Raw genomic sequence first — 230686 nt, 5'->3', positions numbered from 1 at the left:
GTTACTTTTTTTGTTGGTGAAAATGGCTCTGGTAAGTCGACGATTATGGAAGCCATCGCTTTGGCGCTTGGCTTTTCCGAAGAAGGCGGCACTCTAAATGTACGACTTAATTCAGCGAGTAGTTCATCAGGTTTATTTCAGTATTTAAGAATGATTAAAAGCTTTAAAAAGCCTAAAGACTATTATTTTTTAAGAGCCGAAAGTTATTACAATGTCGGCACATATATGAATGAAGTGGGTTATGTAAAAAGTTATGGAGGCAATATCCATGCTTGTTCACATGGAGAAAGCTTTTTAAAACTGCTGACCAATAAATTACAAGGTGAGGGACTTTACTTATTGGATGAACCCGAAGCAGCTCTTTCACCTACCATGCAATTTGTCGCTTTGTCGGCTATTCATGAATTATGCAAAAAACAGTCACAACTCATCATTGCAACACATTCCCCAATTTTACTGGCTTATCCCAACGCTAAAATCTATCACTTTTCTGACACTGGAATCCGTGAAATCCAGTATGAGCAAACGGAACATTTCCGCGTGATGCATGATTTTTTAAATAATTACCAAAAGCGTATCCAGCAAATCATGGATGAAGAATAGTGTGAGAAGTATCTTTTATAACAGCAAGTTCGAACAACACGCAGATCAATGCAAAGGACGCTATAGAATCATATTTTACTCTAAGAAATAATTATCGGATTAAAATTCTAATTTTAAGTAAAAATAAGAAATAAAAATTTAATATCGAGATAAAAAATAGAAAAGATTAAAATTTATATCCATTGAAACCTCACTATCATGAATTGGTAATAACGTTGATATGTTTCTTGGAATATAAAAGTGAATCAATTCAGCACAGATGTCATTAATTTAGGACGAACACCCGAGCGCTTTGATGGTCTAGTCAACACACCTGTTTTTCGTGGTTCTACTATTGTTGTAAATAGCTTTAGAGAGTGGGAAGAATTTAAACGAAATGGTGGGGTATATCGACATTATGGCCGTTTCGGTGCTGCAACAGCCAAATCTTTTGAAAGTGCAATCAATGCACTTGAAGGTGGTGCGGGTAGTATGGTGTTTCCATCTGGGTTATCGGCATGTACACATGCACTTATGGCTTGTGTAGAGGCAAATAGTCATGTCTTGATTGCAGATAATATCTATGGCCCAACACGAAATTTTGCTGACAATATATTAGTTCGAATGGGGGTAAGTGTTGATTATTTTGACTCTACTAACCTTGGGGCATTAACTGAAAAAATTAATCATCGTACTAGTGTGGTGTTTATTGAGTCACCGGGTTCAATGACATTTGAACTGAGTGATGTTGCGGCAATTTCTGCAATTAGCCATCAATACGGCGCAAAAGTATTAGTCGATAACTCTTGGGCAACGCCGTTACTTTTTCAACCATTAAAGCATGGTGCTGATATTTCTATTCAGTCCGTAACTAAATACATTGGCGGCCATTCTGACATATTAATGGGCGTAGCTACTGCAAATGCCGAAACATACGAACAACTTACGAAAACAGGTCATTTGTTTGGTGAGACCACAAGCCCAGACGACATTTATTTGGCTTCACGGGGCTTGCGAAGTTTAGCGGTAAGGTTAAAGCAGCATCAAGATAATGCTTTAACTATTGCTCGATTTCTAGCGACACATCCGGCTATTAAGGAAGTGCTTCATCCTGGCTTAGAAACCAGCCCTTATCATGATTTGTGGTTAAGAGATTTTCATGGTTCATCTGGGGTATTTGCTTTTTATTTAAAAGAATCTGAACCTTCTTATGTGCAAAAATTCTTTGATTCGTTGCAATTATTTCACATTGGTTTGTCTTGGGGTGGGTTTGAAAGTTTGATTTTACCTGTTGGACAAGCTTATCGAACCCATACCAATCTACCTAAAGATGGCTATTTGGTGCGGTTGAATATCGGACTAGAATCGGTGGTCGATTTACAAAAAGATTTGCAACATGCCCTACAGTGCGCAGAACAAATGCGTGTTGAAAGTGTGATATAGCCGGCTTAAAACCTAAAAGCTAACTTTGCACATCAGCCGCTTTATGTGTGACAGGCGTTATTATTTTATTAGATGTTGTATAGCGACCATCTACTACCTGAGATTCTGTTGCTACCTGCATAACAGCTCAACTCACTTCATGAAAGAAAGCCCTGATAAAAGGGCTTTGCTGTGATTTAGTTGAGTTTTAAATATTCATCATTTAATTTATCTAGAAAAATAAACAAGTTTTGGTTCATTTCTTGGTAATCGTGTTTTCTTAATTCTTCACGGGTGTTAACAAATTTATAATCATGAGCTTGATCGAGTTCAGCCGCTGAATGTTGAATGAGTAATTCGATGACTTTAGGTGTTAACTCCATATGACACTGTAAACCATAAACTAATTTCGAATATTCAACGATTTGTCGCGGACATCCTGCACTAAAAGCAATAATTTTTGCATCGCTCGTTAACCCGGGCATATCATTGTGCCAGTGGCCAACTTCTGTCATTTTTCCTAAATGTGAGAATAGAGAATTTTTAAAACCGTACTCTGTCAGCATAATAGGAAACTTACCAATTTCTCTTTCAGGGCTATGTTCAAACTTGGCACCTAAAGCTTCACCGATGAGCTGTGAACCTAAACATATCCCTAAAACAACTTTGTTTGCTTGGATGGCTTTCTTAATGACAGCTTGTTCAGCGAGTGAATTAAAATGAGAACATGCTTCAATGGTCGTATCTGGACTTTGCGGCCCACCCATCACAATAAGAAAATCAATTTCTTCAACCGTAGAAGGTAATTCTTCATTTAAATACACTCTTGAATATGTCATTTTGAAGTTATTATTTTGACCCCAAATTTCATATGCACCAGGTGCTTCAAAATCTTCATGAACAATAAAATGTAAACGCATGATAGTCCTCAAAATTCAAAGGATGTATAGATAGGTTCATTGCTAGATCTAAGCCAAAGATAGGTTACGAAGCCTATGACCTAATGAATACATCCAGTTTTTTAAAATTATATGGTCCAGTGAGAGGGAGATGTTCCCATGCAAAGCCTCTTACAACAGACAGTTTGTTTAATAATGATTTTAACGATGCTGGTTAAAATATAATAATGATTGAATTTTTATTTTAAAATTAATTTGATTTATATTTATTCTAATAGTGTTTTTAATAATATTTATATTCTTATATATTTCTAAGCGTGATATTTTTTGAATAGCATAGGGTAATCATAATATTTAGTAATATTATAGAGTAGGACAGAGACATAGCCTAAGTTATTGTAATTAATAAATACTGTTAAGCCGGATAAAGGTTTTGAATTAATATAAATCTAAGATTTAAGAAGGGGCTATAACAAATAAAATGTTATATGTTTAGATCATAAAGTGTAATTATTTGTACAGATGTAAACAAATGTTTAGTATAGTCGTAATAAATAATTCATATAAAAAGTTTGTATAAGTGATTTTTTGGTGTATAATTAGCTTAACTAGAAAAAAGACTTATTAGTTTAGTAAATCCTCTTTTAGTATCGAAGCTTTATTCATAATCCTCCGTTTTTAAGATCTTAAGCTCAATTCGTTATTTTTTCCAAGTTAAACCTGTCATGTCTCATGACATTAAGTTCTTAAAATTCAATAGGATGTATATCATGTCTAACAACACAGCTACTGGTACAGTTAAGTGGTTCAACGAAACTAAAGGTTTTGGTTTCATTCAACAAGATTCTGGTCCAGACGTTTTTGCTCACTTCAAAGAAATCGCATCTTCTGGCTTCAAAACTTTACATGAAGGTCAACGTGTGACTTTTAATGTTGTGCAAGGTCAAAAAGGCCCTAGCGCTACTAACATTATTCCACAGTAATTATTTCTGTAGAATAAATAAAAAAAGCCCTCTTTAGAGGGCTTTTTTTGGCAATAAGGTTTAGCTTTTCTTTCTCGATTTTAAATTCGATATTGAATAAGTACTTTAATATCCTAGGGAAAATCACCCTTATTAGTATAAAAAGAATGATTTAACCTGATAGAACTAAGCACTGCGCATTAAAGCTGCTACTGCTTTTTCCAGAAATTGTAGGGTAACTGGTTTGAGCCAAGTGCCGTCCGCAAGGCTCGGTTCATTTTGCATTGCCGTACGAATTTTTTCTTGAGTACTTGGGTTATTACCAGCATAGCTTTGTAGCATAGAAAGCCATTGTTGAGCCAAACGCCGTGCACCTTCACTATCTGGTTGGACTTCGACATCAATCAATTTTTCAATATCGACCAACAATTGAGGCCATTTTTTCATCTCACGAATGTAGTTTTCTTTTAGAAAAGCAAATTCATTGTCAGATAAATAGCGGGCAAAAATACTCAGCTTACTTTCAGAAAACGCTTGAAGTAAAAACTCAACAACTTCTGGTGTAACCCCTAATTTTTCCTGAAATTCAGGCTCGGCTGAATTTATGGCATTTAATTTAACAAGCCATTCGGGGTTAGCTCGCGTATTCTGCTCAAGAGTTTTCATCCACTTTCGTGCCAGATATTGAGCGGCTTCACTATTAGATGGTTCGCCAGCATTAAATAGTGCATTTGCTGCCTGAGTTAACTCGTGCCATTCTTGGTGACTTTTACTACCTGCTTGTAAGAAAGTAAGTTTTTCAAGCTCTTCTTTTGTAAAGTATTTCTCAAACATTGCTATAAGCTCCATTGTTTTTAGCCAATCCTCCAAACCAAGTTCTTCACCACTCATAATCTGAGATTTCAATTTACTGAGCTGATTTCGCAATTTCTTTTGCTCGTTCAGTCTCTGATCAATTGCTTGAATCTGCTGATCAATAATGGGTAAAAGCGCAAGATTGGGGTCTTCAAGAACCGTATGGATTTCGGCTAACGACATTCCCATTCCTCGTAATGCTTGAATTTGATGCAAACGAGTAATGTCTTTACGGGTATATAGTCGATAACCAGCATCGGAACGGACCGAAGGCTGAAGTAAACCGATATCGTCGTAGTGATGAAGAGCGCGGACAGTAAGTCCTGTTTGTTTAGCCAATTCACCAACTTTTAACAGCATCTTTTTAGCTCCTTCTTCCTTAGGCGTGTTTTATGCTAGGGGCTTACGTTACGTGAGGGTCAACTACTTTAAATCATAATTTTTCATTATTTTCGCTTTAGTAAATATCCAAATTTATTTTATTCATTATTGGAGTGAACGACGAGAAATTAGAAATGCTTTTTAATATAAATTGACTTTAAGCCAATTCAATAATGAAAGAACAGATATTTAAGTCTTTAAAATTAGCAATATGTCGGAAATTAACAGATGAGTAGCAACCGATATTCACCATCATTTTCAACTGGTGCTCTATGCACACACGGTAAAACCTTTTGAGTGGGATGATCTACCGCCAAACGCCACAAGTGTCCTGTACCCAAATTTATAGGTTGAGCATGGGCTTTAGGCTGGTAATGTAAATCAAAAAAAAACTCTGCTAAAAAGCTTTCAAATTCCGCTTCTGGGCCGTCGTGTAATGCTTTGAGTTTCTCTCTAATTTCTGGAATTAAAACTTTTTGCTCAACCTGATCATTAGGCACAATATCGCTAGCCGCACCGTGATAAGTACATAAAAAAGTATCAGTTTCTATAGGGGAACGATCAACATGAAATGAATAGACATCAGTTGAAATAAAATCTAGCTCTTCATCACGTTCATAATGTTTAAGTAAATTAAGTACAGGTGATGCACCCATATCAGTTAAAAGCTGCATATCTTTTAAAATAATGTCTCGAGCCAAATCACCTTGTTCTGAAAGCTCAAGTGCTAACAGGTCTTCAGTAGAAATTTCAGTAATATTTTCTTTTAACTCAAGTTTAGCCACAATTTCTTTAAAGTCGCCAAGCAAATTTCTGTGCCAACAAATAGCATTCTTATCTCCCTGAAAATGTGTATTTACAAGTTCAGCAAAAGTAGACACCACTTCAACTTGCTTGTGGTCAGAAAATGTATTTGTCATATGAAATTTAAATCGCTCAAAACCCTGCCAATCATACACGTTTAGTGCTTCTAGGGCTGCAATCTTTAGCCGCAATTTTAGCTGTTAAAAATGAATATAATGCAAGAAAAGTACAATAATGATATGAACTTTGGGTTCAGCTTGCCTATTATAAAATGGCTTTAAGTAACCAAGACAAGATGAGAAGTCGACTATTTTTATGGTCGTGTAAGGAAATAAGGACAGTTTTTAAAAGTAATAGGGTCGCGAGGAAACTATGGAAGAAATTAAAACAATCGGTGTGGTTGGTGTTGGTGTCATTGGCGCAAGTTGGACAGCATTATTTTTATATAAAGGCTTTAAGGTAAAGGTATATGACCCATACCCCATAGATGAAGAATTATTTAAAAAGAGAATACAAGCAAATTTAAAAGATTTACAAGATTTAGATTTGCAAACGCAGCCTAGCCATTCTTTACAAGATGTTCTTTCAAATCTAGAGCTTCACAACAACTTAAAAGATGCCGTAGCCGATGTCGATTTTATTCAAGAAAATGCACCGGAGCGTTTAGATGTAAAGCAAAAGTTATATCAAGATATCACATCATATTGTCCTGAAAAGACGCTGATTGCCTCAAGTTCCTCAGGCCTAAAAGTTTCAGACTTTCAAAAAGAGGCAACTCATCCCGAGCGTATACTTTTAGGTCATCCATTTAACCCACCTCATCTGTTACCTTTGGTTGAAATTGTAGGCGGAAATTTAACAGCCCCACAATTTTTAAAGCGCGCTTCCGAGTTTTATCAAGGACTAGGCAAACACCCGATTATTTTAAATAAAGAAGTAAAAGGGCATGTCGCGAACCGCTTGCAAGCGGCCTTATGGCGAGAAGCATTTTCCTTGGTTAAAGAAGGAGTGTGTTCAGCCGAAGATGTTGATATCGCAATTACCAGTGGGCCAGGGCTGAGATGGGCATTATTTGGCCCCTATATAAATATGGAGCTTGCGAACCAGAAAGGCTTTAACGAGGCAATTCATCACCTTGGGCCACCTATGACCGAATGGTGGAATGATATGCAGGCTTTCCAACACTCAGAAGAAACGACAGAGTTGTTAGAAGAACAAACGAAACAGCTTTTAACACATTATAAAGATGTCGATTTATATCAAAAAAGAGATAAAGGGCTAGTCGATATTCTTAAACTAAGACAACACCTAGAGTTAGATTAAACTCATTTTAGAAGTGCCAAACAGGGCTTTACTGCAATGTTTGGCTTTTTTATTGTGGCGTATTTCGGTAGTATTCCTATTCTTCTTTCTGCTCAAAACTTATAAAAAGCTTGCTGTATTCTTAAGCTTTTTATGGTCATAAATTTACTCAGGTATATGAAACGTTACTACAAGCAAACTGGATCGGTGGCTTCACATTGGACGACCGAACAAGACTGTTTTTTAATAGAAAATAATTCTCTTTCTATAGATGAGTTAAAAGAACACTTACCATTTTCTGAAGAAGAAATTAGAGTTCGTAGATCAGTTTTGGGGCTGGTAAGACGAGATCAGCAAATGCGACCGTATTGATTTTACCAAATGGTAAATTTTAATTGAAAATAAATATTTCAAAACATCTTAATAATTTAGAAAAATTGCGGATGAGTTATCAAAACCATACTTTTTTTATGTGATTGTTTAGTGCGGTTTACATAAGGCTTTAACTTCTTACGTTTGACTATAATAATGTTTCACTCCTTTACACTTGTTTCACCATAATCAGAACCATAAAACATTTTAAGATCAAAACTTTATAACAATTGAGATTGAGGAGGGTAAAAAATGCCAAAATATTTAGCCGTGGCTGAAAAGGTTTATAAGAATATTAAAAAAGACGACTTATTCACCAATGACCTTACACAAAATCTGAATTGTTTAATCAGTCAGATACGTAAGGCCATTAAAGGGACTGAGTTTAAACTTAAGTTCAATTACATTGATTTTGATGAACAGCTCACCAAGCCTCTTAGTGAATGTAAAGTCAAAGTCGATTTAAGTGTTATGCCTAAGTTTGAAAATGAAGGAGAGTATTTACTCTGGTTAGCAAGTTTTATCGAGCGGATTACAGAAGGAGGGAAACCCAAATTTCCACCAATTTCACAGCTCATCCCGCATGGATTTAAAATGACGAAAGAATCATTTCCTGTGACAGCCGCTCCTCAAAAAGAAGAGCATGCAGATATGATTATTAATTATTTTAAATCGAAAGATTTTCTGAAAACCGAGAAAACTCCTTCATAAAAGAATATAGAAGTATTCGTCCACCATACTTCTATATACCTGCTGGTTTATACTCAGCGACCGCCTTCTGGGGCGGTTTTTTTTATGGGTTTTACACCATCACTGATCAATGGGAATGCGTATTTCTAGAGTCTATGTTTGTAGTGACAAACGTCAATGTCTGATGATCTAACACTTGATGTGTTGCATCAGCCAAATCAATGGAAACCGTATGCTCACCGGGAGCCAGTCCCTGAAGGACAATTGGCTCTTCAGACGCTTGTACCCAATGCCAAGAATTGTGATCAAGCGAAACATGCAGGTGACCGAGTTTTGGTTTAACCGCGAGCGCCGCATCGCCATAAACAGACAATATTCGAATATTCTGCGCATGCCAGCGGATAATGACGACCCCTTTAATGACCTGATGATCTGTTGGAGAGTCAATAATCAAATGGGGGGCATTATCCTTTTGCTGCACTGGTGATACGTCAACACTGGTCTCGTTCGCATAGGCTTGCGATCCCAAAAGCAATACCCCCAGTATTCCTGTGACCAGTAACTTTGTGTTCATAACGAAGCACTCTGAGATTAATGTAAGCACAGATTACATTGATCTCAAAGTACTGTCAAAGTTAAACTATCGTAAATTTACAAGTGATGAAATTCATGGCAGATACACAACGGGGTTATCACCACGGCGCACTGAAAGCCGCACTTATTGATGCGACGCTAGTTCTTTTAAAAGAGGGTGGGATTGAAGCCGTTTCTGTGCGAGAGGCAGCCAAACGGGCGGGTGTTTCACCAGGTGCACCGTTTCGCCATTTTCCATCGAGAACTGCACTACTGAATGCAGTCGCAGAAGAGGCCATGGTTCGTCTCACTATGCAAATCGATCAGGCACTCACACAAGCAGCGAGTCTCTCACCCTTAGAGCAATACCGTGCATTAGGACAGGCGTTCCTGATTTGGGCCTTTGAAAATCCGCATCACTTTCAAGTGATTTCCACGCGCGCCGTCATCGATTTCGAGGGAAGTGGGCTTCGGGCATCCAACGACAAGATTCGTCGCCAGATGCGACAACTGTTGAATGATGCTGTATCGAGTGGAGAGCTCGTCGGTATTTCGGCTGAAGATGCTTTGTTGTCTACTCGTGCATTGGCTTATGGCCTTGCCCGTATGAATATTGATGGACAGTTACAGAGTTGGGACGTTGAGTCAGGGAACTACCTTGGGCTTGCACAATGTCTGATCAATGAACAAATTGATCGCCTTAAGCGTTGAGATTTCATTCTGATTTCTAAGTCGTGCTCAATGTCTTAAATAGGGTGGGCAATGCCTACTGGTTTATACTCAGCAACCGCCTTCTGGGGCGGTTTCTTATGAGTTTTTACATCATTTACTTCTTTCTAAAAGTAAAACAGGTTTGTCGTAATTACTATTACACCACTCATATTTTTTGATTACAGCTTGAGGAACCTGAGCCATGTCTTTCACGGGAACAAAACCCATCGAACCGTAAAAACTTTCTAGTTCTGCAAAAGGTAGACAGTAAAGCACAGAAAAATCCGAGTTTTTAATTAAGAAATCGACCACTTTACGGGCGATGCCTAACCCTTCATTATCAGGAAAGACGTAAATTCCACCGAGTTCGCCGCTATTCGAATCAATACACACAACTCTACCTTGCCCAACAGTTTTATCACCAATAGAGGCGAGTACAATAAGTTCATCTTCATGTGATGGAACAAAATCAACCTCAGCATAACGTTCGTTTATAGCTTTGAGATCGGCAGAAGTAGCAAATCTTAATGAAATTTCCATAATATTTTCTGTAGTACCATTAAGTTAGATCAGGGGGGAAATTAAGCTTTCCTTTATGAAAATATTTCTTTCCTTTATAGGATAAGCGTGAGGTATAGTCTGTGTCGATCATGAGCGTTACAGTTTCAATTTTTGCACTTATTGCATAGTAGAGATCATATTGCTCTTCTGTTTTTACACTGACTATTTTGCCATTTGATAGAATAGCTTCAGCAGCTTCTAAGTCAGTTTTATATTTATATATATCAATGCTTTCTTGTGCTTCCCACCAGAGAATAATATCTTCAATATTTTCAAAAGGGCTATACCAAAGAACTTCTACCGCACCCTCATCAATCGCTACGGGTATAATTAATGGCATCTTCATCACCAACTACTTATTTAATAATAAATTTCTCAAAAAGACTGTACACAACTATCTATATAAATCCAAATCAACCCATCATAAGGAGTTGCTAAAAGCCTACTACTCATGATGGGCTTATGTGTTTAACGATTCATAGAATCAACAGCTTGAAGTATACCTGTAAATAATATTGCTAGTTTTGATTCAGGCTGTGGCTCATTTCCATTTGCGGTAAATACTGCACAAACTTTATGACCTTTTTGAGTTTTTCCAATCACTGAAAAGTTAATTACGCCGTATTCAGAGCCACCTTTAAAACCAATTTTTTGCCAATTTAAATTTTTAAACAATGGATTTAAAGAACTATTCAGAGCAGGGGCATCTTGAACACTTTCAAGCAGAGGACAAATCTCGTTGGCTGACATGTACCATTCAGCATCTTGCCAAGTCGCCGATTTTCCGATGCTACTCACATTCGGTAGCGGGAGTTTGTCTAGCTCAGAAAGCGCTTCTAGACGAGCTGACTTTGTACCTGTTTTAAACTTATTTTTTAGCTTTTCATTACTTGGATCAATCAGTTGAAATAGTTCTCGTGTCGTCAGCATCGGGATGTTTCTAGGTGATAACGCTTCTATACGAGGTTTCTTTAATACCTCTATCAGGCTATCGGTCGCTGTATTATCGCTAATTTGTATCATTAACTGCGCGAGAAGTTCCAGATTTACAGGTGTGCCATCAGGCAAGTTTTGTAAAACTCCTGTTGGTAATGAGCGATTTTTTTCTTTTAAAGAGACTATAGTTTCTCTTTTTAATTCACCTTTTTTTATCGCATCTTCATACGCTTTTAAAACGAGTAACTTAAAAGTTGAACCCACAGCCATTGGAGTTTTATCATTTTCAACAACCACAGGTTTGTTATCTACAATAACTAAAAGAGAAGTTTTACCGACTGCGTTTTCATGTAGTCCTTTAACCATTTCGTCTAAGCTTACTGTCTTAAAATGAGGCGCGCTAAACCAAAGGGTGCTAATTTGCCCTTGCTCATCTAAGCTAATTGAAACAGGTAATTCTCCTTTCTCGAAATCAATCGTCCCAGAGCCATTTGAGACATTAATACTTTTAAGCGTGCCTAAAGAGGCTTTTAAATCATCAACGATTTTTTGAATTTGTGTTATGGAAACTTGTCCTAAAAATTGAGGACTAAATAAAGCAGGTTCTACGGGTTTATCTGTAAAAATTGATGAAAGCGTAGTCGATAAAGTATCCATTTTTTGTTCTGTCGCTGCATGAGTAGTAGAAATAACAATAGGGGAAACATTCAAAGCCATAACACTTACAGCAAAAAATAAAGCTCTAGTTGTGTACATTTTCTTGGTGATAAAGTTCTTCATTCAATGTCCTCTTATATTCAGACTCATCTACAGTTTTTTATAAATGGTTTTAAAATAAGCATTCATTTTGGCCCATCAAAACTTATATATCTATATAAATTTCTTCGATTTTATAAACCCTCATTTAATAATAAAACTAAATTATTTACCCTTACTTTTTAATGATTTATTTTAAAGCAAATGTCATTTTGTGTGCTTGACTGCACGTAACTTGGATAATATCCTTTCCGAACTGGCCTACATTGCCAGGTGGTTTTGACAGACCACTTAGGACCGCATCAGATTTATTCCTTTCTGAGGGATACTTCTATGTGTACTTCTCGTTCCCTCCCGTAGCGGTAGGACGGGAGAGGGACACACTCGTGTGTGCTGGAGTCCTACCAGTCTGTCAACCCGCTTCCGTTCTGCCACCATAATTTTAATGTCTGGTAGAACTCCCAATAGAAGGAGTTGGCTTTGCACATTCATTATTTCTTGGCTCTCGATGCCAAAAGCTATAACGACACCACTTAAATCATCTTTAAACAGCTTGATGACCTTTAAGGTTCTCAGGCTTTAAGTCATTACGGCTCAAAATTTGTATCAACAATAAAACTTGAGATGTGCCAAGCACAGTCTTTATGGCTTTGCTGTGCCTTTTTTTCTCCCCAAAAGGGCACAGGCTTTTTTCTCTTTTAGAAACAACAAGAATTTATAACGGTAAAAACTATGCCACCTTTAGTATTTTCTACACGTGCTTTAAAAGTTATTAATAAGGCGATTGATTTATTTCACCACCACGGATTTCACCTTGTTGGCGTCGACAGAATTGTGAGAGAGTCTGAAATTACAAAAATGACTTTCTATCATTATTTTCAGTCCAAAGCGCGGTTTATTGAAATTTGCCTACTCGTACAAAAAGAACGGTTACAGGAGAAAGTCATTGCAATGGTCGAGTACGACAACAACCTAAACGTGAAGGATAAACTCAAAATACTTTATGACTTGCATACTGACTTGGAAGGGCCATATTACCTGCTATTTAAAGCCATTTTTGAAACTAAAAATAATTATTCAAATGCTTACCAAGTCGCCATTAAATATAGAACATGGCTGACCAATGAAATCTATAGCCAGCTTAGAGCGCTTAATAGGGAAGCCTCATTTCATGATGCCAAATTATTTTTATATATGATTGAAGGCACCATTATTCAGCTTTTAAGTTCCGATATTTCAAATGTGAAAGAACAATTGTTTGAGCGATTTCTAATGTCATTTATTCGAAATTAGAGTAGTGTTAAGAAATGTTAAAAATTGTTTCTAATTATAATTTAAAATATCTAAACTATTTTAAATTGAATCTTTGCATGGAAAGTAATTTGGAAGTATTTTTCAATAATAGTAGATCTATTTTTGAATTATAAAAATATTATATATAACAGTATGTTACGTTGTTATTGATATTTGAATTGACCAATAAAATGTATAAGCCTGTTTATTACTTATACATTTTTTAAACAATTGATTTATTGGCTTATTTTAAAAAATTAATGCTTTATAAATGAGGCTTAATATAGCAAAATTAACAAATCTTTTAATCATGCTAGGGTTAGATTCTATTCTGTTGAATAGAATAAGTTTTAATATTTAATTTAAATGTAAAATTAATTCTTAATTAAATAGACAGATCTGTACGTGCTTTGTAAAATACCACTAAATATAATTCAGTCCTATAAAGATGTTGAACAGTATTCATCAAGTTTTAGATAGTTTGGGCATTAGCCCACAGAAACGAGCTATTCATATTCAATTTACGTCTCCGATATTGAATGACCAAGTCTTTCTGCAAAGAATTGATGGCGTACATGCACTCAATGATGGCTTAAAAGCAGAACTTTTATGCCTATCAACCAATGCAACGATTCAACTAAAATCTTTTATTGGTATTCAGGCCGCTGTAGATATAGTGACGGAGCGAGGTGAATTAACCCGTGTTACAGGCATTATTACTCATGCTCAGCAAGGCCAGTCAGATGGAAGCCTAACTTTATATAAGCTGACCTTAGAAGATCCAACCGCATTATGGAAATATCGCCGCAATTCGCGCGTATTTATGAATAAAAGCGTGGTTGAAATATGGGAAATATTATTTAAAGAATGGCAAGTTAAAAATCCGCTATTTGCTGCAAGTTTAAGTTTGGATTTAAGCGGTTTAACACAAACTTATGATGTTCGTCCTTTTGTTATGCAACATAACGAAAGTGATTGGGACTTCCTCACACGCTTACTTCGTAGTGAAAATATCAGTTGGCTGATTGATGAAGCTCAGCATATTGTTCCAAGTACCGATACATCTATTCAAGCTCAGAAACTCAGGTTGATTGATGCCAATAGCCAATATCAGCCTTTAGACCGTAAAACGATTCGTTACCATCGTAGTAGTGCGGTGGAACAATACGACAGCATGACTCGCTTAACTGCCGAGCGTTCTCTTCAACCCAACGTTATGCATATACAACGTTGGCAAGCAGAAATATTAGAACAAGAAGAAGGGATTGGAAGCGTTCAAAGTAAGCATCAGCATAGCGAACAATATGACAATGCTACACTTGGCTTAGAGCAAGCTTGGAACTATGCGCCTGCATGGATTGGTGACTTAAAGGGTGAAGATGGTGTAACTAAATCTGGAAATCAACAAGTCGAACGCTTAAACCAGAACCTCCACAATTACTACGAGTCACAGGCGAAACGCTTTATTGCACAAACGACGGTCCGCGATGCCTATGTGGGTTACTATTTCGAATTAAATGAACACCCAGAAATAGACCAGCATGAAAGCTCAGATAAAAGCTTTCTGATTGTTTCTAAAAATTTCTTTAATCAGAATAATTTACCTAAAGATTTAAATGAGCAAATTAATGGTCTATTGGCGCAAAGTAACTGGTCAATACAAAACCCCGAGAACAGTGATGAACGCCAAGCGAATCAACTGATTTTACAACGTCGTCATATTCCAACAACACCAGCTTATAACCCACAAATTCATAGACCAGTTACGCACCCACAACGCGCAAAAGTGGTGGGTCCTGAAGGTGAAGAAATCTATGTAGATGAATGGGGGCGTATTAAAGTCCGTTTCCTGTTTACCCGTAGTGATGATCATAGCCATGATGGGGGGGCAGGAACCAATAATAATGACACCGATTCAGCTTGGATTGACGTTCTAACACCGTGGGCTGGAGAAGGCTATGGTGCACGTTTTTTACCGCGTATTGGTGAAATTGTTGTTATTGACTTCTTTAATGGCGATATCGACCGACCATTTGTGATGGGTCGAATTCATGAGGCACAGCGTCATCCAACCAAATTTGATAACAAAGGTAAACTTCCTGACACTAAAAAGCTGAGCGGTATCCGTTCCAAAGAAGTGTCGGGTGGTGGTTTTGGACAACTTAGATTTGATGATACACCGGGCCAAATTAGTACCCAACTCCAAAGTAGTCATGGTGCAAGCCAGTTAAATCTGGGGAAACTCAGCCATCCTAAAGACAAAGCGGAAAGTGAAGACCGCGGAGAAGGCTTTGAACTGCGTACTGACCAATGGGGAGCTTTACGTGCGGGGCAAGGTTTATTGGTAACCACCTATAAACAAGATAATGCCAAAGGCGAACACCTCGATGCCGAAGTTGCGAAAAAGCAACTTGAAGGGAGTCAAACTAACAGTAAAGCACTGAGTGACATCGCTAAAAACCAGAAAACCGATGAAATAGAATCGATTGAACAGTTAAAAGATTTTGCCTCACAAATTCAGCAGCAAATCGCTAAATTTGAAAAAGCTTTACTGCTTTTAAGTTCACCAGATGGCATAGCCTTGAGTACGTCTGAAGATATTCATATCTCGGCTGATGCACAAATCAATCAGATTGCTGGAGACAGCATCAATATAAGTACTCAAAAGAATGTGATTGCCCATGCCCAAAATAGGCTCAGTCTCTTTGCTGTGCAAAGTGGACTAAAAGCAGTCGCTGCACAAGGCAAGGTAGAAATACAAGCCCAGTCAGATGCTTTAGATGTGCTTGCTAATAAAGGTATTACCATTTCTTCGACAGAAGATCGGATTGAAATTAGTAGTCCTAAAGAAATTGTAATTACTGGCGCAAGTTCACAAATTACCTTAAATGGTTCAGGAATCTTTCCAAAAACTGGCGGGAAATTTCAGGTCAATGCTGGACAGCATGTGTTCCAAGGCGGCGCATCGGCAAGTGTTAAATCTAGTTTGCCACCACCACCAAAACGTGGGCAGGGTGTACTTGAGTTGTTCCATGAATATGCACATGGTGAGTTTGTTAAACAAGGCGGTTATACAGTAACTGATTCGTTAGGGAAACAGTTCAAAGGACAACTGGATGATAAAGGCTTTGTTCGTGTTTCGGGGTTAGCTACAGGTTCAGCCAAAGTTATATTTGAAGAAGATAAGCGTAATCCTTGGGATGAAGCGAGTGATTTTAAACGCCCTCCTATGTGGCCAAGTGATAATGATATGAGTGCTCAAACCTTAATGGGTAAAGCAGATAGTGTTTTGAAAGGTGCAGTGACAGAAGCTAAAAAAGCTTTAGGTCAAACATTCACAAATCCAAGTTCAATTATGAGAACAATCGATACTGCAAAGCAATTAAAAGAAAATGGTGCAAGTGCATTGTTGCCAATGGTGCAACAAGGTGTTGAATCACATTTAACGAGTCAATTGACCAATTTTACCTCTAAGGTTTTAAGCCAAAGTTCGACAGGGCAAGGATGGATGCAAGGGAGAACTAACCCCGTTGCTCCAGTTACCAACGGATTAAATGTAAATCCATTAAGGGCTCAAGACTCGAAAAATACAGAGACTGCTCTTAATCCTATGAATTTTAAGTTTAAATAAGAATTGAGAATTTATAAAAATGCCAACAGCACCAAAAACTACTTCTCAAACGAAAGCCAAGCCAAGTGTGAGAACAAATACCGGACAAGTTGCGGTAGTACCTTTAAATAAATTGTATGCTGCTGATGTTAAAGCAGGTATGAATAAAATTGATTCATGGCTAAAAACGAATACCAAAGGTTATGTCGATTTAAATACGATTAAAAGTACTCTTGGCACACTGCCAGTCATTGGAAATGCAATTGCTTTAGTCGATGCAATTTATGATGTTATAGACATTAGTAAAAAGCCTAGCCCAGCTTTTACAGATTGGTTGAATTTGGGACTGGATGTTATTGGTATTATTCCAGCACCGCCAACCATGGCAACAATGCGAATGAGCCTAAGACCTACGTTGAATTTGGTTAGACAAAAGGCGAAAGGCACAATTTCTGATACGATTCTGGTCATTCTGAGCGATCATTTAAATGAAAGAATTGCTGGGGAATTAGATCAATTCGCGAAAAATGCCCAACCCCTTGTCAACCAGATGTTGCAAAATTGTGGAACAAAAATTACAGCTATCAGTAATGATTTTGCTAACGGAATTCAAAAAGTACTTAATGGAAAAGTATATAGCTCTGCTGGTAATTTAAAAAATGCCCAAAAACAATTAAACAAAGTTAACTTAAATAATTTACAACGCAACCCTAAAGCAACGATATCAAATGCTGTTGATGGGCTAGTAAATATTTGGAAAGCAGGCGTAAAAGAACAAATAAATACCGTTGCAAAAGGTGTATCTGCTGTTGTGCCTGCTAGTGCAACACAACCTATCCAGAATGCAATCACTTCCATTCGTGTTTTTGGTAGAAAAGCACCTACATATTTAATGACTTTGGCAGATCCAGCGAAAGCAATGAGTATCGCTTGGCTACTCAATGTGTTGCTTAAAGCTGTACAGAAGTTCAAACTAAAGGGTACAAAGACTGCAAATATTAAACCCACACAAGTTACTGAAAAAAGAAGACAAAAACCAAACGGAGAGCTTGAGAAAGCTAATGTTCAAGCAAAGTCAAAGGGTAATCCCAATGTAACTGAATGTGCAGTAAATTTAAGGGGTGGTAAAAGCAAGCCCAAATCTACCTCTGGTACAAAAAGAAATATTACCTATGCTTTAGGTACAGAGTGTTTAACTCATCAAGATGCTTATGTGTCATCAATTTTAAGCTTTGTATTAACTCGGAAATATGCGTCTAATCTTTATCAATTAGATCATGGTGAGTTTGGTGCAAGATGGATAACACCGTTTACAACCCGTATTGTTCCACAGAGTGAATATATTGAAGAGACAGAGGAACGTGCTGGATATTTAAAACACTTAAGTGGTTTTGAATTTATTGGAGCAGATGCTCGTCCAATTAAGTTACCAAACCTGAAAGTAGGTGAGAGTTTCCATAATAAAACTGAAGATTTTTACTATAGTGTAATTTCTGAAAAAGTTCAGATGATCTCTTATCAAAAAGAAGAGAAACACTTGTTTGAAAAATATCAGGATGGTTATCGACTTTCAGCCATAGAATACAAGAATGGACTTACCTTAGCGGTACGTTATGGCCACCAATTCGAAGGTCGAAGTTTTATTTCAGATATTGTTATTAAAGAAAAACAAAAACAGTTGATTCATGTTGCATTTCAGGTAAATGCTTCTGGAAGAATTGAAGATGTATGGCTGGTTGAAAATGGTCAGCTTGCTCGACCACTGGCTAGTTATAACTACAATGAAAAAGGCGATTTGGTTGAAGCAATTACCGAAAATGGGGCGAGCTATCATTACCAATATGACCATCATCTTTTAACTCGTTATACCGATCTTACAGGTCGGGGCATGAACCTTGAGTATGATGGTATCGAGCCAACGTCTAAGGCTTATCATGAATGGGCGGATGATGGCAGTTCAGATACAACTTTACAATGGGACGAAAATATTCGTCTAACGTATGTGACAGATGCTTATGGAGCCGAGACTTGGTATTACTACGATATTGAAGGTTATACCTATCGTATTATTTATCCTGATGGGCTGGAAGAGTGGTTCTTCCGTGACGACTTTGGTCGTGTAACTAAGCATGTAGACACTGATGCAGCGGTGACTATTTATGATTATGATGAGCACGGCAACATTGTATCTATAACTCAACCAGACGGTTCCCTTCTACATTATGCTTATGATGAAAACCGTCAGCTTATAGGTATGGTGGATGCTGAAGAGGGGCGTTGGTTTAAAGAATATGATGCGGCTGGAAACATTACTAAAGAAACCGACCCACTGAAGCGTGAAACACAATATAGCTATAACGGTTTAGGTTTACTTACTTCAATTAAAGATCCTAAAGGTGGTACTAAAACCTTAAGTTATGATGACCAAGGCAATTTAATTAGTTATATCGATTGTTCTGGTAAAGAAACCAAATGGACTTACGACAAAAAAGGTCGAGTTGTTGCAATAGAAAATGCTTTAAAGCAAAAAGTTGAATACTTTTATAGTGATCTAACAATTGAGCAACGTGAACCAGTTATTAAAGGTTTACCTCTAAATGCTTTTGGTCAACTTGAAAAGATTAAACATGCTGATGGCACAGAAGAACACTTCATTCATGATGCTGAAGGGCGTTTACTGGCACATATAGATCCGAAACAGAATATCACCAGATATGAATATGATGCGGCAGGTTTAATTGCATCACGAACAGATGCGCTCAATCATAAACTTAAATATGAGTGGGATAAGCTTAATCGTCTCAAGCGCCTAATTAATGAAAATGGTGCCAGTTACCAATTCTTCTATGATGTCGCAAGTCGACTCGTTAAAGAAATTGATTTTGATGGTAAAGAAACCATTTATAACTATGACGAAACAGACGGAAACCTTGTTAGTAGTGTTGAAGTCGCTTCTATGCATGGTCAAGATTTACGAGATCGAATTGCACCGAAAGATCGTATTCAAAAGTTTCTTTTCGATAGCATGGGGCGCTTAGAACAGCGTACAGCAGGCTATGGCTATGTTGAACATGATTTAGAGCAACAATTAGTTGAAGAATTTGCTTACGATAGTAATGGCAATCTGATTCAAGCCAAAAATGCTGAAAGCAACCTACAGTGGTATTACGATGCTGTAGGCAATGTAATTCGTGAACATCATCAAGACTATAAAACCAAGAAAACTGGAGTCTGGAAACACAGTTACGATGAAATTAATGATCGAATAAAGACTGTGCGTCCAGATGGACAAAAGATTGACTGGTTAACTTATGGTTCAGGTCATGTTCATAGTCTGATCGTGAATGGTCAAGATGTTGTAAGTTTCGAACGTGATGACTTACACCGTGAAATCGCGCGTCACTATGCCAACGGAATTAGCCAAGAACAACATTACGATACGATGGGACGTTTAACCCAGCAAAATATTGTTAATGGTCATGAGTTTGGGTATCCGTCAAATGAACAAGTTAGCCAGACCCAGAATAATGCAATTCAAGAAACACAGCAGTTGATTCAACGTTTATATCAATACGATAAAACTGGTCAATTAACAGGAATTAATGATACTCGTAGGGGCAATATCAATTATAAATATGACCCAGTTGGGCGTTTGCTTGAGGCTAGCAGTAAGTTAGGTAAAGAAACATTTAGTTTTGACCCTGCGAGTAACATTCTAGATTCATATCATAGTCAGAAAGTTCAAAGCCATTCACAAAAGCTAGATGAAACAGGCTATGGTTATAATCGTTTGGTTAATAACGTAGTTAAAGAATATCTAGATCAACAATACCAATATGATGTTTATGGACAACTGGTTTGCCAGAAATCAACCAAGGGTAATTTATATCTTGAGTGGGATGCGTGTGGACGACTAATTAAAAGTCGTAATGCTGAATATACGGCAGAGTACCGCTATGATGCATTAGGACGCCGTATTCAAAAGCGGAGTAAGCATCACCATACCGGTGGTGAACATAACATCATTTATGGATGGGATGGCAATACACTTGCTTATGAGTCGAATGAGCAAATTACCAAGCATTATATATATGAGAAAGATTCATTTGTACCACTGGCACAGGCGGTTTATGCAGAAGAAATAGAGCTTCATCAAACACCTGACTGGGCAGATAAGCCTTATAGTTTACAACGTGACCCATTATGGAAAGTAACCAAAACTGCAAAAGACTTTAAAGATTTTTGGTTCTATCATTGTGATCATTTGGGTACACCACAAGAAATGACGGATCATACAGGTGCGGTCATTTGGAAAGCTGAATATAAGGCTTGGGGTGAGTGTAAAGCTGAAAAAGCTAAATCTAACTTCTTTGAAGACTCGGAGATTATCAGTAATAATATCCGTTTCCAAGGGCAGTATTTTGATGAGGAGACAGGGCTTCATTACAACCGTTATCGTTATTATTCACCGTATGTAGGGCGTTTTATTTCCAAAGATCCTATTGGGTTATTGGGTGGAGATAATGTATATGCATATGCACCAAATCCAGTAAGTTGGATTGATCCTTTGGGATTAAGTACTACTAATCAAATTAGAAGAGATTCAACTAAAGGTGATAAAGAGTTTTCAACAAATCGAGCTGCAAGAAGAGAAGCCATGCGTCAAGCTGGTATACCAACCTCACAAAGTTATACTAGTTCTTTAAAATTTATGGGAAATGACTCATCTGGTAAACCTATGTATATTGAAAATATAAAAATAAATGGTTCTGGGAAACAATATAATGATAAATTGCAGTTACATCCACAAGGGCATGTTTTTAAAGATAAAAACCCAGTTGAATATGAGAAGCCACATTATCACGTAGTAAAAAATGGCGTAAAACAAGATGGTCATTTAACTTATGATAATGGTAATGCTAGATCTACAAATAAATATGGAGGCGATGACCATAGATGCTAAAGTGTTCTTTTGATGTTATACCAGAATTTCTTAAACTTCCTGATTATTTTAAAAAGGAATCAGTAGTAATTATTCTTGGGGGGAAAAATGAATTTATTGATTTTTTTACGAAAAATATTAATGATTATCTCTTAACTGAAAGTTTTAAAATTAATTATTCAACCCAAATTATTGATTTGGAATCAATGGAAAAAGTGATTAATTTTAAAGGAGCATTTGGGCAAAATAAGATGTTTAAATATAATAAGGTGAAGGTGTATAGTGAAAAATTTTATATAGATAATAATTTATATATTTATGATATAGCTTATTATCATGATTATTTAGAGGAAAATATGAATCTGTTTAAAAGTGGTTTTTCAGGATTTTCTTTTTTCTCAAAAAAAGATAAAGATAGGGAGGAATATATATTTCCAATTGATTTTCAAAATGATTTTTTTGGTAATATTTATATAAATTTTGATAATAAGTTTATAGATGGTTGTTGTGATATAAATGAAGAGGATATAGAAGAAGTATATTTAAATGGGTCTGCTAGAGTTTTGGGGGTAGATTTTTTTGAAAGATATAATAATTTAAAAAAAGACGAAAAGATAATTGTAAAAAATGAAATTGATAAAATAATATTAAAAGAATAGGATTTTATTTAAAATAAGTGCGAGGTATAACTATTCTATCCAAAAGAAAAATAAGTATCAAAGATGATTCTTATTTTTCTTGCTACTTAATTTAAGTGGTAATCTTTTGATAAATTTTTTTAAAGTATGTGATAGTAGAGAAATTAAGAGTTGGATAATTTGATAGACCAATTGTATGATTTGGAACTAGAGCAAGCATATTTTGTATACATAAAATTTTGCTATAAAATAATACCTTTATTAAATAATATTAATTCAGAATATATTATAGAGTCTATTCAAAAAGCTAAGTCATTCTGGTTTGATAGCAAAAGTAATATTGATGAAAAAGAGATAATTAATAGAAGAGTAAAAATATTAAAATATATGGAAGAGAAAGATATTGACTTTAATATTAATAGTGAGCCTGAACTAAAGTTTTCTATTATACCTTTATGGACTAAACCACCTTCTGAAGATATAGGTGATAGCTTAGATTGGGCTTTTACATTACTTAAAGTAATTAATATACCAGATGATATTGTTAAAACTAAACTATATGAAGCTTTAAATGATATACCTTAGGAAATAATGAAATTATTATATAGGGCATTTTATTTCCAAAGACTCGATTGGATTAATTGGGTAGAGATAAGGTATATGCTTATACGCCGAGTCCAGTAGGGTGGATTAATCCACTAGTTAAGCTCTAAAGTAGGACCTAATGCGTATGATGAGGCAGTTAAGAAGGTAAAACAATAAGAGAAGCCAGGGCTGATTACCAACTGCAGCTTGTGCCGTAGTAAATAAACGTACAGGCAATCTACATTATGGCACAAGTGCTATCCAGCCTAAAAACATCCATGCTGATTTAAGTGTCTTCCGTCTATTGAGCAATGGACAGTTAATAATTGTGCAAAAGTTAATGCGGTAAATAAAGCATTAAAAATTTTTCAAATAGAAGAGACTCGGAAATGGCTACTGTTCGTACTAGAAATGGCGAAGCATTTCCTTGTTGTAGGAACTGTCAAGTAACTTTTAAATATGACAAAGTGTTAACAGGAAAGAAATAAATGCAAGAATCCAATTTTGATTTAAATGCTAATATTGAAGAATATTTAATCAATTGTGGTTGGTATACAGGAAGAAAAATAGATAGTGAACACATCATAGAAGCATGGAAAGCGGATAAATATAAAATTTTTAATTCTGCTATAATTTTTTTCCAAAGTTTTAATGGATTAAATATAGCTCATGAGGCATATAGAGGAAAAGAAAAAGATTTTTCGTATTTTAATTCTATTAAAGCAACAAAAGGTATAGATCCTGCCTGGATATTTGAAGAGTATTCATTAAAGGCAGGAAGTGACCTATTACCAATTGGATTGGGCTATAGTGAACATTTAACATATTTTATTGATCCATCATTTAAGTTTTATGGTGGTTATGATGACTATTTTTGCAAAATTGGGGATTCAGTTAATAGCTTTTTTAATAATATTTTTTATGAAAAAAACTTTATTCAATTGTAAGTAATTAAAAAATTAACAGTCAAATACTATAAAAATTTTGACTGTTAATTAATGTATAATTGAAAAATATTTATAAATATTTTAACTAATTTTTTTGGTTTTTATGGGCTTTTATACAATTTATCCATCTGAGTATATTAGTAGAGATTTTTCTTTTGATTTGAAAGGGAAGCAAGAAATTATCATTGATTATTTTAAATTTGACTTAAGTAATCAATTTTTAAAAAATCCTAGAATAAATTTAGATTTTGACAATATTTTTGCAGATCAATTGAATGGAATATTGGAGACGGATTTTTATTATTCATCTTCAGGAATTTTACTTTTTTCAAAAAGATTTTTTAATGAAATGAAGGAAGTTCTTGCAGACGAATGTGATTTCTATCGATGTTATGTAAGAAATCAAGAAGCAGATATTTATGCTATGTATATTAAAAGAAAAAATAATTTATTAGATGAAGGTGACTTTATAAAAAATGATCTAGTAGTAGATGACTTTTTTATTGCTAGAGATACTGATAAACCTTATATCTACGTAGTGAGCAAAAAAATTGTAGATATTGTTAAAAAATTTAAATTCAAAATGAATTTCTTGGAATACTAGAATTAATAATTTTTAATAGTGAGTTAATTATTTAAATTATTAATTCACTATTAGACCTGAAGATTTTTTATTTTTGGCAACATGGGATATTTAGAATAGTTGACAGAGAGTTATATGTGGGCAATACGGTTTAGAATATAAAATACGGCAGAGTACCGCTATGATGCATTAGGACGCCGGATTCAAAAGCGAAGTAAACATCATCATACCGGTGGTGAACATAACATCATTTATGGATGGGATGGCAATACACTTGCTTATGAGTCGAATGAGCAAATTACCAAGCATTATATATATATGAGAAAGATTCATTTGTACCACTGGCACAGGCGGTTTATGCAGAAGAAATAGAGCTTCATCAAACACCTGACTGGGCAGATAAGCCTTATAGTTTACAACGTGACCCATTATGGAAAGTAACCAAAACTGCAAAAGACTTTAAAGATTTTTGGTTCTATCATTGTGATCATTTGGGTACACCACAAGAAATGACGGATCATACAGGTGCGGTCATTTGGAAAGCTGAATATAAGGCTTGGGGTGAGTGTAAAGCTGAAAAAGCTAAATCTAACTTCTTTGAAGATTCTGAGATCATCAGTAATAATATCCGCTTCCAAGGGCAATATTTCGACCAAGAAACAGGGCTTCATTACAACCGTTATCGTTATTACTCGCCTTATGTGGGACGGTTTGTAAGTAAAGATCCAATTGGATTATTGGGTGGACTCAATTTTTATCAATATGCTTATAACCCTTTAAAATGGATTGATCCTCTAGGACTGAAACAAAAAGGTTTAGAGGAAAGAAAAGGTAATAGACGACGTAGGGAAAATTCTAAATCGGGTCTTTATACGAAACATACGCAAGCGAAATGCAAAGATACCGCTATAAAATATTCAAGTCATGGTAAACCTGCTCAATATTGGAGTAGTAGCTTTGGGTGTAGTGCAACAGCACCACAAGTAACAGCTTTCAGGAATAAAATAGAAAAAGAAGGTTTGTCAAAAGGTATAGAATATGAAAATGATGGTAAAGGATCACATTACTATATTTATGATGCTGGAAGAGTAATTGGTTACAATGATGGAAAACCTACACAGTATATGCGTATTGAAGTTTCTTCAAGTACGAATGAGTTCCATGGACATCCAATATCCGAAGCACGTTATAATGGTTATTATCGCAAAAGGATTAATTAAGTATGAGTTATGAGTCTTTTTTAAATGAAAATTTTTTGCTTCCAATAAAAGCAACTAGAAATTGGCTAATTGTAAAAAATTATTTGTATAATGTGGACTTAAAATGGTTGAACTCATTAGATGAAAATGACAAATTTGATGTTGTGGATGCATATTTCTATGCAAATATTTTCTATGCGGCTAATGAAACTGAAATAAAATCAGTAAAATATAAGACAATTTTAGATGTATATATTATTCCTAAAATTGAAAATGATGTATATGTCGGTTTTGAATATGAACTTAGTATAAATCTAGCTAACTCAAGTGAGAAAAATAAAATTTTAGATTTTATTGAGTTTGAGGTGGAAAATATTTTTAATTTATTAGAGCTAATTAATATTTTTTTACCATTTTTATCGCTTAATTTAAATGAAATTATTCAAAATGAAAGCTATCAAATTAGTAATTTTTTAGAAGATTTAGTAAGGAAGAGTAACTTAGGGAAAAAAATATCAAGAGATTGATATTTTGATTACGAAAAACTGATAAATATTGATAGAAAAATATATAGAGCTTGTGTTAATGGTTTAAAAATTTCTATATATTTTTTATTAAAATTTAATTAATTTAGATAGGGTGGTAAATACACATTTATTGTATAAAAAAGATTTGATCGTAGATGGGAAAGGCTGTTGGTGAAAAGTAAGCTCTGGAAAAAATATAAATTTCAAACTGAATCTAATAAATTTTATTCTATTTTATCAGATTCAGATTTTAATAAGGAGGATGGAGTTAAGTTAAATCCTTATATAAATAGTGAAAATTTAATGGATAAAGAGGTTGTAGTAATTCAGGAAATGGATTTAACAGATTTACCGTGTTTTAATATCCGAAATACAGATATTGGTATTTTTTTGGAAATATATAGTTTAAATCAAACAGATGTGCATATTGTTGATAATAACTTTAATATTAAAGATGTGCTTGAATTAGTGAATAAACTGAGCCAATTTAGTTATGTCTCTGCATTGAAATATATTAAATTTAAATATGGATTTAAAGATCAATATATTTTTTTTGAAAATTAATTAATACTTATATTTTAAATTAATCTCTTGAGGCTTAATTTAAATAAAGTTTTATAAAAAATTTAATTTAATAAATGTATATAAAGCCTGATAGTGTTCAGGATTTATATATATTCAATAGCTCAAAGGAAAGTAAATGGATGGGAGCAATATTTATATAAAGTTGGTGCCAATCCAAATGATGTAAATCCTATAGAATAGTTAGTCATCATCAACCTGATAAGCAGCATGTTTGTGCACATTGGCATGTTGGTATACCTAAACGACTTCATAGTTATAATTTTTCTTTGGCTGGTCAGAGCAGCAAGATTAAAGAATCGTTGTCATAAGTCATATTTGGGAATACCAAGCGGGAAATTTAAAGTTAACGGTCCAAAAGGCGATTATGAGTTATGAGTACTAAAGAATGGCGTGAACTTTTTAATAGAAATGAGTATCACGAAATCACGGGATCTTATCTTTTAGTTATTGAGGACGCAAAGAGAAAATTTGAAGAGATTTCCAAGGGGGAATGGGATCTGAAGAAATATATAGTATGGCTACAAATCTCAACTAATCAAAAATATGCATCAATAGGTTTTATTCCAAATATTGAAAACTTCATTGATGTAATACCATTTGAAATTCCTAATCAAGGAATGTATCAAAACGGACGAGGTGTACAATTTTATTATGAAATTGATAATGTAGAGCTTAAAGAAACCATCTTTATGAGATGATTTATACTGTATGTAATTAACATATAAATTCGTGTTATATAAAAGAAAGTCAATCATATGTAAACCATTTTTTGTAATTGGCTTTTGTTTTGTAAATTATTCTTTCTAATAAAGATCAAGAAGTATTGATTGGAGACTCAATACCATCTAAGGCGTATCGAATTATAAACTGAGGTAATTAATTGTGAAGTTTGAAGAGTTTAATCAAATTATAGATAAGCTTTCGGAACAGGAAGAATATGAAAAATTTGATGAAATCTTAGATGATCAAATAGATGAAATAATAAAGTTAGATAGTAAAGAAATTGAAAAATATTTAATGCTTTATGCCTCATTAGCAGGAGAGGCTGAATCTTTAGCTAGATTTGATAAATTATTTAATAAGGCAGTATCTTTAGGAAAAATTAAACAGACTGCTTTAAAAAAATATGAGGAATTATCACCAGCTTATAGATGGTTGTAGTTTGTATAAAATTTCAAAATAGAACTTTATATTTGCTATTAGGTTCTATTTTTAGGTAATTATGAATATTTTTCATATATAAATCAAAAATGAATTTATATTTTTATTGTAATTTTAATATAGTAGGACTAGTGCATAAGTTATGAATTTAATTAAAGATATTGAAGGGTTTTGTAGAAAATATGAGATTGATTTTTCAATAATGTCTTTAGATTTAACCGATGAAATTAATGAGTTTATGACCCCTTTATGGAAGGGAACAACAGGCAAAATGAATTGGGAAATCACAAATACAGACTTTTTAAAATTGAGTTTTCCAAATGAAATTGATAATAGTGTGATAAATGAAATTGTCTCGAATTTAAAATTTAAATTATTAAATGAGGAGAGCGTATATTTATATTTTTCCGGATCTGAACCAGTGATCAAGATAAATATTAACAAATTTTTTCTGAATTTATTTAACTTTATGGATGAATTTTGTTTTCTGGATTTTATTTATTTTTTAAGTATAGATAGTTCCAAAAAAGATATAAAATTAGTGGAGTTGAGAATTTTTGAATATATATGCGGGAATTTATGATTTTATATTAATCTTGATAATTAGGGGGTTACATAAATAATTTTAAATAAATTTTTCTTGGAACACTATAAAATTAATAATCTTATTTCTTATGTATTGAATAGAAAGAGTAAACATCCATACTTACAAAGAGCATGGTAATGTTTTTACGACAACTCAACTATCAATAAAACTGACAGAATCTAACTTTTTATATCAAATAAAAGCAGTTATCTTAATTCTACTTGAGCACAAACTCTTAGAGTGCTCACCTTTTCGTTAAATTTTTTAGGTATTTAAAATGAATAAAATGCATGTAACTTTGGCTGTAGTAGTCGGTTTAATTGTTGGTGGTGTAGTGGGTGCTCTAGGTTATTCGAAAACTGCTGCACGTTATGATGCTATGACCACCGCATGTGTAATGGTGAATCAGGCGGTTGAACACGGAATTTTAAAGCCTGAACAAGTAAAAGAGTTAGGTGAGCTTACAGGTCAAACCCTTAAGAAAGATTATGCTTCTGTAGCATCAAAATTTAAGTTTTCCGAAAAGCAATTAGGCAATGCTTCTGAAGGATCTAATTGTAGCCAGTTTATTGTTGGTGTAAACGCAGCGAAGTAATCACGTTTAAAGCTATAAAAAATAAATTCGCTTCATTTATTCTTAATTTAAAATGCATCGACCACATTTAACGGTGTTTGATGCAATCTATTTACCCTATTTTATATTGGTATGTTTTAGAAGAATGAAAAATATTAACAGCACTTAATCTTAAAACAGCTATCATTTAGGTTGATATTTCATAATCAAAAAATGATATAGAGACTTTAAAATGAAAAAGCTTGCAATGACTTTAGCTGTTTTGGTTCCACTCTCAAGCTATAGCTTAGCCAATGACTCTACGGGTTATGTCGGTACAGGTGGCATTCAGTATTTAAAAAACTCACAAGTTGCTATGCAGAGTGAAGATTTATTTATTAGTAAAAAGATGATTAAAGTCGATTATCTATATAAAAATTTAAGTAATAAGGATGTCACTGAAACCGTTTTATTTCCGCTACCACGTGTAGATAACTTTTTTGAAGCAGATTTTGCAAATACTGAAGCGCTTTTAAAAAGCTTTAAAATTGTAGTGGATGGTCAAAATATAAAACCCGAAATGCATGTCAGAACATTTATTCAAAAAGATGAAAAATCGCCTTTACTGGATGTAACCGATGAGTTTAAGCAATGCGGTTTTACTGAAAAAGACATGCTCAATCCATGGACGCGCAACAATGATAATTATGATGATTATGTAGATAAGCTAAAACAATGTAATAAACCACAAATGCAGAAAATTGTAGCCCAATTTGAAAAAGATGATGTGATTCCATGGTCATCTCAAGTTATTTATAGCTGGAAGCAAACCTTTAAAGCAAATGGCTTAACTAAAATTCACCATGAATATAAGCCGTTAGTGGGCGGTTCTGTTGCGCTATATCCAGACGAAGATAGCAAGCAATTTTGCATGGATAAACAATTTAAGCAGGGTCTTAAAAAAGCACAGGCAGAAAATTCACCGTTTAGTGCGTTAGGTTATATTTTGACGACAGGTGCTAACTGGGCAAAGCCTATTGAAAACTTTAAGTTAACGATTGAACGTGATAAAAGCGAACTGGTTTCATTTTGTTGGGATGGCAAAGTCAACAAAATTAGTCCGACTCAATTTCAAATGACCAAAACCAAGTTTGTACCAAAACAAGACTTAGACGTTATTTTTGTTCATCTGCCATAAGCTCATACAAACTTTAAACTGTATAAAATTGCATCACTTTTGATTGTGTGTCATAACCTAACTATGGCGCACAATAACAAGAGGATGCTGTATGTTGCTCAAGGGAAAAGTAGCAGTAATTTTTGGAGGGAGCGGTGCAATTGGCGCTGCGATTGCGCAGGTTCTTCTTCGTGAAGGAGCACATGTTTATTTATGCGCAAGAGATTTAAATAAACTGCAAAACATTGCGATACAACTGCAAAAATACGAAGGCGCGGTACATATCGTCAGTGTCGATGTGCTAGATAGCCAAGCAACCAGTGAGGCAGTTGCTCAAATTGCTCAAAATACTGGTGGGCTAGATTTGGTCATCAATGCGACCAGTTTTATTCATAATCAAGGCAAAGAAATTTTAGAGTTAAACCTTGATGAGTTCGTTGGGGGAATAAATCCATTTCTAACGGCGCAGTTTAATATCTCTAAAGCTGTGGTTCCTTATATGGGCGGTAAGCGCGGCGGAACCATCATTTCAATTGTGGCGCCTTCAGCTCGGATGGCAATACCGGGACATTTAGGACATATTGTGGGCTGTGCTGGTATTGAGGCATTTATTAAGGCGCTTGCCAGTGAGCTAGGCCCTAAAAATATACGGGTACTCGGTGTACGCTCACATGCAATTATTGATGCTGTTCAAGCGGGTTCTTATACACGTGAATTGTTTGAGTCTAAAGCACAGGCCATGGGACTCAGCATAGGACAATGGCTTGAAGGTGCTGCTCAGAGCACCATGCTAAAGCGGTTACCGACACTTTCACAAGTTGCAGAAACCGCCGCTTTTCTTGCATCAGAGCATGCGAACGCAATGACGGCAACGGTTGTAAATATGACTGCTGGTGCAATAATCGATTAGCGTAGTTTATTTCTAATCCAATAATCTAAACTAAAGTAACGGCCACCTCCAAGTACAAGCAGAGCTAGTAACATCACCATATAGGTCGCGGCAAATTCAATTCCGTTATTTAAAATAACAAACGAGCCGCTCGATGTAAGCCAGTCATAGTTGCCATAGTTCTGTAAGATCTCTCGAGCTTTATCTAACTTTTCAGCGGAAGCCAATACTTGTATGTTCGCGAAGGGAGCATGCGGGTCTGCAATTGCTTGCCATCCATTTGGGAGGTGTACCGTAAATATTGCAACTAACATGGTAATAATAAGAGGAATACTAATTAAACGGGTAAATAAACCTAATGTTAAAAGTATAGCACCTGCCAGTTCAGTTGACGTTGCAAGCACGGCCATTAAATAGGGAAAAGGAAGGCCCAATCCTCCATCTGAACTACCGAACCATTCTACAATATCATTGAAGTGCATCAGTTTATTTGTGCCCGCCATCCAAAATATAGGAACTAGATACAATCGAATAGCCAATGCGGCAATGCCGTCAATATGTTGTAAAGACTTACCGAGGTTTTGATAATATTGAGATAAGCCATAAATAAAGTTCTTCATGATAATTTCACATCCAATGCGATTGAATAATAATTAGTCGGATGGAAACTGTATTTCTTACATAAAAAATTTTTTTATTTACGGTGTAATAAAAAAGGATTTAGTCCGTCTAACTTTATGTACATGTGTACAAACCGAGAAATTAGCATTAAAGGAATACGAAAATGAGCAAACTCAACTCAATGACTTCAGTGGCAGCATTATTAGCACTTTCAGTTGCAGGTGCTACGCAAATGGCTGTAGCAGCAACCAATACAACAACCGAAGTACATGCAACCAAAGCAGCAGATGGTAAATGCGGTGAAGCGAAATGCGGAGCTAACAAAATGAAAAAACATGAAAAATCTGCGGAAGCAAAATGTGGAGCAGCTAAAAAAGCAGCAGATGGTAAATGTGGTGCAACTAAAAAAGCAGCGGACGGTAAGTGCGGTGCAGATAAAAAAGTTGCTGATGGCAAGTGTGGCGCTAAGTAAACCATCTGATCATGGATGATGTCGGCCTTCTATTAAGTGTCGGCATCATTTCCAAAAGGAGAAGTCACCATGATGCAGTTGAATGGTGTAGGGCTTGGTTTAAGACGTGACTTTATAGATGCGTTTCTAACGGCAAAAACATATCCCGACTTTATTGAGGTTGCCCCAGAAAACTGGTTAGGTTTTGGTGGTCGACATGCAAAACTACTTGCACAGTGTGCTGAAAAAGCACCGTTAATTTGTCACGGCTTGTCATTATCTATTGGGGGGCCGCATCCACTTAATCTCGAATTTATAGGTAAAGTAAAAAGCTTTTTAGAACAATACGAAGTGCCTATTTATTCTGAACATTTAAGTTATACAAATGATGGCGGCTATTTATACGATTTGTTGCCCATACCGATGACGGAAGCAGCTGTTAAATATGTGGCTGAACGCATTCTGCGTGTACAGGATATTTTAGGGAAAAGATTAGTCATAGAGAATGTTTCTACTTACGTCATGCCGAATGCCGAAATGAGTGAAGCCGAATTTATTCGTGGAGTGATTCAACATGCTGACTGTGATTTGCTGCTTGATGTAAATAATGTCTATGTCAACAGTACCAATCATGGTGGCGATGCATTCGGATTTATTCAGAACATGCCAAAGGAACGAATTCGTTACTTACATATTGCTGGACATGAAAAAGTTCAGAAGAACTTATTAATCGATACCCATGGGGCGGAAGTTTGTGACCGTGTTTGGGAGTTGTTGAGATATACCTATCAAGTATGTGGAATAAAACCGACATTATTGGAACGCGATTTTAATATTCCATCATGGCAAGAATTAGAAGAGGAACTCGCCAAAATCAAACTCATTCAACAACAGGAGACTGGCTATGAAGGGAAATCAAATATCCTTCCAAACTATGCAGCAACAGTTTTGTGACTGGATTCGTGATCCTGATTTGGAATTACCTCAAGCACTTCCTCCTCAAAGAATGCAAATTTATAGAGATTTACTTTTTAATAATATTTGTTCATTTATTGACTTAGTTTATCCAGTAGCTCGTGCGATGTTACCAGAGTTAAAGTGGCAACAATTGCTGTTAGAGTTTTTTCAAAAAGCTAAAAGCCGCTCACCTTTATACAATGATATCTCTTTAGAGTTTAGAGAGTATTTAACAGAGCAACAGCATCCGATATTACAAGAGTATCCTTGGTTGGCTGAGTTATTACAGTTTGAATGGCTAGAATTATATTTAGACACTGTTGAAATTGAAAAAGTAGTCTTACAGGAAAACTGTGCTTGGCAGTTAACCACTAAAGTATGGGTATTGGTTTATCAATATCCCGTTTATACGTGGACGACTTTAATGACACCAGAACAGGTAGAACTTGCACCCGGTGCAGTAATGGTCTGGCGCGATGAACAAGATAGCGTATGTATTGAACAACTCTCTCCACTGTTTGCGATGCTGATTGAACAGTTAACTCAAAATATAGCGTTAACTGACCATGATATTTTCACCCTTATTCAATCTGTACTCGCTAACTTGTCTGAGTCTGAAATTTATCTGCAAATTCAAGAACTCAAAAACCTCTTATCTCGACTACAATTAATCCAAACTCTCCATGATTTTAAAGAGGCACAAGCATGACTTCAGCCGCGGCATCACGTCATGACGACTTAGGGGATCAACTGCATAACCCAGCCTTTTTACAAGACTTAAGGCAGCAAATGATTAAATTTGCTTTTTTACAGTTATCCTCACTTCCGCAAGCTGAAGATGTAGTGCAAGAGGCTTTAACCAGTGCTTTCCAAAACTTAGATTCATTTAAAGGGCGGGCTGCGTTCAAAACATGGGTATTCGCTATTTTAAAAAATAAAATTATTGATGTGGTTCGGCAAAAGTCACGTTTGGTTGCCATGTCTGAATTATTTAAAGATGAGGAAAGCGAACTCAGTGTTGATGAATTGTTTGATGCTTCAGGACACTGGCATAAATATGAAGCACCTCAAGCATGGCAAAGCCCTGAAGAAATGATGGAGCAGTCAGATTTTTGGATAATTTTTGAAGCCTGTTTAGATCATTTGCCTGCCAAATATGCTCAGGTTTTTATGATGAGAGAAGTGGTAGAGCTGAGTTCTAACGAAATTTGTAGCAAGCTGGAGTTATCTATTTCAAACTTTAATGTGTTGATGTACCGAAGTCGTACCCGATTACGCGAATGCTTAGAAAATAAATGGTTATTGAAGGAGGATTGTTCATGTTGACATGCCGACAAGCCACTCAACTATTGTCTGAGAAACAAGATAGACCGCTTTTTTTACGTGAGCAAAGTAGTTTACAACTACATTTGTTGGCATGCCGATCATGCCGCCGTTATGCAAAACAGATCAAAACAATTAGTCAGCTTTCTAAAGCATTTAAAAATTTGGATGACTAACTTTAGTTAAATATTTATTTATTGCTGGCCTTAACACGCTAAAAGCTTACATACTATAAAAGTAAAGGAATTTTTAAGACAGGATGAAACGTGAATTTAAAGAATCTTGAAGCATTTTATTGGGTTGTGACGTTAAATAGCTTCAATAAGGCGGCAACTAAATTACAAACGACGCAGCCTGCGGTATCTCAAAAAATCACATCTCTTGAAAATGAATTAGGTTTTAAGGTTTTAGACCGAAGCTTACGGCAGTTTAAACTGACCCATAAAGGCATGACTTTATTTAAATATGCCGAAAAGTTTATGCGCCTAGAAACCGATCTGGTCGCAGAACTGACCGAAAACCAGCACCTGACGGGAACCATCCGTTTAGGCGTTTCCGAAACGATCGTGTATACATGGTTGGTCGAATATATTGAAAAAGTTCAACAAGAGTTCCCAAAAATTTCAGTCGAAATTGTGGTTGACCTGACACCTAACTTACAAGAAGGCGTTCGTACAGGTGACTTGGACATGGCGTTTTTACTTGGGCCAACGTTGGCTTTTGAGTGTATTGAACAGTCGCTATGTAACTTTGAGCTGAGCTTCTTGGCAGCACCTTCATTTAAAGGTGGAATTGGGCAAATGTCTTTTAAAGCCTTAATGTCGCATACCATTTTAACCTATCCAAAAATTACCTATCCCTATAAAGAATTAAAGGCCAAAATGAAAGAAAAGGGCATTGATGAGCCACTTTCAATTACCAGTTATTCTTTAGCGACATTGTTGCGTCTTGCCGAGCAAGGTTTAGGTATTGCGGTCGTACCGACCTTAACGGCGTTAAAGGAAATTACCGACGGACGACTGGAAATATTAAATACGCCTATTCGCTTAAAGACCTTTCATTTCACCTCTATTTATATTCATGGCAATGACGTTGCCTTGAAAGAAAAATTAACCGAGGTCGCTGTTAAAGTCTCAGCGAGTGCCATGAAAAGGCTGAATGAGCAAATTAAAAAATAAGCAGAATCGGTGATCTTTTCATCTCCTTTTTCTTCTCTAAATTATCGCTGCTTGTATGCAAAGTCATAAAAGCAGCTTATGTGCTTCGATAAGTAAAATTTATCCTGACTTTTAATAAAATTAAAAAATAATAAAAATCAAAAACTTAAAAATTTAAATTTATGTAAAAAGTCTTATTGTTCGTAGGGATTAGCTATGTTTTTATTTTAGATACAAGATTTGGTCACCGATTAAGTTGATTGGGGAATAGGGAATCTTTGTCATTTAAAAGGATTAAAGAATATCATTTGGGACGAAAAATGGTGTTCTTGGTTCAACTTGAAAATAGCGTTGTTAAGCTCAAATGGATGAGGAACGCATTAATATGTCTTTACTGAAATCTTCTTTTTTATCAGATCGCCAATGGGCCATTGTAGCCTCAATCTTTATGATGGCGACCTCTGCAATGGGGCCAGGATTTTTAACCCAAACTGCTGTATTTACAGTGAAGTTAGGCGCTGCATTTGGCTTTGCAATTTTAGTTTCCATTCTGATTGATTATGTAGTTCAACAAAATATTTGGCGTGTAGTAACACTCACTCAAATGCGTGCATCAGATATTGCCAATAAAGCATTACCGGGTAGTGGTTATTTACTGGCGTTTCTGGTGATCTTGGGCGGTTTTTTCTTTAGTGTCGGTAATATCGCAGGTGCAGCTTTAGGTTTAAATGCACTTTTTGGCCTAGACACAAAGTGGGGCGGTATTTTAAGTGGTGCATTAGCAATTTTGATTTTTGCATCAAGAAAAGCAACGCTTGCCATGGATAAAAGCATGATCGTGTTGGGATTGCTTAAAATTCTCCTGATTATTATTGTTGCCGTCATTGTAATGCCTCCAGTTGGGCAAGCTGTACATCAAACTTTTGCGCCAGATCATATCGACTTTGCCATTATTACCACTATTGTTGGCGGTACGGTTGGTGGCTATATCTGCTATGCAGGCGCACATCGTTTACTCGATAAAGGCGCGGTTGGCCCTGAAAATATTGATGAAGTTGCAAAAGCTGCGACCAAAGGCATTGTTGTCGTTGGTATCATGCGCTACGTATTGTTTTTAGCATTCTTAGGTGTTGTGGTGAGCGGTGCAACCATTGATTTAGCCAGCCACGATGCCAATCCAGCAGCACAAGCATTCCAATATGCAGCAGGTACATTTGGTTTTAAATTATTTGGTTTAATTTTCTGGGCAGCAGGTATTAGTAGCACCATCGGCGCAGCATATACTTCGGTTTCATTCTTTACTGCCTTTAAAAAGAATTTAACCCCAAAACAAACCAACTATACGACCATTACCTTTATCGCATTAGCTTTATTGCTCTATGTGTTATTGGGTGCAACTCCAGCAGGTCTACTCATTTTTGTCGGTGGTTTTAACGGTTTGGTGTTGCCAATTGGTCTTACAATTTTTGTGTACGTTGCTGCATGCCGTAAAGATTTGATGGGTAATTACAACTATCCAAAATGGTTACTTATTTTGGGTGGGTTAACATGTCTGTTGACGTGGTGGATGGGTTATATGTCATTTACGACAGTGTTTAACTATTTGACCAAACTTTAAGCCAGACGACATGAATTGATAAAGGAATAATGCCATGTTTGTAGATTTAAATAGTGATTTGGGTGAAAGTTTTGGCTCATGGAAAATGGGTAATGATGATCAGATTTTACCTGTCGTGACCAGTGCCAATATTGCTTGTGGCTTTCATGCTGGCGACCCACTCGGCATTTTAAAAACGGTTCGTAAAGCCGTTGAGCTTGGTGTGACCATTGGCGCTCACATGTCTTACCCAGACCTTGTAGGTTTTGGCCGCCGTAATATGGATTTGTCACGTGATGAACTGATTGCCGATGTGCTTTACCAAATTTCTGCACTCGATGGTTTGGCGAAAGTGGCAGGCTCAAAAGTGCAATACGTTAAACCGCATGGCGCGCTTTATAACACCATTGCACATGACCAAGCTCAGGCAGCAGCTGTGATTGATGCCATTAAAATGTATAACCCTGAACTGGTTCTAGTGGCTTTAGCTGGGTCGAACTTAGTCGAGCAGGCACGAGCTGCGGGTTTAAAAGTTGTGTCTGAAGCATTTGCAGACCGCGCTTATAACAGCGATGGTTCACTGGTGTCTCGCCGTCTAGAAGGTGCGGTTTTACATGACTCGGCATTTGTAGCGAGCCGTGTGGTGTCTATGCTTAAAAATGGTGGGGTCGAGTCAATTGATGGCGTATTTACTCCAATTCAAGCCGACACCATTTGCTTACATGGCGACACCGACGGTGCGCTTGAGATGTCGGCAGCCATTAAAGCCGAGCTTGTAAAAAACAATATTGAAATCCGCCCGTTTGTAAACAAAGCATAAGGATGAGCACCATGTATAAGGATATTAAAGTCGACCCAGCTCAGCTTGAAGCCGCTTTAGATGCACGTTTAAAAATCCGTGCAGGTTTCGATAAACCAACAGCGGGCATGGCTGCGGGCATGACGCAGGTCAACATGATTTCGGTGCCAAAAGAATGGGCATATGACTTTTTGCTTTATGCACACCGTAACCCGCAAAGCTGCCCAGTGCTTGATGTGCTCGAAGAAGGCATTTATGCAACTAAGCTTGCGGCAGACTCAGATATCCGCACCGATTTTCCACGTTATCGCATTTGGAAAGATGGCGAAATGGTCGATGAAGTGACCGATGCAAGTGAGATTTATAACGCGCATCCTGATTTAGTGACTTTCTTAATTGGCTGTAGTTTTTCGTTTGAAACGGCTTTGCAAGAAGCGGGCATCGAAGTTCGCCATATTCATGACGATACCAATGTGCCGATGTATTTAAGCAACATACAGTGTGAACCAGCAGGGCGTATTTCAGGAAATATGGTGGTTTCTATGCGACCGATTCCATCGCATCAAATTAGTGAAGCGGTACAAATTACCGCACGCATGCCAAGCGTGCATGGCGCACCTGTACATATTGGTCACCCTGAAAGTTTGGGCATTAAGGATGTAAATAAACCTGACTTTGGTGATGCTTCTCGTATTGAGGCGGGTGAAATTCCAGTGTTTTGGGCATGTGGGGTAACACCGCAAGCAGCAGTGATGAACTCGAAAATTCCCTTTGCGATTAGTCATGCACCGGGTCATATGTTTATTACCGACATTCCTGACCGCGCTTGGATTGGCTAATTGGACTAAAGAAGAATAAGGATAAGCAAATGCGTTTTTTATCGGTAAACGCCGATTGTTTTCTGATTGAGCTTGCGAGCCTAGAGGAAACTTTGGCGTTGTACAATAAATTGCAAAATACGCAATTGAATGGAATTAAAGACTTAGTCCCTGCTGCAAAAACAATTTTGGTTTTCTTTAATGAGATCGAAACCACCTTTAAAACGCTGGTTGCCTCAATTCAGAGCCTTAAAATTGATTCTGGATTTGAGCGCAGTAGCCAAGAAGTGATTGTTCCGATTCGTTACGATGGCGAAGACCTTGCTCAGGTTGCCGAGTTACAAGGGCTGACTGTAGCTGATGTGATTAGAAAACATCACCAAAGTGTGTGGAACGTGGCTTTTATTGGTTTTGCGCCGGGCTTTGCTTATATGAGTAGTCCCGATAAACCTTTTACCGATATTCCACGTTTAACGGTTCCTCGTAAAAAAATACCGTCAGGCTCTTTGGGTTTGGCTGGAAAATACTCCGGTATTTACCCAAAAGACAGTCCGGGTGGTTGGCAGCTGATTGGAACCACATCGGAAAAAATGTGGGATTTAGAGCGTAAAAATCCAGCACTACTTTTACCAGGCATGACTGTACATTTTGAAGATGTCACGCATAATCCAACCACTGTAGCTGTACCACAGCAAATCACTCGTAAGGTTGAGCCGAAACAATCTCTGCCACTATTTACGATCACTGCCCCAAGTTTACAAATGCTCATTCAAGATGAAGGGCGTTTAAACCAGACCAATATTGGTGTTGGGGTTGCAGGTGCAATGGATTTGTCTGCTATGCATAGTGCTAACCGTGTTGTGGGTAATCCAACCGATACGCCTGTCATTGAAGTTTTAAATGGCGGCCTAAAAGCCAAAATGCAGCATGCTGGCGTTATTGCGGTGGCTGGGGCTATTTCAAACATTCGTGTGAAATTTGCTGACGGTCAAACCGCAGACTTTGCAAGCTATCAACTGATTGATTTGGATGAGGGCGATGAGTTTCAAATTCAGCCACCAACAGCAGGCTTAAGAAACTATCTGGCAGTTCGTGGTGGTATAGATGTTGAGTCAGTACTCAATAGTGCTTCGTTTGACAGCTTGGCAGTATTAGGTCCAGAACCCTTAAAGCTTGGAGATACCATTTACCAAGGACACGTTCAAGCAACCAATATTAGCGTAAATGAAGTGGGCAAAAGTGTCTTGCCGCAAGCTGGCGAAGTGGTTGAGCTAGATATTGTGATGGGCCCACGTACCGATTGGTTCGAACAAGACAGTATTGAACTGCTCTGTCAGCAAGAATGGCTGGTAACCAATGAGAGCAACCGCGTCGGGCTAAGACTTTCAGGTGAGCAGCCTTTAACGCGCAAAATTACCTACGAGTTGGAAAGTGAAGGCACGTGCACTGGTGCTTTGCAGATTCCACCGAGCGGGCAGCCTGTTTTGTTTATGAATGATCATCCATTAACGGGCGGATATCCGGTCATTGGCTCTGTTGCTAAACACCATTGGGACTTGGTGGCACAGATTCCGGCAGGTTGCCGCATCAAATTTAAAAAAATTGCCGAATTTATAGATTTTGAGAATGAAAGATGAATACAGAAAAATTATTGATTGCTAACCGTGGTGAAATTGCCGTTCGTATTATCCATGCTTGCCGCGATATGGGCATTTCATCGGTCGCGTTATATGCAGATGACGATATTGGCAGCATTCATGTCGAACTTGCAGATGAAGCATGGGGCTTGGCTGGTGCAACTGCCAGTGAAACCTATTTAAATATCCCTGCCATTATTGAAATTGCAAAAAAATCGAAAGCGACCATGGTGCATCCGGGTTATGGCTTTTTATCTGAACGTGCTGAGTTTGCCCAAGCCGTGATTGATGCAGGTTTAAAATGGGTCGGGCCATCACCAAGTGCCATTGAAAAATTAGGCGATAAAATCGAAGCACGTAAAATTGCTGCTTCAGTCGGTGCGCCGTTGGTTCAGGGTACGCAAGATCCACTCAATAATGCAGATGAAGCTTTAGAGTTTGCCAAACAATATGGTTTACCAATTGCCATTAAAGCCGCATTTGGTGGCGGTGGCCGTGGCTTAAAAGTCGCGTGGAAACTCGAAGAAGTTCAAGAGCTTTATGAGTCGGCAGTACGTGAAGCAAAAGCGGCCTTTGGCCGTGGTGAATGTTTTGTCGAGCAATATCTTGATAAACCGCGCCATGTAGAAGCGCAAGTGATAGCAGACCAACATGGAAACATTGTGGTACTGGGTACACGTGATTGCTCGTTGCAACGCCGTAACCAAAAGTTAGTTGAAGAAGCACCAGCGCCATTTATTAGCGATGAGATTTACCAGCAAATTTTAACTTCGGCAAAAAATATTTGTCAGGCTGCAAACTATGTAGGTGCGGGAACCGTTGAGTACTTACTGAGTCGTGACGGTAAACTTTCATTCTTAGAAGTAAATACTCGTTTGCAAGTTGAGCACCCTGTGACTGAAGAAACCTCAAAAGTCGATTTAGTGGTTGAGCAAATTCGCGTAGCACAGGGCCATGAGCTTTCTATTAAAGAAACACCAAAAGCGCAGGGTCATGCCATTGAGTTTCGTATTAATGCCGAAGACCCAGCACGTGGGTTTATTCCAGCCTTTGGCGTGTTGAGTTTATTCGAAGCGCCATTTGGTAACGGTGTACGAGTCGATACAGGAGTTCGCACTGGGTCATTAGTGTCTAGCCACTTCGACTCACTCATGGCAAAGCTGATTGTGACTGGTCCAACCCGTGAAGTTGCAATTGCTCGCGCCAAACGTGCATTAAAGCAATTTAAAATTGAAGGCGTAGCATCGGTTTTAGACTTCCACCGTGCGGTACTTAATGAACCTGACTTTACAAATGAATTTAATGTACACACGCGTTGGATTGAAAATGACTTTAAACAAGAGTTAAAGCCGACTAAACGTGGTATTCCAAACCATCAACAACCAATGCTACTCAGCTACATTGAAATTGATGGCAAGTTACACCGTTTAGGTTTACCAGCAGGAATGTTTGCACAAGGTCCAGCTACCGCAGTTCAGGCACAGACAGCCGAGCCAGAAGTGAGTGCCGAGCATTTACTTGCGCCTATTAATGGAGTGATTAGCGCTTGGAAAGTCGAGAATGGTGAGCAAGTCACAGAAGGTCAAGTGGTTGCCATTATGGAAGCCATGAAAATGGAAGTGCAGGTACTTGCACACCGTAGTGGTGTTATTCAGATTGGTGCAGAGAAGGGTGCAACCTGCCATGCAGAAACTGTGATTGCGAGTATTAATTAATATTTAAGTAGGTCATTTGGCTTGATGATGCTTTTAGTTTGATCAGGTCAAATCGAATGTTTATTAATTAACTCAATCAGGCATTTTTCAGGTTTTCATTAACCATTTACAACTTGAAAGCCTGTACGTGTTATGAGATATTTGTCACAGATTGGTGGTATAAATATTGATCACTGTATTTAAAGCTCGCTTATGCGAGCTTTAATTTTTAGCCCAGTTTAAGCATTTCTCACTTAATGAGCTGGCGGCATAAAAATAATTTGAGAATTTGGCACTCACTCAAAGGCGAATTGAAGAAAGCGAATGAAAATTCTACCTTCATCTGAATATGATCAAATTCTAAAATACAGTGTTTATTGGCTCGTCATCTCGATTGTGATTGGAGTCGTAGCGGGGGTGGCATCGACCTTAATTTTTGTTGCTTTTGATATTTCAAACAAAGTCAGAAGTCTGCATCACTGGCTCATCTACTTTTTGCCTTTCGTGGGTTTTGGTATTGGTTATCTCATTAAAAAATATGGTTCACCCATTGAACGGGGGACTCATTTACTCCTAGATGAAATCCACCAACCCAAGTCGTTTATTCCAAAACGAATGAGTCCTATCATTTTTATCACCTCAATTTTGACGCAGTTGTTTGGTGGTTCAGCGGGGCGTGAGGCACCAGCCGTACAGCTTTCGGGTGCTTTAATTGACCACCTAAGCCATATATTAAAAATCTCGGAAGATAACCGAAAAATTTGCTTAATCGCCAGTATTGGTGCTGGCTTTGCAGGAGTGTTTGGCTTGCCTTTGGCGGGTGCAATTTATGGTTTAGAAATTACGGCTTTAGGTAATTTAAGATACTCAGCCATTTTCCCATGTTTTGTGTCGGCACTTATTGCTTCGACCATCCCTGAACTATTCGATATTGTTCATCCGCACATCTACTATGTGATTAGTGAGTTTCCAGCTATTCATTTTGGCGTGCTCATGAGCTTGATTGCGGCAGGGTTAGTCTTTGGTTTAGCTGCGCGTTTCTTTATTGCCGCTATTCATTTGGCAAGTGATCTTTTTTATAAATACATTCGCTATTTGCCATTAAGAACCATGGTCGGCGGTATTATCATTATGCTACTTACGTTGTTCACTGCGCATCAGCAGTACAACGGTTTAGGTACAGATAAAATCATTGCATCTTTTTATGTACCGATTGAGTTTTACGACTTTTTTAACAAGACTGTTTTTACCGCTATTACTTTAGGTTCTGGTTTTAAAGGTGGCGAAATTACGCCGTTATTTTATGTGGGTGCAACATTAGGGAATGCTTTAGGGGCGGTTTTAAACCTACCACTTTCATTGCTTGCAGGCTTAGGGTTAGTCAGTTTGTTTTCTGGGGCAAGTAAGGCACCATTAACGTCTATTATTTTAGCGATTGAGCTATTTGGAATGAATGTTGCCACTTACGCCATTATTACTTGTTTATTGGCAGCGCTATTTTCTGGAAATTGTGGGTTGTATCGCCGTAAAAAGTTGATGGATTAGAAAGGGTTTTAAATAGGCCTTATTATTACTTGAAAGAAACAGAAAGAATGTTGTGGGTAAGAGTGGGGATAAAGTTCTTGCTATGTATGAACAAAAAATTCGTCAAGTAATAAAATAAATACACTAGGAACTATTAAAGTGAAAGATTCGTCTCTTGGTAATAAAGTAATATTGGTTATTTTTCTTATATTTTTCTTGTATTTAAGCTATGTCGCATTTGGGTTTTTTTCTAAAAAAGAAGAAAATAAAATTAAGGTGAATATGAGCAACTCAGATATCCATTTTTTATTAAATAAAGATGGAATAATGGTTCATGGGTATGAAGTAAGAAGTTTGATTGATAAAAAAGAAAATAGTTTAGAATATAAGAAAATTTTGCAAAAAAATGTTGAAAAAAGAGTAGCCGAGATTGTTATTGGTAATTATAAAAGCAACGGAATTGAAGAAAAGAAACCTTACTATATTTCTATTTCAAGAGAGGGACTTTTTAATGAACCTGGGGTGGTAATGCAAACATTAAATTTTTGTATTAAAGATCACAATATATTTTCTTCTGAAGGTGACGAAGAAAGCTTTGTACGTGAATGCATTAATTAGTATTACAGTTTTATATTCGTGCTCAATAAAAAGTGGTTAAGAAAAGCAGCAGAAAATGGCAATAAAGATGCCTTATCACTATTTGAAGAATAGCTATTTTTCTATGATATGGACTTGCTGTTTTGAGGCTTCAATTAAGTGAGGAGAATTCTCTAAAGTCCATGTTTCATCGCACCAATCGCAAGCATCGTAGAAAGATTCGAGCCAAGTAGGGTAATAAATTATGTTGTCTGGAAGATTTCTTGTTGCGCCCATAAAACCTGTTTCTAAATTATTGAAAATAGTACATAGCTGAACTGGGCTTAGATTTTTTTCTTGATAATTATTTAAAATATCTAAAAAAAATCTAGCTGCTAACATTTCTGCTTCAATACAATTATATGAAAAAATAGGGTCTGTTAAGTTTATGATTCGTAGTAATAAAGAATTATAGTCATTAAATGGTAGTAGTAATTCGGTAAAAAAATCTATATGAACATCTTCGTTTTCTTCAATATATTTATTAATCTTTTCTGTTCTTTCTTGAGCTGAATATTCTCCATAGTAAAACTCGATATATAAAGTCTTTAATGTCATTAGTTAAATCTAATTATTTTGTAATGAAAATATATCATACTAAAAATATTAGAAATTTCATAATGAACTAAACCAATTAAATAACTTTTATTTATTCCAACCGTTCTACTTTAATACGATTTTCAGTTCCTACGCTTGACGATAAGAAAAGTGAATAATATCCTTTCTTTCTAGTAGGACGGAAAGAGGACATCTTAGGATGTGCTGGTCTCTTTGGCACCAGTCTGCTAACTCTTTTCGTTCTGCTACCATAATTATTCTGCAGAGATTGGTAGGATTATATTTATTCCTGAGTCTGTATTTAATTTTATAACTAGACAAACAGATCCTACATATCAATATTCAATTAGGTTTTTAAATCTTCAAAACTTGAAAATAATTTAAAACCCAACCGCTCTACTTTAATACAAATGTCATTTCCTACGCTTGACGATAACAAAAGCGAATACTATCCTTTGCGGGCTGGCCTACATTGCCAGTCGGTTTTAGCAGACCGTTTTCATCTAGATCATCAAAGAAGTAATTTTTTGGTGATGAACTCGTTCGTCTCCCTTCGTAGCGGTAGGACGGAGGAGGGACGCCTTCGGGCGTGCCAGTTCCTAGATGACTGGTCTGCTAACCCTTCTTCGTTCTGCCACCATAATCATTTAGCAGTGATCTGGTAGAACTTCTATTTCATCTAGGAGTCCGCTATGCGTACTAATTCTTCTCAATTTTTGGCCTTTGCCAAACGCTCTCTATTTATACCATCTCAACATCCTATAAATCGGTTTAATCGACTCTAGGTTTTCTGCACCTTAAGAATCGTTACAACTCAAAAATCATAGCAACAATAAACCTGAGATAGTCGAGCACACCTTTATTGTGCCGCTTCTGCATGCCAGTTTTTAGCGCTCAATTTAAGAGTGACGGCATTTCTATCTCTTTTACATACAACAAAAAATTATTTTAAACGGTACAAATATGTCACCTTTAGTACTTTCTACACGTGCTTTAAAAGTTGTGAATAAAGCAATTGATTTATTTCGCCATCACGGATTTCATCTCGTGGGCGTCGATAGAATTATCAAAGAGTCTGAAATTACAAAAATGACTTTTTATCATTACTTTCAGTCCAAAGCGCGTTTTATCGAAATATGCCTACTCGTGCAAAAAGAACGGCTACAAGACAAAGTCATTGCAATAGTGGAATATGACCAAGACTCAAGCGTGAGAGACAAACTCAACAAATTGTATTATTTACACACTGACTTAGAAGGGCCGTATTACCTGTTATTTAAAGCCCTTTTTGAAACTAAAAATACCTATTCCAACGCCTACCAAACTGCCATTCGATATAGAACTTGGTTGACCAATGAAATCTATAGCCAGCTTAGATTCATAAAATCGGATGTTTCATTTCATGATGCCAAACTACTTTTACATATAATTGAAGGAACCATTATTCAAAGGCTCAGTAATACCGATGTAGATGAAAGAGACAAGCAATTCGAATATTTTATAGCAATACTTTCGTAGAAATATTTAAAAAAATAAAAGCCCGTAATAGGGCTTTTATTTGATAGGGCGAGTTAAAACTTAAGTTTTTTAAGACCACGGCTCACGCCATTTTCTAAGGCCGCTTTAATAATCGGGCCAATAAAAGGAACGCGACCTTTAAAGCTAATGGTGTAATTCAAACGAGTTCGGTTATTTCCCAAGTCAGTAAATTGCATCACACCGCGATGCGCCTTAATTGGGCTAATGCCGCTTGTGATCGCGTACTCGATCAGTTCATTTTCTTTATAGACTAAATTTGTTTCAACAAATGAAGGTGTAAACGGAATAGACATCTTGCGGGCAGAGCCAACACCGTTACGTGCATCCTTGCCATTACTAATGCGAGTGACTTTAGCAGGAGCAAAAAGTTTGCTTAGGTTTTCATGTTCACTCAAGGCTGCAAAGACCTTGTCTATAGGTGCATCAAATTCTTGTACGATGTTGATTTTTTGAGTTTTTAACATCTTGTTCCCTCTAAAGTAAATTTGACATGAGTAATTGTCAGAATTTGGATATTAGCACGCTTTTTACTAGGGTGGAATTCTAGTTCGTCGGCGTGATTTCATCTCTATATTGCATGTTTCATAGGCAAAGCGAAGCCTTTATTTATTTGCATTTGAGTAATATGCCTTACGTGAAAAATAACAATCGTTGCAAACGGTAAAGAAAGCCTCCTCATAATCAAATGACATGAAAGGAAATAGAGGAATAACAATATGCGTGCTCTTACTTACCACGGTGCCGAAGACGTTCGAGTTGAAACGGTTGCAGACCCTATTATTCAAGAACCGGATGACATTATTTTACGTGTAACCGCCACAGCGATATGTGGCTCTGACTTGCATTTATATCGAGGCAAAATCCCAAAGACTGAACATGGCGATATTTTTGGGCATGAGTTTATGGGCGTGGTTGAAGAAGTAGGCCCCGCAGTCACTCACGTGAAAAAAGGTGACCGTGTCATTGTTCCCTTTGTGATTGCCTGTGGTGAATGTTTCTTTTGCCAACTTGACCTGACCGCTGCTTGTGAAACCACCAATACAGGGCGTGGTGCAATTATTAATAAAAAGCAAATTCCACCTGGTGCAGCTTTATTTGGTTATAGCCATTTATATGGCGGAGTACCGGGCGGCCAAGCAGAATATGTTCGTGTCCCAAAAGCCAACAAAGGACCTTTTAAAGTGCCTGGTTCATTGTCAGATGAAAAAGTACTTTTCTTGACCGATATTTTGCCTACCGCTTGGCAGGCGGTGACCAATGCCCAAGTGAAACGTGGCTCAACCGTTGCAATTTATGGTGCAGGGCCAGTTGGGCTATTAAGTGCCGCTTCTGCCAAGATGCTTGGTGCTGAAAAGATATTTATGGTCGATCACAATGACTATCGATTGAACTATGCAGCGGCAACATACGGTGCCATTCCAGTTAATTTTGATGAAGTCGATGCGGCCGAATTTATTATTCAACATACCGACAATTACCGTGGTGTCGATGCGGTGATTGATGCAATTGGTTTCGAGGCAAAAGGCAGTGTGATTGAAACAGTCCTGACCAATTTAAAACTAGAGGGTTCAAGTGGTGCAGCACGGCGTCAATGTATTGCCGCGGTTCGCCGTGGTGGAGTGGTCAGCGTACCGGGTGTATATGCAGGCCCAATTCATGGTTTCTTATTTGGCGATGCCTTTGATAAAGGGCTGACTTTTAAAATGGGCCAAACCCATGTGCATCAATATTTACCGCAACTCTTGGAATTGATTGAGCGTGGTGATTTATCACCTGAAACGATTATTACCCATCGAATGAAATTAGAAGATGCCGCAGAGGGATATCGCATTTTTAATGAAAGAGAAGAGGATTGCCGTAAGGTGATTCTACTTCCTTAACACGCTCAATCTTATAATTCATTATTAGGCCTCTTAGTGAAAGGGGCTTTTTTATTTTGAAGTGCACAATTTTGAATGCAGTTTTTTATTTTTGAACTTAAATCGCACCTAAACGGCTCAAGTTTAGTATTACTTTTAATAAAAACCGTAATACTAAGCTGGCATGTCCTTTGCATAGTCATAACCAATCAAAAGTGATCTAGGGTTCCGATACTTCATGTATGTCTGGACCGAGAGTTCACGGTTCCTAGCGAACTACACGGAGGGATAAAAGCCCGGGAGGAAGTCTAAAACTATCCGACAGGAGTAGCTATGAACACTGCAAGTTATCATAACAATCAGGCGATTTGGACCGAACTTTTACCCGGCGGACATCACTGGTCGGGGCGTATTCAAAAAGGAACTATTCTTAGATTTACATCGCTAGGCGCTCAGGCAAATGTTTCTTTGTTTTGTGTAAATGCTGCCGATGTGCTTGAACGTTTTAACATGCCCGACAGTTTAAAAGGGCAACACACTGCCTATTTAAAAGCTTCCAATGTGTTGTATTCAGACCTTGGCCGAGTCATGGCTTCCATTGTTCATGATGATCATGGTTGGAATGATGCACTTTGTGGCCCAAGTCGACCTGAGCAAATTGAAAAGCAATTCGGTCCTCGTACATTTCAAGATGCCCGCAATGATATGTACCAAAACGGTTTAGACAGCTTACTCATTGAAATGTGTAAATACGGGCTTGCCAGCCAAGACCTGAGTGCCACGATTAACCTATTTTCTAAAGTTGTACCAGATGAAAACGGGGCTTTGTCTTATGTCAGTTCTGACAACACCAATCAAACTATTGAACTGCGCTTTGAAATGGACTGCTTGGTATTTTTATCTGCCGCGCCTCATGGCTTAGACACCAGCCCAAGCTATCAACCTGCTGATATTCAACTCAGTTTATTTAAAGCCAATTCACTAACAGACAGCGATATTTGTCGTGATGCATGTTCGCAAAATCAGCGTGCGTTTCAAAACACAGCCCGCTACTACGCGCTTAGCAATATTTAAATCAGGAGAAGCATCATGACAGTTTTACAATCATTTGAAAAAGCAGTTTTAAATGAAGTTTGTCCTGCTGGCGAAGCGTGGATGTGCGAGGTTAAAAAGGGTCAATATTTTCGTATTATTGACCTTGAGGGAAACCAAGCGGTCGATACTTTGTTTATGAGTGCCGAAAACCCGACTGAGCGCTATAGCGCAATGGACACTCTGGCTATCAACCAACAAATCTATTTAGAAAAAGGTACTAAGCTCTATAGTAACTTTGGCCGACCAATTGCCGTTATTCATGATGATAACTGCGGTCGCCATGACACCATTGGCGGGGCTTGTTCATGTGAGAGTAATACGGTTCGCTATGCACATGAAACGTACCCTATGCATAGTTGCCGTAACAACTTTATGTATGCCTTGGCAAAACACCCGATTGCAAAAAAGCATGGGCTAAATGTTCGTCATATTGGCCCAAACATTAACTTTTTTATGAATGTGCCAGTAACACCAGATGGACAGCTTAAATTTGATGATGGAATTTCAGGTCCGGGAAAATATGTAGAAGTTCGGGCGGAAATGGATTTGATTGTTTTAATTTCCAATTGTCCTCAGCTCAATAACCCATGTAATGCCTACAACCCAACCAAAATTCAACTGGTTGTCCGTGAAGCGGAAGGGGTGTAAGCATGTTTAAAAAAGTTCTGATTGCTAACCGCGGTGCAATTGCCTGTCGCGTCATTCGCACCCTTAAAAAACTCGGGATCGCTTCGGTGGCTGTTTACTCCGAAGCCGACCGTGATTCTTTACACGTGACTTTGGCCGATGAAGCTTTCCTAATTGGTCCTGCACCTGCGCATCAAAGCTATTTAAATATTGAAAAAATCCTTGAGGTAGCAAAACAGTCGGGAGCTGAAGCCATTCACCCTGGTTATGGGTTTTTGTCTGAAAATGCCGAGTTTTGTGATTTGTGCGAAAGCCAAGGTATCGCTTTTATTGGGCCAACTTCAAGCCAAATGCTCGATTTTGGTTTAAAACATACCGCGCGTGAGCTGGCTATTAAAAGCAATGTGCCTTTACTTCCGGGTAGCTCATTACTTGCCGATGAAGCCGAGGCCTTGTTTGAGGCAGCTCGTATTGGTTATCCAGTCATGCTGAAAAGTACCGCGGGCGGTGGTGGTATTGGCATGCGTCTGGTCTGGAACGAAACCGAGTTAAAAGATGCTTATCAAACCGTGTCTTATTTGGCGCAGGTCAATTTTAAAGATGCAGGGTTGTATTTAGAAAAATTTGTACAACACGCACGCCACATCGAAGTACAAATTTTTGGTGATGGGAAAGGGCAAGTTTTAGCGTTGGGTGAGCGTGATTGTTCGGTGCAACGCCGTAATCAGAAAGTGATTGAAGAAACACCCGCACCACACCTAAATGAACAGCAACGCGATTACCTTCAAAAAGTTGCGATTCAACTGATGCAGTCGGTGAATTACCGCTCAGCAGGCACGGTTGAGTTTGTTATGGACACCGAAACCCAAGAATTTTATTTCTTAGAGGTCAACACGCGTTTGCAAGTCGAGCACGGCGTGACCGAGCAAGTATTTGGTGTCGACTTAGTCGAATGGATGGTTACCTTAGCAAGTGGTGACTGGTCAGCACCGACTGAAAAGTTAGAGCCAACTGGACATTCCATTCAGGTTCGTCTTTATGCCGAAGACCCAATTAAACAGTTCCAACCAAGTGCGGGCTTACTCACGCATGTTAAATTTGACCCGCAAGCCCGAGTCGAAACATGGGTAGAAACAGGTTCAACGGTGTCGTCTTTTTATGACCCAATGATTGCCAAAATCATTGTGACTGCTGCAACACGGGACCAAGCCATACAGGCAATGAGTGCTAGTCTTGCCAACACGCAAGTCGCAGGCATTGAAACCAATCTGGAATATTTGCAAAACATTATTGCTTGCAATGTGTTTGCTTTAGGTACTCAAACCACTCGATTTTTAAATACGTTTGAATGGAAAACTCAAAAAATTGAGGTGTTGCAGTCTGGTATTCAAACTGCCATTCAAGACGTAACAGGTCGACTAGGTTATTGGGATGTTGGTGTACCGCCATCAGGTGCGATCGATCCACTCAGTTTAACTGTGGCAAACCAGCTTCTAGCCAATGAGCCAAATACGGCAGGGCTTGAATGTACCTTGCAAGGGCCAACTTTAAAGTTTCACTGCGACAGCCAAATTGTCATTACAGGCGGTGATATGCCTTCAAAACTTGATGGCGAACTTGTGCCGATGTGGCAAACCATCAATGTAAAAAAAGGCCAAGTTTTAAAATGTGGGCTTATCCGTTCAGGTTGCCGTAGCTATATAGGTGTGAAAGGTGGTTTCGATGTTCCTGAGTATTTAGGATCACAGGCAACTTTTACTTTGGGGCAGTTTGGTGGGCACGCAGGCCGTAATTTATTAATTGGCGATATGCTGCCAATTATTGAACATTCCGCTCAATCGACTACAACTTTAGCTCAAGCGCAAATTCCTAGCTTTACCCAAAACTGGGAAATTGCAGTCATGTATGGCCCACATGGCGCACCAGATTTTTTCACCAAACAAGATATTGATACGTTCTTTGCCAATGAGTTCGAAATTCACTACAACTCAAGCCGGACAGGCATTCGTTTAATAGGGCCAAAACCTGAGTGGGCACGTGAAGATGGTGGCGAGGCAGGCTTACATCCTTCCAATATTCACGACAATGCTTATGCCATTGGCGCAATTGATTTTACGGGCGACATGCCAATTATTTTGGGGCCGGATGGTCCGAGCTTAGGTGGCTTTGTTTGCCCTGCGGTAGTCATTCATTCCGAGCTTTGGAAAATCGGGCAGCTTAAAGCAGGTGATAAGGTCAAATTTGTACCTGTGAGTTATGCGCAAGCAAAAGAACTCGATCAAAAATATCATCAAAGTTTAACCGCGACTGATACAACTCAGATCAATTTTAACCCAGCTATTCAAGCAGAACCCGATACTTTAAAAGATGCCGTTTTAGCTACTTTAGACGGTAAAGCTGACTTACCAAGCGTGACCTATCGACCAGCAGGAAATAGCTATTTGTTGGTGGAATATGGTGAGTTAGTACTTGATCTAAATTTACGCTTCCGTATTCATGCACTCATGCAATGGGTCAAAGATCAAAACATTCAGGGCATTATCGACTTAACACCGGGCATCCGTTCACTACAAATTCATTTTGATTCAATCCAGCTCGATCAATTGGAGCTTCTACAGAAACTTCAGCAAGCAGAAGCCGAGTTACCCGATATTCAAAATATGCAGGTGCCTTCACGCACTGTCTATTTGCCTTTGGCTTGGGAAGATTCACAAACTCAGCTTGCTACCGAACGCTACACGCAAATTGTTCGTCCAGATGCGCCGTGGTGCCCAGATAACGTTGAGTTTATACGCCGTATTAATGGCTTAGCTTCAAAGCAAGCAGTTAAAGATGTGGTCTATAGTGCGAACTATTTGGTGATGGGTTTAGGCGATGTGTATTTAGGTGCACCCGTTGCCACACCACTGGACCCACGCCAACGTTTAGTCACCACAAAATATAACCCTGCACGAACTTGGACACCTGAAAATGCGGTCGGCATTGGCGGGGCGTATATGTGTGTGTACGGCATGGAAGGGCCGGGTGGCTATCAGTTTGTTGGCCGTACCACTCAAATGTGGAGTCGTTACCGTAAAAATGCCAACTTCGAAGAAGGCAAACCGTGGTTATTACGTTTTTTTGACCAAGTGAAGTTTTATGAAGTTTCTGAGGCTGAACTTTTACAAATGCGTGAAGACTTTAAGGCGGGCCGACTACAACTTCGCATCGAAGATGGCGTACTCAACCTAAAAGAATACAACGAATTTTTAAAAACACATCAAGACAGCATTCAAGCCTTTAAAGACATGCAACAAGCCAATTTCGAGGCTGAACGTCGCCGTTGGCATGAAGCGGGCTTGCAAGAATATATCTCTGAAAGTCTAGATGCTGTTGATGAAGGTGAAACCGTGGTTATTCCTGAAGGGGGCTGTGCAGTCGAATCGCACATGCCGGGTTCAATCTGGAAAATCGAATGTGCATCAGGAGATATTGTTGAAGAAGGTGCAACTCTTGCAGTGATTGAGGCAATGAAAATTGAAATTCCAATTATTGCGCCTGAACGCATGAAAGTAGAAACCATTACCATTGAAAAAGGGCAAACCGTAAAAACAGGACAAGTGCTATTTACTTTGGCACCAGTAGCTTAAACCAAAAGAGAGCATCGATATTGATGCTCTCTTTTTATCTTATGCTTCGGTCAAATGTTTTAATACTTCATGACCATGTTCAACCGCTTTTAACTTAATTTCAGACTCTGAATGACCTGATAACGGAGAAACTTCATAAAGCAAGAATGTGCTGCTTAATTGCATTTGCGTATATTGAATTGAATATTGAACCGCTTTCAAAAAGCTATCAATTAAGTTTTCTCGGTCGTTTACCATATCGGCTTCTTTTTGCCCGACCGTCATACTAATAATGACTTTTTTATCTTTCAATTTGTCGCCTTGAGAGCCATAAGCAAACTGATAAGTAAAAACTTCATCAAACCATAACTTTAAAATTGCCGGCATATTAAACCAGAACATTGGATATTGCAGGATGATGGTGTCATGGCGTAATAACGCTTCTTGTTCAGCACTCACGTCAATTTTATAGTCCGGATAAAGCTGGAAAATATCTCGTACTTCAAGGTCCGGATAGGTTTTTATAAGTTCATTCACTATCGTTTTATTTGCAATTGATTGAGCGTAGTAGGGATGGGCCAAAATAAGTAAAGCCATAATAATGCCTTGTAGCTATAAAAATCATAGTCACTATAATTTTTATAGTATGGGTGTACAATAACTATCAAAGTTGATAGGTGGCGTTAAAAATGGCAAATACTGAAAATAAATGTGAAATCAGCATGAATGGAAAAACGTATCCATGTCATATCAGTATGGCTATGGATTTGGTGGGTGGAAAATGGAAAGGCGTTATTTTGTATTATCTAAAAGATGGGCCAAAACGTTTTAATGAAATCAATCAATTAATGCCAACCATCACAGAAATGACCTTAAGCCTTCAACTTAAACAATTAGAGCAAAGTGGCTTAATTTCTCGAACCGTTTATGGTGAAAAAGCACCGATTAAAGTGGTCTATGAAATGACTGAATTAGGCCAGTCTTTTAAACCTGTTCTAGAGTCTTTATCGCTATGGGCGCATACGATGATTAATCAGGCATAAGACTAAAAAACATTAAATTATTGAATAGATTAGACTATGAGCGTGTGAATGAGGCATTTATTTCTTTTATTTTCACACAATTTAAAAAAGAGTTATTAAAAATGAATGGTAATGAATCTACTTTAATTAAACAAGATTTTCCTGTTTCTTGGATGTATAAGTCAGGCAATGTTGAGTATTTATCTATTCCATATATGCATGGTGACATTTGTATCTTTGGACTGCCTTTAAGTGAGGTTGATAATGAATTCACGGTAACAGACTTTCCCAAAAAAACTAGAACAATTTATTCACTTTGTTCTACTAAATTTTATCCTTATCTTAACCGTATGATTGAATTAGAGTTAAATGAAAAATTAGAATTTATGTTGATAGGTTTACAGCATGAATATATTGATTTTAATAAGAGTTTTTTTGATGACTTTACTGAAATTAGCAAAGCTTTAAGTAAAAAATACTTTCCTAAATTAAAAGTGTTCAAATATGGATTTGATGAACTCTATGTTAATGAGTGCAGAATATATCCTAATTTAGGTGACATCACAGAAATTATAGAGAAAATGCCCGCTTTAGAGATATTAGAGATTAATGGAGCATTTGAATTAACAAAGCCTTTAAATTTCAAATATTTAAAATCATTGTCTATAGAAGTGGATTTAGGTATTGAAGACTGCAACGATGTTATGGCAATTAGCCAAACGACCCTTGATTTTATAATGAGTTCAAAAATTAGTGAACTAGAAAATTTTGAACTCATTATTAATAATAATGACTTGAAATATAATCTAAATTTAGAACTTTTTAAAAGTTTAGACTTAGATAAATTAAACAAAGTTTCTATATCTGGAAGCTTTCAAAAAGATTTAGAAGTTGAAATCTATAATTTATTGAGTAGCAAAGTTAAAAATATACGGATTAACAAATGATTTCTCTAATTTTGTTGCTGTTTAATTTGCGTTAAAAGCTAATGATAATATTTAAAGCCCCATCCCTGTGCATGGGGCTTTTTCTTGCCCAAAAATCACTCACAAATCTCTGTCAAGCCCATCAAAACTCCGCTTAAAAATTGGCACATTTTCTGCATCTCATATCAGTAATACAAAAACTGAATTTGGTAATACCAAGCTAGAGGTGCGATATGAACGATGTAAAACCTGTGGTTCAACCAAAGCCAACTTTAAAAGCCTTTTTAGTCGAATTGCTCAGCGTACGTGCAGGCGTATATATCAAGCAAAACAATCAGCCGCCTAAAACAAAAGGATAAGACTGTGGCAAAACAAAAGTTGGCTCGAATCAGTATTACCGTACCTGAAACGACACTTAACGCACTCGACCAAAAAATTGTCGAGCAGAACTATGAAAGTCGCTCGCAAGCTATTGTCGACATGATTAATAAACACTTAATTGCAGAGCAAGCACAGGCCAATGAAGTCATGGTGGGCACATTAACGCTACTTTACGACGCGAGCCAAATGACCTTACGTAATCAATTGGTCGATTTACAACAACAGTTTTTAGCACAGGTGATTAGTTCACTTCATATTCAGCTCGACCAACAAAAGATATTGCAAGTCATGTTAATGCAGGGCGCGAGTTCTGAGCTTAGACAAATTAGCCAGCAATTTATTGTGCTGAAAGGGGTAATCAAAGGACATCTAGAACTGATGGATGCCGTCATGCCGCCTATACAGCAAAATGACTAAATGAGGAGTAGCGTGTTGAAAAATTTATGGACCATCCAAGACTGGAAAACAGCATATCAAAATGGGCAAATCCATCTTAAAGATTTGATTGGCTATGTTGCAGAAATTAAAAATGATGATCATGCATGGATTGAAATTGCTTCGAATAACCAGGTTCAGGCACAAATTGATGTTTTAAACGACCAGAATATTGCTGACTTACCTCTGTACGGTGTGCCATTTGCAGTTAAAGACAACATTGATGTTGCTGGCTTTCACACCACTGCTGCCTGTAAAGAAGTTGAATATTTAGCGACTCAAGATGCTACTGTAGTTGCCAAACTAAAAAAAGCAGGGGCGATTGTGGTTGGTAAAACTAATCTAGATCAGTTTGCAACGGGGTTGGTTGGCATTCGTTCTCCCTATGGCGCAGTAAAAAATAGTTTTAACCCTGAATATATCAGCGGTGGTTCAAGTTCTGGTTCGTCAGTGGTGGTTGCCAACGGCATTGTGCCTTTTAGCTTGGGAACAGATACGGCAGGGTCAGGGCGTGTTCCTGCGGGCCATAACAATATTGTGGGCCTAAAACCAACAAAGGGCTGGTTTTCTACCACAGGTTTAATTCCAGCATGTCGGACCATTGATGTCATTTCTATTTTTGCGCTACATATTGATGATGCGTGGACCATTGCCAATTTAATGCAGGGTTACGATGAAACAGATGAATATTCACGAGCACATCCAGCCAATGTACCGACTCAATTTTCTAAACGGAAAATAGCTATTCCAGCTCAGCTTGAGTTTTATGGCGATCTGGAATCTGAAAAAGCCTTTTTAGTTGCAATTGAGCGCATAAAAAAACTGGGCTATGAAGTTGAGAGTATTGATTTCAGCGCCTTTAATGAGCTTGCTGCTGCACTGTATAACGATGCTTGGGTAGCGGAAAGAACAGTCGCCGTTGAACGCATGACAACACGTGAAAAGGCTCATCCAGTCATTACTCAAATTATTGCGCAGGCAGATAAATTCAAGGCAACAGATGCACTTCAAGCCGAATATAACCGTGCCGCTTTGGCTCGAAAAATTAATTTGGCGTTACAGCCATTTGATGCATTGATGGTTCCGACAGCGCCAACCATTTACACCATTGCCGAAGTTGAAGCCGACCCATTGACTAAAAATGTGCACATGGGGGCTTATACCAACTTTGTCAATTTTGCCGATCTTTCAGCTTTAGCTTTACCTAATGTACTTCGTGAAGACGACCTACCAAGTGGCGTAACCTTTATTGCACCAGCTTGGCACGATCAGGCACTCGCTAATTTTGCGCAGCTTTGGCAAGCCGAAACATCACTGAGTTTAGGTAAATCAGCTCAACATTATCAAAAAAGTATAAACATCCACTCGAATCATTCAGTGCAGCTTGCTGTAGTGGGAGCACACTTAACAGGCATGCCACTTAATTTTCAGCTCACTAGCCGTAATGCCACTTTGCTCAAGAAAACCAAGACAGCAGACACTTATAAACTCTTTACCTTGAAAAATACCACGCCACCAAAGCCGGGGCTGCAATGTGATGTAGCAGGGACATCAATTGAAGTCGAAGTGTGGGATGTTCCTTTAGCAAATTTTGGAGCCATTGTGGCTGAAGTACCTGCACCTCTTGGCATTGGGAACCTGAAATTAAAAGATAGCACATGGGTCAAAGGCTTTATTTGTGAAGCGTATGCCATTCAAGATGCAACCGATATTAGCCATTTTGGAGGCTGGCGAGCTTATATACAGTCACTCAATCAAACCGCTCAAAGTGTTGTTAGTAAAAATGTTGGGGAAGTTTCTATATGATTAAAAAAGCGTTGTTATCCGTATCTATTTTATCGGCAGTTGTATTGGGTGGGTGTGACAATACCGCTAAAGTGCCCGAAGCCAAACAAGACGCTCAGGCATCCACAAATACAAAACCAATTACCATTGGATATAGTGATTGGCCGGGCTGGGTGGCTTGGCAAGTGGCTATTGAAAAAGACTGGTTAAAAGAAGCAGGCTTAAATGTAGAGTTTAAATGGTTTGATTATTCGGCTTCGCTTTCAGCCTTTTCCGCAAATCAGCTCGATGCTGTGTTGGTCACCAATGGCGATAACTTGGTAACTGCTTCTGGCGGTACGCAAGGCATGATGATCATGGCAACAGATTATTCTGCGGGCAATGATGTCATTATTGCAAAAGAGGGCATTAACACCATTCAAGACTTAAAAGGAAAATCGATCGGCGTCGAAAAAGGTTTGGTTGATCATCTTTTACTAGCGACAGCTTTAATCGACCATAACATTAAAGCTGATGACGTGAAGTTGGTAAATTCAGCGACGAACCAATTACCTCAAGTGTTTAATAGCCCCGATATTTCTGCAATCGCTGTTTGGCAACCTGTTGCAGGCCAGGCATTAAAAGCAGTGGCAGGCTCTAAAATTATCTATACCTCTAAAGACAAGCCGGGTTTAATTTATGACACCTTGACCGTCAACACGAGCCATTTAACGGCTCATCAAGAGGAATGGAAAAAAATTATTCAAGTGTGGGATAAAACAGTTAAATATATTAATGACCCTGCAACCCATGCCGATGCAGTCAAAATTATGGCAAATCGTTCAGGAGTTGACCCAAAACAATATGAGTTGATGGTTAGCGGTACGCATTTATTAGATATCAATGCCAATAAAAAAGTATTTGCTAAATCTCAAGGCTTTGACTCGATTTATGGTTCGACCTATCACGTCAATAAATTTAACGTCGAAAATGGTATTTATAAAACCGAACAAAATGTAGATGGGCTGATTTATCCGACACTCATAGAACAGCTCAAATAAGCCCAGTAAATTAAAAAGCCCAAGTTTAACTTGGGCTTTTTCATGTGTTTCTTATTTTTCTGTACTGACCTGAGTCATACGTGGAATTTTTGGTAAGTCTTGTAAAGCAGGGTCAAGCTCATCTTCTTCAGCATGAACTAGATAATCAACCCATGAACGGAGTTGTTTAAATTCAGGTGTGGTCATTAAGTCGAGTGAGCGTGGACGCGGCAAATTAACTTCAATAATTTCCTTAATTTCACCTGGGTTGGCTTTGAGTGCCACAATTCGGTCTGCCAGTAAAATGGCCTCATCCATGTCATGGGTCACAAAAATAATGGTGATATCAATGTTTTGCCATAAGTCCATTAAGTGCTTTTGCATTTTTTGACGGGTGTGCGGGTCGAGTGCACCAAAAGGTTCATCCATGAGTAAAATTTTAGGTTGATTAACCAAAGCTCTAGCAATCGCAACACGCTGTTTCATGCCACCAGAAAGTTGGTGTGGATACTGATTTTCATATTTTTCTAAACCAATAATATTGATCCATTCACGTGCTTGAGCTTCTGCTGTCATTTGACTAGCGCCGCGCATTTGCGGACCAAACATCACGTTTTCTTTTACAGTTTTCCACGGGAAAAGGGTATAGCCCTGAAACACCATACCGCGTTCAGGACATGGACCCGTAATGCATTCGCCGTCTATTAAAACTTCTCCACTATGGTATGGGTCTAAACCTGCGATAACACGGCTTAGTGTCGATTTACCGCAGCCAGAAGGGCCAATCACACAAATAAACTCTCTTTTATGAATTTTTAAATCGAGCTTATTTAAAACAGTGCGTTCGTTGTGACCATGCTTAAAGACTTGGCTCAGTTGTTTGGCTTCTAAAATCACAGGACGTTCATAAATTTTTTGAAAGTATTCATGTGCGTTAAATGTTGAATCGTTCATTATTTTGCTCCTACTTTCCAAGTGAACATCCGCTCACCTAACTTCATTAATAACCAGTCACAGACCAGACCAATCACCCCAATAATCAAAATTGCCGCATAAACATTGTCAAAGTTCTGATAGCGAGCCTGTTGGGTAATAAACCACGTAATACCCGAGGTCGTACCAATCAACTCTGAAACAATTAAGTAGGTCCAAGCCCAGCCCAATAGCACACGTAAGTCGCGATAAATATCAGGTAAGGCAGCAGGAATCACCACGTGAAATAAACTTTTGAGCTTATTGGTGCCAAGCGTATAGCCAGCTTCAATTAAGCTTCGATCTACCATTCGTGTGGTATTGGCAATAATGAGAATTTGCTGAAAAAGTGTACCAATCACAATAATCGCAATTTTAGGCGCGTCATTAATCCCTAAAATTGCTACTGCAAGCGCCCCAAAGGCAGGTGCGGGTAAGTAACGGAAAAACTCGACAAAAGGTTCCGTCAATAAGGATATACGCTTAGAAAAACCACACAAAATACCCAGTGGAATCCCAATCAATGAAGAGATAAAAAAAGCTGAAAAAACCAGTTTAATACTGTGCCATAAACTTTGATGAAACCACGGTGAATCAGGTTGTTCAGGTGGCGTGGTAAATGCGGTGACCAAAGCTTTAGCGACCTCATGGGGAGCTGGTAAATAAATCGGATTGACCAAAATACCTTGTGGTGGTGCAGAATTTCGATTGACTGCATTTTGTGCTTCGAGATAGAACACATTTTTATCAACGCGACTTCCTACTTGTAGGTAAGGAACACTTCCCGAACTCGTGATTTGTACTTGAGGATGCCAAACAAAAGGTAAATAACTGATTGCACACCAAAGACATATTGGAATCACGAAAGAACAAATACTGAGAATCAGCTTGTTCTTTCGAGTAAATTCCTTTGCAACATAATCCATATCGAGAGCTCCCCATTTTGATTAGTATTACGATTTTCATAAAACGTAATATTGTTAAGCAAAATAGGTGCCATCTTTAAGGAGCTCTAGATGAGTTAAGAAGACGAGGGAACTAAAGTTTCATGTAAATAAACCCAATGACATTTTTCGCCTTCTACTTTAATGCAGGCTGTCGAAGTGCGTAATGTTTCGGTTTCATCAGTTTGTTGATGTTCCTGATATTGCACCCAACAATAATTTTCAAATTCGTATAAAGCTGTACTCTTAAGAATGTCGATTTTTAAAGAAGGTTTCTTCCCAATATTTTGGTTAAATAAACTATGCACTTCGGCGAAACCAATGCTGTGACCTTGAACTGTTACCATCTTAAAATTCTGATCAAAGCTATCTAAAAGTGGGCTCAGTCTTTGCTCTGCATTTTTTCCTGTAAATACATTTTCTATTAAAACATGTAGGTCAATGACACTTTGAATGGCTTGATCCATTTGTTTAGACATGGGTTTTTTCCTTTAAAACGGGAATGAGTGAAAGTAAGCAGAGTAAAGCTGCAATTAAAAAAGTATGTTGATAGCGGAGTAGATCGCTTGAGCCAGACATCAAGTTATATATCGAAATGAGAACAACAGTACCGACACTAAATGAAACTTGTCGATTAATATTCCAGAGCGCAACATATTTGTTGTATAGACCAACAAAAATAAGTAGATTTTTTAATATTAAATCCAAGATTAATGTGCAAATTAAAATATTAGAGGCATTAGCGTAAGTTAAAACGTAGCCATATTGCTCATCAGCTCAAAAGTATTGTGATTAAATAATATTAAGTATATCTATGCCTACACAAATGGACAGTACACTTAGAATACTGGTGGCAGTATTAATATCAGTAAATAAAAGAGTAAGGCATATGAGCCAGAAGGCTACGAATCATAATTTCTGAGAAAATAAAACATAGATCGAATAAAATTCTCTTAGCTTGAGCCATTACATTCATCAAAATAATAATTTGTAATTTTTATAAAAAAACCATGTTTCAAGCAAAAAACTATAGAAAAATATGGTCGCGTACGGAGAGTATGTTTTTTAGTGCTAGGGAAGAATTAAATTAATTTTAAAAAAATATGACAGGTAGACAGATTAGTCTTGACAAATTTATTAGCTTTAGGTAAGGGCTGAATTTTTGTTAACTAAGCTTGAGTTGTTACTAACCAAATAGAATTAACTTTAATGTCATCTAAGATTAATTATTCTTAAGAAATTGTTTCATAAGATATAAAAAGCTATATTTAAAATAAATTTTTTTGAAATTTTAATTTCTATAAAATTTCATATGTATCAATAACTTATTTTTATTTACAAAAAATAACATTATTATTTTTTTGTTAGAAAAACTTTATTAAGCTATATTTTATAAGCATCTAAACTATTTACTTTTAGTTTAGTTTGATATGAATTTTATATAAAATATGTTTAATTATATGATAAACTGCGTTCAAATTTTTTGAATATAAGGTTTAAGCCTGATTTTTTGATATTTATAAAATGTTAATTTTTCAGTAAAACCTTGATTAAATAAGAAGATAGAGGAATGAAAGTTGTGTTAAAGCAAAGTGTTTTGATACTTTTTTTAATTGGTAACTATGTTGGTTTATCTTGTGCACAAGCTGCAGAATTAGAACCTATAAAACTAAAGAAAAGCTGTATTAAGAAAAACCCTATAATTGAAGGTCAAACTGATCCAGAGTTGTTAAGTCTTTTTAAACAAGTATGCGATACAGATAATTCTACTCAAAAGAATGATTTATTAGCTAAAGCAGCGATGCGGTTTTATCAGACTAACCAGCCAGTTAAAGCGTTAAATTTAGCTAGTCAATTACAGAGTCAAAACGTTCGTGGTTCGTTATTAACAGATGTATTGTTTTTATCTGGCGTAAGCATTGCAAATAATTCTTTGCAACAAATGCGTGGTCAGGAAATGCGATATTTAACGAATGACGTAACATATCCTCCTGCAAAGCAATTAATTGAAAATATTCATACAGCAATGCCTGCACCTGATCCATCGAATTTCAAAGCGAGCTCTGAAGGTGGTTCGGCTGATAATGAAAAACGAAGTTATAGAAAACAAAATGTAGTACGTAATCGAGTTTCTACTCCTCGAACGACAACTAAACATACAGTAACTCCAGTAAAAACACCTGCGGTTAAACCAAAAACAGCGCCTGTTGCGAGTGTTAGTAAATCAAAAAGTTCGCCTTTTGACCCTTTAACTAAATAATCTGGGATAGAACCTTATGGCTAAAAGAGAAAGCGTACAAAAGAAGCTTCAACGAATTCGACCTCCTCGTGTTCAGCTTACTTACGATGTTGAAATTGGTGATGCAAAAGAAGCAAAAGAACTCCCGTTTGTTGTTGGTGTGATGGGTGACTTTTCTGCAGCATCTGAGCTTGAACGTACAAAGTTAAAAGATAAAAAATTTATTAATGTAGATTTAGATAATATCGATGAAGTAATGGAGTCGTTGTCTCCAAGAGCTGCTTTTCAGGTAGATAATACGCTAACTGAAGAGGGTGGACGAATGGCCGTTGATTTAACATTTAAGTCAATGGAAGATTTTCGTCCAGAAAATGTTGTTCAGCAAGTTGATCCATTAAAGAAACTCGTTGAAGCGCGTGAACGTTTAACTGATTTAAGAAACAAAATTTCTAACAGTGAACGTTTAGAAGATTTGCTTGATGAAGTTCTTAAAAATACTGATCAGATCCGTAAATTAAGTGCGGAGGCTGACCATGAATAATACTCAATCAGCAGCGATGCCACTTGCTGAAAATGAAGAAGTTAATCTTTTAGATTCGATTGTTGAGCAAAGTCGTATTGCACGAAATGACGAAGAACATTCACGTGCTAAAAGTTTAATTGGTGAACTTGCTAAAGAAGTAATGGCTGGAACCATTACTGTTTCTGAAAATATGACTTTATCAATTGATAAGCGTATTGCAGAAATTGATGCGCTAATTTCAAGCCAGTTAAGCCAGATTATGCACAATGAGCAATTTCAAAAAATTGAATCAACGTGGCGTGGTCTTTATTACTTCTGTCAAGAAACACCTTCAAATCCGCTCATTAAAATTCGTATGTTAAATACGACAAAGAAAGAGTTGGTAAAAGATTTTCAGGGTGCTACAGACTTCGATCAAAGCACTTTATTTAAGAAAATTTATGAAGAAGAGTACGGCTCTTTTGGTGGTGCACCATACTCAGCATTAATTGGTGATTTTGAGTTTGACCGTACACCATCTGACATGTATTTGCTTGAACAAATTTCTCATGTTGCAGCAGCAGCGCATGCGCCATTTGTTTCAGCAGCTAGCCCAAGCATTTTAGGCCTTGAGTCATTTACAGATATTGATCGTCCTAGAGATGTTTCAAAAATCTTTGAAACGGCTGAATATGTACAATGGCGTTCATTCCGTGATAGTGAAGATTCACGTTATGTTGCATTGACGTTGCCGCATGTTTTAGGTCGTCTTCCATATCATCCAAAAGAAGGTACTGCGACAGAAGGCTTTAATTTTATTGAAGATGTTTCTGGTGAAAACCACAATGAATATTTGTGGATGAACGCAGCTTATGCTTTTGGTACTCGTTTAACAAATGCATTTGATATGCATGGTTGGTGTGCCGCTATTCGTGGTGTTGAAGGTGGTGGTTTGGTCGAAGGTTTGCCAGTCCATACATTTAAAACACAAGATGGTGAAGTCGTATTTAAGTGTCCAACTGAAATCGCAATTACAGATCGTCGTGAAAAAGAGCTAAGCGATCTAGGCTTTATTCCGTTAGTACATTGTAAAAATACAGATTACGCAGCTTTCTTTGGTGCGCAATCAACTCAAAAACCTAAAAAATATGACAACGATACTGCCAATGCAAACTCGGCTTTATCAAGTCAAATTCAGTACATCATGGCTGTTTCACGTATTGCACATTACTTAAAAGCAATGATGCGAGATAAAGTGGGTAGTTTTGCTTCTGCTGGTAATGTAGAAGCATTTTTAAACGAGTGGTTGTCACAGTATGTATTACTTGATGACGGTGCTTCTCAAGAAGCAAAAGCTCAATACCCATTGCGTGAAGCGTCTGTAAAAGTTGTAGAAGATCCTGCTCAACCAGGTCACTACAAATCTGTGGTTTTCTTGCGACCACATTTCCAGCTGGATGAGTTGTCGGTTTCTTTACGACTTGTCACTGAGTTACCTCAGTCCTCAAATTAATCAAGGTCAGCTAAAGAATAACTTTAAATTAAAAATAGGAAAGTTCTAAATGAAAGATATATACGTTGAGTTTCGCGGTAAATATAAAGTTGATGGAGAATCTCGTGATTCTGAGCACAAAGGTTGGTTAGAAGTTAACTCTTGGTCTCATAACATTCGTCAACCTAAATCTGCTACTTCAAGTAGCGTAGGTGGCCACACTGCTGAACGTGTTGAACATTCTGACATGGTTTTCGTGAAAGACTTAGATGCTACTAGCCCGAAACTATGGGAAGCATGTTCAGCTGGTTATACATTTGATGAAGTACAAATCGACTTTTATCGTGCAAATGGCGATAAACGTATCAAGTACTTACAAATCAAATTGAAGCACGTTCTAGTTTCTAGCGTGACTCCAACCGTTAACGAAGAAGGCGTTCCTACAGAAGCATTTGGCTTGAAATATGCTGCTGTTGAGTGGACTTATAACCAACAAGATATTAACGGTACTGCTAAAGGTGCTGTTACTAAGAAATGGTCACTTTCTAATAATACAGCTTCTTACGCAGCTTAATTATTTAAGTGAATATTTGGTGGAGGCTGACATAAAGTTAGCCTCTGCTGTCTCTAAATATGCTTTGTTGTGAACTCGAATGAACTTAGATCGGCTTTATCCATACGGATTTCGTTCAACTTTATTTGATCGCTTAATTCCAGAAAGTGAAGATTATGCAAAAGGTCTTTCTATTCAGCAATTAAGAGAATCTGTAGCAAACGATTTAGAAGACTTGCTCAATAGTCGGGTAGCAAAGTTAGATCATGTAGTTGATGACTATCCACTTGTAAAGAAATCGATACTTCAGTTTGGGATTATTGATTTTGTAGGGCTCTCTACAGCCAATCCTCTGGATCGAGATAAAATCTGTCAATCCATTGAGCAATCAATAGCAGCTCATGAACCTCGGCTAAGACAAATACGGGTAGAGATGTTGTTAGATGGACATAATATGGGCGCATTATGTTTAAGTATTCAGGCTTATCTAAATATTCACCCTCTATATGAACCTGTTGTATTTGATGCATTGTTAAAACCAACAACGCAGCAGTATGTAATTTCAGCGAGAACTTAAGCGTAGTGGGTGTGTTGTGATAGAAGAGCTTTTACCGTTTTATGAAAAACAATTACAAGAATTTGGTCAGCAATCTCGAGAATTTGCCCAAAAATATCCAAAAATTGCTCAGCGCTTATCTTTAAATCAAGAGCAAATTGATGACCCGCATATTGAACGTCTGATTCAGGCTTTTTCGCTGATTGCCGCTCGAATCGATAAAAAACTTACAGACAGTTATGATGTTTTTACTCGTTCTTTATTTGAGGTGATGTTTCCTCAATACTTGCGTCATTTTCCTGCTTGTTCAGTTGTTAGCTTTGAAGATATTAATAAAATTAAACAGCTTACAGAACCTCATCTTGTACCTGATCATACGGTTTTAAAATCTCGTAGTTTCAAAGGGGTACAGTGTGAGTTTAATACAACTCAAGATGTTAAATTGCTACCTATTCATTTAAGTGGTTTAGATTTTAAAACTACACCTAGTGCACATATGCACTTAAACCAAAATGCAACGTTGAGCCTTAAATTTGAAATTTTTAATAGTGCTCATGCATGCTTAATTCATGAGAAGCTTCCTATTTATTTAGATGCTATCTCTAATTTTCCTTTACAAGTACTTGATAGTATTTTCAAAAAAGGGACCAGTTTTGCGGTTAAACATGGTCAAACGATTGTAGAGTTGGGTAAGAATCCATTCGAATTAATAGGTTTTTCTGAACAAGAAAGTTTATTACCTCTCGATCAACATACGCATCATGCTTATCGTTTGTTGATGGAATATTTTTGTTTCCCAGAAAAGTTTAGCTATCTTAAACTTGATTTAGATTTCTTAAAGGCTGTACCTCAGCAAGTATCCGAATTTGAGCTTTTAATTCATTTTAAATTAAATTTGAATGATCAAGCCGTTGTTAGAAACTATTCTGAGCTAAATATTGCAAACTTTAAATTGTTTACTACCCCAGTAATCAACTTATTTGAAAAATATGCGGAACCTCAAAAAATAGTACATAAGCAACTCGAATATCCACTCGTTACAGATGCTCATCATCCTGAATTTTATCAAGTATATTCAATACTTGAGATGAATATGGTGCGTGAAAAAACAAATCAGGAAGAAAGCTATGTTCCTGTTTTACCTTTTTTTGCGATGAGCCATTATCATAATGATACAGCTCGTTTTTTTTACTCAGTGAATTATCAAAAGTTACAGTCTAATTTTGTTGAAATGGGCTATTCCATTATTTCTAAAAATCTAAATCCATTTTCAACACGTTCAGATTTTATTAGCACCAAACTATTATGTTCAAACCGTGACTTGCCTCATGAAGCGCTGGGTCAGTCTAATAACGTATTAAATTTAAACGATAGTAGCTTGGCGAGACGTGCCATTGTCTTAAAGCGGCCAACAAAGCCTTATAAGTTTGAACAAGGCCAAAGTGAGCAATGGCGTGTGATTTCGCATCTTTCATTAAATAGCTTAGCGCTTATGAAAGGGGATGCTGTTTCTCATGTTAAAGAGCTGTTGGCTTTATATAACTTACCGCAGTCAAAAGAAAATTATTTAATTATTGAATCAATTAAAAAATTAGAATTTTCACTTACCCATAAACTTGTAGATGGCAAACCATTTCCAATGTTTGTGAGAGGGGTAAAAGCTGAATTACAAATTGATTCATCAGTGTTTAGAGGGCATAGCTTATATATTTTTAGTCAACTATTAAGTCGTGTTTTTAATTTAAAGGTTCAAATTAATAGTTTTGTTGATTTGGTGGTTAAGGATTATTCATCTCAGCAGGAGTTATACCAATGCAGTCAGAACGTTGGTGGCAAGACTCTTCTATAACGGCTGAGTTATTTCAACGCCCTAAATCTTTTGAATTTATTCAAGCAACACGGTTATTGCGTCATAGCCCAGCTAATGATGCTTCTTCGTTGTGGACTGATCATTTTAAGTTTGAGACCTCATTTAATTTAAACTTTCCAGCCACTGAAATTGAAAGTTTAGAATTAGTAGATGAGCGTGTTCATTTAACAAACTTGATCGTTGGCCTTACCGGTATACAAGGTGCATTACCTTATACCTATACAAATAAAATTAAGCAGGCTCCACGGCAGCAACGAGCCGAAACTAAAGAGTTTTTGAGTTTATTTAATCATAAGTTAACGAGTCAGTATGTAGAGTCAAGTATTACTTATCACTTGCCTGTGCGATATGAAATAGAAAATAAAAATGATTATTTGGATATTCTGCATGCTTTAAATGGTTATGTCCGATCACAACATCAACAACAAGATTTAGATGAATATTTTGCCGAATTTTCAGGCTTAATGCAGGGGCAAAATAATACCGTTCATGCTTTGAAAACAATGTTGAGTTGTATATTTAAGCATGAAATTACAATTAAAGAGTTCATACAAGAATCATTTAAGTTGGCAAGTGATCAGTTAACAACTTTGGGCGGAAGCCAGCCTAGCTTACTTGGTATAAATACGTTTTGTGGAGAAACGATTCAACAAATTGATGGAAAAATTGAGATTCAGATTGGTCCGCTTAAGCGCCAGCAATATTTAAAGTTTTTACCTCATCAAGAGCTTAGTTTAAAGCTCAAAAAAATCGTAGAAACATGGTGCAGTCCGACTCTATCAATCGATTTAAGATTGATACTGGATGAGTCGGAAATACAACCTGTTCGCCTAACTCAAAGCCAAGAAAGTGGCTTAGGGCAAGGTGCTTTTTTAATATCTCGCAAGCCTAGCACACATAGCTATGAAACATGTTATAGCCTTATTGGAGAGCAAATATGATTAAAAAAATATTACTCTCATTCATCGCTATTTTTACAATTGTTAGTGGATTGATTATTTTCTACTGGCGTGATGTTCAATATAACCCTGATAAAGGGGATTTTTTCCTTTATTTTCTTTTGTTACCGGCAATCATTACACTGGCGATTTTATCGCCTTGGCTGATTTATAGCGCTTATAAAAGTTATAAAGAAAAGAAAGAGAAAGCTGCAAATCAAAGTCAAGATGATGATAGTCAAAAACAACAGACTACACCTGATCAGCCTTTAGAACAGCTAGATTTTCATATTTACTCTGCTTTCGCTATACATGCGTTAGGTGAGAATGAAACGATTATTGAAGAAATACAAGATTTCAAAAGCCCAGAACTTGATGATGAGTTGTTAAATTCTTATGGATTGCCTCTTTTATCTTATCGAATTAAAGATTTAGCTGAGTCGAGTGAAGAGGATTTTCAATACGCAGCTTCACCAAGACAAGTTCGTATTATGTCTTTAATAAGACAGCAATTAGAACAAAACATAGAGAATTTGTATCACTTGGCTGAACATTTAAAGCGTTCAATTTTATTTTATGAATCTCATCAGATCCGTGAATATCACATGCATCCTGCATGGGTTGACCCAAATTCTGAATATGAAGATACAGAAACACCTGTAGTTGAAGTACATCGTTTAAATCGACTGAATTTACACATTCTTCTTCCAGAGGATTTATTGCATATATGGAATGATGAGCAAAGTAATGATTTGATTTTAGAATTCTTTACTGAAGTTGGCATTATTTCCCAAAAAGTTCATATCGAATATCACTTTTTGGGAGAGCGTGTAGCTTATCAAGAATTTATTCATTTATTAAAACGTATTCAAAAGAAAGAGCATGAAGTTTTTCTCGTGCTTGCTGTTGATTCAGAAATAGATCAAGACCTGATTGATGAAAAGTCTTGGATGGTTAAGGACTATATTCCGGCGGAGTTCGCGGCAAGCTGCCTTATTGCAGATCCCTCTTTAAAAATTGAAGAACTTGAACCAGCTAAAAATTTAAAAATTGTGATTGGTCAAGAAAAAACAGCAAAAGTTCTTAATACGCTGAACTTAAATGAATTACCGCAGTACGCAGGGGAAGAGCCATATGTACTTATTCTTTCAGACCAGACAGATATAAAAGCAGCGAAGCATTTGCAGCAGCAATTTACACAAACTTCTGTTGAACCACATCACTTTATTTATGTGAAATCTTCATTGGGGCATACCCAGCATTTAGTTGATATTTATGGCTTTATGCTCAGTATGCATTTTCCTGAACATATCGTTCCTTTTGTCTTTGGAGAAAATACGGTGTCAGCACATACCTTTGTGCAGAGTGTCACTGAAAATTCAGAAGATGATGCGATGGTGTTGAATAGCTAATTTAAACTTTGAACTTAGAACGAGAATAGAATGCATACAATTTTAGGCTACTTGTGGCAGTACATCACGAATCCTAAAGCAATTATCGCCTTGTCATTGTTCGTGGCATTGATGTCTTCCTATACTTCAATTCCTCGCCATATATTTTGGGCTTTAGCATCTGCATATGCTTTAGGGCTCATCGTTTATGGAATTTATTGGCTAATTCAGCGCAAGAAGCATGCGGTTCAAGGTGAAGAGCTTGCTGAAGCGATTGAAAAAGATACTCAAGCAGAGTACGGCAAAAATAAAGATAAAGAAGAGCTGCAACTTATCAGCCAACAAATGAAAGAATCTATTCAATTGATTCGTAAGTCAAAATTAGGCGATAAGAAGGGTAATGCAGCACTATATGAATTGCCGTGGTATATGGTTATTGGTAACCCAGCCGCTGGTAAAAGTTCTGCGATCTATAATTCTGGTTTAAAGTTCCCTTTTGAAGAAACCCATCAAAAAATGGTTTCGGCTGGTTTAAGTGGTACCCGTAATTGTGACTGGTTCTTTTCTACAGAGGGTATTTTATTAGATACGGCTGGTCGTTATTCGGTATATAGCGAAGATCATTCAGAGTGGTTAGGTTTTTTAAATATATTAAAGAAAAACCGTTCTAAAGCTCCGGTAAATGGGTTAATTCTTATTGTAAGTATTGCTGAGCTGGTGAGCCAAAGCCCTGAACATTCATTGAAGCTCGCTAAAAATTTACGTGCTCGTATTCAAGATTTAACTGAACGTTTAGAAGTTGTAGTACCTGTTTATTTAGTCTTTTCAAAAATGGATTTGATTGCGGGTTTTACCGAGTTTTTCGAATTCTATGAAGTACAAGAATATAATCAGGCATGGGGTGCAACATTACCATATGAGCAAAACTCTTCTCATAATGCGGTAGATCTTTTTGAGAAACATTACACTATTCTTTATGACGGCTTAAAAGGGGTAAGTTCGACTCACCTTAGTCGTCGACATTCTCAAAATATCTCACCGAGTGTGATGACTTTTCCATTAGAATTTAAAACATTAAAACCTGCACTCAAAAGTTTTATTGCTACACTATTTGAAGACAATCCTTACCAGTTCCAGCCAGTTTTCCGTGGTTTCTATTTCACAAGTGCCTTGCAAGAAGGTGTAATAGAAAGTCCAATGACTGAGCAAATTGCACAAGAATTTCAGCTTTCTCAAATTGCACAAAATGAAGTAAGAGATCAATTAAAAACAACACCTAACCATGGTTATTTCTTAAAAGGCCTATTTTCAGAAGTCATTTTAAAAGATAAAGATTTAGTTAAACAGCATGTTAATACAAGCAGAAAACGTCAACGCTACATTGCATTTATCGGTGCTTTAGCGGGTGTTTCAATTATTCTGGGTGTATGGGTTTGGTCGTATCGCAATAACCAACAGCTTATTTCTGAAGTTCAAGCTGATTTAAATAAAGTTGTTCAGTTAGAGAAGGGTTCAAGCCAACAATTATCAACTCAATTGGAAGCCCTACTGATTTTACAAAGACGTCTACAGCAATTAGACGAGTTTGATGAAAATAGACCTCTAAAATTTAGTTTTGGTTTATATCAAGGCAATGAGTTACGTGAAAAATTAAAAGCTGAATATTTAAAAGGCGTTAAACAAATTGTTTTAACACCTACTCAGCAAAATATTGCTCAGTATTTGCAACGTGTAAAAAATAACGAAGCGACTTTAAAAGCAAATCATACCAACGTTGAGATTAAGCAAACTGCTCAAACTCAGCAATATTTAGAGCCGTCAGATACCAATCCACAAGATGCTTATAATGCATTAAAAGCATATTTAATGATGAGTAATCCACAGTATATGGATGCAAGTCACTTAAGCGATCAGGTAACGCGTTTCTGGCGTTCATGGCTGGATGCTAATAAAGGGCAAATGCCACGTGCAGATATGATTCAGGAAGCTGAACAGATTTTGTCGTATGCAATGACATTAGCAAATGACAAGCAGTTCCCAATTTTGGATGCTGACTCTCAATTAGTTGATCAGACACGTCAAGTCTTGCTCTCTGTGATTAGAGGTATGCCAGCACGTGACCGTGTTTATAACGAAATTAAAATGCGTGCTGCTGTTCGCTTCCCAGCTTTGACAGTAAGTCAAATTGTTGGTGAGGCAAATAAAAATGTTGTATTGGGCAGCTATGCATTACCAGGTGTATTTACTCAAAAAGCTTGGAATGACTATGTAGAAAAAGCCATTGAGGAAGCAGCAGATAAGCCTACAGATAGTAAAGACTGGGTGCTTAATAGCCGTCAATCTGATGACTTAACTTTCTCGGGTAGTCCAGAGCAAATTAGAAAGCAGCTTACTGCATTGTATAAACAAGAATATATTGCAGAGTGGAGAAAATTCTTAAGTGGTATTCACTATGCAAAAGCAACTCAGTTTGCTCAGCAAGTTAAAAATATTGATGTATTAGGTGAGCCACAAAATTCACCAATTCGTACTCTTATTGAACGTGTAGCTATTGAAACAAATTGGGACAATCCAGTTGTTCAAGCGGAGTTAGCTGCTCCTCAAAAAGGATTTGTTGCTTGGTTTAAACGTAAAGTCTTAAACCGTGATGATAAACAATTAGCAAATCAAGCAGCTACTAATGCTCAAGGTGCTATTTCTCAAGAATATCAAATGTTCTATCAGTTGGTTCGTAAGCGTGATGATCAACAAGGTAAATCTTTACTTGATGAATATATGACGAATCTTGCTTTGGTACGTAGTAAGTTTAATGAACTTAAAAATGCGGGTGAGGTTGGACCAAGTGCAATGACATTGGTTAAGCAAACCCTAAATGAGCAGACATCGGTATTTAATCAGACTCAAAAAATTGTAGATGAAAAAATGGCGGTTGGTTTCAGTGAAATTGATCAGCAACTTTTACAAAAATTAGTGGTGAGTCCTCTTACACAAGCCTTTGAAAGTTTAATTACGCCTACCCAAGATGAAATTAATAAACTTTGGGTTATGCAAGCGTACCAGCCATTTACTACAAATCTTGCTAAGAAATATCCATTTAACTCATCCGCTTCTTTACAAGCAACAAGTAGTGAAATTGGTCAAATTCTTGGTGAAAACGGTAGCATTTCCCGTTTTGTTAAAGAGAGCTTAGACCCATTTGTTATTCGTCGCGGCTATACCTTAACTTCAAAAACATGGAAAGATTTGGGTATTAGTTTAAACCCGCAATTTGTGATGAATTTCCAGCGCTATGTTGCACCTACAAATGGGATGGCAACTGGGGAATTAAATAGTCAGGCACCAGCGGCTCCGGCAACGAATCAGTCTAACTTCCAGTTCTACCCAATTCAAAACCCGCAGTTGCTTTCATATACCGTTGATATTGATGGTCAGCGTATGACTTATGAAAATGGTGTACAGCAATGGGTTAACTTTATTTGGCCAAATCAAGGCAGTATTCCTGGTGCGCGTATTACAGCTGTAGATTTACAAGGTCAAACGCATACGATTTTTGATGAACCAGGTGAATATGGTATTAACCGCTTAATTGATAGTGCACAGCGTAAAGAGCAGAACGGCGGTTTCGAAATGCTTTGGCGCAGTAAGACGGATCCATCATTGTTTGTGAAAATGAACTTCCGTCTTATTAGTAGTAACTCAGGCAGTATTGGTTCAAGTCGCGGTTACTCTGGTATGCAATTGGTTGACAAAGTTACTGCTGATAAAGCTGCCCGTGTTGTATCGGCGCAGCAAGCACCAGCTCAGGCAGCTGCTCCTGCGAAACCTGCCAATCCAGTTGCTGCATTAACACAACCTGCTGCAACTCAACCTGCTGCGGGAGTTAAGCCATGACAGGGAAAATAACCTCAACATTAAAGGAGGAGGTCTAATGCATACATTAAAAACAACTCCTCTGTATTATGGGAAAAGTCCGGCACGCGGTGATTTCTTAAAAACAAAGGGTCAATATGCCTTAATACAGGTGCTTGACCAGTGGATTACAGAAGCGCTGGAATATGCAATGCAATCGACTACGTTCAAAGAGGCATATGGTACGTTGCCTCCATTGGACTTCTTTATTGCAAATCCACAAGAGAATATGTTTTTAGCTGCAAATTTACTGGCGAGCGAAGACAGTTCAGGTCGAGCTTTTCCAATGGTACTCAGTCATTTACTTGAGATTGATTTACCATACGAAAATTTATTATATGCACCTTATAGTTATAAGCATGTTTTAGTCGATTTATTTCAAAATAATCGTGCTTTAAGAGGTATTAAAGATTCTGATTTATTATTTGGTAAGCTCAATCATTTACCAAATCAAATTCAAGTTTTATCTGAACGTGAATGTGTCGGTTTTTATGAAAACCATACAATGCATTCGTTTGCTCAGTTAATGAAGCTGAGTATTTATGAATTAGCTCAAAGTATGATTGGGCTAGGATTATTACTGCAGCCAATTTTACAAAATGGAACCAGTCGCTTAAATAAAGTGCTGATTTTGCCGATTAATAATCCTGCTTATTGTTATGAAATAGCAGCATTCTGGGTCAGTATCATTTGTCGTTTTTTAAAACAACATAATACTGAAGTCTTGATTGGATTGTTACATCGAGAGCAGCCAGTATTATTCTTTGGTTTTCAGGGTGCGGATATTTTAGCTCTTAGCGATATTTTTACTCAGAATATGGATAGTAAACATTGGGTTTCTTTAATAGAAGCTCAATGGATTGATACTTATTTGGAACAAAATGCTGGTTTAGCTACGCTAGAACAATCTTTATGCCAACGCCAATTAAGTTTAAATCAAGGTTTAAAACTATTTAGACAGACTTTTTTGGGTGAATAACAATGAATCAAAAATATCAAATTAAACTTTCACAATTAATAAAAGGCTGTTTTATTTATGCGATTGCAAATTATGCTTTAGCACAGCCAATTGTTGTTGAAGGTGTCGTGCCAAATGAAGCGAGTAAACAGGCTATTTTAATGAAAATGCAGTCTGTTTATGGTGCAGACCAAGTGGTAGATAAAATACAAGTTCGACCAGTAGCAGCTCCAAATGGCTGGAGTGACTCTGTAACAAGAGTGATTACACCAGATCTTAAAAAAGTTTCTCAGGGTAAATTAAGCGTAAACGGCACGCGATTTGAACTGACTGGAAAAATGCTAAATCCTACAGAAATACAACCAACTATTCAGATATTTCAAGGTTTAGTACAGCCACCATATCAATTATTTTCACAGCTTTCTGTAAATCAGGCAGAGCAGAAAGTCATTGATGATGCTTTAAAAAATCGAATTATTGAATTTGAATCTGGTAGTGCCGTGCTCACAGATGCTGGCCAAAAAATTCTTGATGAAATGGCAGTTGCTTTAAATAAAGTTGGCGGTAAAAAAGTCAAAATTGTAGGACATACCGATAGTTCTGGAGATGCGACTAAAAACTTAAAACTCAGTCAAGACCGTGCATTAGCAGTTAAAAATTATTTGGTGAGTAAAAACATTCCTGCTGATCATTTATCTGCAGAAGGATTAGGTTCGACTAAACCTGTAGCGGATAATACCTCTCCAGAAGGAAGAAAGAAAAACCGTCGAATTGAGTTCACCGTTTTATAAACATAAGGAGAAGAATATGGCTAGCCCTTATATTACGATTGGTTGCCCAACGACAGGTGGAGGGCAAGTCATTTCTGGTAATAGTGCATTTTTAATAGATGGAATTGCAATTGCGTGCGTAGGTGATAAAGCAACTTGTCCGGCGCATAAAACGGTTTCTACGATTGTTTCTGGAGATCCAAATATGCAGGTCATGGGAAAATCAGCAGCAAGAGTAAATGATTCATTATCTTGTGGTTGTAAATTATTACCGAAACAAAGTTTGGTTAATCAAGGATAGCAGAGGATATATCTTTTCACTTAAACTATTAACTTGAAAAGATATATGTACTAATTAAATGTTCTTAATGATATTAGATTTTTTATATAGATATAAGAAATCGAACAAATCATATTAATGATTATGATGCTAGGTTATTTGTCGGATAAAGCTAAATTTTGGTAATATACGGGCATTATGATTTTAAGTATTAAATTATTTAAAAATATTGAGAGTAATGATGAGTAGTTTAAAAATTTTAATTACAAAACTTTCTACAGTTGCGCGCACTGCTTTAGAAAAATCAGCTAATGCTTGTGTTCTTCAGCAAAACTACGAAATTGAAATTGAACATTTATTTTTAGAGCTACTTAATCAGCCTTTAGAAAATGATTTAAAAATTTTATTAAAAAAATATAAAATCTCAGCTGACGCTTTGGCAGATGATTTAAAAGAGACAATCTCTCAATTACCAAAAGGGAATACACGTACTCCAATTTTTGCCAAATCAATTGTGCGTTTATTTGAGCAAGCTTGGTTACTGGCTTCAGCAGAACAAAATCCTGTCATTCGTAGTGGTCACTTATTGGTTGCATTATTAACTGCACCAGATTTATATCAAATCGCAACAAGAGCTTCGAGTTTATTTGATCTTTTACCTATAGATTCAATGAAACATAAGTTTCTTGAGATTTGTGAAAAGAGCGTAGAACAACAAGAAGAAACTAAAACCTCTTCACAAGAAGAAGATGAGCTAGAACAAGTCGCTACTCCAACTGTAAAAACTCAAAAAACACCAGCTTTAGATCAATATACGATTAATTTAACTGAAAAAGCGAAGAATGGTGGAATTGATCCTGTTATTGGGCGCGAATTTGAAATTCGTTTAATGCTCGATATTTTAATGCGTAGACGTCAAAACAACCCGATATTAACTGGCGAACCAGGTGTAGGTAAAACAGCTGTAGTTGAAGGGCTAGCTTTAAAAATTGCTCAAGGTTTAGTGCCTGAAGCTTTAAAAAATGTACATTTGCATGTTTTAGATATGGGCCTTTTACAAGCAGGTGCAAGTGTTAAAGGTGAGTTTGAAAACCGTTTAAAACAAGTGATTCAAGAAGTTCAGGCTTCGGCTCATCCTATTATTTTATTTATTGATGAAGCACACACACTTATTGGTGCAGGTGGCCAAGCAGGGCAAAATGATGCTGCTAACCTTTTAAAACCTGCTCTTGCACGTGGTGAGCTACGAACGATTGCTGCAACAACATGGGCTGAATATAAACAGTATTTTGAAAAAGATGCTGCCTTAAGCCGCCGTTTTCAGGTCGTAAAGGTTGAAGAGCCGACCGAAGAAGTTGCTGTTGATATGCTGCGTGCAATGATTCCAGTGATGCAAAAGCACTTTAATTTACAAATTGACGATGAAGCAATTATCACAGCTGTACATGCTTCTCATCGCTATATCAGTGGTCGTCAACTCCCAGATAAAGCAGTGAGTGTTCTAGACACTGCGGCAGCACGTGTAGCGTTGACCCAAAATGCACAGCCAGTCAAACTTGATCAATTGAAGGCGCAAGAACATAACTTAAAGCTTGAGCAACAGATTTTGGAAAATGAACATCGTCAGATTCCAATACATCATGAACGATTAGAGAAACTGAAAAATCATTTAGAGTCTTTGCAAAATGAGATTCAAGAGACTCAGGAACAATGGCAAAAAGAATTAGAGCTAGTTCGTAAAATCCAGGAATTAGAAGCGCAGAGTCATTCTAATGAGTCTGAAGCCTATGATCAGATTAATTTAATGCGCAAAGACCTTGCTGATCTTCAAGGCCAACAGCCATTAGTTTTTGAGCGTGTAAATTCTCAAATTATTAATGAAATTATTTCTGATTGGACCGGTATTCCTGTTGGGAAAATGGTAAATGATGAAATTAAGCAAATCTTAACGCTTGAAGATAAATTGGGCGAGCGTGTAATGGGCCAAGATTATGCACTTACACAATTGGTTCAGGGCATTAAAACATCAAAAGCTAAATTAGAAGATCCAAATAAACCTCAAGGTGTATTCCTTTTAGTTGGACCTAGCGGGGTGGGTAAAACTGAAACTGCAATCACCTTAGCAAATGAGCTGTATGGCGGTGAGCAGCATTTAATCACGATTAATATGTCTGAATATCAAGAAGCACATACGGTATCTTCACTTAAAGGTGCACCTCCAGGATATGTGGGCTATGGTCAAGGCGGTGTGTTAACCGAAGCAGTGCGCCGTAATCCTTATAGTGTTGTACTACTCGACGAAATTGAAAAAGCACATAGTGATGTACAAGAGCTGTTCTACCAAGTATTTGATAAAGGTACTTTAGAAGATGGTGAAGGTCGCGTTATTGATTTTAAAAACACGACAATTTTATTAACTTCAAATGCAGGTTCTAGTGCAATTATGCAGGCGTGTTTAAATCAGCCTGTTGAAGAGTGGCCTACAGCAGAAGAATTAATCGAACATTTAAAACCAAGTTTATATAAACAATTTAAACCAGCCTTTTTAGGGCGTATGAGAGTTGTGCCATATTTCCCGTTGCATGACGATTTATTGGTTCGAATTATTAAACATAAATTGGGCAAAATTACCGCTCGAATTGAAAAACAATATGGAACAGAAGTCCAATATTCAGATGACTTGGTCGAGTTGCTACTCAGCCGTTGTACTGAAGTGGATAGTGGCGCCCGTAATGTCGATAACATCTTAAATTCGACAGTTTTACCTGCTTTGGCAACTGAGATTTTAGTGGCGTTAGCAGATCAAAAATTGCCGAAAGTGATCATGATTGATGCGAAAGATGATGAAATCCAATATTTATTAGATCCAGTTGCAAAGCCTGCTAAAAAACGGACTAGTAAAAAGTTGAAATCAGAAGTTTAAAATTAATAGAGCCAAAATTAGATGAGTATTGATATTTCTGAACTACTTAAACCCATTAATGACAGCTTACTTTGTGGAGAGGATTATTCATTTTCTAATGAATTTCACGAAATAAAGAAAGCGAGAACAGAGGATGATCTACTATTAGATCAGGGGGATTGGGTTGCTGAGCGGAAACAGGCAGATTGGGATTTTGTTGCAAAGAGTGTAAGCACTTTACTCACAGAAAAAACCAAAGATATCCGTCTATTAACATGGTTAATAGAAGCCTGGACTCATCTAAATGGTTTTGAAGGTATGGTAAAGGGTTTAACGTTAACCCATACCATGTTGAACCAATACTGGCAGGATATTCATCCGATTATTGAAGATGATGATTTGGACCAACGCATTGGTTTATTACAAGGTTTAATTAATCAGTTGCCTGGCTTGTTGAAGAAAGTGTCTTTAACTAGCGCAGTGCCTTATTACAATTTGCTTGATTACGATAATTTTCTATATCATGAGAATATTCGTCGTAAGCAAACTGAAGATTACGATAGCCAGTCGGGCCCATCTGAATTAGAACAATTTGATCAAGCAATTTTTAATACATCTAAAACCTTTCAATATTCAAATTATCAAGAATTTACTTCAGTTTTAACTGAGTGGAATGTCTTAAAGCAGACGCTTGATCACTTAATGGGATTAGATTCACCAAGTTTTGCTGCAATTGATTCTGCATTTGAAACAATTCACAGCACTTTACGCAAGATTTATAAAGCAGAGGCTTTTGGTACTGGGCTTGCCCAAACCCAAGAACAGGCTGCTGTGATCATAACTCCATCTATGGAAAATCAAGTGCCTGTACAACAAATCGTATCAGAACAGCCTATGTTTCAGCCTCAAGCACAAACTCACTTGGCCAACCGTGAGCAAGCAATGAAAGTGCTACAAGAAATAGCCGATTATTTTCAGGCCAATGAGCCACATAGCCCTGTGAGTTATATGCTTCAAAAGACCATTAAATGGAGTCAAATGCCATTACATGAATGGTTGGCACAAGTCATTAAAGATGAAAATCCATTACAAATGGTTCAGGAAATGTTAGGTGTACAGCCTAAAAATGAATACGAATAAAGATTGGTAAAGACATATGTTTAAAGCTGAAAAAGTCCTGTGGGGCGAAGGTTTATTTTTAAGACCTCAACATTTCCAAATTCAAGATACTTATCATGAACAACGCTTAAATCACACCGTTCGTGCTGTTGTGCCATTTTCATATGGTGTTCAAAAACTCAGTTTTGATGAAGCACAGCTTAGTACACATATTCTTGCACTTGAGTCGGTAGAAATGATTTGGCAGGACGGTGAAATATACCAAGCACCGGCTTATGACTTATTACCTGAACCAATTTTGCTTGATGAGCTTAATTTGCGTGGTGAGATGGTCATTTATTTGGCATTACCACTACTCCAAGCCAATAAACAGAATTTAATCGATCAAAACCAGTCACAGAAGGGACGTTACCAATCGCATCTTGTGGAGACTCACGATCTTTTCACAAATGCAACAGAAGCAGATATCAGCTTGTTACGCCGTCGAGCTGTGTTTAAATTATTAGATGCAAACAGCAATCCTGATCATAATTTGGATGGTTTCCTCTATTTGCCAATAGGTAAAATTAAACGTCAGAGTTCAGGTGCTTTTGAAATTGATCGCAAATTTATTCCACCTATTTTGCATGTCGATGCATCTGAAACATTGGTTTCGAATTTAAAAAGAACATTGAATGTTATTAAGGCAAAAATTAAAACTATTCAAACCAACAACCGTGAAAATGAACAGAAATTAATTGAATTCCGTTCAGGTGATATTGTTTCGTTTTGGTTGGTCAATGCTTTAAATACTGCCCATGCTGGTTTGAACCATTTCTTACAATATCCGCAAATTCATCCAGAACGATTGTTTTTTGAATTATTGCGTTTAGCAGGCTCATTATTAACATTTTCGACAGCTTATGAAGTCGATCAGTTACCTGCATATAAACATCACAATTTGCAAGAAAGCTTTACTCAGCTCGACACCATTTTGCGTGATTTATTAGATACCATTATTTCTAGTCGTTATATCAGTATTGCACTTAAAGAAATTCGACCTTCATATTGGGTGGGAAGTCTTGAGACAGATAAGATTACTCGTGACACTAGACTTTATATAGCTGTATCAAGTAGTGCAATGCAGACTCACGAGTTGATTCAGATTGTACCTCTACGATTTAAAATCGGTAGTACGCTGGATGTTGAGCAGCGTGTTGTTGCAGCATTGCCGGCCATTCCATTACACCACTTAATTCAAGTTCCAACGGCTATTCCGGTACGTTCTGGCGTGAGTTATTTCGAAATCGAACCACATCATGAACTCTATCAGCGCATGTTGGATTCGGAGACGATTTGTATTTACGTCCCAGCTGGCTTCCAAGATATCAGTATTGAGCTGATTGCGGTCATGAACGCTTAAAGATAAAGGAGAGAAAAATGTCACAATCTACAGGTGCTCCTTCTTTATTTGATGACGGGCAAATCGGGACTGGAGGAAACAATAATAGTCAGTCCCAAGCAAAACTTCAGGCGATTAATCTGATCGATTTATTGCACGATGGTTTTTATTTAATCTTTTTGATTCGAAATCAGTATGTACCAGCTGACCCACAGCGGTTTCGTGAAAAAATTTTAGATTTGCTTAATCGGTTTGAGCAACAGGCTAAAAAGTTGCAGTTTTCAGCAGATGATATTCATGATGCTAAATATGCATTTTGTGCGCTGCTTGATGAAACAATCGTGACCCAACAAGACCCGAGCTATTTTAATTTGCAAAATGCTTGGTTGATTAGTCCTTTGCAATTGAGCTTATTTGGTTCTCAATTGGCGGGTTATCAGTTCTTTGAAATATTAGAACAATTGAGAAGCCGCGGAAAAGACCGTTTAGCGGCTCTTGAAGTATTTCATTACTGCCTATTATTAGGTTTTCAAGGTAAATATCGAATTGAGTCTATTGAAAGCCTGAATCATTTGGTTGCGCGAGTAGGTGACGAAATTGATTATTTAAAAGGTAAAAAAGTTGCTTTTTCGCCGTTCTCGGCAATTCCCGATCAGATACGAAATATTATTCATCGCGAATTACCTTTTTTCTGGATTTTGATTTTCTTGTTGATTTTTGCATTGCTTACCTTCGCGGGTCTAAGATTTATGCTCAATAATCAAAATGATAAAGCATTATCTACTTATCAAAATGTGATTTCTGCCCCACAAGAGCAGGCACATATTACAATTTATTTACCTTGATGATGGAACGAAATGGCTCAGGAAAAACCAACTTCTATTCGAGTTTTGCAATCGAATAAAAAAAAGTCGAGATCACCAGTAATCTATATCATCATTGGTATTATTGCCGGGGTGTTTGTAAGCATCTCACTGTTCCTGTTCTTGTCTCAACCGTATTCGTCAGATCCTACAACTGTTGAGAATAAGTCAAATCAAGATCAGGAACATGATCAAGTATTGATGACGAACTCCTCTGCACATGGGCAAGTTGCAGCTGATCAGCAAGAGCAAGCAGATCCAATGAGCCATGATGGTTTTGAGCAGCCTAAAGAAAATGAACTGAGTGGTATTTTTAAACCTGCTCCTCATAAAAATGCAGCTCCAGCAACTCAGCAACGTGTTTCACCTTTTGATGCACAGCTAACAGGCGAACGGGTAGCACCTAAGCAACAAGTTGTGGTTAAACCCGCTCACCCCATACAGCCAGCTCAGCAAAAACCTATCGCTCAACCTAAGGTAGTTCAAGCTAAACCTGCGGAAGCTAAGAAAGCTCCAGCTGAGCCAGAAGCTGAGGCGGAAACACCAAAAGCATCGGTTGATATCAAAGTGACTCGCAGTCCGTTTGCGGTGAATTAGTAAATTCATGATGATTTTTCTAATTTTCTTTTGTTTTGCCTGCCTTGCGATAGGGCTGGCTTTTTTAATGTCTTACGAACTCAGAAGTAAGGGTAGAACATTTTTTCTATCGTTATTACCTCATGGACGTCGGCAACTGAATCAGGTCAGGCAATTTGCCCAAACTATGAATCAGGCAGCCGCACCTGAGAAATTACAATCTCATTGGCATTTGCAACAATGGTGGATTGTAATTGCAGGATTTTTCTTATTTGCCAGTATTTTAGTTTTTGCCTTTACTCGTCCGATTAGCTCAACTCGGATTGAAGCCGAATATTTGAAAAAAACTGACCCGCAAATTTATGCGTTATTAAATGGAGAAATCTTATCACCACCGCCTGAAGTTGATGAAGGTCTGATTGAAGCGGCAATTGTTGAAGCGACGCAATTAGAGCAGCAGTATGCTTCTCAAGACAGTGGTGCGATTAATTCTTCACCTATTGATAAAGCAAGTTTCGATGGTCGTTCAATTTTAGATACCAATATGGTCAATCGTAAGTGGGACAAAATGAATCCACGCTATAAGCAGCGTTTGCTTATGGTCTTTAAAATTATGAAAGAGCAATATGGTTATGAGCTTGTTTTGCTTGAAGGCTATCGCAGTCCAGGGCGCCAAAATATGTTGGCAGGTAACCCCAATACAACCAAGGCAAAAGGGTATCAAAGTTACCATCAATTTGGTTTAGCGGCAGATGTAGCATTTAAACGAAATGGTAAAGTTGTTATTTCTGAACGTGATCCATGGGCTATGCAGGGTTATCGACTGTATGGACAAGTTGCAGAGTCAGTTGGACTGACGTGGGGTGGTCGCTGGAAATCTATACAAGACTATGGTCATACGGAGTATAGAATGCCAGGTTTGAAGAAAACTCAGGAAATGGCGGAAAAATTAATTGCTGAAAGCTTAAATGAAATAAGTTAAAAGCTTAAGAGAGCGATCGAAAACGATCATGCAATACAGTAGTCATCTTATCAGCAAGCTGGGAAATCAACCCAGCTTTTTCCCATGTGTAAATTGAAACTACCATAGGTGAAGCTTCGCCTAACGACCTATATTTACGTACACGACGTCCTTTAGTGGTACTTACAGGAAGTAATGATATTCCCAAACCTGTTTCAACACTCACTAAAACACTTTCTAAACTACTGCCTGTAAAAGCAATATACCAACGTTTCCGTTCACGTTCTAAGGTCTCAAACATTTCATCTCGATAAAGTCCTCCTTGGGGGAAAGTCACTAAACGAATTGGATCGGACATGGGTGTAGTTGTATTTTCACTTTCAAACCACGCCATTTCTTCTGGAAAAGATGCATAACAATCAGCACTAGCAGCTGGTTCTTTTACAATAATAATATCCAGCTCACCATTTCGATAACGCTCTGTTAGGTTACGGCTTAGGCCAGAAGTAACATCTAAGCGAATAGACCGATGGGCTTGTGCGAACATGCCGAAAATTTCAGCCATAGCGGTACTCATCATATCTTCTGGTAAGCCAATCCGAATAGGAATACTACCTGCTGGATCTTTTAAAACAGCTTCTGCTTCTTGTTGAAGTGTCAAAATCCTTTGAGCATAACCAATTAAATATTCACCTGAGGCAGTCAATTGTAAAGGTCGTGATGTTCGATCAATAAGTGAATGACCAACAGATTCTTCAAGACGTGCCAACTGCTGACTAATCGTTGATTGTGTCAGATGTAACTTATCAGCAGCGGCGGTAAAACTGCCACTTTCAAAAATAGTCACAAATGCACGAAGAAGACGAGGGTCAAACATAAGAATTATCACCAACTAGGCAAAGAACGGAATGCTTAAGTATTTATAATCTTAATACAATCGATTAAATAATTTAATTTCCAAATACTTTTAAGTGCACTTATTCTAGTTCCAAATTGTTCTGCTCTTAAAGTTTACTTAGATTTTTCATACCTAAGTTTCTTATATGAATCAATCTGATCGTTGCTACAGCATGCATGTTCAAGCGAATACTGTGAAATTGAAAAGTTACTTCTTTTAGCAGGTGCAAAGTAGTTGAGGATAAACGGATGAAAGAAAATCAAATGTTTTTACGCCAAGCCATTGAACTTGCCTATAACAATATTGAAAAGGGTGGCAGGCCATTTGGCGCAGTGATTGTAAAAGATGGCCAAGTGATTGCTTCGGGTGTAAATCAAATTTTGACAACCGATGATCCAACGGCTCATGCTGAATTACTTGCAATTCGTGCAGCTAGTCAAGTTTTAGGATCTGCAAACTTAGAAGGCTGCTCTGTGTATGCAAGTGGACATCCATGCCCAATGTGTATGGCTGCAATGCGTTTAGCAGGTATCAAAGCAGTTCACTATGCGTATTCTAATGAAGACGGAACACCCTTTGGTTTATCTACAGCTGAAATATATGCTGATCTTGCAAAACCATTTGCTGAGCAGACTATGAAAATTGAATATGTACCCGTTCGGTTTGAAGACCGTACCGATCTTTATGTACTTTGGCAAAATTATCAAACCAATAAGTCAGGCTCAGAGTAATGAAGCAATCTGGAGCTTTCTTGGCCCGTCCCATGCTCATCGTAACAGTCGCTTTGGTTGGACTTAATTTAAGACCTTTTATGACGAGTATTGGTCCATTAGTCTCCAGTATTCGGGCAGGAACTGGGTTAAGTCTACAAGGAATAGCTTTACTCACTTTATTACCCATGATGTTGATGGGAGTTATAGCCCTTGTCGGGCCAATCGTGCAGAGCGTGGTTGGGGAACGTAGCGTTGTTTTGGGCTCCTTACTGACTATTTGTATTGGATGTGTACTTAGATTTTTATTTCCTACAGCTGAAGGTTTAATTATCAGTGCAGTCGTAATTGGTTTAGGCGTCGCGCTGATACAAGCAGCTTTTCCTGGCATTATCAAAAGAGAGTTCAGCCAACATATTGGACCGATGATGGGCCTTTATTCAGCCATGCTTATGGGCGGTGGTGCACTAGGCGCATGGTTAGCACCTGTAGTCTCCAATATAACGGGTTTATGGTCTGTTGGGCTGGCTTTCTTTGCTATACCAGCTGTATTGGCATTAATCTCAACATTTATTTTTTTACCCTCTATCGTAAGTTCGAATACACCTCCAGCACCTGTAAAGATGTTGCTTAAGAAACCAAGAACATGGTTATTAATGCTGTGTTTTGGGCTCGTTAATGGTGGTTATTCTTCGGTTGTTGCTTGGTTAGCATCTTCATTTCAAGATCATGGTTGGAGTAGTGGACAAAGTGGAAAATTGCTCGCTTTACTTGCTTTAAGCCAAGCAGCATCGGCATTAGTTTTGCCGATTTTAGCTAGAGACTATAAAGATCGCCGTCCATGGCTATGGTTTACTCTATTCATGCAATTTACTGGGTTTTCTGGACTTGCATTTGTACCTGAACTTGCTTCTATTTTATGGGCAATTTGTTTAGGCGTTGGCTTGGGAGGCTGTTTTGCTCTAACACTTATTGTTGCACTCGACCATTTTGAAGAGCCTAACAATGCAGGAGCTTTATCTGCACTTATGCAAGGTGGTGGTTTTTTACTTGCGGCAATACCACCTTGGTTCGTAGCGGCATTACATGATTTTACAGGTGCTTATAAAGCGGGATGGATTTTTCATTTATGTTGTGTGATGCTCGTGATGACTTTAGTGGTAAGGCTGGCACCTAAAAGTTATCGCAAAATTCACCTATAAAATATGATGTGATTAGAGAATACCATCCATCTAAAGAAATACGATTTGCATGCAAAGAACATTAAAGAATAGTGATAGGATGATACTTAAATTTTTAGATTTTAAATGAATACAACAATATTTGATTTTTATGACGTCTTCTTTGAAAAAAATTGCCTTACTTAAACAAGGCTTAGGAAAAAATAGTCCATTTGCGACAGGAGTAGATGGGACTTTACAGGCGATTGAACATTTAGGATATGTGCAGATTGATACCATCTCTGTCGTTGAACGTGCTCATCACCATATATTGTGGAGCCGAGTGCCTGAGTACGATTTAAGTCATTTAAATAGTTTGGTTCGTGAACGTCAGATTTTTGAATATTGGTACCATGCGGCGTCTTATCTTCCTATGAAAGATTATCGCTATGCTTTACCTGCCATGATGTCGGTTAAGAATGGGGAAAGCCGATATTTTAATAGAGGTGATCAACACCTGATGAATGAAATATTGGCGCGTGTTCGTGCCGAAGGTAAAATTCGACTACGTGATATCGATAAGAAAAATAAAAAAAGTTTAGGGAATTGGTGGAATACAGGTCCGGGTCGCCGTGCTTTTCAGCAGTTATATATGCAGGGTGATCTGATGATTTGTGAGCGTAACGGCATGGAAAAAGTCTATGATTTGACTGAGCGTTGCTTGCCTGAAAATATTGATTTAAGAATGCCTTCGCTTTACGAATATGCGCAGTATTTATTTAATAATACGCTTCGAGCACATGGGGCATTTACATGGAAACAATTAGTTCATTTAAAGAAAAGTGATTTAAAAGAGGCTATGCGTGTTGTATTAAAAGAGCAGGTTGATGCTGGTGTTGTATCAGCGGTTAAACTTGCTGACGGTCAAACCCTATATGTAGATGCAGCTGCAATAGAACAAAAAGTGGAGACTGATTTTGGTTTAAAAATACTTTCACCTTTTGATAACTCGCTTATTCATCGTGACCGCTTAACTTCTTTATTTGAGTTTGATTATCGAATCGAATGTTATGTACCAGCAGCCAAACGGGTATTTGGATATTTTTGTTTACCTATTCTTTACCAAGATGAGTTGGTCGGGCGAATTGACTGTAAAGCACATCGGAGTGTGAAAGAGTTAGAGGTAATGAGCTTACATTTAGAAAAAACAGTAAAAGATAAAGAGCATTTCTTTTTCGAGTTAGATCAAGAACTCAAACGTTTTGCAGCATTTAACCAATGTTTAACTGTGAATAACAAGGTAAGTCAGCTTATTCGCAGCAAGAAGTAAATAAACACTATTTGGGATTAAAAAATAAAACACCAAAAGAATTATAGCTTTTGGTGTTTTTACTTTTTTAGGTTAAAGACATACGGTATTCAATAACACCTGGTTTTTGTGCAATCCAGTTATAGAGTTTTTGAGCTGTATGATTGGTTTCTTGTGTATGCCAGTATAAACGGTTGCAGTTTTGTTCAATGGCTTGCTTCTGAACATATTCGATAAGTTGCTTACCGATATGTTGCCCACGAGCTTCAGGTGAAACATAAAGGTCTTCTAAATAGCAGTAATTATTCTCTGCCCATGTTGAACGATGAATAACATAATGCACAATTCCTAAAACATGTTCGCCCTGTTTGGCAACGGCACAATACACAGGTTCTTTTTCATTAAAAAAACGATCCCAAGTTATTTTTGTAACCTGAAGAGGCAAACTAACTTGGTAAAAATTTTGATAGGCTAGCCAATATTTTTCCCACTGTGAATAGTCTTGTTGCTGAACAGGGACAATTTGAATATCTTGATTTTGCATAAAAAACACACTCTATTTTTAAAGTAATGAAAAATTGACAACTGAAGTGTAGTTTTGAAAGTGGTATTTTTATAAGGTACACTTTTGATATTTTTTACAGTACCAGTTTTGTTATGGCTGCTTCAATTTCTGCGTCTTTTCCGCATTTAATTTTGCCAAAGGGTCAGATTAAAGATGGCCTATATTCAGCTCTACGTGATGCTATTTTAGATGGAAGGCTCACTGCCGGAACAAAATTACCCTCAAGCCGTGCTTTAGCAGACATGATGTCGATTTCACGAAATTCTGTATTAGCTGCACTTGAACGTTTACTTGATGAAGGATACTTATTTACTAAACCGAGTTCAGGGACTTACGTTGCCGAGGTTGTACCAGATCAACTCATACATATCCAAGAAACTTCAAAAAAAACGACAACAAGTAAGCCTCATACCTTAAATATTAATCCGAATATAGAAGCATTATTGGCTTCATGGCGAGAGCAGTCATCGTCAAGTCAAAAGAAAAAAATGTTCCATGTGGGAGTAGGCTGTGTTGATTTGTTTCCGCATCAGCTTTGGGGGAAGCTATTAACTCAAGCTTGGCGACAATCTTATTATCAATTGGGTCAATTTCATGACCCTCGTGGTTATTTACCACTGCGTCAGGCAATTTGCGAATATGTGCGCTCAACCCGTGGGCTGAATTGTAATGAACAGCAAATTATAATTGTAAATGGAACGCAGCAGGCCATTCATTTGACTGCCTATGCCTTACTTCAAACAAATGATGAGGTGTGCCTAGATGAGCCGGGTTATGATGCAGCCTTTAATATTTTTCGAAGTTTTGGGGCTAAGGTCAATTTAATCGAGAGTGATGAAGAGGGGATGCAAGTCTCTGACATTACCAATCATTATTTAAAAAGTAAGCTTGTTTATACTGCACCTTCGCATCAGTTTCCTTTGGGAGGAACTTTGAGTTTGGCTCGCCGTTTTGCTTTATTAAATTGGGCGAACAAAGCAGAAAAATGGATTTTTGAAGATGATTATAATAGTGAATTTCGCTATGGCACTCACCCCATCCAAGCCCTACAAGGCTTAGATCAGCAGCAACGTGTTATTTACTCTGGTACTTTTACCAAGATGATGTTTCCTGAATTCCGCTTAGGGTTCATGGTGGTACCTGAAGCATTAATCGAAACCTTTAGTGCTGCTAAATACTATACAGACGTGCGAAGTTCATACTTAGAACAGGTTTCTTTAGCTCTATTTATACAACAAGGTCACTATGCTAGGCATGTGCGTAAAGTTCGAAAAGCATGCTATGAGCGTCAGCGGGTATTAATTAAAGCGATTAATGAGTACCTTTCAAACATACTTGATGTTCAGCCCACAGACTCAGGCATTCATCTTATATGCTGGTTAAAAGGCGCATGGACTGAGCAAGAGTTTATTGCTCATTGTTCGGCTTTGGATTTAGCGATTCAGCCTTTGGCTCGATATTGTCAACTTGCGCCGAAAAAAGCTGCTGTTTTGTTAGGCTATGCTGCCCATCAACCTGAAGAAATTATAGAAAATATTAAGAAACTTGCTTTTAGCCTCAAAAAATAAATAGTTAAACTTTTCAATCTTATATATGAAATATAGGCTAATTTTATTTTTAATTCGCAGGGTAAAATATTTAGTTGAATTTAATAGTTTTATGAAAATTAATTAAAGTTAAAAAATATTTTAAATTTAAAAATTTATTAATATTATTTTAAGCTAGCTTAATTATTCTAAAAACATCAAAGCTCGTCTAAGTACACCTTTTAGCCACATTCTCCAGATGTGGCTCTTTTTATTTAAGGTTAAAAAATTTAGAAAACGAAATAAATATAATTAAATATTTATTTTTAAATCGCTATAGAGATTTTTTTAATCTTCTTCCATGGCATTACTATAAAATTTAACACCAAGTTTAATGCGATCTCGGCCATTACTCATGCGCCAGCGATTTGTATCACGTAAAGAATATACACAACCACAATATTCTTGCTGATAAAATTCTTCACGTTTACTAATTTCGATCATACGGCTAGAGCCACCATTTTTACGCCAGTTATAGTCCCAGTACTGGATTTCAGGATAGTGTGCAGCCGCACGAATCCCGCAATCGTTGATTTGAGCCATATTTTTCCATCGTGAAATTCCTAAAGAACTACTGATTAAACTAAACCCATGTTCATAAGCATATAAAGCAGTACGTTCAAAACGCATATCAAAACACATGGTACAGCGAATACCGCGTTCCGGTTCATTTTCCATACCTTTCGCACGGGCAAACCAATTGTCTGTGTCGTAATCTGCATCAATAAATGGAATATTATGTTTTTCAGCAAAGCGGATATTTTCCTCTTTGCGAATGAGGTATTCTTTCACTGGATGGATATTGGGATTATAAAAGAATATAGAAAAGTTGATATTGGACTCAATTAATGCCTCCATTACTTCTCCAGAACAGGGAGCGCAACATGAATGGAGTAATAATTTATTATGTCCTAATGGCAGTTCAAGTTTTTGTCTTTGAGTAGTCATCATTGAAAATTAAGATATATTTTTATATATTTTAAGTTGTTTAAATCAATATTGGAATGAATTTTTTTCAATTTAAGATGAAAATATTTAATTATTAATTTTATTATATTAACTCAGACATAAATTAATCTATATTTTTATTTTATGAAATAATAAACACATTATATTTATGCAATATTATAAAAGCTAATTTGATGTGTCAAAAAGCTCAATTAGATAGAAAAGGGTGATGGTTTTATAGTTTTGTAACTATTTGTCTTTTATATATTTATTTTTTATATTTTGAACTAAGATTAGTGTGATAGATGTCACAAATAAGTATTATTTTTTAAATTTAAATATTTTTTTAGATTTATATTTTTATTAAATTTATACTAAAACAGTTATTCTACTTTTTTAATTTGAGTATGTGATATTTTAAGATATGGACGATTGGCAATGTAAGTATTGTAATGGTTACATTATGGTTAATCATTCAAAGATAGAGGTAGGGGAAAAAGTTTACTTTTTGGTATATAAATTCGACGCAAAAAATGAAAGAAAAAAACTATATAAAAAAGGAACAGTGATCGCACGCTGCGATAATATTTTACATATCGAATCGAGAAAAAAGACATATAAAATAGAAGAGGCTAAAGTCTATCCACTCGGTGCACCCATGCCGTTTGTTTACAATATGTTTTGGATTTGTGGCTGTGAAACTAGACCATAGTATTTTGTTTATGAAATCTGAAATGCAGTATTAATTTAAATAGTTTGATTATTTTTTATACATTTTATGAGATCATATTTTTAATTCTTCTCATTGTTTAAAATTTCTATAAATAGTCTGAGCTGTTGAATTGTTAAATTTAGCTCTTCATTTGACAAAGTTTCAGCATCCTTTTATAAAACCTCAACTAAAGTTATGGTTAATAGAAATGACTGAAATGAATCAAAGCCGTTTGTTGACTGTAGGTGAAGTTGCAAAACGTAGTGGTGTTGCAGTTTCAACGCTTCATTTTTATGAATCTAAAGGTTTGATTAAAAGTATAAGAACCAATGGTAACCAACGTCGTTTTACTTTAGTTGTGCTGCGTTATATTGCGATCATTAAAATTGCACAAAAGGTTGGTATTCCATTAGAGGAAATTAAACAAGCTTTAAGCAAGTACCCAATGGGATCTAAATTAACTGCGCAGCAATGGAAAGAGCTATCTCTGGACTGGCGGAAAAATTTGGATGATCGTATTCAAAAGCTTACGCGGCTGCGAGATGAGATGGATTGGTGTATTGGCTGTGGATGCTTGTCATTAGAACAATGTCCTTTAAGAAACCCAGATGATGTATTGGGACAAGAAGGCGTTGGAGCACGTATTTTAGAAAGATCGTAGCTCATACATCTGTTGCTTGATCTTGTTCATCATAATTTACCGCTTGGAATAATTCATTATTTTGTAAGTTACTCTCTATGAAGGTTTTTTATTGTAAACAACGCATATAAAACATGAGTTTTTTTGATATCTTTAGCTTTTTTAGTAAGAAGTAAAATTTATGAAAAAAACTATCTTTCTTGGATTAGCGCTTGTTTCGTTAACGGCTTGCTCAGCAGTACAACATAAAGACTCAACTCCACCAAGAATTGGTTCACCAAATCCAGCAAGCAAATATTGTGTTGAGCAAGGTGGAAAATTAGAAATTAGAAATGAAGCAAATGGTCAGGTTGGGTATTGTCATTTGCCAAATGGTCAAGTGGTCGAAGAGTGGAAATTATTCCGTGATAACCAAGCTAACTGTGTAGCTGAAGAAGCTCAAAAATTAGTGGGTCAGTCTGGCTTAACTGATGACCAAATCAAACAAAAAACCAAGTCAGAAATTGTACGTAGAGTCGCTCCAGGTCAGCCAATGACAATGGATTATCGTACAAACCGTGTCACTGTTACCATTGATCCAGCAACTAAAAAAATTACCAACGCGAACTGCGGTTAATTTTTTTAATTAAAAATTGATTTAAGACCGAACAAGAAAGCCTGTCAAAAGATGGGCTTTTATTATTTTATTTCACCTACTCAAAAAAAAGCCCCTAGCGGACTAGAGGCAGAAAAACTTCAGATGCAAGAACAGGTGAATTATGCATCTGAGTTAAGTAGGTTGTATCAAACCATGTAAAGCACTTTACCAGTAAAAATGAGTAAAAATAGGGGCGTGCGACTAATGGCTAATATATGCTGTTTGTTATTTATACAAATTTATGCATTAAATTAATTTAAGAATCATTTTAAACATCTACTAAAAAATAGAAGTCTTAAAATTTATGACTATGGACTCATGAGCTTAGGGCCATTGTGCAACCGTTGTCTTTTTGTGCGACTACCCAAGAGTTATTCGTGATTTGTGCTTAGCTTAATGATAATTTTAGAGCTATCCGAAAGGACACAATAATGACGAACATACGAATAATAATGAATCTAAGGTAGGACCCAGTGTTTATTAGTGTATTTGATCTTTTTAAAATTGGCATCGGTCCATCTAGCTCCCATACAGTTGGACCCATGCGAGCGGCATACAGTTTTGTGGATGATTTATTGAAGCAAAACGATTTACAAGCAACGGTTAAAGTTCAGGTGAATTTATATGGTTCGCTGTCGGCAACGGGTGTCGGTCATGCGACAGATAAGGCGGTTCTGTTAGGCTTAATGGGCTTTGACCCTGAACATATCGATACTCAATTGAGCACAAGCTTGATTGAAGATGTTCTTGAAAATAAAGCCATCCAACTTAATCAGCAAAAGACGATTTCTTTTGACTATAAGCATGATGTGCTTTTTTTAGATGAATCTTTGTCTTATCACCCAAATGCAATGGAACTGATTGCCTATAACGAGGCTCAAGAAATTTTATATGCAGAAACTTACTATTCGGTTGGTGGTGGCTTTATTGTCAGCCAAATGCAATTAACACAAACCCAGTCTGAGCCTAACGACGTTAAGGTTCCATATCCGTTTCACAGTGCGGCTGAACTTTTAAGCTTATGTAAAACTCATCATTTATCGGTGAGTGAGTTAATGCTTGAAAATGAAAAAAGCTGGCGTAGTGAAACTGAGGTTCGTAGCAAGATTATGGAAATCTGGAAAGTGATGCAGCAGTGCATTCACAACGGATTAATTAATGAAGGCATATTACCGGGCGGATTAAACGTAAAACGTCGGGCTAAAAAAATTCATGATAAGTTATTAAATAAGAAAAACTCAAACCTGATTGTGACGACCTTTCATGCTATGGAATGGGTCAATTTATTTGCCTTAGCGGTAAATGAAGAAAATGCTGCTGGAGGTCGAGTGGTGACGGCACCTACAAATGGGGCCGCAGGAATTATTCCAGCAGTTTTATATTACTACGTGACTTTCTCTAAAGACTTTTCCGAAGATAAAGTGGTTCGTTTCTTTTTAAGTGCGGCAGCCGTCGGCATTTTATGTAAACTCAATGCTTCTATTTCTGGTGCAGAGGTTGGGTGTCAGGGCGAAGTCGGTTCGGCATGTGCAATGGCTTCGGCGGGTTTAGCCGAAATTTTAGGAGCATCGCCTGAACAGGTGGAACATGCGGCTGAAATTGGGCTTGAACATAATTTGGGTTTAACGTGTGACCCGATTGGTGGTTTGGTTCAGGTGCCTTGCATTGAGCGAAATGCAATTGCAGCCGTAAAAGCCATTAACGCAGCCCAAATGGCACTTCATGATGATGATGAACACTTTGTCACGCTAGATAAAGTGATTCAGACCATGAAAGAAACTGGCAAAGATATGTCTGAGAAATATAAAGAGACTTCAAAAGGTGGTCTCGCTGTTAACGCCATTGAGTGCTAAAAAAATGAGATGGGGACGAGGTGACCCCATCTCATTTTAAACATTAAGCCTCGCGAGCAACTAAAGTTAAAATGTCGTAAGTTGCGACAAGTTCACCGCGTTGGTTTTTGACTTTAATATCCCATACCACAACGCCATGCGCAGGTTGAGATGGGTCTTTTTGTGGCTTAGGTGTTTTTTGCTTACAGGTCAATTCAACCTGAATCGAGTCACCAATTTTAACCGGTTCAACAAAGCGTAAGTTGTCCATACCATAATTGGCAATCACAGGACCTTGTGCTGCATCTACAAATAGACCTGCAGCAGCAGACACAATGAAGTAACCATGCGCAACGCGTTCACCAAAGAAAGACTCGGCCGCGGCGATTTTGTCGGTATGTGCATAGAAGTAGTCACCGCTTAAACACGCGAAATTGACAATATCTGCTTCGGTGACTGTACGGCGCGCTGTTAATAAACGTTCACCAATCACTAACTCATCAAAAGACTTTTTAAATGGATGTACACGGTCTTCGTTAACTTTCGAGCCGGCAGTCCACGAGTGGGTAATTTGCGTCAAGCTATTTGGAGAACCCTGAATTGCAGTGCGCTGCATGTAGTGTTTAACTGCACGAATACCACCTAACTCTTCACCGCCACCTGCACGACCAGGACCGCCGTGTACTAAATGTGGAAGTGGAGAACCATGTCCTGTACTTTCTTTTGCTGACTCTGTATCGAGTACATGCACACGTCCATGCCAAGGCGCAATTTTTTGAATAATCTGCTCAATATTCTCATCGTTATTTTTAACGACAGAAGCCACTAAGCTACCTTCACCACGTGAAACAAGGTCAGCTAGTTCTTCAATGTTTTGATATGGCATGAGTGTACATACCGGACCGAAAGCTTCTGTGGTATGAACATTCTTCGCTTGTAAAGGCTGTTCGCACAGCAATAAAGTTGGAGCGAAAAAAGCACCTTTTTCAGGATGGTCTACATTAAATGTAAAGCTATCGTTGCCACCAAAAACAATTTTCGCGTCTTTGCTGAGTTCAGCAACTTTTTCTGCAACGTCATGTTTTTGTTTAATGCTGGCTAAAGCACCCATGGTAGTTTCTTCTTTTTGAGGGTCGCCCACCACAACTTTAGCAAGTTTGGCAGTTAGCTTCTCTTGCACAGTCGCTAACAAATTTTCAGGAACAAATGCACGACGAATAGCAGTACATTTTTGACCTGCTTTGGTGGTCATTTCACGGAAGACTTCACGCACAAATAAATCGACAGTTTCTTCATTTGCTTCAGGGCTTAAAATTGCACTGTTTACCGAGTCGGCTTCCATGCTAAATGGAATCGAATATTTATTGAGGTGAGGGTGGTTACGCAGTTTTTGACCTGTGTAAGCAGAACCTGTAAACGTAACACAGTCTTGTGGACCTAAGTGGTCGAACAAATCATAAGTCTGACCACAAATGAGTTGTAGCGAACCTTTTGGTAATACATGTGCTTCTTCAATCGCTTTTACAACAGCTTGAGTTAATTGAGAGCCATCGGTTGCAGGTTTTACAATACATGGCACACCTGCAAGTAGCGTCGGTGCAATTTTTTCAAGCATTCCCCAAATTGGGAAGTTAAAAGCGTTAATGTGAACGGCAACACCCGCTTTAGGGCTTAAAATGTGTTTAGCGCCGAAAGTTCCATTTTTAGAGAGTTGAATCCAGCTGTCTTCAGTAATAATTTTTTCATCATTGAGTTCACGGCGAACCAGACTTGAATAAGCAAATAATGTCTGGATGCCACCTTCAATATCAATCCATGCATCTTTACGAGTTGCACCTGTTGCATAAGCAAGTTTGTAGAACTCTTCTTTACGCTCAAGTAAATGTTGAGCAATTTGTTTTAATGCATTCGCACGTTGGTGAAACGTCCAGTTAGCCAGTTCTGAACCATTTTGTTTGGCATATTGAACAACACGTTTCATATCAATGCCATGACTACTTACGGCATAAATCGATTCACCTGTAATGGCATGATAAACAGGACGTAGTTCTTCACTCGTCGAATGCCATGTTCCATAGACAGAAGAAGCAAGATGAGGCAGTTGATGCTCAGACTGCTGAAAATCTGTGTCAGTTGAGGTTCCTTCTAGGTGTGCTTGTTCAAGCATGACCAAACTCCTTTTTTTATGTGATACGTCAATTATAAAAATTGCAAAAATATGATTCATAATTTCAGATTAATTTGTCTAAAAGTCAACTTTATTTTGATTTGTAAAAGTAAAAAGGTTTTTTGTTTTTAATTAAATTTAATTTATTTCAAATATTTATTGTATTTTTGTGGGTCTAATTTAATTTGATACTAAAAAAGTGATTGACTTTGTTTTTGGTGTATCGAAAAATAGATTCAAGGGTGATACCTACAGGGAATGAAAGAATGGAAAACAATTACCAGAAATTTGAACAAAATATTGCCAATGAAATTACGATCGAGGCTAAGGATCAAATGCCCGATGCCTATCGCAAAACATTGATTCGTCAAATCGGGCAACATGGCCATTCTGAAATTGTAGGTATGTTGCCTGAAGGGAACTGGATTACTCGTGCTCCAACTTTAAAACGTAAAGCAGTTTTATTGGCGAAAGTACAAGATGAAGCAGGTCATGGTTTGTATTTGTACAGTGCGGCAGAAACTTTAGGTGCTGACCGTGATGACATGATGGAAAAATTAATTGATGGGAAAATGAAATACTCATCAATCTTTAACTATCCAACTTTGACTTGGGCAGATGTTGCTGCAATTGGTTGGCTTGTCGATGGGGCAGCCATTGTGAACCAAGTTGCGCTTTGCCGTACGTCTTACGGGCCATATGCACGTGCAATGGTACGTATTTGTAAAGAAGAAAGTTTCCACCAACGCCAAGGTTTTGAAGCGATGATGGCTTTGGCAGGCGGTACACCAGAACAAAAACAGATGGCACAAGATGCGGTAAATCGCTACTGGTGGCCAGCACTTATGATGTTTGGTCCAAGTGATGAGCATTCTCCAAACAGCGCGCAAAGCATGGCGTGGAAAATCAAACGCTTTAGTAACGATGAATTACGTCAAAAGTTTGTTGATAACACTGTGCCGCAAATTTTACAGCTAGGTTTGGAAGTTCCAGACCCAGATTTAAAACTGAATGAAGAAACAGGCCACTACGAGTTTGGCGAGATAGACTGGCACGAATTTAATGAAGTGATTGCCGGACGTGGACCATGTAATCACGAGCGTATCGAAGCGCGCCGTAAGGCATGGGAAAGCGGCAAATGGGTTCGTGATGCAGCAGTAGTCTACGCGAAAAAACAGCAGCTTGAAGCGAACAAAGTGGCTTAACAAGATTTATGGAAAAATTTGAGGAAATCAAAATGGAAGATAAAAACAACTGGTCGCTCTACGAAGTATTTGTACGTAGTAAACAAGGCTTAAGCCACCGTCACGTAGGCAGCTTAAGAGCACCTGATGATGAAATCGCACTACAACATGCTCGTGATGTTTATACGCGCCGTAATGAAGGAATTAGCATTTGGGTAGTTCGTTCAGAACTGATTAAGTCATCACAGCCAGATGAAAAAGCTGAATTTTTCGATCCTTCTTTAGACAAGGTTTATCGTCATCCGACTTTTTACCATATCCCAGATGGCATTGAGCACATGTAAGGGGAATGGAAATGAATCATTCAGTTTTATCTAAATTCTTATTACATATTGGCGACAGTCAATTGGTTTTATCTCAGCGTTTGGCTGAATGGTGTGGGCATGCACCTGAGCTTGAAGTTGATATTGCTTTAGCAAATATCGGTTTGGACTTATTAGGTCAGGCAAGAAACTTTCTGACGTTAGCAGGTCAATATGATGAAGCTAAGCGTGATGAAGATCAGCTTGCGTATTTCCGTACAGAACGTGAATTTTTAAACCTATTGTTGTGTGAACAACCGAATGGCGATTTTGCACAAACGATTGTACGCCAATGGTTGATGGATCATTACCATCTTCATTTATTTACGGCTTTAACCCAGAGCTCACTTCCTGAATTAAGCGCGCTTGCCGTGAAATCTTTAAAAGAAGTGAAGTACCACATCCGCTTTTCGACAAGCTGGATGGAACGTTTAAGTTTAAGCACAGATGAAGCGCATCAACGTGTGCAAGACGGTTTAAATAATTTATGGCGTTTTACTGCTGAATTATTTGAACTTAATGCAGATGAACAAGCATTAGTTGCAGAAGGGGTGATTCCAGATTTTTCAAATGAAAAAGAACAATGGAACCAAACCATTGCAGATGAGCTTAAGCGTTTTGAATTAAATGTTGCTGTGAACGGTGCTTATCGCCGCGGTGCAAAACAAGGATTGCATACCGAGCATTTAGGTTATTTGTTGGCTGAAATGCAATGTATTCAAAGAACTTATCCGGGCATGACCTGGTAAGACAAGGAGGTGAGCCATGCAAATGATTCGTCATTGCATCGACCAATGTTGGGATGTTCTACAAACGGTAAGTGACCCTGAAATTCCGGTTTTATCTGTTGTGGATTTGGGCATGATTCGCGGTGTAGAAATTAACGATCAACAAGAAATTATTGTTCGTCTAACTCCGACATATAGCGGTTGTCCAGCAACGGATATGTTGAAAGCACAAATTGCTGAAGCCTTTACCGCAGAAGCTTTGACACCAGTCAAAGTAATAGTCGATTTGTCAGAAGCATGGACCACGGACTGGATGTCTGAAGCGGGTAAAAAGAAACTGCAAGTTTATGGCATTGCACCACCAGAAGGGTTGGCGCATCAGTGTGGGACTCATGTTCACTTAAATGATGGTGTCGAGTGTCCACGTTGTAAAAGCCGACACACCCGACTGTTAACCGAGTTTAGTTCTACCGCCTGTAAAGCACTTTATAAATGTCAGGACTGTCTTGAGCCTTTTGATTACTTCAAATGTATTTAAGTCTTTAGATAAGGAAATCAGCCATGAGCCAATTTGTACCATTAAAAGTAAAAAGTATTACGCCTCAAACCGATCAGGCAATTTGTATTGCATTTGACGTTGTACCTGAACAACAAGAACAATTTCAATTTCAACCGGGGCAACATTTAACCATTCGCCATTTAACCGAAGCGGGTGAAATCCGCCGTTGTTATTCAATTTGTAGCTATGCGGGCAAAGAAGACATCAGTATTGCGGTTAAAAAAATTGATCAGGGTCAATTTTCAAACTGGGCAAATGACCATTTAAAAGTGGGTGATGTGCTTGAAGTGATGCCACCACAAGGTGTGTTTTTTCAAAAAGCAGCCAAGATGGGCGGACAAAACTATTTAGGTGTTGCTGCAGGCAGTGGTATTACCCCAATTTTATCGATTGTTAAACAAGTTTTATTTGAACAACCAGAAGCGAAATTTACCTTGCTCTATGGCAATCGCTCATGGAAACAAACCATGTTTGCTGAGCAAATTATGGATTTGAAAGATCAGTTTAAAGAACGCTTTCAGCTCATCAATATTTTTTCTCGTGAGTTCAATGACAGTGAGCTGATGAATGGTCGTATTGATGAAGAAAAGCTAAAACAACTTTTTGATTTTGATGTGCTTGAAACGAGTTTTGACCATGTGTTTGCCTGTGGTCCAGATGAAATGATGAATGCCGTAGAGAGCACTTTGCCAAGCTATGGTATTGCAAAAGAAAAAATCCACACCGAACGTTTCCATACGGGGCAGGCTCGTAAACGTAGCGCTGAAGCTGATGCAAACCGTAAAGAAGAAAAAGTAAACATCATTTTAGATGGTCGTGAGCTGATTGTTTCTGTGGCTCAGGACGATGAAAGTATTCTTGATGCGGCTTTACGTGCGGGTGCTGACTTACCATATGCCTGTAAAGGTGGGGTATGTGCGACTTGTCGTTGTAAAGTTGTTTCTGGTGAAGTTGATATGTTCCTTAACTATAGCCTTGAAAAAGATGAAGTCGAAAAGGGCTATGTACTTAGCTGTCAAACCTTACCAAAAGGCCCAAATGTACGTTTGAGTTTTGATGAGTAGAGGCTGTCATGCAAGAGTTAATCAAAGCCAGTACAGCAACTGACGGTGTTTTGTTATTAACCCTAAACCGTCCAGAAAAAAGAAATGCTTTAAACAATGCAACATTGCAGTGTTTATGCGAGTTGCTCGAACAAGCTGAACATAATGCTCAAGTCAAAGCAGTGGTTTTAACGGGTAACGTTCAGTGTTTTGCGGCTGGAGCAGATCTTAGCGAGCTGGCTGCAATGGATGCCGTGTCTTTGCAACTCGATATTCGCCCGAAGCTTTGGCAAAAAATTGATGCATTTAGTAAGCCACTGATTAGTGCAGTCAATGGCTATGCCTTAGGCGCTGGGTTTGAGTTGGTTTTGCATTCGGACATGGTGATTTGCGGTGAAAATGCCCGTTTTGCATTACCTGAAATTGGCCTTGGGATGTTGCCGGGTGCAGGTGGAACACAGCGTTTAGCGCGCTTGGTAGGGCAACAACTTACCATGCGCTGGGCCATGACAGGTGAAATGATTTCGGCAAAACAGGCAGAGCAACATGGCATTTGCAGTCAAGTGGTGCCGACCGAATTAACCGTCGAATATGCGGTTCAACTTGCAGCCAAAATTGCCAAACAAGCGCCTTTAGCGATTCGTGTGATTAAACAATCAATTAAAAGTATTCATGAAACGACTTTAAGTCAGGGACTCAAGTTTGAACGTCAAAACTTTGTCTGGCTGGCGGCTACAAAAGATCGAAACGAAGGGATTAATGCTTTCTTTGAGAAAAGAAAGCCAGTGTTTAGAGGTGAGTGATGGACTATCAAAATATTATTGCTGAAGAAAAAAATGGTGTTGGCTACCTGACATTTAACCGCCCAAAAGCACTGAATAGCTTTAACGTTGATATGCATCGCGAAGTGGCTGAGGTTTTAAACCAGTGGACCAAAAATCCGGATGTTCGCTGTGTGGTGATTAGTGGCGAAGGCCGTGGCTTCTGTGCTGGGCAAGATTTAGGTGACCGTGTAGTTGACCCAAATGCTGAAGCTCCAGATTTAGGATATTCCATTGAAACTTACTATAACCCGCTCATTAAGACGATTGTAAATATGCCGAAGCCTGTGATTTGCGCCGTAAATGGTGTGGCAGCAGGTGCAGGGGCAAATATTGCACTAGCGTGTGACTTGGTGATTGCAGCTAAATCGGCAAACTTTGTACAAGCATTTTGTCGCTTAGGTTTAGTTCCTGACTCTGCGGGTACATGGTTTTTACCACGTGCCGTAGGCCATGCGCGTGCGATGGGCTTAACTTTGTTAGGTGACAAGCTCCCAGCAGAAACCGCAAAAGAATGGGGCATGATTTGGGATGTGGTTGAAGATGCCGAGCTTAAAGCAAAGGTGACTGAACTCGCGGAACGTTTAGCGAAACAGCCTACTTTTGGTCTATCTCTTATTAAAAAAGCAATTCATCAGTCAAGCAACAACACCTTTGATGAGCAAGTGCTATTAGAGCGTGACTTACAACGTATTGCTGGACGTTCAGAAGATTATCGTGAAGGTGTACAAGCCTTTATGAATAAACGTGAACCAAATTTTAAAGGGCGCTAAGCATGACAGAATTAGACTTATCTCGTGCCCGAATTGCCGTTATTGGTTCTGGCACCATGGGCATCGGTATTGCCCAGTTAGCCATCGTCAATGGGCACTCGACCATTTTATATGATCTGGATGCTCAAAAAGCGCAACAAGCCGCTCACGGCTTAGAGCAGACTTTTAAAAAGCTAGTTGAAAAGAGCAAGCTCACACAGCAGCAAGCTGATGAAGCCTTAGCGCGTTTAACTGTGGTGAATCAAATTGAAGCGCTGCGTGATGCTGACTTGGTTATTGAAGCAGTCGTTGAGAAAAAAGAAGTTAAACAGTCTTTATTTAAGCAACTCGCTGAAATTTGTAGTGAGCAAACCATTTTTGCAAGTAATACATCTTCAATTTCAGTGACTGCAATTTCGGCTGGCATTGCTCACCCTGAGCGTGTGGTGGGTTTACACTTTTTTAACCCTGCGCCAGTCATGAAACTGGTTGAAATTGTGCAAGGCTTAAAAACACTAAACAGTTTATGTTTGGCTTTAAAAAACTTGATGTTGAGCTGGAAAAAAATTCCGGTACTCACCAAGTCGACTCCCGGTTTTATCGTTAACCGAATTGCACGTCCGTTTTATGCAGAAGGCTTTAGAGCACTGCAAGAACAAGTTACCAGCTACGACCAGCTAGACTATGCCTTAAAGCAGTGCGGCGGTTTTACGATGGGGCCGTGTGAACTTACCGACCTTATTGGGCAAGATGTTAACTTTTCGGTGACCCAAAGCGTTTACCAAGAGTTTTTTTACGAACCACGCTATCGTCCGAGCCTAATTCAAAAAGAATTGGTCGATGCAGGAGCTTGGGGCCGTAAGTCAAAACAGGGCTTTTATCGCTATAACGAAAAAAATCAGTACGAGACATTTCAGCCTAAAGCTGTGGCTGCACAGCCAGTTGATGCCCATATTCAGCTAAAAGGGACTTGGTCTCAGCTACCTGCGTTTTTAACGCGTTTAGGTTTAAAAAGCGGATCTGCGAGTGATGACAATATCCTTCAAATAGATGATATCGACTTACGTTTAAGCCAAGGTGAGTCAGCCAATATTCATTACTTAAGCCGTAAAGTAGTTTTAATGGATTGGCACCATAATTTTGAGCAGGCAGAGGCTTTAGTACTCAGTCATAACGAGCTTTGTGAAGCAAATGATCTGACTAAAGTTGAGGCTTACTTTGCACAGTTTGGTATTTGTGTGATGTGGATTAAAGACCATCCGGCACTGTTAACCTTACGCACCATCGCTTTACTCATTAATGAAGCCTGTGAAGCAAGTTTACATGGTGTTGCGAGTCTGGAAGATATTGATAATGCCATGAAATATGGAGTGAATTATCCTAAGGGTCCTTACCAGTGGTTGACACAAATGGGTGGTGCTTATGTGCTCCAAACCTTAAATAACTTATATGCACTGTATGGAGAGGAAAAATATCGCGCGAGTATCTACCTCAAGCAATATGTAGCGAAAACCCAAAACATTGCTACTCAATATTCACGTGATATGACCGAATTTGCATAATCAGGAGTCAACATGGAAGACGTTTTAATTTGCGATTTTATTCGTACCCCAATTGGACGATATGCAGGTGCCTTAAGTGCTGTGCGTGCAGATGATTTAGCTGCATTGCCCATCAAATATTTAAAAGATAAACACCCGAACTTGCCGTGGAATACCGTAGACGAAGTGTTTTTAGGATGTGCTAACCAAGCAGGTGAAGACAACCGTAACGTTGCACGTATGGCAACACTTTTGGCAGGCTTACCTGATACAGTACCTGCTATGACGGTCAATCGCCTGTGTGCTTCTGGCTTAGATGCGGTAGGTCTTGCGGCACGCTCAATTAAAGCAGGCGAAGCACAATTTGTGTTGGCAGGTGGTGTTGAGTCGATGAGCCGTGCACCATTTGTACAAGCTAAACCGACCGAAGCTTTTAGCCGTACCCCTGAAATTTATGACACCACCATTGGCTGGCGCTTTGTAAATAAGCAGCTTAAAGCACAATACGGCACCGACAGCATGCCAGAAACTGCCGAAAATGTAGCTGAAAAATATCAAATTAGTCGTGAAGATCAAGATGCATTTGCATTGCGTAGCCAACAAAAAACGGCTGTGGCACAACAAAACGGTTTCTTTAACGATGAGATTTTGCCAGTTGAGATTACAGACCGTAAGAAAAACGTGAACGTAGTTAATCGAGACGAACATCCGCGTGAAACGACACTTGAAGCACTCGCAAAACTAAAAGCGCCGTTTAAAAAAGAAGGTGGTTCAGTGACTGCCGGAAATGCCTCTGGTGTAAATGATGGTGCCGCGTGTGTGTTAATTACCAACCGTGAATTTGCAAATACACATGGTTTAAAACCTTTAGCACGTGTAATTGGCATTGCAAGTGCAGGTGTTGAACCCAAATATATGGGTATAGGTCCTGTTCCGGCTGTGCAGAAAATTTTAAAGCAAACAGGTTTAACGCTAGATCAGATGGATGTGATTGAGCTGAATGAAGCATTCGCAGCCCAATCTTTGGCTTGTATGCGTGAACTTGGTCTAAAAGATGACGATGAACGCGTGAACCCAAATGGCGGTGCGATTGCGTTAGGCCATCCGCTAGGTATGAGTGGTACACGCTTGGTGATTACGGCAACACGTGAGCTTAAAAAACGAGGTGGACGCTATGCACTTTGCACAATGTGTGTGGGTGTTGGACAAGGCGTTGCACTGATTTTGGAAAATTTAAATTAATTTAGACGGTTTTAAAAATTACATAATGAGGAGATAGGCGATGGACAGCCTTACAACGGATAATGTTGAACAATTAACACTTGCAGAGCTTAGAGAGCTGCAAACTAAACGGTTAAAACAAACCCTGACTTTTGTATATGAAAATAGTCCGGTCTATAAGAAAAAGTTCGATGAGGCAGGTGTACATCCTGATGACTTCGTGACTTTAGGCGATTTGGCAAAGTTTCCATTTACCACTAAACAGGATTTAAGAGACAACTATCCGTTTGGGATGTTTGCCGTGCCGCAAGAGCAAATTGTGCGTTTACATGCATCATCAGGCACAACGGGTAAACCGACAGTGGTGGGTTATACCCAAAAGGATATTAATACTTGGTCGGACATTGTTGCGCGTTGTTTACGCATGGCAGGTTTAACCGCGAAAGATATGGTTCAGGTGGCTTATGGCTATGGACTATTTACAGGTGGACTAGGTGCACATTATGGTGCCGAGCGCTTAGGTGCAACAGTTATTCCAATGTCTGGCGGCCAAACTGAAAAGCAAGTTCAGCTTATTCAAGACTTTAAACCGACTGCAATTATGGTTACGCCATCGTATTGCGTGAGTATTATTGAAAAGCTCGAGCAGCAATTTGGTACTGCGCGTAATACGTCTTTAAAAGTCGGTATTTTTGGTGCTGAGCCGTGGACCAACGAACTGCGCCGTGAAATTGAAGAACGCCTCAATATTAAAGCACTCGATATTTATGGTTTGTCTGAGGTGATGGGACCGGGTGTTGCCATGCAATGTCTAGGTGAGGGCGAGGGATTAACCATTTGGGAAGATCATTTCTACCCAGAAATTATTAACCCTGAAACAGGTGAAGTTTGTAAAGATGGCGAACTTGGCGAGCTCGTCTTTACGACTATTACCAAAGAAGGCTTACCGATTATTCGTTACCGTACTCGTGATTTAACCCGTTTACTCGCTGGAGAAAATCTGGCAATGCGTAAAATGGATAAAATTGTGGGCCGTAGCGACGACATGCTCATTATTCGCGGCGTGAATGTTTTCCCGACTCAGATTGAAGAGCAAATTTTGCAAGTTCCACATTTAGTTCCAAATTATGAAATTTTGGTGACTAAAAAAGGACATATGGATACTTTGCATATTCGTACAGAGATGTGTCATAACTGTAATATACAGGCCAATCAACTTGCTCAGGAGTTGATGAAACGTATTAAAACCATGATTGGGATTAGCGTTACTGTAGAAGTTGTTACAGAAGCGACCTTACCTCGTTCGGAAGGTAAGGCAAAGCGGGTAATCGATATGCGTCAGATTGCTTAACATCAAGATCATTCAGGGTATAGAATCTATACCCTGAAACTAAACGCCAAGACATGAGTATGAGTGCAAAAATACAGCAAATAATTGATTCTGTTGTAAAGAATGAGACCTTAAGTGGAACTTCGCTTATTTCGACAATTTTTGGAGATTCAGTACTTCATCGGGGTGGAAACATTAGTCTTGCAAGCCTGATTCAGTTATTAGAGCTGTTTGGTTTTAATGACCGTGCTGTAAGAACCTCTGTTTTTCGTTTAGTTAAAAATGATTGGTTATGTTCGGACAAAATCGGCAGAACCAGTTTTTATCGAATTACCGATTCAAGCCGTTCGACTTATTTGCAAGCCGAGCAACGTATTTATAACGACCAGATGAAAGAGTGGGATCATTATTGGGATCTTATTCTGATGTCTAGCCTCGACACTGAAAATAAAGCGTTATTAAAGAAAGAACTCGAATGGTTAGGATTTGCCAATATTTCAACAAACTTAATGGCTTATCCGGGCTGTAACCGTATTGAACTGCAACGCTTGTTGGTTGACTTAAATATGAGTGAGCAAGTGGTGGTGTTTAAAGCCGAAACCTTGCAGCTCTTTAATAATTCGGTCGATACCATTGGACGTATGCTCAGAACCAACTGGCCAATCGATGAATTACGCCAAAGATATCTACAGTTTCTCGATATTTTTAGAGAAATTGGCGTGTTGCTGATGCAGGAAAACGAACAACTCGAACCTGTTCAGGCCTTTCAAATTCGAACTTTGCTGATTCATTATTATCGACGGATTTTATTGAAAGACCCTGCATTACCGCTTGAGTTGTTGCCAACTGACTGGCCTGCGATTAGTGCACGAACTTTATCAATGAATATTTATAAAAAAGTATTTGAACCTGCGGATGAATACTTCTTGTCTGTTGCCGCAACAGCAGAAGGACCAATGCCAAATGCCACAGCACATTATTGGCGCCGTTTCGGAGGTTTGGTGGCAACAAATGAGAGGTTAAATCATGCCTTGTTATAGTATTGACGGTGTTATTCCAGTCGTTAGCCCAGAGGCTTTTGTACACCCAACGGCTGTTTTAATTGGTGATGTGATTATTGAAGCGGGCGTATATGTAGGGCCATTTGCTTCATTGCGTGCCGATTTTGGACGTATCCATATTAAGCAAAATGCCAATATACAAGATAGCTGCACCGTACATGGTTTTCCGCAAAGCGTGACTTTAGTTGAGGAAATGGGGCACATTGGGCATGGCACAACTTTGCATGGCTGCCGCATTGGCAAAAATGTTTTGGTCGGCATGAACAGCGTGATTTTGGACTATGCCGAAATTGGTGAAAATACCATTATTGGCGCAAATAGTTTGGTCAAAACTAAAGATGTTATTCCGGCAAATGTGTTGGCAATCGGCAGTCCTGCTAAGGTTGCACGTGATTTATCAGAACAAGAAAAAAAGTGGAAAACCAGAGGCACGCAAGAATACATTGAGCTTGCACAGCGCTGCTTAAACTCAATGCAAGAAGTTCAGCCTTTAAGCTCAGAGTTGGATGACCGCCTGACTTACAAGGACTTTGGTTCTTCAAACTATCAGATTAAACAAGATAGTGTTTAACGGCTTATAAAGTCGATTTCAATACATATAGATTTATAAAACTTAGGGAATACTCGCACGAGTAGGGAGACGTTTGTGCAAAATATGGAAAATACTACGGTTGATCAATTCGCAGAGCTATTAGGTGTACAAGTGCTGCATCGCAGTTTTGACGAAGCGCATTGTCAGCTTAATGTGAAAGATGAGCACATGAATGCGTTGGGCGGCGTACATGGCGGAGTCATATTTTCTTTAGCCGATATTGCTTTTGCGATGGCTTGTAATGCAGGGGATGCACCTTATACTGGCCTACAGGCGGATATTCGCTATATGAGTGGGGCGAAAGATAGGGTGTTATTTGCAACGGCAACCAAGGTTGGAAGTAGTAAAAAATTCGCGCATTATGAAGTGGTGATAACAGATGGTTTGAATAATAGAGTCGCTTTATTTACATCTACGTGTTACAGGCTTGCGCCGTGATAGGCGGTTATGAGGTTGTTATATCTAAAGTAGAACTTAACTAAATTGATAAATGTATTATAAGATATAAAAAAGACGTTGCTTAAATTTTATAAATACAGATAATGGCTGACATTATCTGTATTTTTCTATGAAAAATTTCCATTCATATTAATGGGTTTACTAAATGAAGAATGATATAAAAACTTTTACTGATAAAACAAATGCTGATAATAAAGAGATCGGCTTTCAGTATCAGTATTACTATTTTTTATATAAGTTACTTAATCTGAAGAAAGGACAATCTGTGGGCCTTGAAGTCAGGGATGATGTTCATACAACACTTAAAAATAATCAACAAATACTTATTCAACTTAAACATACAGTCAGAAAAAATGCTTCTGATAACGCTGTTTCCTTAGCGGAATTGGATGTTGATTTATGGAAGACTTTATATAATTGGGCAAATATAATTGTAGATAAAACAGCTGGTCGAGCAGAAAAGAGTCAACAGATAGATTTTATATCTAGAACTGAATTTCATTTAGTAACTAATAAAACTGAAAGTAAAAAAAATTATTTTTTGGAAATTATAGAAAAATATAAGAAGAAAGAAAGTACTTTTCATGAGCTTAGAGCTCATATTGTTGTTTTATATGAAAAAACAGATAATGATAACATTAAAAAGTATATAAATTTTTTACTTGAATTAGATGAAGAAGTACAAGCTAATTTTTTGGAAAAAATTTATTTAGAGCTTGATCAAGATGATTTAGATATATTAATAAAAGAATCAATAAGAGATAAGATGATTGATGAAAGTCGGATTCAGGAAGTCTATGAGCGATTAGACTCAAATATAAGATTTGATAATTTTATAAATATTAAAAATGGGGGTAAAGTAGAAATTAATTTTGATGATTTTTATAAACGTTATAGAAATATTTTTAGCACAGCTCGAACACCTTTACAGTTAAGTAAGTCTTTTCAACCAGTGTTACCTGATGATCTTTTTTCACAGAACTTTATTAAGCAATTAATAAATATACAAGCTATGAAAGTAAATGACATGGAAAAAGCTATAAAATATACTAGTCAAAGATTAAAAATAATCAGGTTTTTAGATGAATGGTTGCAAAATGGAGAAATTATTTATGATGAAATTAATGATTTTCATAGTGATGTGACGAATAAATGGGAAAATGAGTTTGAACATTGGTGTGAAAGTTGCCATGACATGGATATTGTAAAAAATGCAAGAGAATTATTGCGAAATCTTCGTATTATAGAGTTTACGATAGCAAACAATAAACTTAATACAGAGCTAAGTAACGGTGAGCTTTATCATTTATCCAATGAAAACTTAATAGGTTGGCATAGAGATTGGAACAAATAGTGAAAACATCCGAAGATAATAATTATCGAATTTTTTGGGACGGTTATAATAATATTGGTATAGGGGCGGTAGCTTTAGCTACGGTTATGAACGAAGTAAAAAGTTTGTCTATTTCCAAATCATTATTAATTTTACCATTAGTAATACATCAACCGACATTGCAATTACTATCTCATAAACGAACAACTTTTAAAGGATCAGCTTCCTTTGTTTCAACATATCCACGATTATTAACAAATTTTAATAGACGTTATTTTAGCACTCTACCACTTACGTTGAACTCTATTCAAATTTTAATAAATTTAAATTACTTAGAATTCAATGAAAATATTGAGCTAAGAAATATTCTGGATATCGATAAAGAATTCGGTGAGAGGGCAATTAAGATCTCAAAAGCAGCTAATAAAATTTCAGAGCTGCTACAAGAATCTGAAGAAGAACTTTATTTAAACTTTAGAGTAAAATTATGAATTTTGGATTAGATGCGATTGTTCTATGGTCAAGAAAAAATGAACTTCGAAAATTAGATTTTAAGAGAAATAAAATTAATGTGATAACTGGGGGAAGTCAAACTGGCAAATCAACTTTATTAAAGATTTTTGATTATTGTTTTTTAGCTAGTGAACATAATATTCCTCATGATATTATTAATGATAACGTGAGCTGGTATGGTATTAAGTTTTATATTAATAATAAAAATTATTTTCTAGCTCGTAAAAGTCCATCTGAAAGAGGTGTTTCGGATGAATATTATTTTTCATCTTTAGGTGTTATTCCAGAAATTATTAAAACAAATATAAAAGAAGATGTGTTAAAAGGAATAATTGCTTCTGAGTTTGGATTAGATGAGAGGGTAAAATTACCTTTTGGAGGAAGTTCTTTAAGAGCTGGTAGTAAAGTATCTTTTAGATATTTTTTCCTTTTTAATATGATTTCAGATGATATTATTATAAATAGTAAAAATTTTTTTGATAAACAAGAAATCCCAAGATACCGTGAAGCATTACCAAGAGTTTTTGATTTAGCTTTAGGTATTGATGATTTAAATAATATTTTGGCCCAAGAGAAAAAAGATTCTTTACTTAAAGATATTCTTAAATGGGAAAAAAGAGAAAAACTTTTAAATGAGGGTAAAAATTCTTTCGATTTTGAAGTTAGAAATATAGCTTCAAAAGCTGTTGCTTATGGCCTTATTTCCCAAGTTGATACTAATATATTACCGATCGATTTATATAGTTTATTAGAGAATACTAAAACTATTCCTGATTATGATTTTTCAACAAAAAGACGTGAAGAAATCAATTCAAGATTATTTATTATCAATAAGCAGTTAAAAGAATGTTCTCAATTTAATGATGATTATTCAAATTATAAGAAAATTTTAAAAAACTCTAGAGATAGTTTAAAGCCGATTGAAGCTTTAGTAAAAAGATCAAATGAAGTGGTTAAATCTGAAGTTTTTGATGAATTAATTAGTGCTCTAAAATTAGATCTTTCGAATATTAAAAAAGAAATTCAAGCTAAACAGCCCGTAGAAAGTCAGATAAATTCTGAGATAATCCGACTTAAAGTTGAGAAAGAAAAGTTAATGTATGAGCTCCAAGTACTACCTGAGGCTCCTCAATCATTTTTGGAGTTGCAAAATAAATGGGAATTTATTGGTGAGGCAAAAGGCAAACTTAGTATTTATACGCAGCTAGAAAGTAATAAGTTATCTAATAATTTGCCTGAGATCAACGATATTGAAAATGAATATAATTCAATTAATGTTAAAAATGTTGAAGATGAAAGAGTAGCTACCATTGGTTTGATTGATGAGGTTGCTACTGAATTAATGCAACAGGTAAATGGTGCACTAGATAATTATGCAAATTGGTATGCAAGTTTTAATTATAAAGATAAGAAGATTCAACTAAGAAAGCCGAAGTCTACCCTAATTGAAAATATTGGTAGTAGTTCAAATCATATGTTTTTACATTTAATTCATTTTTTATCTTTGCATGAAGTAGCAATTAATAAAGGATCTAAATTTGTACCTTCTTTTTTAATAATAGATCAACCAAGTAGACCTTATTGGGGTGATGATGGTGCATCAAAAGATGTAAAGTATAGTGATCAAGAGAAAATAAAAATTGCTTTTCAGCTGTTAAATAATTTTATTGATACTGTGAATATTAATTATAAGCATGAATTTCAAATATTAATGTTTGAACATGTACCATCTATTATGTTTAAAGGTTTGAATAATATTCATTTGTTGGATCCTTTTAGGGGCGGTAATGCTTTAATTCCAGAAAATTGGTATAAGGAATAAAATATTTGCTGATATAACCATATACCTATAATGATTTTTTATAAGTATATGGTTGTTTTTTTATAGGATTTATTAATAATAAATTTGTATTATTGAAAAAAGATTAGAGAAGCACCAAAATTTAAAACGAATAAAGTGTTAACGAATCTCTAATTTCCCAATTATATTGCAAAGTTAGCACCAAATTAAATATTACCCCTCTATAACCCCCACTTAACAATAACCCACCCATTATTTAGCCTTACTTTTCTAATGATTTAATTTAAAACAAATGGCATTTTGTGTGCTTGACTGCAAAAGGGTTGGGCACTATTCTTTGCCTGCTGGTCACATTACCAGCCGGTCGTCGCGGACCGAGTACAACAGCATCAGAATTATTCCTTTCTGAGGGATAATTTTGTGTGAGCATCTCCTCGTCTCCTCCCGTAGCGGTAGGATGACCTGACCCCATAAAGTTGGACAGTTAGTTAAGCAGTTTTTATAAACAGGTTTCTATATTGTACAGGGGATAAACCTTGTAGCTTCACCTTGATTCTCTCATGATTATAATAATGAATGTATTCTCGTATAGTTTTCTCTAATTCATCAATTGATTGAAATTTTTCACCATGAAAGCACTCCGATTTTAATATTCCAAAGAAGCTTTCTATTACAGCATTATCTAAGCAATTTCCTTTACGAGACATACTTTGGATTAAACCATGTTGCTTTAATTGCTGTTGGTAATGAGCCATTTGATATTGCCATCCTTGATCTGAATGGAGAATTGGTTTCTCATGTCGTTGAAGTTTAGCTAAAGCATGAATGAGCATATCTTTCACTAACTCATAATTGAGTTTACGTTGGATTCGGAAGGTAATAATTTCCCCATTAAATAAATCTATAATTGGCGATAGATAAAGTTTTTCACCATTTACATTAAATTCCGTTACATCAGTTGCCCATTTCTGGTTGGGATGGTTCGCTTTAAATTGCCGTTGCATAATGTTATCGGCCACCGTTCCGACACAACCACTTTTATATGAGCGATATTTTAGTGCTCTGATACGTGATTTAAGTCCCATGGTTTTCATAAGGCGATATACACATTTATGGTTGATTATTATTCCTATACTTTTCAGAGCAAGAGTAATTCTACGATAGCCATAGCATCCCTTATGCTTGTGATATATAGACTTGATCTGCTGTTTTAACTCAGTATATTTATCATTAGAGCGTACAGCTTTCATGTGATAGAAATAAGTACTACGAGCAATCTTGGCAATACTGAGTAAGAGCTTTAATGGATAAATTTGCCTTAATTCTGAAATAACTTGAACACTGTCTGCAGTAGAAATTGAATTTAAGTATGTTGCTTCAGTTTTAAGGCTTTTAGCTTTTTTAAAAAGGCAACCTCTGCTCGTAAAGCAGTCACTTCATCAATGAGCTCCTGCTGAGATTTATCTTTGTCATCTTTTACAGGCTTGGTTATTTTAGTTTTATCTTGTTTAAGCATATTGGTATAAATCCTCGTGGTATTAAACCCAGCAATCCCTTCTTTATGATACTGAGCTAGCCATCTTCTTAAAATTGACGTCCCGCTCAGATTTAACCGTCTTCTAACTTCTCTTACCGGTATCTTATCAAGAAGCATTTGTACAGCCTTGATTTTAAATTCGGAAGAGTAGTAGGTTTTTTTAGTTTTAACATTCAGGCCATCTTCACCTTGTGCCTTATAGTTTTCAATCCATAAGCGGATGGTTTGGATATCTACATTAAATTCTTGTGAAAGGATTTTATATCCTTTACTTCCATCTAAATAAGCTTGAATGACTTTTAATTTTAACTCTTTTGAATGCTTCGGAATTGGCATAGGGCACACCTCATAAGTTTAAAAAGTCTAACTTATGGGGTGCAGTTCAGGACGGGAGAGGGACACCTTCGGGTGTGCTGGTTGTTGTACCAGTCCGCGAACCTTCTTCCGTTCTGCCACCATAATTTCTATTCATGTCGGCAGAACTCCCAATAATAAGGAGTTGGCTTTGCACATCCATTATTTCTTGGCTCTCAATGCCAAAAGCTATAACGACACAGCTTAAAAATTAAAGCAGCTTGATGACCTTTAGGGTTTTCAGGCTTTAAAACATTTTTACTTAAAACTTAGCAACAACAAAACTCGAGATGTGCCAAGCACAGTCTTTACGGCTTTGCTGTGCCTTTTTTCTCCCAAAAGGGGCACAGGCTTTTTATCTCATTTAGAAACAACAAGAATTTATAACGGAAAAATTATGCGAAATTTAGAAATCTCTTCCAAAAAACTACAGGTTGTTCAAACCGCAATTCAACTCTTTACTACTCGTGGCTTTCACACTGTAGGTGTAGACCTGATTGCTAAAGAATCCCAAATCACTAAATCTACGTTTTATAAATATTTTGGTTCAAAAGAACGCTTAGTTGAAATGTGCATCGCCTTTCAAAAAAGCCTGCTCAGAGAGAAAGTGCTCGCTATTATTTACTCAAGCTGTTATTACGCGTCAAAAGATAAACTCAAAGAAATTATTGTTTTACATACCAATTTAAACAGTCTCTATAACCTTTTACTGAAAGCCATTTTTGAAATAAAACTGCTTCATCCTCAGGCTTACAACATGGCGGTTGAATACCGAAAGTGGCTGCGCCATGAAATTTTTGATTTGATTTTTAGCGGAGAAATCCGTGAGCCACAATTCGATGCCAACATGGTGGTAAACCTGATAGATGGTTTACTACTACAGGTTTTAGGCTCGCAAGGTTTGGAGGAAAGAGATGTAGTGTTGGATTATTTTTTAAATTCTTTTGTTAGAAACTTTAGCCCACGATTACAGGAAGCATAAGCCCTAATGATAAATAGCGATTAGATGAGTTTTGAGCATTGCAATAACAGAGCAATAAGTTGACTTCAAATTGTGGCTTAAGTGGTCTGAGGTCAAGTTTTTTTAAAGATACTTAAGCAATATGGTTTGCGTAACTTCAATCAAATACTGAAATATGTCGAATTAGCGTATGAGTTGCCTACATCAGTCATCGTGTCACGCAAAAGTATGCTGAATATAAATAGAGGAGTCATTCATGGGTACGCGTTCAACCATTATGGATACCAATAGCTTTCGTCCAGAACATGCTGCTGAGCTGGACCATGCTACCCGCAAACTGACCGATAAAAGAAATAAAATTTTAGGTGAATCCTATCGCTTGTTTTATCGCAATCCCGTGCATCTGGTAAAAGGACAGGGACAATATTTATGGGATGCAGCAGGTCATCAATATCTAGATGTTTACAACAATGTTGCCAGCATTGGTCATTGTCATCCTGCGGTGATTGAAGCTGTAAATGAGCAAATGAAAATGCTTAATACCCATACCCGTTATTTACATGAAAATATTTTGGATTATACCGAAGAACTTTTACAAACCACTCCCGATGAAATTGACCGTGCCATGTACATGTGTACGGGTTCAGAAGCGAATGATTTAGCGATTCGTATTGCCCGTGAATATAGCGGCGGTACAGGAATTATTGTGTCTCAAGAGTCGTATCATGGAACCAGTAGCTTAACCTCAGGATGCTCTCCAGCACTTGGAACTGAGCAGCCTTTAGATGCTACAACTCGTTTAGTTCCAGCACCCGATTATTATCGAATTCAAACTGATGATTTAGGTACTTGGTTCGCGCAGCAGATTCAACAACAAATTGATGATATGAACGCAAAAGGCATTAAGTTTGCAGGTTTTTTGGCGGACTCAATATTTTCTTCTGACGGTGTAATGCCTAATCCTGTTGGATTCTTACAAAAAGCGGTTGATGTTGTGCATGCCAATGGCGGTATCTTTATTGCTGATGAAGTACAACCGGGTTTTGCGCGCACTGGCGATTCTTTCTGGGGCTTTGGTCGCCACAATGTTGTGCCTGATATCATTACCACAGGTAAACCAATGGGTAACGGAGTTCCAGTGTCAGGGCTTTTAGCCAAGAGTGAAGTCCTCGCTGCTTTTAGCGATAAAATTCCATATTTTAATACCTTTGGCGGTAATCCTGTTTCTATGGCAGCGGCACAGGCTGTACTTAAAGTTATTCAGGAAGAAGAATTGCAAACCCATAGTAAATATGTGGGAGGGCTACTTCTCAAAGAACTCACTAAACTTATGGACAAACATGAGATGGTGGGCGATGTCCGTGGCGCTGGTCTGTTTATAGGGTTTGAACTGGTTAAAGATAGAGCGACAAAAGAGCCGAATAAAGCATTGGCTTTGAACCTTATTGAAGAGCTTAGAAATACTCATCGAGTTTTAACCTCAGTTGCAGGTCCTTATGGCAACGTATTGAAATTGCGCCCACCTTTGGCTTTCCAAATAAAAGATATCGATTGGTTAGTCGGTGCTTTGGATCAAGCATTAACAAAATTAAAGTAAGTCACTTTAAATATAAAAAATACCCTTCAAGTTGGATGTTAAATCTAATTTGAAGGGTATTTTGTTGTTCAATTATCTTATGTGTCTTTAGACGTTATCTCGAATTGCTTAAATAATAAAAAGGCCTTCATTTAAAGGCCTATATTTGCAATGTTTTAGTGTCTTAATTGACGTGGTGTAACACCAAACCAGCGTTTAAATGCACGTGATAAAGCACTTACTTCTGAGTAACCTAACAGGAATGCCATTTCTGAAATTGGAATATTTTTTTGTTTAATATAATGTTCGGCCAATTCACAACGAACCTGATCGACTAAATGGGTAAAGGTGAGTCCTTCATTTTTTAAACGGCGGGTAAGGGTGCAACTCGTTAAACCAATATCATGAGCGATTTTTTCAAGGTTTGGTTCACCTTCACTGAGTTCAAGTTGGATGTGGGAACGTACCTGATCTGCAAGACTTTGACTTGGTGAAGAGCGATTGAGTAACAGCAGCGTATCTAAAATTACCGTTAATAAAATAGAATCACGTCCCGGCATAGTATGCTGGACGTCTTTTTTTGAAATGATGATGGAATTAAAAGGTTGATCAAAATAAACAGGCGCGTTAAATAATTTGCTGTGTTCTTGCCAGAATTCAGGTCGAGTATGCTCAAAGTGAATGGCACGTGGTGAATAATGAGGACCCATCACTTCACGGATCACGTTCATAAACATGCCCATGGTCAGTTCTGCATCTTGGCGGCGCGTTAAAATCGCGCCGTGTTGAACCTGATAATCTATGCGCCAGCTATCTCCTAAATCTACCATTCGATTGAGCGTATCTTTCTGATGCAAATAAAAATTATTGGTCATGTTCATGAGTGCAGATTCTAATGTGTTTGAACAAAGACCAATGTACCCAATGAGCCCTAATGATTTCGGTTGAAACTGTTGACCATAGTGCAGACCAAAATTATCACAACCAGAAACCAGTGCTGCCTGTTCTAGCACCTTGCAATAATTAGGCAGTTGTAAGCTCAACGTTGGGCTAATTAAAAGTTCAGGATTAATACCACTAATACCTAAAACGCGATCAACATCTGCACCTTTTTGGCGAATAAACTCGCTTAATCCAGAGGCAGCTGCAGACAATACACCTTGATTACACATATTTGAATCGACAAGATGAGCTGGGTTGAGATGTAACATGTCAAGTCTCATGATATTTATTCCTAACTATTCTTATATTAAGCAAAAGCCATACCAGTTTTTGCTTACGTCCTTGATTTTGTGTTGTTAAAAGTTTTTATAAAATAATGACTTATGTGTTGCTGTTTTAAGTTTCAGGCTTGATTCTTTAAGAAGAGATCAAGAGTTGTATTTAACGTTGGGTAGCGAACTAAAAGAAGGCAGAAAATGCATTAGAGATAGGCAAACAGGGCAGAACTAAAACAAGAAATTAAGCGACTTCTCATGCATACAACATGTATTGTAGGCATGAGAAAATAAGTGAAATACTAATTTTTTGTAGTTTTTGCCGTTTGTGCGCCATAACTTAAACTGGCCATTGAGGGTCTAAATTGACCTGTATTGGCATCGCGGCCCTGTAGTAAGAACTTAGTATTGGCTTGACCGTAGCTCTGCACAGCCTGCTGAGAAAATTTCCCAATATCTGAACTCGGACTGCGCAATCGGTTAATAATCAGTACCTTCTGAGTCGCCGCAAAATCTTGCATCATATTTTGATCGCCTTCACTGTCACCCGCGATAAAAATTGGCCCGTAACCATATTTAGAGACTAAAAAACGCTGGATGGTTGCGGTTTTGCCTTTACCTTGAGTTTGCGCATAGCCATGACGAAACTCAGGTAAAATTCGATTTTGTGCATCTCGTTCTAGCTCCATGGCGTAGGCATTTTTTTCATTAATGTTATAGCCGATCTCTGGATTAGAAATAATTTCCTTAATCACATCAATAAAAGATGCCGAGCATACATAGACATCAACTCCATTATCCTGAAAGGCCTTAAATAGATTTTGCATTTCACGGTATGGCCTTAAACCATTTTCCCAAGTGGTTTTCACAACGCCTGCTTGGCCCGAAAGTGCTACGGGAGAAGTCCATGTTACAGGTCCAATCGGTTGCTGCATTTGCCAAGCCACCGTTGCTTTCACCAAATTACGGACTTGTTGTTCGGTAAGCCCGGTAAATAAATAAGTGACCCACGGATATGCGACTTCATGATCAAACGTGTCTCCAATTGCCGCATATAGATATCTCATTTTAGTAATGAAATCGAGATAATGTGGATCTTGTTTAATTTGATCCAGACTCTGTTTACCTTTTAGACCGCTATAGTGGTGATAAAGCCATGTGTAGCTGGCAATAATATCTGGGGCAATTTTATCAATATTGACGGCTTGGCCTTGCTGGTTATTGTAGGCCGCTTCAAAGTTTTGCGAGCTAATTCCTTTACGAATAATCTGATTAAGCTGTTCTGGCGTGACATTAAACGCTAAATGTTCAAGCTGATAAATTAAAGTTGCTTCTTCGATGTCTAAAAATACCGAGGTATTGTCAAAGTCAGTGACAATATATGGGCGTTTGTCAGGATTGTAGTTTGGGCTATCTTTTCCATAGCTAGCAATCAATTGATTAAGTTGGTCAAAGTTAAAAGCGTCCCATTGACCTTTTTGGATATATTCCTTTTTGGGAATAGCGACTGCGGGAGATGTGCTTTGTATAGGGTTATAGTTACATGCGCTTAGAGCAATCATACTTGCCAGACTACTGGTGAGTAATAGTGCTTTGGCAACTTTGCTCAGTTGATGGGTAGCTTGCATAAACCCTTCCTTTAAATTCTATAAAATTTAAAAACTAAAAATTGAAAATGAAGAAAAGCGATCTAAATCACTTTTCAAATTCCTACAGGCATTTGTCCGTTTAGATATTTTTTACAGAGACGCACAGTTTCATTGGACCACTGGTCTCCAAGACTTTGAGCCATTTCTGTTTGTGCATGAGAACCATTCCAAGCCATCATTTGAATGCGGCGTTGCATGATAAAAGTCGGGATCATTTCATATTCTTCAGACTGAATATGACCTACGCGCTCGTAGCCTTTTAACCAGTAATCAACCCAATGCGGCGCATTTGCATAATGTTCATTGAAGCTAATTGCAGCGGCGAGGTCATGCATAAACCAGCTCATGCCGCAGTCATCAAAATCGATCACGCCGATACGTTCTTGTTGTAGTAATAAATTGGTTAAACGCAAATCGGCATGAATCAGGCCATAACGTTCTTGGGTTTTGCCAAAGAAATTTAAATCTTTCGCAATTTGTGCAATGGCTTCTTCAATTACGCCGTGATCTTGTGGTCTTAAGTGAGGTGCATTTTTCCAGTTTCCCCAGTGTCCATCTGCACCGACCATGGTTTCATGGTTCCACACAATACGTTGAAAGTTTTCAGGCGCTTGCCATGTCTTACTATGTACGTGCAACTTTGCGGTAATTTGTCCTAATTGTTCAAATGCAGTGGGGTCAACTTCAACCGTCGGCATATCGCCCTCAACCCAGTTAAAAAGAACTGCATAACGACAAATATCATTTGATAGTTTCAAGGTAATGACGCGTTCACCCGATTGATCTGCAATCGCAACAGGAACTTGAATACCACTCGCATTTAATGCATCTAACCATTCAAGCTCACTTTGTATATCCAGTTTGCTGTGATAGTTGGGACGATGGATTCGAAGTGCATATCGGGCAGAACCAGTCGAAACCTGAAACGTTGCATTTTCAGACTGACACAGTAGTTTGACCTGTCCTTGATAGTCTGATGGATACTGCTTAATTGCTTGTTCTGCCAGTATTTGTAATTGAACTTGGCTTAAAAATTCATTTTGTTCTACAGACATAACCCAACTCCTCAATTTAATTTTTAAACACGTTTTGTGTTGAGATGCCGTCGATCTTATAAAAGAAAAAATGAATCAACTTGACTTCAAGTGGTCGGGGAGATGTTTTGCTGTCAAGTTTTATGAATATCTTTTGCGCAACTATTGGTGGTGTAAATTTGGTCGATAAGGCAATACGACAATGAAAGAATCTGAATTAAGCGTAGATGTGAGTGCTCTACAACAGGACGCAGAGTATTTTGCAAAACGTCAGTTAAAAAAGGGGGCAGTAGGTTGGTTACTTTTAGTGGGGCTAGGTGTCTCTTACGTCATTTCGGGTGACTTTGCAGGTTGGAATTTTGGGCTGGCACAAGGCGGCTGGGGAGGGCTCTTTATTGCAACAGTCATCGTCGCGTTTATGTATCTCTGCATGAGCTTTGTAATGTCTGAGATGTCGACGATGTTGCCCACCGCTGGCGGAGGCTATAGTTTTGCCCGTGTTGCATTTGGTCCTTTTGGAGGATACCTCACAGGGACTGCGATTTTAATTGAATATGCAATTGCACCTGCTGCCATTGCCGTATTTATTGGGTCATATTGCCAATCACTCTTTGGAATTGGCGGCTGGGCTGTTTATTTAATTTGCTATTTAGTTTTTATGGGCATTCATCTGAAAGGTGCAGGTGAAGCGCTGAAAATCATGTTTGGAATTACCGCCGTTGCTTGTATTGCACTGGTCGTATTTATTGTCGCGATGCTTCCCCATTTTGACAGTGCACGTTTGTTTGATATTCCAGTCAGTTCTCATGCAGGTGCAAGTAGCTTTTTGCCGTTTGGCTATATGGGAATATGGGCCGCAGTACCTTATGCCATCTGGTTTTTCCTTGCAGTTGAAGGGGTGCCACTGGCAGCCGAAGAAGCAAAAGATCCAGTACGTTCGTTGCCACGTGGCTTGATTGGTTCAATGTTGATATTGGCATCGTTTGCACTTTTAATTTTATTTTTGGGAGCAGGCGCTGCGGGTTCAAATGCTTTAAAAAATTCAGGGGCACCTTTAGTTGATGCACTCATTGCGGTATATGGTCAGCACACATGGTTGGCAAGTTTTGTTAACTTTGTGGGTCTTGCTGGACTTGTCGCCAGTTTCTTCTCAATTATTTATGCCTATTCACGCCAGATTTTTGCATTGTCACGTGCGGGATATTTACCAAAAAACTTATCGCTTACCAATGAAAATAAAGCGCCATATTGGGCCATTATCATTCCGGGCATTATCGGCTTCTTACTTTCTTTAACAGGTGAGGGTGACTTACTCATTTTAATGGCTGTATTCGGTGCAACAATCTCTTATGTGTTAATGATGCTCTCACATATCAAGTTGCGTTTATCTCGTCCTGAATTACCACGTCCGTATAAAACGCCTGGAGGAATATGGACGTCTTGTATCGCTTTGATTCTTGCTGCTGTTGCTGTAGTTGCAGGTTTAATGGTGAATCCAAAAGTTTGGTTATTGGCCGCGCTGATTTATGTCGGATTTATACTCTATTACTTGTTATATAGCCGTCACCATTTGGTGAAAGGCACGCCTGAGCAAGAGTTCGCCATGATTGATGACTAATTTTAAGTGGGTTAAAAATAAAGAGGCTTCGGCCTCTTTTAAATTTTTATAAGTTATATCTGACTCATGGAATCAATTATTTTCGCCAGTAAGATCACATCTTCGGACTTTCGCTGTCAATGTGGAGGCTTTTATATTTTTCGTTGCCATGCTTTATTTATATGCATTCAAATGTTAATAAACTTAATACTAACCTCACGGTAGGTAACTTATATGGCTCACAAATAAATATTATATTAAGGCTTATCACTATTAGATCTAGAAATTTCGGGATTTTATTTACTTAGCTAATCTTGAACATAATTCCATCAATATAAGTAATACTCTTTTTTATAGGATCAAACTTTTTTATAAATGCAGCTATATAATTTACACAGGATGAAGAATGAATAATTTGAATTTTAAAACTCTAAAGAAGTACTGGCTGCGATTCGTGGGTATTGCTGTAATCGCAGGTTTTTTAGTATTGGCATTTGCTTGGACTGCTGGTCTATTTGGACATCGAACAACATCCAAAACTTTTTTGGGTGACACAATAAACAACTTTGATCCCGGATATCGACGTGCACACGGTAAAGGGATTTGCTTTGATGGCACTTACCATAGTAATGGTGCAGCAGCAGCACTCTCGAAAGCCACTGTATTTGCCAAGTCTGATATACCGGCAATTGGCCGATTTTCTATTGGAAGTGGTAATCCGCATGCGGCAGATAATTCTACCGCAACAGTGAGTATGGCTTTATTACTTTCTCCAGCCGATCATTCGCAGTGGCGCATGAAATTAAACAACTTTCCCTATTTCCCGACTCGAAATGCTGAAGGTTTTTTGGCGCAGCAAAAAGCATTTAAACCCGTTCCATCTACTGGTAAACCTGACCCAGCCCTTGTTGAGGCGTTTTTAAAAGAATATCCCGAAGCGCGTAAGTCTATAGAGCAAAAGGCCAAGATGCCATTAACCGGTAGTTTTAGCGGCGCAGAATTTTATGTCGTAAATGCCTTTATATTGCGAGCCGCCAATGGACAAGAACAGCCAGTCCGTTGGTCTATGCGTCCTCATTCAAAATTTATTAGTCTGACCAAAGAACAACGTGATCAAGCTGACCATGATTTCTTATTTAAAGACATCAAAAAACGTTTGGCTGAAGGGCCGCTCTATTGGGACTTGGTTTTGCAACTTGCCGAGCCAGGAGACCCAGTGAATGACCCATCTCAGCCTTGGCCAAAAGACCGTAAAGAAGTTATAACCGGAACATTAGAAGTCAAAAATGTGACTGATCAGGTAAATGGCGCATGTCGTGATATTAACTTTGACCCAACTTTGGTACCACCCGGAATTGAGTTATCAGATGATCCAGTACTCGCTGCACGAGCGGCGATCTATTCAAAGTCTTACAATGCTCGATTACGTGAAATTGGATTTGGCAAAGCAACCGATGCCGTGGGCAAATAGGAGAGCTGAACAATGCAAAATAAATCTAGCGATAATGCTCCACGTCATTTTAATTTGACTGCTCGAATACTGCATTGGCTTATGGCGGCAGCAATTTTGGCCATGCTATTTATTGGGGTAGGAATGACCACCTCAATTACATGGCGTCCGTGGTTAATCGATATTCACCGTCCTTTAGGAATCGCAATCTTACTATTGGTGATCATCAGATTAATAAATCGACTTTATTACCCAATTCCACCTTTGCCGCCGACTGTACCGCGCTGGCAGGCGTTTCTTGCTCATGCATCACATTGGCTACTTTATATTTTGATGTTTAGTTTGCCATTGCTCGGATGGGCAACGCTATCGGCAGGTAATTGGCCTGTCACTTTATTTCCGGGTTGGGACCTTCCGCCTATAGCACCCACTAACTCTACACTTTATGCTTGGTTCCGTACATTACATGGAATTTTGGCTTGGCTATTATTTGCTGTCGTTATTGGTCATCTATCTGCTGCGTTATTACATGCATGGATTTATCGCGATGGCGTATTTTCGAGTATGGCTTTGGGGTCTTCTTCTAAAAAAGAGGACACTTACTAGTTTGCTTGAAGTTTTTTGATTGAACGATGAGTTAATACTGAGGTTTTTATAGGGTTTATTTAAAATATATAAATAAACTCGCCGATATAACAACTTAAAATAGAATTGATTTCTCAAGTTGAGAAATCAATTCAGCTATTTAGATACCTTCAAAAAAATTCATCATGACATCACAGCAGTCTTAGCGTTTACTTTTACCAATCCGACAGATCGTGAGGAGAGGGCTGGGAAGATGATAGAGGGCTTAAGGGTTGATCTTGCCACGTCGTGCATCCACGACATAATTGCCATCCACACAATTAATTGATATCAGATTACCACTCTCATCTACATAGTCAGCATTCAAAACCGAACTACATGGATGTTGTTGTAGTCTCAGCGCACTAGCCACAGCCTCTAATATTTCGGTCTGAGTTGCAGCACGCTCGGTTGGCATCTTTGGCATTTCAGCTATTTGATTGGCATTAAAATAAACATTTTGCGTAAAACCGAGTAATTGACCAAGTAAGGCTTGAGACAATTCTTGTTGGGGCTGCGCATTAACATTGCTAATCAGCATTGCTGAAACAAACCCAAATAGGCAAATGCGTGATTTCATTTACCTTTAACCTCACCTGTTAGAGGCAACACTTGATAGCTTTCCCCGCCAGCACACTTCACTGATATTTTTGAACCATTGGCATCTAGTGCACGAGCGTCAACCACACTATTGCAGTTTTTACCACGAACTCGAACACCAGCCGCAACACCATTATAAAGTTCAGCTTTCGTCAACGGATGTCCTTTAGGAAATTGAGGCATATCCGCTGCTTTTTTTATACCTGCAAATGCGTTATATACAAAAGCTCTCAAACCCAAGTGAGTTGCATCCATAGGGGCTTCCTCGGCGTGAGCAGCAGAGACCAATAAAAAACCTGTAAGCAATGCGATAACGTTATATTTCATATAAGTAATTCTTGTAAAGTGAATCGAGCGAATACTCACATAAACGCTTTTTATAGTCAAGAAAGTTGAACTTTACTTTATTGATTTTCTTCTAATAAAATAATAACTTAACAGTTATCTTAAGTGCGCTGCATAGTGAAGAGGTACGGTTGAAAATTTGATTGAGAAGACGAGGCTTATTAAAGCTTAATTCCTCATGTTAAGGCCTCTTTTATTTTAAGCTTGTTTGTTCAGTTCAGACGGTAAATGCTGTGTTAAATAATCAATTGCAAGACGGATTTTTAGTGGCATAAACGGTAACGCAGGCCATACCAAATGAATCGGAAAAGCAATGCTCGACATGTTTTCTAACACTTGTACAAGCTTTCCTTCACGTAATTCATTCTGAATGAGCCAATCGGGCAACCACGCGATACCCACATCAGTAAGCGCGGCATCTTTAATGGCTTGCAAGTCATTTAAAAGAAGCTTTGCTTTAGGTTTAAAAAATACAGGCTCGCTATTTTCCTGTTGAAGTTGCCATTTTTTTATTTGACCAAAATGCGGATCGGCAATCGTGGCGTGATGGTCTAAGTCCTCAATATGTTCTAGGGGACCTGCTTCATTTAAATAGTCAGGTGAGGCACAAAGTAGCATTCGATGCTCACCAATCGGTTTGGCAACGAGCTGAGTTGTATCAGGCAATGTTCCGATTCTTATACATAAATCAAAACCTTCTTCGACCAAGTCTACAGTTCGGTCATTAAATGAAATTTCTAGCTGTAAGTCCGTATGCTGCTGAGCAAATTTAACCATGAGCGGGGCAGCAAAGACTTGTCCGAATAGCACTGGCACAGACATTCGCAAACGGCCTGTTGCGTTAATTTTCCCTTGGTCTAACAAAGCTGCCGCATTTTGTATTTCACTCAATGCTCGGCGGCTATGTTCATAAAACAAAGCACCTTCATCAGTCATGTTAAGCGAACGTGTTGTTCTTTTAAATAGAGCCACACCAAGCTGATCTTCAAGACGGGCAATATTTTTACTTATGGCTGAGCGAGTTAAATGCAATTGTTCGGCAGCTTTTACAAAACTTCCAGCTTCAACCACAGTCACAAATATAGAAATTGCACTTAGCTCATGTTGCATGATTGTTGCCTAAAAGGAACCAATAATAAGAAATAATATCACCACTGTTGAATTTATTGTGGAGTTAATATGGCTCCATTGAAAACGTGGAGATGGTCATGGCTAAAATATTGGTATTAAAATCCAGCATTATGGGTAAGGGTTCACAAACCAATCGCCTTATTGATGTAATGCTTGAACACCGTAAAGACCAAGGTTTACAAGATGACATCACCATACGCAATTTAGCTGAAATGAACCTGCCTGTATTAGATTTGGAAATTTTTCAGGCGCTGCGTGGGGCTGAAAATGTAAATCAAGACATTCAACGAATTGTTGCTTTGTCTGATGAATTAATTGCTGAATTAAAAAGTGCCGATTTACTAATTATTGGCGCACCCATGTACAACTTAAATGTACCGACTCAACTCAAAAACTGGTTTGATTTAGTGGCACGCGCAAGACAAACATTCCGCTATACCGAAACTTATCCTCAAGGTTTGGTTGAAGGGGTAAAAGCGGTAGTGGTAAGTAGTCGGGGTGGTATTCATGTTGGCCAAGAAACTGAGGCAGTAACACCTTATCTCAAAGCAGTGTTAGGGCTAATGGGCATTCATGAGGTTGAATTTATCTATGCAGAAGGTCTAGATATGCAAGCTTATCGCAGCAATGCAATAGGCCTCGCAAACCAGCGAGTTAAAGAATTCGCTATTTAAAATTATGAGTTGAAACTCTTGTATTCCTATATGGATAACAAGAGTTTCTAAGTTTATTTAAATCACATTTCTAAGTTCATTTGCCGTGTTGCGTAGCAATGGCAAAATTTGCTGAACCAAATAATCTTCTTGTACGCGGTTGGTTTGAGACATGCAGTTAAGTGCTGCTATGGCTTGACCTTGTGCATTAAATACAGGCACCGCAATCGCAATCACACCAAGCTCATGTTCTTCTTTGGAAAGACAATAATCCGATAACGAAATACCCTTAAGCACTTCAAAAAACTTTGACTCATCTACAATGGTAAAAGGGGTTAAGCGTTTTAAACCATAAGTTTTGACCCACGTATGTTGTGCTTCTTCGGGTAGTGCTGCCAGCAATACTTTACCTGTGGAAGTGGCATGGGCAGGGAGACGGTTTCCTAAATGCATACCATAAGGGCTAACACGCAAATTATCTTGTTGTGGTAAATAACTACGGGCAATCGGCACCACTTCGTTATCGTCCAGAACCACAATTGAAAAAGTCAGTGACGTTTGCGCGCACAAAAGATTTAAAAATGACTGAGCAACTTTAGGCAGGTGGGCAGAGCTTAAATAAGAACTCGAAAAACGCAGCACGCGATGAGTGAGCCAAAAGTAATGTTCATCGGTTTCTAAATAGCCTAAATATTTTAGAGTTTTCAAATACCGCCTTGCCGCGGTACGACTAATGCCAGTTCGTTCGGCTACTTGAGTGACATTGAGCCGCTGCCGATCTGTTCCAAAAGCTTCCAGTAAAGCCAAGCCTTTTGCTAACCCTGCAATGTAGTCATCTTGACGAATTTTTTCATGCGAGTTTGGGTGCTCTAGAAAAGCATCGAGAGAAGGCATCCTTTCATTCCTGTTATTTTGATTGTTTCTGTCCGCTATTCGGACAAACTAAATGATAAACGGTTATTTTCGTCTTGGATACATAGTGAACAAAACTTAAAGCCAGTAATTTAAAAGTCAGGATGAAACAAGGATGAAGTTATGGATATTTTAAAGACACAGGTTGCAATTATTGGTTCTGGACCAGCAGGGTTATTGCTTGGGCAACTTCTATATAAAGCTGGCATCGATCATATTATTGTTGAGCAACGTAGTGCTGAATATGTGGCTTCACGGATTCGTGCAGGAATTTTAGAGCAAGTTTCGGTCGACTTACTTAAACAAGCAGGTGTTGACCAAAACTTAAAAGAAAAAGGATTACCGCATTCGGGCATCGAAATCTTGACCAATGGCGAGTTACATCGCCTTGATTTAGCCGCACTCACGGGTGGCAAACAAGTGACCGTATATGGTCAGACCGAAGTCACCAAAGATTTAATGACTGCGCGTGAAGCAGAGCAGCTCACTTCATTTTATGAAGCTCAAAATGTACAAGTAAAAGATTTCTACACTGCACCAAAAGTTGAGTTTGAGTACCAAGGTAAAGCCTTTCAAATTCAGTGTGACTTTATAGCAGGGTGTGATGGTTACCACGGTGTCTGCCGTGCCAGCGTACCAGAAGACAAAATTAAAACCTTTGAAAAAGTTTATCCGTTTGGCTGGTTAGGGGTGTTGGCAGATGTCCCACCTGTAGCCGATGAACTCATTTACGTACAATCAGAACGTGGATTTGCTTTATGTAGTATGCGTTCAGAGACACGTAGCCGTTATTATTTACAAGTCCCTTTAACAGATCACGTCGAAGATTGGTCAGATGAAAAGTTCTGGGATGAGTTAAAAAACCGCCTAGACCCTGAAAGCCGTGAAAAGTTAGTGACGGGACCTTCTATTGAAAAAAGTATCGCGCCGTTACGTAGCTTTGTGACTGAACCAATGCGTTTCGGAAAACTATTTTTAGCAGGCGATGCTGCGCATATTGTTCCACCGACTGGAGCAAAAGGTTTAAATCTTGCTGCTTCTGATATTGCTTATTTATCAAGCGCACTTATTGAATATTACGCCGAAGGTTCCGAACAAGGGATAAATGAATACTCTGAAAAATGCCTACAACGTGTATGGAAAGCAGAGCGTTTTTCTTGGTGGATGACTCACTTATTGCATCGTTTTGAAACTGAAAGTGAGTTTGATCATAAGATTAAACAAGCCGAGTTAAGTTATGTACTGGGTTCAATTGCGGGTAAAACCACATTAGCCGAAAACTATGTCGGTTTGCCTTATGAAATTAAGCAAATTGATAGTTTTAAGCATGCAAGCTAAAGACTAAATAAAAGGGGCATGAAAATGCTCTTTTTTTATATAAGAATTTAAGTAGGATGTAATAGATTAAGAGATATGGTCATACTAAAAGTAGCCCCGATACTTTTTGAAATATAGGGCTACTTATCAATTCACCTAAAGTTTACTCAGCGGTTGCTGCAACTTGATGATTACTGATTTGCGTTGATTGCTGAGATTGAATAGGTTTAATCACTTGTGGGTTAGAGTTACTCCACGGGATGTAGGCCTCTGTCAAAATATGGCCTGTAAGACTCGTTAAATCACTAGATTGAACCTCAGCATTGCCTTGACGACCATATAATACAACTTCATCACCCGCTTTGGCTTCTGGAATATCTGTTACATCAACCATAACAGTATTCATTGATACTCGACCAACCACTGGCGCTTTTTGTCCATTTACTAAAACAAAAGCTTTATTACTAAAACTACGACGATAACCATCCGAATAACCTACAGGCAAGTTTGCAAGTTTGGAGTCACGTGTCAACGTATAAGTTTGGTCATAACCTACAGTTGAACCTTTAAGGTAATTATTAACTGCAGCAATTTGTGTTTTAAATGCCATCATGCGTTTAAATTCAGGGTGATTAGGAAAATCTCCATAAATAATTGCGCCTGCACGGACCATATCTAAATGAGATTCAGGAACATTTACGGTAGCAAATGAATTTGCCGTATGTAATGTTAATTCTTTACGATTCAGTTTGGCTTTTTTAATCAACCATGCTGTTTGTTCATTAAATTGAGCTAGGCGCTCACGAACATATTTTTCATCTTCTACAGCATAATGGGTCATAATGCCGTCAATTTTAAGATTTGGAAGCTTAGTGATTGCAACAGCTTGTTCTTTACCTTGAGCTGTAGACATTTCAAGACCATTACGATCCATACCACCCGAATTTAAAGCCAAGCTATAATGAACAGTTGTATTGTTCGCTTCTGCCCATTTAGAGATACGGGCAGCCTGATCATAATTACCCAAAAGCTCTTCGATATTTAACGCATGTGCATTGATGATTTCACTATCTGTGGCTGTACGTAAACGTGTAATTTTGCCTTTATAGCCATGCTTACGCACCATCGCCGCTTCTGCATTACTGGTGATGCCAATACATGATACGTTTAACTTCATAACACTCGGCATAAGTAAGTCAATACTATGCCCATATGCATTTGCTTTCATGACTACACAAAGCTGTGTTTTGCCATTAAGTAATTGATTTGTCCTTTTAATATTATCTTCAAAAGCTTGAGTGTCAACTTCAATCCATGCATTAGCTGTAGGTGCAGGGCTGACTTCATTTGTGATATGAGACGTGAGTAAAGGTGCAGCATGGGCAAATTGTATGGAACCGAATAATACCAATGCACAGCTATAAGCGAGATGCGAAAAATTTGTTTTAAGTTTCATGAGTTTTTTAATCTTTCCTGGCTGAATATGATTTAACGCTGGGTGGATTTTTATGGTTAAGTACAGAGATATAATTAATTTAAAATGTCACACGATTTGGTCGTAATAATACTTTCTCCTTAAAATATTATAGTCAGTGTTAAGTAAAATTTAATTTTGCTTAAACTGTATTCATAAAATACAAATGTGATTTTAAATAATCTTAATTAAATCTAAATATACATTTGTGAAAAAACAAGAAGAAAAATCATTATATTTTTTTGAATGTTATTTTTTTAATCTAATTATTGGTGATATTTTTAATAACAATTTTTAAAATATAACATTTGGTAAATAATTAACTTAATTATTACAAGAGGTTTTTTATTTTTATTATTTATTAATTATGATTTTTTTATCATTCGGTAAAATATAAAAAATATATGGAGATAAACATCCGAAACTTTGTTTTATGGCATATTAAATATTAAAATTGTGATACTTATCATATGTTTATACTTTTTTATTAAAATTATTTAGAAATTTTTGGTTATACCGTGACAAATTTTTAAGCATCAAATGTCATATTTAATAGTTTTTAATTAATTAATTTAAATTTTATAAATGAAATATTAATTAGATTGAATAAATAGTTGAGTGGTATTTAACCTTGGAGGTGTAGCTATGGTTTTGTGTAATAAATCGACGAATTGGCCTTATCTTGTTTTTTTTAATTAAATTTGTTGTTTGAAATTTTGATTAAATTAAAATTTTATGTTTATTTTTAAATCAGGAAATTTTCTTAATATTTTAGTTTTTATTAAATGGGTGATTTTGTATTGAGAGTTTTTAAATATAAGATGTTGAGTTATTTTTTAAATTACTCAAGAAGTTTTGGGGTTTTATTGACGATACTATTCTAATTCTACAAGGTAGTAATATAGGAGGACGGATATTGAGTGTTAGGGCAAATCCTCAATTCCTGTGTAAGAGTCAGTACAAAATATGAATTTTTATATTAAATAAGTGTCTCAATAAATATGATGTAATGATTAAGCTATGCCGTTTATCTTTGATAAACAGATGAGTCAAGGAAAGTTTTCCAAAGCCAGAGTACGCGTGCACACACGATTTTTTATGGAAAAGCTGAATTGAAGAAAAGGGGGGGATAGGAAGCGTTTTGCTTAAAAGATCAGCATTAATAAAAGCTTTTGTCACATTTTTTCAGTATATTGCTATTAATTTCTTTATTTATAAATTCTAAGTTTGTATGGAACAGGACCAAGCTCGCATACCTAAATATATTCCTATTCGCGATGCGATTGCCCATGATATTGAATCTGGTGTATTAGAAGCCCACGCAAAACTCCCATCAGAAAGAGTGCTTTCTGAACAATTCCAAACCACTCGAGTGGCTGCACGAGAAGCTTTGTTGGCTTTGGAAACTGATGGCCTGATTTATCGCTTAGACCGCCGTGGTTGGTATGTTCGCTCTCCTCGTATTATTTATCACCCGCAATCGACAAAAAACTTTAACCAGTTTGTGATTGAACAAGGCTATGAACCTTCGACAGAAGTGATTTCAAGTGAACTAACGACGGCTACTTCTTGGGATGCCAAGCATTTAAAAGTTGAAAAAGGGCATCCGATTTATTCGGTTTGGCGACGTCGTTGCATCAATGGTCGACCTGTGTTGGTTGAACATTTACGTGTGAATGCCGAGCTTTTTCCCGAGTTTTTAACTCATGATCTCAAGCAATCCATTACTTTACTGATGGCAAATCAATATAACTGCCATATCACCAGAGCCGATATTAACCTGTATCCAACAGCTTTATCGGAACAACAGGCTAAAGTACTGCATGTCAATGTGGGCGCGCTCGGTTTATATATTTGCCGGAGCAACAGAAATGAAGAAGGCGTGATTACAGATGTTGACCAAGAATATTGGCTACATGATGTTTTAGATTTACATTTCGAAGCGCGAGCATAAAAATGAAATCTGGTTTAAACCAGATTAATTAAACTGTCATATAAAGCTGTTGAAATACCATCATCAAATAATTGCATTCGATGGTTTGTAGATGAAACAGTATGTTCAACAGACAATTAAACTCGGTACTGCATCAGTTTTAGGTGTAGTGGTCGCTATTCAAATGGGATGTTCATCAGCAACATCAAAACAATCAGAAGAAATTACAGTCTATACGGCAGTGGAAGCCGACCAACTTAAGCAATACCAAGAAGAATTACACAAAGCCTATCCTGAACTCAAAGTAAAATGGGTACGTGATTCAACAGGTGTAATCACCGCTAAACTTTTGGCAGAGCAGAAAAACCCACAAGCGGATGTGGTTTTTGGTGTGGCTTTAACCAGTTTGTTGGTGATGGAAAAGAAGGACATGCTTGAGCCTTTTAAACCTGAAGGTATTCAAAATTTAAAACCAGAATTTGTAAGTCAAAAACCTGTACCGACTTGGACAGGTATGGATGCATGGGAATCTGCAATTTGTGTCAATAAAGTCGAATTAGAAAAGCGTAAATTACCGATTCCAAAAACTTGGAAAGATTTAACCAATCCAATTTATAAAAACTTGATTGTCATGCCAAACCCAGCCTCAAGTGGCACAGGCTATTTAGATGTCACGGCTTGGATGCAAATTTGGGGTGAAAAGCAGGCTTGGGATTATATGCAGGCTTTAAATAAAAACATTTCGCAGTATCCTCACTCTGGTTCAAAACCTTGCAAGATGGCAGCACAAGGCGAAATTCCAATTGGAGTTTCTTTCGGTTATCCAGCATTTAAATTAAAAGCAGAGGGTGCGCCTTTAGAAGTGGTTTATCCAACTGAAGGTTTAGGTTGGGAAATGGAAGCATCAGCAATTGTGAAAGGAACCAAGAAATTAAGCAGCGCACAGAAATTTATAAATTGGTCGGTGAGCAAAGCGGCAAATGAAGCTTATGCACATAATTTTTCAATGGTGGCCTATAAAGGCATCGAAAATACCACCATGAGTTTCCCGAAAAATCTTCCCCAAATGCTCGTAAAAAATGATTTTTATTGGGCGGCCGAGCAGCGTGAACGTATTTTGGCTGAATGGTCAAAGCGTTTTGAAAAGTGATCTTTTGGATAAGGGCCTCATTATGCAAATTCCTTCGTCATTGCAATCATCGCTGCTAGGTCAAAACCAGAAGGGTGAGTTAGCAGGGCATTTACTGTCGTCATTAACGACCTATAAATATCCTGAACATGGTCCGTCGGTTTTAGAAGTGGTGGATATACAAAAAAAGTTCCAACACTTTCATGCCCTAACGCATATTAATTTAGACCTGAAAGCTGGCGAGTTCGTGAGCTTTTTGGGACCTTCTGGATGCGGTAAAACCACTTTACTACGCATCATTGCGGGTCTAGAAAAACCTGATTATGGAAAGGTTATAAAAAAGGGCACGGATATTACGTTACTCAGTGCTGAAAAACGTCACTGTGGCATTGTGTTTCAGAACTATGCGTTATTTCCAAACTTAAATGTAGAAGAAAATATTGCTTTCGGCTTAGACAAAAAAAAGTGGGATAAGGCACAACGTAGCCAACGGGTTCAACAGTTATTAGAACTAATTGAGTTACCTGATATTGCAAAAAAATACCCAAATCAATTGTCGGGCGGGCAGCAGCAACGTGTTGCGCTTACTCGGGCAATTGCACCGAATCCAGATATTTTACTGCTAGATGAACCGCTTTCTGCACTTGATGCTCAGGTACGTCTAAACCTAAGGCAGAAGATCCGTTCGATTCAAACGCAGCTTAATTTACCAACCATTATGGTCACACACGATCAAGAAGAAGCTTTAAGCATTTCTGACCGTGTTGTGGTGATGAATCATGGCGTTATTGAACAAATTGATACGCCGCACAATATTTACTACAAGCCACAAACCCAATTCGTTGCAAAGTTTATTGGCACCATGAACTTTTTGATAGCCACTTGTTCAGGCGCCAATCAGCTCGAAGTTTTAGGTTTTATTCCTTTAAATTTGGAGCAACAAAAACTTAAAGCAGGGCAAAGCTATAGCATTGGTTTTAGACCCGAAGCTGTCGAGTTAGTTGATGATTTTGGTAGTGATAAAGAATCGTTGTATTTGCCAGTTAAAGTATTAAGCACCGAATTTTTAGGCGCTAAACGTCGTTTGTTTTGCACTATTCATATTGATGGAATTGAGCAGGCAAAACATCTTTTGCAAATTGAAATTGAAAATACCAAGTTCAAATCTTTGCAAGAACTGATGTTTATAAAAGTGCCTAATCAGCTCATTCATGTCTTTGAGGAACAAGGGTACGCACTATGTTAAATGAAGCTGCATCAGCGGTTTTAAAAACACAGCCGCGTCGAAAAACTGAATATTCATTAAGATCAAATATTGCTTTAGCAAGCGTTGCAATTGCTTTGACTTTAGTGATTATTGCTCCATTAATCATGCTGTTTGAAACTGCATTTTTTGATGAAAATCAAAATTTTGTTGGTCTTGAAAATTTTTATCATTATTTTGGTAGTCCCGCTTTACTCAGCTCTGTATTTAACTCAGTGTGGGTTGCTTGTACTTCTACTATCATTACAGTATTTCTTGCCAGTATTTATGCTTTTGCACTTACCACCGTCAATATGAAAGGCAAAGGCTTCTTTAAAGTGGTCGCTTTTTTACCCATTTTAGCGCCGTCACTTTTGCCTTCTTTGGCATTGGTTTATTTGTTTGGTAAGCAAGGCGTATTAAAGCCTTTACTGGGCGATATACAAATTTATGGCCCAACCGGTATTTTGATCAGTTATTGCTTTTGGCTATTTCCAGCAATTTTGATGTTGATGATGGTGTCTTTTCGCAGTGTCGATCAGCGTTTAATTGAAGCCTCTTTGTCGCTCGGCAAAAATATTTGGAAGACGCATTACCACGTCACATTACCTGCAATTCGGTATGGACTCATCAGCGCAAGCCTAGTGGCTTTTATTTATGTATTAACCGATTTCGGAATTCCAAAAGTCATTGGCGGTTCATTTAACATGATGGCGCTTGATGTCTATAAACAGATTATTGGGCAGCAAAACATGAGTATGGGTGCGGTAATTTCCATCTTGTTATTGCTACCAGCAGTTTTTGTGTTCATTTTTGATCGTATACAAAGCAAACGCCATACACGTTTTCAAGCTTTTCAGGCTAAACCTTATGTCTCTGCACCGAATAAAAAACTTGAAGTCGTTCTGAACCTATTTTGTGGTTTGGTTTCAGGTTCGATTTTACTGATTATTTTTACGGCTGTGCTGGCTTCATTCATTCAGTCTTGGCCTTATGATTTGTCTTTGACCTTAGCACATTACAGTTTTGAATATGTCGATGGCGGTGGTTGGGCAGCGTACTTTAACTCGGTTCGCATGGCACTCTTTAGTACGGTTTTTGGAACGGCACTGATTTTTATGGTGGCACTGTTAACTGAACGTTTTAAAGCACATCCATTCATTAAAAACTATGTACAAGCTTTGGTTTTATTGCCACTCGCTGTGCCGGGATTGGTCTTGGGTATTGCTTATATTTTGTTTTTTAACCAGCAAAGCAACCCGTTAAATGTACTGTATGGGACCATGACCATTTTGGTGATTTCAACCATTGTGCATTATTACACCGTGCCACATCTTACTTTAACCAATGCCATTAAACAGATTCCGCTACAACTCGATCAGGCAGCACAAACTCTAGGAACATCAAAATGGAAAACCTTTTGGAAAGTATATTTGCCCATGTGTTTTCCAGCGCTGTGCGATGTATCGGTCTATATTTTTGTGAATGCCATGACCACTGTGTCGGCTGCGATTTTCCTCTATTCAACAGACACCAGTTTAGCTGCGGTGGCAGTTTTAAATATGGATGATGCAGGCGATACGGTTGCTGCTGTTGCCATGAGCATTCTCATTTTAACCACCTCATGTGTTGTAAAACTCATTCACTGGTTATTTACCCGAAAAATTATGGCAAGAAGTCAGCAATGGCGTGAAAGTGCTCACTAAGTTTTAGCTAAACACAATTTTTATTTAACCGACTGAAATGAAAATGCTTTGTTCAACAAGGCAAGGGTTTATTCATCCTAAATTTCGCAAATTGGAAGTCTTATGAATCACGCACAGTTTGATTTAATTGTTGTAGGAGCCGGTATTTTAGGTTTGTCCGCGGCCATACAAGCGCAAGAACAAGGCTTAAAAGTTTGTATCTTCGAGAAAAATGCCAAACCTGTGGGCGCAACTCGTCGTAATTTCGGCATGGTTGGAACATCAACCTTAACCCATCCAGAGCAGCAGTGGCGAAAGTACGCACTTGAAACGCGTTCTTTTTATCAGCGTATTCAGGCTGAAACCGATATTTCATTTGCTCAAAGACAAGGTGTCTATCTCGCCAATACGGCACTTGAATGGCAGGTTTTAAATGAGTTTGCCGAGCGTGCAAATAACTACCAAATTCCTGTGCATTTACGAAGTCATTATGAGCTGGTCACCCAATTTTCTTATTTAAACCCCGAGCAGCAGTTTCAAGGCGGCTTGGTTTTTGAAGAAGATTATTCGGTCGAACCGCATGTGATTGGGCAGCGACTGTTGGCATATGCCGAAAGAAAAGGTGTAGAGATTTATACCAATGCCTGTGTCGTGCAAACCCAATATCAACATGAAATTTGTCAGGTTCGCTTGGCAAGTGGCGAGGTATATCGGGCAAATAAAGTTTTGATCTGCCACGGTGAAATCATCGATGTTTTATATCCAGATCTATTACAAAGCTTGAATCTGAAACGTTGTGGCTTACAAATGGCGCTGACTCAACGGTTTTACCAAAAATTAAATGCTTCTCTTTATTCAGGCTTATCTATCTCTCGTTATCCAGCTTTTGAAATTTGTCCGAGTCATGCTGAGCTGGTTAGAGCATCACAGCAAGGGCTGATCAAAGAATTCGGCATTCATATTCTGATTAAACAAAACGAATTTGGCGAACTGATTGTAGGCGATAGCCACGAATATCATTCGATTAATGAAGCACCTCAGTTTGAGCAACGCGAAGAGATTAATGAGTTTATTCAAGCTTACTGCCACGAAAAATTAGGCCTGACTTTACCTCCAATTCAAAAACGTTGGAATGGTTATTACCTGACCCATGAACATGATTTGGCATGCGTCACTGAAGCTGAAAAAAACATTTTTCTGGTGAGTGCAATTGCTGGTAAAGGCATGACCACAGGAGCCGGATTTATGAAAGAAGTTTTAACACAAAATATTTATTAACTTGTAATCTGGTTTAAACCAGATTGATGTATATTGAAATGAACGCGAAAGAAATGAGTAACATTATGAACATGCAACCCCAACTCGATATGGATTTAGAGAACAAGTATTTGCTTCTCACACCAGGCCCATTATCAACTTCGGCAACAGTACGCCGTGCTATGCAAAAAGACTGGTGTACTTGGGACCAAGAATACAACTCGCTGGTACAAGATATCCGCTCTCGTCTAGTCAACTTGGCAACCAGCCAACCTGAAAAATATACGGCTGTGTTAATGCAAGGCAGTGGTAGTTTTGCTGTGGAGTCTGTCCTTGGGTCAGCTATTCCGCATGATGGCAAAATCTTGATCATTAATAACGGCGCATACGGTGCACGTATGGTGCAAATGGCGCGTTGCTTAAATATTGAAGTGATCGAGCTGAACTATTTAGAAACCCAAACACCAGATTTACAAGAAATTGAACGTGTTTTAAAAGACAAAACTATTAGCCATGTTGCTTGTGTGCACTGTGAAACCACCACAGGTATTTTAAATCCGATTCAAGAGATTGGCCGTTTAGTTAAAGCAGCAGGAAAAATCTGGATTGTGGATGCCATGAGTTCATTTGGCGGTGTGCCAATGGATATGGCTGAGCTTGAAATTGATTTCCTGATTTCAAGTGCAAATAAATGCATTCAAGGTGTTCCGGGCTTCGGTTTCATTTTGGCGAAACGTGATTGCCTAGAAGCGTGTAAAGGTTTGGCACGTTCGGTTAGTCTCAACTTGTATGACCAGTGGAACACGATGGAGCAGCATAACGGTAAATGGCGTTTTACCTCGCCAACCCATGTGGTACGTGCATTTTATCAAGCATTGCTTGAGCTTGAAGCAGAGGGCGGAGTTGCTGCACGTTATCAACGTTATTTACAAAACCAACAAACCTTATCGCAAGGTATGCAACAACTGGGCTTTGAGTTGGTACTTGGTGAAGAGTGCCCACAATCACCCATCATTACCACTTTTCTTTACCCGACAGCCGAAACATTTAGCTTCCAGTCATTTTATGAAACCCTGGAAAAATCAGGCTACGTAATTTATCCGGGCAAAGTCACAGATCTTAACTGCTTCCGTATTGGCAATATTGGCGAAGTTTATATACATGATATTGAAGGGCTTCTTGCTGCGATTGAGAGTTACTACAAAAGCCATCTAAATCAAGCGGTAACAGCATAACTTTTATTAAAATATTTGAATTAAAGGAAATACACCATGACGACCAACAATACACAAATTCAGGCTGTTGTTTTTGACTGGGCAGGGACAACTGTAGATTTTGGCTCACGTGCACCAATTTTAGCTTTTATGGCGTTATTCAAAGATAATAAAGTTGAAATTACGGTTGAAGAAGCGCGTGCCCCAATGGGTTTAGAAAAACGTGATCATATTGCTGCTGTTTTAAAAATGCCGCGTGTAGCAGCGGCATGGCAGGAAGTATATGGGAAGCCTGCAACTGAAGCCGATATTGACCGTTTATATAAAGACTTTATTCCTTATCAATTAGATTCGATTCCGACATGCTCGGCTTTAATACCGGGTGCATTGGCGACTTTTGAAAATATTAAAAATCGCGGTGCAAAAATTGGTAGTAACACGGGATATGCATCTATGATGATTGGTCGTTTGGTTAAAGATGCTGCCGATCAGGGCTATCGACCAGACTGTATCGTTACGGCAAGTGATGTGAAATATGGCCGTCCATATCCTGAAATGTTGTGGAAGAATTTAATTCAACTCGACGTATCCGACATTAAAACTGTTGTAAAAGTAGACGATACCGTGGTGGGCATTGATGAAGGTTTAAATGCCGGATGCTGGACAGTAGGACTTGCGATTAGTGGTAATGAAGTCGGTTTAAGCTATGAAGAGTGGAGTGCGCTATCGGCAGATGAACAAATTATTCTAAAAGATAAGGCATACCAAAAAATGAATGCGTCGGGCGCTCACTATGTGATTGATAGTGTCGCTGACTTGCCAAATGTATTAGATGATATTGAACGCCGTTTGGGACAGGGTGAACGACCTTAAACAAAGTTTAGGTCTATATCTTTTTAAGCTTAGCTCCCTTGGGAGCTATGCTTACCTAAAAAATTAAAATGAAGAGTAGATAAACTCTACATATATGGAAATAAGGATTAACTTTAATGAGTAGATTCCTTATTTCTTGCTAACGATCCAAAACATGTGTTTAGTTCGTTAGAAACATCAACCATATAGGCCTATGACCTATGTGATAGATCTTTTTATGACTTTTGAGGGTCATATAATTTTTCTTTAATAAATAGAGCTGGTATCACGCCACAAATCAGGTAGGCAGCACCCATGACGATAAAACCTAACCCAATAGACCCGCCAGAGGCTAAGAATCCAATCGTTGCAGGTGCTAATGCAGCGCCTAAACGTCCGACGTTATAAGCACCACCAATGGCTGTACCGCGAATGGCAGTCGCAAAACTTTCAGTCATATAGGTTGCATTTACGCCATACGGGATGCCGTAGAGGAAACCAAAAGTGATCAGTAAATATAGAATATTGCTTGGTGAGTTATAAAAGACGATTAGCGGTAGGAAAATAGCAGTGCCAATAGCACCAAAGGCATAAGTAAAACGACGCCCTAATTTATCTGCCATCATGCCCGCAAGAACTTTACCTAAAATCATGGCGGTATATGTACCTACCATATAGGCAGTCATTTCTTTGAACTTCATACCGAGTTCACTTTCAAGGTATGACGGCATCCAGTTATTTACGCCATAGTAGCCAAACTGTAAAAAGCCTGCTGTTAAAGCCCATAAGATAAACATATTGCGGTTTCGTTTATCTTGGAAAATAAGCTTAAATGCCGAAGTTTTCGATGCGTTTTGAGCCAAAACAGGTTGTTGAAGTCGAGACTTTTGCCATGCTTCTGGTTCGGGTACTAAAATATGCATGAGAATAGCAATAATGACGGGAATAATCGCAACATAAAACAGCATGCGCCAGCCATGATCAGGAATAATCCAGCCTGCAAGTAAGGTCGCAACAATATAGCCAACGGTCCAGCCAGCTTGTAAGGTTCCAAGTACTGTGGTGCGGAAACGTGTTGGTACATATTCGGCCATGAGGGTATTACAGGCAATATAAAGAGAACCCAAACCCAGTGATGCAAAAAATCTTAAAATACCAAATTGAAGAAAGCTCTGAGTAAAACCTAAGCCACAGGTGAGGAGTGAGAAAATTAAAATAGAAATAACCACAATGCGCACGCGACCAAATTTATCGCACGCCCATCCCCCAAAAATTCCACCAACAGCCATACCTGCCAATGTAAAACTGCCGAGCATACCTGCTTGTACTGAACTTAATCCAAAATCTGCCTTAATACTATTTAAGCTATAAGACAGCAGCATCAAATCTGCTCCATCTACCAATAGTGCTAGAAATGCAAAAATAAATGCTATTTTCCACGTATGAGGTTGTATACGAGAAAAACCTTCTTTGTAATTTGTAGCCATAATCCATTACCTACATTTGATTGAAAGTACTTCAAGTCGTTTTGAAGTGCTTAAAATTTGATTAAGACGCAGCGCGAATCATGTTTCGGGCAATAATCATTTGTTGAATTTGGGTCGTGCCTTCATAAAGGCGGAACAAACGGACATCTCGATAAAAACGTTCAATCGCATATTCACTGATATAGCCCGCACCGCCATGAATCTGTACGCAGCGATCAGCAACGCGGCCACACATTTCGGTTGCAAACATTTTTGCGCATGAGGATTCAGTGCTAACGTTTTGTCCTGCATCACGTAGGCGTGCAGCGTCTAAGACCATACATTTAGCGGCATAAATCTCAGCTTTTGAGTCGGCAAGCATGGCTTGAATGAGTTGGAATTCAGCAATTGGTTGTCCAAATTGCTTGCGTTCGATGGCGTAATTTATAGAATCATCTAGCATTCGTGTGGCTGCACCGACGCTCAAGGCAGCTATATGCAAACGGCCTTTATCGAGTACTTTCATGGCCGTTTTAAAACCAACACCTTCAACACCACCAATGAGCGCTGAGGCTGGAATGCGACAATTTTCAAAAATAACGTCACAGGTATGTGCGCCTTTTTGTCCCATTTTTTTATCGCGCTTGCCAAGAAAAATACCGGGAGTTTGGCTATCGACGATAAAAGCAGAAATGCCGCCAGCACCTTTAATGTCAAAGTTTGTACGAGCCATGACTGTGAATACGCCAGCGTGAGGAGCATTGGTAATAAAGCGTTTGGTACCATTTAAAATATAAAAGTCACCGTCTTTTACTGCGCTGGTTTTTAAAGAGGCAGCGTCAGAACCTGCATCTGGTTCGGTTAAGCAAAAAGAACTGATCACTTCACCACGTGCTAAACGTGGCAAGAAAAATGATTTTTGTACTTCGGTCCCATCAATAATCAGGCCACTTGAACCAATGCCATTATTGGTTCCAATGAGAGAGCGAAAAGCAGGAGAGGTGCGACCCAATTCGAAAGCCACATAGACCTCTTCTTCCATTGTTAGTCCAAGACCTTCGTACTCTTCAGGAATGGTTAAACCAAATAAGCCGAGAGCTTTCATTTGCTCAACAATATCTTGAGGAATTTCATCCGTTTCAGCGACTTCATTCTCATGAGGAATTAATACACCTTCAACAAATTGTCGAATCATATCAACAAGTTGATCTAAGGTTTCCTGATCTCGAATCATAGTCTCGTCCTTTTACTACATGCAAAAAACATCAATGTGATGTTCGTAAAATCACCAATATTTGAAGCGATAGTAATCAAAGGATGAATGCAAAACAATACATTTTGAAAATTAATTTCGCAATGCGGTACTTTGTTGTTGGTTTATGTTTGGCTAATTTATTGATTTATTTAAGCTATATTTTCTTATAAAAAATCATTATTTTTAGTGGAAAATTAAAGTTTGATTTTTAAAAAGAGCTGTGTATATTAAAAATATATATCGCTATGCGAAATTTTAAATGGATAAGTTTTCCTATAGGAAATAAGTCACAAAATATAGTGGGATGAAGATGGGTGCTTTAAATGGAATTCGGGTACTTGACTTAAGTCGGGTATTGGCTGGGCCTTGGTGTGGGCAGATTCTTGCCGATTTAGGCGCAGAAGTAATCAAGATTGAACGACCGAAAGTCGGTGATGACACCCGTTCTTGGGGGCCACCTTGGATGAAAGATGACTCAGGCCAAGACACTCAAGAAGCTGCTTATTATCAGTCCACCAACCGCAATAAATTATCTGTTGCTATCGACATTGCGAGTTCTGATGGCCAAGAATTGATTAAAGCCCTCATTCAAGACACCGATGTCGTGATCGAAAACTACAAAGCGGGGTCTTTGAAAAAATACGGTTTGGACTATGAGTCTTTATCTGCCATTAACCCTAAACTGGTGTATTGCTCAATTACAGGTTTTGGTCAAAATGGCCCAAGAGCAGAAGAGCCTGGTTATGACTTTATTATTCAGGGCATGGGCGGGCTTATGTCAGTCACGGGTGAGCGTGATGATTTGCCGGGTGGAGGCCCTCAAAAAGTAGGGGTCGCATTTTCTGATTTAGCTACAGGACTTTATTCTACGATTGCCATACAGGCTGCTTTACTCAACCGCCATGTGACAGGTTTAGGTCAATACATTGATATGGCTTTGCTTGATGTTCAAATTGCCACAATGGCAAATCAGGGAATGAATTATCTTTCATCGGGTAATATCCCTAAACGCTATGGCAACGCACATGCCAATATTGTGCCTTACCAAGTGTTCAAAGCTTCTGACCGTGATTTTATTATTGCATGTGGAAATGACACTCAGTTTATTCAACTCTGTCGAAGTATAGGTTTACCCGATTTACCAAATGATGCGCGTTTTGCCCGAAATGCGGACCGAATCAAGCATCGTGATGAAATTATCGGAATTTTACAAACACACTTTTTAACTAAAACGGCTGATGAATGGGTAGATGCAATCTATGCGGCTAAAGTTCCGGTAGGTGTGATTAATAACTTGGAACAAGCTTTTCAAGAGCCGCAAGTCATTGCCCGAGAAATGTTAGTCGAGATGAACCATCCTCAACGTGAAAAATTGAAGGTAATTGGGTCACCAATCAAACTTTCTAGAACGCCAGTTGAATACAAAACAGCTCCTCCGTTGTTGGGTGAACATACGCAGGCGGTTTTAGGTCGAGTGGTTTCTTCGGAAAAACTAGCTGAGCTTAAAGAAAAGGGTGTAATTGGATAAGTGGCTTAAAAGCGGAAGGTTAAAATTATATTTAAAATCAGAAAATAAAATATTTAATCTTTCGCTTTAATGAGTTAAATGAAGTTATCTTTTAGATGCAGACTCGGATGTTTGCTCTTTTGCTATTTATAGAAAAAATAGATTATAATTTTCGCAGTGCGAAACAAAATATGGATTGGTATGACAATGAACGATGCAGTTGATGCAGAACCGACAGAAAAATTATTAGCGCCATTAAGGCATGAATTATTACATCCGATTGAAGACATGCAGGATGAAAATGATCGCCAATTTATTACTGCATTAGCACGTGGTTTAGAGCTATTACGTTGTTTTACGCCGAAGCATCAGCATTTGGGCAACCAAGAGCTTGCTCAGATGACAGGTTTGCCAAAACCAACCATTACTCGCCTTACACATACCTTGTCGCGTTTGGGCTATATCAAACAAGTACCTAACTCAAGCAAATTCCAGCTTTCAGTGGGTGTTCTTGCATTTGGTTATTCCATGCTGTCTAACGTGTCGATTCGCTCTATTGCTCATCCATATATGAAAAATTTGGCAGACTATGCGGGCGCTGCTGTTGCAATGGCAACACGTGATCGACTGAATATGATTTATCTTGATGTGGTACAGGGTAAAGGCAATATGACTATGCGCCGTCAAGTTGGAACCTATTTACCGATTCATTTAAGTTCGATGGGACGTGCGTGTTTAGCCGCGATGCCTGAAGATGAACGAGAGTTTTTACTTGATGCCATTCGTAGCAAGCACAAAGAAGACTGGATCAAAATTAATCGTGATCTAGACAAAGCCTTTAAAGACTACCAAGATTTTGGATACTGTTTTTCAATCGGTGAATGGCATAAAGATGTAAATTCAGTTGCAGTACCACTCATCCATGAACAACATGGTTTACTGGTATTTAACTGTGGCGGTCCAAGTTTTATTATGAACCGTGAAAAACTCGAAGAAGATATTGCACCGCGTCTTTTACACATGGTGAATAATATTCGTACCGAGATTAGCTAAACTTATCTGATTCACTTAAAAAAGCCAGCTTTGATTTTCAATGCTGGCTTTTTAGTGGGTGTATCTAGACTGTTTGGCTGTGAAAGTTCGGTTTTCTTTTTTCTTTGAAAGCACTTAATGCTTCTTTAAACTCGGAACCCTGTAAACAGTGTGAGAAAATAGTCGACTCATGGTCAATACGATTGAGTAGATCATCAATAGGCATATCTCTTAGCAATTTTTTACTCAGTTGTAAGGCTTGACTTGGTTTATGAGCAAGTTTAATTGCCACATCTTCAACTACTTGATCTAGCTCAGTTGCTTCAAATATTTCATTCACCAAGCCATAATTTTTTGCTTGCTCTGCCGAAAATTTTTCACCTAATAAAATAATTTCCGAAGCTCGAGCAAAGCCCAATAATCTTGGCAAGATGTAACTTGAACCCGCTTCAGGTACAAGTCCCAAATTCACAAAAGGAAACTGAAAAATAGAGTTTTGGCTTGCATACACAAGGTCACAATGTAGAAGCATAGTGCTGCCAATGCCAATTGCCACACCATTTACTTTAGCAATAATCGGTTTTGGAAACGTTGCTAAGCTTTTTAAGAAAACAATCGAAGCGGGTGGTTCTGAACTGGTGGTATCGCGTTTTTCAAATGCATTGACATCATTACCACTCGTAAATGCGGAGTCTTCACCAGTAAGCACAACCACATGAATGTCTTGATTAGTTGCAGCCTCATCTAATGACTGACTTAGCGCCGCATACATTTCATAATTAATCGCATTCTTTTTAGTTGGATTACTCATGGTGAGCATTAGTATATTTCTATCAAAATATTCATGAATTGTGCCTGTTTTAAGCTCGTTTTGAGTTTTGTTGTCCTGCTGCATGATTCATTCCTTTAAATAACTTCTGTCTAAAAATTAAACTCATTAAAATAATGCTATCGAAAAACAATTCCGTTATCAATTATTTTGTTTTATATTGTGGTATATAATTTTGTATTGTGAAATTTTTAACTTAAATTACTTTAAATGCTGATAGGATTTATGAGTAAATAAGCATCTAGCTCTGCTAAGGAAATGAGAAGCTAGCTATAGAACAGTGAGTGGAAAGAATATGAAGACCAAAATTACAGAACTATTTGAAATCGAGCATCCAATTATTCAAGGTGGTATGCATTATGTTGGTTTTGCAGAGCTTGCTGCTGCGGTTTCTAACGCGGGTGGGTTAGGTATTATTACTGGACTGACTCAGCGAACACCTGAAAATCTGGCAAAAGAAATTGCACGTTGCCGTGAAATGACTGATAAGCCTTTTGGGGTGAATTTAACCTTTTTACCTACGGTAAATACCCCTGATTATCCGGGTTTTGTAGAGGCTATTATTAAAGGCGGAGTCAAGGTTGTGGAAACAGCGGGGCGTAATCCTGAACAGGTGATGCCATATTTAAAGGCTGCTGGTATTAAAGTAATTCATAAGTGTACTTCGGCTCGACATAGCTTAAAAGCGCAACAAATTGGATGTGATGCGGTTTCTGTAGATGGTTTTGAGTGTGGTGGGCACCCAGGTGAAGATGACGTGCCAAATATGATTTTATTGCCTTTAGCAGCCGATGCATTAGAAATTCCGTTTGTTGCTTCAGGTGGAATGGCAGACGGACGCTCACTCGCTGCTGCATTAGCGATGGGAGCCGATGGAATTAACATGGGAACGCGTTTTATTGCGACTCAGGAAGCTCCCGTACATGCAAATGTGAAACAGGCGATTTTGAATGCAACCGAACGAGACACGCGTTTAATTATGCGTGCTTTGCGAAATACAGAACGTGTCATGAATAATGCTGCTGTAGAAAAAATCGTGGCAAAAGAAAAAGCACTTGGCGATAACATTAAATTTGAAGATATTATTGAAGAAGTCGCAGGGGTTTATCCAAAAGTCATGATTGATGGGGACGTTAATGCTGGCGCATGGTCATGTGGTTTAGTGGCAAGTTTGATTCATGATATTCCGACATGCGATGAACTGGTTAGCCGAATTGTTCAAGATGCAGAAGACATTATTCGTGGTCGATTATTAGGGCTTTTATAGGACTTAATCTAGCTCCTCTAATTAACTATTAGCATACTTTATATAAGATCAGCACAAGTTTTAATTGTGCTGATCTTTTGCATCACTCACACAATAATAAAGACATAAAGCAGCAAAAATTAAGCCTAAAATGCAGACACCTGCCCATCCGAAGTGTTTCCAAGCATAACTTCCTGCTGTTGTACCTAAGGCGCCGCCAGCAAAGTAACCTGTCATATAAATGGCATTAAACCGCGAACGTAATTCTTGATTAAGTTTAAATACAATACTTTGGTTGGTGACATGTACCGCAGAAAGAGAAGCGTAGAGAATAAGTAAGGCAATAATGTAAAAGGCGAAATGGTAGGGTAAAAGTGAAAAAAGAATCCAACTTACAATAAGCCCAATGCCGCAATAAATTGAAATTTTATGGATATAGCCTTGGTCAATAAATTTGCCTGAGAAATTAGCAACAAAAGTTCCTAACACGCCAACAAAACCGAAAAGGCCAATGGTAAAGTCGCTAAAAAAATAGGGCGCTGGAGCCAGAAGCAACGACATGGTGGTAAAAGTTAAACTCACACAAGCAAATGTGAAACCACCAATATAAGTTCTGGTTCTTAACCGACGATTTTGAATAAAAATCTGTGGAAGGGAGCGAATGGTTTTCGCATAGTTTTCAGATTTAGTCGGTGGAAATAACCCGATATTACGATGCAAAATAAAGGCAATCACAAGTAACAGAAATCCACTAACCAGATAAATAATATTCCATGCAAAAAGTGTAGACATCAGTCCAGAAAGGGAACGGGCGAGTAAAACTCCCATCATTAGCCCACTCAGTAAAAAGCCTACGACACGGCCACTTTGTTGAATTGGAACCAGACTTGCAGCAAGTGGTAACAACAGTTGGGCTGCACTAGAAAATAGACCAGTAATGATAGTGCCAAGCAGTAAAAGATAAATATTGTGCGAAAAACCGCTAATAATTAATCCGCTTGAAGCCAATAACATAAAGATAAATAGCAGCTTACGCTTTTCTATTATGTCTCCCAGCGGCATTAAAAAGAGTAAGCCACAGGCATAGGTGATTTGGGCTAGAGTGGGCACCCATGCTGTAGTCGTTTCAGTTAAATTTAGGTTTACACTAATTGAATGAATAAGTGGCTGACTAAAATAATTTCCACCTGTACAAATGCCTGCGGCAATCGCCATTAAAATAATGGTTGGGGTATAGAGTGCGTTTTTCATCATGCCTATCGTCATAATGAAAGTGGACCTTTAATCAACACAACCATTACTGCTTGAAGTAAGAGGGTTAGTGCGTTTCATTCAAGGCATCTTGAATGTTATGCACCATGTGGATTAAACGTGGTCCAATTTCACCTTCAAGTTTTTCCGGATTTAAATGAAAACTTGGCGCACCACAGTTAAAAACATAAAGACCGTGTTTAGAACTAACCAAAGGTACAGCCACCGAGTTCACTTCTTTATGCCACTCACCTAACGACAAACAATATCCATAATCTTGATAATCACGGAAAGCTCGTTCTAATGAGCGTTTTATGGCTGGCCAGTTTTCTGGATTTTTTTGTTTCAACGCATCAAGTAGAAAATTGCGCTCACGTTCAGGGGTCGCAGCCAAGCATGCTCGTCCCATAGAACTGCTATGCAGTGGTAAAGTAGAACCAATTGGACGGCGCATATTCAATGCAGTTTCAATTTGCACAACATCGATATACACCATATTTAAGCGGTCACGCGTTGCCATCGCCACAGGCGCTTGAACATACTGGCTCATCTCTTCCATATATTGATGAGCAATATTACGAATCGAGATGTTAGATAATGCTGCATATCCTAAAGATAAGACACCAATATCTAGTGTGTATTTGGTCGAGTTAGGCAATTGTTTTAAATAACCTAATGAAACAAGGGTATTGGTAATACGTGCAATGGTCGGTTTAGGTAAACCTGTCATTTTTGCTAATTCTTGGTTGCCAAGCACCTGATTATTTGCAGAAAAGCATCTTAAAAGTTCTAAACCGCGTGCTAAAGAAGCAATAAATTGCGGGTTGTTTTCCCGATGTATATGCGAAATAGGATCTAAACGTATCTCATCAAAATTTATTGGTTTTTCAGTTTCCGTGTTTTGAGACATTCGATCCTCAAATATAATTAAAGCAATAGTTTTGCCATTATATTTCGCTATGCAAAATAAATCCATTCATCACTGCGCTGTTGTGATGAATGGATATCTGGTTCAATGGTTATGAAACGTTTTCAATCACCATTGCAAGACCTTGACCTACACCAATACATAGGCTCACCACGGCATATTTCTTCTTACGGCGAATTAACTCGCGCGCTACTGTTAACGCAAGACGAGCGCCTGAAGCACCAAGTGGATGACCAACCGCAATCGCACCACCGTTCGGGTTCACACGCGGGTCATTAAAATCAACATTTAAACCTTTTAAACAAGATAAAACTTGTGAAGCAAAGGCTTCATTAATTTCAATAATATCCATGTCATCTAAAGTAAGGCCAGCACGCGCAACAGCTTTTTTAATGGCTTCGATCGGGCCTGCACCCATAATGCGTGGCTCAATACCAGCTGCCGCAGCGGACAAGATTTTTGCCATTGGTTTTAGGCCATATTTTTGACCTGCTGCTTCTGAACCAATCAAAAGTACTGCTGCACCATCATTAATACCTGAAGCATTACCAGCAGTGACCACACCACCTTCAAAGAGCGGTTTTAATTTTGTGAGTGCTTCAACAGTTGAGCTTGGGCGAGGGTGTTCATCTTCAGAAACGAGTTTAGGTGGCAATTTTTTGCCTTGGAAAACCTCAATTGGGATAATTTCATCGGCAAAGAAACCTTCTTCTTTGGCTTTTTGATATTTGGCTTGTGATTGGGCTGCGAATAAGTCTGCTTGCTTACGACTAATACCAAAATCGGCTGCGACGTTATCACCTGTTTCAGGCATTGAATGACCGCCGTACTGAGCGATAATTTTTTTATTTGGAAAACGAGAACCAATCGTGGTGTCATAAATTTTTGCATCACGGCTATAAGCACTTTCGGCTTTACCCATCACGAAGGGAGCACGTGACATACTTTCTACACCACCTGCAATATACAGTTCACCTTCACCACAAGTAATAGCACGTGCCGAGTCAATCACCGCACCTAAACCACTAGCACATAGGCGGTTTACCGTCTGGCCCGGTACAGTAACAGGTAAACCTGCAAGTAATAATGCATTTCGTGCCACATTACGGCTATCTTCACCCGCTTGGTTAGTGTCGCCTAAAATCACATCTTCAATATCAGCGCCTGGTACACCAGTTTTTTCTAGTAGTTTTTGAATGACAGTTGCGGCCAAATCATCAGGACGAATTGAGGCAAGTTCACCTGCATGACGGCCAAATGGACTACGTAAACCATCATAAATATATGCATTTAACATTGAGAAATTCCTTTTCAAGACTCATGAGTAAAAGTAAGAGGTAAGTGGAGTGCGACTCGACGCTGTAACCATGGACTAGGGCGGTAACGTGGGTCATGCGTAAGTGCTGTTATACGGTTTAGAATGAGTAAGATTTTTTGGCTGCCGACTTGATCGCCCCATTCAATTGGGCCAAATGGATAACCTAAGCCAAGGCGCACTGCGGCATTAATGTCATCTACCGTGGCAACATTTTGCTGCGCAATATCACAGCCTAGATTAATCACCATCGCTAAAACACGCTGAGCAACAAAGCCAATGCTTTCATTAATCATGCTGACCAGATTTCCATCTAGATTGAAAATAGAGTGAGCGGCTTGTCGGTATTCAGGTTTGGTAACAAGTGAAGGCATCAAGGTGCGGTGCTTTGCAATGCCATAAAGCATGTCTATAGCAACGGCTTGTTCTGGGTTAATCCCTAGTCGGGTCGCCGTTTGGGTTGTGTCTTCACCGTAACAAGCAAGTAAACATAAGCTATCTGTGTGTGGTTCAGAATTGGTGTCTAGGGCAATATTTTGCTGAGTTAAGTAATCTTCGAGCTGTTTTTTATCGTCTAAGAAATCGGCAGCGATCCAAACTTTTGGATATTGTGCTAAACGCTCTACCAATTTGGCTGGTTGTTCACCTGTTTTTGAACCAGTTTCATAGTTATAAAAACCTTGATTAACCTTACGTCCAAGTTGCTTGGCATCAAGCATTTGCTTGGTCAGCGGGCTTGGTTTGTAGCGGGCTTCTTCATAGTATTGGTGATAAATCGACTCCATAACTGGATGCGAGACATCAAGGCCAGTTAAATCCATTAATTCAAATGGCCCCATTCTAAAACCAACGCCGTCACGTAAAATTCGGTCAATTTCACTAATATCACAGACATTCTCGTTTAAAATTTTGAGCGCTTCAGTTCCATAAGCCCGACCCGCATGATTAATAATAAATCCAGGGGTGTCTTTTGCCACAACAGGGCGATGACCAAATGCGCGAGACAGATCATTTAAAGCATCAATAATAAGTGGGTCAGTTTTTAAACCACGGATCACCTCGACCACTTTCATGAGTGGAACTGGATTAAAAAAGTGATAACCCACAACACGTTCAGGTTTTTTACAGTCTGCCGCAATCGCTGTAATAGAAAGAGAAGAAGTATTTGAGGCTAAAATGGCATTTTCTGAAACGACCTCTTCAAGCTGCTGCATTAAGCTTTGTTTAATATCGAGGCGTTCAACAATTGCTTCTACAATTAAGTCGCAATTTTTTAAATCTTCAATTTGATGAGCAACAATTAAATGGTTATTTGCCGCTGCTGCTTGCTCAGATGTAATCTTATTTTTGTCGACTAACTTTTGAAATGTGGCAGCCAGTTTTTCTTTGGCCTGTTCTGCTGCACCTGCTTTGGCATCATATAAATAAGTGGTATGACCTGACTGTGCAGCAATTTGAGCAATGCCACTGCCCATAATACCGACACCAATCACAGCCATGCTTTTAATATCATAAGTCATGTCGATCATCCTGATGATTAATCTATATTTGAAATTAAACGGAAAAATAGGGTTTGGTGATTTAGCTTAAGCATTGTTTATCACCATCAATCGGTAAGATTTGACCTGAAATAGAGCGACCACTATCTGACGCTATAAATAGGCATAAATCTGCAATATGCTTTGGATTGACAAAATATTTGAGCGACTGATTTTTCAGGGCATTTTGAGTCACTTCTTCCAGTGATGTATGGGCTACATCGGCACGGGCCTGTAATACGCGTTGAACCCGATCACCATCTACCGCACCTGGAAGAATAGCGTTAACACGAATATTGTCTGCACCGAGTTCCATAGAAAGCGTTTTGGTAAAACCGATCAGTCCCCATTTTGAAGTGGAGTAGGCTAATCGGTATGGATAGCCTAAGCGTCCGGCAATAGATGACATATTAATAATCACGCCTGCCTGTGCTTGCTTTAAAAAGGGGATGGTTAACTGGGTAATTAAAAAAGTGCTATTCAGGTTTAAATTAATAACTGTATTCCAGTCTTCAAAACTTAGCTCATCTGCGGCAATCGTTGGGCCTGAAATGCCTGTGTTATTGACTAAAATATCAATACCGCCAAGTTTCGAAATTGCTTGGCTAAACATGAGTTTAATTTGTTCATGGTCAGCCAAATCACAGGCATGTATATGCAGCTTTGGATAATCTTGTTGAAATTGTTCTAGGCTTTTAGCATTAATATCGCAAACAAAAACTTCATCATGATTGTTTAAAAATGCTTCAGCAATGCATCGTCCAATCCCTGAACCACCTGCACTAATCAATACTTTTCTGGTCATATTCATTCCTTTGTTATTATGGTTTTGAGTTATTTACCTTGATAAGACGGTTTACGTTTTTCAATAAAAGCTTGAACGCCTTCATTTTTATCTTCGGTAGAAAACAGTAACTGGAATGCTTTTCGTTCTAGAGTTAAACCTGCATTTAATGGAACATCTTCGCTCATCAACGCAACTTCTTTAATTTGTTGCAGGGCAATAGGAGGCATTTTTGCAAGGCTTTGCGCCATTTGAATCGCAGTTGGAATAGTTTGGTCATCTTCTGTGACTTGTGAAACAAGACCGATGGTATAAGCTTCTTCGGCTTTCACCATGGCACCCGTCATAATCATGCGCATGGCATGAAATTTACCCACAGCACGGAATAAGCGTTGTGTACCGCCAGCACCCGGCATTAAACCGACTTTAATTTCCGGTTGACCAAAGGTTGCGCCTTTACCTGCAATAATAATGTCAGCATGCATTGCAAGTTCACAGCCACCACCCAATGCATAACCATTTACTGCAGCAATCACAGGTTTAGGGCACTGAGCAATCGCGTTCCAATAACGTTCGGTATGACGCAATAACATTTCTGTGGAAGTTGCAGTTGCCATTTCTTTTAGATCAGCCCCTGCGGCAAAGACTTCTTCACCACCTGTGAGCACAACCGCATTGATCTCATCGTTAAAACTTAATTCGGTAAAAGCTTGCGCTAGTTGTTTGCGAACCTCTGTATTCAATGCATTTTTTGCTTCAGGTCGGTTAATTTTAACAACTGCTATTTTTTGAATAGAAAAGTCGACTTCTACGAAATTATTCCCTATTGATACACTCATTTTTGAATTCCTTGTTTCGCACATCAAAACTATATTCCTTTTATGATGCTTATTTTGGAATTTATTTCAAGTCTTATTTCTTTTAACAGCGTAGTTGTTATCTTTTAAAATATCTAAGTTATTGATATTGCGTAATGGTCTAATTTTAAATTTCGTTAAACGAAATTAATTTTCAAAAAAGCTTGAAATTTGTATTTTTGTTCTCGTACTATGAAACACATCCGCAGTAAACAAGATTTAAAACATGGTATCCAGCCTAGCTGGAGATGGCTGATGGGTACGATGGAAATACATAAAAAGGGAGATCACAGATGATCCGTGATGAAGGGATGTTGGAGCAGTTACTTTCAACAATTCGAGATTTTGTAAAAAATGAATTGATCCCTCGTGAAAACGAAGTGGTGGAGAAAGACAAAATTCCAGATGACATTGTGCAGCAGATGCGTGAGCTGGGTTTATTCGGCCTCACAATTCCCGAAGAATATGGTGGCCTAGGCATCACCATGGAAGAAGAAGTCAGAGTTGCATTTGAACTTGGACAAACTTCACCAGCTTTTCGTTCTTTAATTGGGACTAATAACGGTATTGGCTCAAGTGCAATTTTGATTGATGGCACAGAAGAGCAAAAGCAAAAATATTTACCGCGTTATGCAAGTGGCGAAATTATTGGATCATTCTGTTTAACCGAGCCTGAATCTGGCTCTGACGCTGCCTCTTTAAAAACCAGCGCAGTTAAAGACGGCGACTTTTATGTATTAAACGGCACCAAACGTTTTATTACCAATGCGCCCCATGCTGCAACTTTCACCGTAATGGCTCGAACCAATCCTGAAATTAAAGGCTCTGGTGGCATTTCAGCTTTTTTAGTCGAAGCGAATACACCTGGCATTACGTTGGGCAAAATTGACCAAAAAATGGGGCAAAAAGGCTCGCACACTTGTGATGTGATTTTTGAAAATTGCCGTGTGCCTGCTTCTGCATTGATTGGTGGCGTAGAAGGTGTTGGTTTTAAAACGGCCATGAAAGTGCTTGATAAAGGGCGTTTACACATTGGTGCCTATAGCGTGGGTGTTGCCGAACGCATGTTAAACGACGCATTACACTATGCGATTGAGCGTAAGCAGTTCGGTCAGCCTATTGCAAACTTCCAGTTGATTCAAGCCATGCTTGCTGACTCAAAAGCCGAGATTTATGCAGCTAAATGTATGGTCCTAGATGCAGCTCGCCGCCGTGACAATGGCGAAAACATTAGTACAGAAGCATCTTGCGCAAAAATGTTTGCGACTGAAATGTGCGGACGTGTTGCTGACCGCTGTGTACAGATTCACGGTGGTGCGGGCTATATCAGTGAATATGCCATCGAGCGTTTTTATCGCGATGTGCGTTTGTTCCGTTTATATGAAGGAACCACGCAAGTTCAACAAATTATTATTGCCAAAAACATGATTAGGGAAGCTACAGCCTAATAAAAAACAAATGCCATGAGGCATTGGATGCCTCATGTTCCTTCTGAGGATATGGACATGACAACAGAAACAGTTACCCAAAATATGGCTAGCAGTGAAGCTATCCAGACACCAAAAAAGATTTGGATTACCGCATTTATATTCGCTTTTTTAACATTGTTGTGTGATGGGGCAGACTTAGGTTTTTTGGCATTGAGCCTGACCAGTCTTAAAACAGAATTTCATTTAACCGGTGTACAAGCCGGAACGTTAGGCAGTTTAACGCTTTTTGGATCGGCAGTGGGTGGTCTGATTGGTGGCTGGGCGTGTGACCGTTTTGGGCGAGTTCGCATTATTGTGTTCTTTATTGCTTATTCTTCAGTTTTAACCAGTGCGCTGGGTTTTACTGATTCTTATATGCAATTTGCAGTTTTAAGAACATTTGGAGCGATGGGTTTAGGCGCACTTTATATTGCCTGTAATATCTTAATGTCTGAAATGGTGCCAACCAAACATCGCTCGACTGTTTTAGCTACTCTCATGACGGGGTACACCTTAGGTTCTTTACTCGCGACCTTATTAGCTGGACATATTATTCCTGAACATGGCTGGCGTTTCCTTTACTGGATTGCAATTGCGCCTGTGGTGTTGTCAGTTTTGATGCACTTTTGCGTACCTGAACCTGAGTCTTGGAAAAAAGCGCGTCAATTAAAAGCGCTAGAAGTCGCTCAAAGTAACCAACCTAAAAAACGCCAAAATCCATATCTTGAGATTTTAAGAGATAAGAAACATGGCACCATGTTTGTGCTTTGGATTATTAGTACTGGTGCATTGCAGTTTGGTTATTACGGCGTAAGTAACTGGTTACCGGCTTATTTAGAGTCTGATCTAGGCATCAAGTTTAAAGAAATGGCCATGTATATGGTCGGTACTTTCCTGATTATGATGTTTGCCAAAGTGATTGCAGGGATCGTTGCCGACAAATTAGGGCGCCGCGCTGTATTCGCTTTCGGAACCATTGGCACAGCTTTATTTATTCCGGTCATTGTCTATTTAAATACGCCTACGAATATTTTGTGGATGATGCTGTTCTTCGGTTTCCTTTACGGTATTCCATACGCAATTAATGCCACCTATATGACAGAAAGTTTCCCGACTTCTATTCGAGGCTCGGCAGTGGGTGGTGCTTATAACATTGGCAAAGTGCTTTCAATTTTCTCTCCATTAACAATTGGTTATCTATCGCAAAACGGTTCTATTGGTTTAGGACTCTTGGTGATGGCTGCAGCTTATTTTATCTGCGGGGTAATTCCATTGTTATTTATTAAAGACCGACTATTTAACCCGCAAAAGGCAGAGTGACAGATCAATCTGTCACCTTAAATTAAGGATGAAAAGGGACAAGTGAGATGATAAATAAAATCACCAGTGACATTGAACCGATTTTAAAAGCTATTCCTGATGGAGCAACCATCATGACAGGCGGGTTTGGTGTGACGGGGCAACCTGCTGAGTTAATTGAAGCCTTAATCGATTTGGGAAAAAAAGAACTCACCATTGTAAACAATAATGCAGCTTCGGGTGACCGTGGTTTAACAAATCTGATTATTGCGGGTTGCGTTAAAAAAATGATTTGTTCATTTCCGAAATCTGCTGGATCAACTGTTTTTCAAGACTTATATCGAGCTGGAAAAATCGAGTTGGAACTGGTTCCGCAAGGTAATTTGGCATGTCGTATTCAGGCAGCAGGTGCGGGTCTCGGTGCTATTTTTACTCCGACTGGTTATGGCACTAAAATTGCCGAAGGCAAAGAAACCCGCACCATTAACGGTAAAAATTATGTACTTGAATATCCACTTGAAGCTGATTTTGCATTGATCTATGCCCATGAAGCCGACCGCTGGGGCAATTTAACTTACCGTAAAGCAGCCCGCAACTTTGGCCCAATCATGGCAAAAGCCGCTAAGACTACGATTGTTCAAGTGAATGACACCGTAGAGTTAGGAACGCTTGACCCAGAGTGCATTATTACACCGGGAATTTTTGTTCAGCACGTTGTAAAAGTAGGAGATATCTAATGTCAGTTCAAAAGCGTTCTCGTGAAGATATTGCCAAGCTCATTGCCAATGACATTCCTGAAGGTTCTTATGTCAATTTAGGGATTGGCTTACCGACCAACGTTGCTAAATTTTTGCCCAAAGACAAAGAAATCTTTTTACATTCAGAAAATGGTGTCTTGGCTTTTGGGCCACCGCCACAACCTGGTGAGGAAGATCAAGATTTGGTTAATGCCGGAAAAGAACTTGTGACTTTGTTAGACGGTGGTTGTTTTATGCATCATGGTGACTCGTTTGACATTATGCGTGGCGGCCATCTGGACATTTGCGTAATTGGTGCATTCCAAGTTGCTATAAATGGAGATTTGGCAAACTGGCATACTGGTAAAGCAGATGATGTACCAGCAGTCGGCGGTGCTATGGATTTGGCGGTCGGCGCAAAAACGATTTATGTCTATATGGAACATGTCACTAAAAAAGGTGAGTCCAAAATTGTAAAAGAACTGAGCTATCCAATGACGGGTGAGCAATGTGTAAACCGTATTTATACCGATTTATGCATTATTGAACTCAAAGACCAAAAAGCTTATGTCACAGAAATGGTGGAAGGTCTTAGTTTTGATGAATTACAAGCGGTCACTGACTGTGAACTAATCGATGCACGTGTAGCCTAAATTACACACGGAAAAAATGCTTCTTTAAGGATTAAAAGATGAAAAAATTAATTTTAGCTGCAGCTTGCGCTGCGGCTTCAGGGACTATTTTTGCAAATTCTTCAGATACGACAGAACAAAGAATTAATTTGCTAGAAACCGAGCTGCAAAAATTAAAAGCAGAACTTGCTGCTCAGAAACAAACTCAAAATAATTTACAGGTCAAACAGGTAAAAATTGAAGAGAACATTGAAAAAACTAAAGCAACGGTAACAGAAAAGCCTGTTGCTCCTTCATGGGTCACTTGGACAGATAATGTGAAGGTTTACGGTATTGCCCGTGTTGATGCAGCGGTTGATTTTAAATCATCACCTGACTCGGGCGGTAGAACAACCAGCAGTCTGTACCGAACACCTTTTGAAAGTGAAAAGCGTTCAAATCATGCGCGCTCTGATGCCATGATTAATGCCAGTCGACTCGGTGTTTATTTTAATAGCCCAAATAAAGCTGTGACGGGAAATATTGAAGCCGATTTCTTTGATAGCTCTAACATGGGAACGGGAGATGGTAAATTCCGTATCCGTCATGCATTTTTTACCTATAAAGATTGGACCTTTGGTCAAACATGGTCACTCATGTCTAACATGGAAACTCGTACAGAAGCTGTCGATTACACGCAATTTGTGGGAACCTCTTATACGCGTACTCCTCAAATTCGCTATGACTGGAAAATTGATGCCAATAATGATTTAAAAGTAGCCTTGGAATATACAGGTTCGAGAGTCTCGGCATTTCCAACTTTAACGGGGCGCTATAGCTTTAAACAAGGCCCTTTAACGGCACTTGTTCAAGGCTTTATTAATGAAAAGTCTACAGATGTCGCAACTGCCACGGTGAAGAAAGTAAGCTGGGGCGCTGGAGGCGGCTTAAAATATCAACTCACACCACAACAATCGGTACAAGCAAATTATCAATATATTGTTGGTGATCAAAAATTTATGCCGTACACCACCCAAAGTGGTTTGGCAAATTCAACAAATTTAAATGCCGCGGGTGATTTCTCTTTAAACGAAGAAAAAACAGATTTGGTTATGAATAAGTTGAATAGCATCAATATTGGTTATTCATATAAATTCAATGAGCAATGGCGTGCAAACTTATCGGCTTCAATGTTTGATTATGATGACGACACTGCTTATGCCAAACTCAACCCAGATGCCAACAAACGCTTAACGGACTACGCAGCTAACGTCTTTTATTCACCGATTGAGCAAATGGATATTGGGATGGAATATCACCAAGGCAAACGAGAAGTGTTTGACGGCAGAACCGCTGATGTATCACGTGTAAATTTTGTATCGATGTATAAATTTTAAAATAGGGCGTAATTAAAAATGGAAAAAATAGTTGAGCCCAATGCAGAAAATATACTGTCAAAAAGCTTTATTTTTATCATGGCAATGACATGTGGAATTTGTGCGGGTTCAAACTATTATAACCAGCCCTTAATCTATTCGATTGCTGAAGCATTAAAAGTTAATGCTGATCAAGTTGCTTTAACTATTGTGATTAGCCAACTGTCATATGCAGTTGGCCTTTTTATATTAGTTCCTTTAGGCGACTTCTTTGAAAAACGTAGTTATATTTGCTTGCTCATGTGTTGTACCGGCCTTGCTCAAGTAGGATTATCCTTAAGTCAAACCTTGCCAGCTTTATATGGCTTTACCTTTTTAGCCACATTCTTTTCGATTGCAACTCAAGTTTTAGTTCCTTTCGCCGCAGGTCTAGCTAGCCCGAAAAAAAGCCCTCAAGTTGTAGGCACTCTCATGAGTGGTTTGTTTTTGGGAATATTATTGGCGCGTTCTATTGCAGGATTACTTTCTACAGTTTGGTCTTGGCATGCGGTTTATTTAATTAGTGGAATTGTCATTTTGGTGTTTGCTTGGGTAATGTGGGTGAAGTTGCCAGTTGCGCGTAAGTCTCACCAACTCAATATTCTACAGATTTATGGTTCATTATTTTCATTAGCTGTTCACCAGCCGCATTTATTACGACGTGGTTTGGCAGGGGGAATTGGCTTTGGAATTTTGGCTCTTATTTTTACCACCATGACTTTTATTTTGGCGAATGAGCCTTATCACTTTAACGATTTCCAGATTGGTTTATTTGGGATTGTTGGACTGGCAGGTGTGTTTGCGACCCCTTGGGCTGGTAAGAAAATTGCGGCAGGGCTTGAGAATGAAATTGCAGTGATTTGCATGGGCCTATTAATAAGTGCATGGATACCGCTATTTTTTGCGCAGCAGTCTCTGGTTGCCTACGCTGTAGGGGTTGTTATGGCGTATTTTGGTTTATCGGCATTTCATGTACTCAACCAAAATCTGGTCTACCGAATTTCGGCCGAGGCTCGTTCTCGTATTAATTCAATTTATATGACCTTATATTTTGGAGGAGCCGCCTTGGGTTCTTTTATTGCGGTGTATGCATGGAAACACTGGGGATGGGAAGCATGTGCTGCTTTAGGTTTAGCGATGGCAATATTAAGTTTTATGATTGATCGCTTAGATTTTTATGAAATGGGCAAGATTGCAAAACAAGAAAAAGCTCCCTAAACAGGAGCTTAGATATTTTATTATTTGCGAATAATCATTAAGGTTGCCGAAGCAAAAGCATACACCTTGCCGTTTTCATCTACGATTTTACCTTGGCTACTAATAATATTACGGCCCGCATTAATCAACTCGGCTATCGCATAGTAAGACGTATCAACCTGCATAGGACGAATCATTTTTACATTTAAATCAATAGTTCCATAACCCACACCATGTTCAAGTAGGGTATGAGCTGCGCTGCCTGTTGCTGTATCTAAAGCTGTGGCGCAAAAGCCGCCGTGTACACCGCCTTGTATATTTCTATGTTCTTTTCGAGGGGTAACTTTATAAGTTGCTTTACCTTCGGAAACTTCAACGAGCTCCATCGGTATGGTGTGAGCCATAGGTGATGGTAAAACTTCACCATTTTTTAAAGCGGTTAAAAACTCAAGACCTGTGTATTTCGGGCTTTCCATAAATCGTCCTTGGATGATTAAGCAGTCTATTAACCATACTATAAATTGAATTTTTACGGAATAAAATTTTGCAATACAAAATATAAATTTATTCTATTTAAAGTGAAACTAATAACTTTTTATCTTATATATGTATTTAAAACATATATTTATATTTTATCCCTATGGTTAAGTTATGATAATTTTATTAAATTAGTGAAAATATATTTTGCTATAAGAAATTTTTTGATATTTTGATGAGATTGAAACAATAAAAGTCCATTTTAAGGAAAAACGATATCTGCCCATAACACAGGCAGAGAGGTGAAAGGAAAAAACTATGCCTTTATACAAAGCTCCATTACGCGATATGCAATTTGTACTGCATGAAATGCTTCAAACAGAACAGAACTATCAAGGTTTAAGCAAATATCAGGAAAGCGTAAATCGAGAATTAATTGATCAATACTTAGAGGCAGCAGCAGATTTTTGTGAAAATGAATTGGCGCCCATAAATCAAAATGGCGATCAGGAAGGATGCCATTTAAATCAAGGTGTGGTGACAACCCCTAAAGGTTTTAAAGAAGCCTACCAAAAATATGCCGAGCTTGGGTTTACTTCATTAACCGCCGATCCGGAATATGGTGGGCAAGGCTTACCAACATTGCTGCGGATTGCGATTTCTGAAATGTTATGTGGTTCCAATTGGGCGTGGGCAATGTATCCGGGGTTGTCTCATGGTGCAATGAGAACAATTGAGCACCATGGGACCGAGCAACAAAAACAGAAGTTTTTGACTAAACTCATTAGCGGTGTTTGGACTGGAACCATGTGTTTAACCGAATCACATGCAGGCTCAGACCTTGGGTTAATTAGAACAAAAGCAGAGCCAAATCCGGATGGTAGTTACTCGATTACAGGCGAAAAGATTTTTATTTCAGCAGGTGAACATGATCTTTCTGAAAATATTATTCATATTGTTTTAGCCCGTTTGCCTCAGGCACCAGCAGGGACCAAAGGTATTTCTTTATTTATTGTGTCTAAATTTAATGTGAGTGATGACGGTCAGGTGATGGACCGTAATAAAGTCGTTTGTAGTGCGATTGAACATAAAATGGGGATTCATGGCAATGCCACATGTGTACTGAATTTTGATGGCGCGAAAGGTTATTTGATTGGTCCGGAAAATCGCGGGCTCAATTGTATGTTTACCTTTATGAATACCGCACGTATTGGAACAGCCGTACAAGGGCTCGCTGCTTCTGAAATTTCATTTCAAGGCGCATTAAGTTATGCCAAAGAGCGTCTCGCTATGCGATCGTTATCAGGTCCTCAATATCCTGAGAAAAATGCCGACCCAATTATTGTGCATCCCGCTGTACGTTCAATGTTAATGACACAAAAATCTTTTTCTGAAGGTGGCCGTGCACTGGCTTATTTTTTAGCTCAGCATGTCGATATTGTCGAAAGTTCAAATGATCAGGAACAGCAAAAACACTCTGATGAATTACTGGCTTTTTTAACGCCAATTGCTAAAGCTTTTTTAACCGAATCAGGCAATGAATCTGCAAAGCATGGTGTTCAAGTATTTGGCGGTCATGGCTTTATTGTTGAGCATGGTATGGAGCAAATTGTACGTGATGCGCGTATCTCAACATTGTATGAGGGAACGACCGAAATCCAGTCTTTAGATCTACTTGCACGTAAAGTTCTAAAGTCAGAAGGCAAACTTCTAAAGAATATGACCGATCTAATTGATGAATTTATTGGTCAACATCAATCAAATGAAGCCTTGAAATCTTATCTAGAAAAATTAGCTGAGCTTAAGCAACAATGGTTGTCACTAACCAAAACTATTGCAGAGAAAGCTAAGCACAACCTAGAAGAAATAGGTGCAGCTTCAGTAGATTATCTTTATTTTTCTAGTTACGTCGTGTTCGCTTATTTGTGGGCTCGAATGGCACAAGTTGCCCATGAAAAATTAGAGGCAGGTACACAAGAGGAAGCTTTTTATAAAGCAAAGTTAACAACAGCTAAGTTTTTCTACCAAAAACTTTTGCATCGTACACAGAGCCATGCTGCTTCTATTGAGTCTGGCGCTGAATCGATCATGGAACTCGATCAAGATGCTTTTGCATTTTAATGAATCGTAATATCTAGAATCACTGGGTGAAATTGACATGCGAAATTTTACCTAGTGATTAAATTTGTAATTTTAGACTCATGAGTTTTTGGTAGGAAAAACCAGTTGAGCCAAAGAAATAGAGGGTTAACATAAGCATTAAAATGTGAATTTTCATCAAATATTGATGTTGGATAAGGACTACGGAAAGAAAATCATGAATGCTTATTATCAATTACTGAATAGAACAATTGGTCCTCAAGGTGAAGTTATTGCTCATTATTGCTCAACTGTCCATGCACAAGGGGCTTGGAACCCTCATGAACAGCACATGGCACCTGCAAGTGGCGTAATCGCAGCAGAGTTAGAGCAATTTTCACCACGACAAGATATGCGAATTGGTCGAATTAGTTTTGATATTTTTGGATTGATTGCATTTGGTGAATTTACGATTAAGACACATGTGATTCGTGCCGGTAAAACCATTGAATTGATTGAAGCAGAACTACAAGCACAAGGTAAAACCTGCATTGTGGCTAGAGCGTGGCGAATGTGCACTCAAGACAGTTCCGATATTGCTGGACTTGAAGATCAACCAGTTCATCATCCAGATACCTTTACAGAATGGACCGGTATGAAAAGATGGCCGGGTGGTTTTATTCAGACACTCGTGACTAAAACGGATGATCAGCATCGCGCAGGTAAAGGCATTGTTTGGCTCAATAACGATAACGAAATGGTTGAAGGGCAGCCGACGACAGATTTTGCCCATTTGATTGGCATGATCGATACCGCAAACGGGATTGTGCCAAGACAAGAAGGCGAATTTACGTGGGGCTTCCCAAATCTTGATTTGCAAGTTCACATGCACCGTTATCCGCAAGGTAAATGGTTAGGTCTGGAAACCGTTCAGCAATATGGCTCAGATGGTATTGGTTTAACCAGTGCGGTTTTACATGACGTGTATGGTCCATTTGGACGAAGTGAGCAGATTTTGACGTTACGTAAAATGGCTAAATAAATTTTAAGCCAATAAAAAAGTCATCCCTAAGGATGACTTTTTTATTTTCAGATTTAAATTCTAAGCAATTTCTTAGCTACGAAGTTTAATGAGTGTTGGTGTAAGTTCATCCCAACGCTGTTTTGCAGCATCCATTGCTTTCATTTTGATATGGCCATAACCGCGAACTTCTGCTGGTAATTTTGCAATTTGTTCAGCAACTGCCAAGTTATGATTGTCTGGTGCTTCAACAAGTGCTTCAACAAATGCGATGTAACGATCACGCCATGCTTGTTCGTGTTGACGTTCTTCTTGACGTGCAAATGGGTCAAGGAAAGTTTCACGAAGCCATTGTAAGCGAGCAAGCATCATCATTGGGAAGCGCATCCAGTAACCAAACGCACGTTTACGGACATTTTTCAGACCACCAAGTAACGCTGGCGGAGCAAGATGATAGGTTAAACGTAAGCCTTTACCGAATTGGGTTTCAATTGATTCTTTGAAGCTTTTACCTGTTAGTAGACGTGCAACTTCATATTCATCTTTATACGCCATAACTCTATAAAGCTGAGTTGCAATGGTACCTGTTAATTCTTCAGGTAACTTTTTAGCTGCCAATTCTACAAGAGTGCGGTATTTAGCTGCATAAGCTTCATTCCAGTAGTCTGTTAGACGAGCAGAACGGTCTTCAACAAGTTCAGCCAAAGTTTGTGGTGTTTTAGTTTTTGGCATTGCCGCAAGTAAACGAGAAGCTAAAGTCGGGTCACTTGCAAGATGACAACCCACGCGGAAAGCTTCGATGTTCTTTTCAACAGCAGTACCATTTAAGCGAATTGCTTTTTCAATGCTTTCACGCAGTAATGGAATGCGACCAGATTGCCATGCCATACCGAGTAATAACTGGTTGGTATAAATTGAATCACCTAACAGTTGTGTTGCAATGCGAGCCGCTGGCAGAGAAACCAGTTGACCTTGATGAACACGACCACGGAGGCGATCAATTAAATCGCTAATAGGCGCATACCAGTCACGAGATTTAATAAACTCAGAAGTAGGGGTACTGTCTTCATTCACAATAACCAAAGCATCATCTTTTAAGCGAGAGAGAGCAGCGCTACCACCAGCCACTACAGCATCTGCACCAATGAGTAATTCACATTGACCTGCCGGAATTTTGGTAGAAGAAATTTGCTCATCAGTTGCTGCAAGTTGAACGTATGAATAAACCGTACCACCTTTTTGAGCAAGACCAGCCATGTCCATAACACGTGTTGCTTTACCTTCGAGGTGAGCTGCCATACCAAGAAGTGCACCAATAGTCACAACACCTGTACCGCCAATACCACCAACCATAATACGACTTGGAACATCGTATAACTGAGGAATAACTGGTGATGTTGGCCAGCCTGCACTAATACCTTCAAATTTAGCAGGACGTTTCATATCACGTGTATGAACAGTCACAAAACTAGGGCAGAACCCTTCTGCACAAGTGAAGTCTTTATTACAGCTACTTTGGTTAATTTGACGTTTAGTCCCTAAAGCAGTCTCTACTGGCTCAATCGATAAGCAGTTTGATTTTTTCGAACAGTCGCCACAGCCCTCGCAAATATCACTGTTAATGTATAAACGCTCAGCAGGGTCAGGGTAGGCATCACGTTTACGGCGACGGCGTTTTTCGCTGGCACAGGTTTGTACATAAATTAAAGCGGTGACACCTGTAACTTCACGGAGCTCGCGTTGAACTGTATCGAGTTCATTACGGTGGCGAATTTCGACACCCGGTGCAATGCCGTCTTCTTCGTTTAGTAGTTTAACTTCATCAGTCACGATGACTTGTTTTTTTATACCTTCAGCAGCAAGCTGACGAGTTAACTGCGCAACGCTCAAATGACCATCTACATGCTGACCACCTGTCATAGCGACCGCATCATTGTAGAGGATTTTGTAGGTAATATTGATTTTTGCAGCGATAGACTGACGAATTGCTAAGTAACCAGAGTGGAAGTAAGTTCCGTCACCAAGGTTCGCAAAAATATGTTTTTCATTGGTAAATGGTGATGCACCCACCCAACTTACACCTTCACCGCCCATTTGCGAGAATGTTTCGGTACCACGGTCAAGTGAAACTGCAATATAGTGACAACCAATACCACCAAGTGCACGGCTACCTTCAGGAACTACGGTTGATGAGTTATGTGGGCAACCACTACAGAAATATGGTTTACGTTCAGCAAGATCAATAACACGTTTTGATTCTTGCTCTGCTTTTAGCAGTAAGTCGATTCTACTTTGGATTTGTACTTTTAGGCTTTCTGGAATATCGAGTTTTAAGAAGCGAGCAGCCAGCATTTTTGCAATAGGTTCAGGCTGGTACTCATAGTGACCAATGAGCGGTGCTTCTTCAATAGAGGTACTCCATTCACCTTTGCCATCAGTTGCTTTACCAATCACATGTGGGCGTTTGCCATCAGGCAGTGAGTACAGCTCATCTTTAATTTGTGTTTCAATAATTGGACGTTTTTCTTCAATAACGATCAGTTCTTGTAAACCTTCGGCAAACTCACGAACACCTTGTGGTTCTAAAGGCCAAATCAGACCAACTTGATAAACACGTAGCCCAAGTTGTTGGGCAGTTTCGTCTTCAATCCCTAAAATGCGTAAGGCTTCAATCGTATCTAAATAACCTTTACCACTTGCGGCAATACCAATACGGGCATTTTCACAAGGCCATGTAACGGTGTTGATTTTATTCGCGCGGGCATAAGCCAAAACAGCAGGTAAGCGATATTTATAAAGGCGTTCTTCTTGCTGAATGCCATGATCTGGCCAACGAATATTGACGCCACCCTCTGGGAAATTGACATCTTCTGGTATAACCGGAGTAACACGGTCTAGGTCAACATGTACAGAAGCAGAAGTTTCTACAATTTCACTAACCAGCTTCATTGAAGACCAAAGGCCAGAAAAACGTGAAACTGCAATGGCGTGAACACCAAAGTCTAAAATTTGTTGAACGGATGTTGGGTAGAAAATTGGAATACCGCAACCAATCATGACATGTTCAGACTGGTGAGGGATTGTAGAAGATTTACATGAGTGGTCATCACCAAATAAAGCAACGACACCACCACGTTCAGAGGTACCAGCTAAGTTAGCATGGCGGAGTACATCGCCTGAACGGTCAACACCCGGGCCTTTACCATACCACCATGAAGACACTCCATCATATTTGCCTTGGCCTGAAAGGTTAACTTGTTGCGTACCCCAAATTGCGGTAGCAGCCAAGTCTTCGTTTACACCAGGTTGAAATACAACATTATGGGATTTAAGTAATCCTTGAACTTGCCAAAGGAAACTATCATAGTTACCAACAGGAGAACCGCGATAACCAGAAATAAAACCAGCAGTATGATAACCATTGATCGCGTCACGGCGAGTTTGGGCAAGAGGCAACCGAACAAGTGCCTGAATGCCAGTCATATATGCTGTACCGTTATCACTTACATATTTATCTTCAAGTGACACATCCTTTGTTGCAATAATATTTGGAGTGACTTTTGTAGCTATATTCATTTATATCTCCTTAGAATTTTTAGTAGCTCGGACTACTTTCTTTTTTCAACATCCAGTTGAATATTTGGAGCAAGTGACATACGAAATAAAAAAAGATCGGTTCCTCTTCTTAAAAAGAATTAGTGCCAATGTATGTACATTTAGTCATTGTGGTTGAACTAAACTGGTGCAACAATCCGTAATTTAGGAAAACATATTTACGTTATGCGCAAAAATCTCGATGGTGGACTATTGCATGCAATGCATGCATTCCTGAAAGTGATTGATAGCGGGAGTTTCACAGCAGCAGCTGAGCAGATGGATCTGACCACAGCACAGGTTTCACGTCTTATCAGCGAGCTAGAAACACGCTTAGGTACAAAACTCATACAACGCTCAACGCGCCAGCAGGCACTGACCGATATTGGTGCGACTTATGCAGAGCGCTGTCGCCAAGTCATTTCAATGGTGGATGAAGCAGAATCAGAAGTAACAGGAACGGCATCTAAACCCAAAGGGCGTTTACGCGTATTAAGTATGGGAAGCTTTGGGCATCATTATGTTTTTCCAGTAATGGCCGAGTTTTGTAAGCATTACCCTGAACTAACCGTGGAATATACGACTTCACAGTACGTTCCAGACCTATTGGCAAAAGGGGTGGATGTCAGTCTTTATCTGACTGAATCATTAACAGATTCTCGGTTTGTTGCACGCAGAATTGGGACCATTTTTTCTGTTTTATGTGCATCACCTGCATATCTAGAAAAACATGGTGTGCCGAAGTCCCCAGAAGACTTAAAAAACCATGCTTGTTTACGCTTAGTAAACCCATCTATTACACCAGATTGGCACTTGTTAAATGCAAAGGGTGAGTCTTACCAAATTGATACTGGCGGGCAACTCATTGCAGATAACCCTGAGTTATTGTTGGATGTGGTGCAACAAGATATGGGCGTGGCGTTATTGCCGATGTTTTCGGCTTTAGATGCAGTTCAGAATGGAAGATTATGTCATATCTTGCCAGAGTGGCGTTCGCCTGATATAGGAGTTTATACCTTATTGCCTTCACGCCATTTTATTGATGCTAAAACGCGTGCATGGTTAGATTGGGTGGAAGAATATATTTCCCCAAGAATTGAAATGGATGCATCTTATTTTTATAAATAATGAGATAAATTTTTTAAGGACTAAGATAGAAAAGGATGAACAATAATACGGATTTAGAATAAAAATAGGGTAGAAAATGCTTCTGTTGAGAGAGGCATTTAATACACAGATAAATGATAAATTTTAAAAAAATTGTATGAGAGATTCAGTCCCAATTCCTGAACGAAATGAGATAAAGATGAGATAGGATGATCTGGTACTTCGCCTAATATTAAGCTTTATACCAGATGCTGTGCTATTTTAATTTATGACTACGCGCACTTAGTTTGCCAATAAGCATTTGCATAATTCGACAAGCTTTTTCGGTTTAATACATTGCTAATATTTTGGCTGGCTTGCATCAGTTTTTCTAAGTTGATGCCAGTTTCAAACCCCATGTGCGACAGCAAATAAAACAGATCTTCGGTCGATATATTACCCGAAGCTCCTTTGGCATAAGGGCAACCGCCGAGTCCTGCAAGAGACGAGTCAAAAACACGAATGCCTTGCTGTAAAGACTGATAAATATTGGCAATCGCCATGCCGTAAGTATTGTGGAAATGTCCTGCCAAAACCTTGCTGTCGAGTTCCGTAAGGCAGGCTTGCCAAACCTTTTGAACGCGATCTGGTGTTGCGGTGCCAATGGTTTCACCTAAAGATACTTCATAGCAGCCCATGTCATAGAGTCGTTTAACAACTTTTACCACTTGTTCAGGGGCAATTGCGCCTTCATAAGGACAATCGACTATACAAGAGACATAACCGCGCACACGAATGTTATGGGCTTTTGCTGCACTCATGACATCGCTAAATTTCTCAAAGCTCTCGTCGATTGAGCAGTTAATATTTTTACGAGTAAAACTCTCAGAAGCTGCGGTAAACACTGCAACCTCTTTGCATCCTACTGCTTGAGCTGTGTCAAAACCTTTGATATTGGGCGTGAGCAGACTAAACTGCACATCGCTTGTTTGGGGGAGTTGCTTAAATAGCTCGTCACTTTGAGCCATTTGAGGTACCCATTTTGCTGAAACACATGAACCGACTTCAATCGATTTCAGACCTGCATTAATCAGGTCATTAATAAAGTTTAAGCGTTGTTCGACCGTTAAAGCCTGTTTTTCGTTTTGGAGGCCGTCTCTGGGACCGACCTCCACGATTTTGACAAACTCACTCATGCAACTTCCTCCTGAGCAGGCTGAAATTCCACAAGTTCATCGCCAGCTTTGACCTGATCACCGACTTGGAAATAGGCGTCTACAATCAAGCCGTCTTTAGGAGCACGGATTGTATATTCCATTTTCATTGCTTCAAGCGTCATTAAAATATCGTCTTTCTTCACGCTATGATTTGCACTTACTAGCACTTGCGTGACCACACCCGGCATTGGTGCTTTTAGGTGGCCTTCATCGGCTTGGCTATCTGCTTGATTAAAATCTTGGCGAATATAAGCAAACTTAGAGCTTTGTCCATTTTGGAATAAGGTAATGCCTTGCTGACTTTGGTTAAAAGACAGCTTTTGCTGAGTCCCATCAATTTGAACAGAGGCAGTATGTGCATCAATCAATTGACCTGAAATCGGGTAGCTTTGACCATTATATTCCGCGGTGAAGCCACCTTCATTTGAGGCAAATTTGATTTGGATATTTTGGTTTAAATAATTCAGTTTAATACTGTGCTGATAGGCAATATTTAAACGCCAAAGTGGTTGAGCCTGCCAAAGCTGTTTTTGGCTTGAACTGTTGTTATTAAGTTTACTTAGAAATTCAATAAATGCTGCTGCAACTACAAGTTCAGGTTTGATATCTTCAGGGCTAAACAAGAAGTTTTGTTCACGTTGAATCAGGTTAGTATCAAGCTTGGCTTGTTTAAACGATTCGCTACGAACAATTTTTTCAAGAAAAGCAATGTTGTTGCCTAAACCATCGACATGGAATTGGCTTAAGGCATGCTGCATTTGAATGAGCGCAGCTTCACGGTTTTTACCCCATACGATCAGTTTGGCAATCATTGGGTCGTAATACGTCGTGATTTCATCACCTTCAACAATACCGCTGTCTACACGCACATATTGGTTTTGAGTTGGATAGTGCAAATAGTCAATTTTACCGATTGCAGGTAAAAAGCCTTTTTCTGGTTCTTCGGCGTAAATACGTGCTTCAAGCGCATGGCCGTGAATTTGCAATTCGTTTTGTAGTTTAGGTAAAGGTTCACCATAAGCCACACGAAGTTGCCACTCGACCAAGTCTTCACCTGTAATCATTTCAGTAACGGGGTGCTCGACTTGTAAGCGTGTATTCATTTCCATGAAATACGCTGTACCGTCTTGTTCTACAATAAACTCAACCGTACCGGCACCGACATAGTCTACAGCGCGTGCAGCATCGATTGCAGCTTGGCGCATTGCATCGAGCTTTTCGCTTGGCATTTGTGGAGCAGGGGCTTCTTCTAGCACTTTTTGGTGACGGCGTTGTACGGAACAATCACGTTCAAACAAATGTACATAGTTGCCATGTGTATCGCCAAAAACTTGGACTTCAATATGGCGAGGTTGAATTACATAACGCTCAATCAAGACATCATCATTACCAAAGCTCGATTTAGCTTCACGTTTACACGAAGCTAAGGCATGCAAAAAGTCTTCACTGCGTTCCACCAGACTCATGCCTTTACCACCGCCGCCCGCACTGGCTTTAATCAAAACAGGATAGCCAATTCGGTCTGCCTGTTGTTTTAAAAAGTCGGCATCTTGGTTGGTTCCATGATAACCCGGTGTTAAAGGAACACCTGCTTTTTCCATTAAAGCTTTAGAGGTCGCTTTTAAGCCCATCGCTAAAATGGCATCCACTGGCGGGCCAATAAAGCAGATGTTGTGTTGTTGGCAAGCGAGTGCAAACTGGTCATTTTCAGAAAGGAAGCCATAGCCTGGGTGAACCGCTTGGCTACCTGTATCAATGGCAGCTTGAATAATTCGATCAACCTGTAAATAACTTTGCGTTGCAGGGGACTGACCAATATAAACCGCTTCATCTGCAAGTTTGACATGTTGTGCATTTGCGTCTGCATCTGAGTAAACGGCAACCGTTGCAATACCTAACTTTTTAGCTGTACGAATCACACGGCAGGCAATCTCGCCACGGTTCGCAATTAAAATCTTTTCAAACATGATGATCGTCCTTAATTGTTGTTATCCGAGTTAGAAACCCAAGCAGGCTGCTGTTTATTTAAAAAGGCACTCAGACCTTCTTTTGCCTCACTACCTTGACGAACTTGAGCAATATGATGTGCTGTCTGTTGCAGCAAGTCATTACTCATGGTCTGGTTGCTCACCATTTGAATGAGTTGTTTTGAGGCCGCTTGAGCATGCGGGCCACCGAGTAATAGAGCATCAACAATTTCTTGAACTTTTTTATCTAAGTCTTCAGCATCTGCAACTTCATGTGCCAAGCCAATCTGTTTGGCATCACGTGCTGAAATTCGCTCGGCAGTTAAGAAGTAACGAGAGGCTTGTCTTGCGCCAATTGCACGAATTACATAGGGACTAATGGTAGATGGAGCAAGCCCTAAACGAACCTCCGATGTTGCAAACTTGGCATCCGTGCTGGCAATGCAAATATCGCATGCCGACGCCAAACCCATACCGCCACCAAAGGCAATGCCATGTACACGAGCAATAGTCGGTTGTTTAAGTGTTGCAAGTGCATCCAACATTTGCGCAAGTTTTAATGCATCTGCTTCATTTTCTGCTGAAGATGCCTGACCTGCCTGTTTCATCCAGTTGAGGTCGGCACCTGCCGAAAAGCTTTTGCCGCGACCTGCTAGAACCACTACACGAACATCATCACGTGTATTGATTTGCTTAAAGCAAGCATGCAGCTCTTCAATAACTGTCGTATTAAAAGCATTGTGTAGTTCAGGGCGGTTCAGCCAAACATAGGCAACCTGACCTTGTTGTTCGAGTTGTAAAAATTGATAGCTCATATACACCTCTTACATGCGGAACACGCCAAATTTGGTTGGCTGGATTGGAGCATTCATAGCAGCTGCAAGACTTAAACCGAGTACTTGGCGAGTTTGAGCTGGGTCGATTACACCGTCATCCCAAAGACGAGCAGAAGCATAGTACGGATGGCCTTGACGTTCATATTGTTCACGAATCGGTTGTTTAAATTCATCTTCTTGTTGAGCTGACCACTCGGCACCTTTTTGCTCAATTTGATCACGTTTTAAAGTCGAGAGTACACTTGCGGCTTGTTCGCCGCCCATCACTGAAATACGAGAGTTTGGCCAAGTCCATAAAAAGCGTGGTGAGTAAGCACGTCCACACATACCGTAGTTACCTGCACCAAAAGAACCACCAATAATCAAAGTGAGTTTTGGTACATTTGCGGTGGCAACTGCCATAACCAATTTGGCGCCGTTTTTAGCAATTCCTTCATTTTCATACTGGCGGCCAACCATAAAGCCCGTAATGTTTTGTAGGAATAACAATGGAATATTGCGCTGTGTGCATAGCTCAATAAAATGCGCGCCTTTTTGTGCGGACTCGGAAAATAAAATTCCGTTATTGGCAATAATGCCAACTGGCATACCATAGAGTGAAGCAAAACCAGTAATAAGTGTTGAGCCAAAGCGTGCTTTAAACTCATCAAAACGAGAGCCATCTACAATACGGGCAATCACTTCACGTACATCAAAAGGCTTACGCGCATCACTTGGCACCACGCCATAGAGTTCCGATGCATCAAATAGAGGCTCATCGACTTGTTTATTTAAGTCATTTGGCTTTTTATTAAGGTTAGCGACAATGTTTCGTGCAATCGCAATTGCATGTTCATCATTTTCAGCTAAATGGTCAGCTACACCCGAAAGACGTGTGTGGACATCACCACCGCCTAAGTCTTCACTACTCACCACTTCGCCAGTTGCAGCTTTTACTAGAGGAGGGCCGCCTAAGAAAATCGTACCTTGATTACGTACAATAATCGTTTCATCAGACATGGCCGGAACATAAGCACCACCTGCGGTGCAGCTCCCCATCACTACAGCAATTTGAGCAATACCTAGGCTCGACATACGTGCTTGATTATAGAAAATACGCCCGAAGTGATCACGGTCTGGGAAAACTTCATCTTGCATTGGTAAATAAGCACCGCCTGAATCTACCAAATAAATACAAGGCAGGTGATTTTGTTCAGCAATTTCTTGTGCGCGTAAATGCTTTTTAACTGTAAGGGGATAATACGTTCCGCCTTTAACTGTTGCATCGTTGGCAACGATCATGCAAGTGATGCCGTTGACTTGACCAATACCAGCGATCACACCTGCGGCAGGAACATCATCTTCATAAACGTTGTACGCTGCCAATTGACCGATTTCTAAAAATGCCGTACCGACATCAATGAGTTGATCAATACGTTCACGGGGTAAAAGTTTACCTCGAGCCAAATGTTTTTGACGGGCATTTTCACCACCGCCTAAAGCAATACGCTGGGCAACTTGTTTGAGATCTGTGACCAATGTTTGCATGGCTTGCTGGTTTGTTTTGAAGTCTTCGCTTCGAACATTAATCTTGCTTTGTAATTGGTTCATAAGATGCGTCCTTATTTATAATTATTATTTGGTTTCATTAAAAAGTTCGCGGCCAATCAGCATGCGGCGAATTTCAGAAGTTCCTGCACCAATTTCATAAAGTTTTGCATCGCGCCATAAACGGCCAGCAGGGAATTCATTGATATAACCATTACCGCCTAAAGTTTGAATTGCTTCACCAGCCATCCATGTTGCTTTTTCAGCAGCATATAAAATGGCACTTGCGGCATCTTTGCGTAAACTGCGGTCATGGTCAGCTTTGTCACAGGCAGCACCAACAGCATAAACGAGCGCTTTACATGCCAACCAAGTTGAATACATATCTGCAAGTTTGCCTTGCATAAGTTGGAATTCACCTAAAGCCTGACCAAACTGTTCGCGTTGATGTAAATAAGGAATTACCACATCCAGACAGGCATCCATAATGCCTAAAGGGCCAGCACTTAAAACTGCACGTTCATAGTCCAAACCACTCATCAGTACTTTTGTACCGTTACCCACGCCGCCGAGTACGTTTTCAGCAGGTACTTCTACATTGTCAAAGAACAGAGGGTAAGTGTTAGAGCCACGCATACCGAGTTTGTCTAAATGGTTACCGTGACTAAAGCCTTTCATGTCTTTTTCAATTAAGAAAGCGGTCATGCCTTTCGCACCAGCTTGCGGATCAGTTTTAGCGTAAACTACGAGTACATCTGCATCACCGCCGTTAGTGATCCACATTTTTGAACCATTTAAAACGTAGTGATCACCTTTTTGTTCAGCACGTAATTTCATGCTGACCACATCAGAACCTGCATTGGGTTCAGACATCGCAAGGGCACCCACATATTCACCAGAAATCAATTTTGGTAAATACTTTTGTTTTTGCTGTTCGTTACCGTTACGGTTAATTTGGTTTACACATAAATTAGAATGAGCTCCATAAGAAAGACCAATGGCTGCCGAAGCACGAGAAATTTCTTGCATAGCAATAATATGAGCTAAATAACCCATATTGGCACCGCCATATTCTTCAGAAACTGTCATGCCTAAAAGGCCCATATCTCCGAATTTTTTCCAGAGATGTGCAGGGAATTTGTTGTCTTGATCAACTTGTTGGGCCATTGGTGCAATTTCCTTTGCACAAAATGCGGCTACCGAATCTTGAAGCGCAATTAAAGTTTCATCTAGACCGAAATTCAAGCTGCGTAGGTTCATGATATTTTCATCCTATTGGTTATATTTGTTGTCCATAAAATATTTTGTGGGTATTTGATAATTACCATACAATGATTTTTTGAAAAAGTGAATACAGATTCATAAAATGATTTACAATTCATTTTATTTGTTAGAGAATAAATTATGAGCTATAAACGATCATCTTTAATGCAGGAGCGGATGGAGCAAAATCGTAAATCGATTTTGAATTCAGCCAGAAAAATAATTTCAGAAGGAGGATTTAAGGACGCACAAATACAAACAATTGCAGAGCAAGCGGGTGTATCTAGTGGACTGGTTTATCGCTACTTCGATAATAAAAGCCAAGTGCTAATAGAGGTTTTGTCTGATGCCATTAATACAGAGCTATTGGTCATCGATTCGATTACCGAAAGTGACTTATCGGCAAAGCAGAAATTACACAAGGCGGTGGCTACCTTTGTAAAACGGGCACTGAATAGTCCTCAGCTTGCGTATTCACTCATGTTTGAACCCGTCGATTCAACGGTTGAACATGAGCGTTTTCGTGTGAAGCAATTGATTAAACAAAGTATTAAAAAAATACTTGCGGATGGAAATGCAAGTGGTGAGTTTGTCTTGGATGATTTAAACACAGCAGCACTTTGTGTAGTCGGTGCTATGACTTATGTGGTGGTTGAACCCCTAGACCCAGCTCAAAATACAAAGTTTGATCACGCACACAAAGACTATTTTTCAAAACAAATTGCTGACTTTTGTGTGGACGCTGTGCAGAAGAAATAGGGTATATAAAGAGTAAAACAACACAAAATAAGTCGTTTGGAAAAGTAGTTGCAGTAACAACAATTAGATCAGGTAAGAAGAGAATTAGAAGAATCAAGGAGAATGATTCAATGCAACAAGAACGGTTAAGCTACGCCTCGGGACCAAGCACACAGCCCTTATTGGGTATGACGATTGGTGAACAATTTGATCAGGCTTGTCGGCAATATGCTGAAAAGGAAGCAATCGTTAGTTTTCATCAAAACAGACGATTAACCTATAAAGCTTTACAGGATGAAGTAAATGCTTTTGCTTGTAGCCTTTTAAAATTGGGATTAAAAAAAGGAGATCGATTAGCCATCTGGTCGCCTAACTGTGTGGAATGGACAGTTACCCAATTTGCAGCTTTTAAAGCAGGGATTATTTTAGTCAACCTGAATACAGCTTATAAGAGCCATGAACTTGAATATGTGTTGAATAAAGTCTCATGCAAAGGATTGATTATTGCTTCTCAATTCAAAACCACTGATTACCAAGAATTACTGACAAAAATTGCTCCTGAGTTAACCAACAGTCCAGATAAAGTGCTCAGTTCAGCACGACTACCACATTTAAAATTTGTCATTAAAATTGATGACCAACAACATACGGGTATTTATCGCTTTAGTGATTTAGTCACTAAACCAACATCAGAACAGCTAGAACAATTAAAACAGTTAGCCAAGCAACTCCAGTTTGATGAAACCATTAATATTCAATTTACCTCAGGTACAACAGGTAACCCTAAAGGGACCATGTTGACCCACCATAATATTTTAAATAATGGTTATTTTGTTGGTGAAGGGATACGTTTAACCCCGCAAGATAAAGTCTGTATTTCTGTGCCGTTGTTTCATTGTTTTGGTATGGTGATGGGGAATCTAGCATGCGTTACACATGGCGCAACCATGGTCTATCCATCGGCGGTATTTAATCCTTTAGAAACTTTAAAAGCGATTCATCAAGAACGTTGTACGGCAGCTTATGGCGTGCCAACCATGTTTATTGCCACCTTAGAACATGAACAGTTTAATGATTTTGATCTGTCGAGCTTAAGAACAGGAATCATGGCAGGCAGTCCTTGTCCACGTGAAATTATGCAGCGTGTCATAGATCGAATGCATATGTCGGAAATTACCATTTGTTATGGTATGACTGAAACTTCACCAGTCAGTGTACAAAGTTCGGTAAATGATTCGATTGATAAACGAGTGAGTACCGTTGGGCATGTTCATCCGCATGTGGAAATTAAAATTGTCGATTTAGAAGGGCAGATTGTTCCGCAAGGGACTTTAGGCGAGTTATGTGTTCGTGGTTATTCAGTGATGGCTGGTTATTGGGGCGAAGAAGAAAAGACCCGTGAAGTGATAGATGCGGCTGGGTGGATGCATACGGGTGATATTGCCGAAATGGATCAAGACGGTTTTATTAAAATTAAAGGCCGTATTAAAGATGTGGTGATTCGTGGTGGGGAAAATCTGTTTCCAAAAGAGATTGAAGACTTTTTATATACCCATCCAGATGTAAGCGATGTGCAAGTCATTGGTTTACCAGATGCCAGATATGGTGAAGAACTCTGTGCTTGTATTATTCTGCATGAACATCATCAAATTGATGAAGACAGCATTCGCCAATTCTGCAAAGAACATATTTCCCATAATAAAGTGCCGCGTTATGTCCGATTCTTTAATGAGTTTCCAATGACTGCTTCAGGCAAAGCGCAAAAGTTTAAATTGCAGGAAATTATGCGAGCTGAACTTAATTTAACGGGAAATGTCTTTGATTAAAGAAGTCAAAATTCCAGACAAAGTGCAGCAAACTATAAATTAAAAGACAGTTTATAAAGGGATAAAACAAAATGGCAAAAGACTTTAATAGCCCAAAAGTAGTCGAAGGATATGACGAACATATTCGTAAATTAATTCCAGGTTATGAAGTCATCCATCTACAGGTGGATGCCATTTTGCAATCGGTGTTGAAACCTAATGCTCATATCTTAATTGTGGGCTGTGGTACGGGTTATGAACTCGAATATTTACTTAAACGTCATCCAAACTGGAAATTTACAGCAGTTGACCCATCTTTAACCATGCTGCAAAAAGCACAGGAACAGGTTGAACTTTTAGATAAATCTTCACAAGTGACTTTTATTCATGGTGATACTTCAGCACTGCCTTTGGAACCATGTTTCGATGCTGCATTGTCTATTCTTGTGGCTCATTTCGTTGCCGATGATATAAAGCCTGCATTCTTTAAAGATATTTATGATCGCTTAAAAGAAAAGGCGCCTTTACTTACTTATGACCTCATGACCTGTATAAACCCAATGCAACTTCAGGCATTGCGTTATTTGTGCTTGGCACAAGGTCTAACAGAAGAGCAGTGTCAAAAAATGTTAGAGCGTATGGCGGAGGACTTTTTTAGTTTAACGACTGAAGGATATATAAAACTTTTGGAAAAGACGGGCTTTGAAAGTGTACAGCCTTATACGCAAATTTTGACTTATCAGGGGTTTATTGCAAAAAAATAATACTATTGGGGAATATAAATAAGGTCTTAAAACCGAATATTCTCAATGTGGATGAGAATATAAAAAATGAAAAATTAAAAAGTCGCTTTTGCTGCTTTAGGGAGGATGGGACTAAAAATATGAGGGAACGTCTTTCTTGTGAAAGAAAGGCAAATTTTCAAGGATCTATTTTAGATAGGTACATAACAAAAAGGATGTCGAGATCTTTAAGTCTGTTTAAAGGTCTAAAGGAAAATTTCATGATGAAAGTTTTAAATACAATGGTTCAAAAAAGCCTATTGGCGGTTTCTGTGTCCTTACTTATGTCTTCTGCTTTTGCGGGTCAAGTAAACTCTGAGATAGAGCAACTTCGCCAAGAAGTAAACGAATTACGGGCAATGCTACAGGCAGATATACAAACTCAGAAATCTTTAACTCAAGAAAAAGTAGAACGAGTCACTCCTGTCGTTACCCAAACTCCGCAATCTATACAACAAGTACTAACTAAATCTGGTACAGAATTTAACTTATATGGATATATACGGGCAGATGCTTCTTATCAAATTAAGGGTGCATCTACCATGTATAACAATATTAGTGGGGTTCCACTTGAACATACGCCAGAAGAATCTGCCCAGAAGGACCAATTGCACAGTACGGTCTATGTGACCCGTTTCGGATTGAATTTTAAAACACCGACAACTGCTGGTGATGTAGGTGGAAAACTGGAAATGGACTTCTTTGGAGCAGCCACTCGTGATCAGTTTCGGATACGCCATGCTTATTTAACCTTTGATAAATGGTTGATTGGTCAAACATGGTCGACATTTATTGCACCTGAATATTACCCAGAAACAATCGATGCAGGAACATTTGTAGGTAGTGCCTTGCTTAGATCGCCAATGGTTCGCTATAGCGATAATTTAACGGCAAATACAAGTTTTGCAGTATCAGTTGAAGACCCGAAATATACTGCGGCAACAGATCCAGATAACAAAATGCGTTTACCTGCTTTAGTGGGGCGCTTAAATCATAAATTTGCCAATGGTTCGATGCTTTCAGGCCGTAGTTTTGTTGCAGAAAAAAGAACCAATAATGACAGTGAGTGGGCTTGGGGCGTAGGTTTCGGCGGTAAATACCAAATGACACCAGATACTTTGCTCAAGGCTGATTATTACCATGTTAAAGGCGATGGGCGTTTCTTATTGTGGAGCAATAGTGGCTATGCAATAGACGATCAAAACAATATGCATAGCAATGAATTTGACACGGTTTCTTTGGGTATCACTCATCAATTTACACCGCAAATTCGCTCGACTTTAGCTTATGGCTATATGAAGGCCAAAGATGATAACCGTTTTGCCGAATTACAGCACAATAGCACGACTCAAAACAAACAGCTTTGGCAGGGCTGGGTAAATACGATGTATAACCCATACAAACCAATTACCTTAGGTGTTGAGTATGTATATGGTGAGCGAGAAACTTTCGATGGTCGTAACGGGATTGATAACCGCTTTAACATGATAGCGAGTTACGATTTCTAAATAGTTATTCCCATCAGGTGAATAGGTTCACCTGATGGAGCAATTATTAATTTTTAATAATCTGGTCTAACTGTACCAATTCTGCCATATGCTGATTGCCACGGTCATTGGGGTGTAAATGATCTCCAGAATCATAAATTGGATTTAATCGATTGGGATGTTTTGGATCTTTTAAGCCTTCATCAAGATCAAGCACACCATCAAAGGTATGGCTAGTTCTCATCCAGTGGTTAATGCGCTGACGTAATTGATCTTTGTTGGGTTGATAATAATTATCTAAAGGGGTATTAGGTAAAGCACCAGAGAACGGAAGTAAGGTTGCACCAATCACCTGAATATTATGTTTATGGGCCTCACTTACAACACGTCGATAACCTTGAGTGAGTGCCTCAAAAGAAGGTATTTGCTGTTTAGGTGCAAAAGCTGTACCGGGCCATGAAATGTCATTGATACCAATCAAAACAATTAAAGTTTTAACACCTGAATATTGAAATACTTCACTGTTTAAACGTTTCAAAACGCTATCGCCCATACCATCGGTGAGTAATCGATTACCTGAAATTCCGCTATTAATCACTGCTACTTGGTGTGCTGATAAACGCTTAGCTAAAAAGTCGGTCCATCTGCTATTAGCATCTAAAGTCGCGGTTGCGCCATCGGTAATCGAGTCTCCAATGACTGCAACTACATGTGCTTTCTGTTTGGGTTTTACCTCGATTGCTGACAATAATAGTCGCGCCGTTGTGGTTTTGGCATCGGTTGGCGTATTTAAAGTTGTTGTCTGGTTGCCAGTAATTAGCCAACTGGTTTGTTTAGCATCCCAATGGAAAGTTTTAAAAGTTGTTGGTTTTTGAATAAAGCTATTTATAACCAATTGAGTATGGTCGGGAACAGCTAACTTGATTGGGTCACTCACCAGTTGTTTGCCCGGTAAAATTTTTGCTTTAAGTTGACCAGAAAAATAAACGGGATATGTGCTCTTAGATTTTAGAGTTGCTGCGTTCGCTAAACCAATTGTTGTTTGCTCAATATAAAGCGGTTGCTCGCCATATTGATTGGTAAAAACAAGCCGAACAGCTTCACCACCTAAACTAATTTGGCTTACCTGCCTAATTGTTTGGTTGGATATTTGCTCTGGAATATCGGTCGGGAAAACGAAGTCTTTATTCCAGACTTTTTGAGGACTCGCAGACCAAGTGGTAATCCACTGGTGCTTTGGTACTTCAGCTTGTGTAACGCTCGTAAATAAAGCCAAAGAAAATACGGTGGCTTGATAAAGTTTCATCTCGTGAACTCTTTAAAACGAATTAAAGTTATCTTGAAATAAATTGCTGGCTTGTTATAGCGGGCTAAGCGGAATAAGATTTGTGAATACAATTCATAAATAAATTTTGTTATGTCTTATTTTGATATTAATCGATCTGGTGAGTTGGCAATTTTTATTCGAGTGGTCGAGCTTGGAAGTTTCTCTGCCGTTGCACGAGCATGTGATATGACGCCGTCTGCGGTGAGTAAGTTAATTTCTCGGTTGGAAAAAAGACTTGGTGTCAGACTACTGAACCGTTCGACACGCCAGTTTCAGCTGACGAGTGAAGGATGCCAGTTTTATGAGCAAGGTCTTCAAATACTCAATAACTTAGATGAACTAGAACAATCCGTTACCGCAAATCATATACCACAAGGGCGAATCAGAATTCATACCAGTCTTTCATATTGGACGCATTTTTTATTGCCTTGTATTTCTCGGTTTAACGAGTGCTATCCACAAATTGAGTTAGAGGCTCATTTGAGTGACGAAGTGATTAATTTGGTTGAGCAAAGAATTGATGTTGCAATTCGGACAGGACCATTAAAAAGTTCCAATTTGGTGGCTCGCTCACTCGGAAGCACGCAGAAACATTACGTCTGTTCACCTGCATATATTGAAAAGTATGGTTGTCCCCAACATCCAGATGAACTGCATGAACATCAGCTTTTAGATGTAAGTTATCAGCGCCAGAACAAAACTTGGCTATTTAAAAAAGCAGATCAGGAAATTAACCTAGCACCCTCTAAGGTGTTAAAAGTAAACAACGGTGAAGCTATTTTACAATTGGCCCTTGCAGATGTAGGTATTGCTCAGCTTAATGAATTTCAAATTCAAAATGCATTACAGCAAAAACAACTCGTTAAAATTCTTGAAGACTGGAATATCAAAGCTTTTGAAGAATTTCATGCTGTTTGGATTGGTCATGATAAATATGTTCCTAAACGTGTACGTGTATTTTTAGATTTTCTGGTAGAACATGCCCTTATAAGGTAGATAGCTATTTTCTAGCACTAAATTGGCACTGTCGCATTGTTGTATTCATGGTGTCTACAAAGTTCATTTTGGCATCAATATTCTGTAAACTCACTTTTGGTAAGCTTTCAACAAATTGTGGTGAATAGTGTTGTTCTAAAGAGTTATAAATACAATTACATTGTGAAAGTTCATGTCCTGCCCAAACACAATGTGCATTAAATTCTTTTTTGCTCAATGGTCTGCATCCTATTAAATTTAAAACACTTATCGCAAGCAGGCTCACCAGAACAAAACGACGGAGAAAAAACATTATTGTTACTCTGCATAGGTTGTTGTTATCGTTAAGTGATGTTGATAGAAGTTCTAATCTTTATGATGTGGTTTTTGAATACATAAAACTTTTGATCCCAACTTATATAGATGGGTAGGCAAAAGGATTAAGTAAACAACTTTTGAACTCTATATAAGGTTTTTATTTTAGAGGGGTGAGTAGAGCGATCTCTAAAAAATGCCTGAATAAATAAAAGATGTCTAATGTAAGTAAGATCAATAAGAGAATGTAAAAAATATAGAATAATAGTCATGAGTGACTCCTTGATTAAAAGAAGTTACGCCCACTCATTGCTAATCATTATGGTGGTGAAACGAAAGGGGGTTAGCAGACTGATACCTAAGAAACCAGCACACCCGAAGGTGTCCCACTCTCGTTCCTCCATCAAAGGCACGAGGGGCTTCACACCAAAAAACATGTTTTTAGTGCACTTAGGTAGACGGTCTGCTAAAACCGACTGACAAAATTTGTCAGCGCGAGCATCATAAGCTGAGCATTAGAGTGGGTCAATTGCAAAAATAAAAGATTGATTTATATAACTTGATATAAATATTTACCTGTTTTTATTTAGAAAATAGAAAAATTAAAAAATATTATATGACTATAACTAATTTTTATTTTACTGATGATGTCGTTTTTTAATCATATATATCAAATATTTATTAATTGTTTATTTATATAGTATATCAACGCCGTTAATTAGATGTGTTGTTTGGCTAAACTATTTAATAATTCGATTTTTATAATTTGGGCTATGGAGTATATCCACTGCTTGCCAAAAAATAACCAGAATTTCAATTGCAAGAAATATAATTTTATTAATCATATTTTAGGGTTTTTACATAAGCTTGCATAATCTACAAAAGTTAAGAGAACCACTGCGGTAGGCCAACATAAGATAATGTTATTCATAAACCTACATTTTAATATTTATAAAGGTGATCTAAATGGTAAGAATCTTTTGTGCAGTGAGTATGGTGCTTGCAATTGCTATGGGTATGAGCGCTTGCCAAGACCGCAATTCAAGAAATGATGGAATGCATGAAGCAAGTGATCCAGCAGCACCTCATGATATGAATAGAAACTCACAATAATTAGTTTTTCTTAAAAAAGCCTGCTTATTAAGTGGGCTTTTTTTATAGGTATTTTATCTAGGAAAGAAAGCATATTAAAAATTAAATACAAGAAAATATAATATTAATCAATTAATTATGTGGGGTTGGTGGTCTGGGGTGCTAGTGTTTCTGAATTGTTGTAAAATGAATATATCTTTTCAAAAAGTTAATAAAACAAACACAATAGCTTACTTATATTCATCCAAAATTCATTTTAGTAATAATGAACTATAAAGGTAAGGATATGCCCCAATATTTAAAAATAGCTGAGAAAATATATCAAAATGTCAAAGAAAAGAAAGGGTTTACGGATGAGCCGATGGAAGATCTTAACAACTTGATGATCGAACTCAGACATGAAATAAAAGGGACACAGCTAAAGCTTTTATATAATTATATTGATTTCGCTGAGTTGCTAATTAAGCCTTTGCAAGAGTCAAAAATTAAATTGGATTTAAGTCTTATTCCTAAAAGTAAAAATACACAGGAGTTTGTACTCTGGCTTGCTGGTTTTATTGAGCGGATTACTACGGGTGGACAAGAGAAATTACCTCCAATTCGGGCCAAAATTACATTACCAGCTTATGCATATGAGGAAACTTATCCTTCACAGAAAAAGCCAGTAAATAATTGTGAAGAAATAATTGAATATTTTAAGAAAATCAAAATTGATTTTTAGCGAAAACCTGACTTGATTATCTAAGTCAGGTTTTTATTTTGATAAGCCATTAATTATAGATATTTAAGATGACATGTATGTTTGTACATTTTACAGAAGGAACTTGCATTAGCGATTCGGAAATTTATGGTGTAAAAGCAAAAGTGAGCAAAACAAAACAATAAAAAAGCCTATTTCCCAGGGCCAATAGGAAATAAGCTTATAGCTTTGGACCGTTTGAGGATGTTAAATATCATCCCATGCATCTTTAATGGCTTGTTTCGCATGTTCCCATTTTAAGCGAGACTCAGCTTTGAGTTCTTCCCATTTCTGCTGCAAACTACTTTCCATGTCTTCAAACTGAGTTCCTTCCTTAGATTCAGAACGAGCCCGATGACCAAGTTCATAAGCTGTAGAAAAGTCACGATCATAATCTAGATCTGGTGTTGTTAATTGCGCTTCTTGGTAATAAGGTCGGGTAAGATAGCTTTCACGCCAACGAGAGTCAGAATAGTTATGATCGCCAGCTACTAGTTGAGCATGATCTGTATTTTGATCTGTCATCAGAATTCCCTCATATTTTATTGAATTTTATGCTTATATTAAATTTAGGAAGGTGAGTTCACCTTCCTAAATGATTGACCGCATCAAAGAACAACTACAAACGATTAACGTTGTTGGTTGTTATTTGAATTTTGTTGGCCAGAATCTTTTTGGTTAGACCCTTGTTGTTGGCCGCGGTTATCATTTTGCTGTTGCTGCTGATTATTGCGTTGTTGATCGTTTTGCTGTTGGTTACCGTGTTGTTGTTGATTACGGTTGTCATTTTGCTGTTGTTGCTGTTGCTGATTATTGCGTTGATTTGCTTGATTATTAGTAGTGCTCATTTTTTAATACCTCATATCAATTATGACAATGTGTTTTATCTGAGAGCTTCAGACAGGGTTATTAAAACATGTAGCTTTAAAATGTGTAGGGTAGGGGTGTTACCCCATATTTAAATGTAAATTTAAAAACTATTAATTTTAAATAACTTGCTGATTTTTAGTGAATGTGATTTTTTGTCATAAACATTATTAATATGAATTGTTAAAAAATTACATTTCAGCACATAATATTTAAGAAAGATAATAAATATTTCCAAATGTATATTTGTTAACTTTTTATATAATTTAAGAGGCTTTTTCATCTAATATAATAAGTTTTATATTTTGAGTAATATAGTGCGTCAAATTTCTAAGTTTTAAAAAGGCTGGTCCTTTTAAAACACGTCTAAAATTATAAAAATTATTTTTATAATATATTGAATAAAAGAACGTTCCTACAGGTTTTTCCTCTGTTTCAGAACCCCCTTTTTTTAAGAGACCTGTGCAGGCAACATACAGGTCAGCATGCAAAAGTTCCTTTCCTTTATTAATCATTTCAACAGTCACTTGCATTGATTCGGCAGTATATTTTTCAATAAGTTGCTCTGAAATATGCAGGGTGTTTTCCTTTACTCGAAGATCATAACTTACCAGACTACCTATAAGGATATCTCCTGAATAAGGACTCAAAGAAAAACGATAAGCAAGATAGCCAGCAGAAGCGCTTTCAAAAAAAGCAATTTTGATTTTCTTATCTGCTAATAATTTACAACATGAATTAAACATTCTAATTCTCCCTTTAATTATTTTTTAAATATTATAGAACTATTTGAAATTTTGATTCGTTATTTTTTAACGTTTTACTTTTGATGGTTAAATTAATGTAAATTTAGATTAATTTTTGCAAATTTTATATAAAAACAGTGGCTTAAATAATTCTAAAAGTTTAAATGTAATTTTGCGTTAATTTGTATATCTTTGAATTTTTTTGATTTATGGGGTTTGTCTTAATTTTTAATAACGCAAAATAACAAACTTAAAACTTGATTATAGTTCGGGTGACGTATGGTAATTGATATCTCACAAACGGAGAATGAAAATGCCTGTTGTAGTGAAAAAAAGATTATTAGACTTATTACAAGATAATCAACAAAATTATTATGAATTATTCGTTTTTTTCCTTGATCCTGATGTTTCGAGTTTTGAGAAAGAGAAAAAGGCAAGAGATTTTCTGATTAAAGAGATTGAAAAATTAGAGATGAAGGAAATAGATTTTCCTTCAGATATCAATTCGATTAAAACATGGTGTGAGAACGATAATAAAAAAAATTGTCAGGAATTTCAGGCATATTTAAACCGTAGACAAGCTGGTCAAGATAGAGAGTATTTTCAGAGTGTTGCTCAGGCGTTTGAATTTCTCATAAAAGTATCGCCGACTAAAAAGGTCGATGGTGCATGGTTATATAGCTCAGTGCATTATTGGAATGATCCAGTCTTTCATGAGCTCATTATTACTTATTTGGAAGAACTTGGTTTAGGTGAACCGAAAGCGAACCATGTCTGTATTTATGATGACCTTTTACGTAGTCTCGGACTCGACAGTTTCGATTTGCTTTTAGAAGACGAATACTATCATCAAGCAGTCGTTCAGCTAGCACTAGGGTATGCACCGCCTGAGTTTATTCCAGAGATGGTCGGTTTTAATTTAGGATATGAACAGCTTCCACTGCATCTTTTAATTTCAAATTATGAGCTTGCTGAATTAGGCATTGATTCTAAATATTTTAATCTACATATCACCATTGATAACATTGACAATGGCCATGCCCATAAAGCTATTAAAGTTATTGAAGATATTTACAACAAATACAGAGACAAAGAGCTTTTCTTTATCAAGTTAAAACAAGGTTTTGCTTTGAATAACCGTGGTGAATCTTCCTCAAATATTATCAAGAATTTAAGTCTTGAAGACTTTGTTCATAAAATTTTGAAAAGAAAAGCACTTGTCGGGCAGTTAATCCATAACGAAACCAGACAGTTTGGCTGCAAAACCATTAACCAGTGGCTATCAAACCCTGATGATATTTCAGGTTTGATCACTCATTTAACTGAACAGAAATGGATTAAGTTTAATACCGACCCTGAACAGAGCGTGTTCTGGCGGATGATTAATGAAGAAAATGGAAAAATGTTTGGGGTGTTTAACCCTGTAGAGCGCCAAATTATTCATGACTGGATTGCTGGTAGTGATCATTCTTCTAACTTCTTGGCATACAGCAGAGAACTAAAAAATAGCCAGCGTATTCAGGACTATTTATTTAGCTATATCTCTGATGGTGAGCTTGATGCACTGCAAGAGCGCGTGCTGCAATCAAGCGATCTTGCAATAAAAATATGCAAACTTAACCCATTTCTAGCCCCCGATTCTCATCATAAAAGTATTGGTCTTTGGAGTACTCGTAAATACGTAGAACTTCTTTTTCCTTATTTAGGTACGTTTAAAAACTAGTTTGATAAACGTTTTCAACTTCAACCCCAAGTTTAACTTTCAAAACATAGGTAATGGACATGAACGACAAAACTAAATTAACTAATAAAACAAGTGAAATGGCTGGCGCCGATGCAGCAAATAAAGCCAATACTACCCAGAAAACTGAACAGTTAGACACCGTAAGAGATGATGCAACCAATGAGGCATTAACCACCAATCAGGGAGTTAAAATAGCGGATAACCAAAATAGCTTAAGAGCGGGTATTCGTGGCTCAACTTTATTGGAAGATTTCATTTTAAGAGAAAAAATCACCCACTTTGACCATGAGCGTATACCTGAGCGTATTGTGCATGCACGTGGTGTAGGGGCACATGGTTATTTTCAGGCATATGAAGGAAATGAACGTTTAACCAAAGCTGGTTTTTTAACAGACCCAACTATTCAGACGCCTATTTTTGTACGTTTTTCAACAGTGCAAGGACCACGTGGTTCAGCCGACACTGTCCGTGATATTCGTGGTTTTGCAATTAAGTTTTATACCCAAGAAGGTAACTTTGACTTAGTGGGAAATAACGCACCTGTCTTTTTTGTGCAAGACGGGATTAAGTTTCCGGACTTTGTGCATGCAGTAAAACCTGAACCCGATACAGAAATCCCGACGGGTGCAACTGCGCATGACACTTTCTGGGATTTTGTGTCTTTAGTTCCTGAGTCTGCACATGCAGTAATTTGGGCAATGTCAGATCGTGCGATTCCACGTAACTTACGTTCAATCCAAGGTTTTGGTGTTCATACGTTCCGTTTAATTAATGCTGAAGGTAAATCACATTTTGTGAAATTTCACTGGACACCAAAACAAGGTTTGAGTGCGCTGGTATGGGATGAAGCTCAAAAACTTGCAGGTAAAGACCCTGATTTCCACCGTCGTGATCTTTATGAAGCAATTGAGCAAGGTTTTTATCCAGAATGGGAACTCGGCGTGCAGATTGTTGAAGAAGAAGATGAAATGAACTTTGACTTCGATTTATTGGACCCAACCAAAATTATTCCTGAAGAATTAGTTCCTGTTACGCCAATTGGCCGATTTGTTTTAAATAGAAATGTCGATAACTTCTTTGCTGAAACAGAGCAGGTGGCTTTCTGTCCAGGTCATGTAGTACCTGGTATCGATTTTACAGATGACCCACTTTTACAAGCACGTTTATTTTCATACACAGATACCCAATTAAGCCGTTTAGGTGGACCAAACTTCCACCAAATTCCGATTAACAAACCAGTGTGTCCATTCCATAACAATCAACGTGATGGCATTCATCAACATACTATTCATAAAGGCCAAGCCTCATATCAACCAAACTCAATTGATGGAAATTGGCCAGTCGAAACTCCACCAGCAGCTTCAAATGGTGGTTTTGAAAGTTATCCTGAAAAAATCAGCGGACATAAACTTCGTCAAAGAAGTGAATCTTTTTCAGATCATTTTTCTCAGCCGCGTCTTTACTACAAGAGCCTTGCACCTCATGAGCAAAAACATGTGATCGATGCATATACCTTTGAACTCAGTAAAGTAAAAAGAAAATATATTCGTGAGCGTCAGGTCCAACAAATTTTGGCAAATATCGATCTCGATTTGGCACGTCAAGTCGGTGCGAACCTAGGTATTGAAGTGCCAGATTTAACCTTAGATTATAAGAAAATAGCAATTGAAAAATCCTCCAAGTTATCTCTTTTAGCTTTCCCACCTGAGGATATTCAAGGTAGAAAAGTTGCTGTAGTTATTCATAATCTTGTGAAGTCAGATACACTTGAAGCTATTAAAAATTGGGCGATTAAAGAAGGTGTGGTTGTTCATTTACTAGCGCCGAGCTTGGCTCCAGTAAAAGACCATAAAGACAGTATTATTGTAGCTGATGGTATGCAAATGGCTGAACCTTCAATTGCTTATGATGCTGTAATTGTTCCAGATGGCGATAATTTAAATGCAGTGATGCAAGATGGGGTAGCGCGCCATTATGTACTAGAAGCTTATAAGCATTTAAAACCAATTGCATTTTTAGGCAATAAATCTGATTTGCTTGAGCCACTCGGTTTGGTTGCAGATGAAGGAACTTTAATAGAAGATGAATTCCAGCATATTGCGGAAAAATTTAAAAATCTGATAAAAGCTCATCGTGTTTGGTCACGAGAACAAATAGCCGCACACGTACCGGCTTAAATAAAGAAGCCCTGAAAGTTAATTTTTTAACTAAATGAAATTGCGGCCTTAACTACGACAATAATGTGGTAATCAAAAACGCGATGCCTCTGGACGCTTTACGTCTTAAGCAGATAGTTTTTGAGAATAGAGGAGGCATTATGCCTCCTCTATTTTTATAATTTTTATAAACTTATGAGTGAGTAAGAGGGTGTAGGCCTTTTACAATATCTGTAAATTCTGAGCCATTTAACCAAAAAGATTTCTTTAAAAATAGTGTCGTCATAATACTTTCGGCTGCTTCACTTTCCGGATTTTCACAGAAAATTCCATAGCTTTCACCTAATACCGCATCATTTTCAATAAGACGGATAAAGTAAGCATGTTGCTCATTTGCATAACCTAAAACTGCATCACGTTGATTTTTCATTTCGCATGTCTCCATACCAAAAACTGAATCTAACTCATATTTAAGTGTCCAGAATTTCATTTGATAAAAATCAAAACAGTCAGTAATAAGGACTATTTCACAATAGGTTTTGATTTTCTTCAAATTGCCATTTTCGTTTTAGCATCCCTGTTAAAAGCAAAATGGATTAAAATCTGATCATGAGATTTATTGTTATGCAAAAAATATATTTCGTCAACTTGAAAGTGTAACTTTTTCAAGTTACATTGTTTGTGTAGGATTTGAACGGTGAGATGGAGGCGGTATGCCAAAGAAAAAAGAATTCGAGCATGGCGGTGCACGGGAAAATGCTGGTCGTAAAGCACAGTTTAATGAACCCACCAAAGTGATTCGTGTTCCTGAATCTCAAGTCAACTTTATCAAAAATTGGTTACTGAATAATGTCAAAACCGATAACCAGACAGATTTTAGTTCAAAACTAAAAATACAACAGGTTCATCCAAACAACGATAAAATTTATCAGATTCCTTTGGCAACAGAACGTGTTGCGGCAGGTTTTCCTTCACCTGCACAAGATGATATTGAGCAAGCACTCGATTTAAATGAATATTTAATTAGAAATGAAAATGCCACGTTTATTGTCAAAGCCAATTCTTTATCCATGCTAGACGCTGGAATTGATATTAATGATCCGCTTATTGTGGACCGTAGTATTCCTGCTAAATCGGGTGATATTGTGATTGCACTCATCGACAATGATTTCACTGTGAAGCGCTTAATGATTGATAGTCAATTTAAGCCGCCTAAAGTTTGGTTAAAAGCAGAAAATCCTGATTATCAGAATATTTATATTGAAGAGGGGCAAGAACTGGTTATTTGGGGAGTGGTGACTTATAACCTCAAACGAATGAGATAAATTTTCTTATATTTATTATTTAAGTTACTGACCCGAAAAGTGAGTCAGTAACTTTTGTTGAATGATTTTTAAATTTGTCCAATCAATAAGCACGTTGCAATAACGACCATCAAACCACCTGAAAAACGGCCAACTAATTGAGCTGCTTGAGGTCTGGTTTTCAAAATAGCTTCTGAACCATAACCCACCATTAGGTAAATAATTGCGCAGCTAATCATGTGAACAATACCAAAGGCAAGAATTTGTGTTGTCACTGACCATGAAGCAGTAGTGTCAATAAATTGAGGAAGCAGCGCTAAAAAGAGTAAGAAAACCTTCGGGTTTAATCCACTCACATAAACGCCTTTGGTTGCCCAGCTCAACCATGACTGAGCCTTTTCAGAACCAGACTCGTTCGGAGTTGGAGGGGTAAGTAATAAGTTTGTTCCCATCCATAACAAATAAGCAGAACCTGCAATGGTTAGGATCATGAGTGCAGTTGGATTATTTGCAACAAGCAGCCCAACACCAGCTGCTACCAATAAAATCGTAATAAAGTGCCCAAATAGCATACCTGCAACAGCGGGTACGACGACTTTGCCTTTAATCCCTGCCGAAATGGCATAGGCCCAGTCTGCCCCTGGCGTAATAATAAAAAGAATGGAGACACTCCAAAATGCAATAAAAATGTTAAAAGCCATATGCTTATCTCGGCAAACTATTTTCCAAAGGTTTCGCTCGTGGTTTAGAAAAAATCCCTATTTATTCGAGCTTGTTGAAAATAATATGCTCATGTATTTAGAATGTGCTTTTAAATGTTTGCTCATATCACACTCATTTGGGGTAAATTTTTCTAAATGGATCGCACAGATAAAAAGATTCTTGCTGAATTGCAATTAAATGGCCGATTATCTATCACCGAATTGGCAGAAAAAGTCGGTTTGAGCATTTCACCTTGTCACAGACGAGTGAAGGCTTTAGAAGAGTCGGGAGCTATTAAAGGCTATCGGGCAGAACTCGACCCGAATTTAGTCGGTTTTGAATTTTCAGCGATTGTTTTTATTACGCTTAAAGAAGGTGATAAACAGGCCGTCGAGAAGTTTGAAAATGCCGTGATAGACATCCCGCAAATTATTCAGGCTCAGCGTTTGTTTGGTGAGCCAGATTATTTACTCCATGTGGTCGCTAAAGATTTGCCAGCTTTTCAGCGTTTGTACGATGAAAAATTATCTGCTATTCCAAGTGTGCAACGACTCATCTCAACCATTGTGATGAAAGATGTAGTACCTGAACGTTTATTTCCGATTGGCTAAGAATCATTAGATATAAAAAAAGAAGCTTTAAAGCTTCTTTTTTAGTTTTAAGAATATTTAAGCATCGAGTGTTTTACACAAAGAACAGATCGTGCCGTTATGTTTATGAGAGAACATAATATCTGGACGCTCATAACCTTGCTCACATACGCGGCAGTGATAGACGGTAGCAACAGGAGTCCCTTCAGCATCGTAACGTGGTTCTTTAATACCGTCATCATGTGACTTGATGTAGTATTTTCCTTTGGTTAATAAACCCATGATTGGTGTTAATACAAAGGCAAGCACAAGTGCGATAAGCGGTGAGTAAGGCGCCAAGAAACTACCAAGTAAGCCGAAGAATGCTGCAATTGATAAGCCTGCTGATACAAGGAATGCAACCATACCGACAGGGTTTACGTTGTAGAGCATGTCACGGCGATATTCAGGTTCTTTCGGTGAAAGTTTTAAAACATATTTGTTGATTGAAATGTCTGTTGCAACCACTACCACCCAAGCAATTGCAAAGTTTGAATAGAACCCTAAGATTTTACCCAGTACCGCAAACATGTTGCCTTCCATTAAAGCAAGCGCAATTGCCAAGTTCACCATCACAAAGACAATACGACCCGGATAATGTTTGCTAATACGTGTATAGGCACTTGTCCATGCAAGGGAACCAGAGTAAGCATTGGTCACATTAATTTTAATTTGAGAAATAACCACCAAAATTACTGCAAGTGTTAAAGCTGCCCAGCCCGGAAGCATGTCATGAAACGCTGCATTAAACTGTTGAACAGGTTCAGTGCTGTTTACGCCCGGTATTTTAGTAAGTAAATAGAACCCTAAAAATGCCCCAATAATTTGTTTGATTGCCCCTAAAATTACCCAACCTGGACCCGCTGAAATAACGGCTGCCCACCATGCTTTGCTATTTTCTTTTGTTTTAGCAGGCATGAAGCGTAGATAGTCAATTTGCTCACCAATTTGCATGATTAGCGATAAACAAATACCAGCACCTAACATGATTGCTGCCATGTCTACGGTTGCAAAACCTTCTTTACCTGTAAAAGTAGCAAATTGGCTGACTAAGGTAGGTTCTTGATAAATCAGGTAGGCTACAGGACCAATCATCAGAATTAACCAAAGTGGGGTAGTCCAAACTTGTAATTTACTCAAGGCTTTCATACCGTAAATGACGAGTGGTATAACCATAACGGTTGAGATGAGGTAACCAGCCCAAAGCGGAATGCCTAAACCAAGCAATAACCCTTGCGCCATGATTGAGCCTTCAAGGGCAAAGAAAATAAATGTGAAACTGGCGAAAATGATACTGGTCAGGACTGAACCGATATAACCAAAACCTGCGCCGCGGGTAATCAAGTCAAGGTCGATGTTATAGCGCGCTGCGTAGTAGGCTAAAGGAATGCCAGTTAAGAAGATAATAATCGCTGCAAATAAAATGGAGAAAACAGCATTGGTTGTTCCGTAAGACATACCAATACTGGCACCAATAGAAAAGTCAGCAAGATAGGCAATACCACCAAGTGCAGTAATAGCGACAACTTTGGGACTCCAACGCCGAAAACTGTGTGGAGCATAACGTAAAGTATAATCTTCTAAGGTTTCATTCACTGCTTTTTGTGAATCTGTACCTTGTACAGTGTCCAGATTTGGATGTTCAGATACACTCATAACATCAATCTCCCAATCATTTTCGGTCAATCAACACAAATATTGATCATTGTTTTTTGATGGTTTTGAGTGTGTGATTTTTGGGAAAAATTGAAAATACGTTATTTTGCGTATATGTGCGTATTTAAGAAAATCGCCATGATAAATGACTTTTGGCATAAGGATTGCTGGGTTTAATACAGCCCTATCCAAAACATGAGTGTTATGCCAGATTCTTCACGCCCCCAACAAGCGCCACAACGTGTGATCAAAACACGCCGTGAATATAATATTTGGGTGGCAGATGAAAGTATCGAAGATTATGCGCTCCGCTATGCACCTACCTCAGTACGTAAATGGTCGCCTTGGACTGTTACCAACACCGCAATTTCAACCGTTAGCTTTTTGGCTATGGAAGCTATTGGGGCAACCATGCTTTGGCAGTATGGCTTTAGCAATGCAGTCTGGGCAGCAATTGTCGTATGTACCATCATATTTTTAACCAGTTGGCCGATCAGTTACTACGCTGCAAAATATAATGTAGACGTCGATTTGCTTACTCGTGGTGCAGGTTTTGGCTACATTGGCTCGACCATTACCTCTCTAATTTATGCCAGCTTTACCTTTATTTTGCTTGCATTTGAAGCCGCCATTATGGCAATGGCACTTGAGCTTGCTTTAGGTATCCCGCAAGTTATCGGTTACTTAATTTCTGCCTTAGTAATTTTGCCTTTAGTGGTCAAAGGCATTGGTTTTATTAACAAAGTTCAGGCAGTCACTCAGCCAATCTGGCTCTTATTGCTGTTATTACCGTGGTTTTTTGTACTTTGGAAACAGCCACAAATTTTAAGTAGTAGCCTGCATTTTGTTGGTGCGGTTTCAAACTCGACTGATTTTAATCTGTATTACTTTGGTGCGGCGTGCACTCTTATTTTTTCATTTGTGATCCAAATTGGTGAGCAAGCCGACTATTTACGTTTTTTACCCCAACAAGAAAAAAACAGAACCGCATGGCGTTTTGCCGTTTTTTTAGGTGGCCCATCCTGGATTATTTTTGGTTTTCTAAAAGTTCTAATGGGCATGCTGCTGATGGTGCTGGCTTTTCAGTTGTTTATTCCTGTCTCTGAACTAGACAATCCGACTTATCTGTATTGGGTTGCCTATCAACAGTTTATTCCAAACCCTCAGCTAGCGTTAATTCTCACATTAGCACTGGTTTGCTTAGCGCAAATTAAAATTAACATGACTAATGCCTACGCTGGCTCATTGGCATGGTCAAACTTTTTTGCGCGCTTAACTCATAGCCATCCTGGGCGAATTGTCTGGCTTCTTTTTAACGTGTTTATTGCTATTGTTTTGATGGAAATGGGCATTAGTCATGCAGTTGAGCGCATTTTGGGACTATATAGCAATATTGCTTTGGCATGGATTGGCGCCGTTGTTGCCGATTTAATTATCTGTAAGCCTTTAGGTCTAAGCCCGAAAGGAATTGAATTTCGCCGTGCTTACTTATATGACATTAACCCCGTAGGCGTGGGCGCTTTACTGATTGCTTCAGTGTTATCGATGCTGAGCTATTTGGGCTTTTTCGGATTGATGGCGAAAGGTTTGGCGAGTTTTATTGCTCTGGGGAGTGCTGTGTTATGCGTTCCTGTTATTGCTTACCTAACCAAAGGCAAATATTACATTGCACGCCAACCTGAAAAAATTCAGGCAACTTCGGTTGCTAACTGTGTGGTATGTGAACGGGACTATGAACTTGCAGATATGGCAGGCTGCCCAGCCTATAACGGTACGATTTGCTCTCTATGCTGTTCACTTGAAGCACGCTGTCATGATTTATGTAAAGCTGATGCACGCTGGTCAGTACAGCTTAAAAAAGCCATTTGGCACTATTTACCAGAACGTTGGGCGAGCCGTTTAAATAGCAGGGTCAGTTTGTATTTACTACTGACTCTGGGGTTGTCTATTGTTTTGGCAGTGAGTTTAAGTCTGGTTTATATCCAAGAAAAAACCTATTTAGAAACCATTGATGCAGCAGCCGTTCCGCAGTTATTCACGCTGTTTGTAAAAATTTACACCATCTTATTTTTATTGATGAGTGTTGCAGCATGGTGGTTAGTACTAAACGATGAAAGCCGACGTAATGCCGAAATCGAAACGCATCAGCAAACAGCATTATTGATTGATGAAATTGCTGCCCATGAAGTCACTTCAAAAGACCTACAAGATGCCAGAATAGCAGCAGAGCGAGCAAATGATGCAAAAAGCCGTTATGTCATTGGCATTAGCCATGAACTAAGAACACCTCTAAATAGTATTTTGGGATATAGCCAATTGCTTCAAAAACAAGAGCAGCTCTCAGAACAAGGCAAAATGGCGCTCGGGGTGATTAGTCGTAGTGGGCAGCATTTGACTTCACTCATTGATGGTTTACTAGATTTAGCAAGAATTGAAACGGGCAAAATTTCTTTAAATGTAGTGGATGTGCATTTTCCAAATTTTATAGAACAAATTATTCAAATGTTTCAGCCACAGTTTGAACAGAAGAATTTACAGTTTGTTTATGAAATTGGAGAGAACCTACCGCACTATGTTCGTACCGATAAAAAACGCTTGGAGCAAGTACTCATCAATTTACTGGGCAATGCTTTAAAATTTACGACGAGCGGCACAATTACTTTGAAAGTTGAGTATCGTTTTCAAACAGCTTATTTTGAAATTAGAGATACGGGCTGTGGTATTGCCGAGGCAGATTTAGAGCGAATCTTTAACCCGTTTGAACGGGGCAGTAATGTAGTACAGGGCGGATTTACTGGAACAGGGCTTGGGCTTCCAATTGTAAAATTATTGGTCGATTTACTCGGTGGACAGCTATCTGTGAGTAGTCAGCTCAATCAGGGTTCACAATTTAAGATTAAGTTTTATTTACCTTCAAAAGAAGTAGTTCATCCAATTTCTAATGTTTACTCCAACCAGATCACAGGCTATCAAGGCGAACGAAAACGAATTTTGGTTGTCGATAATGAAGCGGTGGACCGAGGCTTAGTTGCTAATTTTCTCAAACCTTTGGGATTTATGATTGAAGAAGCAGAGTCGGGCATTGACTGTTTAAGACGTGTACCTATTTTTCAGCCTAATCTGATTTTGATGGATTTAAATATGCCTTTGATGGGTGGATGGGAAACAGCGCGATTATTACGTCAGAATAATATTACCAATGTGCCGATCTTAATTATTTCAGCCAATGCAGGCGAGCGTGAAGTCAATCCACAAGATGCAGTCTTAAGTGAAGACTTTATGCTAAAACCAATCGATCTTAATTTGTTGCTGAGTAAAATTGGAGACAAGTTAGGTTTAGTTTGGATTGATTCCAAATCAGATGCAAACCTTGAAAATAATGAAGTTCAAGCATTGGATGTAAAAGTGTTTAAGCAAGAGCAAAGCGCTGTTCATACGCCAATCCAACGATCGGAAAATAATGATCTGCTTGATTTAACACAAAGCTTGCAGCAATTAAATGATTTAATTGGACAAGGCTACATTCGTGGAATTCAACAGACTTTAACGCAATGTCGTCAAAATTTTCCAGAGCATAACGAGTTATGGGAACAGCTTGAACAAGCGATTCAAAAGTTTGATTTAAAACACGCGCAACGATTAATTCAGGATAAACAATGAGTACGCAACATGTTTCTTTTCAGCAAGCTTCGCCAAACGAGCAGGCTGTTATTCTGATTGTGGATGATGTGCCGGAAAATTTAGGCTTGCTACATGAAAGTCTAGATCAGGCAGGTTACCGCGTGCTTGTCACAACCGATGGGTTAAGTGCAATTGAAATTGCACACCGATGCTTACCAGATATGATTTTGCTTGATGGCAATATGCCACATATGGATGGTTTTGAAAGTTGCATTCAGCTTAAAGCGAGTCCAATTACGCAGTTTATTCCCGTTATTTTTATGACAGGTTTATCTGAGACAGAGCATATTGTGCGTGGTTTTCAGGTCGGTGGGGTGGACTATGTAACCAAACCACTAAATATTGAAGAAGTATTAGCAAGGGTAAAAACACATTTAGCACATGCCAAACTACTGCAACAACAGAAACAGGTGATTGATGCAACGGAAACAGCCATTCTCGCACTAGATGTTCACGGTAAAATTGTTTGGAAAACTCAAAAAGCCAGTGATTTACTGAATCAATATTTACCTGAATTAGACGGTTTTGAAGCAGGCTTAAAAGCCTGGTTTTCAGACTTAGAAAATGAAAAAGACTCCAAAAAATTAACCAGCTGTTCTTATTCAACACCATCTCAGCAATTACAGCTTTTATTGCTTACGCCGTGGCAATCTGAAACAAGCGTAGCAAAAAATTATCTTATCCAGATCAAGACATCTACGCCAGCTTTGGAAATGGCTGATATTTTAAAATATTGCCCGCAGTTGACTCAACGTGAGGCAGAAGTCATGCACTGGTTGTTATTGGGGAAAACCAATAAGGATATTGCAGAAATTTTGGAGCTGAGCCCACGAACGGTGAACAAGCATTTAGAGCATGTTTTTGAAAAACTTTGTGTTGAAAACCGAACTGCTGCTGTTGCACACATTAATAGCTTGGTACAAGAGTTTCATTAAGTAAATTGAAGATTGTATTTAAAAAGCATACAGACTCGCTGCTAAAAACAGGCTATTTTTTTACACTTAGATTTGTTCTTATAGATAAAGATATATAAAGTCATTTTTAAATAAATTTGGCCATAATACGAGGAATTCATTGTGAATATTCAACAAAAAGATGATACAAAACACGGCAGCTTTAGCTTACTTGATGGTGAAACCGTTGCAGGCGAAATGACTTATACATGGGCAGGCGAAAGCATGCTAATTATTGATGCCACAGATGTGAATGAAAATTATCGCGGACAAGGTGTAGGTCGCCAACTACTTGATGCTTTGGTGGCTTTTGTTCGTGAAAAAGACGTAAAAGTAATTCCGCTTTGCCCATATGCTAAATCGGTTTTTGATAAAGATCCAAGCATTGGCGATGTACTTAGAAAGTAAGCAATAGATTGAAAATCATTTAATAGGAATCGGGCCTTGGTGTCCGATTTTTTATTGGCTTTATTATTCATCTTTGTTTATGTGAATAGGTTTTAAGCAGTTGTATTCAACTGATTTCAAGGTTTTCGATTGCCAGATCGAATTTATCAAACTTATAGAAAAGCTTATCTAATAAAAATAGTTTTAGACCAATTGGGAAAAAAATAAACTCGTTGCACAAATATTTAATAGCTGATGAAAGCTAAATATTTATAACGTTTTAATATTATTTTTGGAATTTTCCTTGAACTGGCAGTATATCCATAGTGTGTTGCCGCAATTTTTCTCTGCAACTTTGACCACGCTGAAAATTTCAATTATCAGCATTATTTTGGCAATTATTGTAGGGCTAATTTGCAGTATTTTAATCACATATCGCGTGCGGGTGCTAAATAGAATTGCCCAGTTCTATATTGAGTTATCTCGAAATACCCCTTTATTAATTCAACTGTTCTTTTTGTATTACGGTTTGCCAAAGCTGGGTATCAAAATTGATGGTTTTGCCTGTGGTGTGATCGGACTAACCTTTTTAGGCGGAAGCTATATGGCCGAAGCTTTCCGAGCAGGTTTACAGTCTGTGGCAAAAGGGCAAATTGACTCAGCAAAAAGTATTGGTTTGCAACCCATTCAGATTTTTAGACATGTCATTTTTCCTCAAGCACTGGCTATTTCAATTCCGGCAATAGGGGCAAATTGCCTATTTCTAATTAAAGAAAGTTCTGTGGTGAGTGCCATTGCTGTCGTTGAACTGCTTTTTGTGACCAAAGACTTAATTGGCATGGACTATAAAACTACGGAAGCTCTGTTTTTACTCATCATGGCTTATCTGATTATTTTATTGCCCGTGTCTATTTTAACCAGTTATCTGGAGCACAGAAGTCGGAAGGTGAGCCATGGAACTTGATTATCTATTTCAAGCGAGTCACCTCGAACGTTTAATGTGGGGACTTTGGGCAACTGCAAAAATTGCTTTTATTTCGGTGTTTTTCTCTGCAATTTTCGGCACAGTTTTCGGCGTCATTATGACTTCTAAAAACATAGTCGTTAAAGCATTGTGCCGTCTGTATTTAGAAGCCATTCGAATCATTCCAATTTTAGTTTTGCTGTTTGTGTTTTATTTCGGCTTTGCGACATGGTTTAACTGGCAGTTTTCCGCAATGTGGGTATGCGTTGTTGTATTTGTTTTGTGGGGTACGGCTGAAATGGGCGATTTGGTTCGTGCAGCCATTACTTCAATTGACCAGCATCAACGCGATTCGGCTTATGCGCTTGGACTTACCCATGTTCAAGCTTTGGTCTATGTCATTTTTCCGCAAAGTCTAAAACGAGTAACACCAGGCGCGATTAATTTATTTACGAGAATGGTGAAAACCAGCTCTTTGGCAGTCCTGATTGGTGTGGTTGAGGTCATTAAAGTTGGCCAGCAAATTATTGAAAATTCGCTGTTGACTGTGCCAAGCGCTTCTCTTTGGATTTATGGCTTTATTTTTATTTTGTATTTTCTGATTTGCTACCCCTTATCGCGTTTGGCGGCACATTTAGAAAAGGTCTGGGAGTAATTATGCCTTTGTTATCGATACAACAATTACAGAAATCATTTGCACAAAGTCATATTTTACAGGGCATTAATCTAGATGTAGAACAAGGAGAGGTGGTTGTTATTTTAGGTCCATCGGGCTGCGGTAAAAGTACCTTACTACGCTGTATTAATGGCTTAGAACCGATTCAGGGTGGTGAGATTCGTTTAACTGGTTCAGGCGTGCTCGGTAAAGATGTGGACTGGACTAATGCTCGTCAAAAAATTGGCATGGTTTTTCAAAATTATGAGCTATTTGGGCATATGAACGTTATTGACAATATTTTGCTTGGACCACTCAAAGTACAAAAACGCCACCGTGATGAAGCTGAACAAGTCGCAGATGAATTGCTAAAGCGAGTCGGGCTATATGAGCGAAAACTTGATTATCCACGACAACTTTCTGGTGGACAAAAACAGCGTATAGCCATTGTCCGTTCACTGGTCATGCAACCTCAAGTGATTTTACTTGATGAAATTACCGCTGCGCTTGACCCAGAAATGGTGAGGGAAGTGCTCGATGTAGTACTCAAGTTAGCGAATGAAGGAATGACCATGTTGATTGTGACACATGAGATGTCCTTTGCCCGTAAGGTTGCCGACCGCATTATTTTTATGGATAAGGGCAAGATTATTGAACAGGCTTCACCAGAAGAATTTTTTGAACAGCCGAAGACAGAACGAGCGAAAGCCTTTTTAAATATTTTGTCGTACTAAATTTTTATTATTTGAATCATGAGGAAGTGAATGTTTAAACGTAATTCAATAAAAATATTAAGCAGTCTTGCCGTTGCTGGGGTGTTGTTAACTGCATGTAGTAAAACGCCATCAACTGAACAGGCAAGTAATGCTCAAGAAGACCATTCTTTAGAGCAAGTCAAAAAAAATGGGGTTCTACGCGTTGCCGTTTTTGCCGATGATCCGCCGTTTGGTTATGTAGACAGTGCGGGGAATAATCAGGGCTTTGATGTGGCTTTAGCAAAACGGGTGACTAAAGATTTGCTCGGTGATGAAAAGAAAGTTGAGTTTATTGTGACTGAAGCTTCAAATCGGGTGGAGTTTTTAAAATCAAATCGTGCCGATGTTGTATTCGCGACATTTACGGTAACGCCAGAACGTAAGGAAGTTGTAGATTTTGCTGAACCTTATTTAAAAGGTGCTTTTGGTATTGTTTCGCCTAAAGCCAAACCGATTACTGACATTGCCCAATTAGAAGGTAAGACCTTAATTGTAAATAAAGGCACAAGTTCAGATACCTACTTTACCAAGCATTATCCGAAAGTGAATTTACTCAAGTTTGAAAGAAACTCAGATGCCTTCAAAGCCTTAACTGACGGTCGTGGTGACGCGATTTCACAAGATAGTACATATGCTTTGGCATGGGCCGCGAAGAACCCAAGTTATGTGGCGGGTATTCAGTCTATTGGTGATCAAGAGTTTATTGCACCAGCAGTTAAAAAGGGCAATACCCAATTATTGAATTGGCTCAATACTGAAATTAAGCAGCTAAGAACAAGTGGTGAAATTAATAAAATTTATGATGAAACCTTGAAGCCAATTTACGGTGACTCGGTCAATCCGAATGTGTTTTTAGATGTGGGCCAATAATTTTCGATATCGCTGAGGCAGTGTCTAGCAGTAGGCGCTGCGATTTTAAATAAGACTTTTACAAGAACGATAGGGTGAAATAATGACAACATTAACATTTCAAAACGTGAAGCATATTTTAGCTGCGTCTTTACTGAGTTTAGGTTTAGTTGCATGTGACAAAGGAACTCAGTCTACTGAAAAAACGGCAGATACCACACAAACTACGTCAAGTATTGAACAGATCAAAAAGAATGGGGTGGTACGAATTGGCGTATTTAGTGATAAACCGCCGTTTGGATATTTAGATGCTCAAGGTAAAAACCAAGGCTTTGATGTAGAAATTGCTAAGCATGTTGCGAAAGATCTGCTGGGCGATGAAAACAAAGTTGAGTTTGTTTTAACTGAAGCGGCTAACCGTGTCGAATATTTAAAAGCCAATAAAGTAGATATTATTTTTGCCAACTTTACTGTTACACCAGAACGTAAAGAAGTGGTCGATTTTGCTAAACCTTATTTAAAAGTGGCACTAGGTGTGGTTTCTCCAAAAAGTCATCCGATTACCGATGTTGCTCAACTTAAAGATAAAACTTTGTTGGTAAACAAAGGTACAACGGCTGATTCATTCTTCACCAAGACTCATCCTGAAATTAAACTACAAAAGTATGAGCAAAACACTGAAACTTTTGATGCTTTAAAAGATGGTCGTGGTGCTGCGCTTGCACATGATAACTTGCTGGTTTTAGCTTGGGCTAAAGAAAATCCAAATTACACTGTTGGCATTACCAATTTAGGTGAGCAGGACTTAATTGCACCAGCAGTGAAAAAGGGTGATAAAGAATTATTGGACTGGTTGAACCAAGATTTAGAGAAACTGGCGAAAGAAGGCGTGATTCATCAGGCTTATGAAAAAACGTTAAAACCAGTCTATGGCGATACGATTAATCCAAAAGATCTATTGGTTGAGTAATCGTGCTAATAACCTCTAAAGATTAGAACTCTAGATAGTATTTACTCGAGCTAAGATTCATCTACAGCCTGCCCATAATTTATAAAGATAATGTTTTTGTAATATTTTTTTATAGATGGAAACAGTGGTCAGGTTCTGTAGATGAGAAAGTTTTTTGGTTACTTTTTTCAAAAAAAGTAACAGTATTAGCTGCTTGCTTTAGAGGTAAAAGGTAGGATTCCATCGTGCTAATTCCTTGACTATATATTACTTTAACTTAAATAAAGTTGGCTCTGCTGCTAATTTATCAGCCAAATATTGAATTAACACACTCAATTTAGGTGGGACATGCCGTGTCGGTGGGTATAGTAACCACAGCCCGCCACTATAATAAGTTTTAAAATACCAGTCGGGTAAAACCTGAACTAAGGTACCTTGTTGTAGAGCATGGCGTGCAACGAAGTAAGGTAAGCTCGCAATACCTAAATGCTGTAATGCGGCACTCAAACGCACACCTGTATGGTTTGCTGCATAACGCCCACGCACAGCCACACTGATCGATTTGTTTCCTTGCTGAAATTTCCATTTTGAGTCACTGGCTTGTTCGCCCAAGTAAATACATTCATGCTGCTTTAAATCATGAGGGTGGTTCGGAGTGCCATGCTTTGCCAAATATTCAGGCGTAGCACAAACCAAGTGATCAATATCAATGAGTTTTCGACCCATAAGGCCACCTGGTGGTTGCTCTGTAATTCGAAGTGCTAAATCGACTCCATCATCAATTAGATCTACATAACGATCTTCTAAAAGCATTTGTATATCAATTTTCGGGTAGCGTTCTAAAAACTCGGGTAAATGCGGATGAATCATAAAATGCCCCACAGCTTTCGGAACACTCATACGAATAATACCTTCTGGCTCGACATGAAATTGGCCCGAACTTTCCATGACTGCTTGTGCCGCATTCACCATATCTAAGCAACGTTGATAAACCTGTTGTCCGCTTTCACTTAAACGAAGTTTCCGTGTGGTCCGATAGAGTAAGCGGGTGCCTAAAGCACGTTCTAAACGGGCAATCGCACGACTAACAGCAGAAGGTGTTGTACCAAGCTGGCGGGCCGTTTCAGAAAAACTTTCCGACTCGACAACCTTAACGAAAGTCGCCATTTCATTTAACAGAACCAGACTTTGATTTGTGCTCATGAGGCAAAAGTTATTTGGATTTTGATTGGATTATCGCGTTTAAAAAATCGCAATACAATCTTTTAGGTGATTTTCAGGAAACTAAATTGTTATGTGGCAGTTGTATGGACATGAGTTTTTAACGCTAGCTCTTATTCACTTTATGGCGGTGATTTTACCGGGACCAGATTTTGTGATTACGGTAAGACAAAGTGTTCGTTATGGCTATTTGATTGGTTGTCTAACCGCAATTGGTATTGGTGTCGGGATTTCAGTCCATGTGTTTTATACACTTGTTGGTATTGGCTTTTTAATTCAGCAAAGTGAATGGCTGATGTCACTTATCAGAACAGCGGGGGCAGCTTACTTAGTGTATTTAGGGTGGCAGTGTTTACGTAGCCAGCCGAATACCAATATTGAGATTAATGGCCAAGCAGACAGTGATACACCGAGTTTATTTAAAGCTTTTACAATGGGTTTTCTTACCAATGCGTTAAACCCCAAAGCCACTATCTTTTTTCTGGCAATTTTTACGACGATTGTAAGTACGACCACTCCGATGAAAGTTCAGGTTTTTTATGGGATTTGGATGTGTATGGTCAATGCCATTTGGTTTATGGTGGTGAGTGTACTGTTTGCTCAGCCTATTGTACGTAAAAGATTTTTAGAGTTTGGGGTTTATTTTGAGCGGGTAATGGGAGTTTTATTAATTGGGATTGCATTGAGATTGATTTGGGGATTATTTGTTTAATTGCCGTGAGTATTTAATGGGGGTGCAGAAGTACGATTTTAGATTGTATATAGTTTTTACGGCGTTCGTACCAGTATTTGCTCGTGCTAAATTTCATCCACAGCCTGCCCATAATTTATAAAGATAATGTATTTGCAATATTTTTTGAAAAATGAAAACAGAGAACAGGTTCTGTGGATGAGAAAGTTTTTGGTTACTTTTTTAAAAAAGTAATGGAATTAGCTACTTTCTTTGGAGTAAAACGGTAAGACTCCGCCGTGATAACCACTAATAATTTTTAGCTCAACCTAAAGTCATCTGCGAACTATTGCATAGCACGACAGAGTATTATCGCTTAAAGTTTTAATTTCTTCAGTCGCCTTCGGCTGGACTTACTTTGGTTTCGCTCTGAGAAGCGTCTAAAGCTTCGTAAGAGCAAAAGCATTGTCATCTGCAAAACCTGTCGACTTATTTCATTTAACTAGTATTTCTCAGAAACAGAATCTTTTTGATGCTACGCAGGTTGCAGACGACTTTTGCTCGAGTAAATGTAGTGCTAGGACTATTTCACTTTTAATAGTTTCCTCATAGAAAAATTGAATTTTAATAATCGCAAATTAATTATAAAAAAAAGACCACTCAAAAGCAGTCTTTTCTAGTCTAGAAATAGATTTAATTACTACGCCTATTACGCGTCAGTTGATGTAACACCGACACCAATAAATCAATTTCTTCAGTCGTATTATAAAAAGCCAAAGACGGACGCACGGTTTGTTCTACACCAAAACGACGTAAAATTGGCTGTGCACAGTGATGGCCAGAACGTACGGCAATACCATGTTGATTTAAAGCTTTACCGACTTGTTCAGTTGAATAGCCTTGTAAGGTAAAGGACATAACACTGGCTTTGTGATGTGCCGTTCCGATCAAACGTAAACCTGACACACTACTCAGCGCATTTTGACCATATTCGAGTAGATCATGTTCATAGCGAGCAATGTTATGAATACCTAGACTTTCGACATATTCAAGCGCAGCGCCTAAACCAACTGCATCGGCAATGTTTCCAGTTCCAGCTTCAAACTTGTTTGGTGCAGGTTGGTAAACTACTTGTTCGAAGGTAACATCCTGAATCATGTTACCGCCGCCTTCCCAAACAGGCATGCTTTCTAGCAACTCTGGTTTTGCATAGACCGCGCCAATGCCCGTTGGACCAAACACTTTATGTCCAGAAAACACAAAAAAGTCTGCATCAAGGGCTTGTACATCGGTAGGGATGTGCGAAACAGATTGAGCACCATCAACTAAAACACGTACACCTTTGGCATGGGCAATTTTAATGACTTCAGCAACAGGTGTGACTGTACCCAAAGCATTCGAAACTTGAGTAATCGACAGCAGTTTAGTGCGTTCATTAATCAGTCTTGGCAACTCTTCTAAAATAATCTGGCCCGTGTCATCCACAGGAATGACTCTTAATTTTGCTCCAGTTTTTTTAGTGAGTTGATACCAAGGCACAATATTGGCATGGTGTTCTAAGTGAGAAACGATAATTTCATCACCTTCACCAATATTTTGCTCACCCCATGTTTTTGCAATCAGGTTAATGCCTTCGGTTGTTCCTCGAACAAAGATAATTTCTTTAGAAGAGGGTGCACCAATAAAACGGGCAACTACATTTCTTGCATGCTCATAGGCGTCGGTTGCACGAGCCGCTAACTCATGTGCAGCACGGTGAATATTTGAGTTTTCATGCTGATAAAAATAAGCAATTCGATCAATCACGTGCTGCGGTTTTTGTGTAGTGGCAGCATTATCCAACCAAACTAGAGGGCGGCCATTGACGCGTTCCTGTAAAATTGGGAAGTCGCGACGTATAGCATGTACATCGAGTGGTTGAGCACTACTTGCTACAAAAGAGGGTTGCGATGGTTGATAGTGACTATAACTTTGTCCACTTTGAGGCAAGTCTAAAAAATAAAATGCAGAGCTTGCCGAACTTTGGGGAGGCGTGTTCGTTGCAAAACGATCTTCCGTCAGCAATGATTTCAGCTGGTCACCATGTGGCAATTGAAAAGACTGTGCAACCGAATAATTATCTTCAACACCTTTAACAGATGGCTCTGCTGCATTTGGAGCAGAAAAATCATTTAAAAAATAATAAGGTGATTCACCTGCACCAGTAGGTAAGTTTGGTTCAATGCGTGGCACATTGGGTTCACTATGAGCACTTTGTGGCAAATGTGGTTCAAATGGTGGGCGTGGCAAATTAGCTCCACCAACCACAGGCGCAGACGCTACAATTCGACGTTCAGGGTAGTCTGGCAAATTTGGAATATGCTCAGGATATTCCGGATTAAGACTTTTCTGGAACGCGATATTGGGCGCACGACCACTGAGTGCAGAAAATGGTTCACCCGGTTGCGGTGGGTGAGGTGGTGCTCCGACAGGTAAGTCCAAGTTAAGGCCCGATGGAGAAGCTGAACTGCTTGAGCTTGGTAATGCTGAAAAAAACTCATTAGCAAGTCGAGCAATGGTGGACTCATCAGGGAAGTTGGCTGGTGGGTTAACACCAGTCACTTCAGGCCCCGTTGGACTACCTTGCAGATTACTTGTAGTTAACTGGGTAGTCATGATATTTGTCCACCTCCACATCATCTAATACTGCCAACGCATCATCAGTGAGTACTGCAAGTGAGCAATATAATGAGATTAGATACGACGCAATCGCGTTACGGTTGATGCCCATAAAGCGTACTGAAAGCCCTGGTGACTGTTCACCAGCAAGGCCTGGTTGGAATAAACCAACAATCCCTTGACGTTTTTCACCTACACGAAGCAGCAAGATTTTAGTTTTGCCATCTTCTACAGGAATTTTATTTGATGGAATAAGTGGAATACCGCGCCATGTAATGAATTGCGAACCAAATAAGCTAACCGTTGGAGGCGGTACACCACGGCGTGTACATTCACGTCCAAATGCTGCAATCGCATCAGGGTGTGCTAGGAAAAATCCTGGTTCTTTCCAGACTTTACGTAACAAATCATCAAGATCATCTGGAGTAGGTGGGCCATTTAAAGTTGAAATACGTTGGTCATCTGTCACACTTGCCAGTAAACCATATTCAGGGTTATTGATAAGCTCACTTTCTTGACGTTCTTTAATGGTTTCAATCGTTAAGCGGAGCTGTTCTTTAATTTGGTCGTGTGGGCTGCTGTAAAGGTCAGCAACACGTGTATGCACATCTAAAACAGTAGATACACCATTTAAAAAGTATTCACGTGGCTCTGGGTCATAATCAACAAAAGTTTGAGGTAAAGTTGCTTCATCACGTTGGGTGCAAGCGACTTGAATATCATCGGTATTATTTACACGGTTTAAGCGATAAATACCTGCTTCAACAGGAATCCATTGAAGTAAGTGAGTCAGCCATCGGGGAGTAATCGTGGAAAGTTGGGGAGCTGTCTTGGTCGCATTGGCTAGTTGACGCGCTGCGTGATCCCCAAGTGCAAGTTGGGCTTTGTCTGTATTTTTCGCCATGAATCATTTTTCCTTATTACATTGGCTTTTTGAAAATAAAAATTCTAGGATGCATATAAACTAGAATTAGTTCTGGTTTTAAAATTAAAGTCGCGTTATAAATTTTTTAAATACTGAGCTTATTAATGAGTTATCTATTTTTTAAATAAAAATATATTTAAACTAGAAATAAGCATTTAATTAATACATAAGTTTTTTGTTTATTCATCTCCTTATCTATTTATTTCACATCTATAGTTTTTAACTGGCAATATGATTTTTTTGATAAGACTCATTCGGTGACTGTAAAATCTGGCTACCTGCGGCCACACTATGTGTTAGCCAAACATTTCCCCCAATAATGGACCCTCGACCAATAGTAATACGGCCTAAGATAGTGGCACCTGCATAGATCACTACGTCATCTTCAACAATTGGATGGCGTGTATAGTCTTTTTTCAAACCACCATCATCATTGGTTTCAAATCGTTTCGCTCCAAGGGTTACTGCCTGATAAATACGGACACGTTCCCCAATAACGCTAGTTTCACCAATCACCACACCTGTACCATGATCGATGAAGAATCCTTTACCGATTTTTGCACCCGGATGAATATCAATACCCGTCGCAGAATGCGCTAACTCGGAAATAATGCGAGACAATAAAGGCACTTGGGCATAGAGTTGATGCGCTATTCGATGATGAATAATCGCAAATATGCCCGGATAGCAAAGTAATACTTCATCCACACTATGTGCCGCCGGATCGCCTTCATAAGCAGCACGCACATCGCCGTCTAAAAGACGTCGTATAGAGGGCAAAGTGTTGGCAAAATCCTGCACAATATTTTGAGCGAGTTCGTCTGGTTGTTGGACCGTGTTCGAATGACTCAAATGACGTTTTGCTTCATAATTTAAAGCCAGTTGTACTTGAGCATGTAAGGCTGTGAGTACCCGATTTAAAGTATAGGCAATATAGGAGTCTTCAGTTTCTTGACGTAAGTCGGCAGGGCCTAAACGCATTGGAAATAAAATCCCACATAGGTCATCTAAAATGGCCTTTAAAGCTTCTTTAGATGGAAGTTCGCGGCCCCCAAATTCTTTTGTTCTGTGCTGTTGCTGACGCCAGTCATGCCTTGCTTGTTGTAAACCTTGTACAACCGCATTAATGTTCCATTGAGTCACAAGCTTTCCTTGATTCACTGAAAATTGATTAAAGTATTAGTCTTGTTGCCAAGGAAGTTGATGGATGCGCCAGCCATTTTTCTGATTACGCTGTTGCTGATCATTTAGATCGCCTTCGAAGCCTTCAAGAACGTTATAAATGTGCTCAAAACCAGCATTAAATGCGGCCTCGGCAGCTTGTGCTGAGCGGTTGCCACTACGACATAACAAAAGAATGGTTTTGTCTTTACCAACTTTTGATTCGAGTTCTTTTAAAAAGCGTGGATTACGGTTAAAAGATGTGCCTGTTGCCCAAGCGACATGAACACTTTCAGGGACATAACCCACAAATTTACGTTCTTCATTGGTACGCACATCAACTAAAACAGCTTCGCCTTGTTGTACGAGCTGCCATGCATCAGTAGGTGATAAACTGCCACTAAAATTAAGTTCATGGTCCTGTGCGTATTGCTGTGCTTTACTCAGAATAGTGTCTTTTGACAAAGATGTATTAGAACTCGAAGAGATAAAACCAGATGGGTTTTCTGTATTTAATTTGGCATTCATTTAAATAATTCCTTATCTTCGATTCAGATTGTTATTGTTCAATTTACGCGTTTTTAAATATAAGCAAAAATAAGTAATATCTATTTATATATATTTTTTTAATAAATAAGCAAGCTAAATATTTTATATAAAACCGTATTAATTAATATTATAAAGTTCTTCTAATAATATGTTTAATGGATTTTAACATTTGGTAAAAACCATATGGATTAAAATAATCCATATGGTTTTAAACATTAAGAAAATCCACCATTTACTCGAATGACTTGTGAATTTACCCAACGTCCATCTGGGCCAGCTAGCATGGCAACTACACTGGCAATTTCTTCAGGTGTTCCGATTCTTTCCAATGGGGCAAGTTTTGCAATAGCTGCTACTTGCTCTTCAGTTTTTCCATTGTAAAAAAGGTCAGTACCTGTCGGGCCGGGCGCAACGGCATTCACAGTAATATTTCGGCCGCGTAACTCATTTGCTAACACATGGACCAAACCTTCTACACCTGCTTTTGACGCAATATAGGGACCATATGCCGGAAAAGATTTAGCAATTACACTGGTTGAAAGCGTAATAATTCGGCCACCATCTGGAACTGTTTCGGCCGCATGCGCCAATATTAAAAAAGCACCACGTAAATTGGTATGAATTACTTTATCGAAATCTGGCAGACTTTCAGGTGTAATTTTTGCCATAGGCATAATACCTGCGCTATGAACCACAACATCTAATTGACCGTTAATGGCTTTAGCTTCTTGAAACAAACGACTCACTTCATGTTCATTTGAGACGTCCGCTTGAATATCAGAGGCTTGACCACCTTGCTCAATAATATGATCTACAGTGGCTTGGGCATGCACCTTATTGCCCGCATAGTTAACAATCACATAAAAGCCATCTTGAGCTAAACGTTCTGCAATAGCACGACCAATACCGCGTGAAGCACCAGTAACAAGAGCTGTTTTTCTTGAAATATTCATTTTTAGATTGCCTGTTTGAATAGCTATGGCTTATTTTAATAATATCGGAATATGGGATAAATCTTCATAATTGGATAAGATAATTCCATATTTATTAATAATAGATAGGGTTAAAAGAGAGCACTATGGATAAATTTGATACCTTGCAACTTTTTACCCGCATCGTAGAGCTGGGTAGTTTTAGTCAGGCAGCCGATCAGCTAAATATCCCACGCGCTACAGCAAGTAATGCCATTAAAGAGTTAGAGAATAATTTACAGTGCCGTTTGCTAGAACGGACGACTCGGCATGTAAGACCATCACTAGATGGACAAGCATTTTATGAGCGTTGTACACAAATATTATCGGAACTCGATGATGCCGAATCATCTTTACGCAATGTAATTGCACAGCCCCGAGGTTTACTACGTGTCGATTTATCAGGCGCACATGCGACTAAAATTGTTTTACCCAATATCGATCAATTTCACGAGTTATATCCCGATATTGAACTTGTAATTAGTACAGGAGATCGCTTGGTTGATCTGATTAGGGAAGGGATAGACTGTGTGGTGAGAGCAGGACGTTTGGATGATTCCACTTTAATTGCTAGACATTTGGTGGATATGCCACAAGTGATTTGTGCGAGTCCTGACTATCTAAATAAACATGGAACACCACAGCAACCAGAGGATTTGTTATCACATTATGGTGTCAATTTCTTCTCGACATCAGGCGGGCGAAATTATCCATTTGAATTAATGGTGAATGGTAAAAAACAATATTATTTTTTGAAAAGTTGGATCGCGGTAAATGACGCTGAAAACTATGTATTATCTGCCTTACAAGGGGCTGGCTTAATTCAAGTACCGCGCTACCATGTGGCAAATGAATTAAAAAATGGGCGATTAGTTGAGGTTTTATCTGAGTGGGAAACCCCGAAGATGTCAGTTTCTGCTTTATATCCGCAGCATCGGCAGCTCTCGCCACGCGTACGAGTTTTTGTTGCTTGGCTGAGTGAGTTATATACGGACTATTTTGTCAACTTTGAATACCCGCAAAAATGAAATATCTTGCGGGTAAGTCAAAAACTGAATGATATTTTAAGACTGATTCTGCAATTTATCTTGAGTCTTGGTCTCAAAATCACTTGCATCATGGCGTTCATGCAACTGCGTAGCTAAATCACCAAAGGTACGGTTGACCATACGGCCACGTTGAACTGCAGGGCGCGCTAAAATCGCATTTGCCCAACGTTGAACATTTTTATATTGATCGACACCTAAAAACTCCGCGCCGTTATATACCCAGTTTTTAACAAGACCGCCATACCAAGGGAATGCTGCAATATCAGCGATGCTATATTCAGAACCAGCCAAATATTCATGCTTTGCTAGATGCTTATCTAACACATCAAGCAATCGTTTTGTTTCCAAGGCAAAGCGGTTAACCGCATATTCAATTTTAATGGGTGCATAAGCATAAAAATGCCCGAAACCGCCACCTAGGTAAGGTGCGCTGCCCATTTGCCAGAATAACCAATTAAGGCATTCAGTACGTGCAGCAATATCAGTTGGAATAAAAGCTTTAAACTTTTCAGCCAAGTAAAGCAAAATTGAGCCAGATTCAAACACTCTTAATGGTGGGTTTTGGCTATGGTCAACCAATGCTGGAATTTTAGAGTTTGGATTAATTTCTACAAAGCCACTGCCAAATTGCTGACCTTCACCGATTTTAATCAGCCATGCATCATATTCAGCATCTTGGTGTCCTAGAGCTAAAAGCTCTTCTAATAAAATAGTGACTTTTTGACCATTAGGCGTTGCTAAAGAATAGAGCTGGAGCGGATGTTTTCCTACTGGAAGTGTATGCTCGTAACGCGCACCTGAGGTAGGTTGGTTTAAATCGGTTTTTTCTCCAGTCCATTGCCAAACTTGTGGAGGAATATAGTTTGAATCGCTCATTTTTTTATCTCATGTTTGGTGTAAATATAAGGATTTATTTATGTCGCAAGGCAAGCCATTTTTGTACGGTCGGACGTTGCCATTGCTGTAATGCATAGTTTTTTAAACGTTCTGGTACAGCATCACCATTTTGAATAAGGCGTTGCAACATCAGGGCAAGTTCAGCATCCACAATGCTCCATGAACCAAAAAGAAATTCGGCATCAGACGCAAGAAGTTTTTCTGCAACAAAGAAAAGTTTCTCCGCAGCTTTTTTGCCTTCTTCTGAAAGTGGAGTGGACTTGGGCTGAATAAAAATAACATCGGTTGGTCGTTCAGTTCTTAGTGAAACTAAGTCTGATCGGAGCCATGCCTGAATTTGTCTTGCTCTTGCGCATGCTTGAATATCTTTTGGGTAAATAGATGTGTTTGGATAAAGCTCTTCAAGATATTCCAAAATGGCAGATGATTCTGATAAGGCAAAATCATTGTGCTCAAGTACAGGCACTTTGGCAGTTAGTGACTTTGCTACATAAGATTTTTCAAACTGGCCTTGCTGGCCTAAGTTGATGGTCGCTATTTCAAATGGAATCTGTTTTTCATGTAGCCCTACAAAAACTGTAAACGCGTAGGGGCTTAGAAATTGTGAATCTGTGTACAGCTTAAAATGTTCATTATTCATTGTTATTGTCCATGTCATAAAACAATCGGATCTAGTCTAAGTGAGCTGATCCAAGATTGGGTAGCTTTTTTGTGGAAAAGCTTTATCGGTTTTTGAATTAAGCCATTTCTGTGTTCAACGTCAGGGCTTAATGTGCTGAAAATGTTGACGAACAATGTTCAGCCACGCCTGTACTGCTGGTGAGACAGGAAGATTCTTTTTCCAAGCCATCACTAAATGCCACTGAATATTTGGTTTCTCGAGTGGCACTGCTGCAAATAAAGTCGGGTCAAGCATGTCGGTATAATACTGTGGGAGAAGCGCAATCCCCATACGTTGTAGCACCATATCTGCCAAGAGGTGCCATTGGCTGGTACGGCAAGCAATGGTTGGGTAAAAACCATGTTGCTTACAGGCATCGAGAATAATACTGTTTAAAGAGAAATTTTCAGGAAACATTAAAAATGATTGGTGTTGTAGCTCTTCTAGATTTATTTTTTTGCGTGTTGCCCAAGTCGCATCCCGACGTAAAAGAACCATTAAAGGGTAGTTACATAGCTCAATGCTATTGAAAATTTGCGTATCAAAGGGCTGCAATAAAACGCCAACGTCTAACTCGTTATTGAGTAAGGCTTGTTCAATACCACGTGAACCCACTTCCATAAAAGCCAATTCAATATCTGGTAATTGTTGATGATAATCAAATAGGACAGTGGTTAGAAGCTGCGAACCTAAAGGCGGAACGCCAAGTTTTAAAGTTCCTGTTTTTAATTGTTGGTAGTTTTCAATTTCAAGAAAGATGTTCTGTTCTGCCTGAAGAAGCTCGATCGCATGTTGATAAATGCGTTCTCCAATTTCAGTTAGTTCAATTTGTCTTTTTCGTCCATGATCAGGTTTAACCAAAAGCTGTACCTGAAGCTGCTCTTCAAGCTGCTGTAATATTTTACTAATAGTTGGTTGAGTCAGATACAACTCTTCAGCAGTACGGGTAAAACTTTTAGTTTTTACCAGTGTAACGAAGCACTGTAATGATTTTAGTGAAAGCATAATAAAGAATAGACTATTCCATTTTAGAATAATATTAACATGAATAATTCATATTTAGCAGCTTTAACCAAGATAGCATAATGGTGTAGTTAACCATTTAATTTCGCAAAATGAGTACTGAATCTGCTTCTGGAACACCCACACAACCTTCATTTTTAGTTTTAGTTAAACAAATTTTGATTTTGGCTGGTTTTTGGTGGGTCGGATATCTCTTACATCAAAAACTCGGTGTGCCTGTATCGGCAGGCATTTTAGGTATGTTTTTATTGCTTTTATGCCTGTTCTTTAAAATTATCAAAATGGATCAGGTGGCAATGGGAGCAACCGTTGTTTTAGGTGAACTGTTGCTGTTTTTCGTGCCCGTTGTTGTCGCTGTAGTGCAGTATAAAACTTTGTTTATGACCGAAGGCTGGCAAATTGTCTTGAGCATTGCGGTTGGGACCATTTCGGTCATGCTCAGTACCTGCCTGACGATTCACTTTTACAATCGTTTGAAAGTTTATTTACAGGCTCGAAAACGTCTTCAACATAAGCATATCTAAGAGAAAATGACATGAATATTTGGTCAATTCTTTGTCTGATCTGGACTTTGGCAGCCTATGTTGTGGCAAAGCGGATCTATCAAAAAAAACCAAAACTTTGGTTATCACCCGCGATTAGCGTGCCTGTACTCACCATTATTTTGATGACGATTTTTGGAATTTCCTATCAAACTTATGCAGAAGATACGCAGTGGATTGTTAATTTATTAGGGCCTGCAACGGTTGCGTTTGCTGTACCGATTTATCGTTATCGGGAAACGATTCGTAAAAACCTTGGGGTCCTTTCGATTGCGATTATTGTGGGGATGAGTGTAGGTGTGATGTCTGCCTATGAAATGGCCCAGTGGTTTCACTTTAGCCCTGAAGTCACCAACAGTTTGATGGCCCGTTCTATTTCAACACCATTTGCCATGATTTTAGCGGAAGATATTCACGGTTCGGCAACATTAGTTTCACTATTTACGGTCATTACTGGTTTGGTCGGTATGATTTGCGGTGATGCAATTTTAGCGATTACTAAAATCCGTTCTAATGTGGCAAATGGGGCAGCCTTCGGCAATGCAGCGCATGGTTTTGGTACAGTTAGAGCACAGCAGCGCAATAGTGAAGAAGGTGTAATTGCCAGTTTGACCATGGTTATTGCTGGTATTTTAATGGTACTGATTGGGCCATTTGCCATTCATTTATGGTTGCTGTTGTAGGCCTTGTCTAAGTCGGCTTGTCATGTTGTTGAATAATCTTTGATAGTTTTTTGATGGCTTGTCTCATCAGTTCGGGTTCAAAATCGCCTAAGCCAACAATTAACCCCGGACGTTGTTGTTCTTTTGAAAATGTCGGTGAAATTGCTTTAATGGCAATGCCTGCATCGACTGCCGAGCTTGCAACTTCAATGTCATTAATATGGTGAGCAAGCCATAACACCATATGCATGCCTTGATCGCCTGGCTGTAACCAAGCTAGTTCTTGAGGTATGTATTTTTCAATCAAGCCAATAATGTATTCACGGACTTCCGCATAGACATTCCGAGTCCGTCGGATATGCCGCTCTAAATAGCCTTCTTGAATAAAAGCAGCCAAAACATGCTGGTCGGCAGCCGGTGGGTGTCGATCAATTAAGACTCTGAGCCCACAAAAAGGAGCTACCAGTTCTTTAGGCAACACGGCATAGCCAAGTCTAAGAGACGGAAATAGGACTTTACTGAAAGTCCCAAGATAAATCACTTGGTCAGGTGCCATACCTTGTAAAGATGGAAAGGGTTGACCGTTATAACGGAGTTCACTGTCATAGTCATCTTCAATGATCCATGCATTTTGCTGTTTTGCCCAAGCCAATAAAGCTGTGCGTCTTGCTAGACTCATCGGCATACCCAGTGGATATTGGTGAGATGGTGTCACAAAAGCAGCGCGCGCATGTTTAGAAAGCTTAATTCCGGTTTCAACCTGAATTCCTTCTTCATCGACAGGAACACGCACCATCCGAATGTTTTGTACAGCATGTTCAAAAATGGCTGTTGTACCGCGATAAGCTGGATCTTCAATCCAAACTTCATCTTTTGCTTCAAATAAAATCTGGCTGCAAATATAAAGTGATTGCTGAATGCCGGGTGTAATCACGATTTGTTCAGGTTCACAGTGGACAGAGCGTGATCGACGTACATAGTCGGCTATAGCAACTCTTAGTGATAGCACGCCTTGAGGCTCGCCATAACCCGAAGGAGCACCTGCACCTCGAGATCTAAATTTATTACCAAACTTACGCCAGATGTCGCTCGGTTTGGTGCGGGCAATGGGAACAGATACTGCAAAAGGGGCATGAGGAAGCGGCTTAAACTCTTTAAGCACTTGAGCATAGGAGAGTGCCGACTTCGTCAAAGGGATTGAGTTAGGTGTGGTCTCTTTTTGAGAATGTTGCGGTGTAGTTTTTTTAGCTAAAGCATGAGACACATAGGTGCCCGTTCGTGCTTGAGAGTCAAACACACCTTCAGCTAAAAGCTGATCGTAAGCTTCGATAATCGTTCCGCGAGCGACTCCGAGTGTTTGAGCCAGTTCTCGTGAAGAAGGCAACGGATCGCCAGGCTGTAAATCACCACTTTGTACAGCTTCACGCAAAGCTTGGGTTAGTTGAGCACTTATCTTTCCTTGGCTTTTATTAATCTTTGCAATCGACGGAAGTTCAACAACTTTTGCCATTCTTGCCATAATTCTGGTCTACTTAAAAAAATACAAAGTGGTTCTTTTTAATAAACCACAGAAACCAGAAAATTTACAACACAAAATATAAATAACCCTGATATTTACAGTGAGGTTTTAGCCATGTATATCCCAGATGATTATGCAGAAAACCGTTTGGATGTATTGCATTCTCTTATTACTGAACATCCGTTTGGTGTGCTTTTTACGCATGGAAGTAATGGCTTAGATGCAAATCATCTTCCATTCGAATTACAGGCAAGCGAAGGGGAATTGGGTGTACTACATGCGCATGTGTCTAGAGTTAATCCTGTCTGGCAGGACATTAAAAATGGAGATGAGGTGTTGGTCGTGTTTCAAGCGGGTGATGCTTATATTTCACCAAACTGGTACCCATCCAAACATGAACAGCACAGACAAGTACCGACATGGAACTATAGGGTTGTGCATGCTTATGGCAAAGTAACCATGCGAGATGATGAACGTTACGTCCGTGGTGTTATGGCTCGTTTAACCCGTACCCACGAAGCATCTCAACCTGAACCATGGAAAATGTCCGATGCACCAAGGGACTATATTGAACCGATGTTAAAAGCCATTGTAGGTATTGAGATTGAAATTACCAAGCTGCGAGGCAAATCAAAACTTGGGCAAAACAAAGAACGTCGAGACATTTTGGGCGCGGCAGATGGCCTATCGAAATCTGGTCATCAAACCATAGCAGACGCTATGTATAGTGTGGCTGAGTTAAATAAATAATTTTGAAAATATACAACTTTAATATCAATTGAGGAGACAAAGATGTCTTTTACTACACCTGTTGAGTTGGTAGGTGAACACGTTATTTTAAAGTCCTTAGACTTAACTCAAGCTGAATCACTGGCAGAGGCTGTTTGTGATGGGGAGCTCTATAATCTTTGGTATACCCGTGTGCCAAGACCTGAACAGATGACTGCTGAAATTGAACGACGTCTCGGTTTACAAAATTCTGGTTCTATGTTGCCATTTTATATTGAAGACCGAAAAACAGGTCGGGCGTTAGGTATGACAACTTTAATGCATATTGAAGAAGCACATCGCCGTGTAGAAATTGGTTCGACGTGGTACAGAAAATCTGCACAGCGTTCACCTGTAAATACTGAGTGTAAAAAGCTATTGCTGGCCCACGCATTTGAGACTTTAAACTGTATTGCGGTTGAGTTACGCACATCTTCTTTAAATGTTCAAAGCCAAGCCGCGATTGTACGCTTGGGTGCAAAGTTGGACGGTGTACTCAGAAGCCATCAAATTGTGAAAGATGATATTTTGCGGGACACCCATGTTTATAGCATTTTAAAACATGAGTGGCCTGCGGTACGCCAAAATCTGGAATGGATGTTGAACAAACCGCGTTAGGAATTAATGCATAAGCCTATATTCTTGCGGAGTATTACCCGTCCAGTTTTTAAATGCTCGGTTGAATGAGTTGTGCTCTTGAAAGCCCAATAGAAATGAAATTTCACCCGTGCTCATTGATGATTTTTCTAAATAATGTTGGGCAAGAGATTGACGTGTCGCATCCAAAAGCGTTTTAAAATTAGTTTTTTCTTCTAAAAGTAGCCGTTGTAGCGTACGTTTGCTCATCGCGAGTCGTTGAGCAACATCTTCTATTGTACATAGTCCAGCAGGTAGGTTTTCTAAAAGAATTGCTTTAACTTTTTCACTAACTGTTGCATCTTCATCAAGCTGTATAAGACTACGTTGCAAGTTTGGCTCGAAAAAAGACCACATGGTTGGGTTGGCTGTTAAAAAAGGACGTTCAGCATCTTGGCGTGAAAAGACAATCGAAATGTATTCACTTTTTTGTGGAAGTACGCCAAAAAATGTTTTGTACACTGCCAGATTATTAGGTAAATCCGGCAGTGTAACTTTCAAAGGTATAACCTGATGCCTTGTACATATTCTTGCTAATTGAGCAAAAAAGACCAGTTCTGACATGGCAAGACTTTGCGGCGTTGGCGTAGATACATTATAAAATTTGAGTTCTAGCGTTGTTGTGTCGTTATCAATTGCTACTTGTAACTGCATTGGCCCAACGAGTCTTTTAAATTCAGATAGACGCTGTATCGCAATATTAAAGTTTGGACTACAAATACAGGCAAAAATCGCTGGATCAAACAGTTCAACTGTAATCATTTGACCAATTTTTAAAGGTAAGTCATTTATTCCAGCAAGTTGTTCAATTGCGTGCCAAAAATTGAAATATTGAACGGGCGTGAGGATTGCATCTTTACGGTTGAACAAATCAAGCGGTAGAGATGCCAAACGTAATGCATCTTCAAGATTTATGCCTAGGTCGTTCAGTAATAACTTCCAGTTGGTATTTAGGGCAAAATTTGAAGCATATTTCATTTGAGCATCTCAACATTAAACTTGTGTTGGTCACTTAATTTATTTAATAACTGACATCACCATACGATCAAACACACGGTCGCCAAACCATTTACGTACAAATATCATCAGTTTGGCATATTTGCCACCCACATAACGTGTTTTAGGTGAGGATGCATGAACAGCTTTCATCAGCATATCAACGACAACTTGCACGTCTGAAAGTGCGCCTTTTTCGACAGAGGTATGTGTTGCATTAGCAACTGCCGTCGCCATGTGGCTGTAGGCACTTTGCCCTGAACGTTCCAGCATAGGTTGGACCATTACATCTGCAAATTCAGTTGCGATAGCACCGGGTTCAATGACAACAACATCAATATTAAATGATTTTAACTCTAAACGTAGACAGTCAGACCAGCCTTCAACTGCATGTTTACTTGCATGATACCAACTACCAAGTGGGGTATAAATTTTCCCACCCATTGATGAAATATTGATAATTCGACCCTGCATTTTTTTACGCATACTAGGCAAAACCTTTTGGGTTAAATAGGCCATACCAAACAGATTCACTTCAAATTGATAGCGTGCATCGGCAAGGGTAGTATCCTCCATAGCACCATACATGCCAAAGCCCGCACAGTTAATTAAAATATCAACACCATGGGTTTCTTTTTCAATAGTCTTCATAACTTGGTCGATATCATCCTGATTGGTAATATCCATTTTTAATGTATGAGCACCAAGGGCTTTTAGTTCTTGCATAGCATCAACGCGACGAGCAACGGCATAAACAGTTGCACCTTCTTTGAGTAATGCTTTGGTAAATGCTTTTCCCATACCAGATGATGCGCCTGTGATGAGAACGATTTTTTCTTTAACTGTGTTCATATTCTGTCTCTCAACTAAAGTTTTAAGGAACTTGCTTTTCGATAGAGACATCATAGGAATTTGAACGATATTTATCCAAATCGAATGGCGACAATGTGTAATCAAAGTGCGCCAAATTGTAGTAAAGATCATTTATTAGAAATAGAAAGATAAACTCAACATAAAGCGAAAACTTATTTTTTTGCTTAATCATGATGAACAAATGGTAATTAATAACCAGGGGATTAAAGCCATATTCATTGCTTTCCAGCCAAATAAATCGAGTAAAGCACCTGCGCTAAAAGAACAAATTAAGCCGACAACAAAAACAGTCATGTCGTTAATGGCTTGAGCCTTGATTTTAAGAGGCTGGACCTTCTTATAAACTTGCTTCAACTCTTTGTTGAATGGTTTTGATAACCAGATCTAATGCGCTTTGAATTTTAGTGTTCCATTCAAAAGAACAGTTAATTCTCAAATAATGCTGCTGGGCGGGTAAAACACTAAACAAAGGGCTTGGCGCAACACCAATGTCTTGCTGAATCAACTCTTCATAAACTTGCATACTGTCTAGCGTACTAGGAAGTTTGACCCATAGAAAATAGCCACTTGGGTAATAATACACTTCGCAAGAGTTAGGTAAATGTTGTTTCAAATAATGGTAAAACTGCTTTTTATAACGTTCAAGCGAAAGTCTAAGTGTACGTAAGTGCTTTTCATAATGATGATGTGACAAAAACTCGACTAATGCATTTTGAATGAGTGCATTTACTGAAATGGTACTCATGAGTTGCAAGTGTTGAATATGATCTGAAAATCTACCCGCATAAACCCAACCAACCCGAAAACCTGCACCTAATGTTTTAGAAAAAGACGAGCAGTGAAGCACCAGATTTTGTTGGTCAAAATACTTCATTGAAAGTGGTTTTTGACCGCCATAAAAAAGCTCTTCATAGACATCATCTTCAATTAAATAAATTTGATACTCATGAAGTAGTTTGGCAATTTTATATTTAATGTCATCACTGACGGTAAAACCAATCGGGTTATGGGCATTCAGCATGAGCCAACACACTTTGATAGGATAGGTTTGAATAACCTGTTCAAAAGCTTCTAGGTCAAAACCATATTGAGGATGTTCAGGAATGGTAATGACTTTAAGCCCTAAACGCTCGGCAGCTTGCCAAGCGCCGTAAAACACGGTTTGTTGCAATAGAATATAGTCGCCTGGTTTGGCTACTGTTTGTAATGAAAGATTAAGTGCATCTAAACCTCCTGATGTAATGACAATATCATCTGGGTCTGTCTGTATGCCTTGCATACAGTAGCGCTGAGCAATCAGTTTCCTTAACGCTAAATTGCCGGGAGGTAGACTTGCTGTTTGATCATAGCTTTGTCTTTGACGCGCAAGTTGCCCCATAATTTGAATGAGTTTGGGGGCAGCTAAAAGCTGACTGTCCGGAAAAGCTGAACCAAAAGGTACAACAGATTCATGTTGAATCGATTTAAGATATTTAAAAACTAATGAGTTAATTTCGATTTTAGAATTTAATGAAACAACTGAATATTGCTCGAGTGGCTTTAGTGCAATTTGCTCGGCAACAAAGTATCCAGACTTTTCTTTTGAATAGATCAGACCTTGTGATTCAAGCTCCTGATAAGCATTCATTACGGTCATTAAACTAAAGCCAGAGCGTTGTACCTGATCTCTTAACGAAGGTAGTTTTTCATGCGCACTTAAAGTGCCGCTCTCAATGAGTTGGCGAATGCTATGAGCGAGTTGTTCTGATTTATACATGTATGGGCTGCACGAAATAAAAAAAAGATGCACTGAATCAATAATAAATACCGTTTGCAGAATCTACAAACGGCATTTGTCTATAAGGATGGAATTACTTTAAGTAAGGGGCTGCATAAATCAATATCACTTTAAACAATCCCGCAATCACAGCTAAGGCTAAAAAACCACCAAGCCATAGCAGAATAAACCATTGGGTTTGATTGAGTTTAACGGATGACTTTTTCATAAAACCCTCCATACTTAATGATAGCCTTCATCACCTACACGGACTTTGTCTCTAAATACCCAGTAAGACACAATGGTGTAAGCAATAATGATTGGAATCAAAATAAGTGCACCGACCAAAGCAAACATTTGGCTTGAATGTGGTGCTGCAGCCTGCCAGATGGTGACTGATGGCGGAATAATATAAGGCCATAAACTAATCACGAAACCAGTAAATGCAAGGAAAACGAGGGCCAATGTATATGCAAATGGTTTGAGGTCATGATCTTGCTTTTTACACGCTGATAAAATCAGGCCAACAAACAGTAAGACCAAAATAGGCACCGGGCTAAAATAGAACAGATTTGGTAAAGAGAACCATCGATCTGCAATTTCAGGATGCGTTAAAGGCGTATATAAACTTACGGCACCAAAAATAATGAGCAGTGCAATAATTAGCTTAGGCATAAGTTCATACATACGTTGCTGCAAACCTTTTTCGGTTTTTAAAATGAGCCATCCACAGCCTAAAGTGGCATACATGGCAACTACACCAATACCAGTGAAGATCGTAAATGGAGACAACCAATCCAGAGACCCGCCAGCAAAAATACCATTTTCAGTTTTAATCCCTTGGATATAGGCACCCAGAATAATCCCTTGTAGGAAACTGGTTAAAACTGAACCCCAAATAAAAGCCAAGTCCCAAAGATGTTTGGTTCGATGAGCTTTAAAGCGGAATTCAAAAGCAACCCCACGGAAAATCAGTGCAATCACCATGAAAATAATAGGCAGGTAGAGCGCTGATAAAACTGTTGAATAGACCAGTGGGAAGGCAGCATATAGACCAGCACCACCGAGTACCATCCATGTTTCGTTACCATCCCAGACAGGGGCAACGGTATTCATCATGACATCACGTTCTTGGCTGTTCTTAATGAAGGGGAACATAATCCCGATTCCTAAGTCGAAGCCATCCATGACCACATAAATCATGACACCTAAACCGATAATACCGACCCATATTAAAGAAAGATCAATCATGACGGTTCTCCCCAGAGTTTTGTTTGCTGTCAATATTTTCATCGACTGCACTAAGTGGACGCATTGGTGTTTTAAAATGTCCTACGCCACCAGTTTCAACATTTGGTGAATCAATGAATGATGGACCTTTATTAATCAGTTTTAAGGTGTAGTAGATACCGCTACCAAAAACGATGGTATAGACCACCACAAAAATAAACAGGCTCAGTCCGACCTGATCTGCGGAAACCGTATGTGAAAGTCCATCTTTAGTTCGCATAATGCCGTATACGACCCACGGCTGACGACCAACCTCAGTAGTTACCCAACCTGCAAGCATTGCGACATAACCAGATGGTCCCATCACCAAGGCAAATTTATGGAACCATGAAGTTTCATAGAGTTTTCCACGCTTACGTAACCAAAGTGCAATGAGTGACAAAGTGACCATGAGTACTCCAAGACCCACCATCACACGGAAGCTCCAGAAAACAATCGTTGAATTTGGACGATCTTCAGGTGCGAAATCTTTTAAGCCTGTCACTTGGCCATCTAAGCTATGCGTTAAAATTAAGCTACCCAAATAAGGAACACCCACTTCGAAGTGGTTACGTTCTTCTTTCATATCTGGAATTGCAAATAACAGTAATGGCATCGGCTCATTGTGGTTGGTTTCCCAGTGACCTTCCATTGCGGCAAGTTTGGCGGGTTGATGTTCACGAGTGTTTAAACCATGGTTATCACCAATCACCACTTGTAAACATGAAGTTACAAGTACCATCCATAAACCCATCGAGAATGATTTTTTTACCAGTTCATCGCGACGGCCTTTTACCAAATGCCAAGCAGATGTTCCCACCACCAATAAAGATGAAACTAAGAAGGCAGCAGCACCCATATGGGCTAAGCGATAAGGGAAGGATGGGTTAAAGACAATAGCTAACCAGTCTTTTGGCACAATAATGCCATTTTCGATAGCAAAGCCTTGAGGGGTCTGCATCCAGCTATTGGAAGATAAAATCCAGAACATGGAAATACATGTTCCGATGGCAACCATAAGTGTTGCGAAGAAATGGGCTCGAGGACCAACACGACCCCAACCAAATAACATAATGCCTAAGAAACCTGCTTCTAAGAAGAAGGCACTCAAGACTTCATAGGTAAGTAAAGGACCAGTAATACTTCCGGCTACACGTGAAAATTCACTCCAGTTGGTACCAAACTGGTAGCTCATTACGACACCGGAAACAACTCCCATACCAAACGCAACGGCAAAGATCTTAATCCAGTATTTAAATAGATCTTTATAAATTGGGTTTTGGGTTCTTAACCATTTCCATTCTAAAACTGCTAAAAAACAGGCAAGACCGATGGAAGTGGCCGGAAAAATAATATGGAAGGATACTGTGAAAGCAAATTGTATTCGCGCTAATTCTAGAGCGGTTAGACCGAGGCTCATAAACTTTCCCCCTGTGAACTAGCTGATGATGATTAAATGAGTTAAATACTTATTTTCAGGCAAAAAAGTACTCTGGCGATTAAACTTACTTCTGTGATAAATGTTCTTAGCAAGTAAAATGCCAACAGGGTAAAGCAACATAATTGCTTGATATTTCAATAGAATAGAGCGATTGATTGTTTTCAATCTGTTAACAAAGTTTATGCTTGATGTTGCATTTGTAAAAATGCATGTTGCATTGAAACATTGATGAAATATCTGGCGATATGCAATAGATCGTCTCATGAAAACTACCTACCTTAAGAAGTTTTCTTAATCATGCACTCGCTCTATTTGTATATGTAGATACAGAAATTTTTTATAAAACTATAACAGTTCAGTATGGTTTCGAAGGCGTGCTATAGTTTTTTTTCAATCATCTGTAGCTATATATTCATTCCTCCAAAGTTCACAATAAAAATGAACAGGATTTACCGCCAACCTAAACCAACCTTCAAGACTCAATGTGAACGCTGTTTTAGATTTTTTTAAGCACATGATTATGTTCTTCTTTTCTATTTCCATTGTTGTTTTGTGTAGGGTCCGGTTGCTGCGTGTTTCTTAAAGACCTAAGTGTAAGTGTAGCGCTTCTAAAATAGCTTGGATGTTAAAAAATGTTTATTACTTCTCAACTAAATGTTCTACATAAAATTATTAAAAATCAGTCTATTTCTACATTGGTAGTAGATCAGTTAGAACAGACTTATGTGAACCTTGAAGCAACATTACTTAGAGCGAAAGTACTCAGAGACTTTTCTAAAACTCAAACGGTTTATTTAATTCAGTCTCATATTGAGCCACAGCAAAGCAGTTTGGCTTATCTATTCTCGCCATTTATTTTTGCTAACTTAAACAAAGCAGCTATTTATACAACGCCTGCAACTGCGCCTGTGCTTTCTATTCTTAATAAATATTACCAAGCTGAGAAAAAAGTACTCTTTAAAGTAGATGACGTTTTAGAAAGTCTAAAAATTTATATAGATTTGGAGCTTGCAGAGCTTAATGAGGTTGAGTTTATTTATTTAAAATTAATCAAAGCATTGTGTCGAAGTGATATCTCTACAGTTTTTTTGATCACCCATTTAGAGCTTGATTTAGAAGCTTTAAAACAACTTGAACAGTTCTTAAAAATAAAAATTCATTGGGTCAAAGTCGTAAAAGATGAGGGTCTAAAAGGTGTAGATCAGTTGGATATACGAAAATTATTATTTAAAAATAAAGATGAAGCATATGTACAGTTATGTGCTCATTTTGCGCAAATGAATGCAGCACTGGTCGGGTTATGCGATACCTTTACTGCTAGTCAAATGACGCACTTAATTGATGACATGTTTTATTCAGAGCATATCTTCGAAAAACTTTCTGTCTATTCAGAATATATGCAAACCTTATTGCAAAGTCAGCATAGTCTTCACAAAAAACAGATTGCTTAGTACTGTCATGCTTTTGATTAGTGTTATATCAAGATTGAATACTGTTATAAAAAAATAATCGTTTTCATGTGAAATAAATATTTTATGGTAAAAGCAAAGCAATATTGGTTTTACTTACATGACAAATTTAAATTTTGAGCATCATTTCGGTTCACTAACGCATGCAGCACTTAGTCAGGCCTCAATTATTTCTCGTGTGTGGGGTGAAGGGCCAACTGAGCGTTATGATGAATTGGCAAAAAATTTCAGACCGACTTTTGCCCGTATTAAAGAAGGGGCTTTAATTCGTGAGCAACAGCATATTTTGCCCTATGAACAACTTCAGTGGCTTAAAGATATTGGTTTTACACGGCTAAGACTTCCCAAAGCTCATGGTGGCTTTGATGCAACCATTCCTGAATTATTTGCCTTACTCATTGAACTTGCAGAAGCGGACTCAAACTTACCGCAAGCTTTGCGAGTGCATTTTGGTTTCACTGAAGATGTCTTAGTAAGTAAAGACAAAGCGTTTCAACAGCGTTGGCTTAGCCGAATTGCAAATGGGGAAACAGTAGGCAGTGCATGGTCTGAAGGCGGGAAAGAGTCAATCGATCAGTTCGAAACTCATTTGTATCGAGACAGTGACGGAAAAATTCGCGTTAAGGGTAAAAAATATTACACCACTGGTAGTCTATATGCAGACTGGGTAGATGTGGGAGTAACAGATTTAAAGGGTGAGTCTGGCTCAGTCGTTGTGCGCCGTGAAGATGAAGGTGTCGAAATTGTTGATGACTGGAATGGCTTTGGTCAGCAACTCACCGCAAGCGGTACAGCATATTTCCATGATGTATTGGTGGATGAAGCTGAAATTTTACCTGACGATGACCGCTTTAAATATTCAGCGGCTTACTATCAACTGGTCCAACTGGCAATCATTACAGGTCTAGGACGTGCTGCAACCTATGATGTTTCTCAAGCTGTGGCAAAACGTACCCGAAACTACACGCATGCAAATGCCCAATTTGTAAAACAAGACCCGCAAATTTTACAAGTCGTAGGACAAATCCGTGGTGCGGCTTACAGTGCAGGGGCAATTGTTGAAAAAGTCGCACAAAGCTTACAACGTGCTTATTTGGCTGCATTTCAAAATAATGAGCAGCTCGAAGAAGAGCAAAATGCACTTGCCGAGCTTGAAAGTGCGCAGTCTCAATCGGTCATTACCGATCTAATTTTAAATGCTTCTACGATTTTATTTGACGCTTTAGGTGCTTCCGCAACAGACAAAGATTTAGGCCTAGATCGATACTGGCGTAATGTACGAACTTTATCATCACATAACCCGAGAGTATTTAAAAATCGAATTATTGGTGATTTTAGTGTAAACGGCACATTACCTCCTTATCAATGGCGAATAGGGAACGTTGCTAAATAATAAATTATAGTTTTAGATATTAAGCCGCTATTTTGGTGGCTTAATATTATTTTTTCTTAAGATAAATTATAAAAATCTATTAGAATAAAATCATATTTTGTTTGGGGTATATATTATAAAGAAAACCTTAAAATTGCTTTAGTATAAAAATTAAATAAAATGCTGGCTGATATTTTATGACTAAGAGAGTTAGTTTTAATGCTTTTGAAATGAATTGTATTGCCCACCAATCTCCAGGATTATGGCGACATCCTCAAGATCGATCTGTTGAATATAAAGATTTAGAATATTGGACAGATTTAGCACAAATTCTTGAGCGTGGTTTTTTTGACGGTATTTTTATTGCAGATGTACTTGGCATTTACGACGTTTATCATCAAAGTGCTGAACACGCCTTAACCGGTGCAGTACAAGTTCCAGTCAATGATCCACTACAGATTGTGCCAGCGATGGCCGCAGTCACAAAGCACTTGGGTTTTGGTGTCACAACTTCGATTTCCTTTGAACATCCTTATCCTTTTGCTAGACGTATCAGCACGCTAGATCATTTAACCAAAGGGCGAGTTGGTTGGAATATCGTGACTTCTTATTTGGAAAGTGGTTCGAAAAACTTGGGCCTAAAAACTCAGGTTAATCATGACAATCGTTATGATATTGCTGATGAGTACTTAGAAGTCCTTTACAAACTTTGGGAAGGTTCTTGGGAAGAAGGTTCGGTACTTCGTGACCGTGAAAGCGGTATTTTTGCTGACCATAAAAAAGTGCATCCAATTCAGCACGAGGGTAAATACTTTACTGTACCGGGTATCCATATTTGTGAGCCATCACCGCAGCGAACACCAGTACTTTACCAAGCAGGCGCATCTTCACGTGGCCAGAAGTTTGCTAGTCAAAATGCCGAGTGTGTATTTATTGCAGCGCCGTCTAAAATTGCCACTAAAAAAGTGGTACAGGGTATTCGCCAAAAATTGGCTCAGGAAGGCC

At 38.5% G+C, this 230686-nt stretch carries 210 protein-coding genes, 6 pseudogenes and 1 riboswitch (2 of these 217 running past the window's edge); of the genes and pseudogenes, 144 read left to right on the top strand and 72 right to left on the bottom strand.

Annotation, left to right across the window (positions count from 1 at the left end; translation table 11 throughout):
* Both RMA95_RS15585 and metC read left to right on the top strand, forming a co-directional pair.
* A protein-coding gene (locus RMA95_RS15585; RefSeq protein ID WP_311071775.1) for an AAA family ATPase crosses the window boundary here: on the top strand, window positions 1–603 show its 3' portion. The gene continues 126 nt to the left of window position 1, outside the view; only the last 603 of its 729 coding nucleotides appear in the window; its start codon lies beyond the left edge, outside the window; its stop codon occupies window positions 601–603.
* Between the two features lie 240 nt (window positions 604–843).
* Window positions 844–2025, top strand: coding sequence for a cystathionine beta-lyase (gene metC, locus RMA95_RS15580; protein ID WP_311071774.1), 1182 nt, complete (start codon window positions 844–846; stop codon window positions 2023–2025).
* Window positions 2026–2201: 176 nt separating this feature from the next.
* Here metC and RMA95_RS15575 read toward each other — a convergent pair whose 3' ends face one another.
* A complete protein-coding gene (locus RMA95_RS15575; protein WP_311071773.1) occupies window positions 2202–2924 on the bottom strand; it encodes a type 1 glutamine amidotransferase in 723 nt (240 codons plus the stop codon).
* 749 nt (window positions 2925–3673) lie between these two features.
* Between RMA95_RS15575 and RMA95_RS15570 the strand changes: the two genes are divergently transcribed.
* A complete protein-coding gene (locus RMA95_RS15570; protein ID WP_002054492.1) occupies window positions 3674–3886 on the top strand; it encodes a cold-shock protein in 213 nt (70 codons plus the stop codon).
* Between the two features lie 165 nt (window positions 3887–4051).
* Here the strand turns inward: RMA95_RS15570 and RMA95_RS15565 are convergent, their stop codons facing one another.
* Both RMA95_RS15565 and RMA95_RS15560 read right to left on the bottom strand, forming a co-directional pair.
* Window positions 4052–5080: a MerR family transcriptional regulator gene (locus RMA95_RS15565; RefSeq protein ID WP_311071772.1), complete on the bottom strand. Its 1029-nt coding sequence runs from the start codon at window positions 5078–5080 to the stop codon at window positions 4052–4054.
* A gap of 242 nt (window positions 5081–5322) precedes the next feature.
* Entirely contained in the window at window positions 5323–6021 is a 699-nt protein-coding gene (locus RMA95_RS15560) for a DUF1826 domain-containing protein (RefSeq protein ID WP_311071771.1), read from the bottom strand.
* Between the two features lie 256 nt (window positions 6022–6277).
* On the opposite strand from RMA95_RS15560, the gene RMA95_RS15555 reads away from it, so the two are divergent.
* From RMA95_RS15555 to RMA95_RS15545, 3 genes are all read left to right on the top strand, one after another.
* Window positions 6278–7228, top strand: coding sequence for a 3-hydroxyacyl-CoA dehydrogenase NAD-binding domain-containing protein (locus RMA95_RS15555; RefSeq protein ID WP_311071770.1), 951 nt, complete (start codon window positions 6278–6280; stop codon window positions 7226–7228).
* Window positions 7229–7384: 156 nt separating this feature from the next.
* The gene (locus RMA95_RS15550) at window positions 7385–7579 is read left to right on the top strand and encodes a hypothetical protein (protein WP_284118476.1); all 195 of its coding nucleotides are present in this window, start codon (window positions 7385–7387) and stop codon (window positions 7577–7579) included.
* A gap of 252 nt (window positions 7580–7831) precedes the next feature.
* Window positions 7832–8290, top strand: coding sequence for a hypothetical protein (locus tag RMA95_RS15545; RefSeq protein WP_263613364.1), 459 nt, complete (start codon window positions 7832–7834; stop codon window positions 8288–8290).
* A 106-nt stretch (window positions 8291–8396) separates the two neighbouring features.
* Here the strand turns inward: RMA95_RS15545 and RMA95_RS15540 are convergent, their stop codons facing one another.
* Window positions 8397–8843 carry a DUF6130 family protein gene (locus tag RMA95_RS15540; protein ID WP_263613365.1) on the bottom strand — a complete coding sequence of 149 codons (447 nt, stop codon included), beginning with the start codon at window positions 8841–8843 and terminating at the stop codon, window positions 8397–8399.
* Window positions 8844–8938: 95 nt separating this feature from the next.
* Here RMA95_RS15540 and RMA95_RS15535 point away from each other — a divergent pair, with 95 nt between their 5' ends.
* Window positions 8939–9553, top strand: a complete 615-nt coding sequence (locus tag RMA95_RS15535; RefSeq protein WP_311071767.1) for a TetR/AcrR family transcriptional regulator — start codon at window positions 8939–8941, stop codon at window positions 9551–9553.
* A gap of 111 nt (window positions 9554–9664) precedes the next feature.
* Here RMA95_RS15535 and RMA95_RS15530 read toward each other — a convergent pair whose 3' ends face one another.
* From RMA95_RS15530 to RMA95_RS15520, 3 genes are all read right to left on the bottom strand, one after another.
* Complete coding sequence (locus RMA95_RS15530; RefSeq protein ID WP_311071766.1) at window positions 9665–10093, bottom strand: GNAT family N-acetyltransferase; 429 nt, start codon at window positions 10091–10093, stop codon at window positions 9665–9667.
* A gap of 19 nt (window positions 10094–10112) precedes the next feature.
* Complete coding sequence (locus tag RMA95_RS15525; RefSeq protein ID WP_311071764.1) at window positions 10113–10454, bottom strand: hypothetical protein; 342 nt, start codon at window positions 10452–10454, stop codon at window positions 10113–10115.
* Between the two features lie 128 nt (window positions 10455–10582).
* Window positions 10583–11830 carry a serine hydrolase gene (locus tag RMA95_RS15520; RefSeq protein ID WP_311071762.1) on the bottom strand — a complete coding sequence of 416 codons (1248 nt, stop codon included), beginning with the start codon at window positions 11828–11830 and terminating at the stop codon, window positions 10583–10585.
* A 708-nt stretch (window positions 11831–12538) separates the two neighbouring features.
* On the opposite strand from RMA95_RS15520, the gene RMA95_RS15515 reads away from it, so the two are divergent.
* The 16 genes and pseudogenes from RMA95_RS15515 to RMA95_RS15440 all read left to right on the top strand — a co-directional run bounded on the left by RMA95_RS15515 (window position 12539) and on the right by RMA95_RS15440 (window position 31102).
* Complete coding sequence (locus RMA95_RS15515; protein ID WP_311071760.1) at window positions 12539–13099, top strand: TetR/AcrR family transcriptional regulator; 561 nt, start codon at window positions 12539–12541, stop codon at window positions 13097–13099.
* Between the two features lie 448 nt (window positions 13100–13547).
* Window positions 13548–16730 carry a type VI secretion system Vgr family protein gene (locus tag RMA95_RS15510; RefSeq protein WP_311071758.1) on the top strand — a complete coding sequence of 1061 codons (3183 nt, stop codon included), beginning with the start codon at window positions 13548–13550 and terminating at the stop codon, window positions 16728–16730.
* Window positions 16731–16749: 19 nt separating this feature from the next.
* Window positions 16750–21672: an RHS repeat-associated core domain-containing protein gene (locus RMA95_RS15505; protein ID WP_311071756.1), complete on the top strand. Its 4923-nt coding sequence runs from the start codon at window positions 16750–16752 to the stop codon at window positions 21670–21672.
* A complete protein-coding gene (locus RMA95_RS15500) occupies window positions 21666–22310 on the top strand; it encodes a hypothetical protein (RefSeq protein WP_311071754.1) in 645 nt (214 codons plus the stop codon). Before RMA95_RS15505 ends, RMA95_RS15500 begins: the two co-directional genes overlap by 7 nt.
* Before the next feature lie 159 nt (window positions 22311–22469).
* On the top strand, window positions 22470–22874 hold the full coding sequence (locus RMA95_RS15495) for a hypothetical protein (RefSeq protein WP_311071752.1): 405 nt from the start codon (window positions 22470–22472) through the stop codon (window positions 22872–22874).
* Window positions 22875–23362: 488 nt separating this feature from the next.
* Window positions 23363–23821, top strand: a complete 459-nt coding sequence (locus RMA95_RS15490) for an SUKH-3 domain-containing protein (protein WP_311071750.1) — start codon at window positions 23363–23365, stop codon at window positions 23819–23821.
* A gap of 103 nt (window positions 23822–23924) precedes the next feature.
* Window positions 23925–24263, top strand: a pseudogene (locus RMA95_RS15485) (hypothetical protein); the annotation flags it as partial.
* 306 nt (window positions 24264–24569) lie between these two features.
* A pseudogene (locus RMA95_RS15480) lies at window positions 24570–25624 on the top strand (RHS repeat domain-containing protein); the annotation flags it as partial.
* A gap of 2 nt (window positions 25625–25626) precedes the next feature.
* The gene (locus tag RMA95_RS15475; RefSeq protein WP_311071748.1) at window positions 25627–26130 is read left to right on the top strand and encodes a hypothetical protein; all 504 of its coding nucleotides are present in this window, start codon (window positions 25627–25629) and stop codon (window positions 26128–26130) included.
* 171 nt (window positions 26131–26301) lie between these two features.
* Window positions 26302–26694: a hypothetical protein gene (locus tag RMA95_RS15470; RefSeq protein WP_311071746.1), complete on the top strand. Its 393-nt coding sequence runs from the start codon at window positions 26302–26304 to the stop codon at window positions 26692–26694.
* Window positions 26695–27086: 392 nt separating this feature from the next.
* Window positions 27087–27413: a hypothetical protein gene (locus RMA95_RS15465; protein ID WP_311071743.1), complete on the top strand. Its 327-nt coding sequence runs from the start codon at window positions 27087–27089 to the stop codon at window positions 27411–27413.
* A gap of 184 nt (window positions 27414–27597) precedes the next feature.
* A complete protein-coding gene (locus tag RMA95_RS15460) occupies window positions 27598–27876 on the top strand; it encodes a hypothetical protein (RefSeq protein ID WP_311071742.1) in 279 nt (92 codons plus the stop codon).
* 142 nt (window positions 27877–28018) lie between these two features.
* Window positions 28019–28459: a hypothetical protein gene (locus RMA95_RS15455; protein ID WP_311071740.1), complete on the top strand. Its 441-nt coding sequence runs from the start codon at window positions 28019–28021 to the stop codon at window positions 28457–28459.
* Window positions 28460–28739: 280 nt separating this feature from the next.
* Window positions 28740–29057, top strand: coding sequence for a hypothetical protein (locus RMA95_RS15450; protein WP_002133213.1), 318 nt, complete (start codon window positions 28740–28742; stop codon window positions 29055–29057).
* 211 nt (window positions 29058–29268) lie between these two features.
* Window positions 29269–30213, top strand: a complete 945-nt coding sequence (locus RMA95_RS15445; RefSeq protein WP_311071738.1) for a DUF4424 family protein — start codon at window positions 29269–29271, stop codon at window positions 30211–30213.
* A gap of 91 nt (window positions 30214–30304) precedes the next feature.
* The gene (locus tag RMA95_RS15440; RefSeq protein WP_311071736.1) at window positions 30305–31102 is read left to right on the top strand and encodes an SDR family NAD(P)-dependent oxidoreductase; all 798 of its coding nucleotides are present in this window, start codon (window positions 30305–30307) and stop codon (window positions 31100–31102) included.
* Here RMA95_RS15440 and RMA95_RS15435 read toward each other — a convergent pair.
* A complete protein-coding gene (locus RMA95_RS15435; RefSeq protein WP_311071735.1) occupies window positions 31099–31701 on the bottom strand; it encodes a DoxX family protein in 603 nt (200 codons plus the stop codon). The genes RMA95_RS15440 and RMA95_RS15435 overlap by 4 nt on opposite strands.
* A gap of 164 nt (window positions 31702–31865) precedes the next feature.
* On the opposite strand from RMA95_RS15435, the gene RMA95_RS15430 reads away from it, so the two are divergent.
* From RMA95_RS15430 to RMA95_RS15365, 14 genes and pseudogenes are all read left to right on the top strand, one after another.
* Window positions 31866–32174 carry a hypothetical protein gene (locus tag RMA95_RS15430; protein ID WP_174736082.1) on the top strand — a complete coding sequence of 103 codons (309 nt, stop codon included), beginning with the start codon at window positions 31866–31868 and terminating at the stop codon, window positions 32172–32174.
* A 69-nt stretch (window positions 32175–32243) separates the two neighbouring features.
* The gene (locus RMA95_RS15425) at window positions 32244–33107 is read left to right on the top strand and encodes a DUF692 domain-containing protein (protein ID WP_311071732.1); all 864 of its coding nucleotides are present in this window, start codon (window positions 32244–32246) and stop codon (window positions 33105–33107) included.
* Window positions 33058–33819, top strand: coding sequence for a putative DNA-binding domain-containing protein (locus tag RMA95_RS15420; protein ID WP_311071730.1), 762 nt, complete (start codon window positions 33058–33060; stop codon window positions 33817–33819). The genes RMA95_RS15425 and RMA95_RS15420 overlap by 50 nt, the downstream gene beginning before the upstream one ends.
* On the top strand, window positions 33816–34436 hold the full coding sequence (locus RMA95_RS15415) for an RNA polymerase factor sigma-70 (RefSeq protein WP_004702529.1): 621 nt from the start codon (window positions 33816–33818) through the stop codon (window positions 34434–34436). Before RMA95_RS15420 ends, RMA95_RS15415 begins: the two co-directional genes overlap by 4 nt.
* Complete coding sequence (locus RMA95_RS15410) at window positions 34430–34609, top strand: zf-HC2 domain-containing protein (RefSeq protein ID WP_311071727.1); 180 nt, start codon at window positions 34430–34432, stop codon at window positions 34607–34609. The genes RMA95_RS15415 and RMA95_RS15410 overlap by 7 nt, the downstream gene beginning before the upstream one ends.
* 90 nt (window positions 34610–34699) lie before the next feature.
* Entirely contained in the window at window positions 34700–35611 is a 912-nt protein-coding gene (gene mumR / locus RMA95_RS15405; RefSeq protein WP_309454793.1) for a LysR family transcriptional regulator MumR, read from the top strand.
* Window positions 35612–35954: 343 nt separating this feature from the next.
* Window positions 35955–37208, top strand: a complete 1254-nt coding sequence (locus RMA95_RS15400) for an NRAMP family divalent metal transporter (RefSeq protein ID WP_077168285.1) — start codon at window positions 35955–35957, stop codon at window positions 37206–37208.
* Window positions 37209–37242: 34 nt separating this feature from the next.
* Complete coding sequence (locus RMA95_RS15395) at window positions 37243–38007, top strand: 5-oxoprolinase subunit PxpA (RefSeq protein ID WP_311071721.1); 765 nt, start codon at window positions 37243–37245, stop codon at window positions 38005–38007.
* Between the two features lie 2 nt (window positions 38008–38009).
* Window positions 38010–38825, top strand: a complete 816-nt coding sequence (locus tag RMA95_RS15390; protein ID WP_311071719.1) for a putative hydro-lyase — start codon at window positions 38010–38012, stop codon at window positions 38823–38825.
* Between the two features lie 29 nt (window positions 38826–38854).
* Window positions 38855–40441, top strand: coding sequence for an urea amidolyase family protein (locus tag RMA95_RS15385; RefSeq protein ID WP_311071717.1), 1587 nt, complete (start codon window positions 38855–38857; stop codon window positions 40439–40441).
* Entirely contained in the window at window positions 40438–42156 is a 1719-nt protein-coding gene (locus tag RMA95_RS15380) for a biotin carboxylase N-terminal domain-containing protein (protein WP_311071715.1), read from the top strand. Before RMA95_RS15385 ends, RMA95_RS15380 begins: the two co-directional genes overlap by 4 nt.
* A 303-nt stretch (window positions 42157–42459) precedes the next feature.
* Window positions 42460–43680: a chloride channel protein gene (locus RMA95_RS15375; protein ID WP_311071713.1), complete on the top strand. Its 1221-nt coding sequence runs from the start codon at window positions 42460–42462 to the stop codon at window positions 43678–43680.
* Between the two features lie 138 nt (window positions 43681–43818).
* Window positions 43819–44277 (top strand): hypothetical protein, encoded by a 459-nt coding sequence (locus RMA95_RS15370; protein ID WP_311071711.1) that lies wholly within the window; start codon window positions 43819–43821, stop codon window positions 44275–44277.
* 21 nt (window positions 44278–44298) lie between these two features.
* A pseudogene (locus RMA95_RS15365) lies at window positions 44299–44370 on the top strand (sel1 repeat family protein); the annotation flags it as partial.
* On the opposite strand, the gene RMA95_RS15360 reads toward RMA95_RS15365, so the two are convergent.
* Window positions 44371–44853, bottom strand: coding sequence for a hypothetical protein (locus RMA95_RS15360; RefSeq protein ID WP_311071709.1), 483 nt, complete (start codon window positions 44851–44853; stop codon window positions 44371–44373).
* Window positions 44854–45816: 963 nt separating this feature from the next.
* Here RMA95_RS15360 and RMA95_RS15355 point away from each other — a divergent pair.
* Entirely contained in the window at window positions 45817–46371 is a 555-nt protein-coding gene (locus RMA95_RS15355) for a TetR/AcrR family transcriptional regulator (RefSeq protein WP_311071707.1), read from the top strand.
* A gap of 53 nt (window positions 46372–46424) precedes the next feature.
* Here RMA95_RS15355 and RMA95_RS15350 read toward each other — a convergent pair whose 3' ends face one another.
* Window positions 46425–46856, bottom strand: coding sequence for an SRPBCC family protein (locus RMA95_RS15350; RefSeq protein ID WP_077164194.1), 432 nt, complete (start codon window positions 46854–46856; stop codon window positions 46425–46427).
* A gap of 252 nt (window positions 46857–47108) precedes the next feature.
* Between RMA95_RS15350 and RMA95_RS15345 the strand changes: the two genes are divergently transcribed.
* From RMA95_RS15345 to uca, 4 genes are all read left to right on the top strand, one after another.
* Window positions 47109–48272 (top strand): zinc-dependent alcohol dehydrogenase, encoded by a 1164-nt coding sequence (locus RMA95_RS15345; protein WP_311071704.1) that lies wholly within the window; start codon window positions 47109–47111, stop codon window positions 48270–48272.
* A 188-nt stretch (window positions 48273–48460) separates the two neighbouring features.
* Window positions 48461–48556, top strand: a riboswitch (guanidine-I (ykkC/yxkD leader).
* Window positions 48557–48584: 28 nt separating this feature from the next.
* Complete coding sequence (locus RMA95_RS15340) at window positions 48585–49325, top strand: urea amidolyase associated protein UAAP1 (RefSeq protein ID WP_311071702.1); 741 nt, start codon at window positions 48585–48587, stop codon at window positions 49323–49325.
* Between the two features lie 15 nt (window positions 49326–49340).
* Window positions 49341–49994 (top strand): urea amidolyase associated protein UAAP2, encoded by a 654-nt coding sequence (locus tag RMA95_RS15335; protein ID WP_000217380.1) that lies wholly within the window; start codon window positions 49341–49343, stop codon window positions 49992–49994.
* Window positions 49995–49996: 2 nt separating this feature from the next.
* Window positions 49997–53602 (top strand): urea carboxylase, encoded by a 3606-nt coding sequence (uca, locus tag RMA95_RS15330; protein WP_311071700.1) that lies wholly within the window; start codon window positions 49997–49999, stop codon window positions 53600–53602.
* 39 nt (window positions 53603–53641) lie between these two features.
* Here the strand turns inward: uca and RMA95_RS15325 are convergent, their stop codons facing one another.
* Window positions 53642–54178 (bottom strand): NAD(P)H-dependent oxidoreductase, encoded by a 537-nt coding sequence (locus RMA95_RS15325; protein ID WP_151818945.1) that lies wholly within the window; start codon window positions 54176–54178, stop codon window positions 53642–53644.
* A gap of 92 nt (window positions 54179–54270) precedes the next feature.
* On the opposite strand from RMA95_RS15325, the gene RMA95_RS15320 reads away from it, so the two are divergent.
* The 6 genes from RMA95_RS15320 to RMA95_RS15295 all read left to right on the top strand — a co-directional run bounded on the left by RMA95_RS15320 (window position 54271) and on the right by RMA95_RS15295 (window position 59170).
* The gene (locus RMA95_RS15320; RefSeq protein WP_031966496.1) at window positions 54271–54624 is read left to right on the top strand and encodes a helix-turn-helix domain-containing protein; all 354 of its coding nucleotides are present in this window, start codon (window positions 54271–54273) and stop codon (window positions 54622–54624) included.
* 101 nt (window positions 54625–54725) lie between these two features.
* On the top strand, window positions 54726–55550 hold the full coding sequence (locus RMA95_RS15315; protein ID WP_311071698.1) for a hypothetical protein: 825 nt from the start codon (window positions 54726–54728) through the stop codon (window positions 55548–55550).
* Window positions 55551–55762: 212 nt separating this feature from the next.
* Complete coding sequence (locus RMA95_RS15310; protein ID WP_001000625.1) at window positions 55763–55888, top strand: hypothetical protein; 126 nt, start codon at window positions 55763–55765, stop codon at window positions 55886–55888.
* A gap of 4 nt (window positions 55889–55892) precedes the next feature.
* The gene (locus RMA95_RS15305) at window positions 55893–56327 is read left to right on the top strand and encodes a CopG family ribbon-helix-helix protein (protein ID WP_001118705.1); all 435 of its coding nucleotides are present in this window, start codon (window positions 55893–55895) and stop codon (window positions 56325–56327) included.
* 12 nt (window positions 56328–56339) lie between these two features.
* Complete coding sequence (gene atzF, locus RMA95_RS15300; protein WP_311071692.1) at window positions 56340–58151, top strand: allophanate hydrolase; 1812 nt, start codon at window positions 56340–56342, stop codon at window positions 58149–58151.
* The gene (locus RMA95_RS15295; RefSeq protein WP_311071690.1) at window positions 58148–59170 is read left to right on the top strand and encodes an ABC transporter substrate-binding protein; all 1023 of its coding nucleotides are present in this window, start codon (window positions 58148–58150) and stop codon (window positions 59168–59170) included. The genes atzF and RMA95_RS15295 overlap by 4 nt, the downstream gene beginning before the upstream one ends.
* Window positions 59171–59221: 51 nt before the next feature.
* Here the strand turns inward: RMA95_RS15295 and RMA95_RS15290 are convergent, their stop codons facing one another.
* The 4 genes and pseudogenes from RMA95_RS15290 to RMA95_RS15275 form a co-directional block, all read right to left on the bottom strand.
* Window positions 59222–60103 (bottom strand): ABC transporter ATP-binding protein, encoded by an 882-nt coding sequence (locus tag RMA95_RS15290; protein WP_311071688.1) that lies wholly within the window; start codon window positions 60101–60103, stop codon window positions 59222–59224.
* The gene (locus RMA95_RS15285) at window positions 60103–61047 is read right to left on the bottom strand and encodes an ABC transporter permease (protein WP_311071686.1); all 945 of its coding nucleotides are present in this window, start codon (window positions 61045–61047) and stop codon (window positions 60103–60105) included. Before RMA95_RS15285 ends, RMA95_RS15290 begins: the two co-directional genes overlap by 1 nt.
* Window positions 61048–61142: 95 nt before the next feature.
* Complete coding sequence (locus RMA95_RS15280) at window positions 61143–61544, bottom strand: hypothetical protein (RefSeq protein ID WP_311071684.1); 402 nt, start codon at window positions 61542–61544, stop codon at window positions 61143–61145.
* A pseudogene (locus tag RMA95_RS15275) lies at window positions 61537–61713 on the bottom strand (MFS transporter); the annotation flags it as partial. The gene RMA95_RS15280 and the pseudogene RMA95_RS15275, both read right to left, overlap by 8 nt.
* 922 nt (window positions 61714–62635) lie before the next feature.
* On the opposite strand from RMA95_RS15275, the gene RMA95_RS15270 reads away from it, so the two are divergent.
* The 18 genes from RMA95_RS15270 (at window position 62636) to RMA95_RS15185 (ending at window position 84346) form a co-directional block, all read left to right on the top strand.
* On the top strand, window positions 62636–63325 hold the full coding sequence (locus RMA95_RS15270; RefSeq protein WP_263613403.1) for a hypothetical protein: 690 nt from the start codon (window positions 62636–62638) through the stop codon (window positions 63323–63325).
* 16 nt (window positions 63326–63341) lie between these two features.
* Window positions 63342–63845, top strand: a complete 504-nt coding sequence (tssB, locus tag RMA95_RS15265; RefSeq protein WP_004702470.1) for a type VI secretion system contractile sheath small subunit — start codon at window positions 63342–63344, stop codon at window positions 63843–63845.
* Entirely contained in the window at window positions 63838–65319 is a 1482-nt protein-coding gene (gene tssC / locus RMA95_RS15260) for a type VI secretion system contractile sheath large subunit (protein ID WP_311071681.1), read from the top strand. The genes tssB and tssC overlap by 8 nt, the downstream gene beginning before the upstream one ends.
* A 49-nt stretch (window positions 65320–65368) precedes the next feature.
* Entirely contained in the window at window positions 65369–65872 is a 504-nt protein-coding gene (locus tag RMA95_RS15255; RefSeq protein ID WP_000653195.1) for a type VI secretion system tube protein Hcp, read from the top strand.
* Window positions 65873–65951: 79 nt separating this feature from the next.
* A complete protein-coding gene (gene tssE / locus RMA95_RS15250) occupies window positions 65952–66428 on the top strand; it encodes a type VI secretion system baseplate subunit TssE (protein ID WP_039255167.1) in 477 nt (158 codons plus the stop codon).
* A 16-nt stretch (window positions 66429–66444) separates the two neighbouring features.
* Window positions 66445–68256 carry a type VI secretion system baseplate subunit TssF gene (gene tssF, locus RMA95_RS15245; protein WP_212511605.1) on the top strand — a complete coding sequence of 604 codons (1812 nt, stop codon included), beginning with the start codon at window positions 66445–66447 and terminating at the stop codon, window positions 68254–68256.
* Window positions 68220–69218 carry a type VI secretion system baseplate subunit TssG gene (gene tssG, locus RMA95_RS15240; protein WP_311071677.1) on the top strand — a complete coding sequence of 333 codons (999 nt, stop codon included), beginning with the start codon at window positions 68220–68222 and terminating at the stop codon, window positions 69216–69218. The genes tssF and tssG overlap by 37 nt, the downstream gene beginning before the upstream one ends.
* A complete protein-coding gene (locus tag RMA95_RS15235; protein WP_263613407.1) occupies window positions 69215–70627 on the top strand; it encodes a hypothetical protein in 1413 nt (470 codons plus the stop codon). The genes tssG and RMA95_RS15235 overlap by 4 nt, the downstream gene beginning before the upstream one ends.
* Before the next feature lie 30 nt (window positions 70628–70657).
* Window positions 70658–74497: a type VI secretion system membrane subunit TssM gene (gene tssM / locus RMA95_RS15230; protein WP_311071675.1), complete on the top strand. Its 3840-nt coding sequence runs from the start codon at window positions 70658–70660 to the stop codon at window positions 74495–74497.
* Between the two features lie 37 nt (window positions 74498–74534).
* Window positions 74535–75494 carry a type VI secretion system-associated protein TagF gene (gene tagF / locus RMA95_RS15225; RefSeq protein WP_017398210.1) on the top strand — a complete coding sequence of 320 codons (960 nt, stop codon included), beginning with the start codon at window positions 74535–74537 and terminating at the stop codon, window positions 75492–75494.
* Window positions 75495–75496: 2 nt separating this feature from the next.
* Complete coding sequence (locus RMA95_RS15220; protein ID WP_022574836.1) at window positions 75497–76264, top strand: OmpA family protein; 768 nt, start codon at window positions 75497–75499, stop codon at window positions 76262–76264.
* A gap of 16 nt (window positions 76265–76280) precedes the next feature.
* Window positions 76281–76544 carry a PAAR domain-containing protein gene (locus tag RMA95_RS15215; protein ID WP_002048345.1) on the top strand — a complete coding sequence of 88 codons (264 nt, stop codon included), beginning with the start codon at window positions 76281–76283 and terminating at the stop codon, window positions 76542–76544.
* A gap of 217 nt (window positions 76545–76761) precedes the next feature.
* A complete protein-coding gene (gene tssH / locus RMA95_RS15210; RefSeq protein WP_311071672.1) occupies window positions 76762–79446 on the top strand; it encodes a type VI secretion system ATPase TssH in 2685 nt (894 codons plus the stop codon).
* Window positions 79447–79467: 21 nt separating this feature from the next.
* Window positions 79468–80565, top strand: a complete 1098-nt coding sequence (gene tssA / locus RMA95_RS15205) for a type VI secretion system protein TssA (protein ID WP_311071670.1) — start codon at window positions 79468–79470, stop codon at window positions 80563–80565.
* Between the two features lie 16 nt (window positions 80566–80581).
* On the top strand, window positions 80582–81946 hold the full coding sequence (gene tssK, locus RMA95_RS15200; protein WP_004702450.1) for a type VI secretion system baseplate subunit TssK: 1365 nt from the start codon (window positions 80582–80584) through the stop codon (window positions 81944–81946).
* Between the two features lie 17 nt (window positions 81947–81963).
* Entirely contained in the window at window positions 81964–82770 is an 807-nt protein-coding gene (gene icmH / locus RMA95_RS15195; RefSeq protein ID WP_263613411.1) for a type IVB secretion system protein IcmH/DotU, read from the top strand.
* Between the two features lie 12 nt (window positions 82771–82782).
* Window positions 82783–83385, top strand: a complete 603-nt coding sequence (locus RMA95_RS15190) for a hypothetical protein (protein WP_311071666.1) — start codon at window positions 82783–82785, stop codon at window positions 83383–83385.
* Between the two features lie 7 nt (window positions 83386–83392).
* Window positions 83393–84346, top strand: coding sequence for a M15 family metallopeptidase (locus RMA95_RS15185; protein ID WP_311071664.1), 954 nt, complete (start codon window positions 83393–83395; stop codon window positions 84344–84346).
* Window positions 84347–84350: 4 nt separating this feature from the next.
* Here RMA95_RS15185 and RMA95_RS15180 read toward each other — a convergent pair whose 3' ends face one another.
* Window positions 84351–85202 (bottom strand): LysR family transcriptional regulator, encoded by an 852-nt coding sequence (locus RMA95_RS15180; RefSeq protein WP_311071663.1) that lies wholly within the window; start codon window positions 85200–85202, stop codon window positions 84351–84353.
* Window positions 85203–85471: 269 nt separating this feature from the next.
* Between RMA95_RS15180 and RMA95_RS15175 the strand changes: the two genes are divergently transcribed.
* The 3 genes from RMA95_RS15175 (at window position 85472) to RMA95_RS15165 (ending at window position 88423) form a co-directional block, all read left to right on the top strand.
* On the top strand, window positions 85472–85954 hold the full coding sequence (locus RMA95_RS15175) for a nucleoside deaminase (RefSeq protein WP_311071661.1): 483 nt from the start codon (window positions 85472–85474) through the stop codon (window positions 85952–85954).
* On the top strand, window positions 85954–87135 hold the full coding sequence (locus RMA95_RS15170) for a cyanate transporter (RefSeq protein WP_311071660.1): 1182 nt from the start codon (window positions 85954–85956) through the stop codon (window positions 87133–87135). Before RMA95_RS15175 ends, RMA95_RS15170 begins: the two co-directional genes overlap by 1 nt.
* Before the next feature lie 130 nt (window positions 87136–87265).
* Entirely contained in the window at window positions 87266–88423 is a 1158-nt protein-coding gene (locus RMA95_RS15165; RefSeq protein WP_311071659.1) for a DNA glycosylase AlkZ-like family protein, read from the top strand.
* A gap of 67 nt (window positions 88424–88490) precedes the next feature.
* Here RMA95_RS15165 and RMA95_RS15160 read toward each other — a convergent pair whose 3' ends face one another.
* Window positions 88491–88946 carry a GNAT family N-acetyltransferase gene (locus RMA95_RS15160; RefSeq protein WP_311071658.1) on the bottom strand — a complete coding sequence of 152 codons (456 nt, stop codon included), beginning with the start codon at window positions 88944–88946 and terminating at the stop codon, window positions 88491–88493.
* Between the two features lie 113 nt (window positions 88947–89059).
* On the opposite strand from RMA95_RS15160, the gene RMA95_RS15155 reads away from it, so the two are divergent.
* Window positions 89060–90535 (top strand): PLP-dependent aminotransferase family protein, encoded by a 1476-nt coding sequence (locus RMA95_RS15155; protein ID WP_311071657.1) that lies wholly within the window; start codon window positions 89060–89062, stop codon window positions 90533–90535.
* 306 nt (window positions 90536–90841) lie between these two features.
* On the opposite strand, the gene RMA95_RS15150 is transcribed toward RMA95_RS15155, so the two are convergent.
* On the bottom strand, window positions 90842–91501 hold the full coding sequence (locus RMA95_RS15150; RefSeq protein ID WP_263614959.1) for an epoxyqueuosine reductase QueH: 660 nt from the start codon (window positions 91499–91501) through the stop codon (window positions 90842–90844).
* A 424-nt stretch (window positions 91502–91925) separates the two neighbouring features.
* On the opposite strand from RMA95_RS15150, the gene RMA95_RS15145 reads away from it, so the two are divergent.
* The 4 genes from RMA95_RS15145 (at window position 91926) to RMA95_RS15130 (ending at window position 95343) form a co-directional block, all read left to right on the top strand.
* A complete protein-coding gene (locus tag RMA95_RS15145; RefSeq protein ID WP_263613420.1) occupies window positions 91926–92213 on the top strand; it encodes a hypothetical protein in 288 nt (95 codons plus the stop codon).
* A gap of 208 nt (window positions 92214–92421) precedes the next feature.
* The gene (gene soxR, locus RMA95_RS15140; RefSeq protein WP_311071655.1) at window positions 92422–92874 is read left to right on the top strand and encodes a redox-sensitive transcriptional activator SoxR; all 453 of its coding nucleotides are present in this window, start codon (window positions 92422–92424) and stop codon (window positions 92872–92874) included.
* A gap of 160 nt (window positions 92875–93034) precedes the next feature.
* A complete protein-coding gene (locus tag RMA95_RS15135; protein ID WP_311071653.1) occupies window positions 93035–93469 on the top strand; it encodes an I78 family peptidase inhibitor in 435 nt (144 codons plus the stop codon).
* Between the two features lie 494 nt (window positions 93470–93963).
* Entirely contained in the window at window positions 93964–95343 is a 1380-nt protein-coding gene (locus RMA95_RS15130) for an L-serine ammonia-lyase (RefSeq protein ID WP_311071651.1), read from the top strand.
* A 43-nt stretch (window positions 95344–95386) separates the two neighbouring features.
* On the opposite strand, the gene paaZ is transcribed toward RMA95_RS15130, so the two are convergent.
* A complete protein-coding gene (gene paaZ, locus RMA95_RS15125) occupies window positions 95387–97489 on the bottom strand; it encodes a phenylacetic acid degradation bifunctional protein PaaZ (RefSeq protein ID WP_311071649.1) in 2103 nt (700 codons plus the stop codon).
* Between the two features lie 266 nt (window positions 97490–97755).
* On the opposite strand from paaZ, the gene paaA reads away from it, so the two are divergent.
* The 16 genes from paaA to RMA95_RS15045 all read left to right on the top strand — a co-directional run bounded on the left by paaA (window position 97756) and on the right by RMA95_RS15045 (window position 112810).
* Window positions 97756–98694, top strand: a complete 939-nt coding sequence (paaA, locus tag RMA95_RS15120) for a 1,2-phenylacetyl-CoA epoxidase subunit PaaA (RefSeq protein WP_192454884.1) — start codon at window positions 97756–97758, stop codon at window positions 98692–98694.
* A gap of 32 nt (window positions 98695–98726) precedes the next feature.
* Complete coding sequence (gene paaB, locus RMA95_RS15115) at window positions 98727–99017, top strand: 1,2-phenylacetyl-CoA epoxidase subunit PaaB (RefSeq protein ID WP_000389648.1); 291 nt, start codon at window positions 98727–98729, stop codon at window positions 99015–99017.
* Between the two features lie 11 nt (window positions 99018–99028).
* Complete coding sequence (gene paaC / locus RMA95_RS15110) at window positions 99029–99784, top strand: 1,2-phenylacetyl-CoA epoxidase subunit PaaC (RefSeq protein WP_151987459.1); 756 nt, start codon at window positions 99029–99031, stop codon at window positions 99782–99784.
* 16 nt (window positions 99785–99800) lie between these two features.
* Entirely contained in the window at window positions 99801–100301 is a 501-nt protein-coding gene (paaD, locus tag RMA95_RS15105; protein WP_311071645.1) for a 1,2-phenylacetyl-CoA epoxidase subunit PaaD, read from the top strand.
* Between the two features lie 23 nt (window positions 100302–100324).
* Window positions 100325–101386: a 1,2-phenylacetyl-CoA epoxidase subunit PaaE gene (paaE, locus tag RMA95_RS15100; protein ID WP_311071643.1), complete on the top strand. Its 1062-nt coding sequence runs from the start codon at window positions 100325–100327 to the stop codon at window positions 101384–101386.
* Between the two features lie 8 nt (window positions 101387–101394).
* The gene (locus RMA95_RS15095; RefSeq protein ID WP_311071640.1) at window positions 101395–102168 is read left to right on the top strand and encodes an enoyl-CoA hydratase-related protein; all 774 of its coding nucleotides are present in this window, start codon (window positions 101395–101397) and stop codon (window positions 102166–102168) included.
* Entirely contained in the window at window positions 102168–102959 is a 792-nt protein-coding gene (paaG, locus tag RMA95_RS15090) for a 2-(1,2-epoxy-1,2-dihydrophenyl)acetyl-CoA isomerase PaaG (RefSeq protein ID WP_016138680.1), read from the top strand. Before RMA95_RS15095 ends, paaG begins: the two co-directional genes overlap by 1 nt.
* A gap of 2 nt (window positions 102960–102961) precedes the next feature.
* Window positions 102962–104500 carry a 3-hydroxyacyl-CoA dehydrogenase gene (locus RMA95_RS15085; RefSeq protein WP_311071638.1) on the top strand — a complete coding sequence of 513 codons (1539 nt, stop codon included), beginning with the start codon at window positions 102962–102964 and terminating at the stop codon, window positions 104498–104500.
* Between the two features lie 12 nt (window positions 104501–104512).
* Complete coding sequence (pcaF, locus tag RMA95_RS15080) at window positions 104513–105721, top strand: 3-oxoadipyl-CoA thiolase (protein WP_311071636.1); 1209 nt, start codon at window positions 104513–104515, stop codon at window positions 105719–105721.
* Between the two features lie 40 nt (window positions 105722–105761).
* Window positions 105762–107051 carry a phenylacetate--CoA ligase PaaK gene (paaK, locus tag RMA95_RS15075; RefSeq protein ID WP_311071634.1) on the top strand — a complete coding sequence of 430 codons (1290 nt, stop codon included), beginning with the start codon at window positions 105762–105764 and terminating at the stop codon, window positions 107049–107051.
* Between the two features lie 53 nt (window positions 107052–107104).
* On the top strand, window positions 107105–108070 hold the full coding sequence (gene paaX, locus RMA95_RS15070) for a phenylacetic acid degradation operon negative regulatory protein PaaX (RefSeq protein WP_000062822.1): 966 nt from the start codon (window positions 107105–107107) through the stop codon (window positions 108068–108070).
* The gene (locus RMA95_RS15065) at window positions 108057–108662 is read left to right on the top strand and encodes a DapH/DapD/GlmU-related protein (RefSeq protein ID WP_311071631.1); all 606 of its coding nucleotides are present in this window, start codon (window positions 108057–108059) and stop codon (window positions 108660–108662) included. The genes paaX and RMA95_RS15065 overlap by 14 nt, the downstream gene beginning before the upstream one ends.
* A gap of 75 nt (window positions 108663–108737) precedes the next feature.
* A complete protein-coding gene (locus RMA95_RS15060; RefSeq protein WP_311071630.1) occupies window positions 108738–109121 on the top strand; it encodes a PaaI family thioesterase in 384 nt (127 codons plus the stop codon).
* Window positions 109122–109287: 166 nt separating this feature from the next.
* Window positions 109288–110496 carry an ABC-three component system protein gene (locus RMA95_RS15055; RefSeq protein ID WP_032003356.1) on the top strand — a complete coding sequence of 403 codons (1209 nt, stop codon included), beginning with the start codon at window positions 109288–109290 and terminating at the stop codon, window positions 110494–110496.
* Window positions 110496–110966 (top strand): three component ABC system middle component, encoded by a 471-nt coding sequence (locus RMA95_RS15050; protein ID WP_002048330.1) that lies wholly within the window; start codon window positions 110496–110498, stop codon window positions 110964–110966. Before RMA95_RS15055 ends, RMA95_RS15050 begins: the two co-directional genes overlap by 1 nt.
* Window positions 110963–112810 carry a DUF3732 domain-containing protein gene (locus RMA95_RS15045; RefSeq protein WP_311071625.1) on the top strand — a complete coding sequence of 616 codons (1848 nt, stop codon included), beginning with the start codon at window positions 110963–110965 and terminating at the stop codon, window positions 112808–112810. The genes RMA95_RS15050 and RMA95_RS15045 overlap by 4 nt, the downstream gene beginning before the upstream one ends.
* A 467-nt stretch (window positions 112811–113277) precedes the next feature.
* Here the strand turns inward: RMA95_RS15045 and RMA95_RS15040 are convergent, their stop codons facing one another.
* Both RMA95_RS15040 and RMA95_RS15035 read right to left on the bottom strand, forming a co-directional pair.
* On the bottom strand, window positions 113278–114120 hold the full coding sequence (locus tag RMA95_RS15040) for an IS3 family transposase (RefSeq protein ID WP_311072309.1): 843 nt from the start codon (window positions 114118–114120) through the stop codon (window positions 113278–113280).
* A 32-nt stretch (window positions 114121–114152) separates the two neighbouring features.
* Complete coding sequence (locus RMA95_RS15035; protein ID WP_311071623.1) at window positions 114153–114662, bottom strand: transposase; 510 nt, start codon at window positions 114660–114662, stop codon at window positions 114153–114155.
* A gap of 415 nt (window positions 114663–115077) precedes the next feature.
* Here RMA95_RS15035 and RMA95_RS15030 point away from each other — a divergent pair, with 415 nt between their 5' ends.
* Together RMA95_RS15030 and RMA95_RS15025 are read left to right on the top strand one after the other, a co-directional pair.
* Window positions 115078–115662 (top strand): TetR/AcrR family transcriptional regulator, encoded by a 585-nt coding sequence (locus RMA95_RS15030; protein WP_311072307.1) that lies wholly within the window; start codon window positions 115078–115080, stop codon window positions 115660–115662.
* A gap of 235 nt (window positions 115663–115897) precedes the next feature.
* Window positions 115898–117238 carry an aspartate aminotransferase family protein gene (locus RMA95_RS15025; protein WP_002157177.1) on the top strand — a complete coding sequence of 447 codons (1341 nt, stop codon included), beginning with the start codon at window positions 115898–115900 and terminating at the stop codon, window positions 117236–117238.
* A gap of 155 nt (window positions 117239–117393) precedes the next feature.
* Here the strand turns inward: RMA95_RS15025 and RMA95_RS15020 are convergent, their stop codons facing one another.
* The 3 genes from RMA95_RS15020 to RMA95_RS15010 all read right to left on the bottom strand — a co-directional run bounded on the left by RMA95_RS15020 (window position 117394) and on the right by RMA95_RS15010 (window position 121138).
* Window positions 117394–118428 (bottom strand): AraC family transcriptional regulator, encoded by a 1035-nt coding sequence (locus RMA95_RS15020; RefSeq protein ID WP_198078839.1) that lies wholly within the window; start codon window positions 118426–118428, stop codon window positions 117394–117396.
* Window positions 118429–118736: 308 nt separating this feature from the next.
* On the bottom strand, window positions 118737–120062 hold the full coding sequence (locus RMA95_RS15015; RefSeq protein ID WP_311071620.1) for a haloacid dehalogenase-like hydrolase: 1326 nt from the start codon (window positions 120060–120062) through the stop codon (window positions 118737–118739).
* Window positions 120063–120136: 74 nt separating this feature from the next.
* Entirely contained in the window at window positions 120137–121138 is a 1002-nt protein-coding gene (locus tag RMA95_RS15010; RefSeq protein WP_100192724.1) for a phosphotransferase enzyme family protein, read from the bottom strand.
* Window positions 121139–121319: 181 nt separating this feature from the next.
* Here RMA95_RS15010 and eat point away from each other — a divergent pair, with 181 nt between their 5' ends.
* The 3 genes from eat to RMA95_RS14995 all read left to right on the top strand — a co-directional run bounded on the left by eat (window position 121320) and on the right by RMA95_RS14995 (window position 124770).
* Entirely contained in the window at window positions 121320–122735 is a 1416-nt protein-coding gene (eat, locus tag RMA95_RS15005; protein WP_077168353.1) for an ethanolamine permease, read from the top strand.
* Window positions 122736–123120: 385 nt separating this feature from the next.
* A complete protein-coding gene (locus tag RMA95_RS15000) occupies window positions 123121–124185 on the top strand; it encodes a catalase family peroxidase (RefSeq protein WP_311071617.1) in 1065 nt (354 codons plus the stop codon).
* Window positions 124186–124197: 12 nt separating this feature from the next.
* Complete coding sequence (locus tag RMA95_RS14995; protein WP_311071615.1) at window positions 124198–124770, top strand: cytochrome b/b6 domain-containing protein; 573 nt, start codon at window positions 124198–124200, stop codon at window positions 124768–124770.
* Window positions 124771–125014: 244 nt separating this feature from the next.
* On the opposite strand, the gene RMA95_RS14990 is transcribed toward RMA95_RS14995, so the two are convergent.
* The 3 genes from RMA95_RS14990 to RMA95_RS14980 form a co-directional block, all read right to left on the bottom strand.
* A complete protein-coding gene (locus tag RMA95_RS14990) occupies window positions 125015–125368 on the bottom strand; it encodes a hypothetical protein (RefSeq protein ID WP_100291339.1) in 354 nt (117 codons plus the stop codon).
* Window positions 125365–125715 (bottom strand): hypothetical protein, encoded by a 351-nt coding sequence (locus RMA95_RS14985; RefSeq protein WP_077168356.1) that lies wholly within the window; start codon window positions 125713–125715, stop codon window positions 125365–125367. Before RMA95_RS14985 ends, RMA95_RS14990 begins: the two co-directional genes overlap by 4 nt.
* Window positions 125716–125931: 216 nt before the next feature.
* The gene (locus RMA95_RS14980) at window positions 125932–126843 is read right to left on the bottom strand and encodes a LysR substrate-binding domain-containing protein (RefSeq protein ID WP_311071612.1); all 912 of its coding nucleotides are present in this window, start codon (window positions 126841–126843) and stop codon (window positions 125932–125934) included.
* A 98-nt stretch (window positions 126844–126941) separates the two neighbouring features.
* On the opposite strand from RMA95_RS14980, the gene RMA95_RS14975 reads away from it, so the two are divergent.
* Window positions 126942–127538, top strand: a complete 597-nt coding sequence (locus tag RMA95_RS14975) for an NAD(P)H-dependent oxidoreductase (protein ID WP_311071611.1) — start codon at window positions 126942–126944, stop codon at window positions 127536–127538.
* Window positions 127539–127595: 57 nt separating this feature from the next.
* Here RMA95_RS14975 and pobR read toward each other — a convergent pair whose 3' ends face one another.
* Complete coding sequence (gene pobR / locus RMA95_RS14970; RefSeq protein ID WP_004887747.1) at window positions 127596–128411, bottom strand: IclR family transcriptional regulator PobR; 816 nt, start codon at window positions 128409–128411, stop codon at window positions 127596–127598.
* A 141-nt stretch (window positions 128412–128552) separates the two neighbouring features.
* Between pobR and pobA the strand changes: the two genes are divergently transcribed.
* A complete protein-coding gene (gene pobA, locus RMA95_RS14965; protein ID WP_311071610.1) occupies window positions 128553–129767 on the top strand; it encodes a 4-hydroxybenzoate 3-monooxygenase in 1215 nt (404 codons plus the stop codon).
* A gap of 142 nt (window positions 129768–129909) precedes the next feature.
* On the opposite strand, the gene alr is transcribed toward pobA, so the two are convergent.
* Window positions 129910–131202 (bottom strand): alanine racemase, encoded by a 1293-nt coding sequence (gene alr / locus RMA95_RS14960; RefSeq protein ID WP_311071609.1) that lies wholly within the window; start codon window positions 131200–131202, stop codon window positions 129910–129912.
* A gap of 1249 nt (window positions 131203–132451) precedes the next feature.
* On the opposite strand from alr, the gene RMA95_RS14955 reads away from it, so the two are divergent.
* From RMA95_RS14955 to phnX, 7 genes are all read left to right on the top strand, one after another.
* The gene (locus tag RMA95_RS14955; protein WP_311071608.1) at window positions 132452–133174 is read left to right on the top strand and encodes a UTRA domain-containing protein; all 723 of its coding nucleotides are present in this window, start codon (window positions 132452–132454) and stop codon (window positions 133172–133174) included.
* Between the two features lie 91 nt (window positions 133175–133265).
* Window positions 133266–134303 carry a putative 2-aminoethylphosphonate ABC transporter substrate-binding protein gene (locus RMA95_RS14950; RefSeq protein WP_311071607.1) on the top strand — a complete coding sequence of 346 codons (1038 nt, stop codon included), beginning with the start codon at window positions 133266–133268 and terminating at the stop codon, window positions 134301–134303.
* Between the two features lie 22 nt (window positions 134304–134325).
* Window positions 134326–135528, top strand: a complete 1203-nt coding sequence (locus RMA95_RS14945) for an ATP-binding cassette domain-containing protein (protein ID WP_311071606.1) — start codon at window positions 134326–134328, stop codon at window positions 135526–135528.
* A complete protein-coding gene (locus tag RMA95_RS14940) occupies window positions 135522–137231 on the top strand; it encodes a putative 2-aminoethylphosphonate ABC transporter permease subunit (RefSeq protein WP_311071605.1) in 1710 nt (569 codons plus the stop codon). The genes RMA95_RS14945 and RMA95_RS14940 overlap by 7 nt, the downstream gene beginning before the upstream one ends.
* Before the next feature lie 102 nt (window positions 137232–137333).
* On the top strand, window positions 137334–138488 hold the full coding sequence (locus tag RMA95_RS14935) for a TIGR03364 family FAD-dependent oxidoreductase (RefSeq protein ID WP_311071604.1): 1155 nt from the start codon (window positions 137334–137336) through the stop codon (window positions 138486–138488).
* A 26-nt stretch (window positions 138489–138514) separates the two neighbouring features.
* A complete protein-coding gene (gene phnW, locus RMA95_RS14930) occupies window positions 138515–139702 on the top strand; it encodes a 2-aminoethylphosphonate--pyruvate transaminase (protein WP_311072304.1) in 1188 nt (395 codons plus the stop codon).
* Between the two features lie 36 nt (window positions 139703–139738).
* Window positions 139739–140554, top strand: coding sequence for a phosphonoacetaldehyde hydrolase (gene phnX / locus RMA95_RS14925; RefSeq protein WP_311071603.1), 816 nt, complete (start codon window positions 139739–139741; stop codon window positions 140552–140554).
* 215 nt (window positions 140555–140769) lie between these two features.
* On the opposite strand, the gene RMA95_RS14920 is transcribed toward phnX, so the two are convergent.
* Together RMA95_RS14920 and RMA95_RS14915 are read right to left on the bottom strand one after the other, a co-directional pair.
* Complete coding sequence (locus tag RMA95_RS14920) at window positions 140770–142020, bottom strand: MFS transporter (protein WP_311071602.1); 1251 nt, start codon at window positions 142018–142020, stop codon at window positions 140770–140772.
* Between the two features lie 61 nt (window positions 142021–142081).
* Window positions 142082–143233 carry an acyl-CoA dehydrogenase family protein gene (locus RMA95_RS14915; RefSeq protein WP_311071601.1) on the bottom strand — a complete coding sequence of 384 codons (1152 nt, stop codon included), beginning with the start codon at window positions 143231–143233 and terminating at the stop codon, window positions 142082–142084.
* Between the two features lie 331 nt (window positions 143234–143564).
* Between RMA95_RS14915 and RMA95_RS14910 the strand changes: the two genes are divergently transcribed.
* Window positions 143565–144782 (top strand): CaiB/BaiF CoA-transferase family protein, encoded by a 1218-nt coding sequence (locus RMA95_RS14910; protein ID WP_013198246.1) that lies wholly within the window; start codon window positions 143565–143567, stop codon window positions 144780–144782.
* Window positions 144783–144968: 186 nt separating this feature from the next.
* Window positions 144969–145814 carry an IclR family transcriptional regulator gene (locus tag RMA95_RS14905; protein ID WP_013198245.1) on the top strand — a complete coding sequence of 282 codons (846 nt, stop codon included), beginning with the start codon at window positions 144969–144971 and terminating at the stop codon, window positions 145812–145814.
* Window positions 145815–145878: 64 nt separating this feature from the next.
* On the opposite strand, the gene RMA95_RS14900 is transcribed toward RMA95_RS14905, so the two are convergent.
* The gene (locus tag RMA95_RS14900) at window positions 145879–146688 is read right to left on the bottom strand and encodes an enoyl-CoA hydratase (RefSeq protein ID WP_311071600.1); all 810 of its coding nucleotides are present in this window, start codon (window positions 146686–146688) and stop codon (window positions 145879–145881) included.
* A 229-nt stretch (window positions 146689–146917) separates the two neighbouring features.
* Here RMA95_RS14900 and RMA95_RS14895 point away from each other — a divergent pair, with 229 nt between their 5' ends.
* Complete coding sequence (locus RMA95_RS14895; RefSeq protein WP_311071599.1) at window positions 146918–147889, top strand: nitronate monooxygenase family protein; 972 nt, start codon at window positions 146918–146920, stop codon at window positions 147887–147889.
* Between the two features lie 60 nt (window positions 147890–147949).
* Here RMA95_RS14895 and RMA95_RS14890 read toward each other — a convergent pair whose 3' ends face one another.
* From RMA95_RS14890 to RMA95_RS14865, 6 genes are all read right to left on the bottom strand, one after another.
* Entirely contained in the window at window positions 147950–149122 is a 1173-nt protein-coding gene (locus RMA95_RS14890; protein WP_311071598.1) for an MFS transporter, read from the bottom strand.
* Between the two features lie 64 nt (window positions 149123–149186).
* The gene (locus tag RMA95_RS14885) at window positions 149187–150029 is read right to left on the bottom strand and encodes an IclR family transcriptional regulator (RefSeq protein ID WP_000081482.1); all 843 of its coding nucleotides are present in this window, start codon (window positions 150027–150029) and stop codon (window positions 149187–149189) included.
* A 109-nt stretch (window positions 150030–150138) separates the two neighbouring features.
* Window positions 150139–151344: a 3-oxoadipyl-CoA thiolase gene (locus RMA95_RS14880; RefSeq protein ID WP_311071597.1), complete on the bottom strand. Its 1206-nt coding sequence runs from the start codon at window positions 151342–151344 to the stop codon at window positions 150139–150141.
* Between the two features lie 14 nt (window positions 151345–151358).
* A complete protein-coding gene (locus RMA95_RS14875; RefSeq protein ID WP_311071596.1) occupies window positions 151359–152882 on the bottom strand; it encodes a 3-hydroxyacyl-CoA dehydrogenase in 1524 nt (507 codons plus the stop codon).
* Between the two features lie 61 nt (window positions 152883–152943).
* Window positions 152944–153705 (bottom strand): SDR family oxidoreductase, encoded by a 762-nt coding sequence (locus RMA95_RS14870; protein WP_311071595.1) that lies wholly within the window; start codon window positions 153703–153705, stop codon window positions 152944–152946.
* A gap of 29 nt (window positions 153706–153734) precedes the next feature.
* Window positions 153735–154523, bottom strand: a complete 789-nt coding sequence (locus RMA95_RS14865) for an enoyl-CoA hydratase (protein ID WP_005304184.1) — start codon at window positions 154521–154523, stop codon at window positions 153735–153737.
* Window positions 154524–154834: 311 nt separating this feature from the next.
* Here RMA95_RS14865 and RMA95_RS14860 point away from each other — a divergent pair, with 311 nt between their 5' ends.
* The 6 genes from RMA95_RS14860 to RMA95_RS14835 are packed head-to-tail and all read left to right on the top strand — an operon-like array spanning window position 154835 to window position 161290.
* Window positions 154835–155989: an acyl-CoA dehydrogenase family protein gene (locus RMA95_RS14860; protein ID WP_000617391.1), complete on the top strand. Its 1155-nt coding sequence runs from the start codon at window positions 154835–154837 to the stop codon at window positions 155987–155989.
* Between the two features lie 57 nt (window positions 155990–156046).
* Window positions 156047–157330 (top strand): MFS transporter, encoded by a 1284-nt coding sequence (locus tag RMA95_RS14855; protein WP_311071594.1) that lies wholly within the window; start codon window positions 156047–156049, stop codon window positions 157328–157330.
* Window positions 157331–157377: 47 nt separating this feature from the next.
* Entirely contained in the window at window positions 157378–158046 is a 669-nt protein-coding gene (locus RMA95_RS14850; protein WP_311071592.1) for a 3-oxoacid CoA-transferase subunit A, read from the top strand.
* Window positions 158046–158699: a 3-oxoacid CoA-transferase subunit B gene (locus RMA95_RS14845; RefSeq protein WP_311071590.1), complete on the top strand. Its 654-nt coding sequence runs from the start codon at window positions 158046–158048 to the stop codon at window positions 158697–158699. Before RMA95_RS14850 ends, RMA95_RS14845 begins: the two co-directional genes overlap by 1 nt.
* A gap of 38 nt (window positions 158700–158737) precedes the next feature.
* Window positions 158738–160054 carry an outer membrane trimeric porin-like protein DcaP gene (gene dcaP / locus RMA95_RS14840; protein WP_311071588.1) on the top strand — a complete coding sequence of 439 codons (1317 nt, stop codon included), beginning with the start codon at window positions 158738–158740 and terminating at the stop codon, window positions 160052–160054.
* 18 nt (window positions 160055–160072) lie between these two features.
* Window positions 160073–161290 carry an MFS transporter gene (locus RMA95_RS14835; protein WP_311071587.1) on the top strand — a complete coding sequence of 406 codons (1218 nt, stop codon included), beginning with the start codon at window positions 160073–160075 and terminating at the stop codon, window positions 161288–161290.
* A gap of 20 nt (window positions 161291–161310) precedes the next feature.
* Here the strand turns inward: RMA95_RS14835 and RMA95_RS14830 are convergent, their stop codons facing one another.
* A complete protein-coding gene (locus tag RMA95_RS14830; protein ID WP_311072302.1) occupies window positions 161311–161760 on the bottom strand; it encodes a PaaI family thioesterase in 450 nt (149 codons plus the stop codon).
* A 304-nt stretch (window positions 161761–162064) separates the two neighbouring features.
* Here RMA95_RS14830 and RMA95_RS14825 point away from each other — a divergent pair, with 304 nt between their 5' ends.
* Together RMA95_RS14825 and RMA95_RS14820 are read left to right on the top strand one after the other, a co-directional pair.
* Complete coding sequence (locus tag RMA95_RS14825; protein WP_311071585.1) at window positions 162065–163867, top strand: acyl-CoA dehydrogenase C-terminal domain-containing protein; 1803 nt, start codon at window positions 162065–162067, stop codon at window positions 163865–163867.
* 196 nt (window positions 163868–164063) lie between these two features.
* Complete coding sequence (locus tag RMA95_RS14820; protein ID WP_311071583.1) at window positions 164064–164867, top strand: thioesterase family protein; 804 nt, start codon at window positions 164064–164066, stop codon at window positions 164865–164867.
* A gap of 72 nt (window positions 164868–164939) precedes the next feature.
* Here RMA95_RS14820 and RMA95_RS14815 read toward each other — a convergent pair whose 3' ends face one another.
* Entirely contained in the window at window positions 164940–168422 is a 3483-nt protein-coding gene (locus tag RMA95_RS14815; protein ID WP_311071581.1) for an indolepyruvate ferredoxin oxidoreductase family protein, read from the bottom strand.
* Window positions 168423–168626: 204 nt separating this feature from the next.
* On the opposite strand from RMA95_RS14815, the gene RMA95_RS14810 reads away from it, so the two are divergent.
* Window positions 168627–169568: a LysR family transcriptional regulator gene (locus tag RMA95_RS14810; protein WP_005304208.1), complete on the top strand. Its 942-nt coding sequence runs from the start codon at window positions 168627–168629 to the stop codon at window positions 169566–169568.
* A gap of 251 nt (window positions 169569–169819) precedes the next feature.
* On the opposite strand, the gene RMA95_RS14805 is transcribed toward RMA95_RS14810, so the two are convergent.
* Genes RMA95_RS14805 through RMA95_RS14785 form a run of 5 tightly spaced genes read right to left on the bottom strand, consistent with a single transcriptional unit; the run spans window position 169820 to window position 176333 of the window.
* A complete protein-coding gene (locus tag RMA95_RS14805; protein WP_311071579.1) occupies window positions 169820–170722 on the bottom strand; it encodes a hydroxymethylglutaryl-CoA lyase in 903 nt (300 codons plus the stop codon).
* A complete protein-coding gene (locus tag RMA95_RS14800; protein ID WP_311071577.1) occupies window positions 170719–172710 on the bottom strand; it encodes an acetyl/propionyl/methylcrotonyl-CoA carboxylase subunit alpha in 1992 nt (663 codons plus the stop codon). Before RMA95_RS14800 ends, RMA95_RS14805 begins: the two co-directional genes overlap by 4 nt.
* Before the next feature lie 11 nt (window positions 172711–172721).
* Window positions 172722–173525: an enoyl-CoA hydratase/isomerase family protein gene (locus RMA95_RS14795; protein WP_311071575.1), complete on the bottom strand. Its 804-nt coding sequence runs from the start codon at window positions 173523–173525 to the stop codon at window positions 172722–172724.
* A 9-nt stretch (window positions 173526–173534) separates the two neighbouring features.
* On the bottom strand, window positions 173535–175136 hold the full coding sequence (locus RMA95_RS14790) for a carboxyl transferase domain-containing protein (protein ID WP_009390945.1): 1602 nt from the start codon (window positions 175134–175136) through the stop codon (window positions 173535–173537).
* Window positions 175137–175160: 24 nt separating this feature from the next.
* Window positions 175161–176333, bottom strand: coding sequence for an isovaleryl-CoA dehydrogenase (locus RMA95_RS14785; protein ID WP_311071572.1), 1173 nt, complete (start codon window positions 176331–176333; stop codon window positions 175161–175163).
* Between the two features lie 144 nt (window positions 176334–176477).
* Between RMA95_RS14785 and RMA95_RS14780 the strand changes: the two genes are divergently transcribed.
* From RMA95_RS14780 to RMA95_RS14765, 4 genes are all read left to right on the top strand, one after another.
* Complete coding sequence (locus RMA95_RS14780) at window positions 176478–177095, top strand: TetR/AcrR family transcriptional regulator (RefSeq protein WP_000120687.1); 618 nt, start codon at window positions 176478–176480, stop codon at window positions 177093–177095.
* A 110-nt stretch (window positions 177096–177205) separates the two neighbouring features.
* Complete coding sequence (locus RMA95_RS14775) at window positions 177206–178900, top strand: AMP-binding protein (RefSeq protein WP_311071570.1); 1695 nt, start codon at window positions 177206–177208, stop codon at window positions 178898–178900.
* Window positions 178901–178971: 71 nt separating this feature from the next.
* Window positions 178972–179643, top strand: a complete 672-nt coding sequence (locus RMA95_RS14770) for a class I SAM-dependent methyltransferase (protein WP_311071568.1) — start codon at window positions 178972–178974, stop codon at window positions 179641–179643.
* Between the two features lie 242 nt (window positions 179644–179885).
* Complete coding sequence (locus RMA95_RS14765) at window positions 179886–181169, top strand: DcaP family trimeric outer membrane transporter (protein WP_311072299.1); 1284 nt, start codon at window positions 179886–179888, stop codon at window positions 181167–181169.
* A gap of 46 nt (window positions 181170–181215) precedes the next feature.
* Here the strand turns inward: RMA95_RS14765 and RMA95_RS14760 are convergent, their stop codons facing one another.
* Window positions 181216–182454 (bottom strand): SGNH/GDSL hydrolase family protein, encoded by a 1239-nt coding sequence (locus tag RMA95_RS14760; protein ID WP_311071567.1) that lies wholly within the window; start codon window positions 182452–182454, stop codon window positions 181216–181218.
* A 111-nt stretch (window positions 182455–182565) separates the two neighbouring features.
* Here RMA95_RS14760 and RMA95_RS14755 point away from each other — a divergent pair, with 111 nt between their 5' ends.
* Window positions 182566–183471: a LysR family transcriptional regulator gene (locus tag RMA95_RS14755; protein WP_311071566.1), complete on the top strand. Its 906-nt coding sequence runs from the start codon at window positions 182566–182568 to the stop codon at window positions 183469–183471.
* A gap of 4 nt (window positions 183472–183475) precedes the next feature.
* Here the strand turns inward: RMA95_RS14755 and RMA95_RS14750 are convergent, their stop codons facing one another.
* Entirely contained in the window at window positions 183476–183763 is a 288-nt protein-coding gene (locus RMA95_RS14750) for a hypothetical protein (RefSeq protein ID WP_200002040.1), read from the bottom strand.
* 968 nt (window positions 183764–184731) lie between these two features.
* On the opposite strand from RMA95_RS14750, the gene RMA95_RS14745 reads away from it, so the two are divergent.
* Both RMA95_RS14745 and RMA95_RS14740 read left to right on the top strand, forming a co-directional pair.
* The gene (locus tag RMA95_RS14745) at window positions 184732–184878 is read left to right on the top strand and encodes a hypothetical protein (protein ID WP_263613471.1); all 147 of its coding nucleotides are present in this window, start codon (window positions 184732–184734) and stop codon (window positions 184876–184878) included.
* Window positions 184879–185143: 265 nt separating this feature from the next.
* Window positions 185144–185578, top strand: coding sequence for a hypothetical protein (locus RMA95_RS14740; protein ID WP_311071562.1), 435 nt, complete (start codon window positions 185144–185146; stop codon window positions 185576–185578).
* Window positions 185579–185803: 225 nt separating this feature from the next.
* Here the strand turns inward: RMA95_RS14740 and surA1 are convergent, their stop codons facing one another.
* From surA1 to RMA95_RS14725, 3 genes are all read right to left on the bottom strand, one after another.
* The gene (gene surA1 / locus RMA95_RS14735) at window positions 185804–186121 is read right to left on the bottom strand and encodes a surface antigen protein 1 (protein ID WP_086497038.1); all 318 of its coding nucleotides are present in this window, start codon (window positions 186119–186121) and stop codon (window positions 185804–185806) included.
* Between the two features lie 104 nt (window positions 186122–186225).
* A complete protein-coding gene (locus tag RMA95_RS14730; protein ID WP_049064913.1) occupies window positions 186226–186444 on the bottom strand; it encodes a hypothetical protein in 219 nt (72 codons plus the stop codon).
* 285 nt (window positions 186445–186729) lie between these two features.
* Window positions 186730–187209 carry a CinA family protein gene (locus RMA95_RS14725; protein ID WP_311071558.1) on the bottom strand — a complete coding sequence of 160 codons (480 nt, stop codon included), beginning with the start codon at window positions 187207–187209 and terminating at the stop codon, window positions 186730–186732.
* A 313-nt stretch (window positions 187210–187522) separates the two neighbouring features.
* Between RMA95_RS14725 and RMA95_RS14720 the strand changes: the two genes are divergently transcribed.
* On the top strand, window positions 187523–188932 hold the full coding sequence (locus tag RMA95_RS14720; protein ID WP_311071556.1) for an iron-containing redox enzyme family protein: 1410 nt from the start codon (window positions 187523–187525) through the stop codon (window positions 188930–188932).
* Window positions 188933–188985: 53 nt separating this feature from the next.
* Window positions 188986–191130 (top strand): catalase HPII, encoded by a 2145-nt coding sequence (gene katE / locus RMA95_RS14715; RefSeq protein WP_311071555.1) that lies wholly within the window; start codon window positions 188986–188988, stop codon window positions 191128–191130.
* 172 nt (window positions 191131–191302) lie between these two features.
* Here katE and RMA95_RS14710 read toward each other — a convergent pair whose 3' ends face one another.
* The gene (locus RMA95_RS14710) at window positions 191303–191539 is read right to left on the bottom strand and encodes a hypothetical protein (RefSeq protein WP_004702323.1); all 237 of its coding nucleotides are present in this window, start codon (window positions 191537–191539) and stop codon (window positions 191303–191305) included.
* A 283-nt stretch (window positions 191540–191822) separates the two neighbouring features.
* Between RMA95_RS14710 and RMA95_RS14705 the strand changes: the two genes are divergently transcribed.
* Complete coding sequence (locus RMA95_RS14705; RefSeq protein WP_019458855.1) at window positions 191823–192434, top strand: LexA family transcriptional regulator; 612 nt, start codon at window positions 191823–191825, stop codon at window positions 192432–192434.
* Window positions 192435–192502: 68 nt separating this feature from the next.
* Here RMA95_RS14705 and RMA95_RS14700 read toward each other — a convergent pair whose 3' ends face one another.
* Complete coding sequence (locus tag RMA95_RS14700; protein WP_311071551.1) at window positions 192503–193114, bottom strand: LysE family translocator; 612 nt, start codon at window positions 193112–193114, stop codon at window positions 192503–192505.
* Window positions 193115–193270: 156 nt separating this feature from the next.
* Here RMA95_RS14700 and RMA95_RS14695 point away from each other — a divergent pair, with 156 nt between their 5' ends.
* Complete coding sequence (locus tag RMA95_RS14695) at window positions 193271–193726, top strand: Lrp/AsnC family transcriptional regulator (protein WP_000376211.1); 456 nt, start codon at window positions 193271–193273, stop codon at window positions 193724–193726.
* A 57-nt stretch (window positions 193727–193783) separates the two neighbouring features.
* On the opposite strand, the gene RMA95_RS14690 is transcribed toward RMA95_RS14695, so the two are convergent.
* Window positions 193784–195400 (bottom strand): cytosine permease, encoded by a 1617-nt coding sequence (locus RMA95_RS14690; protein ID WP_013198207.1) that lies wholly within the window; start codon window positions 195398–195400, stop codon window positions 193784–193786.
* A 195-nt stretch (window positions 195401–195595) separates the two neighbouring features.
* Between RMA95_RS14690 and RMA95_RS14685 the strand changes: the two genes are divergently transcribed.
* From RMA95_RS14685 to RMA95_RS14675, 3 genes are all read left to right on the top strand, one after another.
* Window positions 195596–199060, top strand: coding sequence for an ATP-binding protein (locus RMA95_RS14685; RefSeq protein ID WP_311071549.1), 3465 nt, complete (start codon window positions 195596–195598; stop codon window positions 199058–199060).
* A complete protein-coding gene (locus RMA95_RS14680) occupies window positions 199057–200016 on the top strand; it encodes a response regulator transcription factor (protein ID WP_311071547.1) in 960 nt (319 codons plus the stop codon). Before RMA95_RS14685 ends, RMA95_RS14680 begins: the two co-directional genes overlap by 4 nt.
* A 141-nt stretch (window positions 200017–200157) precedes the next feature.
* On the top strand, window positions 200158–200442 hold the full coding sequence (locus RMA95_RS14675; RefSeq protein ID WP_001025680.1) for a GNAT family N-acetyltransferase: 285 nt from the start codon (window positions 200158–200160) through the stop codon (window positions 200440–200442).
* Between the two features lie 106 nt (window positions 200443–200548).
* On the opposite strand, the gene RMA95_RS14670 is transcribed toward RMA95_RS14675, so the two are convergent.
* Window positions 200549–200662, bottom strand: coding sequence for a hypothetical protein (locus tag RMA95_RS14670; protein WP_311071544.1), 114 nt, complete (start codon window positions 200660–200662; stop codon window positions 200549–200551).
* Between the two features lie 63 nt (window positions 200663–200725).
* On the opposite strand from RMA95_RS14670, the gene RMA95_RS14665 reads away from it, so the two are divergent.
* The 5 genes from RMA95_RS14665 (at window position 200726) to RMA95_RS14645 (ending at window position 204614) form a co-directional block, all read left to right on the top strand.
* Window positions 200726–201385: an amino acid ABC transporter permease gene (locus RMA95_RS14665; RefSeq protein WP_311071542.1), complete on the top strand. Its 660-nt coding sequence runs from the start codon at window positions 200726–200728 to the stop codon at window positions 201383–201385.
* Window positions 201375–202040, top strand: a complete 666-nt coding sequence (locus tag RMA95_RS14660) for an amino acid ABC transporter permease (RefSeq protein ID WP_000418067.1) — start codon at window positions 201375–201377, stop codon at window positions 202038–202040. The genes RMA95_RS14665 and RMA95_RS14660 overlap by 11 nt, the downstream gene beginning before the upstream one ends.
* 2 nt (window positions 202041–202042) lie before the next feature.
* Window positions 202043–202774, top strand: coding sequence for an amino acid ABC transporter ATP-binding protein (locus RMA95_RS14655; RefSeq protein ID WP_151761590.1), 732 nt, complete (start codon window positions 202043–202045; stop codon window positions 202772–202774).
* 30 nt (window positions 202775–202804) lie between these two features.
* Window positions 202805–203665 (top strand): transporter substrate-binding domain-containing protein, encoded by an 861-nt coding sequence (locus tag RMA95_RS14650; RefSeq protein WP_005304306.1) that lies wholly within the window; start codon window positions 202805–202807, stop codon window positions 203663–203665.
* 82 nt (window positions 203666–203747) lie between these two features.
* Window positions 203748–204614, top strand: a complete 867-nt coding sequence (locus RMA95_RS14645; RefSeq protein WP_000209982.1) for a cysteine ABC transporter substrate-binding protein — start codon at window positions 203748–203750, stop codon at window positions 204612–204614.
* Between the two features lie 50 nt (window positions 204615–204664).
* Here RMA95_RS14645 and RMA95_RS14640 read toward each other — a convergent pair.
* Together RMA95_RS14640 and RMA95_RS14635 are read right to left on the bottom strand one after the other, a co-directional pair.
* Window positions 204665–204785 (bottom strand): annotated as a pseudogene (locus RMA95_RS14640) (hypothetical protein).
* Between the two features lie 75 nt (window positions 204786–204860).
* A complete protein-coding gene (locus RMA95_RS14635; RefSeq protein ID WP_031960362.1) occupies window positions 204861–205796 on the bottom strand; it encodes a LysR family transcriptional regulator in 936 nt (311 codons plus the stop codon).
* Window positions 205797–205887: 91 nt separating this feature from the next.
* On the opposite strand from RMA95_RS14635, the gene RMA95_RS14630 reads away from it, so the two are divergent.
* Entirely contained in the window at window positions 205888–206526 is a 639-nt protein-coding gene (locus RMA95_RS14630) for a LysE family translocator (protein ID WP_174741439.1), read from the top strand.
* Window positions 206527–207177: 651 nt separating this feature from the next.
* On the opposite strand, the gene RMA95_RS14625 is transcribed toward RMA95_RS14630, so the two are convergent.
* The 5 genes from RMA95_RS14625 to RMA95_RS14605 form a co-directional block, all read right to left on the bottom strand.
* A complete protein-coding gene (locus RMA95_RS14625) occupies window positions 207178–209139 on the bottom strand; it encodes a family 2A encapsulin nanocompartment cargo protein cysteine desulfurase (protein ID WP_311071535.1) in 1962 nt (653 codons plus the stop codon).
* On the bottom strand, window positions 209114–210046 hold the full coding sequence (locus RMA95_RS14620; RefSeq protein WP_001107594.1) for a family 2A encapsulin nanocompartment shell protein: 933 nt from the start codon (window positions 210044–210046) through the stop codon (window positions 209114–209116). The genes RMA95_RS14625 and RMA95_RS14620 overlap by 26 nt, the downstream gene beginning before the upstream one ends.
* A gap of 240 nt (window positions 210047–210286) precedes the next feature.
* Window positions 210287–211228: a serine O-acetyltransferase EpsC gene (epsC, locus tag RMA95_RS14615; RefSeq protein ID WP_191013056.1), complete on the bottom strand. Its 942-nt coding sequence runs from the start codon at window positions 211226–211228 to the stop codon at window positions 210287–210289.
* An 18-nt stretch (window positions 211229–211246) separates the two neighbouring features.
* Complete coding sequence (locus RMA95_RS14610; protein WP_005304325.1) at window positions 211247–211756, bottom strand: rhodanese-like domain-containing protein; 510 nt, start codon at window positions 211754–211756, stop codon at window positions 211247–211249.
* A gap of 236 nt (window positions 211757–211992) precedes the next feature.
* Window positions 211993–212730: an SDR family oxidoreductase gene (locus RMA95_RS14605; RefSeq protein ID WP_311071531.1), complete on the bottom strand. Its 738-nt coding sequence runs from the start codon at window positions 212728–212730 to the stop codon at window positions 211993–211995.
* A gap of 125 nt (window positions 212731–212855) precedes the next feature.
* On the opposite strand from RMA95_RS14605, the gene RMA95_RS14600 reads away from it, so the two are divergent.
* Entirely contained in the window at window positions 212856–213776 is a 921-nt protein-coding gene (locus tag RMA95_RS14600) for a LysR family transcriptional regulator (protein ID WP_311071530.1), read from the top strand.
* Between the two features lie 36 nt (window positions 213777–213812).
* Here RMA95_RS14600 and yghU read toward each other — a convergent pair whose 3' ends face one another.
* The 3 genes from yghU to RMA95_RS14585 form a co-directional block, all read right to left on the bottom strand.
* The gene (yghU, locus tag RMA95_RS14595) at window positions 213813–214673 is read right to left on the bottom strand and encodes a glutathione-dependent disulfide-bond oxidoreductase (RefSeq protein ID WP_311071528.1); all 861 of its coding nucleotides are present in this window, start codon (window positions 214671–214673) and stop codon (window positions 213813–213815) included.
* 34 nt (window positions 214674–214707) lie between these two features.
* Window positions 214708–215334, bottom strand: a complete 627-nt coding sequence (yfcF, locus tag RMA95_RS14590) for a glutathione transferase (RefSeq protein ID WP_311071526.1) — start codon at window positions 215332–215334, stop codon at window positions 214708–214710.
* 120 nt (window positions 215335–215454) lie between these two features.
* Window positions 215455–216360, bottom strand: a complete 906-nt coding sequence (locus RMA95_RS14585; RefSeq protein ID WP_311071524.1) for a LysR substrate-binding domain-containing protein — start codon at window positions 216358–216360, stop codon at window positions 215455–215457.
* 110 nt (window positions 216361–216470) lie between these two features.
* Between RMA95_RS14585 and RMA95_RS14580 the strand changes: the two genes are divergently transcribed.
* On the top strand, window positions 216471–216902 hold the full coding sequence (locus tag RMA95_RS14580; RefSeq protein ID WP_311071522.1) for a CidA/LrgA family protein: 432 nt from the start codon (window positions 216471–216473) through the stop codon (window positions 216900–216902).
* Between the two features lie 11 nt (window positions 216903–216913).
* Window positions 216914–217603 carry an LrgB family protein gene (locus RMA95_RS14575; RefSeq protein ID WP_311071520.1) on the top strand — a complete coding sequence of 230 codons (690 nt, stop codon included), beginning with the start codon at window positions 216914–216916 and terminating at the stop codon, window positions 217601–217603.
* 7 nt (window positions 217604–217610) lie between these two features.
* Here RMA95_RS14575 and RMA95_RS14570 read toward each other — a convergent pair whose 3' ends face one another.
* Window positions 217611–219101, bottom strand: a complete 1491-nt coding sequence (locus tag RMA95_RS14570) for a PLP-dependent aminotransferase family protein (RefSeq protein WP_311071518.1) — start codon at window positions 219099–219101, stop codon at window positions 217611–217613.
* A 114-nt stretch (window positions 219102–219215) separates the two neighbouring features.
* Between RMA95_RS14570 and RMA95_RS14565 the strand changes: the two genes are divergently transcribed.
* Both RMA95_RS14565 and RMA95_RS14560 read left to right on the top strand, forming a co-directional pair.
* Entirely contained in the window at window positions 219216–219851 is a 636-nt protein-coding gene (locus RMA95_RS14565) for an FMN-binding negative transcriptional regulator (protein ID WP_311071516.1), read from the top strand.
* A 42-nt stretch (window positions 219852–219893) separates the two neighbouring features.
* A complete protein-coding gene (locus RMA95_RS14560) occupies window positions 219894–220487 on the top strand; it encodes a GNAT family protein (protein WP_311071515.1) in 594 nt (197 codons plus the stop codon).
* Window positions 220488–220490: 3 nt separating this feature from the next.
* Here the strand turns inward: RMA95_RS14560 and RMA95_RS14555 are convergent, their stop codons facing one another.
* From RMA95_RS14555 to RMA95_RS14525, 7 genes and pseudogenes are all read right to left on the bottom strand, one after another.
* Window positions 220491–221483, bottom strand: coding sequence for an AraC family transcriptional regulator ligand-binding domain-containing protein (locus RMA95_RS14555; protein WP_311071514.1), 993 nt, complete (start codon window positions 221481–221483; stop codon window positions 220491–220493).
* A 39-nt stretch (window positions 221484–221522) separates the two neighbouring features.
* Window positions 221523–222353 (bottom strand): oxidoreductase, encoded by an 831-nt coding sequence (locus RMA95_RS14550; protein WP_311071512.1) that lies wholly within the window; start codon window positions 222351–222353, stop codon window positions 221523–221525.
* Window positions 222354–222542: 189 nt separating this feature from the next.
* Window positions 222543–222695, bottom strand: a pseudogene (locus RMA95_RS14545) (MFS transporter); the annotation flags it as partial.
* Between the two features lie 16 nt (window positions 222696–222711).
* Window positions 222712–224130, bottom strand: coding sequence for a PLP-dependent aminotransferase family protein (locus RMA95_RS14540; protein WP_311071510.1), 1419 nt, complete (start codon window positions 224128–224130; stop codon window positions 222712–222714).
* A 94-nt stretch (window positions 224131–224224) separates the two neighbouring features.
* Window positions 224225–224359, bottom strand: coding sequence for a hypothetical protein (locus RMA95_RS14535; protein WP_000749813.1), 135 nt, complete (start codon window positions 224357–224359; stop codon window positions 224225–224227).
* Window positions 224360–224373: 14 nt separating this feature from the next.
* Entirely contained in the window at window positions 224374–225381 is a 1008-nt protein-coding gene (gene cydB, locus RMA95_RS14530) for a cytochrome d ubiquinol oxidase subunit II (protein ID WP_174724252.1), read from the bottom strand.
* Entirely contained in the window at window positions 225374–226819 is a 1446-nt protein-coding gene (locus RMA95_RS14525; protein WP_311071505.1) for a cytochrome ubiquinol oxidase subunit I, read from the bottom strand. The genes cydB and RMA95_RS14525 overlap by 8 nt, the downstream gene beginning before the upstream one ends.
* 653 nt (window positions 226820–227472) lie before the next feature.
* On the opposite strand from RMA95_RS14525, the gene RMA95_RS14520 reads away from it, so the two are divergent.
* From RMA95_RS14520 to RMA95_RS14510, 3 genes are all read left to right on the top strand, one after another.
* Window positions 227473–228291 carry a hypothetical protein gene (locus RMA95_RS14520; protein ID WP_311071504.1) on the top strand — a complete coding sequence of 273 codons (819 nt, stop codon included), beginning with the start codon at window positions 227473–227475 and terminating at the stop codon, window positions 228289–228291.
* Window positions 228292–228409: 118 nt separating this feature from the next.
* Window positions 228410–229702 carry an acyl-CoA dehydrogenase family protein gene (locus RMA95_RS14515; RefSeq protein WP_311071502.1) on the top strand — a complete coding sequence of 431 codons (1293 nt, stop codon included), beginning with the start codon at window positions 228410–228412 and terminating at the stop codon, window positions 229700–229702.
* 176 nt (window positions 229703–229878) lie between these two features.
* Window positions 229879–230686, top strand: partial view of an LLM class flavin-dependent oxidoreductase gene (locus RMA95_RS14510; RefSeq protein WP_311071500.1) — the 5' portion only. The gene runs 584 nt beyond the window's last position; the window shows 808 of its 1392 coding nt (coding positions 1–808); it begins with the start codon at window positions 229879–229881; the stop codon falls past the right edge of the window.

This window comes from Acinetobacter sp. V110_1, from assembly GCF_031798975.1.
GTDB lineage: Bacteria > Pseudomonadota > Gammaproteobacteria > Pseudomonadales > Moraxellaceae > Acinetobacter > Acinetobacter nosocomialis_A.
The sequence above is the reverse complement of the archived record's forward strand: the minus strand, read 5'-3'. Positions and strand labels throughout refer to the sequence as shown.

Coding starts and splice junctions, on each gene's coding strand:
- RMA95_RS14580 (WP_311071522.1), top strand. CDS start 216,471: ATGAGTACTGAATCTGCTTCTGGAACACCCACACAACCTTCATTTTTA.
- RMA95_RS14585 (WP_311071524.1), bottom strand. CDS start 216,360: ATGCTTTCACTAAAATCATTACAGTGCTTCGTTACACTGGTAAAAACT.
- RMA95_RS15020 (WP_198078839.1), bottom strand. CDS start 118,428: ATGTTACATCTCAACCCAGCTCATCTTGTCGATTCAAATATGTGTAAT.
- RMA95_RS14660 (WP_000418067.1), top strand. CDS start 201,375: ATGGAACTTGATTATCTATTTCAAGCGAGTCACCTCGAACGTTTAATG.
- RMA95_RS14905 (WP_013198245.1), top strand. CDS start 144,969: ATGAACGATGCAGTTGATGCAGAACCGACAGAAAAATTATTAGCGCCA.
- RMA95_RS15065 (WP_311071631.1), top strand. CDS start 108,057: ATGCCTTGTTATAGTATTGACGGTGTTATTCCAGTCGTTAGCCCAGAG.
- RMA95_RS15345 (WP_311071704.1), top strand. CDS start 47,109: ATGCGTGCTCTTACTTACCACGGTGCCGAAGACGTTCGAGTTGAAACG.
- RMA95_RS14920 (WP_311071602.1), bottom strand. CDS start 142,020: ATGGCTACAAATTACAAAGAAGGTTTTTCTCGTATACAACCTCATACG.
- RMA95_RS15425 (WP_311071732.1), top strand. CDS start 32,244: ATGATGCAGTTGAATGGTGTAGGGCTTGGTTTAAGACGTGACTTTATA.
- RMA95_RS15500 (WP_311071754.1), top strand. CDS start 21,666: ATGCTAAAGTGTTCTTTTGATGTTATACCAGAATTTCTTAAACTTCCT.
- RMA95_RS15325 (WP_151818945.1), bottom strand. CDS start 54,178: ATGGCTTTACTTATTTTGGCCCATCCCTACTACGCTCAATCAATTGCA.
- RMA95_RS14955 (WP_311071608.1), top strand. CDS start 132,452: ATGGAACAGGACCAAGCTCGCATACCTAAATATATTCCTATTCGCGAT.
- RMA95_RS15185 (WP_311071664.1), top strand. CDS start 83,393: ATGATGATTTTTCTAATTTTCTTTTGTTTTGCCTGCCTTGCGATAGGG.
- RMA95_RS15505 (WP_311071756.1), top strand. CDS start 16,750: ATGCCAACAGCACCAAAAACTACTTCTCAAACGAAAGCCAAGCCAAGT.
- RMA95_RS15520 (WP_311071762.1), bottom strand. CDS start 11,830: ATGAAGAACTTTATCACCAAGAAAATGTACACAACTAGAGCTTTATTT.
- RMA95_RS15380 (WP_311071715.1), top strand. CDS start 40,438: ATGAATACAGAAAAATTATTGATTGCTAACCGTGGTGAAATTGCCGTT.
- RMA95_RS15285 (WP_311071686.1), bottom strand. CDS start 61,047: ATGGATTATGTTGCAAAGGAATTTACTCGAAAGAACAAGCTGATTCTC.
- RMA95_RS14515 (WP_311071502.1), top strand. CDS start 228,410: ATGACAAATTTAAATTTTGAGCATCATTTCGGTTCACTAACGCATGCA.
- RMA95_RS14945 (WP_311071606.1), top strand. CDS start 134,326: ATGCAAATTCCTTCGTCATTGCAATCATCGCTGCTAGGTCAAAACCAG.
- RMA95_RS15320 (WP_031966496.1), top strand. CDS start 54,271: ATGGCAAATACTGAAAATAAATGTGAAATCAGCATGAATGGAAAAACG.
- RMA95_RS14990 (WP_100291339.1), bottom strand. CDS start 125,368: ATGAAATCACGCATTTGCCTATTTGGGTTTGTTTCAGCAATGCTGATT.
- tssG (WP_311071677.1), top strand. CDS start 68,220: ATGCAGTCAGAACGTTGGTGGCAAGACTCTTCTATAACGGCTGAGTTA.
- RMA95_RS14540 (WP_311071510.1), bottom strand. CDS start 224,130: ATGTATAAATCAGAACAACTCGCTCATAGCATTCGCCAACTCATTGAG.
- RMA95_RS15290 (WP_311071688.1), bottom strand. CDS start 60,103: ATGAACGATTCAACATTTAACGCACATGAATACTTTCAAAAAATTTAT.
- RMA95_RS14775 (WP_311071570.1), top strand. CDS start 177,206: ATGCAACAAGAACGGTTAAGCTACGCCTCGGGACCAAGCACACAGCCC.
- paaA (WP_192454884.1), top strand. CDS start 97,756: ATGGAAAACAATTACCAGAAATTTGAACAAAATATTGCCAATGAAATT.
- RMA95_RS14630 (WP_174741439.1), top strand. CDS start 205,888: ATGTGGCAGTTGTATGGACATGAGTTTTTAACGCTAGCTCTTATTCAC.
- RMA95_RS14890 (WP_311071598.1), bottom strand. CDS start 149,122: ATGATGAAAAACGCACTCTATACCCCAACCATTATTTTAATGGCGATT.
- RMA95_RS15475 (WP_311071748.1), top strand. CDS start 25,627: ATGAGTTATGAGTCTTTTTTAAATGAAAATTTTTTGCTTCCAATAAAA.
- RMA95_RS14850 (WP_311071592.1), top strand. CDS start 157,378: ATGATAAATAAAATCACCAGTGACATTGAACCGATTTTAAAAGCTATT.
- RMA95_RS15510 (WP_311071758.1), top strand. CDS start 13,548: ATGTTGAACAGTATTCATCAAGTTTTAGATAGTTTGGGCATTAGCCCA.
- RMA95_RS14780 (WP_000120687.1), top strand. CDS start 176,478: ATGAGCTATAAACGATCATCTTTAATGCAGGAGCGGATGGAGCAAAAT.
- paaG (WP_016138680.1), top strand. CDS start 102,168: ATGGACTATCAAAATATTATTGCTGAAGAAAAAAATGGTGTTGGCTAC.
- RMA95_RS15160 (WP_311071658.1), bottom strand. CDS start 88,946: ATGCAAAATCAAGATATTCAAATTGTCCCTGTTCAGCAACAAGACTAT.
- RMA95_RS14975 (WP_311071611.1), top strand. CDS start 126,942: ATGGCTAAAATATTGGTATTAAAATCCAGCATTATGGGTAAGGGTTCA.
- RMA95_RS14855 (WP_311071594.1), top strand. CDS start 156,047: ATGACAACAGAAACAGTTACCCAAAATATGGCTAGCAGTGAAGCTATC.
- RMA95_RS14820 (WP_311071583.1), top strand. CDS start 164,064: ATGAATGCTTATTATCAATTACTGAATAGAACAATTGGTCCTCAAGGT.
- RMA95_RS15145 (WP_263613420.1), top strand. CDS start 91,926: ATGGACGATTGGCAATGTAAGTATTGTAATGGTTACATTATGGTTAAT.
- RMA95_RS15400 (WP_077168285.1), top strand. CDS start 35,955: ATGGATGAGGAACGCATTAATATGTCTTTACTGAAATCTTCTTTTTTA.
- RMA95_RS15565 (WP_311071772.1), bottom strand. CDS start 5,080: ATGCTGTTAAAAGTTGGTGAATTGGCTAAACAAACAGGACTTACTGTC.
- RMA95_RS15280 (WP_311071684.1), bottom strand. CDS start 61,544: ATGTCTAAACAAATGGATCAAGCCATTCAAAGTGTCATTGACCTACAT.
- RMA95_RS14520 (WP_311071504.1), top strand. CDS start 227,473: ATGTTTATTACTTCTCAACTAAATGTTCTACATAAAATTATTAAAAAT.
- RMA95_RS14950 (WP_311071607.1), top strand. CDS start 133,266: ATGAAACAGTATGTTCAACAGACAATTAAACTCGGTACTGCATCAGTT.
- tssA (WP_311071670.1), top strand. CDS start 79,468: ATGAGTATTGATATTTCTGAACTACTTAAACCCATTAATGACAGCTTA.
- RMA95_RS14835 (WP_311071587.1), top strand. CDS start 160,073: ATGGAAAAAATAGTTGAGCCCAATGCAGAAAATATACTGTCAAAAAGC.
- phnX (WP_311071603.1), top strand. CDS start 139,739: ATGACGACCAACAATACACAAATTCAGGCTGTTGTTTTTGACTGGGCA.
- RMA95_RS15015 (WP_311071620.1), bottom strand. CDS start 120,062: ATGCAAGCTACCCATCAACTGAGCAAAGTTGCCAAAGCACTATTACTC.
- RMA95_RS15255 (WP_000653195.1), top strand. CDS start 65,369: ATGAAAGATATATACGTTGAGTTTCGCGGTAAATATAAAGTTGATGGA.
- RMA95_RS15055 (WP_032003356.1), top strand. CDS start 109,288: ATGAAGAATGATATAAAAACTTTTACTGATAAAACAAATGCTGATAAT.
- RMA95_RS14610 (WP_005304325.1), bottom strand. CDS start 211,756: ATGAATGCCAAATTAAATACAGAAAACCCATCTGGTTTTATCTCTTCG.
- RMA95_RS14535 (WP_000749813.1), bottom strand. CDS start 224,359: ATGAAAAAGTCATCCGTTAAACTCAATCAAACCCAATGGTTTATTCTG.
- RMA95_RS14865 (WP_005304184.1), bottom strand. CDS start 154,523: ATGAGTGTATCAATAGGGAATAATTTCGTAGAAGTCGACTTTTCTATT.
- RMA95_RS15150 (WP_263614959.1), bottom strand. CDS start 91,501: ATGACTACTCAAAGACAAAAACTTGAACTGCCATTAGGACATAATAAA.
- RMA95_RS14980 (WP_311071612.1), bottom strand. CDS start 126,843: ATGCAACATGAGCTAAGTGCAATTTCTATATTTGTGACTGTGGTTGAA.
- RMA95_RS15575 (WP_311071773.1), bottom strand. CDS start 2,924: ATGCGTTTACATTTTATTGTTCATGAAGATTTTGAAGCACCTGGTGCA.
- RMA95_RS14800 (WP_311071577.1), bottom strand. CDS start 172,710: ATGTTTGAAAAGATTTTAATTGCGAACCGTGGCGAGATTGCCTGCCGT.
- RMA95_RS14885 (WP_000081482.1), bottom strand. CDS start 150,029: ATGTCTCAAAACACGGAAACTGAAAAACCAATAAATTTTGATGAGATA.
- paaE (WP_311071643.1), top strand. CDS start 100,325: ATGAGCCAATTTGTACCATTAAAAGTAAAAAGTATTACGCCTCAAACC.
- RMA95_RS15435 (WP_311071735.1), bottom strand. CDS start 31,701: ATGAAGAACTTTATTTATGGCTTATCTCAATATTATCAAAACCTCGGT.
- RMA95_RS15385 (WP_311071717.1), top strand. CDS start 38,855: ATGCGTTTTTTATCGGTAAACGCCGATTGTTTTCTGATTGAGCTTGCG.
- phnW (WP_311072304.1), top strand. CDS start 138,515: ATGTATATTGAAATGAACGCGAAAGAAATGAGTAACATTATGAACATG.
- RMA95_RS14895 (WP_311071599.1), top strand. CDS start 146,918: ATGAAGACCAAAATTACAGAACTATTTGAAATCGAGCATCCAATTATT.
- soxR (WP_311071655.1), top strand. CDS start 92,422: ATGACTGAAATGAATCAAAGCCGTTTGTTGACTGTAGGTGAAGTTGCA.
- RMA95_RS15420 (WP_311071730.1), top strand. CDS start 33,058: ATGAAGGGAAATCAAATATCCTTCCAAACTATGCAGCAACAGTTTTGT.
- RMA95_RS15315 (WP_311071698.1), top strand. CDS start 54,726: ATGAATGGTAATGAATCTACTTTAATTAAACAAGATTTTCCTGTTTCT.
- uca (WP_311071700.1), top strand. CDS start 49,997: ATGTTTAAAAAAGTTCTGATTGCTAACCGCGGTGCAATTGCCTGTCGC.
- RMA95_RS15515 (WP_311071760.1), top strand. CDS start 12,539: ATGCCACCTTTAGTATTTTCTACACGTGCTTTAAAAGTTATTAATAAG.
- RMA95_RS15415 (WP_004702529.1), top strand. CDS start 33,816: ATGACTTCAGCCGCGGCATCACGTCATGACGACTTAGGGGATCAACTG.
- paaC (WP_151987459.1), top strand. CDS start 99,029: ATGAATCATTCAGTTTTATCTAAATTCTTATTACATATTGGCGACAGT.
- RMA95_RS15180 (WP_311071663.1), bottom strand. CDS start 85,202: ATGTTTGACCCTCGTCTTCTTCGTGCATTTGTGACTATTTTTGAAAGT.
- RMA95_RS14575 (WP_311071520.1), top strand. CDS start 216,914: ATGAATATTTGGTCAATTCTTTGTCTGATCTGGACTTTGGCAGCCTAT.
- paaZ (WP_311071649.1), bottom strand. CDS start 97,489: ATGCTTGAACAAGCACACCTAGAAGGAACCTCAACTGACACAGATTTT.
- RMA95_RS14810 (WP_005304208.1), top strand. CDS start 168,627: ATGCGCAAAAATCTCGATGGTGGACTATTGCATGCAATGCATGCATTC.
- RMA95_RS15270 (WP_263613403.1), top strand. CDS start 62,636: ATGAAAGTTGTGTTAAAGCAAAGTGTTTTGATACTTTTTTTAATTGGT.
- RMA95_RS14525 (WP_311071505.1), bottom strand. CDS start 226,819: ATGAGCCTCGGTCTAACCGCTCTAGAATTAGCGCGAATACAATTTGCT.
- RMA95_RS15095 (WP_311071640.1), top strand. CDS start 101,395: ATGCAAGAGTTAATCAAAGCCAGTACAGCAACTGACGGTGTTTTGTTA.
- RMA95_RS15455 (WP_311071740.1), top strand. CDS start 28,019: ATGAATTTAATTAAAGATATTGAAGGGTTTTGTAGAAAATATGAGATT.
- RMA95_RS14655 (WP_151761590.1), top strand. CDS start 202,043: ATGCCTTTGTTATCGATACAACAATTACAGAAATCATTTGCACAAAGT.
- RMA95_RS14635 (WP_031960362.1), bottom strand. CDS start 205,796: ATGAGCACAAATCAAAGTCTGGTTCTGTTAAATGAAATGGCGACTTTC.
- RMA95_RS14790 (WP_009390945.1), bottom strand. CDS start 175,136: ATGAACCAATTACAAAGCAAGATTAATGTTCGAAGCGAAGACTTCAAA.
- RMA95_RS14565 (WP_311071516.1), top strand. CDS start 219,216: ATGTATATCCCAGATGATTATGCAGAAAACCGTTTGGATGTATTGCAT.
- RMA95_RS15360 (WP_311071709.1), bottom strand. CDS start 44,853: ATGACATTAAAGACTTTATATATCGAGTTTTACTATGGAGAATATTCA.
- alr (WP_311071609.1), bottom strand. CDS start 131,202: ATGAAACTTAAAACAAATTTTTCGCATCTCGCTTATAGCTGTGCATTG.
- RMA95_RS14650 (WP_005304306.1), top strand. CDS start 202,805: ATGTTTAAACGTAATTCAATAAAAATATTAAGCAGTCTTGCCGTTGCT.
- RMA95_RS14605 (WP_311071531.1), bottom strand. CDS start 212,730: ATGAATATTTCAAGAAAAACAGCTCTTGTTACTGGTGCTTCACGCGGT.
- RMA95_RS14560 (WP_311071515.1), top strand. CDS start 219,894: ATGTCTTTTACTACACCTGTTGAGTTGGTAGGTGAACACGTTATTTTA.
- RMA95_RS14870 (WP_311071595.1), bottom strand. CDS start 153,705: ATGACCAGAAAAGTATTGATTAGTGCAGGTGGTTCAGGGATTGGACGA.
- RMA95_RS15450 (WP_002133213.1), top strand. CDS start 28,740: ATGAATAAAATGCATGTAACTTTGGCTGTAGTAGTCGGTTTAATTGTT.
- RMA95_RS14755 (WP_311071566.1), top strand. CDS start 182,566: ATGTCTTATTTTGATATTAATCGATCTGGTGAGTTGGCAATTTTTATT.
- RMA95_RS14860 (WP_000617391.1), top strand. CDS start 154,835: ATGATCCGTGATGAAGGGATGTTGGAGCAGTTACTTTCAACAATTCGA.
- RMA95_RS14720 (WP_311071556.1), top strand. CDS start 187,523: ATGCCTGTTGTAGTGAAAAAAAGATTATTAGACTTATTACAAGATAAT.
- RMA95_RS14750 (WP_200002040.1), bottom strand. CDS start 183,763: ATGTTTTTTCTCCGTCGTTTTGTTCTGGTGAGCCTGCTTGCGATAAGT.
- RMA95_RS15525 (WP_311071764.1), bottom strand. CDS start 10,454: ATGCCATTAATTATACCCGTAGCGATTGATGAGGGTGCGGTAGAAGTT.
- RMA95_RS15235 (WP_263613407.1), top strand. CDS start 69,215: ATGATTAAAAAAATATTACTCTCATTCATCGCTATTTTTACAATTGTT.
- paaB (WP_000389648.1), top strand. CDS start 98,727: ATGGAAGATAAAAACAACTGGTCGCTCTACGAAGTATTTGTACGTAGT.
- RMA95_RS14815 (WP_311071581.1), bottom strand. CDS start 168,422: ATGAATATAGCTACAAAAGTCACTCCAAATATTATTGCAACAAAGGAT.
- RMA95_RS14915 (WP_311071601.1), bottom strand. CDS start 143,233: ATGATTCGAGATCAGGAAACCTTAGATCAACTTGTTGATATGATTCGA.
- RMA95_RS14600 (WP_311071530.1), top strand. CDS start 212,856: ATGGATAAATTTGATACCTTGCAACTTTTTACCCGCATCGTAGAGCTG.
- RMA95_RS14760 (WP_311071567.1), bottom strand. CDS start 182,454: ATGAAACTTTATCAAGCCACCGTATTTTCTTTGGCTTTATTTACGAGC.
- RMA95_RS15560 (WP_311071771.1), bottom strand. CDS start 6,021: ATGACAAATACATTTTCTGACCACAAGCAAGTTGAAGTGGTGTCTACT.
- RMA95_RS15375 (WP_311071713.1), top strand. CDS start 42,460: ATGAAAATTCTACCTTCATCTGAATATGATCAAATTCTAAAATACAGT.
- RMA95_RS15220 (WP_022574836.1), top strand. CDS start 75,497: ATGAATCAAAAATATCAAATTAAACTTTCACAATTAATAAAAGGCTGT.
- katE (WP_311071555.1), top strand. CDS start 188,986: ATGGACATGAACGACAAAACTAAATTAACTAATAAAACAAGTGAAATG.
- RMA95_RS15215 (WP_002048345.1), top strand. CDS start 76,281: ATGGCTAGCCCTTATATTACGATTGGTTGCCCAACGACAGGTGGAGGG.
- RMA95_RS14805 (WP_311071579.1), bottom strand. CDS start 170,722: ATGAGTGAGTTTGTCAAAATCGTGGAGGTCGGTCCCAGAGACGGCCTC.
- cydB (WP_174724252.1), bottom strand. CDS start 225,381: ATGATTGATCTTTCTTTAATATGGGTCGGTATTATCGGTTTAGGTGTC.
- dcaP (WP_311071588.1), top strand. CDS start 158,738: ATGAAAAAATTAATTTTAGCTGCAGCTTGCGCTGCGGCTTCAGGGACT.
- RMA95_RS15045 (WP_311071625.1), top strand. CDS start 110,963: ATGAATTTTGGATTAGATGCGATTGTTCTATGGTCAAGAAAAAATGAA.
- icmH (WP_263613411.1), top strand. CDS start 81,964: ATGTCACAATCTACAGGTGCTCCTTCTTTATTTGATGACGGGCAAATC.
- tssM (WP_311071675.1), top strand. CDS start 70,658: ATGCATACAATTTTAGGCTACTTGTGGCAGTACATCACGAATCCTAAA.
- RMA95_RS15350 (WP_077164194.1), bottom strand. CDS start 46,856: ATGTTAAAAACTCAAAAAATCAACATCGTACAAGAATTTGATGCACCT.
- tagF (WP_017398210.1), top strand. CDS start 74,535: ATGCATACATTAAAAACAACTCCTCTGTATTATGGGAAAAGTCCGGCA.
- RMA95_RS15530 (WP_311071766.1), bottom strand. CDS start 10,093: ATGGAAATTTCATTAAGATTTGCTACTTCTGCCGATCTCAAAGCTATA.
- RMA95_RS15390 (WP_311071719.1), top strand. CDS start 38,010: ATGAGCACCATGTATAAGGATATTAAAGTCGACCCAGCTCAGCTTGAA.
- RMA95_RS14785 (WP_311071572.1), bottom strand. CDS start 176,333: ATGAACCTACGCAGCTTGAATTTCGGTCTAGATGAAACTTTAATTGCG.
- yfcF (WP_311071526.1), bottom strand. CDS start 215,334: ATGAATAATGAACATTTTAAGCTGTACACAGATTCACAATTTCTAAGC.
- RMA95_RS14875 (WP_311071596.1), bottom strand. CDS start 152,882: ATGACTTATGATATTAAAAGCATGGCTGTGATTGGTGTCGGTATTATG.
- eat (WP_077168353.1), top strand. CDS start 121,320: ATGAAAGAATCTGAATTAAGCGTAGATGTGAGTGCTCTACAACAGGAC.
- pobR (WP_004887747.1), bottom strand. CDS start 128,411: ATGCCTTCTCTCGATGCTTTTCTAGAGCACCCAAACTCGCATGAAAAA.
- RMA95_RS15490 (WP_311071750.1), top strand. CDS start 23,363: ATGCAAGAATCCAATTTTGATTTAAATGCTAATATTGAAGAATATTTA.
- pobA (WP_311071610.1), top strand. CDS start 128,553: ATGGATATTTTAAAGACACAGGTTGCAATTATTGGTTCTGGACCAGCA.
- RMA95_RS14620 (WP_001107594.1), bottom strand. CDS start 210,046: ATGGCGAAAAATACAGACAAAGCCCAACTTGCACTTGGGGATCACGCA.
- RMA95_RS15555 (WP_311071770.1), top strand. CDS start 6,278: ATGGAAGAAATTAAAACAATCGGTGTGGTTGGTGTTGGTGTCATTGGC.
- RMA95_RS15570 (WP_002054492.1), top strand. CDS start 3,674: ATGTCTAACAACACAGCTACTGGTACAGTTAAGTGGTTCAACGAAACT.
- RMA95_RS15000 (WP_311071617.1), top strand. CDS start 123,121: ATGAATAATTTGAATTTTAAAACTCTAAAGAAGTACTGGCTGCGATTC.
- RMA95_RS14700 (WP_311071551.1), bottom strand. CDS start 193,114: ATGGCTTTTAACATTTTTATTGCATTTTGGAGTGTCTCCATTCTTTTT.
- RMA95_RS15465 (WP_311071743.1), top strand. CDS start 27,087: ATGAGTACTAAAGAATGGCGTGAACTTTTTAATAGAAATGAGTATCAC.
- RMA95_RS15025 (WP_002157177.1), top strand. CDS start 115,898: ATGGGTACGCGTTCAACCATTATGGATACCAATAGCTTTCGTCCAGAA.
- RMA95_RS15085 (WP_311071638.1), top strand. CDS start 102,962: ATGACAGAATTAGACTTATCTCGTGCCCGAATTGCCGTTATTGGTTCT.
- RMA95_RS14995 (WP_311071615.1), top strand. CDS start 124,198: ATGCAAAATAAATCTAGCGATAATGCTCCACGTCATTTTAATTTGACT.
- RMA95_RS14625 (WP_311071535.1), bottom strand. CDS start 209,139: ATGACTACCCAGTTAACTACAAGTAATCTGCAAGGTAGTCCAACGGGG.
- RMA95_RS14730 (WP_049064913.1), bottom strand. CDS start 186,444: ATGAGCACTACTAATAATCAAGCAAATCAACGCAATAATCAGCAACAG.
- RMA95_RS14985 (WP_077168356.1), bottom strand. CDS start 125,715: ATGAAATATAACGTTATCGCATTGCTTACAGGTTTTTTATTGGTCTCT.
- RMA95_RS14570 (WP_311071518.1), bottom strand. CDS start 219,101: ATGGCAAGAATGGCAAAAGTTGTTGAACTTCCGTCGATTGCAAAGATT.
- RMA95_RS14685 (WP_311071549.1), top strand. CDS start 195,596: ATGAGTGTTATGCCAGATTCTTCACGCCCCCAACAAGCGCCACAACGT.
- RMA95_RS15440 (WP_311071736.1), top strand. CDS start 30,305: ATGTTGCTCAAGGGAAAAGTAGCAGTAATTTTTGGAGGGAGCGGTGCA.
- RMA95_RS15410 (WP_311071727.1), top strand. CDS start 34,430: ATGTTGACATGCCGACAAGCCACTCAACTATTGTCTGAGAAACAAGAT.
- RMA95_RS14680 (WP_311071547.1), top strand. CDS start 199,057: ATGAGTACGCAACATGTTTCTTTTCAGCAAGCTTCGCCAAACGAGCAG.
- RMA95_RS15430 (WP_174736082.1), top strand. CDS start 31,866: ATGAGCAAACTCAACTCAATGACTTCAGTGGCAGCATTATTAGCACTT.
- pcaF (WP_311071636.1), top strand. CDS start 104,513: ATGGAAGACGTTTTAATTTGCGATTTTATTCGTACCCCAATTGGACGA.
- RMA95_RS14725 (WP_311071558.1), bottom strand. CDS start 187,209: ATGTTTAATTCATGTTGTAAATTATTAGCAGATAAGAAAATCAAAATT.
- paaK (WP_311071634.1), top strand. CDS start 105,762: ATGGACAGCCTTACAACGGATAATGTTGAACAATTAACACTTGCAGAG.
- RMA95_RS14770 (WP_311071568.1), top strand. CDS start 178,972: ATGGCAAAAGACTTTAATAGCCCAAAAGTAGTCGAAGGATATGACGAA.
- RMA95_RS15165 (WP_311071659.1), top strand. CDS start 87,266: ATGACGTCTTCTTTGAAAAAAATTGCCTTACTTAAACAAGGCTTAGGA.
- RMA95_RS14765 (WP_311072299.1), top strand. CDS start 179,886: ATGAAAGTTTTAAATACAATGGTTCAAAAAAGCCTATTGGCGGTTTCT.
- RMA95_RS15540 (WP_263613365.1), bottom strand. CDS start 8,843: ATGAACACAAAGTTACTGGTCACAGGAATACTGGGGGTATTGCTTTTG.
- RMA95_RS15340 (WP_311071702.1), top strand. CDS start 48,585: ATGAACACTGCAAGTTATCATAACAATCAGGCGATTTGGACCGAACTT.
- tssB (WP_004702470.1), top strand. CDS start 63,342: ATGGCTAAAAGAGAAAGCGTACAAAAGAAGCTTCAACGAATTCGACCT.
- RMA95_RS15030 (WP_311072307.1), top strand. CDS start 115,078: ATGCGAAATTTAGAAATCTCTTCCAAAAAACTACAGGTTGTTCAAACC.
- RMA95_RS15550 (WP_284118476.1), top strand. CDS start 7,385: ATGAAACGTTACTACAAGCAAACTGGATCGGTGGCTTCACATTGGACG.
- RMA95_RS15335 (WP_000217380.1), top strand. CDS start 49,341: ATGACAGTTTTACAATCATTTGAAAAAGCAGTTTTAAATGAAGTTTGT.
- RMA95_RS14745 (WP_263613471.1), top strand. CDS start 184,732: ATGGTAAGAATCTTTTGTGCAGTGAGTATGGTGCTTGCAATTGCTATG.
- RMA95_RS14935 (WP_311071604.1), top strand. CDS start 137,334: ATGAATCACGCACAGTTTGATTTAATTGTTGTAGGAGCCGGTATTTTA.
- RMA95_RS14555 (WP_311071514.1), bottom strand. CDS start 221,483: ATGAAATATGCTTCAAATTTTGCCCTAAATACCAACTGGAAGTTATTA.
- surA1 (WP_086497038.1), bottom strand. CDS start 186,121: ATGACAGATCAAAATACAGATCATGCTCAACTAGTAGCTGGCGATCAT.
- RMA95_RS14550 (WP_311071512.1), bottom strand. CDS start 222,353: ATGAACACAGTTAAAGAAAAAATCGTTCTCATCACAGGCGCATCATCT.
- RMA95_RS14880 (WP_311071597.1), bottom strand. CDS start 151,344: ATGTTAAATGCATATATTTATGATGGTTTACGTAGTCCATTTGGCCGT.
- RMA95_RS15175 (WP_311071661.1), top strand. CDS start 85,472: ATGAAAGAAAATCAAATGTTTTTACGCCAAGCCATTGAACTTGCCTAT.
- RMA95_RS14825 (WP_311071585.1), top strand. CDS start 162,065: ATGCCTTTATACAAAGCTCCATTACGCGATATGCAATTTGTACTGCAT.
- RMA95_RS14740 (WP_311071562.1), top strand. CDS start 185,144: ATGCCCCAATATTTAAAAATAGCTGAGAAAATATATCAAAATGTCAAA.
- paaX (WP_000062822.1), top strand. CDS start 107,105: ATGAGTATGAGTGCAAAAATACAGCAAATAATTGATTCTGTTGTAAAG.
- paaD (WP_311071645.1), top strand. CDS start 99,801: ATGCAAATGATTCGTCATTGCATCGACCAATGTTGGGATGTTCTACAA.
- RMA95_RS14645 (WP_000209982.1), top strand. CDS start 203,748: ATGACAACATTAACATTTCAAAACGTGAAGCATATTTTAGCTGCGTCT.
- RMA95_RS14900 (WP_311071600.1), bottom strand. CDS start 146,688: ATGCAGCAGGACAACAAAACTCAAAACGAGCTTAAAACAGGCACAATT.
- RMA95_RS15355 (WP_311071707.1), top strand. CDS start 45,817: ATGTCACCTTTAGTACTTTCTACACGTGCTTTAAAAGTTGTGAATAAA.
- RMA95_RS15445 (WP_311071738.1), top strand. CDS start 29,269: ATGAAAAAGCTTGCAATGACTTTAGCTGTTTTGGTTCCACTCTCAAGC.
- RMA95_RS14695 (WP_000376211.1), top strand. CDS start 193,271: ATGGATCGCACAGATAAAAAGATTCTTGCTGAATTGCAATTAAATGGC.
- RMA95_RS15135 (WP_311071653.1), top strand. CDS start 93,035: ATGAAAAAAACTATCTTTCTTGGATTAGCGCTTGTTTCGTTAACGGCT.
- RMA95_RS15010 (WP_100192724.1), bottom strand. CDS start 121,138: ATGTCTGTAGAACAAAATGAATTTTTAAGCCAAGTTCAATTACAAATA.
- RMA95_RS14910 (WP_013198246.1), top strand. CDS start 143,565: ATGGGTGCTTTAAATGGAATTCGGGTACTTGACTTAAGTCGGGTATTG.
- tssH (WP_311071672.1), top strand. CDS start 76,762: ATGATGAGTAGTTTAAAAATTTTAATTACAAAACTTTCTACAGTTGCG.
- RMA95_RS15310 (WP_001000625.1), top strand. CDS start 55,763: ATGAACGATGTAAAACCTGTGGTTCAACCAAAGCCAACTTTAAAAGCC.
- RMA95_RS15545 (WP_263613364.1), top strand. CDS start 7,832: ATGCCAAAATATTTAGCCGTGGCTGAAAAGGTTTATAAGAATATTAAA.
- RMA95_RS14845 (WP_311071590.1), top strand. CDS start 158,046: ATGTCAGTTCAAAAGCGTTCTCGTGAAGATATTGCCAAGCTCATTGCC.
- tssC (WP_311071681.1), top strand. CDS start 63,838: ATGAATAATACTCAATCAGCAGCGATGCCACTTGCTGAAAATGAAGAA.
- RMA95_RS14690 (WP_013198207.1), bottom strand. CDS start 195,400: ATGAGTGTATCTGAACATCCAAATCTGGACACTGTACAAGGTACAGAT.
- tssK (WP_004702450.1), top strand. CDS start 80,582: ATGTTTAAAGCTGAAAAAGTCCTGTGGGGCGAAGGTTTATTTTTAAGA.
- yghU (WP_311071528.1), bottom strand. CDS start 214,673: ATGAGCGATTCAAACTATATTCCTCCACAAGTTTGGCAATGGACTGGA.
- RMA95_RS15535 (WP_311071767.1), top strand. CDS start 8,939: ATGGCAGATACACAACGGGGTTATCACCACGGCGCACTGAAAGCCGCA.
- RMA95_RS15155 (WP_311071657.1), top strand. CDS start 89,060: ATGGCTGCTTCAATTTCTGCGTCTTTTCCGCATTTAATTTTGCCAAAG.
- RMA95_RS15395 (WP_311071721.1), top strand. CDS start 37,243: ATGTTTGTAGATTTAAATAGTGATTTGGGTGAAAGTTTTGGCTCATGG.
- RMA95_RS15295 (WP_311071690.1), top strand. CDS start 58,148: ATGATTAAAAAAGCGTTGTTATCCGTATCTATTTTATCGGCAGTTGTA.
- RMA95_RS15035 (WP_311071623.1), bottom strand. CDS start 114,662: ATGCCAATTCCGAAGCATTCAAAAGAGTTAAAATTAAAAGTCATTCAA.
- RMA95_RS14710 (WP_004702323.1), bottom strand. CDS start 191,539: ATGAAAAATCAACGTGATGCAGTTTTAGGTTATGCAAATGAGCAACAT.
- RMA95_RS14795 (WP_311071575.1), bottom strand. CDS start 173,525: ATGAGCTATCAATTTTTACAACTCGAACAACAAGGTCAGGTTGCCTAT.
- RMA95_RS14705 (WP_019458855.1), top strand. CDS start 191,823: ATGCCAAAGAAAAAAGAATTCGAGCATGGCGGTGCACGGGAAAATGCT.
- RMA95_RS15190 (WP_311071666.1), top strand. CDS start 82,783: ATGGCTCAGGAAAAACCAACTTCTATTCGAGTTTTGCAATCGAATAAA.
- RMA95_RS14940 (WP_311071605.1), top strand. CDS start 135,522: ATGTTAAATGAAGCTGCATCAGCGGTTTTAAAAACACAGCCGCGTCGA.
- RMA95_RS15170 (WP_311071660.1), top strand. CDS start 85,954: ATGAAGCAATCTGGAGCTTTCTTGGCCCGTCCCATGCTCATCGTAACA.
- tssE (WP_039255167.1), top strand. CDS start 65,952: ATGAACTTAGATCGGCTTTATCCATACGGATTTCGTTCAACTTTATTT.